Source organism: Corynebacterium sp. MSK004 (genome assembly GCF_030232515.1).
Classification (GTDB): domain Bacteria; phylum Actinomycetota; class Actinomycetes; order Mycobacteriales; family Mycobacteriaceae; genus Corynebacterium; species Corynebacterium hesseae.
On record NZ_JASPKB010000001.1, the window covers coordinates 172407 to 400797 of the forward strand.

Annotated in this window: 222 protein-coding genes, 4 tRNA genes and 2 pseudogenes (2 of these 228 only partly in view); 83 read left to right on the forward strand and 145 right to left on the reverse strand. The window is 62.5% G+C overall.

The genetic code is table 11. The features are described 5' to 3' along the window. Positions 1 to 799, reverse strand: the 5' portion of a protein-coding gene (locus tag QP999_RS00785) for a FecCD family ABC transporter permease (RefSeq protein WP_005325331.1). 320 nt of this gene lie to the left of the window's left edge; only the first 799 of its 1119 coding nucleotides appear in the window; it begins with the start codon at positions 797 to 799; its stop codon lies off the left edge, out of view. A gap of 144 nt (positions 800 to 943) precedes the next feature. On the opposite strand from QP999_RS00785, the gene QP999_RS00790 reads away from it, so the two are divergent. Both QP999_RS00790 and QP999_RS00795 read left to right on the forward strand, forming a co-directional pair. Further along, positions 944 to 1654: an IS6 family transposase gene (locus QP999_RS00790; RefSeq protein ID WP_005326899.1), complete on the forward strand. Its 711-nt coding sequence runs from the start codon at positions 944 to 946 to the stop codon at positions 1652 to 1654. A 93-nt stretch (positions 1655 to 1747) separates the two neighbouring features. Then, positions 1748 to 2350, forward strand: a complete 603-nt coding sequence (locus QP999_RS00795; protein WP_070523112.1) for a DDE-type integrase/transposase/recombinase — start codon at positions 1748 to 1750, stop codon at positions 2348 to 2350. 133 nt (positions 2351 to 2483) lie between these two features. Here QP999_RS00795 and QP999_RS00800 read toward each other — a convergent pair whose 3' ends face one another. Further along, complete coding sequence (locus QP999_RS00800; RefSeq protein WP_284847378.1) at positions 2484 to 3659, reverse strand: acyl-CoA dehydrogenase family protein; 1176 nt, start codon at positions 3657 to 3659, stop codon at positions 2484 to 2486. 120 nt (positions 3660 to 3779) lie between these two features. Between QP999_RS00800 and QP999_RS00805 the strand changes: the two genes are divergently transcribed. Further along, positions 3780 to 4337 carry a TetR/AcrR family transcriptional regulator gene (locus QP999_RS00805; protein ID WP_010189326.1) on the forward strand — a complete coding sequence of 186 codons (558 nt, stop codon included), beginning with the start codon at positions 3780 to 3782 and terminating at the stop codon, positions 4335 to 4337. On the opposite strand, the gene QP999_RS00810 is transcribed toward QP999_RS00805, so the two are convergent. Continuing rightward, on the reverse strand, positions 4334 to 5383 hold the full coding sequence (locus QP999_RS00810; RefSeq protein ID WP_284847379.1) for a hypothetical protein: 1050 nt from the start codon (positions 5381 to 5383) through the stop codon (positions 4334 to 4336). The two genes, QP999_RS00805 and QP999_RS00810, sit on opposite strands and share 4 nt — an antisense overlap. Beyond that, positions 5376 to 5870 (reverse strand): RNA polymerase sigma factor, encoded by a 495-nt coding sequence (locus QP999_RS00815; protein ID WP_010189329.1) that lies wholly within the window; start codon positions 5868 to 5870, stop codon positions 5376 to 5378. Before QP999_RS00815 ends, QP999_RS00810 begins: the two co-directional genes overlap by 8 nt. Positions 5871 to 5963: 93 nt before the next feature. Between QP999_RS00815 and QP999_RS00820 the strand changes: the two genes are divergently transcribed. Beyond that, a complete protein-coding gene (locus QP999_RS00820; protein ID WP_284847380.1) occupies positions 5964 to 7004 on the forward strand; it encodes an RNase H family protein in 1041 nt (346 codons plus the stop codon). Positions 7005 to 7042: 38 nt separating this feature from the next. Further along, on the forward strand, positions 7043 to 7492 hold the full coding sequence (locus QP999_RS00825; protein WP_284847381.1) for a hypothetical protein: 450 nt from the start codon (positions 7043 to 7045) through the stop codon (positions 7490 to 7492). Here QP999_RS00825 and QP999_RS00830 read toward each other — a convergent pair. Further along, positions 7473 to 7943 carry a YdcF family protein gene (locus QP999_RS00830; RefSeq protein WP_284847382.1) on the reverse strand — a complete coding sequence of 157 codons (471 nt, stop codon included), beginning with the start codon at positions 7941 to 7943 and terminating at the stop codon, positions 7473 to 7475. The genes QP999_RS00825 and QP999_RS00830 overlap by 20 nt on opposite strands. A 31-nt stretch (positions 7944 to 7974) precedes the next feature. Here QP999_RS00830 and QP999_RS00835 point away from each other — a divergent pair, with 31 nt between their 5' ends. After that, the gene (locus QP999_RS00835; protein WP_284847383.1) at positions 7975 to 8868 is read left to right on the forward strand and encodes a ribokinase; all 894 of its coding nucleotides are present in this window, start codon (positions 7975 to 7977) and stop codon (positions 8866 to 8868) included. On the opposite strand, the gene purE is transcribed toward QP999_RS00835, so the two are convergent. After that, positions 8869 to 9369, reverse strand: a complete 501-nt coding sequence (gene purE, locus QP999_RS00840; RefSeq protein ID WP_284847385.1) for a 5-(carboxyamino)imidazole ribonucleotide mutase — start codon at positions 9367 to 9369, stop codon at positions 8869 to 8871. 80 nt (positions 9370 to 9449) lie between these two features. Next, on the reverse strand, positions 9450 to 10712 hold the full coding sequence (locus QP999_RS00845) for a 5-(carboxyamino)imidazole ribonucleotide synthase (RefSeq protein WP_284847387.1): 1263 nt from the start codon (positions 10710 to 10712) through the stop codon (positions 9450 to 9452). Between QP999_RS00845 and budA the strand changes: the two genes are divergently transcribed. After that, positions 10698 to 11417, forward strand: coding sequence for an acetolactate decarboxylase (gene budA / locus QP999_RS00850; protein ID WP_070446344.1), 720 nt, complete (start codon positions 10698 to 10700; stop codon positions 11415 to 11417). The two genes, QP999_RS00845 and budA, sit on opposite strands and share 15 nt — an antisense overlap. Here the strand turns inward: budA and QP999_RS00855 are convergent. The 3 genes from QP999_RS00855 to QP999_RS00865 all read right to left on the reverse strand — a co-directional run bounded on the left by QP999_RS00855 (position 11414) and on the right by QP999_RS00865 (position 13761). Next, positions 11414 to 11857 (reverse strand): hypothetical protein, encoded by a 444-nt coding sequence (locus QP999_RS00855; RefSeq protein ID WP_284847388.1) that lies wholly within the window; start codon positions 11855 to 11857, stop codon positions 11414 to 11416. The two genes, budA and QP999_RS00855, sit on opposite strands and share 4 nt — an antisense overlap. Before the next feature lie 296 nt (positions 11858 to 12153). After that, positions 12154 to 13059 carry a biotin--[acetyl-CoA-carboxylase] ligase gene (locus QP999_RS00860; protein WP_284847389.1) on the reverse strand — a complete coding sequence of 302 codons (906 nt, stop codon included), beginning with the start codon at positions 13057 to 13059 and terminating at the stop codon, positions 12154 to 12156. Between the two features lie 42 nt (positions 13060 to 13101). After that, positions 13102 to 13761, reverse strand: a complete 660-nt coding sequence (locus QP999_RS00865; RefSeq protein ID WP_284847390.1) for a hypothetical protein — start codon at positions 13759 to 13761, stop codon at positions 13102 to 13104. 48 nt (positions 13762 to 13809) lie between these two features. Here QP999_RS00865 and QP999_RS00870 point away from each other — a divergent pair, with 48 nt between their 5' ends. From QP999_RS00870 to QP999_RS00945, 16 genes are all read left to right on the forward strand, one after another. Further along, positions 13810 to 14799 carry an ABC transporter ATP-binding protein gene (locus QP999_RS00870; protein WP_070446350.1) on the forward strand — a complete coding sequence of 330 codons (990 nt, stop codon included), beginning with the start codon at positions 13810 to 13812 and terminating at the stop codon, positions 14797 to 14799. A 125-nt stretch (positions 14800 to 14924) separates the two neighbouring features. Next, positions 14925 to 16214 carry an ABC transporter substrate-binding protein gene (locus tag QP999_RS00875; protein ID WP_070446352.1) on the forward strand — a complete coding sequence of 430 codons (1290 nt, stop codon included), beginning with the start codon at positions 14925 to 14927 and terminating at the stop codon, positions 16212 to 16214. A 196-nt stretch (positions 16215 to 16410) separates the two neighbouring features. Next, positions 16411 to 17388 carry a carbohydrate ABC transporter permease gene (locus QP999_RS00880; RefSeq protein WP_070710888.1) on the forward strand — a complete coding sequence of 326 codons (978 nt, stop codon included), beginning with the start codon at positions 16411 to 16413 and terminating at the stop codon, positions 17386 to 17388. Beyond that, a complete protein-coding gene (locus QP999_RS00885) occupies positions 17385 to 18206 on the forward strand; it encodes a carbohydrate ABC transporter permease (protein ID WP_070446356.1) in 822 nt (273 codons plus the stop codon). The genes QP999_RS00880 and QP999_RS00885 overlap by 4 nt, the downstream gene beginning before the upstream one ends. Then, positions 18206 to 18391 (forward strand): hypothetical protein, encoded by a 186-nt coding sequence (locus QP999_RS00890; protein WP_070446358.1) that lies wholly within the window; start codon positions 18206 to 18208, stop codon positions 18389 to 18391. Before QP999_RS00885 ends, QP999_RS00890 begins: the two co-directional genes overlap by 1 nt. Next, positions 18388 to 19890, forward strand: coding sequence for a maltose alpha-D-glucosyltransferase (treS, locus tag QP999_RS00895; protein WP_284847391.1), 1503 nt, complete (start codon positions 18388 to 18390; stop codon positions 19888 to 19890). The genes QP999_RS00890 and treS overlap by 4 nt, the downstream gene beginning before the upstream one ends. Before the next feature lie 161 nt (positions 19891 to 20051). Continuing rightward, positions 20052 to 20324, forward strand: a complete 273-nt coding sequence (locus QP999_RS00900; protein ID WP_201828648.1) for a hypothetical protein — start codon at positions 20052 to 20054, stop codon at positions 20322 to 20324. A gap of 203 nt (positions 20325 to 20527) precedes the next feature. Continuing rightward, positions 20528 to 22483 (forward strand): beta-glucoside-specific PTS transporter subunit IIABC, encoded by a 1956-nt coding sequence (locus QP999_RS00905; RefSeq protein WP_284847392.1) that lies wholly within the window; start codon positions 20528 to 20530, stop codon positions 22481 to 22483. Beyond that, positions 22484 to 23923: a 6-phospho-beta-glucosidase gene (locus QP999_RS00910; RefSeq protein ID WP_070718424.1), complete on the forward strand. Its 1440-nt coding sequence runs from the start codon at positions 22484 to 22486 to the stop codon at positions 23921 to 23923. It abuts the gene before it with no gap. 83 nt (positions 23924 to 24006) lie between these two features. Then, complete coding sequence (locus QP999_RS00915) at positions 24007 to 24861, forward strand: PRD domain-containing protein (protein WP_284847393.1); 855 nt, start codon at positions 24007 to 24009, stop codon at positions 24859 to 24861. A 136-nt stretch (positions 24862 to 24997) separates the two neighbouring features. Beyond that, positions 24998 to 26611 carry an acyl-CoA carboxylase subunit beta gene (locus QP999_RS00920; protein WP_070521352.1) on the forward strand — a complete coding sequence of 538 codons (1614 nt, stop codon included), beginning with the start codon at positions 24998 to 25000 and terminating at the stop codon, positions 26609 to 26611. Between the two features lie 59 nt (positions 26612 to 26670). After that, the gene (locus tag QP999_RS00925) at positions 26671 to 28002 is read left to right on the forward strand and encodes a carboxyl transferase domain-containing protein (RefSeq protein WP_284847394.1); all 1332 of its coding nucleotides are present in this window, start codon (positions 26671 to 26673) and stop codon (positions 28000 to 28002) included. 10 nt (positions 28003 to 28012) lie between these two features. After that, positions 28013 to 28207, forward strand: a complete 195-nt coding sequence (locus QP999_RS00930; RefSeq protein ID WP_070644361.1) for an acyl-CoA carboxylase subunit epsilon — start codon at positions 28013 to 28015, stop codon at positions 28205 to 28207. Positions 28208 to 28211: 4 nt separating this feature from the next. Then, complete coding sequence (locus QP999_RS00935) at positions 28212 to 28808, forward strand: Maf family protein (protein ID WP_284847395.1); 597 nt, start codon at positions 28212 to 28214, stop codon at positions 28806 to 28808. 109 nt (positions 28809 to 28917) lie between these two features. Further along, positions 28918 to 29334: a DUF3151 domain-containing protein gene (locus tag QP999_RS00940; protein ID WP_284847396.1), complete on the forward strand. Its 417-nt coding sequence runs from the start codon at positions 28918 to 28920 to the stop codon at positions 29332 to 29334. A 447-nt stretch (positions 29335 to 29781) separates the two neighbouring features. Next, positions 29782 to 31095, forward strand: coding sequence for an ISL3 family transposase (locus QP999_RS00945; RefSeq protein WP_284847397.1), 1314 nt, complete (start codon positions 29782 to 29784; stop codon positions 31093 to 31095). A 15-nt stretch (positions 31096 to 31110) separates the two neighbouring features. On the opposite strand, the gene QP999_RS00950 is transcribed toward QP999_RS00945, so the two are convergent. Then, a complete protein-coding gene (locus QP999_RS00950) occupies positions 31111 to 32274 on the reverse strand; it encodes a DUF4282 domain-containing protein (protein ID WP_284847398.1) in 1164 nt (387 codons plus the stop codon). A 196-nt stretch (positions 32275 to 32470) separates the two neighbouring features. Beyond that, complete coding sequence (locus QP999_RS00955; protein ID WP_284847399.1) at positions 32471 to 33529, reverse strand: Cj0069 family protein; 1059 nt, start codon at positions 33527 to 33529, stop codon at positions 32471 to 32473. 289 nt (positions 33530 to 33818) lie between these two features. Here QP999_RS00955 and QP999_RS00960 point away from each other — a divergent pair, with 289 nt between their 5' ends. The 3 genes from QP999_RS00960 (at position 33819) to QP999_RS00970 (ending at position 37413) form a co-directional block, all read left to right on the forward strand. Beyond that, positions 33819 to 34679 (forward strand): sulfurtransferase, encoded by an 861-nt coding sequence (locus QP999_RS00960; protein WP_284847400.1) that lies wholly within the window; start codon positions 33819 to 33821, stop codon positions 34677 to 34679. Positions 34680 to 34820: 141 nt separating this feature from the next. Next, positions 34821 to 36593: an ATP-binding protein gene (locus QP999_RS00965; protein WP_284847401.1), complete on the forward strand. Its 1773-nt coding sequence runs from the start codon at positions 34821 to 34823 to the stop codon at positions 36591 to 36593. A 262-nt stretch (positions 36594 to 36855) separates the two neighbouring features. Beyond that, positions 36856 to 37413, forward strand: coding sequence for a GNAT family N-acetyltransferase (locus tag QP999_RS00970; protein WP_070521373.1), 558 nt, complete (start codon positions 36856 to 36858; stop codon positions 37411 to 37413). 160 nt (positions 37414 to 37573) lie between these two features. Here QP999_RS00970 and QP999_RS00975 read toward each other — a convergent pair whose 3' ends face one another. Further along, entirely contained in the window at positions 37574 to 41005 is a 3432-nt protein-coding gene (locus QP999_RS00975) for a pyruvate carboxylase (protein ID WP_284847402.1), read from the reverse strand. A 335-nt stretch (positions 41006 to 41340) separates the two neighbouring features. Between QP999_RS00975 and QP999_RS00980 the strand changes: the two genes are divergently transcribed. Both QP999_RS00980 and QP999_RS00985 read left to right on the forward strand, forming a co-directional pair. Beyond that, positions 41341 to 42027 carry an ABC transporter ATP-binding protein gene (locus tag QP999_RS00980; RefSeq protein ID WP_284847403.1) on the forward strand — a complete coding sequence of 229 codons (687 nt, stop codon included), beginning with the start codon at positions 41341 to 41343 and terminating at the stop codon, positions 42025 to 42027. Next, positions 42017 to 44452, forward strand: coding sequence for a hypothetical protein (locus QP999_RS00985; RefSeq protein WP_239249223.1), 2436 nt, complete (start codon positions 42017 to 42019; stop codon positions 44450 to 44452). Before QP999_RS00980 ends, QP999_RS00985 begins: the two co-directional genes overlap by 11 nt. Here the strand turns inward: QP999_RS00985 and QP999_RS00990 are convergent. From QP999_RS00990 to prpD, 3 genes are all read right to left on the reverse strand, one after another. Beyond that, the gene (locus QP999_RS00990) at positions 44449 to 45597 is read right to left on the reverse strand and encodes a bifunctional 2-methylcitrate synthase/citrate synthase (protein WP_143335844.1); all 1149 of its coding nucleotides are present in this window, start codon (positions 45595 to 45597) and stop codon (positions 44449 to 44451) included. The two genes, QP999_RS00985 and QP999_RS00990, sit on opposite strands and share 4 nt — an antisense overlap. Before the next feature lie 63 nt (positions 45598 to 45660). Further along, a complete protein-coding gene (gene prpB, locus QP999_RS00995) occupies positions 45661 to 46593 on the reverse strand; it encodes a methylisocitrate lyase (protein WP_284847404.1) in 933 nt (310 codons plus the stop codon). Then, complete coding sequence (gene prpD, locus QP999_RS01000; RefSeq protein WP_284847405.1) at positions 46594 to 48105, reverse strand: 2-methylcitrate dehydratase PrpD; 1512 nt, start codon at positions 48103 to 48105, stop codon at positions 46594 to 46596. A 168-nt stretch (positions 48106 to 48273) separates the two neighbouring features. Between prpD and QP999_RS01005 the strand changes: the two genes are divergently transcribed. Then, positions 48274 to 49581 (forward strand): short-chain fatty acyl-CoA regulator family protein, encoded by a 1308-nt coding sequence (locus QP999_RS01005; RefSeq protein ID WP_284847406.1) that lies wholly within the window; start codon positions 48274 to 48276, stop codon positions 49579 to 49581. Between the two features lie 123 nt (positions 49582 to 49704). After that, complete coding sequence (locus tag QP999_RS01010) at positions 49705 to 50475, forward strand: Ltp family lipoprotein (RefSeq protein WP_284847407.1); 771 nt, start codon at positions 49705 to 49707, stop codon at positions 50473 to 50475. Positions 50476 to 50523: 48 nt separating this feature from the next. Here QP999_RS01010 and QP999_RS01015 read toward each other — a convergent pair whose 3' ends face one another. The 3 genes from QP999_RS01015 to upp form a co-directional block, all read right to left on the reverse strand. Further along, complete coding sequence (locus QP999_RS01015; RefSeq protein ID WP_284847408.1) at positions 50524 to 51948, reverse strand: NAD(P)H-quinone dehydrogenase; 1425 nt, start codon at positions 51946 to 51948, stop codon at positions 50524 to 50526. A gap of 72 nt (positions 51949 to 52020) precedes the next feature. Then, complete coding sequence (locus QP999_RS01020) at positions 52021 to 53202, reverse strand: amidohydrolase (protein WP_284847409.1); 1182 nt, start codon at positions 53200 to 53202, stop codon at positions 52021 to 52023. A 118-nt stretch (positions 53203 to 53320) separates the two neighbouring features. Beyond that, positions 53321 to 53956, reverse strand: a complete 636-nt coding sequence (gene upp / locus QP999_RS01025; RefSeq protein ID WP_010189385.1) for a uracil phosphoribosyltransferase — start codon at positions 53954 to 53956, stop codon at positions 53321 to 53323. A gap of 61 nt (positions 53957 to 54017) precedes the next feature. On the opposite strand from upp, the gene QP999_RS01030 reads away from it, so the two are divergent. The 3 genes from QP999_RS01030 to QP999_RS01040 are packed head-to-tail and all read left to right on the forward strand — an operon-like array spanning position 54018 to position 56418. Next, complete coding sequence (locus QP999_RS01030; RefSeq protein WP_284847410.1) at positions 54018 to 54302, forward strand: hypothetical protein; 285 nt, start codon at positions 54018 to 54020, stop codon at positions 54300 to 54302. Next, entirely contained in the window at positions 54302 to 55168 is an 867-nt protein-coding gene (locus tag QP999_RS01035; RefSeq protein ID WP_284847412.1) for a C40 family peptidase, read from the forward strand. The genes QP999_RS01030 and QP999_RS01035 overlap by 1 nt, the downstream gene beginning before the upstream one ends. Positions 55169 to 55179: 11 nt before the next feature. After that, positions 55180 to 56418 carry a SatS C-terminal domain-containing protein gene (locus QP999_RS01040; protein WP_284847414.1) on the forward strand — a complete coding sequence of 413 codons (1239 nt, stop codon included), beginning with the start codon at positions 55180 to 55182 and terminating at the stop codon, positions 56416 to 56418. A gap of 3 nt (positions 56419 to 56421) precedes the next feature. Here the strand turns inward: QP999_RS01040 and QP999_RS01045 are convergent, their stop codons facing one another. After that, complete coding sequence (locus QP999_RS01045; RefSeq protein WP_284847416.1) at positions 56422 to 57291, reverse strand: amidohydrolase family protein; 870 nt, start codon at positions 57289 to 57291, stop codon at positions 56422 to 56424. A 39-nt stretch (positions 57292 to 57330) separates the two neighbouring features. Here QP999_RS01045 and QP999_RS01050 point away from each other — a divergent pair, with 39 nt between their 5' ends. After that, complete coding sequence (locus QP999_RS01050; protein ID WP_284847417.1) at positions 57331 to 58551, forward strand: D-alanyl-D-alanine carboxypeptidase family protein; 1221 nt, start codon at positions 57331 to 57333, stop codon at positions 58549 to 58551. On the opposite strand, the gene QP999_RS01055 is transcribed toward QP999_RS01050, so the two are convergent. The 6 genes from QP999_RS01055 to QP999_RS01080 form a co-directional block, all read right to left on the reverse strand. Then, entirely contained in the window at positions 58526 to 59257 is a 732-nt protein-coding gene (locus QP999_RS01055; protein ID WP_284847419.1) for an RDD family protein, read from the reverse strand. The two genes, QP999_RS01050 and QP999_RS01055, sit on opposite strands and share 26 nt — an antisense overlap. 4 nt (positions 59258 to 59261) lie before the next feature. After that, the gene (locus QP999_RS01060) at positions 59262 to 60344 is read right to left on the reverse strand and encodes a YhjD/YihY/BrkB family envelope integrity protein (RefSeq protein ID WP_070530653.1); all 1083 of its coding nucleotides are present in this window, start codon (positions 60342 to 60344) and stop codon (positions 59262 to 59264) included. A 62-nt stretch (positions 60345 to 60406) separates the two neighbouring features. Next, positions 60407 to 61441, reverse strand: a complete 1035-nt coding sequence (gene trpS, locus QP999_RS01065) for a tryptophan--tRNA ligase (RefSeq protein ID WP_070530655.1) — start codon at positions 61439 to 61441, stop codon at positions 60407 to 60409. A gap of 48 nt (positions 61442 to 61489) precedes the next feature. Further along, the gene (locus QP999_RS01070; protein WP_010189394.1) at positions 61490 to 61681 is read right to left on the reverse strand and encodes a hypothetical protein; all 192 of its coding nucleotides are present in this window, start codon (positions 61679 to 61681) and stop codon (positions 61490 to 61492) included. 50 nt (positions 61682 to 61731) lie between these two features. After that, positions 61732 to 62631 (reverse strand): exodeoxyribonuclease III, encoded by a 900-nt coding sequence (locus QP999_RS01075; protein ID WP_284847422.1) that lies wholly within the window; start codon positions 62629 to 62631, stop codon positions 61732 to 61734. Positions 62632 to 62641: 10 nt separating this feature from the next. Then, complete coding sequence (locus QP999_RS01080; RefSeq protein WP_284847424.1) at positions 62642 to 63892, reverse strand: MFS transporter; 1251 nt, start codon at positions 63890 to 63892, stop codon at positions 62642 to 62644. 162 nt (positions 63893 to 64054) lie between these two features. On the opposite strand from QP999_RS01080, the gene QP999_RS01085 reads away from it, so the two are divergent. The 5 genes from QP999_RS01085 (at position 64055) to QP999_RS01105 (ending at position 72765) form a co-directional block, all read left to right on the forward strand. Next, positions 64055 to 66238: an NADP-dependent isocitrate dehydrogenase gene (locus QP999_RS01085; RefSeq protein WP_284847426.1), complete on the forward strand. Its 2184-nt coding sequence runs from the start codon at positions 64055 to 64057 to the stop codon at positions 66236 to 66238. Between the two features lie 225 nt (positions 66239 to 66463). After that, positions 66464 to 67897, forward strand: coding sequence for an RNA/DNA-binding domain-containing protein (locus tag QP999_RS01090; RefSeq protein WP_284847428.1), 1434 nt, complete (start codon positions 66464 to 66466; stop codon positions 67895 to 67897). Positions 67898 to 68209: 312 nt separating this feature from the next. After that, positions 68210 to 69568, forward strand: coding sequence for a PepSY-associated TM helix domain-containing protein (locus tag QP999_RS01095; RefSeq protein WP_284847430.1), 1359 nt, complete (start codon positions 68210 to 68212; stop codon positions 69566 to 69568). A gap of 52 nt (positions 69569 to 69620) precedes the next feature. Next, positions 69621 to 71654: a M3 family metallopeptidase gene (locus tag QP999_RS01100; RefSeq protein ID WP_284847432.1), complete on the forward strand. Its 2034-nt coding sequence runs from the start codon at positions 69621 to 69623 to the stop codon at positions 71652 to 71654. A gap of 82 nt (positions 71655 to 71736) precedes the next feature. Continuing rightward, positions 71737 to 72765: an HNH endonuclease signature motif containing protein gene (locus tag QP999_RS01105; RefSeq protein WP_144675604.1), complete on the forward strand. Its 1029-nt coding sequence runs from the start codon at positions 71737 to 71739 to the stop codon at positions 72763 to 72765. Between the two features lie 211 nt (positions 72766 to 72976). Here the strand turns inward: QP999_RS01105 and ppc are convergent, their stop codons facing one another. The 3 genes from ppc to pdxS all read right to left on the reverse strand — a co-directional run bounded on the left by ppc (position 72977) and on the right by pdxS (position 77460). After that, positions 72977 to 75763: a phosphoenolpyruvate carboxylase gene (ppc, locus tag QP999_RS01110; RefSeq protein ID WP_502870647.1), complete on the reverse strand. Its 2787-nt coding sequence runs from the start codon at positions 75761 to 75763 to the stop codon at positions 72977 to 72979. Between the two features lie 66 nt (positions 75764 to 75829). Further along, positions 75830 to 76543: a pyridoxal 5'-phosphate synthase glutaminase subunit PdxT gene (gene pdxT, locus QP999_RS01115; RefSeq protein WP_284847435.1), complete on the reverse strand. Its 714-nt coding sequence runs from the start codon at positions 76541 to 76543 to the stop codon at positions 75830 to 75832. 14 nt (positions 76544 to 76557) lie between these two features. Then, positions 76558 to 77460 carry a pyridoxal 5'-phosphate synthase lyase subunit PdxS gene (gene pdxS / locus QP999_RS01120; RefSeq protein WP_070521426.1) on the reverse strand — a complete coding sequence of 301 codons (903 nt, stop codon included), beginning with the start codon at positions 77458 to 77460 and terminating at the stop codon, positions 76558 to 76560. An 81-nt stretch (positions 77461 to 77541) separates the two neighbouring features. Here pdxS and pdxR point away from each other — a divergent pair, with 81 nt between their 5' ends. Next, entirely contained in the window at positions 77542 to 78843 is a 1302-nt protein-coding gene (gene pdxR / locus QP999_RS01125) for a MocR-like pyridoxine biosynthesis transcription factor PdxR (protein ID WP_284847438.1), read from the forward strand. Between the two features lie 3 nt (positions 78844 to 78846). Here pdxR and QP999_RS01130 read toward each other — a convergent pair whose 3' ends face one another. The 3 genes from QP999_RS01130 to QP999_RS01140 are packed head-to-tail and all read right to left on the reverse strand — an operon-like array spanning position 78847 to position 80235. Further along, positions 78847 to 79485, reverse strand: coding sequence for an anti-sigma factor (locus QP999_RS01130; RefSeq protein ID WP_070530682.1), 639 nt, complete (start codon positions 79483 to 79485; stop codon positions 78847 to 78849). Further along, positions 79482 to 80090: a sigma-70 family RNA polymerase sigma factor gene (locus QP999_RS01135; RefSeq protein WP_284847441.1), complete on the reverse strand. Its 609-nt coding sequence runs from the start codon at positions 80088 to 80090 to the stop codon at positions 79482 to 79484. Before QP999_RS01135 ends, QP999_RS01130 begins: the two co-directional genes overlap by 4 nt. A 7-nt stretch (positions 80091 to 80097) precedes the next feature. Next, positions 80098 to 80235, reverse strand: coding sequence for a hypothetical protein (locus tag QP999_RS01140; RefSeq protein ID WP_167595548.1), 138 nt, complete (start codon positions 80233 to 80235; stop codon positions 80098 to 80100). 170 nt (positions 80236 to 80405) lie between these two features. Between QP999_RS01140 and QP999_RS01145 the strand changes: the two genes are divergently transcribed. From QP999_RS01145 to metX, 4 genes are all read left to right on the forward strand, one after another. Beyond that, positions 80406 to 81986: a cytochrome c biogenesis protein CcdA gene (locus tag QP999_RS01145; RefSeq protein WP_284847443.1), complete on the forward strand. Its 1581-nt coding sequence runs from the start codon at positions 80406 to 80408 to the stop codon at positions 81984 to 81986. Between the two features lie 10 nt (positions 81987 to 81996). Then, positions 81997 to 82599 (forward strand): MBL fold metallo-hydrolase, encoded by a 603-nt coding sequence (locus QP999_RS01150; protein WP_284847445.1) that lies wholly within the window; start codon positions 81997 to 81999, stop codon positions 82597 to 82599. A gap of 99 nt (positions 82600 to 82698) precedes the next feature. After that, a complete protein-coding gene (locus QP999_RS01155) occupies positions 82699 to 84018 on the forward strand; it encodes an O-acetylhomoserine/O-acetylserine sulfhydrylase (protein ID WP_284847446.1) in 1320 nt (439 codons plus the stop codon). After that, on the forward strand, positions 83996 to 85165 hold the full coding sequence (gene metX / locus QP999_RS01160; protein ID WP_284847449.1) for a homoserine O-acetyltransferase MetX: 1170 nt from the start codon (positions 83996 to 83998) through the stop codon (positions 85163 to 85165). Before QP999_RS01155 ends, metX begins: the two co-directional genes overlap by 23 nt. A 10-nt stretch (positions 85166 to 85175) precedes the next feature. Here the strand turns inward: metX and QP999_RS01165 are convergent, their stop codons facing one another. Continuing rightward, positions 85176 to 85490, reverse strand: coding sequence for a DUF3017 domain-containing protein (locus tag QP999_RS01165; RefSeq protein WP_083299009.1), 315 nt, complete (start codon positions 85488 to 85490; stop codon positions 85176 to 85178). A 75-nt stretch (positions 85491 to 85565) separates the two neighbouring features. After that, complete coding sequence (locus QP999_RS01170; protein WP_284847450.1) at positions 85566 to 86420, reverse strand: bifunctional methylenetetrahydrofolate dehydrogenase/methenyltetrahydrofolate cyclohydrolase; 855 nt, start codon at positions 86418 to 86420, stop codon at positions 85566 to 85568. Between the two features lie 24 nt (positions 86421 to 86444). On the opposite strand from QP999_RS01170, the gene QP999_RS01175 reads away from it, so the two are divergent. The 5 genes from QP999_RS01175 to QP999_RS01195 all read left to right on the forward strand — a co-directional run bounded on the left by QP999_RS01175 (position 86445) and on the right by QP999_RS01195 (position 91423). Further along, entirely contained in the window at positions 86445 to 86915 is a 471-nt protein-coding gene (locus tag QP999_RS01175) for a tRNA (cytidine(34)-2'-O)-methyltransferase (RefSeq protein ID WP_070521448.1), read from the forward strand. A gap of 14 nt (positions 86916 to 86929) precedes the next feature. Beyond that, the gene (locus QP999_RS01180) at positions 86930 to 88825 is read left to right on the forward strand and encodes a pyruvate kinase (protein WP_502870648.1); all 1896 of its coding nucleotides are present in this window, start codon (positions 86930 to 86932) and stop codon (positions 88823 to 88825) included. Positions 88826 to 88967: 142 nt separating this feature from the next. Further along, on the forward strand, positions 88968 to 89216 hold the full coding sequence (locus tag QP999_RS01185) for a FeoA family protein (protein ID WP_070521454.1): 249 nt from the start codon (positions 88968 to 88970) through the stop codon (positions 89214 to 89216). A gap of 3 nt (positions 89217 to 89219) precedes the next feature. Beyond that, on the forward strand, positions 89220 to 91154 hold the full coding sequence (feoB, locus tag QP999_RS01190) for a ferrous iron transport protein B (RefSeq protein ID WP_284847454.1): 1935 nt from the start codon (positions 89220 to 89222) through the stop codon (positions 91152 to 91154). Then, positions 91154 to 91423: a hypothetical protein gene (locus QP999_RS01195; RefSeq protein WP_284847455.1), complete on the forward strand. Its 270-nt coding sequence runs from the start codon at positions 91154 to 91156 to the stop codon at positions 91421 to 91423. The genes feoB and QP999_RS01195 overlap by 1 nt, the downstream gene beginning before the upstream one ends. On the opposite strand, the gene QP999_RS01200 is transcribed toward QP999_RS01195, so the two are convergent. Together QP999_RS01200 and QP999_RS01205 are read right to left on the reverse strand one after the other, a co-directional pair. Then, positions 91395 to 92810: a PH domain-containing protein gene (locus tag QP999_RS01200; RefSeq protein ID WP_284847458.1), complete on the reverse strand. Its 1416-nt coding sequence runs from the start codon at positions 92808 to 92810 to the stop codon at positions 91395 to 91397. The genes QP999_RS01195 and QP999_RS01200 overlap by 29 nt on opposite strands. Then, complete coding sequence (locus tag QP999_RS01205; protein ID WP_039673878.1) at positions 92807 to 93256, reverse strand: PH domain-containing protein; 450 nt, start codon at positions 93254 to 93256, stop codon at positions 92807 to 92809. The genes QP999_RS01200 and QP999_RS01205 overlap by 4 nt, the downstream gene beginning before the upstream one ends. Before the next feature lie 58 nt (positions 93257 to 93314). On the opposite strand from QP999_RS01205, the gene QP999_RS01210 reads away from it, so the two are divergent. Both QP999_RS01210 and QP999_RS01215 read left to right on the forward strand, forming a co-directional pair. Further along, positions 93315 to 93575 (forward strand): helix-turn-helix transcriptional regulator, encoded by a 261-nt coding sequence (locus tag QP999_RS01210; protein ID WP_070673576.1) that lies wholly within the window; start codon positions 93315 to 93317, stop codon positions 93573 to 93575. 8 nt (positions 93576 to 93583) lie between these two features. Continuing rightward, positions 93584 to 94054, forward strand: a complete 471-nt coding sequence (locus QP999_RS01215; RefSeq protein WP_284847461.1) for a hypothetical protein — start codon at positions 93584 to 93586, stop codon at positions 94052 to 94054. Positions 94055 to 94060: 6 nt separating this feature from the next. On the opposite strand, the gene QP999_RS01220 is transcribed toward QP999_RS01215, so the two are convergent. After that, positions 94061 to 97198, reverse strand: coding sequence for an error-prone DNA polymerase (locus QP999_RS01220; protein WP_284847462.1), 3138 nt, complete (start codon positions 97196 to 97198; stop codon positions 94061 to 94063). A 164-nt stretch (positions 97199 to 97362) separates the two neighbouring features. Here QP999_RS01220 and QP999_RS01225 point away from each other — a divergent pair, with 164 nt between their 5' ends. From QP999_RS01225 to QP999_RS01235, 3 genes are all read left to right on the forward strand, one after another. Continuing rightward, a complete protein-coding gene (locus tag QP999_RS01225) occupies positions 97363 to 98253 on the forward strand; it encodes a MetQ/NlpA family ABC transporter substrate-binding protein (RefSeq protein ID WP_070521478.1) in 891 nt (296 codons plus the stop codon). 121 nt (positions 98254 to 98374) lie between these two features. Beyond that, positions 98375 to 99418: a methionine ABC transporter ATP-binding protein gene (locus QP999_RS01230; protein WP_070564952.1), complete on the forward strand. Its 1044-nt coding sequence runs from the start codon at positions 98375 to 98377 to the stop codon at positions 99416 to 99418. Continuing rightward, the gene (locus tag QP999_RS01235; RefSeq protein WP_070530719.1) at positions 99415 to 100095 is read left to right on the forward strand and encodes a methionine ABC transporter permease; all 681 of its coding nucleotides are present in this window, start codon (positions 99415 to 99417) and stop codon (positions 100093 to 100095) included. Before QP999_RS01230 ends, QP999_RS01235 begins: the two co-directional genes overlap by 4 nt. A gap of 16 nt (positions 100096 to 100111) precedes the next feature. On the opposite strand, the gene QP999_RS01240 is transcribed toward QP999_RS01235, so the two are convergent. Further along, positions 100112 to 100978, reverse strand: coding sequence for a ferredoxin family protein (locus QP999_RS01240; protein WP_070530721.1), 867 nt, complete (start codon positions 100976 to 100978; stop codon positions 100112 to 100114). 98 nt (positions 100979 to 101076) lie between these two features. Between QP999_RS01240 and QP999_RS01245 the strand changes: the two genes are divergently transcribed. Further along, positions 101077 to 101730 (forward strand): AMIN-like domain-containing (lipo)protein, encoded by a 654-nt coding sequence (locus tag QP999_RS01245; protein ID WP_284847467.1) that lies wholly within the window; start codon positions 101077 to 101079, stop codon positions 101728 to 101730. Positions 101731 to 101735: 5 nt separating this feature from the next. Here QP999_RS01245 and QP999_RS01250 read toward each other — a convergent pair whose 3' ends face one another. Together QP999_RS01250 and imuA' are read right to left on the reverse strand one after the other, a co-directional pair. Beyond that, complete coding sequence (locus tag QP999_RS01250) at positions 101736 to 103280, reverse strand: Y-family DNA polymerase (RefSeq protein WP_284847469.1); 1545 nt, start codon at positions 103278 to 103280, stop codon at positions 101736 to 101738. Beyond that, positions 103277 to 103960: a DnaE2-dependent mutagenesis accessory factor ImuA' gene (gene imuA' / locus QP999_RS01255; protein ID WP_284847471.1), complete on the reverse strand. Its 684-nt coding sequence runs from the start codon at positions 103958 to 103960 to the stop codon at positions 103277 to 103279. The genes QP999_RS01250 and imuA' overlap by 4 nt, the downstream gene beginning before the upstream one ends. A gap of 59 nt (positions 103961 to 104019) precedes the next feature. Here imuA' and QP999_RS01260 point away from each other — a divergent pair, with 59 nt between their 5' ends. Then, complete coding sequence (locus QP999_RS01260) at positions 104020 to 104430, forward strand: hypothetical protein (protein WP_284847473.1); 411 nt, start codon at positions 104020 to 104022, stop codon at positions 104428 to 104430. An 8-nt stretch (positions 104431 to 104438) separates the two neighbouring features. Here QP999_RS01260 and QP999_RS01265 read toward each other — a convergent pair whose 3' ends face one another. Both QP999_RS01265 and QP999_RS01270 read right to left on the reverse strand, forming a co-directional pair. After that, positions 104439 to 105092: a response regulator gene (locus tag QP999_RS01265; RefSeq protein ID WP_070511379.1), complete on the reverse strand. Its 654-nt coding sequence runs from the start codon at positions 105090 to 105092 to the stop codon at positions 104439 to 104441. 2 nt (positions 105093 to 105094) lie between these two features. Beyond that, positions 105095 to 106243: an ATP-binding protein gene (locus QP999_RS01270; RefSeq protein ID WP_193394660.1), complete on the reverse strand. Its 1149-nt coding sequence runs from the start codon at positions 106241 to 106243 to the stop codon at positions 105095 to 105097. 113 nt (positions 106244 to 106356) lie between these two features. On the opposite strand from QP999_RS01270, the gene QP999_RS01275 reads away from it, so the two are divergent. Genes QP999_RS01275 through QP999_RS01285 form a run of 3 tightly spaced genes read left to right on the forward strand, consistent with a single transcriptional unit; the run spans position 106357 to position 109682 of the window. Then, entirely contained in the window at positions 106357 to 107409 is a 1053-nt protein-coding gene (locus QP999_RS01275; RefSeq protein WP_284847476.1) for a PspC domain-containing protein, read from the forward strand. A gap of 11 nt (positions 107410 to 107420) precedes the next feature. Continuing rightward, entirely contained in the window at positions 107421 to 108485 is a 1065-nt protein-coding gene (locus QP999_RS01280) for a threonine aldolase family protein (RefSeq protein WP_284847478.1), read from the forward strand. A 33-nt stretch (positions 108486 to 108518) separates the two neighbouring features. Then, a complete protein-coding gene (locus QP999_RS01285) occupies positions 108519 to 109682 on the forward strand; it encodes an HNH endonuclease signature motif containing protein (RefSeq protein WP_284847480.1) in 1164 nt (387 codons plus the stop codon). A 408-nt stretch (positions 109683 to 110090) separates the two neighbouring features. Here QP999_RS01285 and guaA read toward each other — a convergent pair whose 3' ends face one another. Continuing rightward, positions 110091 to 111659, reverse strand: a complete 1569-nt coding sequence (guaA, locus tag QP999_RS01290; RefSeq protein WP_284847482.1) for a glutamine-hydrolyzing GMP synthase — start codon at positions 111657 to 111659, stop codon at positions 110091 to 110093. Between the two features lie 24 nt (positions 111660 to 111683). Then, a complete protein-coding gene (locus QP999_RS01295) occupies positions 111684 to 112610 on the reverse strand; it encodes a LysR family transcriptional regulator (RefSeq protein ID WP_239249274.1) in 927 nt (308 codons plus the stop codon). A 74-nt stretch (positions 112611 to 112684) separates the two neighbouring features. Between QP999_RS01295 and QP999_RS01300 the strand changes: the two genes are divergently transcribed. Continuing rightward, positions 112685 to 113665 carry an EamA family transporter gene (locus QP999_RS01300; protein ID WP_246818525.1) on the forward strand — a complete coding sequence of 327 codons (981 nt, stop codon included), beginning with the start codon at positions 112685 to 112687 and terminating at the stop codon, positions 113663 to 113665. Between the two features lie 47 nt (positions 113666 to 113712). Here QP999_RS01300 and QP999_RS01305 read toward each other — a convergent pair whose 3' ends face one another. Further along, positions 113713 to 114873 (reverse strand): GuaB3 family IMP dehydrogenase-related protein, encoded by a 1161-nt coding sequence (locus QP999_RS01305; protein WP_284847486.1) that lies wholly within the window; start codon positions 114871 to 114873, stop codon positions 113713 to 113715. A gap of 9 nt (positions 114874 to 114882) precedes the next feature. Continuing rightward, positions 114883 to 116397 (reverse strand): IMP dehydrogenase, encoded by a 1515-nt coding sequence (gene guaB, locus QP999_RS01310; protein ID WP_284847488.1) that lies wholly within the window; start codon positions 116395 to 116397, stop codon positions 114883 to 114885. A gap of 149 nt (positions 116398 to 116546) precedes the next feature. Here guaB and QP999_RS01315 point away from each other — a divergent pair, with 149 nt between their 5' ends. Further along, a complete protein-coding gene (locus tag QP999_RS01315; protein ID WP_070521533.1) occupies positions 116547 to 116921 on the forward strand; it encodes a DUF5319 domain-containing protein in 375 nt (124 codons plus the stop codon). Between the two features lie 85 nt (positions 116922 to 117006). Here the strand turns inward: QP999_RS01315 and QP999_RS01320 are convergent, their stop codons facing one another. Further along, entirely contained in the window at positions 117007 to 117846 is an 840-nt protein-coding gene (locus QP999_RS01320; RefSeq protein ID WP_070563791.1) for a hypothetical protein, read from the reverse strand. A gap of 118 nt (positions 117847 to 117964) precedes the next feature. Continuing rightward, positions 117965 to 118582, reverse strand: a complete 618-nt coding sequence (locus QP999_RS01325) for a sigma-70 family RNA polymerase sigma factor (protein ID WP_070564987.1) — start codon at positions 118580 to 118582, stop codon at positions 117965 to 117967. Positions 118583 to 118930: 348 nt separating this feature from the next. Here QP999_RS01325 and QP999_RS01330 point away from each other — a divergent pair, with 348 nt between their 5' ends. Then, positions 118931 to 119230 (forward strand): WhiB family transcriptional regulator, encoded by a 300-nt coding sequence (locus QP999_RS01330; RefSeq protein ID WP_070530751.1) that lies wholly within the window; start codon positions 118931 to 118933, stop codon positions 119228 to 119230. Between the two features lie 222 nt (positions 119231 to 119452). On the opposite strand, the pseudogene QP999_RS01335 reads toward QP999_RS01330, so the two are convergent. The 5 genes and pseudogenes from QP999_RS01335 to QP999_RS01355 form a co-directional block, all read right to left on the reverse strand. Further along, positions 119453 to 121725 (reverse strand): annotated as a pseudogene (locus QP999_RS01335) (excinuclease ABC subunit UvrA). A 130-nt stretch (positions 121726 to 121855) separates the two neighbouring features. After that, positions 121856 to 123472, reverse strand: a complete 1617-nt coding sequence (groL, locus tag QP999_RS01340; RefSeq protein ID WP_070745582.1) for a chaperonin GroEL — start codon at positions 123470 to 123472, stop codon at positions 121856 to 121858. 18 nt (positions 123473 to 123490) lie between these two features. Further along, positions 123491 to 123790, reverse strand: a complete 300-nt coding sequence (gene groES / locus QP999_RS01345; protein WP_167595557.1) for a co-chaperone GroES — start codon at positions 123788 to 123790, stop codon at positions 123491 to 123493. 140 nt (positions 123791 to 123930) lie between these two features. After that, on the reverse strand, positions 123931 to 125205 hold the full coding sequence (locus QP999_RS01350; RefSeq protein WP_284847491.1) for an FtsX-like permease family protein: 1275 nt from the start codon (positions 125203 to 125205) through the stop codon (positions 123931 to 123933). Beyond that, the gene (locus QP999_RS01355; protein ID WP_070521548.1) at positions 125189 to 125794 is read right to left on the reverse strand and encodes an ABC transporter ATP-binding protein; all 606 of its coding nucleotides are present in this window, start codon (positions 125792 to 125794) and stop codon (positions 125189 to 125191) included. Before QP999_RS01355 ends, QP999_RS01350 begins: the two co-directional genes overlap by 17 nt. Before the next feature lie 112 nt (positions 125795 to 125906). Here QP999_RS01355 and QP999_RS01360 point away from each other — a divergent pair, with 112 nt between their 5' ends. Continuing rightward, positions 125907 to 127037 (forward strand): sensor histidine kinase, encoded by a 1131-nt coding sequence (locus QP999_RS01360; protein WP_284847492.1) that lies wholly within the window; start codon positions 125907 to 125909, stop codon positions 127035 to 127037. Next, complete coding sequence (locus QP999_RS01365) at positions 127034 to 127669, forward strand: response regulator (RefSeq protein ID WP_070563770.1); 636 nt, start codon at positions 127034 to 127036, stop codon at positions 127667 to 127669. The genes QP999_RS01360 and QP999_RS01365 overlap by 4 nt, the downstream gene beginning before the upstream one ends. Before the next feature lie 34 nt (positions 127670 to 127703). On the opposite strand, the gene QP999_RS01370 is transcribed toward QP999_RS01365, so the two are convergent. The 9 genes from QP999_RS01370 to glmS all read right to left on the reverse strand — a co-directional run bounded on the left by QP999_RS01370 (position 127704) and on the right by glmS (position 136173). Beyond that, positions 127704 to 128132, reverse strand: coding sequence for a hypothetical protein (locus QP999_RS01370; RefSeq protein ID WP_070527889.1), 429 nt, complete (start codon positions 128130 to 128132; stop codon positions 127704 to 127706). A gap of 78 nt (positions 128133 to 128210) precedes the next feature. Continuing rightward, entirely contained in the window at positions 128211 to 129263 is a 1053-nt protein-coding gene (gene tsaD / locus QP999_RS01375) for a tRNA (adenosine(37)-N6)-threonylcarbamoyltransferase complex transferase subunit TsaD (protein ID WP_284847494.1), read from the reverse strand. After that, positions 129257 to 129793 (reverse strand): GNAT family N-acetyltransferase, encoded by a 537-nt coding sequence (locus QP999_RS01380; protein ID WP_284847495.1) that lies wholly within the window; start codon positions 129791 to 129793, stop codon positions 129257 to 129259. The genes tsaD and QP999_RS01380 overlap by 7 nt, the downstream gene beginning before the upstream one ends. Beyond that, positions 129790 to 130482: a tRNA (adenosine(37)-N6)-threonylcarbamoyltransferase complex dimerization subunit type 1 TsaB gene (gene tsaB, locus QP999_RS01385; RefSeq protein ID WP_284847497.1), complete on the reverse strand. Its 693-nt coding sequence runs from the start codon at positions 130480 to 130482 to the stop codon at positions 129790 to 129792. The genes QP999_RS01380 and tsaB overlap by 4 nt, the downstream gene beginning before the upstream one ends. Beyond that, a complete protein-coding gene (locus QP999_RS01390) occupies positions 130482 to 131051 on the reverse strand; it encodes a hypothetical protein (protein ID WP_284847498.1) in 570 nt (189 codons plus the stop codon). Before QP999_RS01390 ends, tsaB begins: the two co-directional genes overlap by 1 nt. 70 nt (positions 131052 to 131121) lie before the next feature. Continuing rightward, positions 131122 to 132714, reverse strand: coding sequence for an aspartate:alanine exchanger family transporter (locus tag QP999_RS01395; RefSeq protein WP_284847500.1), 1593 nt, complete (start codon positions 132712 to 132714; stop codon positions 131122 to 131124). Position 132715: 1 nt separating this feature from the next. Beyond that, positions 132716 to 133180 carry a tRNA (adenosine(37)-N6)-threonylcarbamoyltransferase complex ATPase subunit type 1 TsaE gene (gene tsaE, locus QP999_RS01400; protein WP_070530761.1) on the reverse strand — a complete coding sequence of 155 codons (465 nt, stop codon included), beginning with the start codon at positions 133178 to 133180 and terminating at the stop codon, positions 132716 to 132718. Beyond that, on the reverse strand, positions 133170 to 134276 hold the full coding sequence (alr, locus tag QP999_RS01405) for an alanine racemase (protein WP_284847586.1): 1107 nt from the start codon (positions 134274 to 134276) through the stop codon (positions 133170 to 133172). The genes tsaE and alr overlap by 11 nt, the downstream gene beginning before the upstream one ends. A 25-nt stretch (positions 134277 to 134301) precedes the next feature. Next, positions 134302 to 136173, reverse strand: coding sequence for a glutamine--fructose-6-phosphate transaminase (isomerizing) (gene glmS / locus QP999_RS01410; protein ID WP_284847503.1), 1872 nt, complete (start codon positions 136171 to 136173; stop codon positions 134302 to 134304). A 117-nt stretch (positions 136174 to 136290) separates the two neighbouring features. Here glmS and QP999_RS01415 point away from each other — a divergent pair, with 117 nt between their 5' ends. Further along, positions 136291 to 137112: a dienelactone hydrolase family protein gene (locus QP999_RS01415; RefSeq protein WP_070565018.1), complete on the forward strand. Its 822-nt coding sequence runs from the start codon at positions 136291 to 136293 to the stop codon at positions 137110 to 137112. Positions 137113 to 137182: 70 nt separating this feature from the next. Here QP999_RS01415 and QP999_RS01420 read toward each other — a convergent pair whose 3' ends face one another. From QP999_RS01420 to eccCa, 10 genes are all read right to left on the reverse strand, one after another. Next, complete coding sequence (locus tag QP999_RS01420) at positions 137183 to 137401, reverse strand: hypothetical protein (RefSeq protein ID WP_070521584.1); 219 nt, start codon at positions 137399 to 137401, stop codon at positions 137183 to 137185. 357 nt (positions 137402 to 137758) lie between these two features. Continuing rightward, positions 137759 to 139450: a prolipoprotein diacylglyceryl transferase gene (locus tag QP999_RS01425; RefSeq protein WP_284847506.1), complete on the reverse strand. Its 1692-nt coding sequence runs from the start codon at positions 139448 to 139450 to the stop codon at positions 137759 to 137761. Beyond that, the gene (locus QP999_RS01430; RefSeq protein WP_070563739.1) at positions 139450 to 139761 is read right to left on the reverse strand and encodes a hypothetical protein; all 312 of its coding nucleotides are present in this window, start codon (positions 139759 to 139761) and stop codon (positions 139450 to 139452) included. Before QP999_RS01430 ends, QP999_RS01425 begins: the two co-directional genes overlap by 1 nt. Positions 139762 to 139901: 140 nt before the next feature. Continuing rightward, positions 139902 to 141245, reverse strand: a complete 1344-nt coding sequence (gene glmM / locus QP999_RS01435) for a phosphoglucosamine mutase (protein WP_070530775.1) — start codon at positions 141243 to 141245, stop codon at positions 139902 to 139904. 162 nt (positions 141246 to 141407) lie between these two features. Next, complete coding sequence (gene rpsI / locus QP999_RS01440) at positions 141408 to 141944, reverse strand: 30S ribosomal protein S9 (RefSeq protein WP_070521636.1); 537 nt, start codon at positions 141942 to 141944, stop codon at positions 141408 to 141410. Next, entirely contained in the window at positions 141944 to 142387 is a 444-nt protein-coding gene (gene rplM / locus QP999_RS01445) for a 50S ribosomal protein L13 (protein WP_010189505.1), read from the reverse strand. The genes rpsI and rplM overlap by 1 nt, the downstream gene beginning before the upstream one ends. Positions 142388 to 142820: 433 nt before the next feature. After that, entirely contained in the window at positions 142821 to 143108 is a 288-nt protein-coding gene (locus QP999_RS01450; RefSeq protein ID WP_070521638.1) for a WXG100 family type VII secretion target, read from the reverse strand. A gap of 71 nt (positions 143109 to 143179) precedes the next feature. After that, positions 143180 to 143497, reverse strand: a complete 318-nt coding sequence (locus QP999_RS01455) for a WXG100 family type VII secretion target (protein WP_070521640.1) — start codon at positions 143495 to 143497, stop codon at positions 143180 to 143182. Between the two features lie 178 nt (positions 143498 to 143675). Beyond that, positions 143676 to 144806, reverse strand: coding sequence for a type VII secretion-associated protein (locus QP999_RS01460; RefSeq protein ID WP_284847512.1), 1131 nt, complete (start codon positions 144804 to 144806; stop codon positions 143676 to 143678). Next, positions 144803 to 148531 (reverse strand): type VII secretion protein EccCa, encoded by a 3729-nt coding sequence (gene eccCa / locus QP999_RS01465; RefSeq protein WP_284847513.1) that lies wholly within the window; start codon positions 148529 to 148531, stop codon positions 144803 to 144805. Before eccCa ends, QP999_RS01460 begins: the two co-directional genes overlap by 4 nt. A gap of 129 nt (positions 148532 to 148660) precedes the next feature. On the opposite strand from eccCa, the gene eccD reads away from it, so the two are divergent. After that, complete coding sequence (gene eccD, locus QP999_RS01470) at positions 148661 to 149992, forward strand: type VII secretion integral membrane protein EccD (RefSeq protein WP_284847514.1); 1332 nt, start codon at positions 148661 to 148663, stop codon at positions 149990 to 149992. After that, entirely contained in the window at positions 149989 to 151233 is a 1245-nt protein-coding gene (locus tag QP999_RS01475; RefSeq protein WP_284847516.1) for a S8 family serine peptidase, read from the forward strand. The genes eccD and QP999_RS01475 overlap by 4 nt, the downstream gene beginning before the upstream one ends. Here QP999_RS01475 and eccB read toward each other — a convergent pair. The 13 genes from eccB to secY form a co-directional block, all read right to left on the reverse strand. Then, the gene (gene eccB / locus QP999_RS01480; protein WP_284847518.1) at positions 151124 to 152383 is read right to left on the reverse strand and encodes a type VII secretion protein EccB; all 1260 of its coding nucleotides are present in this window, start codon (positions 152381 to 152383) and stop codon (positions 151124 to 151126) included. The genes QP999_RS01475 and eccB overlap by 110 nt on opposite strands. Before the next feature lie 55 nt (positions 152384 to 152438). After that, on the reverse strand, positions 152439 to 153296 hold the full coding sequence (gene truA, locus QP999_RS01485) for a tRNA pseudouridine(38-40) synthase TruA (RefSeq protein WP_269948418.1): 858 nt from the start codon (positions 153294 to 153296) through the stop codon (positions 152439 to 152441). Positions 153297 to 153311: 15 nt separating this feature from the next. Next, the gene (locus QP999_RS01490; protein ID WP_039674330.1) at positions 153312 to 154145 is read right to left on the reverse strand and encodes a trimeric intracellular cation channel family protein; all 834 of its coding nucleotides are present in this window, start codon (positions 154143 to 154145) and stop codon (positions 153312 to 153314) included. Positions 154146 to 154246: 101 nt separating this feature from the next. Beyond that, positions 154247 to 154768: a 50S ribosomal protein L17 gene (gene rplQ / locus QP999_RS01495; protein ID WP_070530786.1), complete on the reverse strand. Its 522-nt coding sequence runs from the start codon at positions 154766 to 154768 to the stop codon at positions 154247 to 154249. 78 nt (positions 154769 to 154846) lie between these two features. Continuing rightward, positions 154847 to 155857 (reverse strand): DNA-directed RNA polymerase subunit alpha, encoded by a 1011-nt coding sequence (locus tag QP999_RS01500; RefSeq protein WP_070521667.1) that lies wholly within the window; start codon positions 155855 to 155857, stop codon positions 154847 to 154849. 69 nt (positions 155858 to 155926) lie between these two features. After that, positions 155927 to 156532 (reverse strand): 30S ribosomal protein S4, encoded by a 606-nt coding sequence (rpsD, locus tag QP999_RS01505; RefSeq protein ID WP_010189536.1) that lies wholly within the window; start codon positions 156530 to 156532, stop codon positions 155927 to 155929. 21 nt (positions 156533 to 156553) lie between these two features. Continuing rightward, positions 156554 to 156958 carry a 30S ribosomal protein S11 gene (gene rpsK / locus QP999_RS01510; RefSeq protein ID WP_010189540.1) on the reverse strand — a complete coding sequence of 135 codons (405 nt, stop codon included), beginning with the start codon at positions 156956 to 156958 and terminating at the stop codon, positions 156554 to 156556. 3 nt (positions 156959 to 156961) lie between these two features. Further along, entirely contained in the window at positions 156962 to 157330 is a 369-nt protein-coding gene (rpsM, locus tag QP999_RS01515; RefSeq protein ID WP_010189542.1) for a 30S ribosomal protein S13, read from the reverse strand. 185 nt (positions 157331 to 157515) lie between these two features. Further along, a complete protein-coding gene (gene infA, locus QP999_RS01520) occupies positions 157516 to 157734 on the reverse strand; it encodes a translation initiation factor IF-1 (protein WP_003854422.1) in 219 nt (72 codons plus the stop codon). 221 nt (positions 157735 to 157955) lie between these two features. Next, on the reverse strand, positions 157956 to 158747 hold the full coding sequence (locus QP999_RS01525; RefSeq protein WP_070683944.1) for a L,D-transpeptidase: 792 nt from the start codon (positions 158745 to 158747) through the stop codon (positions 157956 to 157958). 51 nt (positions 158748 to 158798) lie between these two features. Next, positions 158799 to 159593 carry a type I methionyl aminopeptidase gene (gene map / locus QP999_RS01530; RefSeq protein WP_284847522.1) on the reverse strand — a complete coding sequence of 265 codons (795 nt, stop codon included), beginning with the start codon at positions 159591 to 159593 and terminating at the stop codon, positions 158799 to 158801. Positions 159594 to 159607: 14 nt separating this feature from the next. Next, a complete protein-coding gene (locus tag QP999_RS01535; RefSeq protein ID WP_070530790.1) occupies positions 159608 to 160153 on the reverse strand; it encodes an adenylate kinase in 546 nt (181 codons plus the stop codon). Further along, entirely contained in the window at positions 160153 to 161478 is a 1326-nt protein-coding gene (secY, locus tag QP999_RS01540; RefSeq protein WP_070521679.1) for a preprotein translocase subunit SecY, read from the reverse strand. The genes QP999_RS01535 and secY overlap by 1 nt, the downstream gene beginning before the upstream one ends. A 380-nt stretch (positions 161479 to 161858) precedes the next feature. Here secY and QP999_RS01545 point away from each other — a divergent pair, with 380 nt between their 5' ends. Beyond that, entirely contained in the window at positions 161859 to 163166 is a 1308-nt protein-coding gene (locus QP999_RS01545) for a class I SAM-dependent methyltransferase (RefSeq protein ID WP_284847523.1), read from the forward strand. Between the two features lie 17 nt (positions 163167 to 163183). After that, positions 163184 to 164665: an FAD-binding oxidoreductase gene (locus QP999_RS01550; RefSeq protein ID WP_284847524.1), complete on the forward strand. Its 1482-nt coding sequence runs from the start codon at positions 163184 to 163186 to the stop codon at positions 164663 to 164665. A 12-nt stretch (positions 164666 to 164677) separates the two neighbouring features. Here QP999_RS01550 and QP999_RS01555 read toward each other — a convergent pair whose 3' ends face one another. From QP999_RS01555 to rpsH, 7 genes are all read right to left on the reverse strand, one after another. Beyond that, on the reverse strand, positions 164678 to 165016 hold the full coding sequence (locus QP999_RS01555; RefSeq protein WP_070563546.1) for a hypothetical protein: 339 nt from the start codon (positions 165014 to 165016) through the stop codon (positions 164678 to 164680). Positions 165017 to 165157: 141 nt separating this feature from the next. Next, positions 165158 to 165607, reverse strand: coding sequence for a 50S ribosomal protein L15 (rplO, locus tag QP999_RS01560; RefSeq protein ID WP_070685196.1), 450 nt, complete (start codon positions 165605 to 165607; stop codon positions 165158 to 165160). A 3-nt stretch (positions 165608 to 165610) separates the two neighbouring features. Beyond that, positions 165611 to 165796 (reverse strand): 50S ribosomal protein L30, encoded by a 186-nt coding sequence (rpmD, locus tag QP999_RS01565; RefSeq protein WP_039673747.1) that lies wholly within the window; start codon positions 165794 to 165796, stop codon positions 165611 to 165613. Between the two features lie 3 nt (positions 165797 to 165799). Continuing rightward, on the reverse strand, positions 165800 to 166426 hold the full coding sequence (gene rpsE, locus QP999_RS01570) for a 30S ribosomal protein S5 (RefSeq protein ID WP_070521694.1): 627 nt from the start codon (positions 166424 to 166426) through the stop codon (positions 165800 to 165802). 40 nt (positions 166427 to 166466) lie between these two features. After that, positions 166467 to 166868 (reverse strand): 50S ribosomal protein L18, encoded by a 402-nt coding sequence (gene rplR / locus QP999_RS01575; protein WP_070521697.1) that lies wholly within the window; start codon positions 166866 to 166868, stop codon positions 166467 to 166469. Between the two features lie 3 nt (positions 166869 to 166871). After that, positions 166872 to 167408, reverse strand: coding sequence for a 50S ribosomal protein L6 (gene rplF, locus QP999_RS01580; RefSeq protein WP_070521700.1), 537 nt, complete (start codon positions 167406 to 167408; stop codon positions 166872 to 166874). Positions 167409 to 167422: 14 nt separating this feature from the next. Then, positions 167423 to 167806, reverse strand: a complete 384-nt coding sequence (rpsH, locus tag QP999_RS01585) for a 30S ribosomal protein S8 (RefSeq protein ID WP_070521703.1) — start codon at positions 167804 to 167806, stop codon at positions 167423 to 167425. Between the two features lie 310 nt (positions 167807 to 168116). Here rpsH and QP999_RS01590 point away from each other — a divergent pair, with 310 nt between their 5' ends. After that, positions 168117 to 168365, forward strand: coding sequence for a DUF6457 domain-containing protein (locus tag QP999_RS01590; RefSeq protein WP_284847525.1), 249 nt, complete (start codon positions 168117 to 168119; stop codon positions 168363 to 168365). Further along, positions 168362 to 169213 (forward strand): formate dehydrogenase accessory sulfurtransferase FdhD, encoded by an 852-nt coding sequence (gene fdhD / locus QP999_RS01595; protein WP_143334255.1) that lies wholly within the window; start codon positions 168362 to 168364, stop codon positions 169211 to 169213. Before QP999_RS01590 ends, fdhD begins: the two co-directional genes overlap by 4 nt. Here the strand turns inward: fdhD and QP999_RS01600 are convergent. The 6 genes from QP999_RS01600 to QP999_RS01625 all read right to left on the reverse strand — a co-directional run bounded on the left by QP999_RS01600 (position 169182) and on the right by QP999_RS01625 (position 175198). Beyond that, the gene (locus QP999_RS01600; protein ID WP_284847526.1) at positions 169182 to 169967 is read right to left on the reverse strand and encodes a formate/nitrite transporter family protein; all 786 of its coding nucleotides are present in this window, start codon (positions 169965 to 169967) and stop codon (positions 169182 to 169184) included. The two genes, fdhD and QP999_RS01600, sit on opposite strands and share 32 nt — an antisense overlap. A 165-nt stretch (positions 169968 to 170132) precedes the next feature. Beyond that, a complete protein-coding gene (gene rplE, locus QP999_RS01605; RefSeq protein ID WP_070521728.1) occupies positions 170133 to 170684 on the reverse strand; it encodes a 50S ribosomal protein L5 in 552 nt (183 codons plus the stop codon). Between the two features lies 1 nt (position 170685). Further along, positions 170686 to 171000, reverse strand: coding sequence for a 50S ribosomal protein L24 (gene rplX, locus QP999_RS01610; protein ID WP_005527724.1), 315 nt, complete (start codon positions 170998 to 171000; stop codon positions 170686 to 170688). A 4-nt stretch (positions 171001 to 171004) separates the two neighbouring features. Continuing rightward, positions 171005 to 171373 (reverse strand): 50S ribosomal protein L14, encoded by a 369-nt coding sequence (rplN, locus tag QP999_RS01615; protein WP_070521731.1) that lies wholly within the window; start codon positions 171371 to 171373, stop codon positions 171005 to 171007. A 383-nt stretch (positions 171374 to 171756) separates the two neighbouring features. Further along, on the reverse strand, positions 171757 to 173763 hold the full coding sequence (locus QP999_RS01620) for a sucrose-specific PTS transporter subunit IIBC (RefSeq protein WP_284847527.1): 2007 nt from the start codon (positions 173761 to 173763) through the stop codon (positions 171757 to 171759). Positions 173764 to 173875: 112 nt separating this feature from the next. Next, positions 173876 to 175198 (reverse strand): glycoside hydrolase family 32 protein, encoded by a 1323-nt coding sequence (locus QP999_RS01625; protein WP_284847528.1) that lies wholly within the window; start codon positions 175196 to 175198, stop codon positions 173876 to 173878. 21 nt (positions 175199 to 175219) lie between these two features. Between QP999_RS01625 and QP999_RS01630 the strand changes: the two genes are divergently transcribed. Next, entirely contained in the window at positions 175220 to 176089 is an 870-nt protein-coding gene (locus QP999_RS01630; protein ID WP_284847529.1) for a carbohydrate kinase family protein, read from the forward strand. Next, on the forward strand, positions 176086 to 176478 hold the full coding sequence (locus tag QP999_RS01635) for a hypothetical protein (RefSeq protein ID WP_070521740.1): 393 nt from the start codon (positions 176086 to 176088) through the stop codon (positions 176476 to 176478). The genes QP999_RS01630 and QP999_RS01635 overlap by 4 nt, the downstream gene beginning before the upstream one ends. On the opposite strand, the gene QP999_RS01640 is transcribed toward QP999_RS01635, so the two are convergent. The 12 genes from QP999_RS01640 to rpsJ all read right to left on the reverse strand — a co-directional run bounded on the left by QP999_RS01640 (position 176475) and on the right by rpsJ (position 182554). Continuing rightward, a complete protein-coding gene (locus tag QP999_RS01640) occupies positions 176475 to 177197 on the reverse strand; it encodes a hypothetical protein (RefSeq protein ID WP_284847530.1) in 723 nt (240 codons plus the stop codon). The genes QP999_RS01635 and QP999_RS01640 overlap by 4 nt on opposite strands. 188 nt (positions 177198 to 177385) lie before the next feature. Then, positions 177386 to 177667 (reverse strand): 30S ribosomal protein S17, encoded by a 282-nt coding sequence (rpsQ, locus tag QP999_RS01645; RefSeq protein WP_070521746.1) that lies wholly within the window; start codon positions 177665 to 177667, stop codon positions 177386 to 177388. A gap of 2 nt (positions 177668 to 177669) precedes the next feature. Then, positions 177670 to 177900, reverse strand: a complete 231-nt coding sequence (rpmC, locus tag QP999_RS01650) for a 50S ribosomal protein L29 (protein ID WP_005276944.1) — start codon at positions 177898 to 177900, stop codon at positions 177670 to 177672. Next, complete coding sequence (gene rplP, locus QP999_RS01655) at positions 177900 to 178316, reverse strand: 50S ribosomal protein L16 (RefSeq protein WP_070521748.1); 417 nt, start codon at positions 178314 to 178316, stop codon at positions 177900 to 177902. The genes rpmC and rplP overlap by 1 nt, the downstream gene beginning before the upstream one ends. A gap of 3 nt (positions 178317 to 178319) precedes the next feature. Further along, on the reverse strand, positions 178320 to 179066 hold the full coding sequence (rpsC, locus tag QP999_RS01660) for a 30S ribosomal protein S3 (RefSeq protein ID WP_070446580.1): 747 nt from the start codon (positions 179064 to 179066) through the stop codon (positions 178320 to 178322). Further along, on the reverse strand, positions 179066 to 179428 hold the full coding sequence (rplV, locus tag QP999_RS01665) for a 50S ribosomal protein L22 (RefSeq protein ID WP_010189645.1): 363 nt from the start codon (positions 179426 to 179428) through the stop codon (positions 179066 to 179068). Before rplV ends, rpsC begins: the two co-directional genes overlap by 1 nt. 3 nt (positions 179429 to 179431) lie before the next feature. Then, positions 179432 to 179710, reverse strand: coding sequence for a 30S ribosomal protein S19 (gene rpsS, locus QP999_RS01670; RefSeq protein ID WP_010189646.1), 279 nt, complete (start codon positions 179708 to 179710; stop codon positions 179432 to 179434). A gap of 13 nt (positions 179711 to 179723) precedes the next feature. Then, entirely contained in the window at positions 179724 to 180560 is an 837-nt protein-coding gene (gene rplB, locus QP999_RS01675) for a 50S ribosomal protein L2 (RefSeq protein ID WP_070563577.1), read from the reverse strand. A 35-nt stretch (positions 180561 to 180595) separates the two neighbouring features. After that, the gene (gene rplW, locus QP999_RS01680; RefSeq protein WP_070521753.1) at positions 180596 to 180898 is read right to left on the reverse strand and encodes a 50S ribosomal protein L23; all 303 of its coding nucleotides are present in this window, start codon (positions 180896 to 180898) and stop codon (positions 180596 to 180598) included. Then, a complete protein-coding gene (gene rplD, locus QP999_RS01685; protein WP_010189650.1) occupies positions 180898 to 181560 on the reverse strand; it encodes a 50S ribosomal protein L4 in 663 nt (220 codons plus the stop codon). The genes rplW and rplD overlap by 1 nt, the downstream gene beginning before the upstream one ends. Beyond that, positions 181557 to 182213 carry a 50S ribosomal protein L3 gene (rplC, locus tag QP999_RS01690; protein ID WP_070521756.1) on the reverse strand — a complete coding sequence of 219 codons (657 nt, stop codon included), beginning with the start codon at positions 182211 to 182213 and terminating at the stop codon, positions 181557 to 181559. Before rplC ends, rplD begins: the two co-directional genes overlap by 4 nt. Before the next feature lie 35 nt (positions 182214 to 182248). Then, positions 182249 to 182554: a 30S ribosomal protein S10 gene (gene rpsJ / locus QP999_RS01695; RefSeq protein WP_003848085.1), complete on the reverse strand. Its 306-nt coding sequence runs from the start codon at positions 182552 to 182554 to the stop codon at positions 182249 to 182251. 639 nt (positions 182555 to 183193) lie between these two features. On the opposite strand from rpsJ, the gene QP999_RS01700 reads away from it, so the two are divergent. From QP999_RS01700 to QP999_RS01730, 7 genes are all read left to right on the forward strand, one after another. Further along, positions 183194 to 183691, forward strand: a complete 498-nt coding sequence (locus tag QP999_RS01700; RefSeq protein ID WP_070521759.1) for an Asp23/Gls24 family envelope stress response protein — start codon at positions 183194 to 183196, stop codon at positions 183689 to 183691. 52 nt (positions 183692 to 183743) lie between these two features. After that, positions 183744 to 183998 (forward strand): hypothetical protein, encoded by a 255-nt coding sequence (locus QP999_RS01705; protein ID WP_284847531.1) that lies wholly within the window; start codon positions 183744 to 183746, stop codon positions 183996 to 183998. A 31-nt stretch (positions 183999 to 184029) separates the two neighbouring features. Then, positions 184030 to 184224, forward strand: a complete 195-nt coding sequence (locus tag QP999_RS01710; RefSeq protein ID WP_010189668.1) for a hypothetical protein — start codon at positions 184030 to 184032, stop codon at positions 184222 to 184224. Continuing rightward, complete coding sequence (locus QP999_RS01715; RefSeq protein WP_284847532.1) at positions 184224 to 185126, forward strand: Asp23/Gls24 family envelope stress response protein; 903 nt, start codon at positions 184224 to 184226, stop codon at positions 185124 to 185126. The genes QP999_RS01710 and QP999_RS01715 overlap by 1 nt, the downstream gene beginning before the upstream one ends. After that, positions 185119 to 185697, forward strand: coding sequence for a DUF6286 domain-containing protein (locus QP999_RS01720; RefSeq protein WP_284847533.1), 579 nt, complete (start codon positions 185119 to 185121; stop codon positions 185695 to 185697). The genes QP999_RS01715 and QP999_RS01720 overlap by 8 nt, the downstream gene beginning before the upstream one ends. Then, complete coding sequence (locus QP999_RS01725) at positions 185690 to 186250, forward strand: hypothetical protein (protein WP_070521772.1); 561 nt, start codon at positions 185690 to 185692, stop codon at positions 186248 to 186250. Before QP999_RS01720 ends, QP999_RS01725 begins: the two co-directional genes overlap by 8 nt. A 190-nt stretch (positions 186251 to 186440) precedes the next feature. Beyond that, positions 186441 to 187538 carry an HNH endonuclease signature motif containing protein gene (locus QP999_RS01730; RefSeq protein ID WP_284847534.1) on the forward strand — a complete coding sequence of 366 codons (1098 nt, stop codon included), beginning with the start codon at positions 186441 to 186443 and terminating at the stop codon, positions 187536 to 187538. Between the two features lie 240 nt (positions 187539 to 187778). On the opposite strand, the gene QP999_RS01735 is transcribed toward QP999_RS01730, so the two are convergent. From QP999_RS01735 to QP999_RS01830, 20 genes and pseudogenes are all read right to left on the reverse strand, one after another. Then, positions 187779 to 188582 (reverse strand): hypothetical protein, encoded by an 804-nt coding sequence (locus QP999_RS01735; protein ID WP_284847535.1) that lies wholly within the window; start codon positions 188580 to 188582, stop codon positions 187779 to 187781. Positions 188583 to 188690: 108 nt separating this feature from the next. Next, positions 188691 to 189881: an elongation factor Tu gene (gene tuf / locus QP999_RS01740; RefSeq protein ID WP_143335892.1), complete on the reverse strand. Its 1191-nt coding sequence runs from the start codon at positions 189879 to 189881 to the stop codon at positions 188691 to 188693. A gap of 366 nt (positions 189882 to 190247) precedes the next feature. Then, positions 190248 to 192377, reverse strand: a complete 2130-nt coding sequence (gene fusA / locus QP999_RS01745) for an elongation factor G (RefSeq protein WP_070530489.1) — start codon at positions 192375 to 192377, stop codon at positions 190248 to 190250. Between the two features lie 310 nt (positions 192378 to 192687). Next, positions 192688 to 193155, reverse strand: a complete 468-nt coding sequence (rpsG, locus tag QP999_RS01750) for a 30S ribosomal protein S7 (protein WP_070521784.1) — start codon at positions 193153 to 193155, stop codon at positions 192688 to 192690. Between the two features lie 6 nt (positions 193156 to 193161). Continuing rightward, the gene (gene rpsL, locus QP999_RS01755; protein ID WP_005286791.1) at positions 193162 to 193533 is read right to left on the reverse strand and encodes a 30S ribosomal protein S12; all 372 of its coding nucleotides are present in this window, start codon (positions 193531 to 193533) and stop codon (positions 193162 to 193164) included. A 245-nt stretch (positions 193534 to 193778) separates the two neighbouring features. Next, on the reverse strand, positions 193779 to 194312 hold the full coding sequence (locus QP999_RS01760; protein ID WP_255362890.1) for an isopentenyl transferase family protein: 534 nt from the start codon (positions 194310 to 194312) through the stop codon (positions 193779 to 193781). Positions 194313 to 194436: 124 nt separating this feature from the next. Further along, positions 194437 to 195186, reverse strand: a complete 750-nt coding sequence (locus QP999_RS01765; protein WP_070561715.1) for an energy-coupling factor transporter transmembrane component T family protein — start codon at positions 195184 to 195186, stop codon at positions 194437 to 194439. Between the two features lie 19 nt (positions 195187 to 195205). Then, positions 195206 to 196657, reverse strand: coding sequence for an ABC transporter ATP-binding protein (locus QP999_RS01770; protein ID WP_284847536.1), 1452 nt, complete (start codon positions 196655 to 196657; stop codon positions 195206 to 195208). A 31-nt stretch (positions 196658 to 196688) separates the two neighbouring features. Then, positions 196689 to 197333 carry an ECF transporter S component gene (locus QP999_RS01775; protein WP_284847537.1) on the reverse strand — a complete coding sequence of 215 codons (645 nt, stop codon included), beginning with the start codon at positions 197331 to 197333 and terminating at the stop codon, positions 196689 to 196691. 606 nt (positions 197334 to 197939) lie between these two features. Further along, positions 197940 to 201935: a DNA-directed RNA polymerase subunit beta' gene (locus QP999_RS01780; protein ID WP_070520942.1), complete on the reverse strand. Its 3996-nt coding sequence runs from the start codon at positions 201933 to 201935 to the stop codon at positions 197940 to 197942. A 102-nt stretch (positions 201936 to 202037) separates the two neighbouring features. Next, the gene (gene rpoB / locus QP999_RS01785) at positions 202038 to 205517 is read right to left on the reverse strand and encodes a DNA-directed RNA polymerase subunit beta (protein ID WP_070520944.1); all 3480 of its coding nucleotides are present in this window, start codon (positions 205515 to 205517) and stop codon (positions 202038 to 202040) included. Between the two features lie 294 nt (positions 205518 to 205811). After that, complete coding sequence (pgfA, locus tag QP999_RS01790; protein ID WP_070562630.1) at positions 205812 to 206768, reverse strand: cell envelope lipid trafficking protein PgfA; 957 nt, start codon at positions 206766 to 206768, stop codon at positions 205812 to 205814. 118 nt (positions 206769 to 206886) lie between these two features. Next, positions 206887 to 207231: a HigA family addiction module antitoxin gene (locus QP999_RS01795; RefSeq protein WP_350309525.1), complete on the reverse strand. Its 345-nt coding sequence runs from the start codon at positions 207229 to 207231 to the stop codon at positions 206887 to 206889. Then, positions 207209 to 207559, reverse strand: a complete 351-nt coding sequence (locus QP999_RS01800; RefSeq protein WP_284847539.1) for a type II toxin-antitoxin system RelE/ParE family toxin — start codon at positions 207557 to 207559, stop codon at positions 207209 to 207211. Before QP999_RS01800 ends, QP999_RS01795 begins: the two co-directional genes overlap by 23 nt. Positions 207560 to 207654: 95 nt before the next feature. After that, entirely contained in the window at positions 207655 to 208041 is a 387-nt protein-coding gene (gene rplL / locus QP999_RS01805; RefSeq protein ID WP_070520955.1) for a 50S ribosomal protein L7/L12, read from the reverse strand. Between the two features lie 86 nt (positions 208042 to 208127). Continuing rightward, positions 208128 to 208649 (reverse strand): 50S ribosomal protein L10, encoded by a 522-nt coding sequence (rplJ, locus tag QP999_RS01810; protein ID WP_010189711.1) that lies wholly within the window; start codon positions 208647 to 208649, stop codon positions 208128 to 208130. 338 nt (positions 208650 to 208987) lie between these two features. Beyond that, positions 208988 to 209704, reverse strand: a pseudogene (locus QP999_RS01815) (ABC transporter ATP-binding protein); the annotation flags it as partial. An 84-nt stretch (positions 209705 to 209788) separates the two neighbouring features. Continuing rightward, positions 209789 to 210841: a FecCD family ABC transporter permease gene (locus QP999_RS01820; protein WP_049154832.1), complete on the reverse strand. Its 1053-nt coding sequence runs from the start codon at positions 210839 to 210841 to the stop codon at positions 209789 to 209791. Then, a complete protein-coding gene (locus QP999_RS01825) occupies positions 210838 to 211905 on the reverse strand; it encodes a FecCD family ABC transporter permease (RefSeq protein WP_080975070.1) in 1068 nt (355 codons plus the stop codon). The genes QP999_RS01820 and QP999_RS01825 overlap by 4 nt, the downstream gene beginning before the upstream one ends. Further along, entirely contained in the window at positions 211906 to 212850 is a 945-nt protein-coding gene (locus QP999_RS01830; protein ID WP_046647765.1) for an ABC transporter substrate-binding protein, read from the reverse strand. A gap of 142 nt (positions 212851 to 212992) precedes the next feature. On the opposite strand from QP999_RS01830, the gene QP999_RS01835 reads away from it, so the two are divergent. Next, positions 212993 to 213769 (forward strand): siderophore-interacting protein, encoded by a 777-nt coding sequence (locus QP999_RS01835; RefSeq protein ID WP_230308972.1) that lies wholly within the window; start codon positions 212993 to 212995, stop codon positions 213767 to 213769. 582 nt (positions 213770 to 214351) lie between these two features. On the opposite strand, the gene rplA is transcribed toward QP999_RS01835, so the two are convergent. The 7 genes from rplA to QP999_RS01870 form a co-directional block, all read right to left on the reverse strand. After that, positions 214352 to 215056: a 50S ribosomal protein L1 gene (rplA, locus tag QP999_RS01840; protein WP_284847540.1), complete on the reverse strand. Its 705-nt coding sequence runs from the start codon at positions 215054 to 215056 to the stop codon at positions 214352 to 214354. Between the two features lie 97 nt (positions 215057 to 215153). Beyond that, positions 215154 to 215597 carry a 50S ribosomal protein L11 gene (gene rplK / locus QP999_RS01845; RefSeq protein ID WP_010189723.1) on the reverse strand — a complete coding sequence of 148 codons (444 nt, stop codon included), beginning with the start codon at positions 215595 to 215597 and terminating at the stop codon, positions 215154 to 215156. Positions 215598 to 215762: 165 nt separating this feature from the next. Further along, on the reverse strand, positions 215763 to 216677 hold the full coding sequence (gene nusG / locus QP999_RS01850; protein ID WP_049154835.1) for a transcription termination/antitermination protein NusG: 915 nt from the start codon (positions 216675 to 216677) through the stop codon (positions 215763 to 215765). A gap of 138 nt (positions 216678 to 216815) precedes the next feature. Then, a complete protein-coding gene (secE, locus tag QP999_RS01855; RefSeq protein WP_284847541.1) occupies positions 216816 to 217142 on the reverse strand; it encodes a preprotein translocase subunit SecE in 327 nt (108 codons plus the stop codon). A 25-nt stretch (positions 217143 to 217167) separates the two neighbouring features. Next, positions 217168 to 217243, reverse strand: a tRNA-Trp gene (locus QP999_RS01860). Between the two features lie 127 nt (positions 217244 to 217370). Beyond that, positions 217371 to 217442: transfer RNA gene (locus tag QP999_RS01865), tRNA-Met, on the reverse strand. Between the two features lie 34 nt (positions 217443 to 217476). Next, a tRNA-Thr gene (locus QP999_RS01870) sits at positions 217477 to 217552 on the reverse strand. Positions 217553 to 217796: 244 nt separating this feature from the next. Here QP999_RS01870 and QP999_RS01875 point away from each other — a divergent pair. Beyond that, complete coding sequence (locus QP999_RS01875; RefSeq protein WP_284847542.1) at positions 217797 to 218900, forward strand: glutathione S-transferase C-terminal domain-containing protein; 1104 nt, start codon at positions 217797 to 217799, stop codon at positions 218898 to 218900. Positions 218901 to 218950: 50 nt separating this feature from the next. Here QP999_RS01875 and QP999_RS01880 read toward each other — a convergent pair. Further along, positions 218951 to 219032: transfer RNA gene (locus tag QP999_RS01880), tRNA-Tyr, on the reverse strand. 76 nt (positions 219033 to 219108) lie between these two features. Next, a complete protein-coding gene (locus QP999_RS01885) occupies positions 219109 to 220113 on the reverse strand; it encodes a polyprenyl synthetase family protein (protein WP_046647769.1) in 1005 nt (334 codons plus the stop codon). Between the two features lie 93 nt (positions 220114 to 220206). Here QP999_RS01885 and QP999_RS01890 point away from each other — a divergent pair, with 93 nt between their 5' ends. Then, entirely contained in the window at positions 220207 to 221445 is a 1239-nt protein-coding gene (locus QP999_RS01890; RefSeq protein ID WP_284847543.1) for a geranylgeranyl reductase family protein, read from the forward strand. A gap of 20 nt (positions 221446 to 221465) precedes the next feature. Here QP999_RS01890 and QP999_RS01895 read toward each other — a convergent pair whose 3' ends face one another. The 6 genes in view from QP999_RS01895 to QP999_RS01920 are tightly spaced (at most 11 nt apart) and all read right to left on the reverse strand, a layout consistent with a single transcriptional unit that may run on beyond the window. Then, entirely contained in the window at positions 221466 to 222155 is a 690-nt protein-coding gene (locus QP999_RS01895; protein WP_046647771.1) for a demethylmenaquinone methyltransferase, read from the reverse strand. A gap of 11 nt (positions 222156 to 222166) precedes the next feature. After that, a complete protein-coding gene (locus QP999_RS01900; protein WP_046647903.1) occupies positions 222167 to 223366 on the reverse strand; it encodes a glycosyltransferase family 4 protein in 1200 nt (399 codons plus the stop codon). An 8-nt stretch (positions 223367 to 223374) separates the two neighbouring features. Next, on the reverse strand, positions 223375 to 223818 hold the full coding sequence (locus QP999_RS01905; protein ID WP_049154838.1) for a DUF3592 domain-containing protein: 444 nt from the start codon (positions 223816 to 223818) through the stop codon (positions 223375 to 223377). Beyond that, complete coding sequence (gene menD, locus QP999_RS01910; protein ID WP_284847544.1) at positions 223819 to 225510, reverse strand: 2-succinyl-5-enolpyruvyl-6-hydroxy-3-cyclohexene-1-carboxylic-acid synthase; 1692 nt, start codon at positions 225508 to 225510, stop codon at positions 223819 to 223821. Next, entirely contained in the window at positions 225503 to 226117 is a 615-nt protein-coding gene (locus QP999_RS01915) for a hypothetical protein (RefSeq protein ID WP_193628937.1), read from the reverse strand. The genes menD and QP999_RS01915 overlap by 8 nt, the downstream gene beginning before the upstream one ends. A gap of 10 nt (positions 226118 to 226127) precedes the next feature. Further along, positions 226128 to 228391, reverse strand: the 3' portion of a protein-coding gene (locus tag QP999_RS01920; RefSeq protein WP_284847545.1) for an ATP-binding cassette domain-containing protein. The gene runs 88 nt beyond the window's last position; the window shows 2264 of its 2352 coding nt (coding positions 89-2352); the start codon falls outside the window, past its right edge; its stop codon occupies positions 226128 to 226130.

A 228391-nucleotide genomic window follows, 5' to 3' on the forward strand; every position in this document is an offset into this window, starting at 1 on the left:
GTCCGGAGGCGATGTCATCGCCCAGATTCAGGAGGTTTAGCTGCGGTGCCGTGATGAACGCCAGCAGGAGGCCCACCAGGATAAACGGCAGCACGCCGTAGAACACGGTGAGATCCCGGCCCGCGATGGAGCCGACGGTCCAGAAGCGCATGCGATCCAGATTGGCATCGTCAGTGAGGATAAAACCGCTGATGATGGCGCTGAGGACCGCGGACAAAGCCGCGCCGCCGAGGACCAGCGTCATTGGATTGGCCTGTCCTCCTCCTATGGACGCCAAACTAAACACCAACGCAGTAGCAGCGATGGCCCCACCGAACGCCCACATGCTGGTAGCCCACACGGACGTCACACCCAGCAAGGAGAAGCTGGCAACCACGGCCAGGGACGCACCGTAGTTGATGCCGAGAATGCCCGTGTCCGCGAGAGGGTTGCGCGTGTGCCCTTGGATCAATGCACCGGAGGCGCCAAGGGCAGCACCGGCGACTAGGCCCAACAGGGTGCGGGGAATGCGGAGCTCGACGATCACGCGCTGATCCACATTCAGCCCCTCCGCGTGGCCGAACGCCGTGCCGAGATCGCGGAACACGGCGGACACTTCTCCAAAAGGGATCTGCCGTGATCCAAACACGATGCTGGCAACGATGCTGGCGAGCAATAGGAGGAAAAGGACGCCGAGGCCGACGAGGCGACGCGGGATTTTACCTGATGGAGCGCTGGCAGAAGCGTCCGCAGTAGCGTCCGCGCGAGACCCCAGGTGTGATTGAGAAGGGGATTGCGCATGCGGGGTAGAGATAGCCATGCATCCCTCCTTGACGCGTGAAAGTCCATGATCTTAACGGGAGCAAGCTTATGTGAACAAGGTAAGCCTAATCAAAGTACTACAAGGAGGGGTGCTGTTGCAAAGTTGGGGCAGTAGAAAGACCGACGTGAAATAATCAGAGCCATGGGCATCTTCTCCGGTCGGCATTTCCCCCGTGACATCATCCTGTGGGCGGTGCGGTGGTACTGCCGCTACGGCGTGAGCTACCGCGACCTCGAAGAAATGATGACCGAGCGGGGTGTGCCAGTCGATCACACCACGATCTACCGCTGGGTGCAGAAATACGCCCCTGAGCTGGATAAGCACACTCGCTGGTACCGGCAGGTACCCGACTGGCAGGCCCGGTCCTGGCGGGTGGATGAGACCTATATCCGGGTCGGCGGCACGTGGTGCTATCTCTACCGGGCTATTACCGCCGGTGGGCAGACCTTAGACTTCTACCTCTCACCAAAACGGAATGTGGCTGCGGCCAAGCGTTTCCTGGCCAAGACGCTACGATCGAATACGACAGCCGGGTCCCCGCGGGTCATCAACACCGACAAGGCACCAGCTCTGGCCAAGGCAATATCCGAGCTGAAGGCGGAGGGAATCTGCCCTCAGACGGTGGAGCACCGGCAGGTGAAATACCTGAACAACGTTCTCGAGGGAGATCATGGCCGACTTAAAAGAATCCTGGGACCGAAGGGGGCGTTCAAAAACCGAATTTCCGCCTACCGGACGTTGAAAGGGATGGAAGCGATGCATTCATTACGGAAAGGTCAGGGCACGATGTTTGCTTATGGGCACCCCAATCCGGACGCGGTGATCGTCAACCGGGTCTTCGAGACGGCCTGAGAACGCCAGCACGCAGCGGCCATCAGGAAATGAGAAACTGGGTCGTCTCGGCTCTCCGCCCAACTTTGAAACAGCACCTATCATATATAGTACATGCCAGCTAAAGGCTTTCATCTTTACACAGCGTTGGATTTGTACTCGCGCAAGGTTGTGGGATGGACTGTCCAACACCGACAGGAAAAGACCATCGCTACACGCCTGATTGAACAAGTCATTGCTGACCAGGAGCTCAACGGTCACAGCGTTGAAGTCGTACACACCGACAACGGCAAAGTCATGACCTCACACATGATGAAGGACATGCTGGATGAACACGGCGTGCAGCTGTCATTAATTCGGCCGAATGTTTCGAATGACAACCCATTTGAAGAGTCATCACATCGCACAATCAAGCATCACCGCTATGCGTTAGAAACCTATGATGATATCCAGCATGCGCAGAAAGTCATCGGCAGGATTATCGACGAATACAATAACCGTGACCGCCACAGCGGGCTGAATGGATACACACCTAGTGAAGTGTATTCAGGCACGTGGCGTGACATCCTTGAACATCGCCGAGCAAAGGAAACCGTCTACTACGCGACGCACCCGCACCGCAGACCCAGACCCCGGAAATCCGTCTACAAGCCACCACCTAAAACGGTAGAAATCAACAACGGCAAACCCCTAGCGCCCGAGACATCGAGCGCGTAAAGTAACAACCACGTCAAACAGGGGGATGTTCACAACTCAAAGGCAGGCGCCGATCGAGGGCAAAGGGACCAAAGTAAGAGGACCAAACTAGAAGGACCACCAAGCGAGCCTTTCCACATCCCCGGCCGGCTGGTTACTTATAGGCCGAGAAGCCCGTAATCTTCCTGCCCATGATGAGGGACTGCACAGTGTCGGTGCCCTCGTAGGTGTGCATGGCCTCAATGTCCGCGAAGTGGCGAGCGATATCGTTTTCCAGCAGGATGCCGACTCCACCGAGCATGTCGCGGGCGTCAGCGGCGATGCGCCGCGCGGCACGCGTGTTGTGGAGTTTGGCCGCCGAGGCCTGTTCCGGGGCCAAGGTGCCAGCATCTTCGCGCTGGGAAACCTCACGGCAGGTGAGCATCATCTGGCTGAGGTCGAGGACCATGTTGGCCAGACGCTGCTGGATGATTTGGGCTTTGGCCAGCTCGCGGCCGAACTGGACGCGTTCGAGCACGTACGAGCGGGCAGTCTCATAGCAGGCCACCGCAGAGCCAAGCGCCATCCAGGACACGCCAATGCGAGTGGAGGTCAGGACGCGGGAAACGTCCTTGAAGCTGCGACAACCTGGAAGCTGGTTGGCGGCGGGAATGCGACAATCGGTCAACGTGATGTGTGCCTGGTGGATGGCACGCAGGGAGAGCTTGCCTTCAATCACGGTAGCGGAGTAGCCGGGGGTTTCCTGTGGGACGATGAAACCGCTGACGTTACCGTCTTCCATACGGGCGTAGATGATGGTGATGCCGCCGGAGGCACCGTTGCCAATCCACTTCTTCTCGCCGTTGAGGACCCATTCGTCGCCATCGCGAACCGCGGTAGTTTCCAAAGCGATGGAGTCCGAGCCGTGGTCCGGTTCGGTCAGCCCAAAAGCACCGAGCAGCGAACAAGATGCCATCTGCGGCAAGTACGAAGCCTGCTGTTCCGGAGAACCAAGCATCGAAATTGAGCGCATGGCCAGCCCCGCCTGCACCGCAATCACCGTGCCCATCGAAGCATCGGCACGCGTGACTTCCATGAGCGTCAAGCCAGCGCCAAGCGTGGACATCTGTTCATGGCCTTCCACCGAAAGCCCATCGGTCATCACGTCCAGCTCCCCCAGACGCTGAACCAAGTCCAGCGGATACTCCGCGGCCTGCCAGTGCCGGTTAATCACCGGGTCGGAGTAGTCGCGGAACTGCGCCGCGCGCTTCCACCCCGCAGCATCGGCCTCAGAAAGGCTGTCAAAGACACCCAGGAAATCAGTGGTGGACTCGAAGAGGTTGTGGGACATGGTTGCTTCTCCAGGTAATACGAATGGCGATTAGCCACAATTGTGACGTGAATCTCGGCACCTGTCAAGCAGTTGCCCTGTACACTAACCGCCATTAGCTCATTGAGGAGGACGCCCGCCATGGCCAACCAAAGACGCCGCGACCAAATCGCTGCCGCCGCACTCGACCTCTTTGACCAGCGCGGCTACCATGCCACCGGCATGGAGGACATCGCCAAAGCCGTCGGCATGCGCGCCTCCAGCCTGTATAACCACTTCTCCTCCAAGCAAGAACTCCTCGCCGAGGTCACCATCACCGCCATGGAGGACCTGCTGCGCGCCAACGCCGCCTGCCTCGCCGGGCTGAGCGATCCCCGCGACAAGCTCGTCGCCACCATGAAAGCCCACGTCATTTACCACGCCACCCACGCCCGGCGCGTCCGCGTGGTCAACAACGAGCTCACCAACCTCGAAGAACCCCACAAATCCGTCGTCCTGCAGCTGCGCCGCGACTATGTCGCGCGCTGGATGGCCGTGGTCAACGAGGGCGATTTCCACGCCGAAAACCTCAAAATCGCCTGCTGGGCGCTCATCGATATGGGCATCGGCGTGGCCCAATGGTTCAGCCCCGACGGTGACTATACCGCCGAGGCTTTGGGTGACATGTACGGCCAGTTCGCCCTGCGCCAACTTACCTAGGGCGCGCAGCCAATCTGCTGCTCTTCCTCACGCCCATCTGGGTACTGCACGCGCACGCGAGAGTAGACCTCGGCATGGTAGCCGCAGGCCACGCGCTTATCGACGACCACCTTTACCTTCTCCTCGTTAAACTTTCCTTCCGCGCAGTTGGGGTCGCAGTCATTCTCTATGGCCACGCCGTCCGCCTCCGCGGAATCGGCTCCCCAGCGCTGCCAGTCCAGTTCGTTGACTAGGTAGTTATTGTCCGCGCAGGCCAGCGAGATGCGGTCGGGACCCTCCAGGCCCGTGACGGATACGCAGTCCAAGATCGCGGTGGCATCGATGGTGGTTTCTACGTCTGGCCCCACCAGGCCTACTACGCGTACCAGCTGACCAGTGGCGGGCAGGACGGAGAAGCTGACCTGGTCGGCATCGCGAATCACGGTAACCAGCTGGTCTTCGCCCTCCCCTTCAACGGTGCCGACCTCATTGCCATCCGCTTCCGCCAACATGTCATAGGCAATCTTTTGCTGCGCGCTACTCAAGCCCGGCTGGAGCAGCAGCTCCAGCGCGCCCAGTGCGCGATTGGGGAAGGAATCCGCCAACTTCTCCAAACCGGCACGGTCGGAAGCGATAACCAGGTCCTCCGGGCTGATGGAAGGCTGCGGATCAAAGCCTGGCACCTCGCCCTGCGAGGAAACCTCCACGGCACCGCCAGCATCCACCGCATATTCGGTGATCGCGGTGGCATCGCCGAGGGTGTCGACGCGCTTCATGTAGTCCTTCGCGGTAACGCCTTTATCCACCGCATCAGGCTGAGTAGCGGCGGCTTCGCCCGCCTGGGTCAGAACTTCTGCCGCCGAAGCCACGGGTTCCGAGTTATTAAGCAGCGGGAAGGCTCCGCCGATGAGAGCGAGCACCGCAACGGACGCTGCAGCTATGGTCCACGTGGGGCGGCCCTTCGTTATCTTTGCGAGGGTGTCTTCGGAGCGGGCGAGGGAGGCGTCGTCAAGCGCTGTGTCAGGAACCGGATTGGCGGCGCGGAGCATATCGAGAGAGTTAGGCATCGGTTTCTCCTGTGAGTTCAGAAAGGTGGGTGCGTGCGCGGTGCAGGCGAACGCGCACGTTATTGCGGGAAATGCCGAGAACCTCGGCGATATCGGGATGGTCGAGCCCCTCCCAAGCGTGGAGGGTGAGGATCTCGCGCTCTGCGTGCGGCAGCTGCATCAGCGCGCGAGTGATATCGAGGTTGGCATCGACAGCGTCATAGCCGGCGTAGGATTCCAGCTCATGATCGTCGAGGTTCTCCGTCTCCCGGCGGGTGCGGTAGAACTCGCGCATCACGTTGCGGGCGATGCCATAAAGCCACGGCAGCGGCGTGCCGCGTAAGGAGTCGAAGCCGGCCCAGGCTCGCTCGAAAACGTCGGCCGCCAACTCTTCGGCGTGACTCGGTGGGACGCGGCGGCGCAGGTAGGCCAGCACTGCCGGGTAGTGCTCGCGAAACAGGCGGGAAAACTCCCGCTTGCGCGAACCAGGCAAGGTAAGGACAGACACTAAATAACTCCATATTGTTTGTGGGCTCACTGAGTATGTTGCATCAGATGCCCCAGCGTTACAGGCAAGCGGTTAAATGGTTTACTAAAGGGGATGGAACCACTTGAGCTCTCCGCCCTGACGGGCACGCAGTCGCGCACCTACGGCACGCGCAAGATCACCAAGGACATGATCTCAGCACCCGTGCACGTGGCTATTGCACTGTGGGATGAGCGCTGGGATTCCGCCGAGAATGGCACAATCGACGGCTGGGTCATCGCCGTTAACACCAAGAAAACGCGCTTCGTGCGCAAGGGCCAGATTAAAAAGGGCGATATCGTTGAGGTAGCCGTCCGCGAATTGGAGAAGGCCACGAAGAATATCCGGGGCCGCAAGTGGATAGTCACTGGGCGCCGGCAAGCGGCGCTGCGGGCGGCGCTGGAAAAGCGCGGCTATACCGTGACGGGGAGTTTTGCGGAGGAGAATAGGGCGTCGAAAAGCGCTAGCTCCGTGCGCCGCAAGCAGGCTGGAATCACCGCGCGCCGCGCGAAGAAAGAAGGCGAGGCCCCACGCAAGAAGCAGGTAGTAAAGGTAGAAACGCCGAAGGCGCACTGGTGGCCGAACTTCTCGACGGCCTCCTCGTGGCCCGAAGGCACCACCGTACGCATCGCCACGGATGCCTCCTCGGACACGGTGTTTAAGGGCTCCATGTGCTTCGTGGCCAGCAACGGTGACTACCGGTTGCGCACGCGCAAGACGACGGCCGGCACCGATGAGCTTGAGCTCGAATCTCTCACGTTGGCGTTGAAGTACCTGCTCAAGGTTGGTGCGACCAAGGCGATCATCGAGTCGGACTCAGTAGCCGCTCTGGAAGCGGTGGAGCAGATTCGGCAGAAGGGCTCGAAGGCGATGCGCTCCCGCGGCGTGTGGCGGGGGCTGTCTTCAGGTTCGCGCTCGCGCTTCCAGCAAGCGTGGAATGACGTGGAGGGAGTCTGCGCGGTGACCATTCGCCGCGTGATGGGGCATGCTGGTGATCCGCTGAACCGAGCGGCGGACCAAATTGCATATATGGGCCTGCGCGCGATTGCGCATCCGATGAAGCAATCGCGGGCAACGCTGAAAGAAGGCATCCGGAAGACGCTGGCCAAGCTCTAATTCGGGGTTCGGTGTACTAGTGGCCTAGTGTGAATCGCATGAGCAATCCCTTTGACTCCAACCCCTTCGAGGAGCCGGCCAAGCCAATCAACGGCCACGGGGCTAATCCCTTCGAGGAGCCCGCGCACGAGACGCACGCGAAACCATCCGCGACACCGTCCGCAGGGCCTTATGTCGAGCCTTTTGCGGAGCCTGAGCGCGCATACACACCAGCGCCCCTGCCGGACTATTCCGTTGAGCAGCACTCACCGGGTGGCACGATCCACAGCTTCTCCCTTTTCAAGGGTCTACTCAGTCTGTTCTCGGTGCTCATTGGCTTCACCGGAATTACTGACGGCGACGTAGCCTCCGGCATTGGCTTCGCCCTGCCCGGAGCGTGGTACTTCTTCAAGACGCTGCAGCAGAAAGCCAACCCGACCACTCCGCAAAAGCGCCACTGGTTTGTCATTTGGATGATTGCCATCGTGCTCATGTTCTTCGGCGCCTAGCCATCACCCGCCGCCACACGATGCGCAGCAGCGAATGCGGAGTCGCCACCACCTCGCGCAGATAGTTCCACCATCGGTCTTTCCGCGGGGTCCGCACGCCGTGCATGTGAACGCGAACCCCTAGGTGCCAGGCCCACATGCGGGTGCGCAGCACGTGGAAGTCATTGGTCACAACGCGGAAATAGGTGTATTCCGGGCACAGCGCATGGGCGCGCTCGAGGTTCTCGTTGGTGCTAGTAGCGAGTGGTTCGAGGAGAATCCGCTCTGGGTGAATACCGCGTTCGATGAGGTAGCGTGCCATCGGCTCCGCCTCCCCGAAGCCGGACACGATAATCGGCTCCTCCGGCAACAGGCGAGCCATCACCACCGCGCGGTCCAACCGGCTGCACAGCAGTGATCCGGGCTCACCGCCCTCGACGCGCGCGCCCAACACCAGAAGCGGAAACTGCATGCCCGCTAGCTTAGCGTGCATACTGGTCAGCATGAGCATGTGCGTAGTCGGTTCCATCAATGCTGACCTCGTGGTCCACACCGCGCGGCATCCCCAGCCGGGCGAAACCCTCTTAGGTAGCGGCGGCACCATCACCGCAGGCGGCAAAGGAGCGAACCAGGCGGTCGCGGCTGCCCGGCTGGGTGCGCAGGTGAGCTTCGTCGGTGCGGTCGGCAGCGATGCTTATGCCGCGCCCGCGATGCGCTACTTGCAGTCCAGCGGCGTAGACCTCACGCACGTTGAAGCCAGCGAAGAGGTGACAGGGCTGGCCGTCATCACCGTGGATGAGCAGGGCGAAAACACCATCATCGTGGTGCCGGGCGCTAATGCGCTTGTGGACGCTCCCTTCGTCACCACGCACTCCTCCCCTCTCACGGAATCAGAGCTCATCCTGCTCCAAGGCGAGATACCGGCGGAAGGTTTTGCCAAGGCAATCGAGCTGGCCACGGGGCGAGTAGTGGTGAATCTCGCACCGGTCATCGAAGTGGATAAAGACGCACTCCTGCGCGCCGATCCGCTACTGGCCAATGAACACGAGGCCGGGCTCATCTTGGAGCAGCTGGGCCTTAGTGGCGAGGGCACCCCAGAGGAGCTGGCACAACGGTTGCGCAAAGCCGGCTTTGCCTCAGTGGTCCTCACGCTAGGCGCACGCGGGGCGCTTGTGGCCGAGGGGGCTGACCTTGTGGAAGTTCCCTCCCCGCAGGTCACCGCGGTCGATACGACGGGCGCGGGCGATGCCTTTGCCGGCGCGCTGTGTGCCCGCTTGCTGGAGGGTGATTCGCTGGTGGATGCCGCACGCTTCGCCGCGCGGGTCGGGGCCTTTACCGTCACGGGCCCCGGCGCGCAGGCCTCCTACCCGGATCTGACAAGTGAGTTGCCCGCCTAGTTACTCACCGAGGAGCTGGGAACGCAGGTTCTCATCCTTCTTTTGTACTTCGGCGGCCATGTTCTCTTGGTAGGCCGCCATCTTCTCAACCAGTGCTGAGTCGCCCGCGGAGAGGATGCGCACAGCAAGCAGGCCCGCATTCTTCGCACCACCGATGGACACGGTGGCTACCGGAACTCCACCCGGCATCTGCACGATGGACAGCAGTGAATCGAGACCATCGAGATCCTTCAACGCGCGCGGAATGCCGATGACCGGCAGCGGCGTGGCCGCGGCGACCATGCCCGGCAGGTGGGCCGCACCACCAGCACAGGCGATGATGGCTTTGAGCCCGCGCTCATGAGCAGACTTGGCATAAGCCAGCATCTTTTCTGGGGTGCGGTGCGCACTAACGACGCCCACCTCAAAGGGCACGCCGAACTCGGCGAGCACCTCGGCTGCGGGCTTGACGGTGGGCCAATCGGAATCGGATCCCATGATCAGGCCGACGAGTGGTTCCATGAAAAATCTCCTTCTTTACTAGCGTTTAAGCTCGCTGTGGTCTTAAGAGCGCGCATTGGTCTGAAGAGTGCGCGGTGGGTTTAAGCCCAAAGCGCGTGGACGAGAAAGTGGGCGGCATCGTGGGCAATGCGGCGGGTTTCCTCCACGTCCTCACCAACGACGTTGACGTGGCCGATCTTGCGACCCGGCTGGTGGTCCTTGCCGTAGAGGTGGATCTTCGCCTGCGGGTAGCGCTCCATGACTTCGCGGACGCGCTGCGGCATGGGCATCTGCGGATCCTCCTCGGCTCCCAGCACGTTAGCCATAACGGTAACCGGAGCAAGCGCCGCGGTGGAGCCCAGCGGCAGGTCCAACACGGCGCGCAGGTGCTGTTCAAACTGAGAGGTCACGCAACCATCCTGGGTCCAGTGGCCGGTGTTGTGCGGGCGCATAGCCAGCTCGTTGACGGCGATGTCCTCTTCCACGACCGCTCCCGGGGCTCCTGAAGCAGACGCGATGATGCAGCCTGCGTCTTGCTTCGTGGCGAAGGCGAAGAGCTCCACCGCCAGCACACCTGTCACACCAAGCTCAGTGGCTACCTTGATGCCCACCTGCATGGCGCGTTCCGCTAACTCCGGCGAAACGTTCGGCGCTGGGGCAAAAGCCTCGGCGCAGATGCCATCTCGCTGCACGGACTCGGTGACCGGCCAGGCCTTGACCTCGCCGGAGGGGCGGCGGGCGACGAGCACGGACAGCTCGCGGGTAAGGGAAACTTTTTCCTCAGCCATAAGCGGGGTGCCTGCTGCGAGGAGCTCCTCTACCAGCGGCTCCAGCTCCTCCGCGGACGGGAACCACACGCCATGGCCGTCGTAGCCGCCGCGGCGGGCTTTGAGGCACACGGAACCGTCGACAAGCGCGGCGAAGTCCCGTGCATCCTCCACCGATTCGATGGATGCAAAGCGCGGCACCGGGGCGCCCAGCTCGGACAGCTTCTGGCGCATGAACAGTTTGTCCTGCGCGTAGAGGAGAGCGGAAGGCTGGGGCTGGACGTTGAAGCCGTCGGCAATGAGACGCTCGACGTGCTCCGTGGGTACGTGCTCGTGCTCAAAGGTAATTGCATCCGCGCCTTCCGCGGCGGCGGTGAGCACGTCGAGATCGTGGTAGTCACCGAGCACCACATCCGGGATCACCTGTGCGGCGGACTTGTCTGGCGCGGAGGCCAGCACGCGCAAGCTGATGTCGAGCTCTGCGGCGGCCGGCTGCATCATGCGTGCAAGCTGGCCGTCTCCATAAACAGTAACGAGGGGTTTGTGTTGTTCACTCACCCTTTCAATACTAGCCTTGGGGCCATGATCGTCCGGCATACCATCTTTCAGAACTCCCTCATGACCGCGCTGTTGGATGGCATTTACGACGGCGAAATGACCATCGGCGAGCTCTTGGGCAAAGGCAATTTTGGCATCGGCACCTTCGATGCGCTGGATGGGGAGATGATTATCCTCGACGGCGTGTGCTACCAGCTACGCGGCGATGGCACCGCGACGGTAGCGGACTTGGACCAGGGAACCCCCTTCGCGGTGGCCACGAACTTCGTCCCCCGTATTAAGGTGGCCGCGCCCAAGGGATTGAAGCGCGAGGAGCTTTCGGCCTTCATCGATGAGGTGGAGCCTTCCGCCAACTACATGTACGCGGTGCGCATCACCGGCCGCTTCAGCAACGTGGTTACCCGCACGGTGGTCAAGCAGAGCAAGCCTTATCCGCCGATGGCGCAGGCCGTGGGCGGCGATAAGGAACTGCGCTTTGAAAACGTCGAAGGCATCATCGGTGGTTTCCGCACACCGGTGTTTGAGAAGGGTATTTCGGTGCCGGGCTGCCACGTGCACTTTATTGACGCTGCGCGCACCTCCGGCGGGCACGTGCTGGACTACACGGTGGATGAGGCCACCATTGAGCTCTGCCCTGGCACGGACCTGGATCTGCGCTTGCCGCTGACCCACGAGTTCCGCTCCGCCAACCTAGCCCCTGATGACTTGGACCAGCAGCTACACACGACGGAGATTAAGGACTAACCCCAGACCGGTTGTTCGTTGAGGATATCCTCGACGCGCTTGGCTTTAGGGATGGATGGGAAATACATCGGCTTCTCGTATCCGTGGAGTGCCAGCGAAATCCCGCCGCGACGGCGGCGCGCACCGCGGATATCGGTGAGCGGGATGGAATCGACGCGCTTGCCTTCGCGGGCGATGACGCGCAGGTTGGTCACGATGAAGCGCTTACGGCGGGCTTTCACCAAGGGAAGGACGAAGCGCCAGGCAGCAAGTAGGGCCCATAGAGCTACTAAACCATTGCGAAGCGCCAAGTCAATGCCGTTATAGTCACACCAGCCGATGGCAATCCAGCACACCCCGGTAATCACGACGAGCTCTAGAAAAGGAAAGAGCAGCGTCCGAAAGGGAGCGGTCATGTCCGCGCGAACAACTTCGCCGCGGCCCATCTGCATGAGGTTCATGGGGCTCATGGTACCTCCCGTCCACGTTCACCCCATTCCTCCCCTGCCCACGGCTGGCTCTGGGTTATTTTGGCAACGGACCGCAAATGGCATCTCACAGAAGGCATTAGTCAAAAGGTGCCTTTGGGGCCAAAGACACCTCTTGCGGGTCTGTAGATGGCGTTTTCAGGGGCAAAGACGCCTTTTGACTAATGCCATTTGATAGATGCCGTGTGGAAAGCACCGTAGCTGAGTGTCCTGGATGAGTGCCCTAGTCATGCCCGCTAGGAGGAGCCGTAGAAAAGTCGCACGCCGACTTAGTTATCAGCCGGGCGCAGGTGGATGACATCGCCCGCGGAGTAGTACTCGCCGCCGACGTTAATGCGTCCGTCATCTGCCACGCCCTCGACGGTGCCGATGACGTCGCCGGTCGGAGCTTCGAGGCGGACTTCCTGCCCGATCGAAGAGCAGACCTTGCGGTAATCAGCCATGAGCTGCGGATCCTGCTTCTCCCACTGGGTGATGCGGTGGCGCAGGTTCTTCAGCACGGTGATGGCCAGCTCAGTGCGGTCGGTATCGAGCCCTTCGAGTGCGAGGGACGTCGCGGCCTCGATGGGCAGTTCCTCACGGGTCAGGGTGACGTTGATGCCCATGCCCACGACTACGCGGGCTGAAGGCGGATTCGCAGACTGAGTCTTGGGGGCGACTTCAGCTTTGCTGACCTCAGCTTTGTTGATCTCAGCCTTATTAATCTCTGCTTTGTTCACCTCTGCCTTGTTCACTTCGGCCTTGTTGATTTCAGCCTTGGAAACTTCGGTCTTCGGAGCAGATTTGAAGGCCTCCCCCACAGGGCCGGCTTCAGCGAGGATGCCACACAGCTTCTTGCCATCGATGTGCACATCATTCGGCCACTTGAGCACCGCACCCTCGACCGAGTCGGTCACGGCCAAGCCGGCGGCCAGGGGCAGGGTGCCAAGGTGATCAAGCGAATCCGGGAGGATCAGCACGGAAAAGATAAGCTGCGCCCCCGCCGGGCTCACCCACTGGCGGCCCAAGCGGCCTTTGCCGGACACCTGTTCGTTGGCCAGCAGTACGGTGCCATCAGCCACCTTCTCGGCCTGCATGAGATCGGTATTGGTGGAGCCAGTGGACTCTGTGTAATCGATGACAGCGAAGTCGCCGCCCAGCGCTTCGCGAATTCGGTCCATATCAAGTGCAGTCATGCACCCCAGGTTACCCGCCGGGCCACGGCCTCCTAGCAGTAACTAAAAGTAATCCGGATTGGCCAGAATTGTGCGGGCAGTAGCATCGTCAAGACAGGTAGTCAGCACCGCCTGCGGCAACGCGTGAGTAACCTGCTCAGGTGTCACGGTGATCTGCCGTGTATCCGCCAAGAAAGAAACAGTATCCCCAATCAATTTGTCATAGTCCGCGCGGTCTTGCGCCCCGAGGCTATCCGGCTTTCCTTCGGTTACCAGCACATAGCGGGTTGCTGGGGTGACCCACTCACAGACCCACTCGCCATATTCCTGCAATTCCGAGTCCGAGACCTCCAGCCCCATCCCCTTCATGCTGGCGCGCATGGTGGAGCGGTCAATATGGCCGTTGTCCACCAACTGTGAGCGGACCTCAGACGCATCGACGGTATCCGCAAAAATAGCGCGGAACACGGTATCGCGGTGGGCTTCTTCGGACGCAGTGGCCGGCGATGACGTCGCAGATTCCTTCGAAGGCATTGTCGGGGAAGGCTCTTCCGAAGAAGATTTGGTAGTGGAGGTCGATGACTCCGTCGTAGTCTCCGAAGATGCCGAAGACGCATCAGCGGTCCCAGTAGAAACGGTTGTCAGTGGCGCAAAGGACTCAGCGGACTCCGTGCTGGAGCAACCGACCAAGAGCAGCGCGAGGAGAGGAGCGAACTTCTTCATAGTGAATTCCAGCCTAATGCACCTGCCGCCAGGTGCTAGTGTGTGTCCATGGCAAAGGTCACTTTTGAGAACGTCGGCATTACCTATCCCCGTGCCGAGAAACCCACGGTCAAAGACCTCAATCTCGAGATTGCGGATGGCGAGTTTCTGGTCCTCGTCGGCCCGTCCGGCTGCGGTAAGTCCACCACGCTGCGCGCCCTCGCGGGGCTGGAGCCGGTCTCCAGCGGCCGCATCCTTATTGACGGCAAAGACGTCACGGGCCTTGAGCCAGGCGATCGCGATATCGCCATGGTCTTCCAGAACTACGCGCTCTACCCGCACCTCACCGTTGCCCAGAACATGGGCTTCGCCCTCAAGCTGGCCAAGATGCCCAAGGCTGAAATCAAAGCCAAAGTAGAAGAAGCAGCGAAGACCCTTGGGCTGACGGAGTACCTGCAGCGCAAGCCCAAAGACCTCTCCGGTGGTCAGCGTCAGCGCGTGGCCATGGGCCGCGCCATCGTGCGCGAGCCGAAGGCCTTCCTCATGGATGAGCCCCTGTCTAACCTCGACGCTAAGCTGCGCGTGCAAACCCGCGCGGAGCTGGCCAGCCTCCAACAGCGTCTCGGCACCACCACTGTCTACGTCACCCACGACCAGGTGGAGGCCATGACCATGGGTGACCGCGTGGCCGTGCTCAAGGACGGTGTTCTGCAGCAAGTCGCGCCACCGCGCGAGCTCTACGACGCTCCCGCTAACGAATTCGTCGCCGGTTTCATCGGTTCCCCCGCGATGAACATCTTCGACTACAACGGCGGACGCGTCGGCGTTCGCCCGGAAAAAATGTTCATCAATAAGGGGCCGATTGGCTTCCAAGGCACGGTGGAGTTCGTGGAAGAGCTGGGCTCTGAGTCCTTCGTCTACGTCATGGTGGGCGAGCAGCGCTTCGTCGCCCGCGCGAGCGACAACGTTCCGCAGCGTGGTGAGAACGTCGTGCTGACCTTTAACCCCCGCGAGGCTCACCGCTTCGATCCGGAGACCGGCCAGCGTATTGAGGCTTAAGAAACACCACGGACAGGGGTGATTTCACCCCCGTTTGAAGTGAATTAAAAGCCAAAACCACGTGCAGTGTGGGGATGATCCCCTATTTTGTAGTCATCAGAAGTTTTCCGAAAGGTGAATATTCAATGAAGAAGCCCTTCCTCCCCAGCTCGCTACGTTCTGTCCGCCGCGGCGTTGTCGTCACCACCGCTGCACTCGCACTGACCTTGGCGGGTTGCTCCTCGAGCGACGAGGGATCGTCGTCAAGCACTGGCTCCGATGCCTCCTCGACTGATGGTGACGGCCGCGGCCCCATCACCTTCGCCATGGGCAAAAACGATACCGACAAGATCACGCCCATCATCGAGGCATGGAACGCCGAGCACCCAGATGAGAAGGTCGAGCTCAAGGAGCTCGCCGGCGAGGCCGACGCTCAGCGCGAGACCCTCGTGCAGTCCCTGCAGGCGGGCAACTCCGACTACGACGTCATGGCGCTGGACGTGGTCTGGACCGCGGACTTCGCCGCTAACCAGTGGCTGGCACCGCTAACCGGTGACCTTGAGGTGGACACCTCCGGACTGCTGGAGCCCACCGTGGAGTCCGCCACCTACAACGACACCCTCTACGCGCTGCCGCAGAACACCAACGGCCAGCTGCTCTTCCGCAACACTGAGTTGGCGGACAAGGCTCCGGAGAAGTTCGCAGACATCGCTTCTGCCTGCGAGGCTCTCAAGGATGATGCTTCCTGCCTGACCACGCAGCTCAAGCAGTACGAGGGCCTCACCGTCAACACCGCCGGCTTCATCGAGGGCTGGGGCGGCTCCATCTTGGATGATGAGGGCAACATCGCTGTTGACTCCGACGAGGCCAAGGAAGGCCTGCAGGCGCTTGTCGACGCCTACGAAGACGGCACCATCTCCAAGGACTCCACCGCCACAACGGAGGAGGAGACCAACCTCGCTTTCACTGAGGGCAAGACCGCTTTTGCCATCAACTGGCCGTACATGTACACCAATTCCGAAGAGGCTGGCGTGAAGTTTGAGGTCCAGCCGCTGGTGGGCAAGGACGGAGTCGGTGTCTCCACCCTCGGTGGCTACAACAACGGCATCAACATCAACTCCGAGCACAAGGCTACGGCCCTGGATTTCATGAAGTTCATCATCAACGAGGAGAACCAGAAGTCCTTCGCTGAGGCTTCCTTCCCGCCGGTGCTGGCCTCCATCTACGACGATGAGTCCCTCGTCGAGGAGTTCCCGTACCTTCCGGCTCTGAAGGAATCCCTGGAGAACGCCGCGCCGCGTCCGGTCTCCCCGTTCTACACCGCCATCTCCAAGGCCGTGCAGGATAACGCCTACGCGGCTCTGACCGCTGACAAGTCCGTCGATGACGCTACGAAGGACATGAAGGCCGCCATCGAGGCAGCCTCCCAGGGTTAATCTTCCCAGCGTGAAATGGGGGCGCGAGTAAGTCCACGTGACTTGCCCGCGCCTCCTTCTTTGATCTGGATTTAAACCAATGGGCATCAAGGTGCTCGCGCGCAGAGGATGTCCAGAGGATGTCTACGCCACCCGCTATGATTTTCCCCAACCCCCGATAACCCCCTCCCCTATAAATCAGAAAGGCAGGCACCGCATGGCTGGAGCACCGCCTACCGCGCAGCCCCGCAGACAGTATCTGCGCGTTGCTGCGCTCATCGCGCCGGCGCTGATAGCGCTGGCCGTGGTCATCGGCTATCCCATCGTGCGCGCTGTGATGTTGTCCTTCCAGGGCAACAAGCGGCTTAACCCGACCACGGGTGTATTCGAGGAAGGCGCATTCGCAGGCCTCGAGAACTACCTGTACTGGATCACTAATCGCTGCATGTCTGCCACCGGCCAGGCCAGCACGTGCCCGGATGGCGTCATCGCTACTGATTTCTGGCCGGCACTTAAGATCACGCTCTTTTTCACCGTGGTCACGGTGACCCTGGAAACGATTTTGGGCATGTTCATGGCGCTGGTGATGAACGGCGAATACCGCGGTCGCGGCCTCGTGCGCGCGGCGGTGCTGGTTCCCTGGGCCATTCCCACCGCAGTCACCGCGAAGCTATGGCAGTTCATGTTTGCACCGGATGGCATCGTTAACGCGCTCATCGGCTCGCGCATCGCATGGACCACGGACCCGTTCTATGCCCGCCTCGCGGTGATTATCGCTGATGTGTGGAAGACCGCCCCGTTCATGGCACTGCTCATCCTGGCAGGCCTGCAGATGATTCCGCGCGATGTCTATGACGCAGCACGCGTGGACGGCGCCTCGCGTATCCAAACCTTCTTCACCATCACCCTGCCACTGGTGCGGCCAGCACTCATGGTGGCCATCCTCTTCCGCACGCTGGATGCGCTGCGTATGTACGACCTGCCGGTCATCATGATCTCCGCTTCCTCCAACGCGCCGACGGCCACCATTTCCCAGCTGGTGGTGGAAGACATGCGCCAGGGCCACTTCAACTCAGCCTCCGCGCTGTCCACACTCATCTTCCTGCTTATCTTCACCGTCGCGTTCATCCTCGTCCGCTTCCTCGGCGCTGATATCTCCGGTACTGCTCGCCAGAAGAAGGAGAAGAAGTCATGAAAAAGCTTGGCCACTACCTCGGCATCCTCTTCATCATGTTCTGGGGGCTCGCGCCCTTCTACTGGATGGTTGTCACCGCCTTGCGGCACAAGTCCCATACCTTCGACACCACCCCGTGGCCCACGCACGTGACCTTGGACAACTTCCGGGATGCACTGGCAACAGACAAGGGCAATGACTTCCTCAACGCACTGGGGAACTCTTTGCTTATCTCCCTAGCCACGACCGCTGTCGCAGTCCTCATCGGCGTGTTCACCGCCTATGCGCTAGCTCGCTACGACTTCCCTGGAAAAGGTATCGTCACCGGCATCATCCTGGCCGCCTCGATGTTCCCGGCCATCGCGTTGGTGACCCCGCTCTTCCAGCTCTTTGGCAACCTCGAGTGGATTGGCACCTACCGCGCGATGATCATTCCGAATATCTCCTTCGCGCTGCCCCTGACTGTCTACACGCTGCTGAGCTTCTTCCGTCAGCTGCCCTGGGAGCTGGAGGAAGCTGCCCGCGTGGACGGCGCTTCCCGCGGTCAAGCTTTCCGCCTCGTGCTCCTGCCCCTGGCCGCGCCCGCGCTGTTTACCACCGCCATCATCGCTTTCATCACAACGTGGAACGAGTTCATGCTGGCCAAGCAGCTATCCACCACTGCTACTGAGCCGGTGACCGTGGCTATCGCGCGTTTCTCGGGCCCCTCGGCCTTCGAGTACCCCTATGCCGCCACCATGGCCGCGGGCGCGCTGGTAACGGTTCCGCTCATCATCATGGTGCTCATCTTCCAGCACCGCATCGTCGCCGGCCTCACCGCCGGAGGTGTCAAGGCTTAATGCGCCGTGAACTGCTATGGGACACCGCGCTGGGATTCGTTGGCTTCTTTGCCTTCCTGGCGCTGGTGCAAGCAGTCCTCAATCTTTTTCACCCCTCCCCCGCCATCTGGCCGGGGCTCCTGGCGGGCGCGCTGTGCCTGGCGGAGTTTCTGCTGTGGCGGGCCAAACGGAAGGATCTCCGATGACCTGGCACGATAACGCCATTTTCTACCAGGCCCTCGTGGGCTCGTACAAGGACACCCACGGCGAAGGCGTTGGCACGCTACGTGGAGTTATTGAGAAGCTGGATTACCTCAAGTGGCTCGGAGTGGACTGCCTGTGGCTCTCCCCCTTCTATCCCTCCCCGCTGCGCGATGACGGCTATGACATCGCCGACTACTACTCCATTCACCCTGACTACGGCACGATGGAAGACTTTGACGAGCTCGTCACCGAACTTCACGCTCGTGGCATGCGCCTCATGACGGATTTGGCTTTCAACCACACCTCTACCGATCATCCGTGGTTCCAGGCCTCCCGCACCGATCCGGAAGGCCCTTACGGTGACTATTACGTGTGGGGCGATGATCCCCTGCGCTACCCCGAGATCCGCATTATCTTCACCGATACGGAAACCTCGAATTGGGCATGGGACCCGGAGCGCAAGCAGTACTACTTCCACCGCTTCTACTCACACCAGCCGGACCTAAACTACGACAACCCGAAGGTCCACGAGGAAGTATTCAAGATTCTTTCCTTCTGGCTAGATAAGGGCGTGGACGGCTTCCGCCTCGATGCCATCGCCTACCTGTACGAGCGTGATGGGGTGGGCGGCGAGTCTCTGCCGGAGACGGTCGAGTTTGTGGAGAAGGTCCGCGCCTTCATCGACGAGAATTACCCCGAGGCCATCATGATCGCGGAGGCTAACCAGCCGCCCGAAGAAACCATGGAGTTTTATGGCACGGGCAATCGCTTCCACATGGTGTTCAACTTCCCAGTGATGCCGCGGCTTTACCAAGCCCTCGCGCTGGGGGACGCCACACCGGTCTACGACATCATGGCGGAGCTTCCGGAGCTTCCCCAGGGTTGTCAGTGGGGCACCTTCCTGCGCAACCACGACGAGCTGACCCTAGAAATGGTCGACGAGGACCAGCGCGCCATCATGTACGAGCACTACCTGCCGGATGAGCAGATGCGCGCCCACGTGGGCATCGCGCGGCGCCTCGCGCCGCTGTTGGGCAATGATTACCGCAAGATTGAGCTTTTTTATTCACTACTCATGACGCTGCCGGGTGCGCCCTTCCTGTATTACGGCGATGAGATTGGTATGAACGATGCCCCCGAATTGCCCGACCGCGATGCCGTGCGCACGCCCATGCAATGGGAGCCCGGTGAGGGCGCAGGTTTCACTACATCCGCTCACCCGCGCCGTCCCATCGTCGGCGGCGTAGGGGTCTCAGTGAAAGAGCAGCTTGCCGACGACTCCTCGCTCCTCCACCGCCTCCGCGGTCTAATCCAGCAGCGTAAGGCACATCCGGAACTCGGCACCGCACCTTTCGAAGCCGTGGAAACCGGTCAGACGGGCGTTCTGGGATTCCAGCGCGGTGAGTTGTTGTGCCTCCATAACTTCACGGATCAGACCGTCGACCTAGGCCCTGTGGAGCTCGGGCCCTATGGCTACGCCTGGCTGCCCATTGAGGCTTAAAAAGGCGCTCGTTTCTCACCTCATATTTCGCGCTAGGTTAACTGAAAGTTAACTCGCCGTGAACGAAAGCTAGCTTTTAGAGAACTTTACCTATATAGTTGGTTTAACCCCATGATGCGGACGGCCGCATCATTACGACAAGAAATAGAGAGGTGAGCCAAATGAATACCCTGACCGGATTCCTTTCCGCCATCACTAACGAATTCAAGAGTGCCACCGGAATCAACCTTGACACGGTGCACCCGGCGCCGCTGGTATCGCAGATCGCCGAAGATCTGCACAAGCACGGCCTCGTCCCAGCCACCCGCACCGACATCGAAGAGTCCTACGCGGCGCTGACCAACTCCTTTCCCAGCGAAGAGGATCTCACAGAGGTTGAACTCTTCCTTTACAACCTCGGCTGGCTAGCCAACGCTCCAGATAAAGCCGCTTAATCCACATCACAACTAGCCCCTCTTGTGCCCTGCCACAAGAGGGGCTATAGTTTCACATATCGGCTATCAGGCCTGTTACTCGCAAGAGGCAAGAACCTGAAGCAGAATCCCCCTTTAACGAAAGGGACTTCAGCTTCATTGCTCTCGCGAGTCTTTTTCGTTTTGGGACTTTTCGAAAGCCTAAGAACGAAAGTGAGGACATCATGACCGCCCCGGTACGTGATTATCCAAAGCTTGCCCACGACATCATCACTCTGGTCGGCGGGCCATCTAACATCACAGGAATTGCTCGGTGCGCCACTCGCCTGCGCCTCGTCCTGAAGAGCACTCCCGAAGACGCCCACACCAAGATTGAAAATCTGCCCGGCGTCATCACAACCGTCGAGAAGGGAGGGCAGTTCCAAATCGTCATCGGCAACCGCGTGGGAGAGGTCTACGAAGCTGCCATTGATCAGCTAGGAATCGATCCTAATGAACAGCAGATTGATGACGAGGACAATAAACCCACCCTCATGAACCGCATCATCGCTATGATGTCGGCGGTTTTTGCCCCCTTCATTTACGTACTCGCCGCAGCGGGCCTTATCCAAGGTGCGCTCATCCTCATCACTGCCGCCTGGCCGGAGTTTGGTGAGACAGGTACATACGAGATTTTCTCGCTCATGAGCTGGGCGCCTTTTACTTTCCTCCCCATCCTCATCGCGATCACCGCCTCGCAATTCTTCAAGACCAACACATTCATCTCTGTCGCCGCCGTTGGCGCTCTCGTCGCCCCAGAAATGGCCGACATTGCCTCACGTGTGGCCGAGGGCGAACACATTTCGCTTTTCGGTTTTGGATTGAGCGAGACCACATACACCTCAACTGTGCTTCCACCCCTTTTCGTCGTGTGGGGATTGTCTTACCTCGAAAGGTTTTTCCGGAAGCACCTACCTGAGGTCATCACGCAGCTGTTTACCCCGCTGTTCTGCCTCATCATCGCCGTGCCACTCACTGTTCTGATTATTGGCCCTCTATCCAACCAGGGCGCAATTCTCATTGCAGACGGTTTCAACTGGTTGGTCGATGTTGCTCCCCCTGTCGCCGCAGCCATGGTAGGTGGTTTCTGGCAGGTAATCGTCATTTTTGGTGTGCACTGGGGCGTTACCCCAATGGTCCTCGCGAACTTTGAACAGTATGGCTCAGACCCCTTCCAGGCCTTCCAGACCGCTGCGGTGATTGCTCAGGTTGGAGCGGCCTTCGGAGTCTTCCTCAAGTCTCGCAGCCCCGAAATGAAGAAGGTCGCCGCATCCGCTTCCCTGACCGGCGTCTTCGGCATCACTGAACCCGCTATTTATGGCGTTACACTCCGCCTAAAGAAGCCATTCATTGTGGGCTGTGTCGCGGGTGCGGCAGGCGCCATTGTGGTGTCCCTCTTCGGTTCCCTGCAATACGTCTATGCAGGACTACCTGGCGTGCTCACCATCATGAATGCCTACGAACCTGGAACGAACTCGCTCATGGGAGAGATTATTGGCTGCGCTGTAGCATTCTTCGGAGCCGTCATCGGCGTCTACTTTGTTGGTTTCACGGATGTGCTCGCCGAGGCCCCTGCCGAAGCAACCGACAGCTCCCCCGACTCCGATGCCGCATCCGCTGAATACCACAACCAGCTCTCCCAAAAAGAGACCGTCTTCCACATCTCAAGCCCTGTGACTGGCACAGTTCTCGCTCTTAACGAGGTGGACGATCCGGTCTTTGCACAGGGCACCATGGGCGAGGGCGTGGCCGTAGAACCGACCGACAACAAGGTTTACGCGCCCTTCGATGGCACTGTTGCGACAGTCCTTCCATCCAAACACGCTGTAGGGATCATTTCAGATGACGGCGTTGAAGTTCTGGTCCACATCGGCCTAGACACGGTCGCGCTCAAGGGAAAGCCATTCACCAGTCACGTTACAAAGGGACAGCGCGTCGAAGAAGGAGACTTATTGGTTGAATTTGATGCTCAATTGATTACCCAAGCGGGCTATTCCCTCACTACGCCAGTAATCATCACGAATACGAAAAAGTTCGCTGATGTCATCATCCATCCATCAACCCGTACCACTCATGGAAACGAGCTCATGGCCGTTGAAGCCAAGTCCTCGAACCAGACTCACGCAGAAGGAGCCAAGTAAATGACCACGACACTCAATCCGGATTTCCTCTGGGGCGGCGCTGTTGCTGCACACCAATTCGAAGGCGGCTGGAACAAGGGCGGTAAAGGCCCCTCCGTCGTCGACGTCCTCACCGCTGGTGCCCACGGAGTTCCCCGCCGCGTCACCGAAACCATCGAAGCCAACGAGTTCTACCCCAACCACGAAGCAATCGATTTCTACGGTCGCTTCCGCGAAGACATCAAACTTTTCGCAGAAATGGGACTCAAATGCTTCCGCACGTCAATTGCCTGGTCCAGGATTTTCCCGCAAGGCGATGAGCTTGAGCCCAATGAAGAAGGACTCAAGTTCTATGACGAGGTCTTCGACGAGCTTCTTAAGTACGGTATCGAGCCCGTCATCACATTAAGCCACTTCGAGATTCCCCTTCACCTCGCTCGTGAATACGGCGGTTTCCGTAACCGCAAGCTCGTGGAATTCTTTGAGCGCTTCGCACGAGTATGCTTCGAGCGCTACCACAAGAAGGTCAAGTACTGGATGACCTTCAACGAGATCAACAACCAAATGAATGTGGATAACCCGCTTTTCCTTTGGACCAACTCGGGCGTGACCATCGCCGAAGGTGAAAACCCCCAGCAGGTGCTGTACCAAACCGCGCACAACTGCCTGCTCGCCTCCGCACGCGCCGTAGCAGTAGGGCACGAGATCAATCCCGACCTACAGATTGGCGCCATGGTTGCCATGGTCCCGGTGTACCCGTACAGCTGCAATCCCTCAGACATCATGGCCGCCGAAATTGCTAGCCGCGATCGATACTTCTTCCCCGATGTACAAATCCGCGGCTCTTACCCGGCCTATGCTCTGAAGAAATTTGAGCGAGAGGGAATTAACCCAGGATTCCAAGAAGGCGACGACGAGATTCTCCGCAACGGCACCGTCGACTACCTCGGGTTCTCCTACTACATGTCCAACACCGTTAAACACGATGCAGTGGCCGACGCTGGTTCCTCGGTCAACGGCGGATTGCCCAATTCAGTAGACAATCCGTATATCAAGTCCTCTGATTGGGGCTGGCCAATCGATCCACAAGGGCTGCGCTACTCCCTCAATTCCCTTTACAACCGCTACCAAAAGCCACTTTTCATTGTGGAAAACGGCTTCGGTGCGGTCGATAACGTGGAAGCCGATGGCTCCATTCACGACGAGGCCCGAATCGACTATCTGCGCAATCACATCGCGGCAGTAAAGGAGGCCGTCCTCGAAGACGGCGTCGATCTCCTGGGCTACACCCCGTGGGGAATCATCGACCTAGTTTCCTTCACCACCGGTGAAATGAAGAAGCGCTACGGAATGATCCACGTCGATCGCGATAATGAGGGCAATGGCACTCTGGCCCGCTCAAAGAAGGATTCTTTCGAGTGGTACCGAAATGTCATAGCTTCCAACGGAGCTGAGCTCTAACAATCTCACCTCCTAAGACAGGGCACGGTCACGTACGACTGCACCTTTCAAGTCTGCGTTACCGTGCCCTGTACCCTAAATCTATGGATGTCATCCGCGCACTTAACAACAACGCTGTGCTCTGTACCGACGCACAAGGTACTCAAGCTATCTGCTTGGGCAAGGGGATTGGTTTCGGTCGAAAGCTTGGCGATGAAATCCAGGATGATGCTGTGGAGCAAGTATTCCGCCCAAGCTCCGCTCACCCCATCGCAAACCTCACCGCACTACTCTCTGATCTCCCGCTAGACATAGTCAATCTTGTTGTAAATTTCGTAAACACGCACTCTCAGGTCAGCGAAACACAGCTTTTAGTTTTAGGCCTAGCAGATCATATTTCTTTCGCAATCGAACGCGAAGAAAGCGGAATCGAATTCAGCTACCCATTGATGTGGGAAGTATCCACTTTGTACCCAGAGGAATTTGAGCTGGGATTAAAGCTCCTCGACCAAGTAGAGAAAGCCACTAGCGTCCGTCTAGCCCGCGATGAAGCCGCCGCCGTAGCGATGCATTTCATCAACGCCCAGTTTGTGGATGGGGATATGACCAAGGCAGAAAACACCACGAAGGAAATCTCTGCTCTTCTCGACTTGGTCTCTTCCGAGCTTCAGTGCCACCTTCGCCCCAGCTCCCCCACAGTCACACGGCTCGTCACGCACCTGCGGTATCTCTTCGCACGTTTACATTCCCCGAGCCGGGAAGCTGACGCACCATTGCACTCCATGCTTGCGGCTATCGAACACGATGATGCTGCAGCAGTGCGCATTGCTCGTCTCGTCCGTTCCAAATTGGAAGGTCAAGGTCATGCCATTAATGACAATGAGCTCGCCTACATTGCCCTACACGTTGCTCGCCTGCACAGCGCCCTTGGAACTGAGCAAGGTGGCAAGGACGGTTAGCATGCACCCAACACGCCGTATGCGAGAAAACCCTCACTTTTCCCGCCCCATCTACCTGCACAAACGTCAATTGTGAGAGAAATCACCCGATCGCCGCTATACATTCCTATACAAAACTTCTCTACACTGTCGAAACATGACTATTTCCTCACATTTGTCGGAGCTTGACTCCCTGAGCGCCGACACCACCGCAGGCAAGATCGCTGAACTGAAGAGGCGTCGCGAAGCAGCGGCGCAGCCCATGGGTGCAAAAGCCCACGACAAGGTCCACGCCCAGGGCCGCCTCACAGCCCGGGAGCGCTTGGACTACCTCCTCGATGAAGGCTCCTTCGTGGAGACCGACATGCTCGCCGTGCACCGCACCACGGACTTCGGGATGGGCAAGAAGCGCCCGCTGACCGATGGCATCGTCACCGGTTGGGGAACCATCGACGGCCGCGAGGTCTGCATCTTCTCCCAGGACGGAACCGTCTTCGGCGGCGCCCTCGGCGAAGTCTACGGCGAGAAGATGATCAAGATCATGGAGCTGTCCATCACCACCGGCCGCCCGCTCATCGGACTGTACGAGGGCGCCGGCGCCCGCATCCAGGATGGCGCCGTGTCCCTGGACTGGATTGCCAAGACCTTCTACCAGAACGTCAAGGCCTCCGGCGTCGTCCCACAAATCTCCGTCATCATGGGTGCTTGCGCCGGCGGCAACGCCTACTCCCCCGCACTGACCGACTTCGTGGTGATGGTGGATGAGAAGTCCAAGATGTTCGTCACCGGGCCCGACGTCATCAAGACCGTCACCGGTGAAGAAGTCAGCCAGGAAGAACTCGGCGGCGCCGGCGTCCACATGCATAAGTCCGGCACCTCGCACTACACCGCTTCTAGCGACGAGGAAGCGCTCGATTGGGTACACGACCTACTGACCTACCTGCCCTCCAATAACCGCCAGCTGACCCCGGTTGAGCCCTACGAGGAGCTGGGCGAAGAAACCGTCGACGACCTCGTGCTGGATAGCATCATCCCGGATTCCCCGAACCAGCCCTATGACGTCAAGGAGATCATCGAGGCTCTCACCGATGACGGCGATTTCCTGGAGATCCAAGCCGACCGCGCCGATAACGTGGTCACCGCCTTCGGCCGCATCGAAGGGCGCACCGTGGGGTTCGTGGCCAACCAGCCCCAGGTCTTCGCCGGCTGCCTCGACATCAATTCTTCGGAGAAGGCCGCGCGCTTCGTGCGCACCTGCGATGCCTTTAATATCCCGATCATTATGCTGGTCGACGTCCCCGGCTTCCTCCCCGGCGCCGACCAGGAACACGATGGCATCCTGCGCCGCGGCGCCAAGCTGCTCTACGCCTACGCCGAAGCCACCGTTCCGAAGATCACCGTCACCCTGCGCAAGGCCTACGGCGGCGCTTACTGTGTGATGGGCTCCAAGGGACTGGGAGCGGACGTCAACCTGGCTTGGCCCACCGCCCAGATCGCGGTCATGGGCGCTGCCGGCGCCGTCGGTTTTATCTACCGCAAGGAGATCAAGGCAGCCCACGAAAAGGGCCTCGACGTAGCTGAGCTGACCAAGTCCTTCGAGCGCGAGTATGAAGACCACATGCTCAACCCGTATAAGGCAGCGGAGCGCGGGCTTATCGACGCCGTCATTCTCCCCTCTGAAACCCGCAGTGCAATCGCCAAAAATCTGCGCTTCTTCACGGACAAGAATGTGGCTCGCCCGGCACGCAAGCACGGCAACATCCCACTTTAGCGCGCACTCGGATCGGCACAGATTAGTACAGAAGACGCACTGTATTACACTAGTGTCCCATGACTGACTTGAAGACGACCGCTGGCAAGATCGAGGACCTGAGCGCCAAGCTCACCGAGTCCCGGGCGCCGCAGGGAGAGGTTCCTGCGGCCCGCAGCGCCATCGAGGCGCTCTTTGACGCCGGATCCTTCGTGGAGACCGACGCGCTCGCTCGCCACCGCTCCACCGAGTTCGGCCGCGAGCACATCCGTCCTTACACCGATGGCGTCGTCACCGGCTTCGGCACTGTCGATGGCCGCAAGGTCTGCGCCTATGCGCAGGACGCCTCGCTTTTCGACGGCACCATGGGCGAGGTCTATGGCGAAAAGGTCACCAAGCTTTATGACTTGGCCATTAAGACCGGCGTACCCATCGTCGCACTCGTCGCCAGCGATAAGCCCCGCGCCCAGGAGGGCATTGTCTCCTCCGCCATGCAGGCCCGCATCCTGGCCCGCGCCACCACCGCTTCCGGCCTCATCCCGCAGGTCACGGCGGTCTATGCGGACTCCAAGGAGGCCTCGCTGGTGGCCGCGCTGTCGGATGTCGTCATTGCTCCGGACGGTGATCTGCAGGCGGATGGGGAGCACGAGGTGAACGTCGCCAAGCGCGTGCTCTCCTACCTGCCTTCCAATAACCGTGCCGCCGCTCCCCGCACCGATGCCACCATCGTTGCGGGTTCTGTGGAGGAGAACATCACCGACGCCGACCACGCCCTCGATACCCTCGTGGGAGATGACGGCGCCGTCGATCTCGCCGACGTGGTCACCGCCACCTGCGAGGATGTTTTCGAGCTCGGCGCCCAGGTGCGCGGTGTCTTCACTGGTTTCGGCCGCGTGGAGGGCCGCACCGTGGGCATCATCGCCAACCGCGACTCCTTCGATGCGGAAGCTGCCGCTAAGGCCGCGCGTTTCATCCGCCTCTGCGATGCTTTCAATACCTCCATTATCGAGTTCGTCGACTCCCCGGCGCTGGATGTGGAGAAGGCAGCGCTGGCCAAGCTCGTGCATGCTTATGCCGCAGCGAGCGTGGGCAAGATCAGTGTGATTGTCCGCCGCGCGCACGGCACCGGGTACATCGCTTTCGGCTCCAAGGAACTCGGCGCCGACCTGTCCTATGCGTGGCCGACGGCCGAGATCTCAGTGGCCGATGCCCCCGCACTGGCCGCAGAGCTAGAGCTGAGCGAGGAAGAGGCCGCCGCCTACCTCACCCCGTACCAGGCCGCTGAGCGCGGTCTTGTCGATTCCGTCATCACCCCGGCAGCCACCCGCGGCTCCCTCATCGAGGGCCTGCGCCTGCTGGATCGCAAGATTATTCCGACCCTGCCGAAGAAACACGGCAATATCGTTTTGTAGAGGTTTCCCTATGACCGCTTCCCTGTTTACCGTTCTGCGCGGCAACCCCACCGACGCTGAGGTGGCGGCCCTGTCCACGGTGCTCAGCCAGCTCGACTCTGAGGCGCGCGCCAAGGCCGCCGATATCCGCTCCGAGCGCGACCTGTGGGGCCAGCCGGGTGATGTGTTCAACCCGTCCGCCTTCCGCAACGTCCGCTACTACTAAGCGCATGCGCCTGGTTCTAGCTTCCCAGTCCCCCTCCCGCCTGTCCATCCTGCGGGGTGCGGGCGTGGAACCCGTCATCGCCCCGGCCCACGTGGATGAGCGGGCCATCGAGGAGCGCCTGGCGGGTGCTGAGCCCGCCGAGATCGTCTGTGCGCTGGCTACTGCTAAGGCAGGGGCTATTGCTCCTGACTATCCCGAGGACGTCGTGGTGGGCGGGGATTCCATGCTGCTTCTCGACGGCTCCCTCCAAGGCAAACCCCATACCCCCGAGGCCACCGTGGAGCGCTGGCACGCGCAGGCCGGGCGCGCCGCGGAGCTCATCACCGGCCATTGCGTGCTGCGGGGCGATAAGCGCTTCGTAGAAGCCTCGCGCACGACGGTGTACTTTGCCCAGGCCACGGACGCCGATATCGAGGCCTACGCCCGCACCGGCGAGCCGCTGGAATGCGCCGGCGCCTTTACCTTGGAGGCCCTCGGCGGCTGGTTCATCGACCGCATTGAGGGCGATCCTTCCTCCGTCATCGGCCTTTCGCTGCCGGTGCTGCGCCGCGCGCTGTACTCCTTTGGGCTCAACGTCTCCGACTTCTGGGCCCAGTCCTAGTTTCGGGCGAATCCATCCAGCTGCGGGCTAATTCTTCTATCTTTGGGCGAACCTTCCCAGGTTCGCCCCCTCTGGTGGCCGTGGCGCCACATGGCTAGAGTGGGGCGGCATGGAAATGAAAGATATGCTCGCTCCCCCGCCCATCAAGTTGCCCGCCGATCCGGGTGCTGACAGCACCTCCGATCTCACCGCAGGAATTGTCGCCCACCCGGATTCCCCGTTGCTGTGGGCACTGCTGGCGGAGCAGGAACTAGACAAGCACAAGGGCGCTGAGCCCACCGCTTTCATCACCGCCTACGCCTATGCGCGCACCGGCTACCACCGCAGCCTAGACCGCCTGCGCGGCAATGGGTGGAAGGGATGGGGCCCAGTCCCCCTCTCCCACGAACCCAACCAAGGCGTGCTGCGCGCGATTGCCGCACTGGGCCATGCTGCGAAGGCCATCGGTGAGGACGCGGAGTATGACCGCATCCGCCAAATGCTTTCCGACGCCGACCCTGAGTCCGTCGCCACGCTGCTGGACTAAGCAGCCAGTAGCGCCGTTGCGCGCTGGCCCGCCTCCCCCCGGTCCGTCACGTGGTTCTAGTCGACTGGTTCTACTCAAAAGGTTTAGCTGGGGGCAGGTGAACCATCTAGGTGCCCGAAGAAGGTTTGTTTGGGGGCACATGAACCTTCTGATCCGAACCATATGACTGGAACCATCCGTGGCAGCTAGCGGACCTCTCAGACGGGCACGGCGCTTTAAATACAAAAATCCCGCGGACCTCGAATACTGAGGCCGCGGGATTAGTCTGTCTGCCCCTAAAGCAGCGCAGGGATTGGTATGCGGTTAAGCGGCTCTTCCGGTTTCGGGGTGCGTAGCGGGGTGAGGTAGAAAACGACGGGTTCAGCGGGTCACCACAACATGTAGGGGTCCCTGGTGTGAAGATGAAAGTTCCTACACAACCATCTAAACCCACCAGGGACCCGTACTGTGAAGCCTACTGGAAACCTCGTCGCCGACACTATCTGCCGTACCGCGGAAATCGGACTTGCCATCACCGGTGCCGCTGATGCCGGAGCGTTGACCATCATTGAGGCCACGCCAGTAGCCGTTATCGGCGTGTGCCCGGACTGCGGACAGCCAGGAAAGCTGCGCGACCACACCACCCGTCGACTCGTTGATCTTCCTGTCGTTGGATTCCCCACTAGGCTGCACGTAACAGTCCCCAGATTCTTATGCACAGCCGTCTCATGTAAGAGAAAGATCTTCCAAGAATCTTTAACCTGCGCGGATGACGGCGCCAAACTCACTTATCGGGTCACCCGCTGGATCTTGCAGCGCCTTGCTATTGACCGGATGAGTGTGTCAGCTACCGCCAAAGCACTCGGTGTGGGCTGGGACCTGGTCAACCAAGTCGCGCTGGATGCCTGCCGCCAGCTTGTCTACGGCGATCCATGTCACCTAGACGGGGTTCGCATTCTTGGAGTCGATGAACACGTATGGAAACACACCAGAAAACCAGGCCAGGCATCAAACCTGGTGACCATACTTGTTGACCTCACCCCGCTGGTGGACGGGCGTGGGCCTGCTCGTTTGTTAGACATGCGACCGGGCAGATCCGCCCACGTGCTCAGCGGGTGGCTTAAAGAGCGCGACCCCAGCTTCCGGGAGCAGATACAGGTGGTGACCATGGATGGGTTCACCGGTTATGCCACCGCAGTTGAAGAGCAACTACCACAGGCGAATAAAGTCATGGACCCTTTCCATGTGGTGCATCTGGCAGCCGACAAGCTCACCAGTTGCCGACAAAGACTCCAACGTGAGACAACCGGGCGCCGCGGACGCAAAGATGACCCGCTGTACAAGCACCGGCGCACCCTGTTGACCAGGACGAACTATCTCACCGAGCGGCAAAAGCAACGCTTAGAAATGCTGTGGGCCACCGATGACGACTACGTGGCCCTAGAAGTAACGTGGCTGCTCTACCAAGACGTGATCGCAGCGTACGCGCATCCGAAGAAATCGGAAGGCAGAAAGCTCATGGAACGCATCATCCACACCCTGCGTAAAGGACTACCAAAAGGCTTAGAAGAGCTCGCCCAACTGGGGCGCACCCTGTGGCGTCGACGCAAAGATGTGCTCGCCTACTTTGATATCGGCGCATCCAACGGTCCCGTTGAGGCAATCAACGGCAGACTCGAACACCTACGCGGCATCGCCCTGGGATTCAAAAACCTCAACCACTACATCTTGCGATGCCTCATCCACTCCGGACAACTACAGGACAAAATCAACGCACTCTAAAACCGGAAGGGCCGGTTAAGCCTTGTCGCCGTCTGCTTTGGCAACAAGATCACCGGTGTTCTGCGCGGTGCGGATGTTCGCTACGAAGAACTCCAGGATCAAACGGAACTGGATGACGTAGAAGAGGAACCCAATTCCACCAAAAATGACAGCGCCCAGGAACGTCAAGATTCCGATGAGAAAGCTGTCAGCGAAAGCAAAGAAGGAGAAGAGGATCATTCCCGCCCATGCTGCACCTGCCAGGATAACGAGCAGAATGTAGATGAAAGAGGAGAACTTCAGGGTGACGAAGTTGCTGAAGGAGAAGTCAAACAGCGCCTGGAAGAAGCCCGTGCCCTTGGAAGAACCGCCATTCGGCGCTGCCTGCTGCGGGTACTGATTCTGCGGGGAGGCTGCAAAGGGCGAGTTTTGCTGACCAAAACCCTGCTGCTCCTGCGCCCCGAAGCCCTGCTGTCCCTGGGAGCCGAAACCTTGCTGCTCCTGGGCGCCGAAGCCCTGGTTCTGCTGCTGGTAGTTACCAAAACCGGACGTGGAGTTGGAGTGAGAAGCCTGGGCGCCGAAGCCATCACCAGACTGCTGCCCAAAACCCTGGCTCTGGTTGGATTCTGCCTGCGCAGTGCCGCCAAAGCCTTCGTTGCCAAAGCCGCTGTTGCCGTAACCATGGTTGCCGTAGCTCTGGTTCGAGCTCGCCGCCTCAGAACCGCGCTCGGCACCAGCACTGCTATCGGAGTTGTAGGAAGCGTAGGAGGCGCCAAAAGAGTCATGGTTAGCGCGGGTCTCATGGCTGTCAGGCTTGTGGTCAGCTGACTCCGTGTTGGCAGAACCAGAGGCGGACTCAGATGCAGCAAAGCTGGAGTCAAAAGTGCTGTCCTTGGCCTCACCTTCCGACTCCGGCTGCGAGTCCTGGGAAGACGCGCTTCCGAACGAGGAGGTCTCAGCAGAGCTCTCGGAGTAGTCGCCGTAGCCGGACTGGCCGCCCCAGCCGAAGTTGGAGTTCTGTCCCTGGCTGTTCCACCCAGAAGCAGAATTATCGCTGCCGGACTGGGAGCTACCGTAGCCGCCAAAGCTACCGAAGTTATCGTTCCCAGCGTTCTCGCCGTGGGAACCGTTAAAGCTGTTATCGCCCACGTTGCTTTCGCTGTTGTCGGCGTTCTCACCAAACTGGTTGGGGTTCGTCATTATTCCTTAGACCTTTCGGAGAATCATCGAATTTCGCAGCACGCTACAGCACTACACTGGCGCAATTTTTACCCCTTCGAACGTACCTGAGATCTCGCTCACTGGCAGCCCGGCTCGGGGAATAAGCCCCAAGAAAATGAAAGTTTCCCCTGCCGCGGCAGGGGAAACTCGACAAGGCTAGCGCGAAAATAGACGCTTAAGCGTTCTTCTCCTCCACGCGCTTGATAGCCTCAGCAGCCACCTTCTCCTGAATGCCCATGTCCAGCTCAGAGGTGAAGCCCACACAGGAGCAGTTAATCTCACCAAGGACATAGGTGTCTTCGCCGTTCTCACCGTCTGCCAGCATGAAGTCTGCGGTCCAGATCAGTGGGATGTTGTCACCACCGAGCTTCTCTGCAATGACCGGACGGACCTCAGCGAACATGTCAACGAGTTCCTGCCACTCCTCCGGCTTCTGGTAAGTGTACTTAGCACCGGAGAACAGGGTGGCGGAGAAGGCGTCGCCGCCCTCGGCCGGCTTCTTGTGCACCACGAAGACCGGGTCCGGGCCCACGAGAAGAATACGAATCTCACCCTCGACAATGCGCGGCATGAAGCGCATGTCCACGAGCATGCCGTTGTCACCCACGATGTACTGATCGCAGAAATCCATGAACTCGCCCAGCTCGCGCTCCTCGGTGTGGTTGTCCACAGCCTCGGTGCACTTGATCTTGGTGTCGAGCGGCAGAGCCGTGCCCGGCTCGACAGACTCGGCCAGCTTCTCGTCGGCAAGGCGCACGCGCCAGATGCCGGAGCCGGTGGAGCCGCGGTTCTGCTTAAGCACGCGCTCGCCGTAGGACAGGGAGGCCGGGAAGGTGTTGTGGAAAGACTCGACGTCGTAGTAAGCGGCAGTATCGGACGGGACCAAGTCGGTGTCATTGAGCTTGACCAGGGCATCCTTAGCACCGTAGGCCATCATCTCGTACGGGGTGGACATGCCGACCAGGCCGGCGTCGGACAGCTTGGTGAGCAAGTCGAAGTAGCCCTTCTCACCGCCCGGGATGTTGCCCGGATTCACGCGGGAAATGTAGGCATCGAAGTTCTCAGATACATACTCAAAGAGCTTCTCAGACCACTCAGGGCGGTAGAACACGACCTCTGCGTGCCAGCCTGCATCCTTGATGCAGTCGACGATCGGCATGGTGTCCTTACGGTGTCCATTGATCTGCTTGTCGGATCCGCCCTCGACCTCGAAGACGACGATTGCCTTGTGCACAGTGCTTCCCTTTCGCTAGGGGGTTAATGAGTGTCACTTCTTAAAATAACCCAGGTTAGGCCTGTTCGCTCACCTGAAGAAGCGACGCCAAAATGCGATAAAAGTCGAGCTTAGCGCAGTTTTTAACCCCTGACCTGCACACTTGTTATAACCAGTACATGCGAGCTGGCGCCCTACGGAATAAAAATGTATCCAACACCACAAACGGCCCTCCCCCGTGACCACTTTTCGACAGAGCACGCTAGAGTTGAAGCGAACGTTCCCCCTTAACGAGAAAGGCAGGTGGACCGTGGCCGAATTCGACCCGAATCCCCCTTTCCAGGAATACGCGCACCCCGAGCGTCTTGTGTCCGCACCGTGGCTATCCGCGCGACTGGGCATTAACGGCCTCCACGTCATCGAGGTCGATGAGGACTCGCTCCTCTACGATATCGGCCACATCCCCACCGCTATCCGCATCAATGTCCAGACGGAGCTGCTCGACAGTACAACGAGGGACATTATCAGCGCGGAAGACTTCACCAAGCTCCTTCGCTCCAAGGGTATTGAGCGCGAGGATACCGTCGTCCTCTACGGCGACAAGTCCAACTGGTGGGCCGCATTCGCCCTGTGGATCTTCGAGCTATACGGTCACGAAGACGTCAGGCTTCTCGACGGCGGTAGGGACGCCTGGATGTCCGAAGAGCGCGATACTTCCTTCATGGTCCCCGAACCATCTACCTCCTCCTATCCCGAGGTCTCTCGCGAGGAATCTTCACGCATCTTCGTCGACGAGCTGCGCGAATCCACCGCCACGGTGGTCGACACCCGCAGCCCAGACGAGTTCTGCGGCGAAGCCGCCCTCAAGAACGGAACCGGCGAGTCCGCCTACGGCACCACGTTGACCCATGGCCACATCCCCGGGGCCATCAACTTGGAATGGGATCGCGCGGTCTACCCCAACGGCTGCTTCCGCGCACTCAGCGAGCTGAAGGTAAGCTATGGTGAGCTGGAGCCAGATACGGAAACAGTGCTCTACTCTCACGTCGGCGCTCAGGCCGCGCACACCTGGTTCGTGCTCAAGTACCTGCTCGGATTCAAGGCAGCGCGCGTTTACGATGGCTCGTGGGCAGAGTGGGGCAACATGGTTCGCATGCCCGTTGAGCGCTAAGAACACACCAAATTAACCCCGCATCCACGCTGATGCGGGTTTATTTTTTGACACGAAACCAAGATGTGAAGGTATCCTCATGTTTTGGTGTGCAAGAATAGTACGCAGTCCTATCAGAAAAAATGGAGGAGGGTTCCTGCCGTGGCAGTTGAAACCAAGAACATCACCAAGGTCCTCGTGGCCAACCGCGGTGAGATTGCGGTCCGCGTCATTCGCGCGGCTCGCGACGCCGGCATCGCATCCGTAGCGGTCTACGCTGAGCCAGATGCTGACGCCCCATTCGTCACGCTTGCCGACGAAGCCTTTGCACTCGGCGGCCAAACTTCCGCGGAGTCATACCTCGACTTCAGCAAGATTCTCGACGCCGCCTCCAAGTCCGGCGCCGACGCCATCCACCCCGGCTATGGCTTCCTCTCCGAGAACGCCGACTTCGCCCAAGCCGTCATCGACGCCGGTCTGACCTGGATTGGCCCCTCCCCGCAGTCCATCGCAGACTTGGGCGACAAGGTCACCGCCCGCCACATTGCCGAGCGTGCTGACGCTCCCATGGCACCGGGTACCAAGGATCCGGTCGCCAGCGCCGAAGAGGTCGAAGCCTTCGCCGACGAGCACGGTCTACCGGTTGCCATCAAGGCCGCTTTCGGCGGCGGTGGCCGCGGCATGAAGGTCGCGCACACCCGCGAGGAGATCAAGGACCTCTACGAGTCCGCCACGCGCGAGGCCGTCACCGCCTTCGGCCGCGGTGAATGCTTCGTTGAGCGCTACCTGGATAAGGCCCGCCACGTCGAGGCGCAAGTCCTCGCCGACCGGCACGGAAACGTCGTCGTCATGGGCACCCGCGACTGCTCCCTACAGCGCCGCTTCCAGAAGCTCGTCGAGGAAGCCCCTGCCCCCTTCCTCACCGATGAGCAGCGCGCTTCCATCCACGAATCGGCCAAGCGCATCTGCCGCGAGGCCGGCTACTACGGCGCCGGCACCGTGGAATACCTGGTCGGCGCCGATGGCCTCATCTCCTTCCTCGAGGTCAACACGCGCCTCCAGGTGGAGCACCCCGTTACCGAGGAAACCACTGGCTTCGACTTGGTGCGCGAGCAGTTCCGCATCGCGGAGGGCCGCGAGCTCTCCATCTCCGAGGATCCGGCCCCGCGCGGCCACGCCATCGAGTTCCGCATCAACGGCGAAGACGCCGCCGCGGGCTTCATGCCGGCCCCCGGAACCATCGTCTCCTACTCCGAGCCTTCCGGCCCGGGCGTGCGTTTGGATTCCGGCGTGCGCGAAGGTTCCGTCATCGGCGGCCAGTTCGATTCCATGCTGGCCAAGCTCATCGTCTGGGGCCCGGACCGCGCGACCGCCATCGCGCGCGCACGCCGCGCGCTGTCCGAGTACCGCATCGAGGGCCTGCCCACGGTTGTCCCCTTCCACCAGGCAATCCTCACCGATCCTGCTTTCACTGCCGAAGACGGCGACTTCAAGGTCTACACCAAGTGGATTGAGGAAGAGTGGGTTAACGAGCTCCCCGCATACGTCGACCCCGCCGAAGCACCCGAGGCCGAGGAGCAGGAGGCAGCCCAGAAGTTCGTCGTCGAGGTGGGCGGCCGCCGCATCGAGGTAGCCCTGCCGGGCAACTTGCTTTTGGGTGGCGGCAACAAGCGCAAGAAGTCGAAGAAGCGTCGCGGGAAGGGCGCGGCAGCCAACGTGTCCGGTGACACCGTGACCGCGCCGATGCAGGGCAGCGTCATCAAGGTCGCCGTCGAAGAAGGCCAGCAAGTGGAAGAGGGCGAGGTCGTCGTGGTCCTCGAGGCCATGAAGATGGAAAACCCCGTCAAGGCCCACAAGTCCGGCACCGTGACCGACCTCAAGGTATCCACCGGCACGCAGATCAACAAGGGCGAGCCGATTCTGGAGATCAAGTAGTTCGCTAATGCGTCTCTGCCGGCAGAGAACAGCGCAAAACTGCGACAAACCTTGCCTCGATTAGCACTGTTAAATACTCTTTGACGTGATGCCCCGGTGGAGCTCTGCTCCGGGTTACTTACCCGCTGAGTACTACTTACCGGGGTGCTGACTTTGTCGCTCCGGGGGGGATGCAGCAGTGGCGCATCAGGATTGCGCCACCCACTCCCCTCGAACCACTCAGCGAGTGACAAAATTCAGAGTTCAAGTAACCTCGAAAGGCATGAGCGTTAACGATTCTGAGTTCGGCGTACGGTTGGCCAAGGAGCATGACCGTACCTACCTCTCCCGCCTCCTTTTCCTCGCCGATGTCCTCGGTGACGAGGACGCCCATATCGGGGATTTCCACACGCCTGACGTGGGGCTGTACGTCGACGAATGGTCTCCCCATGTCGACGGCGGCGTCATCGCCGTCTCCAGCCACCGCGTGCCCGTCGGCGGTGCCTGGCTGCGCTACTACACCACTGAAGCCAAAGGCGCTGCCTACACCGGCAATCCGGAGGCCGATCCTTTCGATGAGTCCCAGTGGGCCACAGACCTCGATCCGGAGGAAATCCCCGAGCTCTTCCTCGCTGTGGAGTCCCGCTACAGGGGCTTAGGCGCTGGACGACGCCTCCTGCGCAACACCTGCGACCTCGCCGAGGCACAGGAAGCTCCGGCCATTTCGCTGTGGATTGAGCCGGAGAACACCGGCGCCCGCAAGCTGTATGAATCCGAGGGCTTCGTCGACATCGACGTGCCCGGCCGCCCGGATGCCCACGTGATGCTCAAGCGTTTCTAGCACCGCAAGCCGACAAAGGGTGTCGAGCATACTCGACACCTCTTCGGTTTCTTCCAAAAGTGTCGACTATACTCGACGCGTTTGGCAGGGCCCGGCGGTAAAACAAGAACCCCTCCTATCTGGTGTTTTACTCCAGACGGGAGGGGTTCAGCGGCTTTTCTTAGCTGATGACGGCGATGAGGTCGCCGCCCTCCACCTTGGTGGCGGCGCCAATGGCGACGCGCTCGATGGTGCCATCCTTGGTGGCGGAGATGGAGGCTTCCATCTTCATGGCCTCGATGACGGCGATCTGGTCGCCGGCCTTGACCTCGTCGCCAGGCTTGGCGGTCGGGTTCACCACGCCGGCAAACGGTGCGGCCACGTGGCCCTCGTTGGACGGATCGGCCTTCTCCACGGTGGCGACGGTGGACTCGACGTTGTTGTCGCGCACCTTGAGCGGGCGGATCTGGCCGTTGACGTTGAGCACGACGTTGCGGATGCCCTTCTCGTCCGGCTCACCCATCGCGTCAAGACGCACGGTGATGGGCTTAAGATCCGCGCGGTCATTGGAGCCCTCCGGGAAGTGGTGAACAATGTAGTCCTTGCCCTCTTCCAGACCGTAGAAGAAGACCGTGTCCGTCAGCGCCTCGGTGTTGCCGTAGGTGCGGCGGAACTCGTTGAACTCCTCGAACTGCTTCGGGAAGAGCAGGCGGTTGAGGGAAGCGCGGCGCTCGGTGGAATCATCCGAAGCCAGGTGCTTCTTCTCATCCTCCGGCACGGGCTTGACGGTGACGTCGCCAGGCGCGCGGCCCTCCAGAACCTTATCGCGCAGCGGCGGCCAACCACCCGGAGGCGTGCCGAGCTCACCGCGCAGGAAGGCGATGACGGAATCCGGGATGTCGTACTTGGTCGGGTCGGCCTCAAAGTCAGCCGGGTCTACTCCAGCGCCCACGAGGTGCAGGGCGAGGTCACCGACCACCTTGGAGGACGGGGTCACCTTGGTCGGGCGGCCGAGCATCTCATTCACTGCCGCGTAGGTGTCCTCGATAATCTCGAAGCGGTCCTCCAAGCCCAGCGCGGTAGCCTGCGCGCGCAGGTTGGACAGCTGACCACCCGGAATCTCGTGGCGGTAGACGCGGCCGGTCGGTCCAGGAATACCCTTCTCGAACGGCTGGTAGAGCTGGCGCACGGCCTCCCAGTACGGCTCAAGGTCGGAGACGGCCTTGAGCGAGATGCCGGTGTCACGAGAGGAGTTCGAGAACGCCGCGATGATGGCGGACAGCGAAGGCTGGGAGGTGGTGCCCGCCAGCGGTGCGGAAGCACCGTCGACGATGTCGGCACCAGAAAGCGCTGCCGCGTAATAGGTAGCCAACTGGCCACCTGCGGTGTCGTGCGTGTGCACGTGAACCGGCAGGTCGAACTCCTTGCGCAGAGCCATAACCAGCTTGGATGCGGACTCCGGGCGCAGCAGGCCCGCCATGTCCTTGATAGCCAGGACGTGAGCGCCTGTGTTCACGATTTCCTCGGCCAGCTTGAGGTAGTAGTCCAGCGTGTAGAGCTTCTCATCCGGGGAGCACATGTCGCCGGAGTAGGCCATGGCAACCTCAGCCACGGTGGTGTTGGTCTCCAGGACGGCGTCGATAGCCGGGCGCATCTGGGTAACGTCGTTCAGCGCGTCGAAGATGCGGAAGACGTCCACACCAGACTTGGCGGCCTCCTGCACGAAACCGGTGCACACATCGTTGGAGTACGGCGAGTAGCCCACGGTGTTGCGGCCGCGCAGCAGCATCTGGATGTTCTGGTTCGGCATGGCCTCACGCAGCAGATCCAGGCGCACCCACGGGTCTTCCTTGAGGAAGCGCATGGCGACGTCGTAGGTGGCACCACCCCATGCCTCCACCGAGTACAGCTCCGGGGTCATGCGGGCAACGGCCTCAGCGGCAGTGACCAACGCGGTACCGCGCACGCGGGTGGCCAGCAGGGACTGGTGGGCGTCACGGAAGGTGGTATCAGTGACGGCCAAAGCGTCCTGCTTGCGGATCTTCTCCGCCCACTTCTTCGGGCCCAGCTCCAACAGCTCATCGCGGGAACCGCGCGGCAGCTCAGAGTTAAAGTCCAGATCCGGCAGCTTGTCGAAGGGGCGCAGGGTGGTCGGGCGCTCGCCGTTCGGCTTGTTGACGGTCACATCAGCGATGTAATCAATGATGCGGCCAGACTCATCCACGGCCGGCGGGGCCTTGAGCAGGTCCGGGTGCTCCGGAATGAAGCTGGTGTCCACGCGGGTGTTGACGAAGTCCGGCTCGCGCAGCAGGGCGCGCAGGAAGCCGATGTTGGTGGCCACGCCGGCCACCGTGAACTCGTTAAGCGCGCGCTGTGCACGTGCCACGGCCTGCTCAAAGTTGACTCCACGGCAGGTCATCTTCACCAGCAGGGAGTCGAAGTTCGGGGAGACCTCAGCGCCGACGGCCGTTGCGCCGTCGAGACGCACGCCTGCGCCGCCCGGCGAGCGGTACTGGGTCAGCGTGCCGGTATCCGGGCGGAAGCCATTGGAGGGATCCTCGGTGGTGATGCGGCACTGGAGCGCCGCGCCGGTGATGTGGATGTCCTCCTGCTTCAGGCCCAGCTCCTCAAGGGAGAAGCCCGCCGCAATCTGCATCTGGGACTTCACGATGTCCACGCCAGTGACCTCCTCGGTCACGGTATGCTCCACCTGCACACGGGGGTTCATCTCGATGAAGACGTGGTTGCCCTTCTCATCGACGAGGAACTCGACGGTGCCGGCGCCTTCGTAGTTAATATGCTCGCAGAATTTCACGGCGTCCGCACAGATGCGATCACGCAGCTCCGGGTCCAGCGTGGGCGCCGGGGCGATCTCGACGACCTTCTGGTGACGGCGCTGCACGGAGCAGTCACGCTCAAACAGGTGCAAGACGTTGCCGTGGGAGTCAGCCAGAATCTGCACCTCGATGTGCTGCGGGCGAATCACCGCGGTCTCGAGGTAAACGTTGCCATCGCCGAAGGCTGCCTCAGCCTCGCGGGAGGCCTCAGCACACTTGGTCTTCAGCTCCGCCTCGTTCTCGATGAAGCGCATACCGCGGCCGCCACCGCCGGCCACTGCCTTCACGAAGACGGGGAAGTTAAAGTCCTTGGCATATTCCGCCAGCTTGTCGACGTCCGTCGAGGGCTTCGAGTCCTTCAGAGTCGGCAGCCCCGCCTCCTGGGCAGCGGCTACCGCGGCGGCCTTATCACCGGTCAGGTCCAAGGTCTCCGGGGTGGGACCGATGAACTTAATGCCGTTGTCACGGCAAGCACGCGCCAAATCGGCACGCTCCGACAGGAAGCCGTAACCAGGGTAAATGGCATCCGCGCCGGACTTCTTGGCGGCGCGAATGACCTCATCGATGTCGAGGTAAGCCTTGACCGGCTGGCCCTCGTTACCAATGCGCACTGCCTCATTGGCAAAGGCGCGGTGGAAGGAGTTGCGGTCTTCCTTTGGATAAATTGCAACGGTCTTGGAGCCGACCTCAAAGGCAGCGCGGAAGGCGCGCACGGCAATCTCACCGCGGTTGGCCACCAAGATCTTAGAGAAGGACTTGTGGGCGGTATCAGACACTGGGAGTGATCCTTTCAGATAAGCACAATACGAACTTAAGGATAGTGTCCGAGGCGACAACGCGGGCGGAAATCGACATATCGGTCAACAGATTTCGAATAGGTTCTCGCCAGACTCCTAGGCACACCCCTAGAAGACTCACCCCTTCATGAACAGCTCCCCTTCCCCCCCTTTAAACATGCAGCGGCCAAATAGGAGAAGAGTTACTTCGCTTTTAAAAAAATATAAACCTATTGACATGTTCTACCCTCCGTTTCTATCCTTCAATCAGGTTCATAAGAACCAACTTCATCCTTCACTTCCAAAGACCGCACGGTGAAGACAGAAAAGAGCTTATGAACTCAGTCACCATTTCTAACGTCCACAAGTATTTAGGCGAAGGCGCCCAGCGCACGCATGTTCTCAAAGGCGCAAGCCTAGAAGCTGGTGAAGGCGAGTTTCTCGGCATTTCAGGAAAGAGCGGCTCCGGTAAAACAACTCTCCTGCGCGCGGTTGCAGGTCTTCTACCTATCGATGAAGGCTCAATCTCGGTCTTCGATACCTGTGTATCCACCGCTGCTCCCAAGGAACTACTCGCCTTGCGCCGCAACACAATCGGCTTCGTCTATCAAGACGACCTGTTGATGAATGAACTCACAGCGCTCGAAAATGTCATGCTTATGCTTGCTGCAGCGGGATTCGATGAGACGACGGCACACGACAAGGCTTGCGAGGCCTTAACCCAGGTAGGACTTGCAGAACTCGCTCAACGATTTCCCGCAGAGATGTCGCGCGGCCAATGCCAAAGAGTAGGAATCGCCCGAGCACTGTCTGGGAAACGGCGAATTCTCTTGGCTGATGAGCCGTCTGCTGCGCTCGATTCTGAAAACTCGCACGGCATTTTTCGACTCTTCAAGAAGCTGGCATCAACTGGCACAACCGTGATAGCGACCAGTCACGATCCCATCATGCTCGACTATTGCAGCACGGCCTACACGCTGATCGACGGCCAGCTTGGGAAAGCAGCCCCGAATGCTCAATGAACTAATCACGAAAGTCGTGCATTCTTCGAAACGGTATCGTTTCGGCGCAGCGGCAATCGCAGTGTGCTTAGGATTATTCGCATTTGCTGTCTCGGCTGATCTCTTCATGATGCTGTCCCCGCAGCAGAAGGCGCAGTCAGAATTGGGAAACAACGCCGTGCGGGTGGACGTGCCTGTGTACACGCGGGCGGGCGTGGTTGAACAGACGCTGCCGCAACTTGATTCCCCAGAGAGGGGCTTTACTACCCAACTCGAGACTTACGATCTCTATGTCGATAGCAATCCATCAGCTTCCCTTGTCTACAAGGAGTCTCACTGGGAAGAGCAAGCTCCCGATTTTGGGTTGGCATTGGTTCAGGGCCATTGGCCAAGCGCCCCCGGGGAAGTAATCGTCACTGAGGACGTTAACCTTAGCCTCGGAGAGAACACAACTGCATTCAACGGCACGCTACCGCTCCGCATCGTTGGCGTTGTATCGAATTCCTTCCACAGCCAGGAGAAAGCGGTGTACGGCGCATCGGGAACATGGAACACCATCGACGCCGACGCTTATTCCATGACCTCCGCTTCGGTCCGGCCGATTGTGTTCGGTTCCGAAGGAACGACTCCTGCCGAGCTCACCGACTTCATTAGCAGTCAGCTCGAAACTACAAACCTCGTTGATCGCGCCGCGCTTGACGACGCCTTTTCGACCTCACTCCTCACCCGCGAAAGCCTGCTCGCCACGCCGCCTTCAGGGTTCGCCGATAGCTATTCTTTCTTCTTCGGCCTGTTCGCCATTGTCATACCGTGTGCTTTGATCCTCTTTTTGTGGCGAGTCACGTACCTAGTTCTTCACCCGTTGAACCGGCGGTTCTTCGAGCTAGGAATCTCCCCCTTCCTGTTGTGGAAGTCCAACACATCCACCCTGCTTCGTTCAGCCCTGATGTACTCCGTCTTAGGCCTCGTTGTAGGTGCAGGCCTGGCGCAATGCGTGCGCCCTTTCATTTCGGGACTTGCGGGGTTGCCTGATCCTGGAGTCCTCATTCCGTGGAAATGGTTAGTGCTTCTTCTCGCTAGCTCGCTAGCAGCACTCCTGATTGGCGGTGTTGCCACCGCGCCGTCGACCCAGCCGCATCCGTTCTGGAAAGACATCCCGCTGCCGGCCTTATCGGCATCATTCTTGCGTTGGAGTGCTATTGCTATTGTCCTTGTGGCCGCGCTCTTTACGGTCGCTTCAGCACTGCTGGGGCCAGACGTGTTCGAAACCTGGGCGCCATTGCCAACCGTGGCATTGTGCATCGTCTTTTCTCTTTTTCTCGCACGCTGTCCGCGAACCAGCCGGCCCTACACTCCAGCAGGCGTGGCCCTAAGATTTGCAGAGAAGCACCGGCAGCTTATTGGCACGGGTCTGACGTTGTTGGTCCTGTGCATGGGAACCGCCGTGTTTAGCAGTTCGATGTCAGCCAGCTTCACAGCCAGTGAGAATGACAGTTTGACGTCAACGATCGCCCCAAACCAGGCACACATTTTAGAGAAGACAGATGACGGGCTTTCCACGCGTGCTGAATCCGTTCAGCACCTAGCCACTGCGTTGGGCGTGCCCGCCCCAGTTCGTGTTTCTTATGTCCAAGCCACGCTGGACATGCCCGCGGAGATGTCGGGGACTTTTGGCGTACTGAGCGTCGAATCCGTTCGTAACGTAGAGCAACTCTTAGACCGAGAGCTTACTGCCTCAGAAAAAGAAGTCCTTAAGACTGGGGCATTAGTCCGCGATCACAGATTCATCAACCAAGACCACGTTTCAATCAACACGAGCAAGAATTCAGGCCACTCATCACTTTCAGCGCTGAGTATGGACTTCGGGCCACACTGGGAGAAGCTAGCTGGAGGATTTATCCTCGCATCCACGGCGCAAAATCTAGATGCACCGGCAGGTAGGACACAATGGGTCTTTACGGGTCTCCAGGAAGACCAAGAAAAGCGCTTTCTTGATAGCGCTGCACAAGCTCATATCCCCCACGAGCTCGTACTACTGCCACTGATTCAAACTTCTTCGACACCGCGGGCATTCTATATCAGCTTGGCAGCCGCGCTTCTCAGCGCGTTAGCCGTAACCTTTGTTTTCTCGCGGCAACTTGCTCGCGCTACCGAAGCAATCGAGACCACCTTCAAAGTACTAGGCCTCGATTCCTCCTGGCACCTAAGAATCGTTGTACTCACTACGGCCACACTGGCATGTGCCGCGATCATTACTGGCTGTCTCGCTGGAATCCTCCCGCTTGCCGGAATGGTCTACGCAATGGGAGATGGCCTCACTTTTGCCATCGATTGGAATGCACTTCTTGTTGCCGCAGGCGCAATAGCATTAGGCGCTGCATGTGGCGTCGGCATGACATGCCTTCGCCACGTGCAGCGCCCGTCGTCAAGCGCAACCGCTAATTAGATCTGCTTCGGCGGAACGGAGCGCTGCTCCTTGCCGTTGTAGGCAGACAGCGGGCGGATCAGGGAGTTGTTCTCGTTCTGCTCCACGATGTGTGCGGTCCAGCCGGTGATGCGGGCCATCACGAAGATCGGGGTGAAGAACTCAATGTCGAAGCCCAGGATGTGGTACGCGGGGCCAGCCGGGAAGTCCAGGTTCGGCTGGATCTTAATGGAGGTGTTCTCGTACATGGTCTTCGCCATGTTCTCGTACATCTCCACCCACTGCTCCTGGCCATGGTCCTTGGCCAGCTCGCGGAAGGCAGCCTCCATGGTCGGAACGCGGGAGTCACCGTTCTTGTACACGCGGTGACCGAAGCCCATGACGAGCTCCTTGTTCTTGAGCTTGTTGAGCGTCCACTCCTCTGCCTTGGCCGGGTCACCGACCTCCAGGAAGTTCTTCATCACGGCCTCGTTAGCACCACCGTGCAGCGGGCCCTTGAGGGCGCCGATGGCGGCGGTAACGGCGGAGTAGGTATCCGACATCGTGGAGGTCACCACGCGGGCAGCGAAGGTGGAAGCGTTGAAGGAGTGCTCAGCATAGAGGATGAGGGACTTATCAAAGGCTTCGATGTCGGAGCGCGACAGGGCCGGGGAGCCTTCCTCCTCGCCGAAGACCATCCACAGGAAGTTCTCCGCAAAGCCCTTCTTACGGGAAGGCTCGATGTACCCCTCACCGCGACGGCGGCGAATATCAAGTGCGACGATGGTCGGCAGCTTCGCCATGAGCTCCAGCGCGGTGCGGCGGATGTGCTCGGAGTCCTTGGTGTACTCCTCCGGATCCTGGGAACCGATGAAGGAGACCGCGGTGCGCAGCACGTCCATCGGGTGGCAGGACTTCGGCATGGAGGTGATCAGGTCAATGAGGTGGCGGTCTAGGTGGCGCAGCGCCTTCTCACGGGCGGAGAAGCGGACCAGCTCATCCTGGCTCGGCAGCTCGCCATTCCACAACAGGTAGGCAACCTCCTCGAAGGAGCAGTAGCGAGCCAGCTCCTGAACCGGGTAGCCGCGGTAGGTCAGGGAGTTGGTTTCCGGGACGACCTTGGAGACGGCGGTCTCATCGACGACGACGCCGTAGAGGCCCTTGCGGATTTCTGGGGTTTCAGACATGGTGTTTTTCTCCTTTGATAGAAGGATCGGGTGAGTTTTCGGGCGGGTTTAGGACCGCAGGTTTTAGTCGAAGGTGGGCTTGTAGCTGTCCTTGGAGTACGTGAACACGCTCTGGTCGAAGGCGTTGTACTCGTCGTAGCGCACGAGCTCGTACAGGCGGGAGCGGTGCTGCATGCGCTCGAGCCACTCCTCGGACTGCAGGCCGGTTTCCTGCATGTCGCGGAGGAACTCTTCGGTAGCACCCATGGCCACGCGCAGGGTGGACACTGGCCAGATGACGGCGTTATAGCCCAGCTCTTCGATACGCTTGGCGGATAGCAGCTCGGTCTTGCCAAACTCGGTCATGTTGGCCAGCAGTGGGGTATCCACGGCGGCGCGGAACTTTTCGAAGTCCTCGGGCGAGTACAGGGCCTCGGTGAAGATGAGGTCTGCGCCGGCGTCGGCGTAGGCCTTGGCGCGCTCGATAGCGTCATCGATGCCGTGGATGCCGGCGGCGTCGGTACGGGCACAGATGATGAAGTTCTCGTCACGGCGCTCGTTGACCGCGGCGGTGATGCGGCGAACCATAAGATCCGTCGGCACCACTTCCTTGCCATCGAGATGGCCGCAGCGCTTCGGGTTGACCTGGTCCTCTAGGTGGCAGCCGGCCAGGCCAGCGTCCTCCAGCGCGGCAACCGTGCGGGCGGCGGACATGGGTTCGCCGAAGCCAGTGTCGGCGTCGACAAGCACCGGCAAGTCCGTGGCGCGGGCAATGTGCCCGGCGCGCTGTGCCACCTCGGTGAGCGTGGTCAGGCCGATGTCCGGCAGGCCCAGGTCATTGGCCAGCACCGCGCCGGAGACGTAGACGCCGCCGAAGCCGCCGAGATCCTGGATGAGCCGCGCGGTCAACGGGTTGAAGGCGCCCGGCAGAGTGGTAATTTCCGGTGCGTTCAGCGCCTCGCGGAAGCTCTTGCGCTTGTCGGCGTTGCTGATAGTGGAGCCAAATAGGCCAGCCATTTAGAACAGTCCCTTCGGGGTCTCGGGTGCGGTGGCGATGGCCTCGTCTGTGAGGCGAACGTTGAGCTCGCTCAAATCGGTGAGGTTCTCCAGGTTCTGGACGGCCTTCAGGAAGCGCTCCTGCTCCTCTTCCGAAACCTTGCCGGCGGCGAGCTTCTTGAACTTGTTGATGTACTCCTCGCGGCCGAAGGGGCGGGCGCCGAGCGGGTGGGCGTCGGCCACCGCGCGCTCGTCCTCAATCACGGTGCCGTCCTTGAAGGTGATGACGGCCTTGCCGCCGAAGGCCTTCTCCTCCAGGTCGTTGGAGTGGTAGCGGCGGGTCCACTCCGGGTCCTCGACGGTGGAAATCTTGTGCCACAGGTCGATGGTGTCCTGGCGGTGCTTGCGCTCGTCGGAGTAGGAGGTCTCATAATCCCACTCGCCGTCCTGCAGGGCCACGGCGAAGATGTACATGATGGAGTGGTCCAGGGTCTCGCGGGAGGCGTTCGGATCCATCTTCTGCGGGTCGTTGGCGCCGGTGCCGATGACGTAGTGGGTGTGGTGCGAGGTGTGCAGGACGATGGACTCGATGTCCTCGGTCTTCAGGCCCTTTTCCGCGAGGGTCTTCTTGAGAGCGAAGGCCATGTCGATCGGGGCCTGTGCCTGATACTCCGCGGAGTGCTCCTTGGTGTAGGTGTCCAGGATGGCGCGCTTTTCCTCGCCCTCAGCCGGCAGCGGGACGGTGTAGGTGCGCTCCGGGGAGTGGAGCATCCAAGCGATGAAGCCGTCCTCGCCTTCCCAAATTGGGGCCGGGGCGCCCTCACCGCGCATGGAGCGGTCCACTGCCTCGATGCCCATCTTGCCGGCGAACGCCGGTGCATAAGCCTTCCAGGAGGAAATGAGGCCCTTGCGGGACTGGCGGGTGGCGGTGGTGGTGTGCAGAGCCTGGCCGATGGCCTGGTAGATGGTCTCGACATCGAGGTTCAGCATGGTGCCGAGGCCCGCGGCGACGGAGGGGCCGAGGTGCGCCACGTGGTCGATCTTCCACTCGTGAAGGCAAATGCCCTTGACCAGGTTGACCTGGATTTCGTAGCCGGTGGCGATACCACGGATGAGCTCCTTGCCGGTCAGCCCCTTGTGCTGTGCCACGGCCAGGATCGGCGGAATGTTATCGCCCGGGTGGGAGTAATCGGCGGCGAGGAAGGTGTCGTGGTAGTCCAGCTCGCGCACGGCAGTACCGTTGGCCAGCGCTGCCCACTCGGCAGAGTAGGTGCCGTCAACGCCGAAGATGGTGGCGCCGCCTTCCTGCACCGGGTGGGCCTGCGCAATGACGCGGGCGGAGGTAACAGGACGGCGGGTGGCAGAGGCAACGGCCACGGAGGCGTTATCGATGATGCGGTTGATGATCATCTCGGTGGTCTCGGCCGGAACCTCGACGGGATCAGCGGCAACCTTGGCAATCTTGTAGGCCAAGTGCTCTTCAATAGGAAAGTCCTCGGCGGACTTGTGGGTACGTACTTCGTGGTTAATCAACGGGATTCCCTCCTAGACAAGAACAACGATTGCGATAGGCATCACACTAACCCTGCCTCGTGTGACCTGCCACATGTGTAAACTGTGACTATCTGTTGCAGGGATTTGCGTTAATTGCAAAATCTGTGGAACTACCAGGTAGAACGGTTTTTGAGGAGGGTGCAGGCAGTGACCAAGCACTACGCGGGGGCGAGAATCCACGCGCTACGCAAGGAACGCAAACTCACGCAGGCCGCCATGGCCAAGCAGCTGGGGCTATCCACCAGCTACCTCAACCAGCTGGAAAATGACCAGCGCCCCCTCACCGTCACCGTCCTCATGCAGCTGACCCAGCGCTTTGGTGTTGATGCCACCTATTTCGCAGGCGACCGCGACTTGCGTGCGCTCGCCGAGCTGCGCCAGCTCTTCCCCGAAGCCTCCGAAGCCACCCTTACTGACTTAAGCGGGCGTTTCCCCGAACTTGTGCCCCGGCTTGTCGACGCCGCCGCTCACACCCCCGCCGAACCCGGCCCCTTCGAAGCTGTCCGCGATTTCTTTTACGACGCCCACAACTATGTTCACAGCCTTGACGTGGCCGCCGAAGAACTGTCCGATTCGCTCGGAGACCGCGTCCTGCGCCGCGGGCGCTTAGCTTCCGTCTTGCAGGATGAATTTGGTGTCACGACGCGCTTTTCCTCCTCGTCCCCGCGCCGACGCACCTTTCACAACCGGGAGCTGCACCTGCGAGCGGGCCTTACGGAATCCCAACTCGTCTTCGAAATGGCGCTCCAGTACTGTCTACTGGCCTACCCGGAGCACTGCGCGGAACTCGTCGCCGAATTGCCGGGCGAGGAAGCGCAGACTATTGGAACGCTGGGCCTCGCGCAGTACTTTGCCGCCGCCGTGACCATGCCTTATACCCAATTCCTCACCACCGCGGAGGAAACGCGCTATGACATCGACGTCATCGCGACGGCGTTTGGGACCGGCTTCGAGACCACCGCGCAGCGCTTGTCGACGCTACAGCGACCCGGCCACCAAGGCGTACCTTTCTCTTTCATCCGGACCGACCGCGCAGGCAATATCTCCAAGCGCCAGTCCTCCACCGCTTTCCACTTCGCCCGCAGCGGTGGTTCCTGCCCGTTGTGGGTGGTGCACCGCGCTTTTGAAACGCCCAACCGCATCACGCGCCAGGTGGCCTCGATGCCCGATGACCACACCTACTTGTGGATTGCGCGCTTCGTCCAAGGACAAGCCCAGGCCTGGGGCACGCCGCGCAAGGAATTCGTCGTCGGGCTAGGCTGCGATATCGCACAGGCGGATCGCGTGGTTTACGCGGATGCGCTCAACCTCTCCCCTTCCGAGGCGACCCCCATCGGCCCCGGCTGCGCCGCGTGCCCGCGCCCGGCGTGCCCGCAGCGCGCCTTCCCACAGGCGGGACGGCCCGTCAGTCTCGACCTCAATGCCACTCCAGTTTCGGCTTATGCCACCTCGTAGTTCTCTCATTTTCGTCTAGGCGTTCGAACTTTCTGCAGCGATGTCCGGTGGGCTTGCCAAGATAGGAGCTGTTCGGCACCCCGCCGAGCTCTCTCCCCTCACCTACGCAGGAGGTTCTCTCTCATGTCCCATCCTTATGCAGCTCCCCAGTTCTCCCAGGAGCCAAACCCGGAGCAGCCAGCGCCGAAGAAAAAGAAGGGCGGCTGTCTCAAGTGGGGTGCGGGTGCCGTCGCGGTATTCGTGCTCGGCGGTATCGCCCTCAATGCAGGTTCTGATAACGATGACCCGACTAACATCGCCGCACCGGAGCCAAGCACAAGCATCACTGCCGCCGAATCGCTGGAGTCTGCACTGAGCACCCCGACGCTCGATATCAACAACGCCGTAGCTGACGTGGAAACCGCCGGAGGCGGTACCGGCAGCGATGACAACACCGTGCCCGCAGAACACAAGAATGCTCTGCGCGCGGCGAAGCGTTATCTGGACTTTTCCTCATTCTCCGAAGCTAAGCTCTATGACCAGCTCACGAGCGAATACGGCTCACAATTCTCCCCGGAGGCGGCACAATACGCCATTCACCAGCTCGATGTGGACTGGAACGCCGAGGCGCTCGAGTCCGCAAAGAGTTACCTCGATTTCTCCTCCTTTTCCAAGGCAAAGCTCTATGAACAACTGACTTCCGAGTACGGAGAGAAGTTCACGCCAGAACAAGCTCAGTACGCCGTCGACACAGTGAATGCTGATTGGATGGCCGAAGCCGTCGAGGCAGCGGAGAGCTATCAGGAGCTCATGCCAATGTCCGGTCCGGCACTGTTAGAGCAGCTCACCAGCGAATACGGCGAGCAGTTCACCATGGAAGAAGCCCAGCATGCGGTGAGCACACTGGGCTTATAAGAGCGGGCAGTAGATAAATCAGACCCGGATCTGATTTACGCAAGGTCTTTACTCGAGGTCATCGTGGGCAACGAGGCGGCGGGCCGCCTCCGTGATGGTGCCCGACAGCGACGGGTAGACCGCCAAGGAATCCGCCAGCTGGTTCACCGTGAGCTGGTTGGTGACTGCTACGGCGATGGGCAGGATGAGCTCGGAGGCAGTCGGTGCGACGATAACGCCGCCGATAACACGGCCGGACGTGGCGCGGCAGAAGAGCTTGACAAAGCCGTGCTGCAAAGAGCGCATCTTGGCGCGTGGGTTGGTGTTCAGCGGCATCATGATGGTGCGGGCGGCAACCTCACCGGCCTCAATCTCCGCCTGGGTAAAGCCAACGGCAGCGATTTCTGGGCGGGTAAATACGGCGGTTGCCACGGTCTTCAGACGCAGCGGGGACACGCCCTCACCCAGGGAGTGGTACATAGCTATACGGCCCTGCATTGCGGCAACGGAAGCTAGCGGGAACAGATCGGAGCAGTCACCGGCGGCATAGATGCCAGCGACGTTGGTACGGGAAACGCGGTCAACCTCGATGTGGCCGGACGGCGTGGTGGCCACACCAACGTGCTCAAGACCCAGGTTCTTGGTATTAGGGATAGAACCGATGGACATGATGACGTGGGACCCATGGATCTCGCGACCATCCTGGGTCTTGACCACGACGTTGCCGTCCTCAGTGCGGGAGACTGTCTCCACGCGGCAGTTCTTCTCCAGTTCCACGCCGCGCTCAGCCAGGACGGTCTCGAGGACGTCGGCAGCATCAGCGTCGTCGTGCGGCAGAATGCGGTCGCGGGAAGCCACCATGGTCACGCGCACGCCCATCTCCGCGAAGGCGGAAACGAACTCCGCACCGGTCACGCCGGAGCCGACGACGATAAGGTGCTCCGGCTCCTCCTTGAGGTCATAGACCTGCTGCCAGGTGAGGATGCGCTCGCCGTCCGGCTGCGCGCCCGGCAGGATGCGCGGAGTAGCACCGGTGGCAACGAGGACCAAGTCTGCGTCAAGGGTTTCGGTGGTGCCATCTTTGTGGGTGACGTCGACCTTGTGTGCTGCACCTTTCACACCGTGCTGGTCCTCGGAGAAGGCGGCACGACCATCGATAACCTGAACACCGATTTTTTCCAGGCCCGCACGCACGTCACGGGACTGATTAGCAGCCAGCGCCTGCACGCGCCCATTGAGCGCCTGCAGGTTGAGCTGCAGCGAGCCGAGCTCGTGATTCAGGCCCATGTCATCGGCGCGGCGGAAATCGGTGCGAATATTGGCGCCAGCGATGAAAGACTTCGAGGGCACGCAGTCCAAGAGAACGGAGGAGCCACCGGGGCCCTGTTCCTCAATCAACGTAATGTGCGCGCCATACTTGGCGCCGGCGGTCGCAGCCTCGTAGCCTGCGGGGCCACCGCCGATGATTACGATGCGGGGGGCTTCCTGTGACACTGTCGCTCCTTTTTTAAAATTCTGCCTATAAGAACTCTGGGAAATCCTTGACACAGTGTAGTGCTTAGGAGCCTAATCCTCCACGTTGGCGAACTGTTCTGCTACGGAGCCAAAGAGTTTGACGCCCACGCCGATAGCGCGCTCATCTGGCGCCAAATCCCCCATGTGGAGATCGTGCTGCTCACCTTCACCCGACCAGCAGCCCAAACGGGCCATGGAGCCGGGCACCTTTTCTAGGTACCAAGAGAAATCCTCGCCGCCGGAAGACTGCGGCGCCTGAACCACGGCCTGCGGGTCGATGGCCTGGGCAGCACTGGCGAGGAGGGCGGTAGAGACGTCGTCGTTAAGCACGGGCGGAACCCCGCGGTGATAGACCAGCTCATGCTCCACACCCAGGGGCGCTAGCACTTGTTCCACCAACTCGGAGAAGAGCGTTTGCATATCCCGCCAGATACCGATGTCCGCCGTGCGCATCGTGCCGGCCACCGAGCCGGTCTCCGGGATCGCGTTCGGGGCATAGCCGGAATTCACCTGGCCGAAGACCAAGACGGTGCCGGTGCGCGGATCGACGCGGCGTGAGAGCAAACCTGGCAGGTCCGTCAGCAGCTTGCCCAGCGCATAGACGACGTCCGCCGACAAGTGCGGGCGGGAGGTATGCCCGCCGGGGCCGGACACGTTAACTTCTACGACATCAGTCGCAGAGGTAATGGCCCCGGCGCGGACGCCGATACGCCCGACGCGCAGCTTCGGTTCCACGTGCACCGCGAAGATGGAGTTCACGCCTTCCAGCGCACCCCACTCGATGACATCGGTGGCGCCGCCTACCCACACCTCTTCGGCTGGTTGGAAGATGACGCGGACGCCGAAGTCCAGTGGGTGCTCACGGTTGAGATCCGCCAGTGCGCAGGCAGTGGCTAGCGCAATGGTGGTGTGCATGTCATGCCCGCAGGCATGCATAACTCCGGGGACCTCGGAGGTGTACTCGAGGCCCGTGACCTCCGTGACCGGGAGCGCGTCGATGTCGGCGCGGAAGGCCAGGCGCCCAAGTTCCGTGTCGGGGCCGATGTCCACCATGAGGCCAGTCTCGGGGAAAAGATGCGGCTCCAAGCCGTACTCGCGCAGGGTGCGGGACAGGAAGCGGGTGGTTTCCACCTCGTTATTGGAGGTCTCCGGGTGGCGGTGAATATGGCGGCGCCACGCGATGACCTCCGCACGGTGGTTGCTAAACCACTCACTGACGTAGTCCGAGATCACTGCTTCCTCCTCCGTGGTTTCCTCTTGGGAAGAGTCTACAACTAGACCATGCGGTTCAGTTAGCCGGGCAGGTCACACGCTAGATATACTGAGCGGTCTGCCCTGTCTGGCAGTTTCTCTACAGGTCGATATTGCGGGGGCCGTAGAGGCGGTCACCGGCGTCGCCCAGCCCCGGCACGATATAAGCGTCCTCGTTGAGGGCCGGATCAATCGCTGCGGTGACCAAGCGAACTGGCAGTCCCGAGTTGGCCAGTGCGTCGACACCCGGCTGGGCGGAGACCATGCAGATCGCCGTGATGTCGGTAGCGCCGCGGTCCGCAAGGAGCTTCAGGGAATGCAGGAGGGAACCGCCCGTGGCGAGCATCGGGTCGACCACGAAGACGCTGCGGCCGCTGAGATCCTCCGGCAGGGCCTCCAGATACGGCACCGGCTCGTGGGTTTCCTCATCTCGCGCCATACCGATGAAGCCGACCTGGGCATCCGGAATCATGGATAGGGCCGGATCAATCATGCCCAGCCCGGCACGGATGATGGGCACGATAATCGGCGGGTTCTGCAGGCGGGTACCCTCCGCCGTGGCGACGGGAGTGACGCAATCAAAATGCTCAACAGGCAGGTCACGGGCTGCTTCATATACCAACATGGTGCCGAGGTCCCGCAGGGCTGCGCGGAAAGCGGTGTTGTCGCTGCGGGCATCGCGCATCAGCGTAAGCCGGGAGGCGGCAAGGGGGTGATCTACTACGTGGATATCCATGCCCTTCACTGTATAAGAATCCGCCGGGAACCGATCAGCGGGCGGCGCAGTCTAAAAAGGCATGACTAGCTTTGACACATTCACAATTGACACCGAGCACACACGCAGGCTGGCGCACGAGCTCGCTGCTGCCTCCCAAGCCACCGCCACTCCTACTCCCGAGCTGCCTATAGATTCCGTTCTCGGAGGCTTCACCGACGCTTTTAACTCCGCCATGGACAACCTTGCTGCCCGCCTTGCCCAGGTCAGGGCGGATGCCGGAGCTGTGGCGGACTCCAGCTTCCGCATGGCCCGCGAGGCCGAGGACGCTGACGGTGCTCTTGCTAGCGCCTGTGGAGGTCTGTGATGTTGGAGTCAGCACTCGCTCACATCGCCCGGATGCAGCCGGCACAGCTTCCCGATGTCTCCCTGCCCACTGTGCCCGATCTCACTGCTGCCGGGCCCTTAGCGGAGATAGCGCACGGAGATCCGCGGGCGCTTTTCGCCGCCGCACGCCAGGCCACCGAGGACCTTTCTACGGCGCGCTCTGCGCTAAATTCCGCGCGCGGGCTCATCTCGGCGGCCGTCAGGGACCTCATCGGGCTGGGATTCGAGCTGCTCCAGCGCGGACTGCCTTTAGCCTTGGGCTTGCTCATCCCCAACCCAGCCACACAGGCCGCAGCCCGCTCGGCTTTGCAGGCCTTGGCAATGGAGTACGTCGGCAAGGCGATGCTGCGCGTAAAGCAGCTGGCCGGGGAACTCCTTCAGGCGGCCGCACCCCTCGTGCCCATTGCACAACGCGCGGTGCGCCCTTCAGTGCGCGGTCCGCAGGAGGAAGGCGGAGCACGCCACGCGCTGACCACGTCCTCGTCCTCTGATAGCAAAGGAAGCGCACAAGGCCAGGCCGCGGTGCAAGCCGCACTCTCCCAGCTGGGCACACCCTATGGCTGGGGCGGCACCGGCAACGGCAGCTTCGATTGCTCGGGGCTAACCCAATGGGCTTGGCGCCAGGCTGGGGTGGAACTGCCGCGCACCGCTGAAAGTCAGACCGTGGGCCGCCAGGTGAGCGCGGATGAGCTGCAGCCCGGCGACCTCGTCGTGTGGGATGGGCACGTGGCCATCTACTCCGGTGATGGGCAGATGGTGGAGGCTGGTAGCCCAGTGCAGACTAATCCACTGCGCACCAACAACATGGGGATGGCTTTCAAAGGCTTCTGGAGGCCCACAGGGTAGACTGTTTGCCCATGAACACCCGCGCTATTGTCCCCATCAAGCTCTCCCTTTCCGAGGGCGATTTCTATACCCTGTGGGCGCCAAAGTGGCGCCAGAACGGTTCCGAGTGGCAGGCCTTCCTCGGTGACGACGAGTCGGTTCTGCTCTTTAATACCGAAGCCGAAATGCTGTGCTTCCTCGAATCCGATACAAAGCACGACTTGCTCGACCACCCGAAGTGGGAGGTCTTTAATTCCCAAGCGGCGGACCGTGTCGTGCCAGAAAAGAAGCACGTCTACGACCTCATCGGCATGCCAAAGCACCTGGCCGGCCGCCCCAGCTACGAGAACGTGTCTACGGTCGCGCGGTGCCTCGAAATTACGCAGGCGCTCGCCGAGGTCGGCGCCGCGGAGCACACCGTGATCTTCTTCGCTTCCCATTCCATCCTGCGCAACCCTGCCCGCGGAGCCGACCACTACGCCGGTGAACAGGGCATGAGCGAGTGGTCCGGCGTGGGCCGCGTTATCCACAGCAACTGGCGCTCGGTCATCGAAGATCTCGACAAGGTGGTCAAGGTCGTTCCCTCTTCTGACTTCAGCCAAGAAAACACCACGGATGCCGCCACCCGCATCTCCGCCGCCAGCGAAGCAGCGGAGGAAGCCCGCAAGAAGGCTGAGGAAGAGCGCAAGGCCGCCGCGGAATCCGCCGATCCTTATGACAGCTCCCCCTGGGCAGCCGCGGGCATCGACCCGGTGAAGATCACCGCGGACCAAAGGACGGTCTACACCCTGCGCACCTACCTCGACGGCAAGCCGGTTTTCTTGGGCAAGTGGGGCGAAATCTTCACCTTCCCCAGCTCCAAGGTGCTCGTGCGCTGGATCATGGGAAATGATGACCACGACCTAGCGAAAGTATCCACCTGGGAAGAAGTCGTTGCCGCAGCGAACGCCGGTGAACTCGAGGTCACCGTCCACCCGGATAACCAGTACACCTTCAACGGCATCGTCCGCGACATTGAAAAGGGTCCGGAGTCGGTCGATACGGATCAGATGAGCCGTTGCTACGAGGTCTGCGCAGATGCCGCCGACTGGGCCGGGGATGACTCCATCAACTCCTACATGCTGCAGAACCCGCGCTTCCAGGACTACCTGGGCTACATGCTCGGCTCCACCGAGCACGCAGGTTATGTGCCCTCCAAGCCCTACACCGAGCACGCGGAGTCCTGGAAGGGCCTGGAGGAAATGCTGACGAAGCGCTTCTCCCGCTTCTAGCTTCTAATCAGAAGACTCAGTTTCCTCTTCCGATTCAGAAGCGTCTTCCGCGAATTCCGGATCCGCTAGCTCCTCGTAGGCGGGCAGGATTTCCTGCTCGATGAGGCGCTGGCGGTCCTCTTCGCTGGCAAAAGAGTTCTCAATCGCCTTGATAGTGAGATCGAAGAACTCCTCCAGCCCATAGCCGAAGGTCTCGCTCAAGGTCAAGAAGACGTCACTGAGCTTCTCGCCCGCCACGGTGCAGGTAAAGCCGAGCTGTTGCAGCAGCGGAAGAGGGTGATCAGCCAGCTCCTCTGCAGGAAGCTCCTCCAGCGGCGCGAAGGTCAACGCGATGCGGCGATCCCGCACCCACGCGGATGCCTTGCCAGGGCGAACGCCGTCGAGATCCGCGCCGAAGTCATCGACGAGAGCAGTAGCGTGCACAAGGCGCGTCGCACCTGCTTGCACAGCCGCCACGGCATCCTCATAAGAATCGACGTCGCGCTCCCACGGAACGAAATCTGCGCGGAGCTTCTCAGCCGCAGACAACTCTGTCAGCGCAGCGCCGGCAACGCCTTCGCCTACATCCCAGTCAGTGGCATCACCCTCCACGATGATCCGCGCATCAATACCGGGAACATCAAGCCCCTCTTGCGCCGCAGCCAGCGCCTCGGCGGCGCCGAAGGGGAAAGCACTGGGGCGCAGGCGAAGCTCGGCGTAGACCACGTGGTCGTCGGCAAGCGCCTGCACAGCAGCGTGCGTGGCCGCGCGGAGCTCCTCCGGGGTGGATGCATCCGTGGGCAGCGGCGCCAACAGCGTCACTTTGGGCAGACGAGCGAAAATCTCGGCGCCGGAATCTTTGTTTTCAGGGCTAATCAGAGGTGCGTCATGCATGAGGTTCATCCTAGGACGGGGTCTAGGATTAAGCACGCTATGAAACATGTCCCCGCGCTCCTCACCGTCATCGCTCTGGCCACCACGCCGCCGGCGTTTGCAGAGGAGGAAGAGTCATCCTCGCCCACGCGCACCACCGCGCCGGATACTGACTCCTGCCCGCATTCCCTCGTTCCCGAGGAACCGACGACCACCTCTGAGAGGTTGGCGCCCGGCCAGGAAGCGCCCACTCCCCTTCCCGCGGTTGAGGGCGCTGCGTGCGGTGTGACAGCCCCGCGCAGCTTTCAACTGAGCAAGGACGTTGTGGCTTCGGCGTGGATGGTTAGTGACCTGGATACCGGCGAGATCATCGCCATGAAGGACCCTAACGGGCGCTACCGCCCAGCTTCCATCATCAAGGCGCTGCTGGCGCTCGTGGTCATCGAGGAGCTTCCCCTGGACCAACGCATCACCGCCACGCTTGACGACGCCTCCGTCGAAGGCTCCGCCGTCGGCCTCGGCCCGGATGGGGTCTATACCGTAGAGCAGCTCCTGCAGGGCCTTCTCATGGCTTCCGGCAACGACGCCGCGCACGCTCTCGCGCAGGCTGTTGGCGGGGACGATGAAGCATTGGCAAAGGTCAATGCGAAGGCCCAAGACATTGGCACGCGCTCGACGGTGGCGGCCAGCTACTCCGGGCTGGACGCAGCGGGTATGTCGACGTCCGCGGCGGATATCTCGCTGATTTACCGCGCGGCTTTTGCCAACGACACCTTCGCGCGCATCGTCGATACCGAGCACGTGGAGTTTCCCGGCTGGGGCGAGATGCCCGGTTATGAGCTCTGGAACGACAACGGGCTCTTCCTCAATGATCCGGATGGTATCGGCGGCAAGACCGGCTATACCGAGGACGCTCACCACACCTTCGTCGGTGCGATCAACCGCAATGGGCGCCGCCTCCAGGCGGTTCTCCTCGATACGACCGTTGAGCATGGTTTCCGCGCCTGGGAGCAGGCGCAGATGCTTCTCGACGAAGCCTCCGACGTCCAGCCCGGCGACGGCGTGGGGCAGCTCGATGATTTCGCGGCTGGGAGGCACGAGCCTTCGGAGTCGCAGGAGCCCAGCACAGCGCCTACCGCGCCTTCTGCCACCGCCACCGCTGAGGCCCCGGCGACGGCGTCGTCCTTCGCGGACTCGCAGGGCTGGATCGGGTGGCTGGTGGCGGGCCTCGTCGCCCTCCTCGTGGTGGCGGTGGCTACTTTTTCACTACTTCGGCGTTAGCCATGATGTCGTGCTGGCCACGCAGCGCGTTCTTCGGGCCGATCGTGGTCACCACGTAGAGGGCTCCGAAGAAGGCAATGAGCGGGCCGACAAGCGGCACGAGGGAGGCCACGCGCCACCAATTGCGCTTAATGCTCTGCTGCCAGGTGAGCTTCTCGTGGGTGGTGACATCGCGCACCGTGTATCCAGCTATCAGCTTCGCCGGCGTTGCCCCTACGAGGACCTCGAAGCAGATGTAATAGGCCACCGTGATGATGCCCGAGATGCTGGTGAGCCAGACCTCATTGAAAGCGGAGTTGTACACCCCGACGCTAAGTAAGAGGGACACACCAATCGCCGCAATGACGTAGTCGATGACGGCCAAAAGCACTCGGGTGCCGGGGGTTGCACGCGGGGCGTCGTGCGCGGGCGCGGGAGCGTGGTGGCTTTCGTCCCAGCGGCCGGTATTCGCGTAGTCCTCCAGTTGCGCCCAAGTAAGCCGGGCGCCTGATTCTACCTTTTGGTCATAGCTTGCCCGGGAAGAAGGCTCGCAGAGGATGCGGGCGGCAACGGCGAGCTCCTCGCGCTCCGCATCCTCGGGGAGGTAGCCGAGGCCTTCGAGGCGGGCGTCGGCAGCCGCCAGCTGCACGCCGAGTTCGCGTGAGGTCGCGCGCGAATCTAGGTTGAAGTGTTCGTACAGGTTCGGAGCGAAAGATACTGGAAGCATCGGCCTACTTTCGGCGCAGCAAGGCCCATGCGCCCGCGGCCGCCGCGCCGAGGGCGGCACCGGCGCCCAAGGTCACGCCCGGGTTCGGGCCCCGGCGGATCTCATTGCGGACGCGGATAACCGCCTGATCCGGAACCGGCGGGACCATCAGCTCCAGGGATTCCTCGGTGGTGGCTGTCCACGCGGAAACGTACAGCACGACGCGCCACACCAGGTACATGACCACCATGAGGACAATCACGGGGCCGAACACGGCACCGGCCGGGTTGCCCGCCGCGGAGGACATGATGACGGTGGACAGCTGCTTGATGGCTTCAAAGAGCACCGCGCCGATGGCCGCGCCCATCAAGCCCGACTTGGTGGGCACCTTCGTGCGCGGCAGGAAGGCCACCATCCACCAGAAGACCAGGAAGTTAGCGATAAGACCAATCACGATTCCGGCGATAACAAGCACCGCTCCCATGCCAGGGAAGGACTCGATGCCGACCCACTCGAAGATCTTTTGGGTCAGCCCGGAGGAACCCGCTGCCGTCACGCCGAAGGCGATGATCATGGCCACGAGCAGGCCAATGAGGCCCAGCAGGTCGCTGAGCTTCTTGGTGACAAAATTGCCCGGGGCATCAGTCGGATCCTGCATCCACATCGCTGAAATACCAATGCGCAGATTATTCATCCACCCCAGCCCGGACCACAGGGTGGTCAGGCCACCGATGCCGTACATTGCGCCGCGCTGCTCAATCGCGGTGTGCAGGAGCTCCGTGATCGAATTACCCAGATCGCCCGATACGGCGTTGGTGATCTGCTCCTCCAGCTGCTGCATGAGGTCGGGGCGGTTCGCCAGCACGGTCGCGGCGGCGGCCACGGTGAGCATGAAGATGGGAAAGAGAGCTAGAACCGAGAAATACGTAATTCCGGCCGCGAACTGGTTGCCGCCTTGGCTACCGTAGCGGTCCAGCATCTTCATAATGTGGTCGATGAAGCCGGACTTCTCACGGACTTTGTCTACCGCGCCCGGTTCATCGGCGTGAGCTCGCTCAATGCCGTAGTCATCGGTCTTCTTCTCATCAGGTCGAGTCGTTGGCGCCACTGGCGTTCCCCTTAAAAGTTAATTACAGAAACCTCTACACAGTCTTCATCATGCTAGCCAACTCAGCCGCGACGCGCGGGGAGGAACCCCACCGCCTCGTAGACCTTGTCCACGAGGGGGGTGGCGATCTCCGTAGCGCGCTCGGCGCCCTGGGCCAAGATGCGCTCGAGCTCGCCGCGGTCTTCCATGAGCTCGTCGTAGCGAGCCTTGAGCGGAGTGGTGAAGGCCTCGAGCGCCTCGGCCGTATCGACCTTGAGGTGGCCATAGCCCTGACCGGCATACTTGTCCACGAGATCCGGGATGCTCTCCCCCGTCAGCGCGGACTGGATGGCCAGTAGGTTGGACACGCCCGGCTGCTTCTCACGGTCAAAGGCCACCACGCCGAGGTCATCGGTCACCGCGGACTTGATGCGCTTGGCGGAGGTCTTGGGAGCATCGAGCAGGTTCACGATGCCCTTCGGGTTGGCCCCCGACTTCGACATCTTGGACGTCGGCTCTTGCAGGTCATAAATCTTGGCCGAGCCTTCCGGAATGAAGGCCTCCGGCACGCGGAAGACCTCACCGTACTTGTTGTTGAAACGCTCCGCCAGGTTGCGGGTGAGCTCGAGGTGCTGGCGCTGGTCCTCCCCCACCGGCACGTAGTGCGGGGAATAGAGAAGGATATCCGCGGCCATCAAAACGGGGTAGGTAAACAAGCCCACCGAGGTGCGGTCCTGGCCCTGCTTTTGAGACTTGTCCTTGAACTGGGTCATGCGGGAGGCCTCACCGAAGCCGGTCAGGCACTGCAAAACCCACGTCAACTCCGCGTGCGCGGGGACGTGGGATTGGACGAAGAGGGTAGATTTCGCCGGGTCGATGCCCAACGCGATCAGCTGCGCAGCACCCGCCACAGTGCGGTGGCGCAGCTCCTCCGGGTTCTGCTCCACCGTGATGGCGTGCAGGTCCGGGATGAAGTAGAAAGCCTCGTGCGAGTCTTGCAGGTCAATCCACTGCTTGAGCGCTCCGAGGTAGTTACCCAGGTGGTAAGAGTCCGCCGTGGGCTGGATGCCAGAGAGGACTCGGGAAGCGGAGTTCGATGCAGAAGTGGAGTCAGTCATGGTTGACCACTCTACTCTGCCGCCTCCGCTGGGGCGGCGCTGCGTCGGTTAAATCTTGCGGGAGGTCGGGCTAATAACGTCCATCATGACGGCGAAACCGGCCACCATGAACGCGCCGCCAACGCCCTGGAGGATGATCGGGCCAAGGAAGGCAAAGGACGGTCCGACGATGGTCCACCACCAGATACCCAGGGCAAGCAGAATAGCGCCGAGGACAAAGTAGATGATTGCGCGGGTCATGAGCATCTCCTGCGAAATAGAAAGGACGTTAAGACGGATTTATCGTACCACTACTTGTATTCCACCATGAGCGGAGAGTGATCAGACCAGCGCTCTTCCACCGTCGGCGCCTTCTCTACCCACGTGCGCTGCGCGCGCTCCAGCATGGCCTTCGTGGCAGCCTGATAGTCAATGCGCCACCCGGCATCGTTGTTGAAAGCCTGCCCGCGGTAGGTCCACCAGGTATAGGGCCCCTCGGCTTCCGGGTGCAGGCGCCTAGCGACGTCAAACCACTGCGGGTCTGCGGCCACCTCCCAGGCGGTCTTGGTCTCGTAGTCCACCACGCCGAGCCAGTCCCCGAGCCCCTTCTTCTCCTGCGGCTCATCATCCGGGAAGGAGCCAAAGACGCGATCCATGAAAGCGCGCTCCTCCGGCAGGTGGCCGGACTTCTTCTCGTTGGGCTTGTTGTTCTTCAAATCCTGGGCGCGGTGGCAAATGTTCCAATCACCGCCGATGACGGCCTCCGGATATGTCGCGGCCATCTCATCCAAAACTTCAGAGAATTCATCCAAGAAGAGGTATTTCTCATCCTGCTTCGGGGAATCAGTATCGCCGGAGGGCAGGTACAAAGAGGCCACACGCACACCTTCCACGGTGGCGGCGATGAAGCGGCCGGATTCGGCGAAGGAACCGAAGCCTACGGAGACGTCGCCAAGCGCGTGCTTCGATAGGATGCCCACGCCCGCGCGGCCCTTGGCGGCGGATTCGGCCTGCACCAGGTTCCATCCGGCCTCCAGAGCCGGGGCCAAGGCCTTCTGGGTCTGCTCGGGGTTGGCGCGCACCTCCTGCATGAGGACGACGTCAGCCGGCGTGGTCTCCAACCACGCGTTCATACCCGGGTTGTTCTCATTGCGCTGTTTGCAGGCCGCGCGGATGCCGTTAACGTTGACGGAGGCGATGGTGAAACTCATGCCGGCCAGTCTAACTCTGTTCAATAATCTTCACGGAAGGGCCGCGGCGGCGCTTGTCCCACATGGTGATAACCCAGGTAATGCAGCCGGCCACCGCCAGTCCCGCACCGGCGAGGGCAGTGGAGTTATAGGAATAACCTGCACCCACGACCGAACCGCCGATAGCAGCACCCGCCGCATTGGCGATATTGAGGGCGGACTGGTTCAATGCCGCCGCGAGGGTCTGCGCATCCCCCGCCACGTTGACCAAGCGCAGCTGCAACGACGGCACAAGGATGGAGCCGAAGAAGGCCAAGACGCCAAAGGCAATCGTGCCCGCCCACGCGCTGTGCGCCACGAAGTAGAAGGTCACCGACACTCCAACCATGCAGACAAGGGCAAAAATGATGCCGAATTCCAGGTTGCGATCCGCCAACCAGCCACCGGCGACGTTGCCTGTGGTCATGCCGATGCCATAGGCCATGAGCACAATCCACGTGTGGCTCGGGTCCATGCCGGCGACGTCCGTCATGGTCCACGTGATGTAGGTATAGACGGCGAACATGCCGCCGAAGCCAACGGTGCCGAGGAAGACGGTGAGCAGAACCTGGCTGTTTTTCAGCGCGCCAAGCTCAGTAAACATATCCGTTTGCGGCATGCGCGTCATGTGTGGGAAGAGGAAAAAGAGCAGGATCATCGTGAGCCCCGCAATGGCCACGACCAGGAAATACGCCGCGTGCCAGCCCAATCCCTGGCCTAGGGCCTGGGCCGCGGGCACTCCGATCACGGTGGCGATGGACAGGCCCATGCCCACCATCGACATGGCAAAACCTTGGCGGCCCGGCGGCGCCATCGATACCGCCGCCAGGTTAGCTACGGAGAAGTACGCGCCGTGCGGCAGGCCAGCGATGAAGCGCGCCACCAGCAGAACTCCGTAGTTCGGGGCCACGGCCGTGAGCAGGTTGCCCACGAGCAAGAATCCAATAAGCAGGATAATGAGGCGGCGGCGTGGGAGCTTGCCCGTGAGTGCTGCGATGACCGGAGCGCCCACGACGACGCCGAGCGCGTAGACGGAGATGACTACCGACGCCGTGTCTTCCGTAATCCCGAAATCATCCGCGATGAGCGGCAGCAGGCCCATCGAGGTGAACTCCGTGGTACCGATGGCGAAGGCACCCAGCGCCATGGCGATCATGACGATGGTGCGGCGGGCTGAGGAGATTTCCGTTTGGCGCGGGACGGGACGGCGTTGGATGCGGGGAACGGAGTGCGGGAGATTCACGTGCGCGTACCTTAGTCCCTTTCCCGCGCGCAGACGAGAAGGCCCTAGCGATCACACAGCCCCGCCCCGCTGGTGGCGCGAGTCACAGGGGGACCGGCACCGCGAGAAAATAAGACAGGTATCCTGTGAGGTTGAACAGTTTTCAACTTCTTTAGGAGAACCATGGCAAAGATTATCTGGACCCGTACCGACGAGGCGCCGCTGCTGGCGACCTACTCCTTCAAGCCCGTCGTGGAGGCCTTCGCTTCCACCGCCGGCATCGAGGTAGAAACCCGCGACATTTCCCTGGCCGGCCGCATCCTGGCCCAGTTCCCGGAGCGCCTTGGTGACAAGAAGGTCTCCGACGCCCTGGCTGAGCTTGGCCAGCTGGCTAAGACCCCGGAAGCCAATATCATTAAGCTGCCGAACATCTCCGCTTCCCTGGTGCAGCTGAAGAAGGCTATTGCTGAGCTGCAGGCCGCCGGTTTTGATCTCCCGGAGTACGAAGAGGCTCAGGAGAAGTACGACGCCGTCAAGGGCTCCGCCGTCAACCCGGTTCTGCGTGAGGGCAACTCTGACCGCCGCGCTCCGATTGCGGTCAAGAACTTCGCTAAGAAGAACCCGCACAAGATGGGCGCTTGGTCCGCTGATTCCAAGACCAACGTGGCCACCATGGACGCTAACGACTTCCGCCACAACGAGAAGTCCGTCATCATGCCGGAGGAGGACACCCTCTCCATCGTCCTGAAGACCGCCGAGGGCGAGCAGACCCTGCTGGAGAAGCTGCCGGTCCTCAAGGGCGAGGTCATCGACGGCACCTTCATGTCCGCCAAGGCACTCGATGAGTTCCTCAAGGCGCAGGTTGCCCGCGCCAAGGAAGAGGGCGTTCTCTTCTCCGCTCACCTCAAGGCCACCATGATGAAGGTCTCTGACCCCATCATCTTCGGCCACGTGGTGCGCGCTTTCTTCGCTGACGTCTTTGAGAAGTACGGCGAGGAGCTCGAGGCCGCTGGCCTCAATGGCGAGAACGGCCTGGGCGCTATCTACGAGGGGCTGGACAAGCTCGAGAACGGTGCTGAGATCAAGGCTGCCTTCGACGCCGCGCTTGCCGACGGTCCTGACCTCGCCATGGTCAACTCCCACAAGGGCATTACCAACCTGCACGTTCCGTCTGACGTCATTATCGACGCCTCCATGCCGGCCATGATCCGCACCTCCGGCCACATGTGGAACAAGAACGACGAGGAGCAGGACACCCTCGCCGTCATCCCGGATTCCTCTTACGCCGGTGTCTACCAGGCCGTGATCGAGGACTGCAAGGCTAACGGCGCCTACGACCCGACCACCATGGGTACCGTCCCGAACGTCGGCCTCATGGCACAGAAGGCCGAGGAGTACGGCTCCCACAACAAGACCTTCAAGATCCCGGCTGCGGGCACCGTTGAGGTTCGTAACTCCAAGGGTGAGGCTCTTATCTCCCACGACGTGGAAGCTGGCGATATCTGGCGCGCCTGCCAGACCAAGGACGCCCCGATCCAGGACTGGGTCAAGCTGGCTGTCAACCGTGCCCGTCTGTCCGGCATGAAGGCCATCTTCTGGCTCGACCCGGAGCGCGGTCACGATGCCAACCTCATCGAGCTGGTCAAGAAGTACCTGCAGGATCACGACACCGAGGGCCTCGACATCTCCATCGAGGATCCGGTCACCGCAACCAAGATTTCCGTGGAGCGCATCCGCAAGGGCGAGGACACCATCTCCGTCACCGGTAACGTCCTGCGTGACTACAACACCGACCTCTTCCCCATCCTGGAGCTGGGCACCTCCGCGAAGATGCTGTCCGTGGTTCCGCTCATGGCTGGCGGCGGCCTGTTCGAGACCGGTGCCGGCGGCTCCGCCCCGAAGCACGTCCAGCAGGTTCAGGAGGAAAACCACCTGCGTTGGGACTCCCTCGGTGAGTTCCTGGCCCTGGCTGAGTCCTTCCGCCACGAGCACAACACCAACGGCAACGCCAAGGCTGGCGTGCTGGCCGCTGCACTGGACAAGGCCACCGAGACCCTGCTGGATGAGGGCAAGTCCCCGTCCCGCAAGGTGGGCGAGAACGACAACCGCGGCTCCCACTTCTTCCTGACCCTCAACTGGGCCAAGGAGCTGGCTGCGCAGGCTGACGACGCCGAGCTGGCCGAGGCCTTCAAGCCGGTTGCTGAGGCCCTCGAGGCCAAGGCAAGCGAGATTGAGCAGGCGCTTCTCGACGTCCAGGGCTCCCCCGTCGACCTCGGCGGCTACTACGCCCCGAACGAGGAGAAGCTCAACCAGACCATGCGCCCGGTTGCTGCCTTCAACGACATCATTGATGGCCTGAAGAAGTAATTCTGCGCTAGGCGCTTAACAAAAGACCGCTTCGTCTCCTCCCCGGAGTTCGAGGCGGTCTTTTCTTGCTTCATTAACCACAAACAGGCCTAAAACAGCACTCCGCGACGCTATTTTTACCCGTTGAGCTGCGAAGACTTTTTCTTGACTGTTTCTTGCTTCTCGCGCATACTTTTACTCATGACTCCCATCAATACTGCGCCTGAGGAACAACTTGTAGCCCGCGTGAAACGGTTTACAGCGCTTCCGGCTGAGCTACCGTGGCTCGAGTTCAAGGTAAACAAGCTATCCTCCGGCGCGGAGATTGCGAAATATGCTTGCGCCTTGGGAAATTCGGCGCGCCTGCATGATGAGCCAGCGGGATATCTCGTGTGGGGTGTCAACGACGACCGAACCATCGTCGGGACGACCTTTAATTGGCAGCTCACCAAAGGGAAGGGAAACGAGGATCTCCTTCCTTGGCTCAACCGCGTCATTAACCCAGCCCCTGAACTGACCTTCGACGAGATCACGGTTGATGGACACCTCGTTGTGCTTCTGCGCATCCCCGCCGCATTGTCCGCCCCGTATTCCTTCGAAGGGAAGCGGTATTTCCGCAAGGGCAGCTACATGAAAAACCTCATGGACTTTCCCAATGAGGAACGTCAGCTCTGGCAAAAACTCAACCAGTTCGAATTCGAGAACACAGTAGTGGCCGAGGGCCTTGAGCCCGAATCGATTACCGACCTGCTTGATCCTGAGGCTTTCTTCCTTAATAGACCGGAACTCCCGCATACGACAGGCGCCGCCCTTATCGACACGTTAAGGAGCGCCAAAGCCATCTCCTACTCACACGAGCAAGGCTGGCATATTCCGGCTTGGTCCGCGCTCATGTATGCGCGCTCTCTTCAGGACTTTCCGGAGCTGCGCGGGCGCGCTCCCCGCGTCCTACATTTCAACGGCCCTTCACGCACGGAGGTGGAACGAGAATGGGAATTCACCGAAGGCTATGCGTCTTCCTTCACCCACATAGTCACGCTCTTCAACACCATTCGTCCAGGTGGCGAACATATTGATTCCAGTGGTAAGCGCGTAGTGACTCCGTTGTTGCCAACAGTAGCCTTCCGCGAGGTGCTAGCAAATGCGCTCATGCACCAGGATCTTGAACAGCGCGGCCGGTTCTTGACCGTGGAGGTTTTCAGCGATCGGGTCGAAGTAACCAACCCAGGGACCCCTCTCATCGACCCCCAACGGTTCATTGACTCCGCGTCCACCACACGCAATACCCATCTCGGTGAAGCTTTACGTCTGGCGCATTTCGTCGAACAACGAGGAAGTGGCTGGGATAAAATCGTCTCTTCACTCGAAGCCGAGCACTTCCCACCTGCTCTCATTCGCGCCAACGGAAGTACCACCGTCTCCCTCAGCGCCTACCGCCCCTTTGCGCTGATGACTATGGAAGAAAAGACCCAAGCCGTCTATCAACACGCTTGCCTTCGCTTCCTCGAGAACCTCCCCGTTAACAATTCCTCAATCCGTCAGCGCTTCGGGCTGAAGAATTCACAAGCCGCTCAGGCCACACGCCTGCTTGCCGCCACCGTCGAGGAAGGACTCATCCATGCCTACGATCCCAACGCCGGTCCGCGTTCGTTGCGCTATGTTCCGTTCTGGAGCGAATAGGGATCGCTTTCTTGCTTCATTAACCACAAACAGGCCTAAAACAGCACTCCGCGACGCTATTTTTACCCGTTGAGCTGCGAAGACTTTTTCTTGACTGTTTCTTGCTTCTCGCGCCTTATCTCGCGAATTTCTCGCCCTTTTCATGCCGAGGACCCCAGTTAGTTAAAAAGTTTTTCAATACCTGGGAACCGAGAAACCCTCGCCTCCGACTACTAGTGCAGTTGATATCAGCACCTGTCCATCGCCCCTCCTGAACGCCCCGCGAACGTTCAACAGGGGCCCTAATCGATAGACCCCGAAAGAGCACTACTTATGAGTCGGACGGCTCTGCGATCCTTCATTCAACGCATCCACTTTTATGGCGGCATGTTCGTCGGCCCCTTCATCCTCATCGCGGCATTGACCGGCTGTCTTTATGCCGTGGCGCCCTCCCTGGAGAAAGTGGTCTACCACGACGTATTGACGGTGCCTACCGTGGAGAATCCGCTGAGCTTGGAGCAACAAATCCAGGCCGCACAGCACGAGCACCCTGACATGCCGGTCACTCAGGTCTGGCCCGCCACGACACCGACGGATTCCACGCGCGTGCTGGTCTCCGATGAAAGCATCGACGAGAGCCTGCAGCGCACCGTCTTCATCGACCCCGCAACCGCCAAGGTCATCGGGGACTACCCCACCTACTCGGGCCTAGGCGAGATGCCGCTGCGCCGCTGGATTTCCTCCCTGCACGAAAGCTTCCACCTGGGCAAGGTCGGTGAGCTCTACTCGGAGCTAGCCGCTTCGTGGTTGTGGGTCATGGCCTGTGGAGGCCTCTATATGTGGTGGATTCGCCGCCGCCCGAAGAACAAAGCAACCGCGAACGCCGCGCAGCAGCAGCCCAAGCGCTCTGCCCGCTGGAAGGCCACTCGCCTGCACTCCACTATTGGCGCGTGGATCTTCATCGGTCTGCTTGGCCTCTCTGCCACCGGCATCACCTGGTCCGGTCTGGCCGGCGGGAACGTCGATTCCCTCGTCGAGCGCATGCACTGGAAAGCCACTCCCATCAACACCGCCCTGCACGGCACCACCGCTGAAACGCATGAGCACACCGGGCATGAAGGCCATGAAGGGCATGGAGCGTCGGCAAGCACGAGCGTGGCTGCCGACGCCGAGCGTGTCCTCGCCACCGGCCGCGCCGAGGAACTGACCGGACCGCTGCGCCTGTACCCGCCGGAGGACGCCCACTCCGCCTGGCAGGTCAGCGAACGGTGGGTGGAATGGCGCACCACCTCCGATGCAATTTCGGTAGATGGCACCACCGGGGAGGTCATCGACCGGCAGCCTTTCTCCAGCCTGCCGCTGTTTAGCAAACTCAGCAGCTGGGGCATCTACCTGCACATGGGGATCATGTTTGGCCTTCCACTGCAGATCGCGCTGCTCGCACTGGGCCTCGCCACCGCCGCGCTGGTGGTGCTGGGCTACTACATGTGGTGGAAACGCCGCCCGCGCTTCCTCCCGACTGCCCACTTCTCCTGGGCCGCCACAGGACTGGGCGCGCTATTCGCCGCCACCGTCGGAGTCTTCCTGCCGCTCTTAGGAATCACCTTGGCAGCTTTCCTGGTTCTCGATGTCATTCTGGTGAACCGTGCCACAACCCAGCGCAAGGAACGCACGCCAGTCCCGGTCGGATAATTTAGTGAAAGCAATCACATAGGGCGGAGCTTATTAGGTACGGTAGTTTCTTATGACTAACCCACTGCTAACTCCCTCCACGCTGCCCTACCAGCTCCCGCCGTTTGCGGAGATCAAGGTCGAGCACTACCGCCCCGCCTTCGACGAGGCACTCGCGCTTCACGACGCCGAAATCACCTCCATCACCGACAACCCCGCCGCCCCGACGTGGGAAAACACGGTGGAGGCGCTCGAGCGCTCCGGCCAGGACCTCGACCGCGTCATGGCGGTCTTTGGCAACCTCTCCGGCACCGACGTCACCGAGGAGATGGAGGAGATCGCCGCCGACATCTACCCGCGCCTGTCCGCGCACTATGACGCGATCTACCAGAACGAGGTGCTCTACGCACGCATCAAGGAGGCCACGCCGCCTGCCGACGACGCCGAAGGCCAGCGCCTCCACGACCACCTCCTGCGCACCTTTGCCCGCAAGGGCGCCGACCTCGACGCAGCCGACAAGGCCCGCCTGTCCGAGATCAACCAGCGCCTCTCCGCGCTCTCCGAAGAATTCGGCCGCAACCTCATGGCGTCTACCCGCGAGCGCGCGGTCTCCTTCACCGAGGAAGAACTCGAGGGTCTGCCCGCCGAGCGCATCGCCTCCGCCAAGGCCGACGCCGAGGCGTTAGGCCGCGAGGGCTATGTCATCCCGCTGGAGCTGCCGACCGTGCAGTCCGAGCTGAGCCGTCTGGCGCGGGAGGATGCGAGGGGGAGGTTGTATGGGGCGTCGGCAAGCAGGGGTTCCGAGAACAACATCCCGGGGCTCATCGAGGCCGTCCAGCTGCGCGCCGAGCGCGCCGAGCTGCTGGGCTTTGCCACGCATGCCGACTACGTCATCGCCGAAGAAACCGCCGCGACTGCCGACGCCGCCCGCACCATGCTCTTCGACCTCGCCCCCGCCGCCGCGGCCAATGCCGAAGGCGAGCAGAAACTCCTCGCGGAGGAAGCAACGCTCAACGGCCAAGGCTTTAGCGTCGCGGACTGGCCTTATTGGGAATCCAAGGTCCGCGCCCGCGACTTCTCCCTTGATGAGGAGGAGCTGCGCAAGTACTTCCCGCTGGATCAGGTCCTGGAGAAGGGCGTCTTCGCCGCCGCCGAGCGCCTTTACGGCATCACCGTCATCCCGCGCGATGACCTCGAGGGCTATGCGGAGGGGGTCCGCGTCTGGGAGGTGATTGACGGAGACGTCAATCACGAGAGTAAGGGGATCGGCCTTCTCCTTACCGACTACTTCGGACGCCCCACCAAGCGCGGAGGCGCATGGATGAGCGAGTTCGTGGGCCAATCCCGGCTGCTGGAGCGCAAGCCGGTCATCGTCAACGTCATGGGCATCACCAAGCCCGCCGACGGCTCGCAGCCGCTGCTAAACATGGACGAGGTCCGCACCGTCTTCCACGAATTCGGCCACGCCCTGCACGGCCTGCTTTCCGACGTCCGCTACCCCACCTTCGCCGGCACCAACGTGCCGCGCGACTGGGTGGAGTTCCCCTCGCAGATCAACGAGAACTGGGCGCTCGATGAGAGACTGGTCAAGGAATACGCCCGCCACGTGGAGACCGGCGAACCAATCCCGGACGAGCTTCTCGCCGCCATTTCCGCCGCATCCGAATTCGGCCAGGGATTCGCCACCTCGGAGTATCTGGGGGCATCGATCATCGATCTCGCGTGGCATTCCCTGAGTGCTGCCGACGCCGCCAAGCTAGAGGCCACCCCGGAGGCCGTCGCCGAGTTTGAAGCCGAGGCCCTACGCGCGGCCGGGCTGGACAACGAGCTCATCGCCCCGCGCTACCGCTCGACGTACTTCAACCACATCTTTGCCGGTGGCTACTCCGCGGGCTACTACTCCTATCTCTGGGCCGAGGCACTCGATGCCGATGGTTTCGAGTGGTTCAAGGAGCAGACCGACCTGCGCGCGGCTGGCCAAAAGTTCCGCGACGTGATCCTGTCGAAGGGCGCATCCCGCGACTTCACGGAGGCCTACCGCGAATTCCGCGGCCGCGACAAGGACGTCGCGCCGCTGCTCAAGCGCCGCGGCCTGGCCGGCGCCTAGTCCCGACTAGTTATCCACAGATTTCGTCAAATGGCGAGTTGGGGGCTTGGCGGCGGGATGGAGCGCTTTTAGGCTGCGGGGTATGAGATTGCAGACGTACTTCGCCGCCCTCGGCCGCGCCATTGACCTGGTGGCCGAGTGCGCGGGCCTGTCTGAATCTGACTTGGTGGCCCTCGGCGCCGCGCCTGCCGACGCCACCGTGTTCCTCTCCCTCCACCACACCTACTTCGGGCACACCTCATCGACGAAGAAGCAGCGCACGGCGGTGGAAGCCGCGCGCCGGCGGGGACACGGGCTGGTGACCTTGCAGCTTATCGAGCACTTCGTGGCCAAAGTTCGGGACCACAACAAAGCATGGGATTTGCGCGTGGAGCTGTGCCAGACCAGCGCGGAGCTGGTGGAAAAGGTAGCTCGCAAGCGCCTGCGTCAGATGCGTAAGCCCCGCACGTATGCCGAGCGCGCCAAGCTCACCCAGCATGGCAACGGCCTTGCCACGCTCACGGTCACCGCGGACTCGCTGCAGCTGACCGGCGTCTTCGAAGGCATCGACCAGGAACGCCCCGGCGAGAGTTTCCTGGAGAACCTGGAGGGCGGTGGCATCAAGACTGAGCTTGCCACCATGGCGGTCCTGCAGCTCGATGACTATGCCGAGCTGCTCAAGGGCAATACGGAGAAGGACGGCGAGGAGTTCATCGTCCGGACGACCAGTGGTGCGACGATGACCGGATCGCAGCTGGTGGAGCGCGCTTTGCTGGACAAGGGGATCATCGTGGCGGTCAGCCGCGAACACGGTCCGCTCGATGTCTTCCGCTTCCAGCGCTTCGCCACCGCCAAGCAGCGTCTTGCCTTGGCCGCGGAGAATCCCTGCTGCGCCTGGGAGGGCTGCAAGGTTCCCTTTGAGAAGTGCCAAATCCACCACATTAAGGCTTGGGCCCGCGGCGGGCCCACCAACATCCTCAACCTGGTGCCGCTGTGTCCGTACCACAACGGGGTCAACGACGACGACCCCGATGCCCCGCCCTCGCGCGGCCGCATGGATCGCGTCGGCGGGCGGGTGGCATGGATCCCGCCATACGACGCCGCGCCGGTCTTCACCAGCGCCTTCAACTAGCCACCGCGCCCACCTTGGCAGCACTCATCTTGGCAACGTATAGCCGGGCAAGGTGCATGATTGTCCCGAACCCCGCAGGAAATCACCTCCTCGCGGGGCATTCGGCATGCCGGCTTAACTAATGGAACTGATCATGCCCTCGAGCCTGTCCCGCAGGAATGCTGGCGGGCCAAGCGGTTGGGCCGGATGCCCAATGATGCGGGCGGGCGGTTTAGCCGGCGTTGCGCAGCGCGGTGGCTAGCCCGTTCATCGTGACCTGGATGGTCTTGGACACCAGGAACTGGTCGTCGCCGCGGCGGTAGCGGCGCAGCAACTCCAACTGGACGGCGTTGAGCGGAAGCAGGTAAGGATAGCGCCGCTTGAGTGAACGTGCTTGGCGCTGATTCTCGCTCACCAGATCCGCGTTACCGGTGACCTTGAGGTAGACCTCGCGGGTGCGCTCAAATTCCTCGGATATCAGGCCAAAGATACGGTCTGCGGTGTCCTTGTCGTCGACCAAGTTGGCGTACAGACGCGCCAGCTGCATCTCCGCCTTGGCCATGACCTGCGCCATGTTGGCAAACACAGAACGGAAGAAGGGCCACGTGCGATACAGCTCGCGCAGCTCCTCCCAGCGCTTTTCTTCTCCAGCTCCGGTATCTGCTCCAGCCTTCTCGGTCACTGCTACATCCGCTGTGGCATTTACCGCTCTTGCTGTACCTCCGGAGGCTGTCGATCCTCCGGAGGGTTGCTGAACCCACGCCGTCACCGCGCTGCCCACGCCGAACCAGCCCGGAATGTTGGTACGAGACTGTGACCACGACAGCACCCAGGGAATCGCACGCAAATCCGTAATCGCGGTGGTCTGCTTGCGCGAGGTCGGGCGCGACCCCAGGTTAAGCTCGCCAATCTCGTGCAGCGGGGTGGACTGGGTGAAGTAGGTGATGAACCCGGGGTCGTCGACAAGCTGGCGGTAGGCCACGCCACTCAACGCCGCCAGCTCGCGCATGATCTCGTAGGCGCGCTCCGGATCCGCAATCGGCTCGGTATCCAACAACGATGCCTCCAGCGCTCCGGAAACAAACGCCTCCAAGTGGCGGCGCGCGGTCTCCGGCGCACCGTACTTCGCAGAAATCACCTCACCCTGCTCGGTAATGCGCACCGAACCCGACACCGCCCCCTTCGGCTGCGCCAAAATCGCGTCATACGTCGGGCCGCCGCCACGGCCCACCGCACCACCGCGACCATGCGCCAGCCGCAACTCCACGCCGTGGCGCGCGCAGAGCTCAACGAGGGCCAGTTCGGCGTCGTATAGCGCCCAGTTCGCCTGCAAATACCCGCCGTCCTTGTTGGAATCCGAGTACCCCAACATCACCTCTTGGACATCCCCGCGCGAGCGCAGATGTTCACGGTAAACGGGCACCTGCCACAGCTTCTCCAGGATGCCGGCGCCCGCCTTCAGATCCTCGATGGTCTCAAACAGCGGCACCACGTCCACCTGGCTCAGGCCCACCTCCTTGAGGAGCACCATCGGCTCCAGAATGTCGGAGACGGTTCCGGTCATAGAAATAATGCAGTGCGACACCGACTCCGGCCCAAAGTCCCGCACAGCGCGCGCCGCCGCGCGGAAGATGCCCAGCTCCTTGGCCGTATCCTCGCTGAACCCCTTCTCAGCGTCGGGGAAAAGCAGCGGCCGATTGGTCTGCAGTTCGCGCACGAGCAGCGCGACCTTCTCCTCCTCCCCCAGCGCGCGGTAGTCCGGGGTGATGGTGGCCGCGGCGAAAATCTCGGTGAGGACGTTCTCGAAGGACTCCGAGTTCTGGCGCATGTCCAGCGTCGAAAGGTGGAATCCGAACGTCGTCACCGCCGAGCGCAGCCGAGCCAAGCGGTCATCGGCGATGATATCGTCATTGAACTGGCGCAGCGAGCGGTCGATCACGTCCAGGTCCCGCTTGAGTTCCTCCGGAGACGCATAGGCGCTTGGCGACGCCTCCCCCTCCAACCTCGCCAGCACCTTCTTCCGGATGCCGAAGATGGCCCGGCGGTAGGGTTCGTCGACGCGGGATTTTTCGTCGTTGTGGGAGGCGTCGGCAAGCGCGCCCAGCTCCTTGGAGCTGGAGGAATAGCGGTCTGACAGGGAGAGCTCGCGCTCCAGCTCGCCGAGCTCGTCGGCGTAGTACTGCAGCACCGTCGCCGCGGCCTTGCGGGTGGCATAGGTCAGGGTGTGCTCGTCGACGTACGGGTTGCCGTCATGGTCGCCGCCAATCCAGGAACCGGGACGGACGACGGGGGAATCGGGAAGCTGCTGGCCAAAGGTCTCACGCATGGCGTGGCGAATTGCGCGGTTGAGGGCAGGGACCTGATCAAGCAGCGACAGCTTGTAGTAGCGCAGGCCGACGTCAATCTCGTCTTCGAGGGTGGGGCGGGCGATGCGAATCAGCGCGGTCTGCCAAAGCAGCGTCATGCGCAGATACATTTCCTTCTCGATTGCCGCCATGTCGCCGCCGCGGTGCGATTCCTTGAGGAGAGTCTTGATGCGGGTCTGAGTATCAAAGACGGTGCGGCGGCGGGTTTCGGTGGGATGCGCGGTGAGAACGGGGGCGACGTGCGCGCCGCGGATGACGGAGGAGGCGTCGGTTGGCGTGACGCCTTCTTCCTTGAGCTTGGCGAATGTCTTGCGCAGGGAGACGGGCGCTTCAACGGACTCGTCATCCAGATCCTCTACGAGGTTGGCGATGAGCGCGAAATAGCTGAATGCACGGGCCACGAGGTTGACCTTAGTGATGTCGAGATCGCGGAAGATGGCGACGAGGTCTTCGGGCTTTGCATCGCCGTGCGCCACGTCGAAGGCCATGCGGCGGGTCGATTCGACGAGCTCGAAGACATCCTCGCCTTCCTGCTGCGCGATGACCCGGCCGAGCACCCGGCCGAGGAAGCGGATATCTTCGCGGACTTGTTCAGGGGCGGGTGCGCTCACGGCAAAGTGCCTTTCTGGGCGTGATGTGTTCAGCTGGCACATCTCAATGTATCCCAGATCACTATTGAGCGATAGTTATTTAAGGAAAGAGCTTCCGGGCAGAATTAGTTAGCGAACGAGGGAAGCGAGCCACGCGGCGTGGAGGCGCGAGTCGCCGTTTTCTTCCGGATGGAAGCTCAACGCCGTGACGCATCCTTGGCGCACGCCCACAATCACCTCGCGCCCCGCGGCAGGACGGGTTCGTGCCCCGGCACCACTTCCCTCACCACTGACCTCAATGTCATGTGCAGGGAGGGGCACGGTGGCGATGACCTCGACACCCTCGCCCGCGCGGGTAACGATGGGCGCGCGGATGAAGCTCGCTTCGATGGCTAGAGGCTCGCCGACCCCTGAGGCATTTACGCCGGACCTCTGGCCTTCCATCGCGACGGGCACGGTGCGCTCCTCCGAGAAGCGCTGGTTGCCGAAGGCGTTGCGGCGCACGGAGACGTCGATAAGCCCCAGCGTCTGCTGGCCCGGTGCGGGGTTTTCCAGCTCGCGGGCGCTGTAGATGAGCCCCGCGCAGGTGGCCAGGACCGGCAGCCCATTTTCGACGGCGCGGCGCAGCGGCTCAGCGACGCCAAAAGAGCGCGCCAGTTTATCGATGGTGCTCGACTCGCCGCCCGGCAGAATGATTCCGTCCAGCCCGTCGAGATCCTGCGGCAGGCACACCCGGCGCGTTGCAGCGCCGAGGTTCTCCAGCACAGCGATGTGCTCTTCCACTCCGCCTTGCAGTGCGAGCACGCCGACGAGTGGTCGCGTCGTGTCCGCCGACTTCTTCACTGCGGGCACAGGTCCTACCAGCCACGCTCAGCCAGGCGGTGCGGGGCGGGGATGTCGTTGACGTTGATGCCCACCATGGCCTCGCCCAGGCCGCGGCTAATCTTAGCCAGCTCGGCCGGTTGGTCGTAGAGGGTCGCTGCCTTCACGATGGCCTCCGCGCGCTTCGCGGGCTCGCCGGACTTGAAGATGCCGGAGCCGACAAAGACGCCTTCGGCGCCCATTTGGCGGACGAGGGCGGCGTCGGCAGGCGTGGCCACACCACCAGCGACGAACAGCACGACCGGAAGCTTGCCGGTCTCCGCCACCTCAGCAACCAGGTCGTACGGCGCCTGCAGCTCCTTGGCCGCAACGTAGAGCTCGTCGCGGTCGAGGTTCTGGAGGCGCGCAATTTCGCCCTTGATGGTGCGCAGGTGCTTGACGGCCTCGGAGACGTCGCCAGTGCCGGCCTCGCCCTTGGAGCGGATCATGGCCGCGCCCTCGGTGATGCGGCGCAGGGCCTCGCCCAGGTTGGTAGCACCGCAGACGAAGGGCACGTCGAAATCCCACTTGTTGATGTGGTTGACGTAATCGGCGGGGCTGAGCACCTCGGACTCGTCGATGAAGTCGACACCCAGCTCGCCGAGAATCTGCGCCTCCACGAAGTGGCCGATGCGGGCCTTCGCCATCACCGGGATGGACACGGCGTTGACGATGCCCTCGATGAGGTCCGGATCGGACATACGGGCCACGCCGCCCTGGGCGCGGATATCGGCCGGCACGCGCTCCAGCGCCATGACGGCGGAAGCGCCCGCGTCTTCAGCAATTCGTGCCTGCTCCGGGGTAACGACGTCCATGATGACGCCGCCCTTGAGCATGTCAGCTAGTCCACGCTTGACGCGCGTCGTGGCGCGTCCCTGTTCATTCTTCTGTTCAGTCATGGCTCACATAGTGGCGCAGAAAATTGGTCCAAGACAAGAGCCATTTCCCGAGTGTTGAATTAGACCACTTATGATGGGGCCGTGTCTTTCCGCCTCGACCCATCTGATACGCGCGCGCTGCCGGTGCAGATCGCCGAAGCCCTCCGCGCCCAAGTCGCGGCGGGCATTCTGCTGCCCGGCGAGCAGGTTCCATCGACGCGCTCACTAGCCCGCGATTTGGGCATTTCCCGAGGCAGCGTGGTTACCGCCTATGAGCAATTGACCGCCGAGGGCTACCTGACCGCGGCGGTTGGATCGGGCACCGTCATCAACCCGCACCTGCCCCACGGGCGCGCCCCGCAGCCTCATCCTGCGCCACGGCCCTCCCCTGCCCCACCGCGCGTGGAGTTGACCCCCGGTTTGCCCGATACGGCCGGAATCATCACCCCCGAATGGAGGGCGGCGTGGCGCAAGGCCGCCGTGGATTCTTCCGGCGATCTCCCCCGCGAGGTGGCCGCGCACCTGCGCCACATGCGCGGGCTGACCGTCGACCCGGCCTATGTCGTCATCACCGCCGGCGCCCGCGACGGGCTGTCGGTGCTGCTGCGCGCGCTGGGCGGCCATTTGCGCGTGGGCGTGGAATCCCCCGGCTACCCCAGCCTGCGCCGCATCCCCCAGGCCTTGGGGCACACGCTTGTCGACGTCCCCACCGACGCCCACGGCGTCACCGTCCCCACCGTTGACCTCGACGTTCTCATCGTCACCCCCTCCCACCAGCACCCCTATGGCGGTTCGCTGCCGGCTGCCCGGCGCGCGGAGCTCGTCGAGTGGGCGCGCGGCAATGACGTGCTCATCATCGAGGATGATTTCGATTCCGAGCTGCGCTACGTCGGCCAGCCCTTGCCCGCGCTGACCGCGCTCGCTCCGGAACACACGGTGTTGCTGGGCACGTTTTCCTCGGTGATTTCGCCGTCGATTGCCTGCGGCTACCTGGTCGTGCCGCCGAGCTTGCGCTCGGCGGTGGATCAGGTGCGGGAGATCTTCGGCCAGCCTGTCGGCGCTATCCCCCAGGCGGCGCTGGCGAACTACTTAGCCAGCGGTGCGCTGCGGCGGCATACCGGGCGGATGCGCCGCGCCTACAAGCGCCGCCGCGACCTCGTCCAAGCCGCGCTGGAAGACACCCCAGCTACCCTTCTGCCCATCCACGGCGGGCTCCACGCGGTGTTGTTGTGTGAAGAGGGCGTCGTCCAGCGCGCGGCCAATCTGGGCCTCACGCTGACCCCGCTGCGCGATTATTGGGGCGGCGCGCCCGCCGAGGAAGGCGTGGTCTTGGGCTTTGGGCATTTGAGCGACGTCGAACTCGCCGCCGCGCTGGAGCTGATCAAGCAGGCTTTAGCAGACTGAGCCCTAACCGGCGCTTGCCAAGGTCACGGTAGCAAGAGTGCGGCCCGTCGGTTGCTCGCTGCCGCCTGCGGGTTCCTCGGTGACCATGACTTTGACTGCCGCGCCGTCGAAAGGCATCCATACCCCATCGTGTGGGTCCTGGCCGATGACCCCCGCCGAAGCCATGCCGCCATCGGCGCTGACTGCCCATACCTGGGCGCCCATGCCATCGGCGAGCTGCGGCTGGCCATCCACCATCGCGCCGGATTTCTCCATCGACGCCGAAGACACGATATCCAGCTGTGCGCCCGACGCATCGGCGTTGCCCTGCATGAGATCCTCTGCCCCCATGATGGCGTGCATCGACTTCTCGCCGGGCGATTCAGCCTCTACCCGCGCGCTATCGCTCGTCTGATTCTGCGAGTCATCGGACTGCAACAAGGGCGGCACGGCAACCATGCCTACTACGAGGACCGCCGCGGCAGCCGGCACCGCCACGAAGGTCCGCCAACGGCGGCGCGGAAGCTCGATGACCTCGGCAGCTTCGCCACCGCCAATTTCCGCAAAGACGGCATCTTTCATTCGCGCCGGCGGTTCGACCTCGGGGAGGGAATCGAGGAAGTCATCGAAAGTCTCATCAGAAAACTCATGTGTATTGCTCATCGCCCCTCCCTTTCGAGAATCGCTTTTAGCTTCTTAACACCGTCGCGCACGCGCGTCTTGGCCGTACCCAGCGGTACTCCCGTTGATTCTGCCAGCTCAGCATGCGTCAAGCCATCGAAAAAAGCGAGCGCCACCGCGGTGGAATGCGGCTCCCCAATTTCGTCGACGGCCCGGCGCAGGAGGTGAGCCTCCACATTGTTCAGGGCTTCGTCTTCGATCGGCTCAGCGAAAGTGGCGTGATCAAGCTTCGAGTCGCGGTCATCGCGCTGCACTGCGGCCACATGGCTGCGCAGCTTATCGACGGCCCTCCCATGCGCCAACCTGCCCACCCACGACCGCGCGTTTCCTCGCTGCGGGTCAAACTTCGCAGCGGAGGTCCAGACCTCAACGAAGACATCTTGAGCAACTTCCTCTGCTAAGGCGGGATTGCGCAGAACGCTCAGGCACACGCTGTACACGGTGGGCGCGAGGGCGTCGTAAAGCGCGCTGAAGGCATGCTTGTCTGCGGAAGCGGTCTGAACCAAAAGGCGGTTCAGCCGCGCATGTTCATCAGGTGACATCGCAGGCACGGGTGTTGAGCTTACCTCCAGCAGCGGGGTGGACATGGCAGTTTTACTTAGTCATTTCCTCGCTCGGGGCCATCATCTCCGAGCTGGGCATCATGTCCATGTCTTCCTTCTTGTCGTTGCAGGCAACCAACCCGCTGGCGGCAACAGCAAGTGCAGCGGCGACAGTAACAAGCTTCTTCATTTCGGTGCTCCTTCTTCAAGCAATCGGGGCTCGGCTTTTCCGGGCCCTGTATCTGACTATTCGGAGCCGCCCCGCGATGCGAATTGGATGGATTTAAAACCAATCCGTTTTTCACTCGTGCTCCGAACTAGTTGCATACCCACACCGCACACCAAGCGAAGGAGTACAGCATGCTATCAACGCTGTTCATCGGGTTTACCGGTGGCCTTATCACGGGCATCTCGCCCTGCATCTTGCCGGTCTTGCCGCTGGTCCTCGCCGTTAGCGGCGGCTCACGGTGGCGGCCATGTCAGGTCGTAGGCGGACTCGTCACAAGTTTCAGCCTCGTCACGCTGTTTGCGACAACGCTGCTCAATTCCCTAGGACTGCCCGCCGACATCCTGTGGAAGGTGGGAATCGTGCTGCTCGTTCTCGTGGGCCTGGGAATGGTGTTTCCCCGCGTGCAAGAAATCCTTGAGTGGCCTTTCCAGAAACTCCCGAAAGCTGGCAGCTTGCAATCCAAGGCCCGCGGCAAAGGCGGGTTCGTCGTCGGCTTGGCCATGGGCGTTGTCTTCGTCCCCTGCGCCGGCCCTGTACTCGCCGCCATCTCCGTGGCGGGCGCCACTGGGACTGTCGACGCCCACATCCTCGCCCTCTGCCTCTCCTTCGCCCTCGGCGTGGCCATCCCCCTGCTGGCTTTCGCTTTGGGCGGCAACGAGGTGGGCAAACGCGTCGATGCCTTCCGCTCTCACCAGCGCGGGGTGCGTATCACCGCGGGAGTGGTAGTTATCGTCATGGCTGGTGCGATTTCGCTTGGCGCGCCCGCCTGGCTGCAGCAGAAGCTCCCCAGCATCAACGCCGACGCCACCCCAGTTGAACAGGCCGCCCGCACAGCCGAAGGAACCCCCGTGCCCACGTTCGCGGGGTTGACCGGCTGGTTCAACACGGATGCGCCCGTCGATCCGCGCACCTCCGGCAAGGTCACCCTCATCGATTTCTGGGCCTATGCCTGCATCAACTGCCAGCGCAACAACACGCACCTGACCAAGCTCTATGCGCACTACAAGGACTACGGTCTCGACATCGTCGGCATCCACGCGCCGGAGTACGCTTTCGAGCACGAGGCAGCCAACGTGCGCCGCGCGGTCCGCGAGCAAGGAATCGAATACCCGGTGGCGCAAGACAATGACTTCGCCACGTGGAAGAACTTTGGGAATCGGTACTGGCCGGCGCACTATGTCGTCGACAAGCACGGCATGCTGCGCCAATCCCACCATGGCGAGGGCGACTACGCCGAGACCGAGCGCCTCATTCGTGAGCTTCTCCTCGAGCGCGACCCCAGCATAGAGCTACCCGAACCAATCGAGACCGCCGATGCTCACAGTGCGCCGCGCTCACCGGAGACGTACCTCGGCACCGCACGCGCACAGTATTTCACCAACCCCGATTACCGCGACGGCACGCACCAGTTCACCACGAGCGAGCCACCGTTAGGTCAGTATTCGCTGGGCGGGACGTGGACGCTGGCCGACCAGCCCATCACCGCCGGACCTCACGCGCGGCTGCGACTGAACTACCGCGCCGCCTGGGTACAGCTCGTGGCATCAGGGCAAGGAACGGTTCGCGTGCATCGCGCCGATGGTTCGGTCCGCACCTTTGACATCACCGAGGACGGCACGGTGGATCTCGTCCGGGAACCTGACAATCACACCGAAACAATCGAGCTGGAAGTAAGCAAAGGGCTCTCGCTGTATTCCTTTACTTTTGGCTAGCGTGGGGTTTATGAAGATTTCGCTGTATGGACAATCCGCCGTGGCCGTTGAGGCTCCCCAGGGGCGCATCGTCATCGACCCCGGTCCCCTCTCTGACCTGAGCTGCCTCGAGGACGCCAAAGCGGTGCTGCTCACGCACGCGCATGGAGACCACCTCGACGTCGACGCCGTGCGTGCGAGCGGCCTGCCGGTGTGGGGAACGCAGGAGGCTATCGACGCCATCGGCTCCGGCACCGCAGTTCACACCGGAGAAGAATTCGAGGTGCTGGGTTTGAAAATCCACGCGGTGGGCGGGCTCCACGAGGAGATCCACCCCAATATCCCGCGCCCGGAGAACCTGGGTTATTTCTTCGGCGGCGTGCTGCACCCCGGCGACCAGTGGGTTGTCTCGGAAGGACTCACGGTAGACGTGCTCCTGCTCCCCATCGCCGGCCCGTGGGTGCGCGGGGCGGATGCCGCGGATTACGCCATGCGCATCGGTGCGCGGCTTACGGTTCCCATCCATGACGCCGTGCTTTCCGACGCCGGCAAGCAGATCACCGACGGCATGCTCCAACGCGCCGGGGTGAGCGGCTATCGGCGCCTGCGGGTTGGTGAAAGCATCGAAATTTAAGCCGAACCAACCGCTCGGTCTATTTTTATTCTCGGGCTTGCCTGCGGTTTCTAGAAAACCACTAACGGCACTGAACCGCTTGGTCTAGCCTTTCCTGACATGAGCACCAAATACGATAATTCCGCAGTAAACGAGTGGTCCTTTGCCACCCGCGCCCTCCACGCCGGCCAGAACCTGGACGGCTCCACCAACGCACGCAACGTGCCGATTTACCAAACCACCTCGTATGTCTTCAACGACGCCGAGCACGCCGCCAACCGCTTCAATCTCTCGGATGCCGGCCCGATTTATACCCGCCTGACCAACCCCACGCAGGACGCGCTGGAGGAGCGCCTCGCTTCCCTCGAGGGCGGCGTCGCCGCCGTAGCTTTCGCCTCCGGCCAGGCCGCCGAAACCGCGGCCATTTTGAACCTGGCCTCCGCCGGCGACCACATTGTCACCTCCCCGCGCCTCTACGGTGGCACCTCCACCCTCTTTACCGTGACCTTGAAGCGCCTCGGCATCGATGTCACCCTCGTGGAGAACCCCGACGACCCGGCATCCTGGCAGGACGCCGTCCAGCCGAACACGAAGGCTTTTTACGGCGAGACCTTCGGCAACCCAGTCGCCGATGTCCTCGACATCCCCGCCATCGCTGAGGTAGCGCACAAGAACCAGGTCCCGCTCATCGTGGATAACACCATCGCCACCGGCGCGCTCGCCCGCCCGCTGGAGCTGGGCGCAGACATCGTCGTGGTTTCCACCACCAAGTTCTACAGCGGCAACGGCTCCGCCATCGGTGGTGCCATCATCGACGGCGGCTCCTTCGACTGGACCATCGAGCGTGACGGCGAGCCCGTCTTCCCCTACTTCGTCACCCCGGACGAGGCCTACCACGGCCTCAAGTACGCCGACCTGGGTGCGCCGGCCTTCGCCGTCAAGGCGCGCGCAGGCCTGCTGCGCGATACCGGTGCCGCCATCTCCCCCTTCAACGCCTGGCTGACGCTGAATGGCATTGAGACGTTGCAGTTGCGCGTCGAGAAGCACAATGCCAACGCCCAGGCCGTGGCCGAGTACCTGGAATCCCACGCCAAGGTCACGAAGGTCAACTACGCCGGCCTGGAGTCCTCGCCTTACAAGGCCACCAAGGAGAAGCTGGGCTATGACTACACCGGCTCCGTGCTCTCCTTCGACATCGACGGCGGCCGCGATGAGGCGTGGGCGTTTATCGATGCGCTGAAGCTTCACTCGAACCTGGCCAACATCGGCGATACCCGCTCCCTGGTGGTGCACCCGGCGACCACCACGCACTCCCAGTCCGATGAGGCAGCGCTCAAGGCCGCGGGCATTACGCAGGCCACGGTGCGCTTGTCCGTCGGTATTGAGGACGTCAACGACATCATCGCCGACCTCGAGCGTGGGTTCGCGGCCATTGGTTAGCGCCATCCCGGAGCTCGCGCCCGAAGGCGAGCTCGCCGTCGTCCCCATCGGTGACTTCACCACCGAAGCAGGCGCCGTGCTTGCCGACGCCCACGTGGCCTACCAACGCTGGGGCGCTTTCGCCGGCGACCCGGACGGCGTCAACAACGTCGTGGTGGTCGAGCACGCGCTGACCGGGGATTCCAACGTGGCGGACTGGTGGTCCGACCTGGTGGGCCCGGGCAAGGCCCTGGACACCACGCGCTGGTGCGTTATCGCGACCAATGCGCTGGGTGGCTGCAACGGCTCGACGGGGCCGAAGTCGCTGCACCCGGATGGAAAGCCGTGGGGCGGGCGCTTCCCTGCGCTGTCGATTCGGGACTTGGTGGAGGCCGAATACGACTGCTTGACGCAACTGGGCATTTCCCGCGTGCACGCGGTGCTCGGCGGCTCGATGGGCGGGGCGCGGACTCTGGAGTGGAGCTTGCTGCACCCGGAAAGCGTGTCCGCGGTGTGCGTGATTGCGGTGTCGGCCAGGGCTTCGGGCTGGCAGATTGGCATCCAATCCGCGCAGATTTCCGCGATCGAGCGCGACCCGTTTTGGCATGGCGGAAATTACTACCTCACGGACAAGACTCCGCGGGATGGTTTGGCGGCGGCGCGCCGCATTGCGCATTTAACGTATCGCGGCGAGCAGGAGATCGACGAGCGCTTCGGCGCTACCGCACAGCAAGGCGAGAATCCCTTGGGGCCGCACCGCCAGCTCAACCAGCGTTTCGCGGTGAACTCCTATCTGGATTACCAGGGGGCTAAGCTCACCGAGCGCTTCGATGCGGGTTCCTACGTGGTTCTCACGGAGGCGCTGAACCGGCATGACGTCGGCCGCGGGCGCGGCGGGCTCATCAAGGCGTTGGCGGCCTCCCAGGTGCCGACGATGGTGGTGGGCGTGGACACGGATATCCTCTACCCCTATCACCAGCAGGAGCACATCTCCCGCAACGTCAACCAGCTGCTGGCGATGGCCAAGATTGTCTCACCCGTGGGCCACGATGCTTTTCTGACGGAGACCCGGCAGATGAACCGTATCCTGCGCAACTTCCTGCTGCTCTCGGCGCCAAATGGCTTAGACGTGGGCCCTGCGTACGTGGGCGATGAGTATTACATCTAATCCTGTCTGATTAAGATCCAAGCGCGTCGATGGAAAAGGCCATGAACACCATCGCCGTGCCCAAGATGCCTGTAAAGCAGGCATCGAAGCGCCGGGAGCGCACCGCGAGCACGCCGACCCGCGAGGAGTCGCAGGTCAGGCGGACCACCGTCAGCCACACCAGCGCCCCGCCCAGCAGCAGCGTGGCGCGGCGCCAGTGCTCGAACACGGCATAGAAGCCCGACACGACAACCGCCGCCACGAACAAGCCGATGGCCAACCACTGGAGAGCCGGCGGCAGCGCCGAGGGCTTCAGGTGCGCATCGTGCGGGTTCGATAAAGACACCGGCGGCGCAGTTTTCCCGCGCGGCTGTGCTGGTTGCTCAGACATACTCACTACTCGAGCGCTCGACTTCACACGCTACTGAGCGGCGAGCTTTTCGGCGCGCTCGACGATGTTGCTCACCAGGAACGCGCGCGTCAGCGGGCCCACGCCGCCCGGGTTCGGGGAAACGTAGCCGGCCTTCTCCCAGACGTCCTCAGCCACGTCGCCGGCGAGTTTGCCGTCAACGCGGGACACGCCGACGTCGAGAACCGCAGCGCCTTCCTTGACCATGTCGGCGGTGAGCATGTGTGCCTTGCCAGCGGCCGCGATGATGACGTCTGCTGCGCGGGTCTCCGCGGCGAGGTCCTTGGTGCCGGTGTGGCACAGCGTCACCGTGGAATTCTCGCTGCGGCGGGTGAGCATCAGGCCAATCGGGCGGCCTACGGTCACGCCGCGGCCGATGACCACGACCTTGGCACCATCAAGCTCCACGCCGAAGCGGCGCAGCAGGTGGATGCAACCGTTCGGCGTGCACGGCAGCGGGGCGTCCTCGTTGAGCACCAGCTTGCCCAGGTTGATCGGGTGCAGGCCATCGGCGTCCTTGGCCGGGTCGATGAGCTCGAGCACGCGGTTTTCATCCAGGTGCTTCGGCAGCGGCAGCTGCACGATGTAGCCGGTGCACGCATCGTCATTGTTGAGCTCTTCGATGACGCGCTCGAGTTCTTCCTGGGTAACGTCGCCAGGCAGGTCCTTGCGAATCGAATTGATTCCGAGCTTCTCGCAATCGCGGTGCTTCATCTTCACGTAGGAATGCGAACCCGGATCATCGCCCACCAGGACCGTGGCCAGTCCCGGGGTAATCCCCTTCTCCTTGAGGACGGCCACGCGCTGGGCCAGGTCCTCAAAAATCTCGTCGCGGTACAAGTTGCCATCTAGTTTGGTAGCGCTCATGCCCACCATCCTAGACTGATGCCCATGAGCAGCTTGCACATTGTCTTCGACAACCCCGTGATCCCCACCAACACCGGCAACGCCATCCGTACCGCCGCCGTCACGGGCGCGAGCCTGCACCTCATCGAGCCCCTCGGCTTCAACTTCGAGGACAAACACCTCAAGCGCGCGGGCCTGGACTACCACGACCTGGCGGATCTCAAAATCCACAAAGACTTCGACGCCTGCATGGAGGCCCTCCCCGGCGCGCGGGTCTTCGCCTTCACCACCCACACAGATAAGTGGTTCACGGACATCGACTACCAGGAGGGGGACGTCCTCCTCTTCGGCACCGAGCCCACCGGCCTGCCCGAGGAACACGCCTTCCACCCGCGCGTAACGGAGCGCGTGCGCATCCCCATGATGCCGGCTAGGCGCTCGATGAATCTATCCAACGCGGCGTCGACGGCCGTGTACGAGGCCTGGCGCCAGCTCGGCTTCCGTGGCGCGGTCTAACAAGTCGCGGCACAATGTGGGTGGACTTTCACAACAAAGGAGAAACCTTGCCTAGCCTGCGCCCACTTCTTGATTCCCTCACTACCCGCGTCGAAGCTTCGTCTGCCGCGCACGCCGCGCAGATCGCGCGCGTGGATCCCGTCCACCGCCCCGGCGCGGTCAACCTCGTGCGCTACATGGAATTGCGTTCCCAGGACGCCGTCGAAATCCAGGAAGGCCTCACCGCGTTGGGCGCCACGAGCCTCAGCCACCCGGAGCCCGCGGTGCTGGAGCGCCTCCACGCCGCGCGCAACGTGCTCGACGCCTTCGATGGCCACGCACCGACCTACCCCGTGCAGCCGATTGCCACGGCCTATGCGGACGCGGACGATATCCTCGACGCCAACACCGAAGCCCTCCTCGGCCCCACCCAGGAGGACACCCACGCGCGCATCATGGTGACCCTTCCCACCGAGGCCGCAGATGACTATGAGCTGGTCCTCGGTTTCGCCCGCGCGGGCATGGAACTAGCCCGCATCAACTGCGCCCACGATGGCCACGAGGCCTGGCAGAAGATGGTGACACACGTCCACCGCGCCGCTGAAGAGGTGGGGCGCGAGATCCTGATTTCCTGCGATATTGCTGGCCCCAAGGTCCGCACCGGCAGCATCGAGCCGGGCCCGCAGGTCATTCGCGTGCGCGGCGAGCGCACCGCGGCAGGTGAGCTGCTGAGCCCGGCAACGCTCGTGCTTCACGACGCCCCCTCCTCTACCCGCGCCCACGGGGTGGCGGGGGAGGCGTCGCCAAGCGCGGCCCGCCCGGCGGTAGCGCTGGAGGTGGATGGCAAGTGGTTGGCGCGCCTGCGGCCCGGCAGTGAGGTGCGCTTCACCGAGGCGCGCGGACGTGCCCGCGTATTCACCGTGGAGAGCGCGGAGACAGGCGTGGCCGTGCTGCACGGGGAGCGCAACTGCTACCTCGCCGAGGGGACGGTGCTCAACCACGGCGGGGAGATCACTCGGGTCCATGGGGTTCCGGCCCTTGAGCAGAAGATTCGCCTGCACCGCGGCGAGGAGTTGGTGCTGAGCACTTCGCAGGAGTCGGCGCGCATTATCGAGGGCGAGGTGACCACCATTGGGTGCACGTTACCGGAGGTGGTCGGTGCGCTCGAGGTGGGACACCGGGTGATTTTCGATGATGGCGCCATCGCCGGCCGCGTCCGCGAGGTGCGGGATAATGGTGCGGCGCGCGAGGCCGTCGTCACCGTGGAGCACGCCGGGCCTACCGGCACCAACCTGGCCGCCTATAAGGGAATCAATCTTCCGGATACCGACATCCCGCTGCCCAGCCTCACCGAGGAAGACATCGAGGCACTTCGTTTTGTGGCCACGCACTGCGATATCGCGGCGGTCTCCTTCATCCGCACGCCGGACGATGTGGCCTTCCTCTATGACACGCTCGAGGAGATTGCCGCCGAGCAAGAGTCCGCGGAGATGGCACAGCGCGTGCGGAATGTGGGTATCGTGCTCAAGATTGAGACGGTTCCCGCCTATGAGCAGCTGGGAAGTGTGCTGCTGGAAGGCATGCGGCATGCCAAGTTCGGCATCATGATTGCGCGCGGCGATTTGGCCGTAGAATTGGGATTCGAGGAGATGGTCCAGGTGCCGGGGCGCATCATGAAGGTCGCGGAGGCGGCCCACATCCCGGTCATCATGGCCACGCAGGTGCTGGAGACCCTGGCCAAGACGGGGCTTCCCTCCCGCGCGGAAATCACGGACGCGGGCTATGCGCTGCGCGCGGAGTGCGTCATGCTCAACAAAGGCCCGCACATCACGGAGGCCATTGAGATTCTGGACCGCATGTCCCGCAAGCTGGGCCAGTCGCGGCTGAAGAACCGCCAAAAGCTGCGCCAGGTGAGCAGCTGGACCAACTAATTCAGGCAACGCATATGAAACGCGGCGCCCTCGAGCGCCGCGTGGTGAGGATCACCTAACCGAAAGCGGCGAAAAACTAGACAGACCTATATTTACTTAGGTTAACCTATAACGGTAATGCTTTAGAGAAAGAGAGCTCACCGTGAAGTTGTCTGGGTGCCCACGGCAAACCGCCGACGCCATCCCCATGGGATGCACCATCACCTTGGGAAACGAGTGCATTTCCTGCACCTGTGACGCCGCCTTGGCAGTGCGCCTCGGCGAGCTAGGCATCCGCCCCGGCGCCACACTGACGATGGGCCCGCGCGTGGCCGGCGGCGCCCGCGTTGTCTCGGTGGGCAGCTGCCGCTATGCCATCGACAAGGCAACACTGCAAGCCATCGAGGTCTAAACCATGGCCACCACGAAACCCAGCTGCCACGGCGATCCGGGCGGCGCGCTAGCCCCTGCCGGAGCACCCATCATCGCGCTCGTCGGCTCTCCGAATTCCGGCAAGTCCACGCTCTTTAATGCTCTGACCGGCGCGAAGGCGCAGACCGGCAATTGGCCGGGAACCACCGTTGAGGTCAGCCGCGGTGCGTGGAAGCTGCGTGAATCCACCGCCGATCTCATCGACTTCCCCGGCACCTACTCGCTCGATCCGCTCAGCCCCGATGAGGCGCTCACCCGCGCCATGCTCATCGATTGCCCCGATGATGAGCGCCCCGACGCCGTCGTCGTGGTCGTCGATGCCAGCGCCGTCGCGCGCGGCCTCAACGTGGCCCTCCAGTTGGCGGAGCAGCCCTACCGCCTCATCATCGCGCTGACGAAGACCGACGTGGCCCTCAACCAGGGGCAAACGGTGGACCCCGTTGCGCTCGCTGAGGCCACCTCCATCCCGGTGGTGGAGGTTGATGGGCGTAAGCGGGAGGGCGTCGAGAAGCTGCGAGAGGTTGTTGTAGATTCTCTGGCGGCTGAGCCCGTGCAGCTGCGCGAGGACACCGGCCTGGAGGGCCGCTTCGCGGAGCTGGATGCGGCGGCGAAGGCCTCGGTAAGCGAGGTCGAGCATGCCACGCCACTCTCCCACCGCCTCGATGCGGTGGCCCTCCACCCAGTCGTGGGTCCGCTGCTGTTTCTGGCCGTGATGTGGCTGGTCTTCCAGATCACCACCACGGTGGCCGCTCCCCTGCAGGATGGCCTGGAGGCGTTAGTCTCCGGACCCTTGAGCGATTGGGCGCGGGCGGGGCTTGAAGCCATCGGCCTGGGCCACCCCCTCGTTACGGGCTTGCTTGTCGACGGCCTCATCGGCGGCGTCGGCATGGTCCTCACCTTCGCCCCGCTCATGGCGCTGATGTTTTTGTGTTTGGCGGTGCTGGAGGATTCCGGCTACATGGCGCGCGCGGCGGTGGTGACCGACCGCCTTATGCGGGCCATAGGCTTGCCGGGCAAGGCCTTTATCCCCATCGTGGTGGGCTTTGGCTGTAACGTGCCGGCGATCTCGGCCACGCGCGTGCTGGGAAGCCCGCGGCATCGCATTATGACGGCGCTGCTCATCCCGTTTACCTCGTGCTCGGCGCGCTTGGTGGTCTTCGTCATGCTTTCGGCCACGTTCTTCCCAGAGCACGCCGGCAGCGTGGTGTTCATCATGTACGTCATTTCCATCGCGCTGCTCGTGCTGGTGGGTTTGGCGCTGCGCAAGACGCTGTGGCGCGCGGTGCCTGAGGAAGCGCTGGTTATTGACTTGCCGACGTACCAGCTGCCCACCGTGCGTCTGGCGCTGAGCGTGATGTGGACGCGATTGAAGGGCTTCCTGCAGACCGCCGGCGGCATCATCGTGACTACCGTGGTCGTGGTGTGGCTGCTCATGGCCATCCCGGTTGGGGCCGCGGTGCACGAGACCACCTTGGGCGAGCCACCAGCGCCGGAGGATTCCGCCTATGGCGCGGTCTCGCGCACCATCGCCCCGGCCTTTGCCCCGGCTGGTTTCGACTCGTGGTCCCTGGCGGGCCCGCTGGTGACGGGCTTTGTGGCCAAGGAGGCGCTGATTTCGACGTGGGCGCAAACCTACGCCGTCGACGACGTCACCGACGCCTCCGCCGAAGAGCAATCCCATAGCGCGCTCAGCGACCACGTGCGTGCAGATTTCGAGCAGGCTTCCGGCGGGCATACCTTGGCGGCGGTGTGGGCCTACATGCTCTTCCTGCTGGCCTACACACCCTGCGTGGCCACGATTGCCGCGCAGCGCCGCGAGATTGGCTGGCGCTGGACGCTCTTTGGCTTCAGCATTCAGCTGGCCACCGCATGGCTGCTGGCGGTGGGCGCCTTCCAAATTCTGAAGGTGTTTATCTAATGCCCACCTCCCCCATCCAGGCCGTGCAGAAAGCCATCGAATCTGGCGTGCGCTCGCGGGCGGCCATCGCTGCCGAAACGGGGCTGGAACCCGGTACGGTGGACCTCGTTCTGGACCATCTCACCGCCAGCGGGGTGCTGGACATGGAGCCGCTGGGCTCGTGCCCAGCGGGCGGCTGCGGGTCCTGCTCGGCGGCGTCAGCCTGCGCAGGCCCCAGCAGCACCCGCGGTCCGGTGTTGCTTAAGCTTCGCCGCCCAGCGGGCCGTTAAGCGGGCCTTCCAGAACCGGAAGGCGGCGGGTGCGCAGGCGGGTGAGGAGCTCGGAGGCGTCGGCAGGCGTGAGGTCTTGGCCGGCCATCCTGACTGGACCCGCCACGAGGTCGAAACGCACAGTACGCACGCCCACAAGATGGCTCAGCGGCCCCACCTTGAGCGTGAGCTCCTGAATGTGCGGGGTGCCAATCACCATGACGCGGCGGTTGATGCGGCCTCGATGCACGATGGTGACAGGCTCAGGCGAATCCACCAGCGTTACCGACTGCTGCTTGCGGTCGATGGGGCTAACCCACCGCGCCCGGCGCGGCGAGGTATACGTGGGCTGCGTGTGGCCCTCGGGCCGGGCATACTCCTCAATCTGCGCGCGATCCAGGTCAGAAATAAGTGCCAGCAAGTCCAGCGCCTGTTCACGGGTCCCCACGGGCAGGATGCGCGTCGAGCCGGACTGTTTGCCGCCGCCCTTAGTGCCATAGCCGGCAACGGACACGTGCACCTCATACCAGCCGAGGCGCCGCCACAGGAAAGGCTGGCTTACCCGCACGCCGTGGATGCGGCTAATACGGATGGTCTGGCGGCGACGGTCGGCGAGGCCGTAGGAGATGTTGAGGGCGTGGGAGGGGGCGTCGTGAAGCGCGGTGAAGGTCCACGAGGAATCCACCAGGCTCCACACACGGCCCACAAAGCCCACGATGATGGGCAACAGTGCGGTCCACATGCCGGGGATAAAGAGCAAGCCGCCGATGATGAGCGCGGTAATCAGCGTCGGCAGGCGCAGTGCTTCCGCCGCGATGGTACGCAGGATGGGAATCTCCGGAATAAGAGCCGGTTCTGCCGCCTCTTCCACTGCCTGTTCTGGCTGCTCAACCTGTCCACCGTTCGTGCGGCGCAGCAGCTCAGCGCGCAACTCCTCCGCCTTCGCTTTGGGGAGGTACTCAATCTTGATCACAGAGGCGTTACCGCCCGCGGTTTCCACCCGGACCGTGCCCAGCCCCAGCAGACGAGCGATGATGGATTCGACGACATCCACTGCCTGAATGCGCTCATAGCGCGCGGAGCGAAAAGACGTCGAAATCACGCCGTGGCGCAGCGCGACTTCATCATCGGTGAGTTTGTACCCCAGTTTGCGCCACCACACTCCGGACACCAACCAGATCACGGCACACACCAGCACAAAACCACCGATTGCCAGCAGAGTGCCGCGACCCACTTCGCCCAGATGTCCGCCCTGTAGGTAGGACACAACATCCTCAATCATCGAGGCGTTGATATTGAGAACAAAGATGGCGAGCAGCGCCAGAATCAGCGACCAAAAGCGCAACAGAGGGGTGAGGCGGTGGACGCGGGTGTAGCCGTCGGCGTCGATAAGCGCGCGGTCTTTCACAGTCCACTCATCCTCTCGCGGGCTTTAATGGCGAGGCGCTCGCGCAGGGCATCGGCGTCCGCGGCAACCAGGCCGGGGATGGTGGCGTCGCTGCTGGGCGACGCCGTGTGCAGCTTCACCTTTTTCAGCCCCATCGAGCGCTCCACGGGGCCGGCGGTGACATCGACGAATTGGATACGGCCATACGGCACGACGGTGAAGGTGTGCCAGATTTTTCCACGGGTGACGAGGAGTTCGTCGGCGGTTTCCTGCCAGCCTAAGTTCTTGACCTGTGCGGGGATGAGCCACAGTTCGTAGAGCGCCCACACAACGAGCGCGCCGGCGACCCAATAGAGCCAGTCCCACCAGAAATACGCTGCGGCGGCAGCGAGGGCGGCGAGGATAATATCCCAACTTAAATTCGTAATGTAGCGGGCTTTCGTGAGTGACGGGGATACGGGGTTCATGCCAACACACTAACATAAACTCTTGACAAGTCGTTGGGTTTATACAACACTGTGATGCATGTCCCCAAAGAAAAAGCCTACCCGTCCACTCTTTAACCGGGTCCGCGTACTCCGCGTTGAACGGGACATGACGCGCGCACAGCTTGCCGACGCCATCGGGGTCAACCCCCAAACCATCGGCGCACTCGAGCGCGGCGACCACTCCCCCAGCTTGGACCTCGCCTTCAACATCTGCGAAGTCTTCAACCTACCCGTGGAAGCCGTGTTCTCCCGGACCGAATTCACCCCCATGTCCTCCGAAATCTACCGAAAAGGTTAAGCCCCCACATGCCCACCCCTATTCCTAATTCCGTCAAGACCCGCAAGCGCTACATCACCCTGGCCGATCTCTCCTCCTGCCTCATCATCCTGTCCCTCCCCCTACAGTTCTGGGATTCCTTCACCTCACTCATGGTGGCCTGCCTCGGAACGCTGCTCACCGCACTGCTGACCGCCCGCCTGCGCGGAGCGATAGGTGCTGCAGACTTGCCCACGACGGAGCTCGATGAGTACCAGATGCAGCAGCACGTCGAAGCCCGCGACGATGGTCTCAAATTCTCCCTCGCCGCACTCACCATCCTGCTGCTACTCACCGGCCTTATCGCCTGGGGCGCGCGGACCTTGCCCATCATGGACGGCGTGTTTGTATCCCAGCTCTACCTCAAGCTCATCTCGCTGCTCATGGTGTGGGTGCCCTTCTCCGTGGCGCGTTCCTTGGCCGGCAAAATGAACCGCGACGAGCTCATCTCAAAGGAATAAGCACCCCTAGCGGAAATCCCTCGAACCGCGCGAGAGTGCCTCGCCGAAGGCCAGCGGCTCAAGCTGGTCGGCAGCAACGGTGACCGCGCCGGAGGCGTTCTGCACGATTCCGCGCACGATGAGCGCAGGAGCCGTCCGAGCCGTCACCTTATCCCGGGCCCACAAGCCGGGCGAGACCATCACGTTCATCAGACCGGTCTCATCCTCCAAGCCAAAGAACACCACACCAGCTGCGGTCTGCGGGCGCTGGCGGTGCGTGACCACCCCGGCGATGCGCACGCGCGTGCCATCCTCCACGGCCGGCAGGTCCGCCGCCGACAGGACGCCGCGGGCACGCAGCGCCCCGCGGATCTGCTCCATGGGCTGCTGGTTGTGGGTAACGCCGGTACTCGCCACATCCGCCGCCATAAGCTCGAAAGCACTCATTCCCGGCAAGGACGGCGCCTCGATGGCAGAAAGTCCCGGTAGCATCCCTGCCTGTTCCGTCGCAGCCACACCTGCCTGCCACAGCGCTTGGCGACGATCCACCCCAAAGACATCCAAGGCCCCCGCCACCGCGAGGGCCTCCACGTGATCGACGGTGAGATCGGCGCGGCGGGAGAGATCGGAGACGTCGGCAAACGGCGCGGCCGTCTCAATGCGATCGGCAGCCTTATCCCCCAAACCTTTAATGAGGTTGAGCCCCAAGCGGATGCGAACCTCACCGTCCTTGCCCAGCACCGCGCGGGCCTCGAGGCCTGAATCGTTGACAGTAGCCGGCAGCACCTCCACGCCGTGGCGGCGCGCATCCTGAATAAGAGACTGCGGCGAATAGAAACCCATCGGCTGCGCGCGCAACAGACCCACGCAAAACTGCGCCGGATAATAGCGCTTAAACCACGCCGAAAAGTACACCAGCGAAGCAAAAGACTGCGAGTGCGACTCCGGGAAACCATAGGCGGCGAAAGCGACAATTTTGGCCCACAACTTGTCCGCGACCTCCCCGGCAATCCCGTTGGTTTCCTGCAATCCGTCGTAGAAACGCTGCTTGAGTGCTGCCATCTTGGCCGGCGAGCGCTTCGAGCCCATCGCGCGCCGCAAATCATCAGCCTCCGCGCCGCTGAACCCGGCGGCATCGACCGCAATCTGCATGAGCTGCTCCTGAAAGAGCGGAATTCCCAGCGTCTTGCCCAGGGACTTCTCCAGCACCGGGTGGTCATAGGTCACCGGCTCCTTGCCATCGCGGCGACGCAGGTAGGGGTGCACCGACCCACCCTGAATGGGGCCCGGGCGGATGAGCGCGACCTCCACCACGAGGTCGAAGAAGACCCGCGGCTTGAGCCTCGGCAGCGTGCTCAGCTGCGCGCGCGATTCCACCTGGAACACGCCCACCGCATCCGCGCGGCAGAGCATGTCATAGACTTCCGGGTCAGCCAGGTCCAGCTCCCACAGGTTGACCACCCTGCCGGTGCTTTCCTCCACCAAGTCCATCATGTGGTGCAGGGCTTCGAGCATGCCCAGGCCCAGCAGGTCGAACTTCACCAGCCCGGCCGCGGCACAATCATCCTTATCCCACTGCAGCACCGAGCGGTTTTCCATGCGCGCCCATTCCACGGGCACGACATCCGCAATTGGCCGGTCGCACAGCACCATGCCGCCGGAGTGAATGCCCAGGTGGCGCGGCTGCCCTATAAACTGCTCGGCCAAGGATTCGACGTCCGAAGGCGCGGGCGCGATCCCCTTCGACCAGGCATCGGCCGAACCCTGCGGGTAGCCCAACGCGCGGGCAGCATCCCGCAGCGCACCTTTGCGCCGATACGTAATCACGTTCGCCACCTGCGCGGCGCGCTCGCGGCCGTGCTTGGCGTAGACGTACTGAATGACCTCCTCGCGCCGCCCCGATTCAATATCGATGTCGATATCCGGCGGGCCATCGCGGTCCGGGGAGAGGAAGCGCTCAAAGAGCAGGCCCGCGGAAATCGGCTCCGCATTCGTAATCCCCAGCGCGAAGCACACCGCCGAATTCGCCGCCGAGCCGCGCCCCTGGCACAGGATGTTCTCCCGTTTACAAAAGTCCACGAGATCACACACGATGAGGAAGTAACCGGGAAAGCCTAGCTGCTTAACGACGCCCAGCTCATACCGCATCTGCTCCCACGCCCGCTCCCGAAGCTCCTCGGGGCGCGTGGCATAGCGCGCTGCCGCGCGCTCGAAGGTGAGGTGTTCTAGCCAAGACATCTCGGTATGGCCTTCCGGCACGTCGAAATCAGGCAGGTTTGGGGCCAGCGCCTCCCAGGTGAAGCTGCATTCCTCAAGGACGCGGACGGTTTCCGCGATGAGCTCGGGGCGCTCAGGCAGCAAGCGCGCCATCTGTTCCCCGGAGCGCAGCCAGGACGAGCCCATGGGGTGGGAGTTGGGGGAGGCGTCGACAAGCGCGAGGCGTCTAGACAAGGCTTCTTTCGCGCCGGCCAGCCGCGCGTGTTGCCGCGTGGCGGCAGCTGGGCGGGTAGAAGCGATGGCGCGCGGAACCGGCAAGGAATCCAGCAGTAGGTGGTGGTCCGCGTCCTCCGGAAGCTGGGTACAGGCATACTCCAGAACCATGCTGTCTATTTTTATTCCATCGACCAGAAGATCGAAATGCTCCGCCCACTCCCAGCCCACCAAGAACAGGCATTCATCCTGTAGCTGCGCGGCAATCTCCACCAGGGGAGGATAAGACACGGCCCCCTTCTCCCCCGCCTCCATGTGGGCGCGGGCGATGAGCCGAGATAGGCGCCGATAGCCCTCCGGGGTGCGCGCCAAGACCGTCAGCGGGGCCGGGGCGAGACTAAGCTCCGCACCAAAGACGGCGGGCAGACCCACCTTGGCAGCAGCCTCCGCAAATTTCATGAGGCCATAGAATCCATCCCTATCTACCAGCGCAATCCCCCGCAGGCCCAGCTCGACGGCGCGCGCCACGAGCTCCTCCGGCTCGGAGGCGCCATGAAGGAAGCTATATGAGCTCACCGCATGCAGCTCCGCGAAGGGCACGGCGGAATGCCCAGCCTTCGGCTCCTCTGCCGCCCCCGGAAGGTGGTCCACCGGCACCGGGACGGGCCCTGGGCGGCCAGAGAGAATCCTCTCCACCCGGGACCACGGCAGTGCCTCACCCCCATTGAATCTCATAGCCCCACACACTATATTCGAACATGTATTCCAGTCAAGGTTTTCATTGAACAAATACTCGGATAGACAAAGCGGTTCAATCGTTGCTAGTTTTTCGTGCAGTGCATACTCCTGCGGTGATACGACTTGCCGCACAAACCAAGAAGGGACACTAGGAACCCACTATGAGCATCCGTCGCGTACTTGCTGCCACCTCGGCAGCCGTCATCGCTGCAACTGGCCTGGTTGCTTGCTCCTCGGACTCCGCCGAGTCCGAGAACTCCGGTGAGGCCATTACCAAGGACTCCACCATCACCATCGGCACCACCGACGCCAACATGGAAGAGTGGGCCGTATTCCAGGACCTGGCCAAGGAGGCCGGCTTCGATGTCAAGCTGGAAAACTTCGCCGACTACAACACCCCGAACCAGGCTCTGGACCAGGGCAAGCTGACGACCAACAAGTTCCAGCACCTGAAGTTCCTGGCTGAATACAACAAGGGCAACGGCACCGACCTCGTCCCGCTGGCAGCTACCGAGATCTACCCGCTGGCCATCTACTGGAAGGACCACAAGGACCTCGCTGACGTCGAGGGCCAGGAAGTCGCCATCCCGAACGACTCCACCAACCAGGGCCGCGCCATCGGCCTGCTGGTCCAGGAAGGCCTGGTCACCCTCAAGGAGGGCAGCCCGCTGACCCCGACCCCGCTGGACATCGATGAGAAGAAGTCCAAGGTCAAGGTCACCCCGGTGGACGCTGCCCAGACCCCGGCCGCCTACGGCGAGGGCAAGCCTGCCGTTATCAACAACTCCTTCCTCGAGCGCGCCGGCATTGACCCGCAGTCTGCCGTCGCTCAGGATGACCCGGACTCCACCGAGGCCGAGCCTTACATCAACGTCTGGGCCGTGCGTGCCGACGACGCCGATAACGAAACCCTCCACGAGCTGGCCAAGCTGTGGAAGGACCAGAAGGTCACCGACGCCGTTCTGAAGTCCTCCGGCGACACCGCCGTGGCCGTGGACCGCTCCCAGGAGGAGCTCCAGGAGATTCTGGACCGCCTCGAGGAGCAGGTCTAGAACCTATTCTGGTTCCATTTGTCCCCCGCGTTCACGCGACATTGCGTGGCCGGGGGATTTGGCCGTTTAGTTTCTCCGCCCCTCGCCCAACCTTCCCGCAAACTTCCACAAGGACATTCACGTGACTGAACACACTGGCGCCCGCCAGGGCACCCGGATTGAATTCCGCAACATCACCAAAGTCTTTAAAAACAAGAAAACCACCACCACCGCACTCGATAATGTCTCCCTGACCGTCGAGCCCGGCGAGATCATCGGCATCATCGGCTTCTCCGGCGCGGGCAAGTCCACGCTGGTGCGCATGATCAACGGCCTCGATAAGCCGACCTCAGGGCAGCTGCTTCTCGACGGCACCGATGTCGTCCCCCTGCCCGAGTCCAAGCTACGCGGCATCCGCCGCAACATCGGCATGATCTTCCAGCAGTTCAACCTCATGTCCTCCCGCACCGCGGCGGGCAACATTGAGTACCCGCTGAAGCTGCAGGGCGTCGAGAAGCAAGAGCGTAAGCAGCGCGTCCAGGAACTGCTGGAATTCGTCGGCCTGGCGGACAAGGGCGATAACTACCCGGAGCAGCTCTCCGGCGGCCAGAAGCAGCGTGTCGGTATCGCCCGCGCCCTGGCGAATAACCCTTCCCTGCTGCTGGCGGATGAAGCCACCTCAGCGCTCGACCCCACCACCACCCATGAGGTTCTTGACCTGCTGCGCAAGGTCAACCGCGATCTCGGCATTACCATCGTGGTCATTACCCACGAGATGGACGTCGTGCGCTCCATCGCAGACAAGGTCGCCGTCATGGAAGGCGGCCACGTTATTGAGTCCGGCAGCGTCTATGAGGTCTTCTCCAATCCCCGAACCAAGGTGGCGGAGAAATTCGTGGCCACCTCGCTGCGCAACACCCCGGACGTCGTCGAGGCCGATGACCTCTTGGCCCACGAGGGCCGCCTGTTCACCATCAACCTGACGGAGAAGTCCGGCTTCTTCGATGCCGCGGGCAAACTCGCGGACGAGGGCGTGTCCATCGCCGTGGTCCACGGCGGTATCACCACCTTGCAAAAGCACTCCTTTGGCAAGATAACCGTCCGCCTCAACGGCCCGGACGCCGCCATCGAAGACTTTTACGCACACATGCAACGCACCACCGAGATTGAGGAGATTCAACGATGAACGTCACCTACCTCGCGCAGGCCAATTGGGACCGACTGGGCAGTACGCTTGTCGACGCCATCAAGGACACCCTCATCATGGTCGCCACGACCCTGGTGCTTGCGGGCATCATCGGCCTCGTGCTGGGCATTCTGCTCTACACCACGCGCCCGGGCGGCATCCTGCAGAACAAGCCCATTCACTTCGTCATCAACATTCTGGTGAACTTCATTCGCCCGATCCCGTTCATCATCCTGCTGGCCTTTGTCCAGCCGCTGACGGTGGCGGTGCTGGGAAGCTCCATCGGCCGTGAACCGGCCACGTTCGTCATGGTGATTGCGGCTACCTTCGCGGTGGCGCGCATCGTGGAGCAGAACCTCGTGGCGCTGGATCCGGGCGTGATTGAGGCGGCCCGCGCGATGGGCGCTTCGCCGTGGAAAATCATCACCACGATCATCATTCCGGAGGCACTGGGCCCGCTGGTGTTGGGCTACACCTTCCTGTTCATCGGCATCGTCGACATGTCCGCGATGGCGGGCTACGTCGGCGGCGGTGGCTTGGGTGACTTCGCCATCGTCTACGGCTACCGCGCCTTCGAGTGGGAGGTCACCGTGGTGGCTACCCTCATCATCATCGTGCTGGTGCAGGCAGCGCAGTTCTTTGGCAACTGGCTTTCGGCCAAGATTATGCGCCGCTAACCACGCCAACCCCTATCTATACGCTGCGCTTTTCGACGCGACGCGCGACGTAGATTCGAGAGGTCTTCGGTTTGTCTCCGCAGGAGGAGACAACGCCGGAGGCCTCTTTTTCTTCCAGCTCCACGTCCCATGCGCGGCCGTCGCGGTGTCGCACAGCGGCAGTACCTGCCGCTGCGGTATCTGTCGCGTCGACGGTGAGGTCGCCGTAGTGGAGGGTCTCGGAGGCGTCGAGAAGCTGGCGTGCCACCGCGAGCTCCGCTACCTGGCCCCGGGGCGTGGTGAGGCCGGAGCCACGGTTGGCGGGGTAGAAATACTCGCCGTGCAGCGCCTTGCCCACGAGTTCACGGCCGGCCTCCACGTTGAGGCGGCCAAAGGAATAGCCCCACGGCATCAGCAGCACCGACGGCGCGAAGCGGTGGCCTTTGGTGTGGGAGGTTTCCCACACGGTCTCCTCAAATTCGCATGCCAGGGAGGCAGCCAGCGGGCGCCCCTTGATGGCGCAGCAGGCATCGCGCTTGGCGTGGGTGCACACGAGCACCAGCGGCAGGCACGTGCCGGTGGGATGCTCAAGATCCAGGTCAAGAATGTCCTCCGGGCCGTTCAGGGTGTAATCCTGCACCAGCCCCTCGCGCGCCCACACGACGAAACAACGGAAGTGCCCCGTCCTCCGTTCATGCCCGGCGCGCCCCGGGCGGCGAATGAGCTGTAGGCCCGCCACGCCCTTGAGCTTGGCCTTGAGCTTCGCAGTCAAGCCGGGGTCAAAGGTACGTCCGTCAAGCACGTCGCGAGACCACGCCGTGGGCCACTCAAAAAGGACGTACACAGATTCTTGTTTTGCGGTACCGGCCAGGGGCTCGACCTGGACGTCGGAGCAGAAGGTCATGGCGCCATCTTAACTGGCATCACTTTCTTCACAACAATGTGGTTACGATGCCTAGCTCGATGCATATAATTCCCCGTAGTGCCACTACGCTCGAAACCATGCCGAAACACAGTCTCTTGCGCACAGCCGCCCCAGTGGCCGCACTCGTTGTCTCGGGTGCGCTCGCGCTTCAGGGATGCGCTCCGTCTTCCTCCCCGGACGGCAGCCCCGACGGCCCCACGAAGACTCTCGACGCCACCCTGTCCGGCGCCTCCACCTCCACGGCTACCGTTACTCCCACTGCCCCCTCCCCCGCCGCACCGGCTGGGCTGACCCCGCTAGGCGACGCCAACATGGAGATGAAAACCCTCCGCCCACCGGCCCCCTCGGAGCTGGTGGTGACCGATGTCCGCGTGGGCAAGCACGAAGGTTTTGACCGCGTGGTCTTCGAGTTTGTCGGGGACGGTTCACCGGGCTGGTTCATCGATTACACCGATGCCCCCGCCCAGCAGGGCTCCGGCAACCCGATTGCTTACAAAGGTTCCACCGCGCTCGACGTCAGCATCGACGGCACCGCCTACCCCTTCCAGCTCAACATGGAAGATCCGAATATCGGCACCGTAAACGGCGCCGGTGGCCTAGTTACCCAGGTAGTCAGCGGCGGTACCTTCGAAGCCCGCTCGCAGTTCGTTATCGGGCTTGATGAGCGCCACCCATACTCGGTCCAGGTGCTCAGGGGGCCGACGCGCCTGGTCATCGACATCTTAAATTAAGCCGTTCAGGCATAGGTTGCCTCCACCGACCAGCGCCCGCCTGCCCACACGAGAAGCCAGGCACGCTGGCCTTTCTCGTTTTCTCCGACGACTTGCAGACGCGCGCAGCGCTGCGCCGCACCTGCTTCCCACCACTCAGAGTCCACGGGCCACGGGCCAGCCCAACCGGTCACCCGGTAGCGGTGGCGCCCCCATCCCAGGCCCGCCGGCTCCCCGGAGAGGAGGGCCTCGGCGGTGACGATGACGTCCTTCGAAGAGACGTCGATAAGCCGAATCCGCGCAGCCGGGTGGGCCAGGCTCGCCGGAAGCGGCGCCGGGATACGCCCCGGCCACGTGCCCTCCGGCTGCGGATCGCGCTGCTCGCCGTAGGGAACGTACTCGATACGCTCGGCCACCCCACGCCCGCCCGCCGGGCGGGGCTGCAGCACGCGGTCCACCCCCAGCTGGGATTGCACCCGCGCGATAACGCGCTTGGCCTGCTCCGCGGATTCGCCCGCGCCCCACAGGAGCCCGTCCCCCGGCGGGGCAACCTCCACTGGTTCCAACGCCAGCTTGACGATGCCCCCTCCCTCACCCGGCGCACTCCCCGCCCGCGCAGCACTCAGCCAACCATCGAGCTGCCAGCGCACGCGGTCCGCTGTAGCGGCCTCTCTGAGCGCTTCCTGGGTACGCCAGATCCGCTCCAGGCGCTCGCCACCCTCGAACTCCGCGGCAACGCGCAGGCGCAGGCACACCACGCCGGCCTCATCGAATAGCACGTGCAGGCGCGCCGCGAGCTGACGCGCAGCGAAAGCCGCAGCATCCACGCGCTCCAAGGGTTCTTCGAAGCCCTGCTCCACACCCAGATCAGGGCGCGCAAGCTCCGGCGCCACGCGCCTATCCGGTGCCGCCGCGGCCACCGCGTGGCATCGCCGTCCAGCCTCACCGAAACGGGTAGTGACTTGGCGCAGCGGCAAGCTCTCCAACTCCCCTAACGTGCGCACGCCCAACTGCTCTAAGGAATGCACCACGTCCGCCGCGCACCCCAGCGCCACCTCCGCGGCCAATACCCCCACCGGCTGCTGAGCCAGAAAGTCGCGCGAGCCGCCTGCCGGGACTACCGCGCCCAGGTTGCGGTGGCGCGCGGCAATCAACGCGGTGGCAATCTCGTCCGCGACGCCGACGGTGGCGTCGAGGTGGGATCTGGAGGTGGCGTCGACAAGCATCTCCACCGCCTTCGCCTCGCTGCCGTGGAAACGCCCGGCCGCGCCCGCGTCCACGATGACCAGCCCAGGGCGCAGTACCTCCACCGACGAGGCCACCGCGTCCAGCCCCGCGGCAATCTCCGCGAAGACCACGCCGTCTCGGTCCGGGTTGGCCTCCTCCACGCGCAGCTCCGGTAGGAGAGCTTGAGCTTGGCGCACGCGCATTCCGCGGCGCACCCCCGCCCGGCGCGCCGCCGCGTTACACACCGCCACGCGGTGCTGGGCGGCGATAGCACATGCTGTCCTGTCTGCGTCCTGCAGCGCCTGGATAGGCCAATCCGGGAACCACAGCGCCGCGACCCTCACACCGCCTCCAAGTGCGGGCGCGAGCCCGGGCGCTGCCCGCACGTGAGCACTCCACGCCGCGGGCGCATGCTTGCCGACGCCACCCGCACCCCTATATCAACCCCCCGAATCCGCCCGCTGCCCCGGCCCACGCCATGCACAGCGATAACTTCCGCGCCTATCTCCACGGCTGTGCCCGGCAGCCGGGTTCCCACGGTAAGCAGGGCCGCCTGCCCAGCCCGCACTTTTGCCAGCACGGGACGCGCCCGGGTGGGACTCAGTTCGCCTGCACCCTTGTGCACAACTAGATCCAGCCCCTCGCACAGCACGCCGGTCACCGCCCAGGGCTCTACGCCTGGATCGGGCACCGTGATAACCCGGGAGACATCACCCTCCTCGGCCACTTGTGCGAGTAAGAGATCTGGCCAGCCCACCACCCCGACGTGTCCGCCCGCCGCGCTAACATGGGATATCAGCTCCACCACGAGCGCAGCACATTCCGCGCAGGCGGTTGCCTGTTTGCGGGGCAGGCCACCGCCCGGGAGCAGCTCCGATAGCTTTTCGGGGACTCCGAGGAGATCCGCTTCCGGCTGTACCCGCGCAGAAACATCTGGGGTTTCCAGGCGTTGAATCCGGGCGCGCAGAACCGCAATCTGGCCAGCCCGGGAGCCACCCGCCACACGAACACCTGTTTGATTCATGGCTCCTATTATGAACCTCTCCCCGGACACGCGCAATTGCGCTGGTAGCGTTAGGCGCCATGAATCCCCTCCGTGCGCACACCACCCCTATCCCCACCCCGCTGTGGGTGCGACTCGGCGGATCCGCCTTGGCCGGCGCCGCCGTGGCGGCAGGTAGCAGCCGCATCCATTTCGGCCTCGCGCTAGGGCTCAGCCTGTTCTTCCTTCTCGCCGCCTGCGCGCTCGTATTCCTGCACCCCTACCGCGCGGACCTGCGCGATTATGCCCAGCGCCACAACGTCACCATGCTGCCCAACGCCGCGCAGCTTATTCCCCTCATGGTGCTGTGGTTGATGGTTATGCTCTCCCCGCTCCTCGCACTACCTGCCTGGGGCAGCGCGCTGGTGTGGGCGCTCGTCGCGGGCGCGGCCTTCCTGCTCTTTCCCCACGTCGACGGCTCCCGCAAGCTCGCCTACGCTCCCCCTGCCTAGGCTGCGACTTAAGCCAAGTCGCGCGAGGTGGCCCAGCGCGTGAGCTGGTGGCGGTTGGACTGCTGGGTCTTGCGCAAAATATTGGAGGCGTGCGTTTCCACCGTCTTAACCGAGATGAACAGCTGCTTGCCAATCTCGCGGTACGTATAGCCGCGCGCGAGCAGCCTCAAGACCTCCAACTCGCGGCGCGTGAGCGCATCCACCGCCGGGTCTTGCCCCTCCTCCGGCTCCGGTGCGGGCGAACCGGAGGCAAAAGCGTCGAGGACAAAACCCGCCAGGCGCGGCGAGAAATACGCATCCCCGCTATTGACCTGCACCACCGCCTCGGCCAGATCCGGGCCGGAAATATTCTTCGTCACATACCCGCGCGCGCCCGCCCGAATCAGCGCAATCACGTCCTCCGCCGCATCTGACACGCTCAGCGCCAAAAACACCGGCCGCGACGGCTGATTAGCCGTCGCGTTAATAACGGCGAGGCCACCGCCGTCGGGCATGTGGACGTCGAGAAGCACCACGTCCGGGGAGGTACGCGCAATGCCCTCCAGCGCCTCCGCAACGGTCCCGGCATCGCCCACGATCTCAATCTCCGAGGACGCCGCCAGCTCCGCGCGAACGCCCGCGCGAAAGACGGAGTGATCATCAACCAAAAAGACCTTCACCATGCTCATAACGCTACCGCGAGCTCCACCTCGGTGCCCTCCCCCGGGGTCGAGGAAATCCGCACGCGCCCACCAGATCCCTCTACGCGCGCGCGAATACTGTCACGAATCCCATGCCTATCAGCGGGAATATCCTCCACGTCGAAACCCACCCCGCGGTCGCGCACAAAGATACTCAGCTCGCCCGCCAACAACTCCGCATAAACATCCACCACGTCCACACCCGCATGCTTGCCGGCATTCACCATGGCCTCACGCGCGGCCTGGATAAGCAACTTCGCGGACTCCGTCAGCTCCGTGTCTTCACCCACCGTCACCGCAGATACCCGCATGTCGAAGAGATCTTCCACCTCCCCGCACGCTGCTTCGAGGGCACCGAAACAGGTGGTGGGGGCGGCGGAGGGAGCGTCGAAAAGCCAGGCACGCAGCTCGCGTTCTTGGGCGCGCGCCAAACGCGTCACCTCGCGCGAATCCCCCGCCCGCTTCTGAATCAGCGCCAGCGTCTGCAGCACCGAATCGTGCAGGCGGGCGGCAATCTCGGCGCGCTCCTCCGAGACCGCCTTGGCCGCCTGCTCCTGCGACAGCGAGCGCCAGAGCTTCAGCACCAGCGGCACCACCAGCGCGCCAAAGCCCACCAGCGTCAGCGCCGTGGCCAGGATCGCCGAACCCGATCCGCTCTCCCACGTCACCGCCGCCACCACGACGCCACCGATGACCAGGACGGCACCGGCTGCCACGGCAACCAGGCCCACCGGCGTGTTCAGCCCGCGGTCATAGGCCAACCACGCCAGCACCGCGCCGATGGCCACCACCGCCAATGGCACCGCCACACTTAGCGACGCCCCCGAAACCCCCAACACACCCACCGCACTACCCGCCAGCGCCAGAAACACCAGCACGAGGGAGAGGGGGCTGCGGCGGGTGGAGGGGGCGTCGTCAAGCGCGGGCGTGAAGATCCACAGCCCGGCATAGGCCATCGCCCCCACCCCACCCAGCAGGGTCAACGCGGTCAAGGCGATGCGCACGGAGAGCGCCGAAACCCCCAGATTCTGCGCCAGCCCCGCCGCCACGCCGGCGACCACGCGGCCAGATTGGGGACGCGACATCACGGGATAGGGCGCCGCGTTTTCTGCGGGCACATAGGGCGAAGTCATACTAGCCATAGTCCCACGCGCCACCCCTCGGGCACATCAGGGACAACCCTGAGGTCAAAAAATCAGGGCGATTACCGATACCGCCGCGAGGCCCCACACGGCACCATAAAAGCATGACGAAGAACAGCACACTCAACCAGATGTGGACGACCCGCCCCGTCCGCCTTCCCAAGAAACAGGGCGGTGACGCGCACATCGCTGGTGTCTGCGAAGGCATCGCGGTGCGCTACCAGCTTGACCCCACGATTGTGCGCGTGGCCTTCGTGGTCGCAGCACTCGCCTTCGGCGGGGGCATCGCCGCCTACCTCGCCGCGTGGGCGCTCATGCCGCGCTACGGCTCGCCCTACTGCCCGCTCGATGCGGCCTTGGGCAAGGATGGCGTCAAGGAGGAGCAAGAGCTCGGTTGGATCCTAATTGTCGGCGTCCTTCTGACGTTTAGCTCCGGCCCACTGTTCCTCAGCGGGCAATTCCTCGCCGGCCTTCCGCCCGCTACGCTGACCTTCGGCCTGCTGGCGCTGGCCTGGTACGCCCTTCACCAACGCGAGCCGCTACCGCCTAGCGGACTGCTGGCCGCCGAACAGCCGGTGCGCGAGGAACCTGTCAACCTCAATTCTTATACCCCGGCGGGCGGCCACCCCTTCCCGCCCGGCCGCAGGACCCCACCGTCCTGGGATCCGCTCGGCGTGGTTCCCGATGCCTGGGACCTGCCGGAGCCGGGCCCGCGGGAGGAACCGAAAAAGAAGCGCGGTTCGCAGTGGGTTGAGGGCGCGATTGCGCTCGGTGCCGTAGGCGCCGCCCTGACGATTGCCTTCCTTGGAGTCACCTTCGTCTCCGAGGCCGACGAGTCCGGCTTCAGCGCCCGCTTCAACGTCGGTGAGCAAGACATCGCGCCCACCCATGAAGATGAACTCGAGGACTACTACGACCTGGGCATCGGCGAATCGACGGTGGACTTCAGCCAGCTCCACGACCTCACAACCAAGCACGACGTCACCGTCGACGCCGGCATCGGCGCCGTCGAGGTCATCCTCCCGAAGGACATCCCCGTCGCGCTGACCTGTGATGACGGCCTGGGAGAGAGCAACTGCACCGAACGCCAAGACCCTGACGCGCTGCTGACCATTCACATCGACGCAGGCATCGGCGAGGTCACGGTCACCGGCTAAACTGGCCACCCATGATTCACTTCGGCAACGACTACCACCGCTTAGCCCACCCCCGCGTCCTCGAAGCCATTGCGGAGGCGGATGGGGCTTATGCCGGCTATGGCGCCGACGAGCTCTGTGCCACGGCCGCTGAGCGCATCCGCACTGCCTGCCAAGCGCCGAACGCTGAGGTGCATTTCATGGTCGGTGGCACGCAGGCCAACGCCACCATCATCGCCCACCGCCTGCGCCCCTGGGAGGGCGTTATCGCGGCGGATAGCGGGCACATCGCCACCCACGAGACGGGCGCCATCGAGCACACCGGGCACAAGGTCATCACGCTGCCGAACCAGCTGGGAAAGATCACCGCCGCGCAGGTTCGCGCGTGCATGGAGGAATACCGCGCCTCCGGGGTGGAAGAGCACATGCCGGAGCCCGCACTGGTCTACATCACACAGCCTACCGAGTTCGGCACCGCCTACTCCCGCGCCGAACTCGTGGCCCTGCGCGAGGTCTGCGACGAGTACGAGTTGGGCCTGTTTGTCGACGGCGCCCGCCTCGGCTATGGCCTCTCCGCTTCGGATATCACCCTGCCGGACCTTGCCGCGCTTGTCGACGTCTTCACCATCGGCGGCACCAAATGCGGCGCCCTCTTCGGCGAAGCCATCGTCTTCCCGGCGGGCGCGCCGCGCTTTCGCAATGCGATGAAGCAAAACGGCGGCCTGCTGGCCAAAGGTGGGCTGCTGGGCGCGCAATTCGCCTCCCTCTTCAGCGCCCCCGCTCCTGAATCCGCCGATGCGGTCGCCGGCACGGCTGCAACGACCCTCTACGAATACATCTGCGCCCGCGCCAATGCTCAAGCACAGCGCATCGCCGAGGCATTCCGCGCCGCAGGCATCGACATGCTCTTTGATTCCCCCACCAACCAGCAATTCGCGCTGTTGACACGCGAACAGGAAGAGAAGCTCGCGCAGGACTTCGCGTGCCAGTTCTTCGAAGAACACGAAGGCCTGCGCGTGGTGCGGTTCTGTACGGCGTGGTCGACGGAAGAGGGGGACGTCGATAAGCTCTGCTCTGCGATTTCTGCGCTCAAGTAGCGAGGTTGCCCAACCTGGTTTAGGCTGTGAGCTATGCAACTGGGGGGTTACATTCAAGCACTAGCGCGCGGGCTGGACGTGGTCGAGCAATGCGCCGGTGTTTCGCGCGCGCAGCTGGTTGAGATGGGTGCGCGGCCGGACTTCGCGGAGAAGCTCCTGGGGCTGCACGCGGTGTATTTCGGGGACACGATGTTCCACTCCCGGCAGCGCAAAGCGCGCCGCACGGGCCACGACGTGTTCACGCTCCTCGATATCGAGCGCTATTGTTCCAAGCTCAAGGCCCGCAAGGCGTGGGAGCTGCGCCAACTGCTGGCCGCTACCCCGCGGGAGAAAATCCCCATGGTGGCGAAGGCGAAGCTCAAAGAGTGGCGCCCGCCCAAGGACCCCGCCCCAGGCGTGCGGGTGACGCGGCGCGCGGGCCGCAACCACACGCTGAGCATTACGGATTCCTCGCTCAATATTTCCAAACTGCTGGCCGTGTTGAAGACCACCGACAAGGACTTGCTCACCGCGGCGCATACCGTGTTCCGCGGCGGGGGCGGCTCGGGCCAGAAGCTGCAGTCCAACGTCATCGTGCGCTTGGATGAGCTGGACCGCATCGTGGATGGTGATGGCGAGGAGATCGAACTGCAGCTGACGAATGGGGCGACAATGACGGGTGCGGAGTTCGTGCGCGAAAAGCTTGCCGACGTCGGCCTCATCACCCTCGTCCACCCCCACCACGGCCCCGCGAACCTGTACATGGCGAGCCGTTTCGCCAACACCAAGCAGCGCCTCGCGCTGTCTGCAGAGCACCCGACATGTGCCTGGCCCGGGTGCAACGCGCCTGCCGACGACTCGCAGATTCATCACCTCACCCGCTTCCAAGATGGCGGGCCGACAAACATGGCCAATATGGTGCCGCTGTGCGCGTATCACAACGCGGTCAACGACGATGATCCGGAAAAGCCCACCGGCCGCGGGCATCTCGACCGCATCGATGGCCGCGTGCACTACCTGCCGCCGTGGGCCGGCCCGCCGATTCCCATCGAAAGCCCCGCCCACCCGCCGCGCTCCGCTCCGAGGCCTGCTCGCGCATCCTCAGGTCCGCCGACATCCGGCCCGCCTGACCCGCGTTCCGGTCCGGCTGACGGCTCTGGCTCTGGGGCGCCGCCGCATAACTCCGGCGAACCTCCGGACCCGCCACCGAGTTCATGAGTTCAACCAGCCCGTGAATCGTCGCCCGAGTCCCCAGGTCGAAGTCCAACCGGTCGCCGGATCAAACGGATCGATGGGTCATAGGACGCCGGCTCACCGGCCTGCGACGCCTTAGCAACAAACAGCCGCTCTAGCCAGCCGCCCGCTGAGAATTTTCGCTCGGCGTGCGGCTACTCGCGCGCGCGTTAAAGAGGTATGCGAGAGCTCTCGCCCGATTCGCGGAGCTGTACAGCAACGAGGCAACACAAACGCTCTACTCCGCGCCTCGGTCGGAGCTTGTGGCGACAAAGACGGTGCCAACGACAAGCCACGCGGGCTTGGTACCAGGGGCCGAAAACGGGAGCGCGGCCGCGCCCTGTTAATTCAAGGCACGGCCGCGCTACGCAGCGTCTGGGAGTTTGCTTCGCTTTACTCCCACTCGATGGTTCCCGGCGGCTTCGACGTCACGTCGAGCACTACTCGGTTAACTTCCTTGACCTCGTTGGTGATGCGGGTAGAAATCTTCTCCAGCACGTCATAGGGCAGGCGCGTCCAGTCCGCGGTCATAGCGTCCTCGGAAGACACCGGGCGCAGGACGATCGGGTGGCCGTAGGTACGGCCGTCGCCCTGGACGCCGACGGAGTGGACGTCGGCAAGCAGCACCACCGGGCACTGCCAAATCTCGCCATCCAGGCCAGCGTTGGTCAGCTCGGTACGCGCGATGAGGTCCGCTTGGCGCAGCGTCTCGAGGCGCTCCTCGGTGACCTCACCAATGATGCGGATGCCCAGGCCCGGGCCCGGGAAAGGCTGGCGCGCCACGATCTCCTCCGGCAGGCCCAACTCACGGCCAACCGCGCGCACCTCATCCTTGAAGAGCAGGCGCAGCGGCTCGACGAGCTCGAACTCGACGTCGTCAGGCAGGCCGCCCACGTTGTGGTGAGACTTAATGTTCGCGGTACCGTCACCGCCACCGGACTCCACGACGTCCGGGTACAGCGTGCCCTGCACCAGGAAAGCGGCGTCCTGGCCGTCCAGCGCCTGGTCGACGGCTCGCTCGAAGGAGCGGATGAACTCCGCACCAATGGCCTTACGCTTGGCCTCCGGCTCGGTCACACCGGCCAGCTTGTTGAGGAAGGCCTCGCGCTCGTCGACGGTGATGAGCTTGGCGCCAGTCGACGCCACGAAGTCCTTCTCCACCTGCTCACGCTCACCCGCGCGCAGCAGACCGTGGTCAACGAAGACACAGGTCAAACGGTCACCGATAGCGCGCTGCACGAGGGCTGCGGCCACGGCGGAATCCACGCCACCGGACAGGCCACAGATAGCGCGACCTTCCTCGCCGATCTGCTCGCGCACATCGTTGATGAGCTGCTCCGCGATGTTCTCTGCGGTCCAGTTCTGCTCCAGGCCTGCTACCTCAGTCAGGAAGCGCGTGAGCACCGCCTGGCCGTGCGGCGAGTGGAGAACCTCCGGGTGGTACTGCACGCCGGCCATCTGCTTGGACAGGCACTCGAAGGCTGCCACGGGAGCGCCTTCCGACGACGCCGTCACCTCAAAGCCCTCCGGGGCTTCCGTGACCGAATCGCCGTGAGACATCCACACCTTGTGGGTGTCCTCCAGACCCTTGTGCAGCACGCCGCCGGACACGGTCATGTCCGTGCGGCCGTACTCGCGGGCACCCGTGGAGGCCACGGTGCCACCCAGGGCTTGGGTCATGGACTGGAAGCCGTAGCAGATACCAAAGACCGGAATGCCGAGCTCGAGCAGCTCCGGCTTCAGAACAGGGGCGCCGTCCGCGTATACGGAAGACGGGCCACCGGAGAGGATCAGCGCGGCCGGGTTCTTGGCCTTGATGTCCTCCACGGAGGCGGAATTGGGGACAACCTCGGAGTAGATGTTGGCCTCACGCACGCGCCGGGCGATGAGCTGCGCGTACTGGGCGCCAAAATCCACCACGAGGACAGGACGCGGGGTTGTATTTGGGTTAGTCACGGTCATCAGTTTAACGCAAGAACCCACACCCTAGACCGCAGGGAGTGGCCCAAAACCTTTAGCGGTGGCAGCCGCCTTGCTCAACGCGGCCCGAAACGCCCGCAAGGCTGGGTGTCCCTCGCGCCCGGCGCGCACCGCAGTGTAGAGCGTGCGGGTGGGATTACCAGGCAAGGAAACCACGCGCACGCCCTCGATCTCGTCGAGGAAAAGGTCCGAGATCACCGCCACCGCATGCCCGGTGCGCACCAGGTGCGCATGTAGAAAGGGGTCCGGGGTTTCATAGAGCACGCTGGGGTTAAAGCCATGCCTGCGGCACAGCCGGTGGACGAACCGCCCCAATAAAAACTCCTCCGGGTCCATGGCAAAGGGGATTTCCTCGTCATGCGCTGCAAAATCCTCTAAGCGCAACTCGCTCCAGGGGCCGGTGAGTGGGGTGATGAGGCGGAGGGGGTCGTCGAGAAGCAGCTCCCGGTGGGTGTGCTCATCCGTGGCGGGCATGTCCGACTCGTACTCCTCACCCAAGATGAGGTCCACCTCCCGGCGCGCCAGCAGCTCCATCGCACCATCGGCTTCACGCTGAATGATCTGTACGCGCAGGTCCGGGTACTCCCTGGCCAACTCCGTCAGCGCCCGCGGGACCAGCGAGGACATGATCGTTTGAAAGGTCGTGACCTTAATCGTGCCCCGCACCGCGTTGGTTGACGCAATGACCTGCGACTCCGCCTCATCCGCCAACGCGAGCATTCGCTCCGCGTAGGAGGCCAGGATTTCTCCCTGTTCCGTCAAACGCACGCGCCGGCCGACCTTTTCATAGAGCGCCACGCCGACGTCCTTCTCACACTGCGCCAACTGCTGAGAGATGGCCGAGTGCGTATAGCGCAGCGATTCCGCCACCGCAGTGACGGTGCCAAGGCGTTGCAGCTCGTAGAGAATGCGGAGGCGGTGCAGGTCCAACATGACAGAATACCTAACGGGTACGTGTTAAAAACTGTAGATAGACTAACAGTTCTTCCCACCCCACAATGGACTGCATGACCAATCCGTTTGCCGTTCTGTGCGTCATCGGCTCGTGCATTTCCCTCCAGCTCGGAGCCAGCCTCGCCATCCAGATTTTCCCCATTGGAGGCCCCTGGGGCACCGCCTCGCTACGCTTGCTCTTCGCCGCTGTGATTCTGCTCTTCATCGCGCGCCCGCGCGTGCGCGAGTGGAGCCGCGAGAAGTGGATCTCCGCCACCATTTTCGGCCTCACGCTGGGCCTGATGAATGGTTCTTTCTATGCCGGCATCGAGCTCGTCGCGCTGGGCCCGGCGGTCACCATCGAGTTTCTCGGCCCGCTGCTGCTGGCGGCATGCCTCTCCCGCTCGCTTCGCGACGCCACCTGCGTCGCCCTCGCTCTCATCGGCATGGGCCTGCTGGGGTTGGACTCCTTCAACGGAGACCCCCTCGACCTGCGTGGGGTTTTCTTCTTGCTGTGCGCGGGTGCGATGTGGGCCGCCTATATCTTGGCCAGCAAGAAGGCGGGCGCTCTCTTTAGCGGGCAGGATGGTTTGGCCGTGGCCTTCCTCATCGGTGGCCTCGTGCTCCTGCCTGTCGGCGGGCGCGGCGCGGTGGCTTTGGCCAGCGACCCAACCCTCCTATTGCTCGCCCTAGGCACGGGCGTGCTGGCCTCGCTCATCCCCTATTCGTTGGAGTTCATTGCGCTGCGCAGGCTCGCCCCCAACGTCTTTTCCATCCTCATCGCCCTGGAACCTGTCTTCGCCGCACTCTTTGGCTGGCTCCTGCTCTCCCAGAATGCCTCCCAGCTTAAGCTGGCGGCTATCGGCCTGGTTGTGGTGGCCTCGGTGTTGCAAACCATGGTGCCGGCGCGCGGGCGCGTGGTATTCCGCAAGGTAGCGCTGCGCCCACGCCGCCTAAAGAAGCCCCAGCTGCCGTGGCGCCCGAAATCGCGCGCCAGCGACTCTAACGCTACGGCCACTGAGGCCAGCGCCACGGCCACTGGAGCGGTGACATAAACTCCGCCCCGAGCTTTGTTGAGCGGAGCAGCGTTACAACGGGCGGGCTAGCGAACGGCCAAGCCCACCTTCTGGAAGGACTTCAGGTCCGTGTAGCCGCACTTGGCCATAGCGCGCTTGAGCCCACCGACCAGGTTGAGCTCACCCAGCGGCTCGTTGGACGGGCCGTGGAGCACGACTTCAAGGGAGGTCGCTGAAGCGTCCTCGGCGGTGCCAGAAGCGTCAACTCCGGAAGCGTCGGTGCCGAGGAGGGCACCAGCCACGCCAACCGGCTCGATGATGCCGCGCGGGAAACGCGGGTGGCCGGCCGTGGACGGCCAGTACCAGCCCTTGCCGCCGGCCTCCGCCGCACGCGCGAGGACCGGGCCCAGCACGACGCCATCGGCGCCACAAGCAATGGCCTTGGCGATGTCCGCGGAGGTGTGGATGTCGCCGTCGGCAAGCACATGCACGTAGCGGCCCCCGGTTTCATCCAGGTAGTCGCGGCGAGCGGCCGCAACGTCCGCGATAGTGGTCGCCATCGGGATATCAATGCCGAGCGTCTCCGGGTTAGTGTTCACACCGGAGCCGACGATGATGCCGGCCGCGCCCGCGCGCATGAGATGCAGGGCCGTGGTGTAATCGGCCACGCCACCAGCAATCACCGGGGTATCCAGCGAACCGATGAATTCCTTGAGGTTGAGCGGCTCGCCGCCGGTCTGCACGTGCTCAGCGGAAATCAGGGTGCCGTGGATGAACAGCAGCTCCGCGCCGGCCTTGATGACCACCGGAGCGAGCTCACGCGCATGCTGCGGGGACACGCGCACGGCCACGGTAACGCCGGAATCGCGCACCTGCGCGATGCGCTCGGCCAGCAACTCTTCATTGAGGGGCGCGGCATGCAGCTCCTGCAGCGTAGACAGGTCGCCGAAGTTCTCCGTCACGCGGGCAATCGCGCCCTCCAAGTCCTCGTGGCGGCCCCACAGGCCCTCTGCGTTGATGACACCAAGACCGCCCTGCTTGCCCATCTCAATGACGAACTCGGGGGTGGCAAGAGCATCGGTCGGCGCCGAGACGAACGGAACGTCGAAGGTGTAGGCGTCAATGTTCCAGGAGGTGTCCACGTCCTTGGAGGAACGCGTACGACGGGTAGGCACCAGGGACACCTGGTTGAGATCATAGGTGCGGCGTGCCTCGCGGCCGACGCCAATTTCTACGTAATCACGCATGATGAGTCCTTAGCGGTAGTTCGGAGCTTCGACGATCTGCTGAAGATGGTGCGGGTGAGACTCCTTAAGGCCCGCAGCGGTGATTTGGACAAACTGCTTGGTCTTCAGCTCAGCCAAGGTGGCGGAACCGGTATACCCCATGGAGGCACGCAGGCCGCCGACAATCTGGTGAACAATGGCATCAATGTCACCGCGGAACGGCACGCGGCCCTCCACGCCTTCTGGCACCAGCTTATCCTCGCTACGCACATCCGCCTGGAAGTAACGGTCCTTAGAGTAGGACCGCTTCTCACCCGTAAGCCCGCGACCCTGCATCGCGCCCATGGAGCCCATGCCACGGTAGCGCTTGTACTGCTTGCCCTGGACCACGACGATATCGCCCGGGGACTCGGTAGTGCCCGCCAGCATGGAGCCCAGCATGACGGCATCCGCACCGGCGGCCAGCGCCTTGGCAATATCACCGGAGTACTGCATACCGCCATCCGCGATGACCGGCACACCCGCCGGACCAGCCGCAGCGGCGGCTTCCATAATGGCGGTAATCTGCGGCGCGCCCACGCCCGCGACCACGCGGGTAGTACAGATGGAGCCGGGGCCAATACCGACCTTGATGGCATCCGCGCCGGCCTCAATCATGTCGCGGGCAGCAGCACGGGTGGCTAGGTTGCCGCCGATGACGTCGACGCGGTCACCGAAGTCCTTCTGCACGCGGGAAACCATCTCAAGCACGCGGTTGTTGTGGGCATGGGCGGAGTCGACGACGAGGACGTCCACGTCGGCGTCGACAAGCTGGCCCGCGCGCTGGTAGGACTCCTCACCGGTACCGATACCCGCCGCCACGAGCAGACGCCCGGAGGAATCCTTGGAGGCATTCGGGAACTGCTCAGTCTTGACAAAGTCCTTAACGGTGATGAGGCCGACGAGCTTGTTCTCATCGTTGACGATGGGCAGCTTCTCCACCTTGTTGGCGGACAGCAGCTCCAGCGCCTCCTCCTTGCTGACGCCCTCCTTGGCCACGACGAGCGGCATGGGCGTCATAATCTCCGAGACCTTGCGGGAGAAATCCGGCTCGAAGCGCATGTCACGGTTGGTGCAGATACCCACGAGGGTGCCCTGCTTATCGACGACCGGCAGGCCCGAAATCCGGAACCGCGCGCACAGCGTATCGACTTCATCGATGGTCATGTCCGGGGAAGCCGTGACCGGGTCGGTCACCATGCCGGATTCGGAGCGCTTGACAATCTCTACCTGCTGGGCCTGATCCTCAACTGACAGGTTGCGGTGCAGGACGCCGATGCCGCCCTGGCGCGCCATGCCGATGGCCATGCGGGCCTCGGTCACGGTGTCCATCGCGGCGGAAGCCAGGGGCACGCCGAGGCGAATGTTGCGCGTAAACTGCGCCGAGGTATCCACCTCGGAGGGAACGACGTTGGATTCTGCCGGAAGCAGCAGGACATCATCAAAGGTAAGGCCGTAGAGTGCAATCTTGTCGGGGTTGTCTCCGCCGGTGTGGACGTGGCTCATGAGGGTGGGGCTCTCCTAAACTGACCAGATAGTTTTATGCGGTAGCCCTCACTGTAGTGCGTGGACGCCCCGTAGTGGTAGCCGTGGGTAGAGGAATAGGTATCTATAGGGAATTGCCATGCGCGCACGGAGTCAATAGGCTCGCAGGCGTGAACTTTTTCGCCAACATGCCCCGCGATCCTTTCGCGGACGACCCGAACGACCCAGCTTCCTTCCTCGAGGAGGATGATCACGTCGAGCCGCTGTCCGAGGAGGACCGTCTCGCCGTCATCCACGATCTGGCCATGGTCCAAGAGTTTGCGCGCGTTCTCAGCCCGCGCGGCATCGATGGCATCTTCTTTTTCTGCGAGGACTGCGAGGAGAACCACTTCTACGAGTGGGACATCATGGCCTCCAACATGCAGGCCACGCTGGCAGGCCAGCTCGCCCCCGTGCACGAGCCGGGCGCGGAGCCGGACCCGATGCGCTACGTCCCTTGGGATTATGCGGTGGGTTATCTCGACGGCATGGACTCGCGCTACTAGCTGCGGTCAGCGCGGTAGAACTACCGCGCGTTAAACGGAAAGAACCTCTTCCCTCCTGTTGCGGGGGAAGAGGTTCTTTGTGGTTTTATTGCTGGAATTGCGCCGGCGGGAGCTGGCCATTATCCGTGGCGCCATCCGAAGCTCCGTCGGAGTTGTCGCCTTGCGGAGGCGTTGCCTGATCGCCGCCCTGCTGACCTGGCTCCGGCTGGTTCTGCTCCGGTGGGCTCAGCGGGTTGCCCGCCGAAACCGTGCGGGTCACCACGACGGTGGAAACCGCAGTCTCTGTCTGCGTTACGGTTTCCGGCTCCGGCGGCTGCTGCTCCTCCACCGGGGCAGGCTTCTCCACGGTCTGCGTCTGCGTCACCGTGGCGCTGGGCTGCTGCTTCGTGGTACGAGGGGCCTCTGCCTCACGTTCCCGCTTAGCCTGGTCCACCATCTTCCGGGCTTCTTCAAGCAACTGGCGGGTGCCATCCATGTCGCCTTGGGCGGAACGCTTCTCCATCTCATCGAGCGTTCCGGCAAGCTCCACTACGGACACATCGTGCTCGTCCGCGCCGAAGAGCGACTGGTTCACTCCGTAAAGCGGAGATCCCGGGCCGGCGTTGACGACCACAGCGCCGGTACCTGCGATGAGCAGCGTAGCTGCGGCCGCCCCGATGAGTCCGTGCATGAAAGGCTTGCTTCGACGGCGGCGTGCCGCGCCGAGGGAAATGATCTCCGGCTCTTCCTCCGCGCCCTCAATGAGAGGGGTCGGAGGCATCTGCTTTTCGACGTCCCCGCGCAGCTCCAGCAGAAGCCCCGCCAGTTCATCACCGCCATCGGAGGGATCTGTTCCTTCGGAGAGAGTGGTGAGGAATGCATCATCATCAACCAAGGGCTGCAGCTGCTCAGCGACACCCTGCTGAGGCTCGTCCTTCTTTGCCATGATGACCTCCCTTCCTTACTAGAGAATTATTAGTTTGTCGGTGCCAAGTGCCGATGGCTCACTGCTAGCTCTGGGCTAGCCCAATTACTGGTTCACTCTGCTGGTTCACATTGTTGGTTCACTGCGTCTCGTGCGAATCGAGGGATTTGCGCAATTGCGCGAGTGCACGATGCTGCGCCACGCGGACTGCGCCAGGGGTGGACTCCACAATTTCCGCGGTCTCCTCTGCCGACAGCCCCACGAACACACGCAAGATGATAATGTCCCGGGCCTTGTCACTTAACGTATCGAGCATGGCCCGCACTCTGTTACTACCGTCCACGGCAAGGGCGGATTCTTCGGGGGTAGCGTCCTGAGCAGCATCCTCCGGAAGGTCTTCCGTGGGGTGAGTGTGGTCGCGACTCAGGGCGCGGTGGGCATCGGTCACCTTGTGAGCAGCAATGCCATAGACGTAGGCCATAAACGGGCGGCCCTTATCTTTGTACGTGCCAATAGACGTCGCCACCGCCAAACAGATCTCCTGCGCCACGTCCTCCGCCGTGGGCTGGCGGTGACCGCCGATGCGCGCGCGGCAATAGCGCAGGACCTGCGGGTGAATGATCCGCATGATGCGCTGGAGGGCGCGGCGGCTACCGTCGACGGCCAGCGGAACGAGGTCCGCTAATTCCTTATCGCTGTCGCGCTTCGCCGCCGTTGAGGAGCCGCCCGCGTCTGTAGCCTGAGTAGCCACTGCCATCCTTGCCGTTCTGCTTTTGCTCTTCTGCTTAATGCATTACTTCATATTCTGTATGAACATCATGGCATAACCTTTTGACGAAACCCCAAAACGACGGGTCTCATCCCCAGCTTTGACCCCACTCAAAAAAGTTCATACACCGTTCATCTTAGCCTTAAGCGCAGGTCACAGGGGCTCCAGTTGAGGAGTCTCAGCCAGTTATACCTGCATGTCAGCATTGCGTAACGCGCTGTTTACCCAAGGGGGACACACTTCAATCTCGTCTCACTTCGCCTCGGCGTTCACGGGGGCGTGCCCGCAACGCGCCCCGCGCCTGGGCACTCTATCTTTGGCAAAGGAGAATCGAACGTGTCTCAGTCCTTCCTGCTCCCCGGGCCGAATACGGACTTTTGGGATTGGCAGCTTCATGGCGCATGTCGTGGGGAAAACTCTGACGTGTTCTATCACCCGGACGGCGAGCGCGGACGCGCCCGCGCCCAGCGCGAGAACCGCGCCAAGGCTATTTGCAGCACCTGCCCGGTCATCGAGATGTGCCGCGAACACGCTCTCGCCTCCGGCGAGCCCTACGGCGTGTGGGGCGGCATGAGCGAGTCGGAGCGCGTCGTTGCCCTGCGCTCGCGTCGCGCCCACGCGACCGTCGGCGCCTAGTCCGCTTCTGCCAGCTCCCAGCCTTGGGGTCGGACGGCAAACCACCACCTCTATTGGCTGGACGCGACAAGGCTGCTCTCCCCACTGGACGAGCCCACCGTGGGCCGTCGCGCAGCGGGCCTTTTGCGAAGTTTCTTTAAGTAGCATCACGCCCCTCCCCCACCTGCACTGATATCCAACAGCCAGCACGGGCAAGGGGCAGCGGGTGAAAGACGCCAGTTTTTACAGCTCCTGCGCCAGGTAGCGGGCGGTCAGCGTGTCCTTGTCGAGGAACTCGCGCGGCGAGCAGGCCGCCACAACCTCGCCGCCGGCTGAGCCCGCACCGGGACCGAGAGCAATGATGTGATCGGCGTGCGCCAGGACGGCGCGGTGGTGTTCGACGCAGATGAGGGTGAGGTGGTCGTCGACAAGCGTGTCAAAGAGGCGCAGCAAGGTGTCGATATCTTTCTGATGCAGGCCCACCGTCGGCTCATCGAGCACGATGATATCCGCAGTCGCCTTCCGGTCACACAGCCGCACCGCCAGCTTCAGCCGCTGGCGCTCGCCGCCAGAGAGCGTCGAGAGCGGCTGCCCCAGCGTCAGGTAGCCCAGCCCCACGGCAACGAGCTGCTCGCACACGCGCTTCGCAGCAGTAACTTTGGCCTCGCGGCAAAACTCCACGGCCTCAACCGTGGGAAGCGCGAGTACCTCCGCGATGTTCTTGCCCGCCAGCTCGTAGCCCAAAACGTCGGCAGCAAAGCGGCGGCCCTCGCAGACCTCACAGGGCACATCCGCGCTGTCCATCGCACCGAACTCCACGGTCACCACGCCAGCGCCGGAACAGGCCGGGCACGCGCCCTCCGAGTTGAAAGAGAACATTCCCGGCGTGGCCCCATCGTTGGCCTTGGCGAAGGCCTTGCGCAGCGCGTCCATCGCACCGGTGTATGTGGCCGGGTTCGAGCGCCGCGAGCCAGACAACGAAGACTGGTCGACAACGAGGATGCGGTCGTCGTCCGGCAAGCACTCCATCAGCGATGACTTTCCGGATCCCGCAACGCCCGAAATGACCGTGAGCACGCCCAGCGGAATGTCCACATCGACGTCCTTGAGGTTGTTATGGGACGCCCCACGGTTTTCCAGCGCTCCGGTGGGCTCGCGCACCTCCTCCTTCAACGCCACCTTCCCGCTGACGGACGGTGCGGTACCGACGGAAAGGATTTCGCCGCCCGCCACTCCGGCGCCGGGGCCAAGCTCGACGACGCAATCCGCAATCGCCATCGTCTCCGGGTTGTGCTCCACCACGAGCACCGTGTTGCCCTTATCGCGCAGCTGCAGGAGCAGCTCGTTCATCCGCGTGACGTCATGCGGATGTAGGCCAGCGGTCGGCTCATCAAAGACGTAGGTGACGTCTGTCAGCGCCGAGCCGATGTGGCGCACCATGCGCGTGCGCTGCGCTTCGCCACCGCTCAGCGTGCCGGTCGGGCGCGCCAGCGTCAGGTAGCCCAGCCCCAAATCCAGGGCGGCCTCCAACCCGCGCAACGGGGCCACGGCAAGCGGTGAGTTGATGGTGCGGAGCCATGCGGAGGCGTCGGCAAGCTCCATGGCGCAGACGTCCGCGATGGAGACTCCGTTGAGGTAGGACTCGCGCGCGTGCTGCGCCAAGCGCGTGCCGTGGCACTCCGGGCAGTCGATGAAGACCACCGCGCGCTCGACAAAGGCCCGCATGTGCTTTTGCAGGGACTCCACGGGCTTGCTCAGCACGTTGGTTTTCAGACGCGTGACCAGCCCCATGTAGCTCATGTTGATGCCGCCGACCTTGACCTTGGTCTCGGTTTCATAGAGGTCCCGCTTCTGTTCCTCAGTGAAGTCCTTGACCGGCACGTCGGCTGGGTACAGCCCGGACTCGGCGTAGGCGCGCCACATCCACGAGCCCACCCTCATGCCGGGGTAAATGATGGCGCCATCGTTCAGTGTCAGAGTCTCATCAACGAGCTGGCGCTTGTCGACGTCCCCCACTTCCCCTCTTCCCTCACACCTCGGGCACATGCCGCCGGTGCGCTCGAAGCGACGGACTTCCTTCACACCGTTGACCTCGATGGCGCCCTGCCCGGAGGCGGAGGGCACGTTAAAGGAGTAGGCCGCGGGGCCGCCGGCGCGGGGCTCGGCTAGGCGGGAGAAGAGCACGCGGAGGTGCCCGGTGATGTCGGTGGCGGTACCGAACGTCGAGCGCGCGGAAGCCGCCATGGGCTCCTGACCCACGACGATGGCTGCAGTGAGCCCTTCCAAGCGGTCCACGTCGGGGCGGGGTGGGGCTTGCATGAAGCCCTGCACGAAGCCGGGATAGGTTTCGTTGATGAGACGCTGCGATTCAGCCGCAACGGTATCGAAGACCAGCGAGGTCTTGCCGGATCCGGACACACCGGTGAAACAGTGAGCTTGCGCTTAGGGATGCGCACGTCCACGTTCTTGAGGTTGTTTTCGCGGGCGCCGGTGACGGTGATGAATTCTTGTTCCACGGCTCAGCAGTCTACTAACGGGGCGGGGTCCTGCCCCGGACACGGCGAAGGCCCGCCGCCCCGCAGATATGCGGGTTAGCGGGCCTTCCTTACGGCAATGTGGGAAGCTCCTGCTTCCCACGCGCACTTGCTAGTGCGCGTGCGCGCGCGCAGCCTGTGCCGGCTCTTCCTCGGCGGGCTTCTCTACAACCGAAGCCTCGGTGGTGAGCACCATGCGGGCCACGGAGGCGGCGTTGACCACGGCGGAGTGGGTGACCTTCACCGGGTCGATGATGCCCTGCTCGAGCAGGTTGCCGTACTCCAGGGTGGCGGCGTTGAAGCCCTCGCCGTTGGCCTTCTCGGCAACGTGGGCGACCACGACGGATCCGTCCAGGCCTGCGTTCTCGGCGATCCAGTAGGCCGGGCGGGTCAGCGCGCGGGCCACGGCCAGCACACCGATCTTGGCCTCACCCTCGAAGCCCTCGGCGAAAGCCTCGAGCTCCTGGGAGATCTGGACCAGCGCAGAGCCGCCGCCAGCAATGACGCCCTCTTCAACGGCCGCGCGGGCGGCGTTGATGGCGTCCTCGACGCGCAGCTTGCGCTCGTTGACCTCGGTCTCGGTAGCGGCGCCAACGCGGATGACAGCAACGCCACCAGACAGCTTGGCCAGACGCTCCTCGAGCTTCTCCTTATCCCAGGTGGAATCGGTGCGCTCGATTTCGCGGCGCAGCTGCTCGCGGCGCTCCTCGACGGCCTCAGCGGTACCGGCACCATCCACAATCACGGTGTCTTCCTTGGACACGGTGACGCGGCGAGCGGAACCGAGAACCTCTGGGCCAACTTCCTTGAGGTTGATGCCAACCTCCGGGTCGACGACGGTAGCACCGGTAACAACAGCCAGGTCATCCATGAAGCCCTTGCGGCGCTCGCCGAAGTACGGGGACTTCACGGCGGCGACCTTGAGGACCTTGCGGATGGAGTTCACCACGAGCGCCTGCAGCGGCTCGCCCTCGATGTCCTCAGCAATGATGAGGGTCGGGCGCGAGGACTCCGCGATCTTCTCCAGCAGCGGCAAGAAGTCCGGCAGGGAGGAGATCTTGTTGCGGACGAGGAGAATTGCGGCGTCGTCAAGCACGGCGTTGTAGGTCTCCTCTTCCGTAGCGAAGTACGGGGAGAGGTAGCCCTTGTCGAAGGAAATGCCCTCGGTAACGTCCACGGTGGACTCGATGGTCTGGGACTCCTCGACGGTCACGACGCCGTCCTTGCCCACCTTGTCCATCGCGCCAGCGACCATCTCGCCGACCTCCGCATCGCGGGAGGAAACGGTGGCAACCTGGGAGACCTCCGCGGAGGAGTTCACCGGGGTAGCGCGCTTCTTGAGCTCCTCGACGACCTTCTCAGCCGCCGCTTCGATGCCCTTGTTCAGCTCGATGGGGTTAGCGCCGGCAGCAACGTTGCGCAGGCCTTCGAAGACGAGAGCCTGGGCCAGCAAGGTGGCGGTAGTCGTACCGTCACCGGCGATGTCGTTGGTCTTGACGGCCACGGACTTCACCAGCTGGGCGCCGAGGTTCTCAAAAGGATCGTCGAGGTCAATGTCGCGGGCGATGGTGACGCCGTCGTTGGTGACGGTCGGGCCACCAAAAGCCTTGGACAGCACGACGTTGCGGCCACGCGGGCCGAGGGTGACCTTGACGGCGTCGGCCAGCGTGTCTACGCCGCGCTGGATGCCCTCGCGGGCCTCCTGGTCAAATGCAATCAGTTTTGGCATAGGGTTAATCGCCTACTTTTACTTCTCGATGACAGCGAGCAGGTCACGAGCGGACAGCAGGAGGTACTCCTGGCCGTCGTACTTCAGCTCGGTGCCGCCGTACTTGGAGAAGATGACGGTGTCGCCCTCGTTGACGCCAACCGGGACGACCTCGCCCTTGTCGTTGGTGCGGCCCGGGCCGACAGCGACGACGGTGGCCTCCTGCGGCTTCTCCTTCGCGGAGTCCGGGATAACCAGGCCGGATGCAGTGGTGGTCTCAGCTTCAACGATCTGAACGAGGACCTTGTCCTCCAGCGGCTTAATGTTTGCCATGATGATTTCCTCCAAAGTGTTCCTAGTGCGCGTCCACGTGGACGCGCGCGTGCCGGTTGTGGGTGTCCAGCACAGCCGTCGTCGCGGGTGAACAACTGTGGGTCAAAACAACCTGCCTAGCACTCTACCCTCGCGACTGCTAGCCCTCAACGTTGTGGGCCGCTAACCCGTTCGCCCTCCGCGAACGACGCGGCTCGGGTGTGTACAAAGCCGGCCAACGCCAGCTTGACGACGCCCAGGGCAATAAACATTGCGCCGAATATTACGGCGAAGGACGGCCACCACAACTCCTCTACCAGCGTTCGACCGAAGGAAGCCTGTGGGGTGAGCAGGTGCTGGAGGGGCAGGAGCGTCGCCAAACACAGCGCCCAGACCACGCCGGCCGCAGTCAGGGTGAGGCACGCCGCCTCCCCCACTTGCACGCGCGCCCAGGCCGAGGGGGCGGCGCCCGCCAAGGTGAGGCCACGAATATCGGCCGCGATGCGCCCGTGCATAAGCAGCGAGGTAAGCACGGCGCCCACGATGCTAGGTGCGAAGACTGGACCCAAAAGGGCGAGGAAGGCCTGCCACGAGGACAGGGTGCCTCCGGCGCCTGCGTCGTTCCCAAAGCGCAGGCCCGAGCCGACGGCGACGATAAAGCCGCCGACGAGCACCCACGGCACGATGTGCGGGGTGGAAAAGCTTCGGCGCACGCGCACATTAGCCCCAGCGATGCCGGCCGCGCGGGTCCATTGATCCAGGACGGGCATAAGCCAGGGCAAAAAGAGCGCGACAAGGATGACCAAGCCCATCTCGGCCGAGAGGAGGTCGCCGGGATCATCGATGTGTAGGCATCCATAGACCGTACTGCCGACAGCAACGGACGCGAGCAGGAATTTCACCATGAGCCACGCCGGGTGTGCGGTGGCGTGCGGCCGAAAGACTCGGCGCAGTGGAGGCAGCGCTCCGACTAGGGCCGCGGACATGCAGACAACTATCGCAATACCAACGACCTGGCCTGTAATCGCAATGTCTGGCAAAGGGATGCCGTCGCTGCGCAGGGCGCGCACGCACGGCGCGAGCAGTGGACGGGCCGGCAGCACACCAAGAAATCCGGCGGCCGCGCTGACCACCGCGACTTGGCCCAGAATGAAAATCAGGATCATCCACCCAGGCATGCCCACCATGCGCCAGGAACGGTAGACCGGTTCGCGCTCGGCGATAATAAGGCGCATCTGTGACAGCGTCACTAGCACCACCACGCACAGTGACATACCCAGCACCGTGCCGCCCAGTTGGCCGGCGGGGTTTTCTTCGGCTCCGGGGGAAGCGACCAGCATGGCTAGCGCTAGGGTGCACGAGCTGGAAGACACCACCAGGGTCAGCGCTACGGCCAGCCACGATAGCCAATTGGACTGTAAGTCCTTAAGCCACACCAGCATGGGCCACCTCCTCCAAGGAAATGACCCGGTCGGCCGCCTCGGCGGCAAGGTGCGAGTGAGTCACCATGATCACGCTGGCTCCATCGCGGGCAACGGCGTGAAGGTGGGAAAGGACGGTGGAAGCGGTGGCGTCGTCAAGCGCGCCCGTGGGCTCGTCAGCGAAGATATAGGGCGCTTGGGCCAGCAATGCCCGGGCGACAGCCACGCGTTGCTGCTGCCCACCAGAAAGCTGTGCGGGCAGGCGGCTCTCCAATCCAGCGAGACCGAGCGAATCGAAGACCTCTGCCACACGGCCGCGTGCAGGGCGCCGGCCGGAAAAGCGCGCCGTCAATGTGGCATTGCGTTGCGCGTTGAGGGATTCCAGCAGGTTGTAGTCTTGGAATACAAATGCACGCTGCTTGCGCCCCGGCGCGTTGACTCGGCCGGAAGTGGGCTTATCGAGCCCGGATAACAGGTTCAGGAGCGTGGTTTTGCCGCTTCCCGATGGCCCCATGATGGCAACGAATTCGCCTGGGGCGATAGACACATTGACGCGATTAAGCACGGTGCGGCGGCCGTAGCGCTTACTAAGATTTTCTGCTTTTAACATGCCTTTGATTCCACTCGGCCACGCACAACAATGACATGGGGCGGGCTGCCCGAAAAATGGTGGAGCTAGCTCCACTGCCCTTCCACCGGCATGGCGGATAGGGTCGAAGACTATGCGAACCTTCAAAGCCTGTGCGTGGAGCCTCCTCCTCGGCATGCTGTGTATCCCAACCTTGGTGATTTCGGTGCTGATGCTGCCGTGGATCCCGTTGGTGGGTCGCGCCGCGGAACTTGTCGGCCGGTTGGGCGCGCAGTGGATGGGCGTGGAAATTCCACCCCGGCGCGCAGATCGATGGTTTGATTGGCAGCAGTTCTATCACCTCGTGTTGCAGTTATTGATTTCGACTGCATGCTTTACCGCGTGGACGGCCCTGGGTTTCACAGCGGGTGTGCTAGCGATAGCGCCATTCGTACCTAAGGCCGAGTTCTCCGTTGGCGAGTGGTCCACCTCCAACCGACCGCTTATTTTCTTAACCTGCTGGCTGGCTGCTCTGTTGCTTGTGTTGTTACTGGTAGGTCTCAACCGCCTCTTGGTCTTAGTGTCGGTCTCGCTGACCCGACTGGCATTGAGTCCTTCGGCCGAGGAAATGGCGGCCTCGCGTGCCACGCTTATCGATGCCTTCTCCGGCGAGCGCCGCCGCATCGAACGCGAACTGCACGATGGCCCGCAGCAGTACCTCACCGCGCTCAAGCTCAACTTGGCCGCGGCAAAACTACAAGCCCCGCCCCAGGCACAACAGGCCTTGACTGACGCAGAACATAATGCCTCTTTGGCTCTGGCTTCATTGCGGGCGACAGTGCGTGGCATTGCGCCGCAGGTGCTTTTCGACGACGGGCTTATCCCCGCCCTCGACGAGTTACTCGCCCATTCCGGGCTTGAGACCACACTTCGCGTAGAGGGCGCTGAGAGCTCGATTGACGAGACCACAGCGCTGCTGGCCTACCATGCAGTCGCCGAGGCGCTCACAAACGCCTCTAAGCACGGCGCAGCCACCGAAGCCGCGGTAATGGTCGCTTTTAGGGATATGCTGCGCCTAGAAATCGTAGATAATGGCACGGGACCCACGGACAAAGAGCCGGACGGTGAGAGTGCAGCTGTGGATTCGGGCACGGGCCTCGCCGGGCTGCGCGAGCGTGCTGCTGCACTCGGCGGCACGGTGACCTTTGATGCTGCTAGCGCCAATGCTACGGGTGAAGGCGGCGGCCAGCTGCTGGTCAAACTACCGCTGAAGGAGGCGAAATGAAGCTATTACTCGCAGAAGATTCCGCGCTCCTGCGCGCGGGTCTGGAGCAACTACTCGGTGCTCTCGGCCATAGCGTCACGACGGTCACAGATGCCGAAGCACTGCGCGCCATCGCAGGGCAGGAAGACTTCGACCTCATTATCAGCGATGTGCGCATGCCGCCCACGATGACCGATGACGGGCTTCAAGCCGTGCACGATCTGCGGGCAGCCGACCCCACCCAACCCGTGGTGGTGCTGAGCCAATACGTAGCGGCGAGCTATCTCGACCGCCTCCTGGAGCACGGCGGATTCGGGTACCTACTCAAGGAGCGCGTTTCTGATGTTGAAGAATTCGTGCGCACGCTTGACGATGTCGCCCGCGGCGGCACCGTGGTGGACCCAGAGGTGGTCACGGCGCTGCTTTCTGCAAGGCACACTGGTCTAGCCCGGCTCACCGCTCGCGAGCGGGAGGTACTGGGGCTTATGGCCCAAGGATTGAGCAATAAAGACATTGAAGACACGCTCGTCCTTACCTCCGGAGCAGTAAGCAAGCATGTCTCCAATGTATTTATAAAGCTCGGGTTTCGACCCGAGGACTCCAACCGGCGGGTGAAGGCCGTATTGGCATGGCTGCGCCACACCGAGCGCTAGAAAAGCGCTGAGGCCCTACAAACAAGGGCTGGAATTAGACCTGCCGGTGGGAGTTCAGCACAGCCGCGCGCCACAGCTGGTACTCCTCCGGGTTGTCCTCGTGGTAGTTCTTCACCGCGCGGATGCCGTGCTCCACGGCCTCGGCGACCTCGTCGATGTTCTTGTCGTCACCGTCGGCAGCAACGAAGATAACCGGACCGCAGATGGAACGGATTGGGTCCTGCAAGAAGGCGGAATTGCCGGTCGCAGCTGCATTGCGCGCCAGTGATGCCACCGGGTTCGGGTCGGCGCCTTCAGCCTTGGCGTTCGGGTTAAACAGCGCCGCGTAGGTCTGGCCATCATCCTGGAAGGCCACAGAGACACGATCCTCGGTGGTGCCGCCGAGGAATTGATTTGCGTGCTCGAGCTCAAACTCGATGGTGCGGCGGGACAGATCGGGGTTAACGAGGAATCCAGTGGTCATAGCGGTGTGAGCTCCTTATGTGCGAGCGAGGCAATTATCGGTCATCACACTACCTGCACCCTGGGGGTTGCGCATCCGCTAGCGCGCAGCAGCCACGAGCGGCACTTCCACCTCAAGCTGTGTATCGGTCCCGCATGCCAGGCCGGAGGGTTCTGCGCCTTCGTGGATGAGCTGGGCGGCCACCGCCGCGATCATCACGCCATTATCGGTGCACAGCTTGAAGCGCGGCACACGCAGCTCGATGTCCGCGGATTCGCAGCGCTTCGCCGCCAGTGCGCGCAGCCGCGAATTCGCCGCCACGCCACCGCCGAGCAGCAGTACCTTGGCTCCAGTGTCCTGGCAGGCGCGCACGGCCTTGGCGGTCAGCACATCTGCCACCGCCTCCTGGAAGGAGGCACACAGGTCCTCAACCTGGACCGTCGCGCCCTCGCGCTCGGCTTTTTCCACGTGGCGCGCTACTGCCGTTTTGAGGCCGGAAAAGGAGAAGTTGTGGCGGTTGGGCCCGCGCAGGTCCTCGGCCTTGGACAAACCACGCGGCAAATCGATGGTGGGCTCTCCTTGGGCGGCCAGCTTATCGATGACCGGCCCTCCCGGATACCCCAACCCCAGGAGGCGGGAGACTTTGTCGTAGGCTTCGCCGGCGGCGTCGTCAAGCGTGGTGCCCAGTTCCTTCATGGGCTTGCCCACGGCTTCGACCTCGAGCAGCTGGGTGTGGCCGCCGGAAACGAGCAGGGCCACCGAGTGCGGCAGCTCTTCGCCCTCCAGGTTGGCCACCGCGACGTGCCCGCCGAGGTGGTTGACGCCGTAGAAGGGCACGCCCCACGCGGAAGCGAAGGCCTTGGCTGCCGACGCCCCGACGAGGAGCGCGCCGGCCAGTCCCGGCCCCACGGTGGCGGCCACCGCATCTGGCTTCTCGACGCCCGCTTCCTCCAGCGCTGCCTTCATCACCTGCGGCATGGCTTCGAGGTGGGCGCGGGAGGCAATCTCCGGCACCACGCCGCCGAAGCGCGCGTGCTGCTCCATGGAGGAGGCGACGACGTCGGCGCGAATCTCCATGTGGCCGTTGTCAGACAGCTCGATGATTCCCACGCCGGTTTCGTCGCAGGAGGACTCGATGCCGAGGATTAACATCTCTCACTCTTTCGTGGTCGGTACATGGTGTGGGCGTCCGCGCCGGAGGGCTGATAGTAGTTGCGGCGCAGGCCGTTGATGACAAAATCATAGGCCTCGTAGAGGCGGATGGCGGGATCGTTGCCCACGCGCACTTCGAGGAAGATGGGGGCGTCGTGGGAATCTGCGAGCTCGACGATGGCGTCCATCATCAGCCGCGCTATGCCGCGCCGTTGGGCCGCGGGGTCGACTCCGATGGTGCGGATTTCGTACTCCGGCCAGGCGGCGGGCCCCATCCGCCCCACGCCGGCGTAGCCGAGAGCTTCGCCGCGGTTGTCACTGTGGTCTTCGCGGTTGACGTTATGGCCCACGCGGTTGTCGTTGTGGTCATCGCGGTTGACGCTTGCGTCAACCGCCCAGTAGGTTGTGTGCCCCGCCGCGATTTCCTGCTCGAAGGCACGCGCCGGCCAGGGAGTTTCACCGGGGAAGAGTACTTTTTCTAGTTCGGCGCAGCGGGGTGCGTCCTCAAGCAGGAGCGGGCGCAGCCTCATGATGCCGGTGTTTCCCCGATGCCGCCGACCAAAGCGGCCGAGCGCGGCTTCGCCTTCGGCTCCACGGCATCGGGACGCCGCAGGTACAGCGGGACGAGCGGCGCGGGCTCGGCAGAAAGATCAGCGCAGGCAACCAGTCCCGCCACGCGCGGGGTAGCCCACTCGCGGGGAAGGCCGGCGATCTCTTCCGGCAAGCGTGGGGCGATGGACTCCGGGAACACTAGGCGCGTGGTCTCCGGGCTCGAGAGCCCAGCGGCGCCCAGTTCCAGAGCCTCCGGCTTCGACACGTTCGGGCCGCTGAGACGCTTACCGTCGGCGTAGGTGGCCCAGTAGACCTCTTTGCGGCGGGCATCGATGGCCACCAGCCACTCCCCCGCGCGCCCGTGCGCGATGGCATCCAATGTGCACACGCCATGCACCGGCAGGTGAAGAGCCACCCCCAGAGCGGAAGCGGTAGCCATGCCCACGCGCAGGCCGGTAAACGGTCCGGGCCCCGTGCCGACGACGATGGCGGAGAGGTCGGAGTAGGTCAGGGAGGCGTCGGCAAGCAGCTCCTCGATAGCGGGGATGAGCTGCTCGTTGTGAGCGCGCGTGCCGCTAATGACGCGGTCGATACTCTCCCCGGTGTCGGTATCAACGATGCCCGTCACCAGGTCCGTGGTGGCGGTATCGAGTGCAAGAACCTTCATTAGCCTGCGAGGTGCCAGTCGGTGTCGACGTAGTCGGGGTTGTTCTTACCCATCTGCTCCACGTAATCCTGGGTATCGCGAATAAACTGCAGCGGCTGGCCCTGCTGGAACGGCAGCAGCGGCGGGATGTCCTGCTTGGCTGCTTCCGGCGACTTCAGCTGCTGCAGCAGACCATCGCACAGGTCCACCTGTGCGCGCGGGAGCTTCTCCGCCTTGAATTCACCGGTCTGCGAAGCCAGCAAGATGTAGTTCACGTCATTGGGCACGGCCCCGTCGGCAAAGTCAATGTTCAGGTTCTTCGTCTCCACGCCGCCCTTCTTGAGCTGATCTTCGGTGGCACCCGGGCAGACGGCGGCGACCGCACCCCACTCCTGGCCGTACACATCCTGCGGGATAAACATGGCGAAGTCCAGGTTCTTCGGGTACGCGCTCAGGGACTGGGCGACTGTCGACGGCTCCTTCGTCTCCGCCTGCGCTGGCCGGACCATCGGCAGCACGATGAGGGCGGCAAGGAATACGGCGAAGCCGCCGATAACGACAGTGGTGATGAATTGACCAAGCTTGTTCATAAAGGTGTTTTAGCTCCTCACGCGGGGGTAGCGGGAATAAACAGTACGGGGACATCCTACGCGACAACGATCAAACAATAATCAAGGCCAAGACCTGGCACATGAGAATCTTTCCGATCATCGTTGTGGGGTACACGGTGGCATAGCCGCGCTCTGCCAGCTGAGTACCGGTTTGCGGGTTGAGGTAGGCCATGATCGCCGGGTTCGTGGTCATGCCGGCGGCGATGCCCATCGACTCATCAAACTTGAGGCGCAGCGCCAGCATGGACACCGCAACGATGCCGATGGCAGAAACCAGCGTCAGCACAATGCCCACGCCCATGTACTTCAGGGAGGTCGGATCCGACAAGGCATCCCGGAACTGGCCGCCTGCCGACGTACCCACGCCCGCCAAGAACAAGGTCAAACCCAGCGTGGAAATCGTCTGCTTCGCGTGGAAGGGAAGCTGCCAGTTAATTGGGCCCGAGCGGCCCAGCGCGCCCAAGATGAGGCCGACGACGATGGGGCCGCCACCAAAGCCGAAGGACAACGTGGTGCCGCCCGGAAGCGGGATCGGAATAGCGCCGAAGAGCAGACCGATGAAGAGGCCTAGGGCAAAGGGCAACAAATCGACATTGCCGAGCTTGGCTTCGGAGTCGCCGAGGAAACGGCGGACGTCGTCAAGCCTGCCCGGCGCGGTGATGACGCGCACGCGGTCCGAGTAGTGCAGGACGGTTTCCTCGTTCGGCACGACGTCGGAGTCGCCGCGGCGCACGCGCGCGATGAGGAAGCCTTCCTTCACAGTGTCCAAGTCCTTGAGCTGATAGCCCGCAACACGTGGGCTGGACACGGTCAGGCGCCGGTAGACCAGGCCATCCTCCTCATGAAGGTTGATGTGGATCTCCTCACCCAACTGGGAAATCGCGCTATCCAACGCGGGCGCGGTGCCGTTGAGCAGGAATTCCATGCCGGCACGCAGCGGGAGCTCCGGGTAGGCCAGGTCGTGCTCGTGCGGGTTGTTCACATGGCGGGTGGCGATGACGCGCTCACCGGTCACCTCTTGGAGGTCCCCCACCGTGGCGTCGAAGTCACGGGTCAGGCGCACTGCCCGCCACTCGAGCGGTTCTGCGATCATGCCCTCGGCGCGTGCGTCCTCAATGTGGTTCACGCGCAGCACCTTGGCGCCAATCGCGGCAACCAGAATGGTTCCGATGATGCAGCCCGGGTAGGCCAGGGAATAGCCCACCACCGGGGTGCTATCGCCGCCCAAGGCTTCGACGACCGCGGCCATACCAGGCGTCGAGCTCACCGACCCCGCCAGCGTGCCCACGCTGATCGCCGGGTCGAGATCAAACATGCGCATCGCCAGGGTGGTCAGCCCCGCCAACACGAAGAAGAAGACGATGACCACCATGGACATCTTCCATCCACGCCGGCGGAAATCCTGGAAGAAGCTACGGCCGAAGTTCAGGCCGATGACATACACGAAGATGGCCAAACCAAATTGATACACGAACGCCGGGACCACGATGTCCGGGTTGGCCGCGGACAATCCCAGGGCTACGAACATCGCAGCGGCGGCGCCGAGCGAGATGCCGAAGACATTGATCTTGCCGACGGCTAATCCCACCGCCATGATGAGAAAAAGCGTGAGCAGGGGCTGTTCAGCAAGGAAAGCCAGCACGTTAATTCACCCATTTCCATGTGAATACGCGGACGTCATCGTCCGAATCCCGGTTGATTGTAACGGCGAGGTACGAGTCAGATAGCCGCTCCATGAAGCCCCCGCCCCATTCGGCGACGACGACGGCGTCCTCTATTTCGGTGTCTAAGTCTAGACTGTCCAGCTCCCCCAACGGATCCTCTGAATGATCCAAGAGGCGGTAGGCATCCACGTGCACCAACGTCGGCCCGCCCACGCGCGAGGGGTGCTCGCGCGCGATGACGAAGGTCGGCGACGTCACCCGCCCCTTCACCTGCATTCCGCGGGCAATACCCTGCGTGAAGGTGGTTTTCCCGGCGCCCAGGGGACCATCAAGAATAACCAGGTCCCCGGCCTCTAAAGCCGCGCCCAGCTCCTCGCCGAAGGCCTGAGCATCCTCCGGAGTGGCCGCCTCGCGGTGTCCTTCGTGTGGAAAATCACTGCGCATCGCTAGCTCCTTCGCGGTATGTGCGCTGGGTGCGCCCGGTAGGGCGGCACAGTACTTCGTAATTGATGGTCCCGGCTGCCTCGGCCAGTTCGGTAGCGCTCATGCCGCCACGGCCAAAGATAACGGCTGTCTCCCCGGCGCGCACACCGTGGGGATTGGCCCCAAGGTCGACGACAATCTGGTCCATACAGACCCTGCCCACCTGCGGGTAGAGCTCGCCGCCGATCCCTACCTGCAGCGCCCCTTGAAAGGCTCGCGGCAGGCCATCGGCATAGCCCACGCTGACGGTGGCGAGTTGACGGTCGCTGTCTGCTGTCCAGGTCAGGCCGTAGCAGGTGGACTCCCCCGCCGAAATCGGCTTCACCGCGACGACGGACGCTTCCCACGTCATGGCGGGCTTCAGCTCATGGTCGTGCCCGGCCACCGGTTCGAGCCCATACAGGACCAGCCCGACGCGCACCTGCTCGAAGCGCGCCGAGGGGCGGGTCAAGGCCGCGGGCGAGTTGGCCAGATGGTTCAGCGGGCACTCAAGCCCGAGCTCACGGGCAAGCGCTAGGGCCTGGCGGAACTCCGATTCCTGATGATCATTGTGCGGGTGCTCCGGCTCGTCCGCACAAGCAAAGTGGGACATGAGGCCGAGGACGGTGATGTGGGGGGCGTCGGCAAGCAGGCGGAAGGTCTCCTCCCACGCGTGCTTGTCGACGCCCGAGCGGTGCATCCCCGTCTCCACCATCACGAAGACCTCGGTGGGCGCATCAGTGGCGGCGATGAGCGCCTGGGCATGCGCCAAGGAAGGGATGCCGATCTGGATTCCGGCGGCTAGGGCCGGGGCGAGGTCCTCCGTCGGCTCCCACAGCCAGGCAGCGATGGGAAGGGTATCAATGACCTTCCGCAGCGCCACGGCCTCGGCCAGCGTGGCCACCCCGAAGGCGTCCGCCCCCGCCTTCGCCATGACCGGGGCGCAGCGCTCGATGCCGTGGCCATAGGCATCCGCCTTGACCACGCACATGAGGCGGGCCGGGGCCACCGCCTCCTTCACGCGAGCGACATTGTGGGCAATAGCGTTGAGGTCAACGGTGGTTTTCAACATGCCCACCATTGTGCCACTTAAGGGTGCGGCGCTATTCGACGGTCACCGACTTCGCCAGGTTGCGCGGCTGGTCCACGTCGTAGCCCTTGGCAGTTGCCACACCGCAGGCGAAAATCTGCAGCGGGACGGTAGCCAGCAGAGGCTGCATGAGCGTCGGCGCCTGCGGGATGCGGATGATGTGGTTGGCGTAGGCCTCGACGGCCTCGTCGCCCTCTTCCGCGATGACGATAGTGATGGCACCACGGGCGCGGATCTCCTGGATATTGGAGACGACCTTGGAATGCAGGGAATCCCGGCCGCGCGGGGAAGGCACGATGACGAAGACCGGCTGGCCCTCTTCGATGAGCGCGATGGGGCCGTGCTTGAGCTCGCCGGCGGCGAAGCCCTCCGCGTGCAGGTAGGCGATCTCCTTGAGCTTGAGCGCGCCCTCCAGCGCGACGGGGAAGCCGACATGGCGGCCCAGGAAGAGCACCGACTTGGCATTCTCCATGGCGTTGGCCAGGTCGTAGACCTGCTGCTCGTTGTCGATGATTGCCTGAACCTTATCCGGCATATCACGCAGATCCTCGAGGACGGAGTTGACCTCATCGGAGAACATGTTGCCGCGCAGGCGAGCCAGGTAGAGGCCCAGCAGGTAGGTCGCGGTGATCTGCGCCAGGAAGGCCTTGGTGGAGGCCACGGCGATCTCCGGGCCGGCGTGGGTGTAGAGGGCAGCGTCGGACTCGCGCGGGATGGAGGAACCCTGGGTGTTGCAGATGGCGATTACCTTGGCGCCCTGCTGGCGGGCGTGGCGCACGGCCATGAGGGTATCCATGGTCTCGCCCGACTGGGACAGGGCCACAACCAAGGTCTTTTCGTTGACGATCGGATCGCGGTAGCGGAACTCGTGGGCCAGTTCCACCTCGCACGGGATGCGGCACCAGTGCTCGATGGCGTAGCGCGCGACGTGTCCTGCGTAGGCGGCGGTGCCGCAGGCGATGACGATGATCTTGTCGATGGACTTGAGCACCGACTCCTCGATGCGAATCTCATCGAGGACCAGGTTGCCGGTCTCATCGAGGCGGCCCAGCAGCGTATCGCGCACGGCTGCCGGCTGGTCGTGGATTTCCTTCTCCATGAAGGAGTTGAAGCCGCCCTTTTCGGCCGCGGCGGCGTCCCACTTGATCTCGAAGGGCTTGCCCTGGGCGGGGTTGCCCTCATAGTCGGTGATCTCGACATCATCCGCGGTGATGGTGACGACCTGATCGTTGTCCATCTCCACGGCAGACTTCGTGTAGTCGATGAAGCCTGAGACGTCCGAGCCCAGGAAGTTCTCCCCGTCACCCAGGCCGATAACTAGCGGCGAATCGCGGCGTGCGGCCACGATGCGGTCGGCCTGCTCGGCGTGGATAGCCAAGAGGGTAAACGCGCCTTCCAGGCGCTTGCCGGTCAGCTGCATGGCCTTGGTGAGGTCACCGCCGGCCTCGTTGTGGAACACATCCGCCAGGAGGGTGGCGGCGACTTCGGTGTCGGTCTCGGAAACGAAGTTGTGGCCCTTGGCCTCCAGCTCGGTCTTGAGCTCGGCGAAGTTCTCGATGATGCCGTTGTGAACGACGGCGAGCTTGCCGCCATCCACCACGTGCGGGTGGGCGTTCAGATCGGTCGGGCCACCGTGAGTGGCCCAGCGGGTGTGCCCGATGCCCAGGACGGAATCCTGAAGCGGACGCGCGGCGATTTCGGCTTCCAGCGCGGCGACCTTTCCGGCCTTCTTGCGCCAGCCGATCTTGCCATCGGCGTACATTGCGACGCCTGCTGAGTCATAGCCGCGATACTCCAGTCGACGCAGGCCCTCCAGCACAACGTCTAAGGCAAAGTACTCACGGCCATCGGTGTTATGGCCAATGTATCCAACGATTCCACACATAGGTCGAAATTTTACAGCATGATTTATCATGCGGAATCTCAAGGATCGCGTTTGATTCTCCCCCACTGCCTTATAGTGTCCACCGCTTTACCTACTCTTTGCTCTATTCTGTAAAGCGTGTCTGCGAATTTGAAGAAGCATCTCGGTACGTTGTCTAAGCGCGGCCCGCACCGCGTCCTCGTCGGAGACCTGTCTTATGCAGGGCTTGAGGGCAAGGTGTACACCCCGGTTGAGGGCAAGGGCCTGCCCGCCGTGGCGTTTGCCCACGACTGGACGAAGAGCATCAAGGACTACCACGCCACCCTGCGCCACTTGGCCAGCTGGGGCATCGTAGTGGTTGCTCCGGATACGGAGACGGGCGTCTTTGCCAAACACCGCGACTTGGCTGCCGACCTCGAATCGGCCTTGCAAATTGCCGCCGGCGTCAGGCTGGGCGCTGGCAAGATTTCGGTCTCCGCTTCCAAGCTGGGTGTCTTTGGCCACGGCATGGGCGGCGGCGTGGCTACCCTCGCTGCCGTGGATAACCCGAAGGTCCGCGCCGTCGCGGCCCTCTACCCTGCCGATACTTCCCCGTCCGCGGTTCAGGCCGCACACGCAGTGAAGGCACGCGGCCTCGTTATTGGCGCGGGCCAAGATGATATCTTCCGCGCTGGAAACCCCGCGAAGCTGGCCAACGCCTGGGGCGGTCCGGTGGCTTACCGCGAAATTGCTAAGGGCACGCAGTCCGGCTTCAGCGAGGACAAGCTCTTCAAGTTGGCGCTTGGCTCCGGCTTCTTCCAAGGTTCCGCAGTCGAAACTGCCCGCGGCCTTGTCACTGGCTTCTTCCTGTCCACCCTCGCTGGCGAATCCAAGTACGACGACTTTGCGGCTGCCGACGCTTCCGCCAAAGGCGTCGAGAGCTTCGTCGGCGAAGACCTCACCAAACGCGCCGGCTTCTAGCAACAGGAAAGGTTTCGACGAGCTAGCACCACAAGGCGCACATGTACTCCGACTAAAGCAGGACGATCGTTTATTCGTCCTGCTTTAGTCGTTTTAACCGAGGAACCTCAATGAAAAGCCAGGCGATAAGTGCAATGCCCGGCAGAAGCAACTGAGCGGCCGTCCACAGTTTTATGTGGGCCATTTCTCTGTCGTATTTAATCTCAATGCCAAGCACAACAAAAGCCACCAAGAGGTACAGCATGGGAAGAACGCCCCACAAGACGTCATAAAGCCAAGGAACTGTCATGCGGTCTTCCCCCAAACCCTGGTTGATACGTACAGCGACTACTCACGCCACGGTAGCACCTGGGGCTGCTGGCGCACAGAGGAGTTTCCCGGTTTCCGTGTCACCCGCGCCTGAGCACCGATTGCACTTGACCGCGCGGGCGGCCTCGCCCCTGCCCCTGGCTTTGGCTGTGCGCTACGCCCCTGGCGGCTGGGCTTCGCCTCTGTGGGTCCGGGTGCGTTTGGGTTTGGGCAGCACGCTGCGCAGATTTTTCCAGCTCATCCTGTGCCTTAGCCATGGCTTTCTCAAACTCCAGTAGCCGTGCTGCTGTGCGCTCGCGGAATCCGCGCGCGAACTCATCAAAATCATTGTGCGGCATTACCACTGCCCTGCCTTTCGTGCGTGTACAGACGATGTCTCTGAGCTTTCTTGCGGCGCTATGTCTGGTGCGGCCTCAGTTGCGGGAGCGGGCCCTGGCGCTGGCTCGGATGCGGGTGCTGGCGCAGGATCCGGTGCTGGCACCGGTGCTTCCGCTGCTTGCATGTGTGCGAGCTTCTCCGGCGGTGCTTCTGGCTCCGGGACGTTGTTCAGCTCCGGCGGTGGCGGCGTAACACCATTGTCAGGAGCAGGTTCCGGCGCAGGCGGCGGACAGGGCTCTGGTTCTGGCTGGGGTTCGGGCTCTGGCTCAGGCACCGCCTCCGGTACAGGTTCTGGCTCCGGCAGGTTTTCGATGAAGTCCACAGCCGCCTCGGCCAAGAGGCCCAGCCCCAGGATGGCAACCCCTACGCCGAGGATTCCCAAGCTTCCGCAGCAGGATTCTTCAGGCTTGCACTCACCCGGCTCCGCAACTGGTGGCTGCTCTGGCGCCTCACAGTCTTCACCTTCTACCGGTTCCTCAGTGCACTCCTTCTCCTCAGCCACCGGCTCCATATCCTCCGGGCAGTCAATCACCTTCTGTTGCAGGGGTTCGGTGGGACTCTCCACCCCTGCATCGGCTGGCTTCGTGGTTTCTATTTCACGTTGCTGCTCACTGCAACCGCAGGACTGCGCTTCTTTCTCCGCATGGCAGCCGCACGGTGTGTGCTGCGCTTCTGGCGCAGTGGATTCCGGCTTAGGCTGCGCTACCGCCTCAGTTGGTGCGCTTGGAGGCTGGCTCGGTTTCGCAGGCTGTGGCTTCTCTTCATCCGGTGGGCACTCTTTTTCCTGCGCCGCAGCGGGACGAGTCGGCGCCGGTTCCTCCGGTGGCGCTACCGGTTTTTCAACCCCCTGCTCAACCGGTTGCTGCGGCGGGGCAGGTGTGGAAGGAGCCGGTGCGGGAGAAGGCTGCGCTGGCGCAACAGGTTCAGTGGACTGGGCCAGCTTCGTCGGTGCACAAGGCTCAGGCTCAGGTTGTGGGCACTGCTTCGGTTTGTCCTCACAGCCACATTCGGGTTCCGGCGGGGTTTCCGGAAGCTCGCGCTCACACACCTCAGAACAGCGCCTCTCAAACTCGCCATAGCAATTCTCGATGGCAGTATCGCGGTCCCGGCAGGTCTGCGTAATAGTGTCATTCGTCTGATCGATAAGGTCTCCACCAATGCTCGAAATCATTGGAACGATGGCCTTTCCCAAAGGGTGCCGCTGCAACAGCATCGTCAGGATGTTGAGCAGAGGAATGACAGCGGAAATGAGCTCTGCTACCGCAGAATCGGAAACATCGACCACATCCTCGATGGCCTCAGAGCACTGCTGCGCGGATTCCACCAGGTCATCGGCTTCCTCCCTTTCCTTCTCAAAGTCATCCTGCACGCCGCGCAGGTGATCCATGAGCGCTCCCCCGGCCAGCGATAGGACCGTTCCTAAAAGGAAATCTCGCAAACCATTGCCGCCGCGCCGCGGGCGTCGAGCACCCATCGCCGATGCAGTACTGCTAACCAGGTCATCCGGTTTTATCCCATCGACCGAGCCCACCATGTCCCCCAGCAGACCAATAGGTGTGCTGGGGCCGGAGTAGCCCCCTAAGCTAGCGGCCTGGAACTGGGACACCGCCTGTGAATAATCACCCAAAAGCGACTTGACCATCGTGGACATCAGTTCATCCCCGCTTCCTGCTCACCAAGCTGGCCAGAAAGACCACGGTCGATCTCCCCGAAAGCACGCAGCTGTGCGCGTGCAGCATCCGCTGTGGCCGATATGTTGTCCAACCGCCACGCTCCGCGCTCATGCAGCTGGCTCAGCAACGCCTGAATCTGCGCCCCATGCCCGCCGAAGTCCCTGCCCGCGGATGACGCGGGAAAGTTCGGTCTGTCCCCACGATGCGCGTCACTTTGGGCGCGGGTTTGGTCCACGACGGCGTCGAGAAGCCGCGTGGCTTCGTCCTCATCAAAAAATACGTCGGGCATGAGCGCCCTCCTTCTCGTCCACAACAAACAGTGATTCTTGCCCTTATTGGACTGAGAAACCTCCCCTCCGGTTCCCCCATCACCCACAAAACACGAAACCCCAGGCCACATGGCCCGGGGTTTAGCGTGGGTGCGTAGAACTAGACTGCAGCAACGACCGCAGCGAGCTTGCCCGCCACCTTGCGCGCCTGTTCTTCTTCAGCAGCCTCCACCATGACGCGGAAGAGCTCCTCCGTGCCGGACGGGCGCAACAGAACGCGGCCTGTGTTTCCAAGCTCCGACTCGGCAGCAGCGATTGCTTCCTTGACCTCAGGAGCCTTAAGAATGACGGCCTTATCGGATACCGGCACGTTAATAAGCACCTGTGGCAATACCGTCATCACGGAAGCCAGCTCCTTGATGGACTTCCCGGACTTCGCCATGCGCGCCATGATGGACAGGCCGGTCAGCGTGCCATCACCAGTGGTGCAGTCATCCGGCAACACCACGTGGCCGGACTGCTCGCCGCCCAGGGAATAATCGCCACGGTTGAGCTCCTCTAGCACGTAGCGGTCACCCACGGCGGTTTCCTTGACCTCGATGCCCTGTTCCTGCATGGCCAGCTTCAGGCCCAGGTTCGACATGACGGTAGCCACCAAGGTGTTGAAGCGGAGATCGTTGTCTTCCTTCATGCCCACGGCGAGGATCGCCATGATCTGGTCGCCGTCAACAACGTTGCCCTCGGCATCCACGGCCAAACAGCGGTCAGCGTCGCCGTCGTGAGCCAAGCCCAGATCGGCGCCGTGCTCGACGACGGCCTCCTGGGTCTTCTCGATGTGCGTCGAACCGCAGTCCTCGTTGATGTTGAAAGCATTGGGCTTGTTGTGAATGGCAATGACCTCAGCACCCGCAGCCTCGTAGGCCTGCGGTGCCACCTTGGAGGCAGCACCATTAGCGGTATCGACGACAACCTTGATGCCGCTCAGATCCGTGGTGACAACCTCGGCCAAGTGCTTGAGGTAGCGCTCGCGGCCATCGGGGGCCTCCGAAATGATGCGACCAATCTTGGTCGCAGTAGGTCCGTCTTCGGTGAGGCTTCCCATGGCAGCCTGGATGCGATCCTCCACCTCATCAGGCAGCTTCTTACCGCCCGCGGAGAAGAACTTGATGCCATTGTCCGGCATCGGGTTATGGGAGGCGGAGATCATCACGCCGAGATCTGCCCCAAAGTCATCGGTGAGGAACGCGATAGCCGGGGTAGGCAGCACGCCGACGCGTACGACGTCGACGCCACGCGATGCTAAGCCCGATGCGATCGCCGCATCCAGCATCTCACCCGACACGCGCGGATCGCGCCCGATAATCGCGAGCGGTCGACGCTCATAGGACTCGCGGTCCGAGGTCAATACCTCCGCCGCCGCCTGTCCCAAGCGCAAGGCCAGGATCGGAGTGAGCTTCTTGTTCGCTAAGCCGCGAACTCCATCGGTTCCAAAAAGTCGAGTCATAGTTGTTCATTATGCCTGCTACCCCATAGCTTCCGCAGATCGGGCCACCAACGATGTCTGTCTATGACTCGCGGCTTCACGTTGTGCAGGCCCTACGCATAGCGAAAGCCGCCGCCTCCATACAAGGGAAGCAGCGGCTTTCGAAAATGCAATGCGCGAAGATTAACGCTTGGAGTACTGCGGGGCACGACGTGCCTTGTGCAGACCAGCCTTCTTGCGCTCCACGGCACGAGCGTCACGGGTGAGCAGGCCGGCCTTCTTGAGGGCCGGGCGGTCAGCCGGGTTGTAGACGTTCAGTGCGCGGGCGATAGCCAGACGCAGAGCGCCGGCCTGGCCGGTCGGGCCACCACCGTTGACGGTGACCTTAATGTCGAACTGGCCATCGCGCTCAAGGATGGTCAGCGGCTGCAGGATGTCCTGCTGGTGCAGCTTGTTCGGGAAGTACTCGTCAAAGGCACGGCCGTTGACGGAGATGTTTCCGGAACCAGCAACGAGGCGAACACGAGCGATGGCGCGCTTACGGCGACCAACGGTCTGGATCGGGCCCTCGTGGATAGCCGGGGCAGCGGTCTCAACCTCAGCCTCGGTATCGGTTGCCAGGGAATCACCGATGGTGTTGGTGAACTCCTCGGTAGCGGCGGTTGCTGCAGCGATGTCGGCAGCGTCGGCTACATTGTTGTCGATGTTCTGCTCGGTCATTACTGTGCCACCTGCTTAAACTCAAAGGTTTCCGGCTTCTGGCCGGCGTACGGGTGCTCCTCGCCCACGAAAACGTGCAGCTTCTTGATGGAGGCGTTGGAAAGCTTGTTGTGCGGCATCATGCCCTTCACAGCTTCCTCGATAACGCGGACCGGGTTGGCGTCCAGGGACTGACCAAGGGTCATGGACTTCAGGCCGCCCGGGTAACCGGAGTGGCGGTAGCGCATCTCGCGCTCGCGCTTGTTGGAAGAAATGTGGATCTTGTCCGCATTCAGGATGATGATGTGGTCGCCGCAATCAACGTTCGGTGCGTACTGGGGCTTGTGCTTGCCGCGCAGCATGTCAGCCACGGTGGAAGCGAGCTTGCCCAGAACCACGTCGGTAGCGTCGATGACGTACCACTTGCGGGTGATGTCACCGCTCTTCGGGTGGAAAGTAGACAAAATGACTCCTTGAAAGTCTGTCTCGGAACTGCCGGCCATCGCTATGTAAGCCTTGACGCGGTACATACAGCGGCCGGTGGAGACCTGCAGCCCGCGCGCACCCACTAACGACGGGGTGCGGACACATAGGTGTTTCACTTTAGTACGCAGCAGTTTGAAAACCCAAAACGCCGATATCGCCCCTCACCAACGCCTCCACCTCAATTCATTCGGGGTGGGGGTAGAGACAGAAACGTTGATGAGAAGCGATACCGGCGCCTTCACTGGGCGGGCGGTGGAAGCTGAGTCAAGGCGGCGCGTCCAGCCCTTCCATTCCCTGCGCCTTCCTTTCCTAGCCTCCGCGCCTTCCTACCTACCGCTCATCACTCATGGTGGTGAATGGTGTTAAAGAAAAAGCTCACCCACCCAGTTCAAGACTCACAGCCGGGTCGGTTTATCCCCAGCTTGCGGCAGCGCGACGGTTGACGTCACTCATGTTGTCGTTGCCCTGGGAGACCGTGGTGGAGATGGTCGCCAGCACCGTGTTGAGCTCGGCGGCCGCCTTATCCCACTTAGCTTGCGCCGCGTTATATGCCGCAGCGGAATCTCCCTCCCAGGTCGATACCATCGGCTGCAGGGTGGCCTTCAGGTCACCGAGGAGTCCATTGATGCGACCGGAGGTGGAGTTGATGTCGGCTGCGGCGCCGGCGATGGCACCGAACTGATACTTGATTCCAGACATTGCGTGTTCCTTATCTTCTGTGTGCTCGTGTGTAATTCAACGTGTGCTGTAGTCAGTGAACGCAGCTAGCGCTACAAGGCCAGTCCCGCGCCGCCGACGTTCTCGAAGGACTGGGCGTTATCCGCCTCAACCGTGTCGAAGTTGCGGGCATTATCCCTGATGTTTTCGCTGATGGCGGTCAGCGCTTCACGCAGCTGCTGCGCGGAGGAGTTGTAGCGCTGCATCAGGTTGTCAAAGGAAACCTGCGCGCGGCCTGCCCAGCTGCCGCGAACGGAATCCACAACACCCTGCAGACGGGTGAGCTCACCCTGTACCTCGTCATTGGTGGAGTCGACGCGGCCGGCGGTGGCCACCATTACGTCGGCTTCTGTGCGGAACGTTTGAGTCATGTTCTTCTCTTTCTGTCTTGTTCCCTACCTGGGGTATATCCCTTTTCCAAGGGCTTGGTGTGTGTTTCTTTCCCCCCGAGAAGCACCCTGTGTCCTTCTCACCTTTATTGGACTGAGCTAGTGGCTCATCGGTTCCCGCCGCGTTCAAAAATCTTTTAGCTTCGCGGCGTGCTCCCGCCTACTCCTTTTTGACCAGAGATTCCGCAGCCATCCGGCAGGCGGCCTTCTGCACCACGTTGGGCTCAAACTTGGTGTGGCACCCCACGGACATCTGATGGCCCTTGTCCTCCCACATCATCCACGTCACCTGCGAACCGTCTCCAGGGCCCTCGGTATACGTCAGCCGCCCAGATTCCTCGACCGGATCACGGAGGGCGGGATCGGAGTCGATCTGTCCTTTAATCTCGGCGAAAAGGACGTCGACGGGAACGTTGAAGAGCGGATCGGCTGCCAAAAGGATGCGCAAATTGGGGTCTTCGCCGGCCGCAGTGACAAGCCCGTCCTCCACGCTGGTCCGGAATCCCTGCGGGAGTACCAGGGACATCCCTTCCACCTCGATGGCCTGCTGGCCAGGGCGCAGCTGCGTGCTGCCGGATCCCTCGGACTCCGCCTCCGTTGCGGCACCCCTAGGACGCTCATCCCCACCGGGTGCTGCAGCCGTACCCGGCGCGCCGGCAGCCACAGACGTATTCTCATCCACCTGTTCGGAAGTCGACGCCGCCACGGCCGCATCCTTGCGCCCCACCGCCCACCAGGACACCCCGGCGACGACAACCACCATGACCGCTATCGCGATGTAGAAGGGATCGATGCCTCCCAAAAGCGCCGTCCAACGGGATTGCGCTGCGCGATGGGAGCGCAAACGGCGAGTTGCCCGAGGCCGCTCAGCAGTTATCTCCTTCGCACCGTCATAGTCGTACTGTTGCTCCCCCACCGCCGAGTGGGAAGCAGCCTGTGATGCGCTGGCCGCAACCGGTGCCGGCGGCGGCGATGGTTCTGGCTCTAGGACCGTCGCACCGGCACCAGCGAGTTGCCGGCGCAGGATACTCACAGCTTCGACACTGACATCCGTTCCGGAAGGATCCGCCACCACCTCAACGGTGGCGTCCGGCCATTCCGCCCCGCAGACTTTTTCTGCTTGGTCAAGGACGGCCTCCAGCGCCCACCCCTCGGCGATTCCCGTGCCGGGCAGGTCATAGCGATAGATCGTTTCCGGGCCTTCATAAATCGTGGCGGCATCGAGCACCGTGACGATCAGCGTGGTCTCTGGCGCGGTTGTCGGGGTTCGCAGTGCGTGCGTCGCGGTCATTGGTTGTCTCCTTTGTTGCCTGTGGTCTGTGGTGAGTTGTGTGAACTATCGGCGCTCGGCACATACGCCTGCGCCAAGCCCTGAGATATGCCGCGCAGGACCCATTGGCCGCGGCCTGGCGGCAGCGCTGTTGGCTTGATGCCGAAGATGGTGCCTTCTTCGCGGTCGGCGTCGAGAAGCAGCAGCGCTGGCTGCAGGTCCCGCACCGCAGAGAGGAACTGTCCAAACATCGCGCGCCCGATGCCGCCGGCTTTGCGCGCGAGCACCAGGTGCAGCCCCACATCGCGGGCGTGTGGGAGGAGCTCGAGCAGGGGCGCCAGGGCAATGTCGCTGACCAGGTCGAGGTCGTCGATAACGAGGTAGATGTCCGGCCCCTCCCACCAGCTGCGCGCTGCGAGCTGGGCGGGGGTGACCTCGGGGCCGGGAAGGCGCTGTTCCAAGGTGCGCACGGTATCGAGGATGGCTTGGGTGGCCGCGCTTGCCGACGCCCCATACGCCGCCACCATTTCCTCATCCAACGTCCCCAAATGTGCACGGCGCTCATCGATGACCACGAGGCGGGCGGCTTCCCTGCCCAGGTGGCTAATTCCGGCCAGGATTACGCTGAGGAAGTTCGATTTGCCGGAGCCTTGGGAACCAATGCACACCAGGTGCGGCTGTGTGACTGGATCCCAACTAAGGACTTCGAGGTCCGGCCCGCCGATTCCCCAGGCCACCCCGTCCAGTGGCGAGCCGTCATCTGGCTCGGGCAACTCGGTGAGAAGGGCGGGCAGCATCTTCAGCGGTGGAACCGGTTCGGCACCAGCATGCACACCGCAGATGTGGGCGATGTCTTGCGGGGACGTTGCGGCAAACAGCAGGTTCTCCCCTGCCAGTGTGATTCCCCGTCCGGGCGTTGCCGGGAGCTTCTGCTGCGCCTTGCGGTCGATGAGTGAGTCCATTGCTTCGCCCAGCCGCAGCTCGATACGGGCCGCGATGAGATCCCGAATAGACGGCCGCAGGCTCGTCCACCGCGCTGCAGCGATCACGACGTGGACGCGGGCGGAGGCGCCGTCGGCCACCAGCTGGGTGATCGGCTCAGCAAGGTCCTCAAAATCCGCGCCGGAGGTGCCGATGTGGTGCCAGCCGTCCACGATGAGGAAGGTGTGGCGGGGCTCCGGGCGGCGCACGAGGCCGGCGACTTCATCAACGATGCGACGGATTTTCTCCGGCTCCTCACGGCCGGCCACCCCGGCCACGTGGGGCAGCCGGTCCAGCACCCGCAGCTGCCCGCCGCCCAGGTCAATGACATAGAAACGCACCTGGTCCGGCGAATGCCGCAGCGCCAGACCGGAGGCGATACTGCGCAACGCCATCGACTTACCCGACTGCGGTCCACCGCACAGCGCCAGGTGCCCGCCTCCTGCCTTAAAGTCCACGGTGAGCGGGTCTTGGCGCTGGTGGTAGGGGCGGTCAATAAGCCCCACCTCGGCGCGCAACTCTCCGCCCGCGCCGGGAGAATCTTCCCGCAAGGAGGCAACGCTGGACAGCTCCACCACGGGCGGCAGGGGAGGCAGCCAGATTCTTCGCGCCGACTGGCCACGCCGAGCAGCCTCATCCCGGGCGGCGGCCACAACGGTGTCCAGGAGCGTGCTCGAGGAATCTACGAGCTCTGCAAAGCCGAGTTCTTCTTCCACCGCGCGCTGCCCTGTGAAAAGCTCCACGCGCGCGGCGTGCCGCGCATTCATTTCAGAATCATCAGGCGCTACCCGGCGCGTGACCGGGCCAGACACATAGGAGGCGTGGAAGCGAGTGGGGGCATCGGCATCCGTCTTGAGGTAGCCGGCTCCCGGCTGGGCGGGGAGGTGATAGGCATCGACCACTCCGAGAACTTGGCGGGACTCCCCCGCGGAGAAGGTCTTCAATCCGATGCGGTAGGACAGGTGCGAATCCAATCCCCGCAAGCGCCCTTCCTCCAAGCGCTGGGAGGCCAGCAGCAGGTGCACATGGAGCGAGCGGCCAAGCCTTCCCACCGCGACGAAGAGCTCGGCGAAGTCCGGGTGCTGGCCTAAGAGCTCCGAGAACTCATCCACCACGATGACCAACGCCGGCAGAGGTCCGTGCTCGGCCACCGCAGCAGCCGAGGCATTGAACTCGCCCACGTTCGCAAAATTGCCCGCCTTGCGCAGCAGCTCCTGGCGGCGGTTCATCTCGCCGGAGATGGCATCATACATGCGCTCCACCAGGGTCGATTCTTCCTCCAGGTTGGTAATCACGGCGGAGGTATGCGGCAGCTCCTCACACCCTAGGAAGGTTGCGCCACCCTTGAAATCAACGAGCACGAGGTTGAGCTCCTCCGGGCTATGGGTGGCGGCCAGCGCTACGACAAGCGTTCGAAGTAATTCCGACTTTCCGCTGCCAGTAGCACCAATGCACAAACCATGCGGCCCCATCCCGCCCTGCGCGGACTCCTTCACATCAAGCATCAGCGCGTGCCCGGACTCGTCCACGCCGATGGGCACGCGCAGCCGCTCAGCCGGGCTACGTCCCTGCCACATGCCGGAGGCCTGAAGCGCATCCACGTCCCGATAGCCCAGCAAGGTCGGCAGGTCCGCATCGCGACCGTGCCGGGGCGCTGCCGCAGCATCACTGCCAAAGGGGCGGTGATAGGGCGCAAGCGTACGGGCGCGCAGGAGGGCCGTGGAATCGTCGACAAGCGCACAGCGTCCCAGCTCCTCCTCCCCCGCGGCAGTAACCACGGAGAGCGCGCCCTCCGCCCGCAGGTAGATGCCTTCTTCCTCAGCGCGGCGCCCGAGCGGCGAATGAGGTGTTACGCCCACGGCGATGGTGGTTGTGGGGGCATCCTCCAGCTCGTCACTGCGCGGCACGGCAACGCCGCTTGCCTGGTCCTCCTCAACAACGCGGATGCGGAACTGGGCTTGGCCCGGATCCCTAACGTGTGGCAGCCACTTCAGCCAGTTCCACTCCTCACCGTGGTACTCAATGCCCACGGTTTCCGGACCGTGCAGCACGGCCAGGTGTAGCAGCAGCGCGCGGGCAACCCCGGCCGCATCCTCGCCGGCCAGGCCAACGATGGGAAAGGCTTGCAGTTGGATGACCACCGGCATGTCCGCCAGCGTTCCCACCGCGCGCACGGTCTGGCGCAAGCTCACCGCGCACACCGGATCGAGGTCCTCCGCCGCGCCCGAATCCGGCACGTTAATGGGCGTGCACAGGGCCATCGGCCCCGTCCCCACCCGCACCTCCAAGGCGTCCGGGGCATCCGCGTCCCGTTCCCACAGGCGCGTTGTCGGAATCAATGCGCCAAGCTGCTCAGGGTCAGGGTTGCGGTGTTCTTCATGCGCGCGTTGCGCCGCCCCGCGCTCCAGCGCTTCCTCCCGCAGCGCCTTGAGGTGGCGCAGGTAGGTCCGGCGGGTCTCATCCGGATCCTGCCCGCCTCCCTGCGGGTTAAACATCATGGCCATACTGGCCAGCATCATGAGCGGAAACATGAGGCTCATGGGGCTCATCCGGCGGGCGTCCCCCGCCCCGAGAACCATGAGCGCCACCATGCCCAGCATGGCCGCGATCATGACCAGCGGCATAAGTAGGCGAACCAGTGGCACGGGTTGAGCGCGAGCCGCCTCCGGCACGGCCTCGGCGTTGATGCTGCCCTGCGGCAACGGCGGTGCCGGCTCCCGATAGGCCGGCTGCCCAGTGTCCACGACGCGTGTGGGTACGCGCATGTCAAAGTCCTTCCCCCCGAAGTACTCCACCGCCTCCTGAAGCGGTGGACAGCGTGCCACTAGTAAGCCACAATGTGAGGCAATGGGCAAGGGGTTGCCCAGAAATTTTTCTCGGGGGAGGTACATTCCATGACTCGCGCACTCGCGCATTCTGTCCACGTCACCGTCCGTATCCACGCAGGTCATACCCGCAAAGAGGCGGACATATCCTTGCCGCTTTCTTCCAGCCTCGGGGAGGTGCTGGGGGAACTGCTCGTGCTTGTCGACGTCCCACCGGCCCCCATCCTGTGGCGCGCTACCACCGCGGCGGGCAAGACCATTTCGATGACCGCACCACTGGACCGCACCAGCGTGGAAGACGGTTCCGTCCTCGTGCTCAGCCCCGATGAGCCATCGCCGGCGCCGATTGTGCGCGATGCCGCGGAGGCGCTCGCTGCCGACGTCTCTGCAGCGCAGTTTTCCGGCCTGGCCGGGTTCTGGGGCGCAGCGGGGCTCATCGCCGTCGGCGCGTTGCTCGCCGCTGCGCTGTCTCCCGCGGTTGGCTGCACCGCCGCTGCGATAATCGGCCTCGTGCTCGCGGCGTGGACCCGGCGCGGCTCCCTGCTCGCGGCCTCCCACGTGGCTGCCGGGCTGGCGGGGGCGCTGGCCACTGGGGTGCCCTTCTTTGCTGGCCCATCCGGAACCGCGATTCCGGCCGCGCCACTCGTGGCTGCGGCGGCGGCCGTGGGTACCGTGGCGGTGCTCTCCCATCTGGTGCGCATCGGCGGAATACGTGCTCGGGCAAGTGCCGCGACGTGGTGCCTGCTCGTGCTCATCGGCCTGCTTGGCCCCGCCCCGCTGCTTGCCGCCACCGTGGCCCTGCTCGCAGGCGCTCCCCTGTTCACCACACGGCTCGCTGGCCTCCGGGTGCCACAACTTCCCACCGCCGGACAAGACCTGAGCATCTCCGATGAGGACCCTACGGATAACTCGCTCAAAGCCCGGCGCGCCGGGCAGGCCTACGAGGGAATCGCAGTGGGCTGCGCGCTGGCGGGCGTTCCTTCCCTTCTCCTCGTCGCGCTCAACGCTCACGAGGGCGCAACCGTCATTGTTTCCCAAGCCCTGTGCCTGAGTGTCGCGGGCGGTGTCATCGTGCATGCGGCACGCCACGCCCGGCCCGTCGCTGCGTGGGCGCTGGGAATCTATGGCCTTGCTGCTGCGTGTGCCGCGGTGGCCGTACCTCTACGCGAGTGGCAGCTGCTTTCCGCCCCAACGACGGGAACGTGGGTTCTTAGCGTCGTGGCGGGTCTAGTCATCGCGGCCATGCTGTCCGTGCCTGTGTGGGCAGGCAAGCTACGGCAGATTGAGCCGACCACTATCGTGTGGTTCGAGCGCGCCGAGGCTCTCGCCCTGGCCGCGTGCCTGCCGCTGGCCGCGCACGTGGCGGGGCTCTTCGAGCTCATTCGGGGGTTGGGATCATGAATACGCTGACCCAAATAGGCGCTGTCGGCGCTGCGCTTGGTGTTTGCCTGGCTTGGGGTACCAGTGCTCTGTGTGCGCCCGTAGCCGTCGCCCGCGAACCGGATACCGCCTGCGCGAAGGCCACGCTCGCCACGGCAAGGCCACAGCCTTCCGCGCAGTACTCGGAGTACCGGGCACGGCTGCATTCTTTTGCCACGGGTGCTGGGGTGAAGGTCGCGGTCATCGATACCGGGGTGGCCGCCCACCCACAACTACGGGTGACGCCAGGAGCAGACTTCGTGACCCCGGAGGAGCCTGACCCGCTGCGGGACTGCGACCTGCACGGGACGGTGGTGGCCGGCGTCATCGCTGGCAAGGATCTCGGCGTGGCCCCGGATGCGGAAATCTACTCCATCCGGCAGACCAGCTCGCACTACCGGACCCCAGCGCCGGACAACGGTGAGGCGGACCGCGCCGGGGCCGGCACGCTGGCCAGCCTGGCTGCCGCCATCGAAGACGCCGTCAGCGCGGGTGCTCAGGTCATCAACGTCTCCGTGGTGTCGTGCGTTCCACCGGAGGCCGCCACGCGGGTCGATCGTTCCGCCTTGGACGCGGCGCTGCAGCGCGCGGAAGGGGCTGGGGTGGTGGTTGTGGCGGCGTCGGGAAACGCGACGGCCGGCGGCTGTGAAAAGGATGACGTGGTCTTTCCCGCGGAAGCCGAAACCGTCCTCGCGGTTGGTGCTCTGGCCACGCCGCACGACCTCGCGGAGTATTCCATCACGGCACCGCTCAGCGCGGAAGGCAGCGTTCCCCTCGCGCTGGAGCCCGGCGGCGGATGGGCCACGGGAAAGGAGGACACCGTCTTTCAGGGAACGTCCTTTGCAGCTCCCCTGGTCAGTGGCACGATCGCATTGTTGGCGCAGCGCTACCCTGGGGACTCCCCAGCACAGCTGCGCCAGCGCATCATTGACTCAGCAGAGCCCGGGCATGGGGTGGTTGATCCTCTCACAGCAGTGACCTATCGGCCCGCGAGCGAATCCCGTGAGGAGCGTGCCGTCGCGGTGAGGCCGCAGACGGCGCCACCAGCCAAGGGCTGGCCGATTGTTCGCCTTCTCCTCGGCGCCGTGGCCTTCCTCGCCCTCGTAGCCACCCTCAGTGCTCAGACTCTAAGGCCTCCGCGCGGCTCAAAGCAGAGCCTTCCGGCAGCAGCCGCAGGATCTCCCACGGCACCCGCTCCGGTTCCCCCACACCCAGTGCTTTAAGCTCCGCAGTGCCAGCCACCTCGTGGCGCCTTCCGGTGACGGAGACCACGTGGTAGCCGTGCCCGCTGTCCACGCCCACGCCGGCCTGGAGGCCGGCGAAACGCTGCGCGGCCGAGTCCCCCGGCAAGTCCACCGTGGCCGCCACCGGCCGCATGGTTCCGGCGCCTTGCTCGTGAGTTGCGCACAACCAGCCTTGCTCAGGGGACAGGAAGTCCACACGGGTGGTGGGGAGGTTGAAGGACGGTGGGACGTCCCCCAGCGCGGCCACCTCCTGCGCCTGCGCAGGCAAACGCTGTGCGCCCAGGCCGACCAGCATTTCCGCCTGTGTGGGGGTGATGGAGAAAACACCCTGCTCCGTGCGCGCCCAGAGCTGCTCACCAGTATCCAGAATCTCCGGCGGGGCGGCCGGAAAGCTCAGCGGCTCCAGTTCGGCAAATGTGTTGAGCAGCTCCGCGGGCATGGCCCACACGGCGGTCTCCGCGGTCATCCCCAGCGCGCGCCGCAGAACCCGGCCTTGTGTGCTCGTAGCCTCGGGCAGCACGACGCGCCCCTGGCCGGTGAGCAGCCACTGCGTGCCCTCAGTTTCCACTACGGCGGCGTGCTCTTCATCGAACCTGGGAACAGCGCGGTGCGCAACCACGGTCACGGTGCCAACGCGGCTGCTGGATTGCCAGTTCGCGCCCTGTGTTGATTCTTCCAAGCAGGCCGACCATCCTGGTTCCTGCCCAGTTGCGCTTGCAAGAAGGTTGGGGGCGTCTGCAATCCCCAGCGGGGTGCCCAGGCTCATCTCTTCTAAGAAGCTATCCCCTGCCACATGCGGTTCGACCGGCTCGTTGGCAATGAGTCTGGCCGAAGCCAAGTTAGCCACTGGATGATAAGTGCCGTTGACCAGCGCTAAGAGCTGCCCTTCGGAGGAACGCACGACGGGCGCATCGCCGGGTTGCGGGTCCGGCTGCATCCAGGCGATAAGCCCCGAGCCAAGACTCAAGAAGGCTACTGCGGCTACCCCGCCCAGCAGGGCGCGTTGGCGCCTTTTCAATGGATCATGAATCATACGGATATCCCCGAACACGAGTCCGTGCTCGAGGCGGCGCAGTAGAAACTTGTGGCCCGATACCTGGGCCTTGGTAGTTGGCAACGCGCGTGCCATGAGAATCCTCCCCCGAATCGCAGCGCCACCCTCCCACGGCGCAGTGGGTTCTAGATTAACCCAACTCGGTGTCCTCCGCAGCGCGACGACCACGGGTCATCTCCGCCCGCGCGGCCAACTGGTCCGCATCGGGGTAATCCACGCCCACCAGGCTCAAACCTTGAGCATCAGCAAGCGGGATCTCGGAGGACCGGCTTTCTTCCCGCAGCATATGGGCGGCGAAGTCAACTCCGCGCGAGCCCTCCCCCACCCGCAAACAGCAGCCCACCAACGAGCGCACCATGGACCAGCAAAAGGCATCCGCGGTTACGTGCGCCTCGTAGAGCTGCGGCTCCGCGGGCGTCGACACGTCCTTCCACTCAAAGGCAAGGAGCTCGCGAATGGTCGTGGCGTGCGGCTTCGCCTTGCAGAAAGCCACGAAGTCATTGAGCCCCACCAGCTGATCGGCCGCGGCCTGCATTAGCTCCAGGTCCACTGGCTTGAACCACGTCGCGGTATCGCGTGCGCGAGTCGGAAGTGCACCGCGCGGATGGGTGGTGATGCGGTAGACGTAGCGGCGGCGTAAGGCGGAAAAGCGCGCGTCGAAATCTGCGGGGACTTCGGTGCAGGCGTGGACGCGGACGTCGGCAGGCAGCAACTTGGCCAAGCGTTTCACCAGCTTGGAGGGGTCGCCGTCGATGCTGCGCTGTCCCAGCGCCGACCGCGTGGTATCTAAGTGCGCCACCTGACCGCTGGCATGCACTCCGGCATCGGTGCGCCCAGCCACGGTGAGCTCCACTGGGTGGCGCAGCACCATGCTCAGCTTCTCCTCAACGGTCTGCTGAACAGTGCGCAGGCCGCCCTTCTGCTTGGCCCACCCGTGGAAGTCGGTGCCGTCGTAGGCCAAGTCTAGGCGAAGGCGAACGTTAGTCATGGATGCTGATTCTACCTAGTCGTTGGCATTCCACTCGCGATTGAGTTCCCAATCCTGGGCCGCGTGCTGGCGCTTCGCGCTCTTGCTCACGCCCAGCTTGCTCAAAGCGGCATAGCCAGCCCGCTTGGGGTGCTTTAGATTCTTCTTGGCCTGGCCGGCTTTGCGCTTGGCCTTGCGGGCGCCATCCCGAACAATGCGGGCAGACAAGCGCAGGCGCGGGTCCATGGGTTGTTCGGCTCCCCGGTATTCAAACACCGGCAGCGACCATCCAAAGTAGATCGCAGCCACGCGCAGCGCCAGCGCTAGGCATACCGTCACGACGCCAGCGACCTCATCGCTGAGCCCCAGCTCCATCAATCCCGCATAAGAAAAGGCTGCAAGAACAGAAATGGAGGCGTACAGCTCGGCGGACAAGACCAGCGGGATACGGTCGGACAACAAGTCACGCAAAATACCGCCAAAGACACCGGTCAGCACCGCAGCCACGGCAGCGATAACCAACCCATGGCCATGTTCCAAGGCCTTCTGAGCACCAAGGACACTGAATACCGCAAGGCCCAGGGCGTCGAGAAGCAAGAATACATGCCGGAAATAGTGCATTAGGAAGGACATATAAACCGTGGCGACGGCGGCGGCCACCACGGCCAAGAGGAAGCGCGGTTCCGCCACCCACGTCAACGGGTAGGCGCCCAGCACCATGTCGCGGATCGTGCCGCCGCCCAATGCGGTGACTGCGCCCAACATGATGACGCCAAACAGATCCATCTTTTGCCGGCCAGCGGACAGCGCAGCGGTCATCGCCTCGGAGACGATGCCGATTACGTACAGCACAGTAAACAGCGGGGTCATAGAGTATACGTTCTGGTCGGGGTTATATAGCCCAGAAAGCATAACAAAAGGCCGCAGCCCCACCTAAGGTGGTACTGCGGCCTAGTTAAGGCGAGAGAAGTTTACTTCTCCTCGGACTCCTCAGCAGCGGTCTCCTCGACCTCTGCCTCGGTTGCCTCTGCCTTTGCTTCCTCAGCGGATTCAGCCTCAGCCTCTTCGGCCTTAGCTTCCTCGGCCTGCTTGGAAGCAGCAGCGCGGGTAGCGCGGTTAGCCTCGGAGGTCACGGTCTCCTCGAGAACGAGGGAGATCTGGGACATCGGGGCGTTATCGCCGGAGCGGTTCTCCAGCTTGATGATGCGGGTGTAGCCACCCTCACGGTTCTCGAACTTCGGTGCCAGCTCATCAAAGAGGTAGGCAACGACATCCTTGTGCGGGATGAGCTTGAGAACTGCGCGACGGTCAGCAACGGTGCCGGCCTTCGCCTTGGTGATGATCTTCTCGGCGTAAGGACGAAGCAGCTTCGCCTTAGCGTCGGTGGTCTTGATTGCGCCGTGCTCGATCAGGCTCGCAGCCATGTTGCTCAGCAGGTGCTTCTGCTGGCTGGCGGAGCCGCCGAGACGCGGACCCTTCTTGGGGGTAGGCATTGTGTACTCCTCGTGTGCGGATTAAGTGAGCGCGCGACGGGGCGCACAAGTCGCGCCGTCACGATTCAGTGGAATTCTTTACTCGGAATCGTCGGAAGCCGGGTCCTTGAAGTCGCCGGTTTCTGCGTCGTAGCCTTCGAGCTGGGTCGGGTCGAAGTCCTCAGGGGTGTCCTTGAGAGCCAGGCCCAGGTTAGCCAGCTTGATCTTTACCTCATTGATCGACTTCTGACCGAAGTTGCGGATATCCAGCAGGTCCGATTCGGTGCACTCTGCGAGTTCACCAACGGTGTGGATTTCCTGACGCTTCAGGCAGTTGTAGGAGCGGACGGAGAAGTTCAGATCCTCGATCGGCATGCTGTAGGCGGCGATGTACTCCGTCTCCTGCGGGGACGGGCCAATCTCAATGCCCTCAGCAGCGGTGTTCAGCTCGCGGGCCAGGCCGAAGAGCTCGACCAGGGTGCCACCGGCGGAAGCCAGGGCGTCGCGTGCGGAAATCGAGTTCTTGGTCTCGACGTCGATGATCAGCTTGTCAAAGTCGGTGCGCTGCTCAACACGAGTAGCTTCGACCTTGTAGGAGACCTTCAGCACCGGGGAGTAGATCTGGTCGACCGGAATGCGGCCGATTTCCCCGGAGGTGGAGGCAGCCGGGACGTAGCCACGACCGCGCTCGACGACGAGTTCCATCTCCAGCTTGGCGGAATCATTCAGCGATGCGATGTGCAGATCCGAGTTGTGGATCTCCACGCCAGCCGGCGGCTGGATATCGCCTGCAGTTACCTCACCCGGGCCTTCCTTGCTCAGGTACATAACCACCGGCTCGTCAGAGTCGGAGGACAGAACCAGACCCTTGATGTTCAGGATGATTTCGGAAACGTCTTCCTTCACGCCGTTGATGGTGGTGAACTCGTGGAGCACACCATCAATCTTGATGGAGGTTACTGCCGCGCCCGGGATGGACGAGAGCAGCGTGCGACGAAGCGAGTTACCGAGGGTGTAACCAAAACCCGGCTCGAGCGGTTCGATGACGAACTTGGAGCGAGACGAGTCAATGAATTCCTCGGTGAGCTGAGGACGCTGGGAAATAAGCATGGAGTTTCTCCTTGTCGGCGCCCGCTATATGACGCCGGTAGAAGGGGTAAAGATGAAAATGTCGAAGGATTACTTCGAGTAAAGCTCGACGATGAGCTGCTCCTGCAGCGGAACGTCGATCTGAGCGCGCTCGGGCAGCTGGTGCACGAGGATGCGCAGGGTGTCCGGAACGACCTGCAGCCACGCCGGAACGTTGGCGTCTACCAGGCGGTCCTGAGCCTCTTCGAACCATTCCATCTTCTGGGAACGCTCACGAACATCGATGATGTCATACTGCGTAACGCGGAAGGACGGAACGTTGATCTTCTTGCCGTTCACGGTGAAGTGACCGTGGGAGACAAGCTGGCGAGCCTGGCGGCGGGTGTTGGCCAGACCAGCGCGGTAGATCACGTTGTCGAGACGGGACTCGAGCAGAACGACGAGGTTGTCACCGGTCTTGCCCGGGAGACGGTTAGCCTCGGCGTAGTAGCGGCGGAACTGACGCTCCAGCACACCGTAGGTGTACTTTGCCTTCTGCTTCTCCTGGAGCTGCAGCAGGTACTCAGATTCCTTGATGCGGTTGCGGCCAGCCTGTCCCGGTGGGTACGGGCGGCGCTCAAATGCCATGTCGCCGCCGACCAGGTCGACGCGCAGACGGCGGGATACGCGGGTAGCGGGGCCAGTATAACGAGCCATTTTCTTACCTCTTCCTTTCCCTTAAACCTTGCGGCGCTTGGTCGGACGGCAGCCGTTGTGCGGCTGTGGGGTGGCATCCGTGATCGAGGAAACCTCGAGGCCTGCAGCCTGCAGGGAACGGATGGCGGTCTCGCGGCCGGAGCCCGGACCCTTGACGAAAACGTCAACCTTCTTCATACCGTGGTCCATGGCCTTGCGGGCCGCGTTCTCAGCAGCCATCTGCGCTGCGAACGGGGTGGACTTACGGGAACCCTTGAAGCCAACGTGGCCGGAGGATGCCCAGGAGATGACAGCACCGTGCGGGTCCGTGATGGACACGATGGTGTTGTTGAAGGTGGACTTGATGTATGCGTGGCCAGCGGCCACGTTCTTCTTTACGACGCGACGACCACCACGGCGCGCGCCGGAACGAGTCTTAGGTGGCATGTGTTACTTCTTCTTTCCTGCGATCGTCTTCTTCGGACCCTTGCGCGTACGAGCGTTGGTCTTGGTGCGCTGACCACGAACAGGCAGTCCACGACGGTGGCGGATGCCCTGGTAGCAACCGATTTCAATCTTGCGACGGATGTCAGCCTGAACCTGGCGGCGGAGGTCACCCTCGACCTTCCAGGTAGCTTCGATGACGTCACGCAGCGCCGACAGCTGATCGTCGTCGAGGTTGTCGGTGCGCAGGTCAGGAGAAATGCCGGTCTTTTCCAGCAGCTCCTTGGCACGGGCAGGCCCGATGCCGTAGATGTAGGTGAGAGCAACCTCCATGCGCTTGTTGCGCGGGAGGTCAACACCAGCTAGACGTGCCATATGGCTAGTCCTTTCGGGTTGTTACGATGGTTTTCTCCTCATCCGTCCCCCGCCACGCATACGCTTCGCCCCGGGCCGTGCCGGGGAACTGTGGGCATGCTTAGCAGCGTGGGCTCAGGCCATCGCAGCCTGAGGTAGAAAGGGACGCACCAAGTGCGTCCCGTGGGTGAGGAGGCTTACTGTCTTTACTTGTAGCGGTAGACGATGCGTCCGCGGGTTAGGTCATAAGGAGACAGCTCCACGACAACGCGATCCTCCGGGAGGATGCGGATGTAGTGCTGACGCATCTTGCCCGAAATGTGGGCAAGTACCTTATGCCCGTTGTCGAGCTCGACGCGGAACATTGCGTTGGGCAGGGGTTCGACGATGCGACCCTCAACCTCGATTGCGCCTTCCTTAGCCATAACCTCTACTTTTCTGGTGGGGTTCTTCGCGCCGCGCTTGACGACGCCCCCACCTGCATGTTTGGTGTCTACTGCCTGGTGTCCTCCACAACCACTTTGGCTGCGTACAGACACCAGCTCTAAAGCATACGCTGCGGATACGCGTTTTCCAAATATAAAACCTCCCATCGCCCAAAGGCGCGGGAGGTATGCGAGAGAGTCGGCTACTAGCCGCTGCGGTTCTAGTAGATGAAGACCTTGGAACCCATCGGCACATCATTCCAGTAGCGCACAGCATCCTGGTGGGTCAGGCGTACGCAGCCATTGGACTGGTATGCCGGGGAGCCCTCATGGAAAGCATGGCCGTTATTGGTGAAGTACATGGCGTAGGGCATCGGAGCGTTGCCAAACTCCCAAGAAATCTCGTCTTTGATCTTGCGGTTGATGTAGAACGTACCGGCCGGGGTCTCCTGGCCCGGCATACCGGTGGACATGCCCTGAGCAACATAGGTCACGTTGCCGTTGCCATCCTGCAGCCACGAGCGGCGGCCATCACGATCCACGCAGATACGGGCATCCGCGGGGCACGGGCCAACATCGAAGCGCTGAGCCTGGCGCTCAGCCTCGGCCTTGCGGGCAGCCTCCTCAGCGGCAGCCTTCTCGCGTGCAACCTGCTCAGCGTGAGCGCGCTCTGCAGCTTCGCGAGCCGCACGAATCTCGGCGTTCTTCTGCTCAATGAGGCCCGGGAAGACCAGTTCAATGGCACCGTCGATGACGGGACGCAGGGCATCAGCGGCCTGCGGGTTAACGTTCTGCAGCGTCTCCAGCATCTGGTTGCGGCTGTTCCACGCGTTCTCACGGGTCTGGCCGGCGAACTCATCAATCTGAGACTGAACGTCGGAGGACAGGGAATCAATCGAAGGGACCGTCTGTGCGTTTGCGGCGGGGGCAACCGAGAGAGTGGCGGCTACCAGGCCAATTGCGGTGGCACGGCGTAGGGAACGAGCGCTAACAAAGGAGCGAATCTTAGACATGTGGAGAAGTATAAACCTTCCTCCACGGTTTTCCTACCTGAATGTTGCGTTTTAGTAACGCTGCGTCAGAATTCGAGGACCATTCTCCGTTGCCGCCACGGTGTGCTCCCAGTGGGCAGCCAGCGAACCGTCGAGGGTGACAACGGTCCAGTCGTCGTCAAGCACGGCGTTATCTTCGGTGCCCAGCGCCAGCATAGGTTCAATGGCCAGGACGGAGCCCTCCTGGATGATGGGACCGCGCCCTGCCTTGCCTTCATTGGCCAGGTAGGGGTCTTCGTGCATTTCGTGGCCGATACCGTGGCCGCCGTAGCCGTCAACAATAAACAGGTCAACGCCAAACTTATCCTCGGCGCGGTAGGTGGCCTGCTCGAGGGCTGCGGAGACGTCGGTAAGCCGGTTGCCGGGGACCATAGCCTTGAGGCCTTCGTGCAGGACCCATTCGGTGGCATCAGACAGCGCCTGCGCCTCAGAGCTGAGCTTGCCGACGCCAAACGTCCACGCGCTATCCCCCACCCAGCCGTCGAGCGTGGCACCACAGTCGATGGAGACAAGGTCCCCTTCAGCGAGGACGATCTCCTTGCTGGGTATGCCATGGACAATGATGTCGTTGACTGACGCACAGATAGATCCCGGAAAGCCACCGTAGCCCTTGAAGGTGGGCACGGCACCGGCATCCCGAATGGTCTGCTCGGCCACGTGGTCGAGCTCGAGCGTGCTCACGCCAACTGCAGCGGCGGCACGCACCGCCTGCAGGGCGCGGCCGACGATTTCGCCAGCCGCCTGCATGGCATCAAGCTCGCCCGGAGTGCGGGCCGGAATCGTTTTAGTGCGTCGACGAAAAGCCATGACAAAAAGACGGGCTACTTGCCCATTGCCTTCAGGGTGCGCTCGTTGATTTCCTCAACGGTTCCTTCAGCCTTGATGGAGATGATGGCATCGCCATAGTGCTCGATGAGCGGGAAGGTCTCCTCGCGGTAGACGCCCAGGCGTGTGCGGATGGTCTCCTCGGTGTCGTCCGCGCGGCCGCGGGCGAGCATGCGCTCGACCACGACGTCCTCGGATACCTCAAAGTTCAGCACGCCGTCGAGCTTCAGGCCCTTGTCGGAGAGGAGCTTCTCAAGAATGTCGGCCTGCTCCACGGTGCGGGGGAAGCCGTCGAGAAGAAAGCCATCCTTGGCGTCATCCTGGTTGAGGCGGTCCTCCACCATGCGGGCGGTGACATCAGTCGGCACCAGCTTGCCGGCGTCGATGTAGGACTTAGCCTCGACGCCGAGCGGGGTGCCCTCACCAATGTTGGCGCGGAAGAGGTCACCGGTGGAGATGTGCGGAACGCCGAGCTTTTCGCTGAGGAGGGCGGCTTGGGTGCCCTTGCCGGCACCGGGAGGGCCAAGGAGTACGTAACGCATTACTTAAGCAGTCCTTCGTAGTTGGATTGTAGGAGCTGGGACTCGATTTGCTTGACCGTGGTCAGGGCCACCGAGACCATAATGAGGATGGCAGTACCGCCGAAGGCGGAAGTGCCGCTGGCACCTGCGCGGCCCACGCCGAGGTCCAGAAGTATATTCGGCAGAACAGCGATGAGCGCCAGGTAGATCGAACCGACGAACAGAAGGCGGTTCATGACGAATCCCAGGTATTCGGCGGTCGGCCGACCCGGGCGGATACCCGGGATAAATCCACCATACTTCTTCATGTTCTCCGCCTGTTCAGCAGGGTCATACTGAACCGAGACATAGAAGTAGGAGAAGAAGATGGTGAGGACGAAGTAGAGGACGATGTACTGCCAGGAGCTCGGTGCCTGCAGGTGCGCAATCACGTTGCGCTGCCACCAGTTATCGGACACGCCCGGAGAGCCGGAGTTGACGATCTGGGTGATAAGCACTGGCATGTAGATCAGCGAGGAAGCGAAGATAACCGGGATAACGCCGGCCTGGTTGACCTTGAGCGGCAGGTAGGTCGACGAACCACCGTACTGGCGACGGCCAACCATACGCTTTGCGTACTGCACCGGAATGCGGCGCTGGCCCTGCTCGATGAAGGTGATGCCCACGACGAGGACGATGAGGCCGGCAACCACCATGGCGAAGACGAGGCCACCGTTGTTCTGCATGATGCTGACACCATCGGTGGGAAGGCGGGTAGCAATACCGGCGAAAATCATCAGCGACATACCGTTACCAATGCCCTTCTCCGTAATCAGCTCACCCATCCACATCACGAGGATGGCGCCGGAGGTCATGGTGATAACGAGCACGACGAGGGTGAAGAAGTTACGGTCCTCCGCCAGGACGCGTACGCCTTGCCCCAAGAGTTGCTCGCGGTCCGCCAGGGCCACAATGCCCGAAGACTGCAGAAGCGCCAGCGCCAGGGTGAGGTAGCGCGTGTACTGCGTCATCTTGGCCTGACCGGACTGCCCCTCCTTCTTCAACTGCTCGAAGTGAGGAATCACCACGGTGAGCAGCTGCACGATAATCGACGCCGTAATGTACGGCATGATGCCGATGGCGAAGATCGACAGCTGCAGCAGCGCGCCACCGGAGAACAGGTTGATCACCGAGTAGAGGTTGCCGGATTCCTCCGTGAGGTCACGAAGGCGGCCGGCGATGGTGGCGTAATCAACGCCCGGCGACGGGATCTGCGCGCCAACGCGGTAGAGGATAATCAACACGAGCGTGAAGATGATCTTCTTACGCAGGTCGGCATCTTTAAAAGCCTGCAAAATGGCGGACACTACTTAATCCTCCTGGCCTACCGCGCTTGTTGTGCGGTTCGAATTCGCCGCGCACGGGGGTGGATCTCATCTGTTCCCAAAAGCTAAGAGCCCTCTTAAGGCATCTCATAGGAACGGTTGAACACTTTTGACCCCATTACCCTACCAGCCTTGGCCACTTTCGCCACATTAACCCCGCACATGGCCGCCCGGAGGTCCCCTTTTTGGTTTCTCCCTTAGCGCTATCCCCGGATTGGGCCTACCATTGCCTGTGTTGTCTGAAGGCAATGTCCTTACAAGATTTCTACGTCTTTTCGACCTCCCCCGAGACGCCCGGGGCGTCTCGGAGTATGGCCGTTCTTTTTCTGCCAGCCAATGAACCGAAAGAAGTATGTAGTTTTATGAGTAAGCGATTCTCTCCAATGACCGTGGCCGAGATTATCGATGCATTCGTCCCCAGCCCCAACCCCTTCCGCTGGGAGGCTTTCGATGGTTCCGCCACCGGCCCAGCCGATGCGCAGTTTACCGTCAAGATCAACAACCTCCAGGGCTTGGCCTATATCGCGACTCACCCAGGGGATGTAGGATTTGCCCGCGCTTATGTCACCGACGGCATCACTGTCGAGGGCGAACACCCGGCGCACCCCTACGGCATCTTCGATGCGCTGCACGCCATGTATGACAAGTTCACCCGCCCGGACGCGAAGACCTTGGCCAGGGTGGCACGCTCCCTGGCCTCGATGGGAGCTTTCCAGATCCAGCCGGTCCCGGAAGTCGAGCGAGCCTCGTGGCTGCGCCGCAAGCTGCACGAAGGATTGTCCAAGCACTCCAAGGAACGCGACGCGGACGTCATCTCCGATCACTACGACGTGGGTAATGACTTCTACGAGCTTTTCCTCGGTGACTCGATGACGTATACCTGCGCCTACTACCCCTCCCCCGACGCCACGCTGGATGAGGCCCAGGAAAACAAGTATCGCCTCATCTTCGACAAGTTGCGGCTCAAGGAGGGTGACCGCCACCTGGACGTCGGCTGCGGCTGGGGCGGCATGGTGCGCTACGCCGCCAAGCGCGGTGTGAAGTCCCTCGGCGTAACCCTCTCCAAGGAGCAGGCTGAGTGGGGCCAGGCCAAGATCAAGGAGGAGGGTCTCGAGGACCTCGCGGAAATCCGCTTCATGGACTATCGCGATGTCACCGAGGAAGGCTTCGACGCTATCTCCGCCATCGGGCTACTCGAGCACATTGGCGTCAAGAACTACCCGGACTTCTTTAGCTTCCTCAACGGCAAGCTCAAGCCGGGTGGATTGATGCTCAACCACTGCATTACCTACCCGGATAATCACAAGACTCCGAAGGGCGGCTTCATTGACCGCTATATCTTCCCCGACGGTGAGCTCTCCGGCTCCGGCACCATTACGAAGTGCATGCAGGATGCCGGCTTCGAGGTTGTCCACACGGAATCCCTGCGCTTCGACTACATGCGCACTCTGCACGATTGGTGCGAGAACCTTAAGGAGACGTGGGAGGAGGCCTGCTCTCTGGTGGGCCTTCCCACCGCGCGCCTGTGGGCCATCTATATGGCCGGCTCCGAGTGGGGCTTCGAGCACAACATCATCAACTTGTACCACTTCTTGGGCGTCAAGCTGGGTGAGGCCGGTTCTCGTTCCGGCGTGCCCGAGCGCCGCTGGTGGGAAGATTCCTGCTTCTAAAGACTTAAGGGAGTTCTATGCTGACTAATCTCATTCGCAATCACCGCAGCGTCGATGCCGTGGAGATCCCGCCGGTGGGCTGGCGGGCGCACAGGCAAGGCGTCGATAAGCTCCTGCGTAGCTTCCGCGCGGTGCCGAAGGATAAGCGCGTACGTCTGGCGAAGAAAACCTCGAACCTTTTCCGCGGGCGCAGCGGCGAGCAGGTGGGGCTCGACGTGTCCGGTCTGGGTGGGGTCATTGAGGTCGATCCGATTGCGCAGACCGCCGAGGTTCAGGGCATGTGCACCTACGAGGACCTTGTGGACGCCACCTTGCCGCACGGTCTTATGCCCTTCGTGGTGCCGCAGCTCAAGACCATTACGCTCGGCGGCGCGGTGACGGGCATGGGCGTGGAGTCCACGAGCTTCCGCGATGGATTGCCGCACGAATCCGTGCTGGAGATGGACATCCTCACCGGTACTGGCGAGATTCTCACGTGCTCGCGCGAGGAGAATGTCGATCTCTTCCGTCTCTTCCCCAACTCCTATGGCTCCTTGGGCTATGCGGTGCGCCTCAAGATTGAGCTGCGCGCGGTGAAGCCTTACGTGGAGCTGAGGGAGGTGCGCTTCCACGACTTTGAGTCCTTGGCACGCGCGCTTGACGACGTCTCCCGCTCCCACTCCTATGACGGCCTCGATGTCCACGGCCTCGATGGCGTGGTCTTCTCTCCGGAGGAATCCTACCTGGTCATGGCCCGTTTCACGGAGGAGGAGGGCCCAACCTCCGACTACACGAGGGAGGAGATTTTCTATCGCAGCCTCCAGCACGCCCGGGGTATTCGCCGCGACCGCCTCACGGTGCGCGATTACATCTGGCGCTGGGATACTGACTGGTTCTGGTGCTCGCGAGCCTTTGGCGCGCAGAACCCGCGGGTGCGCAAGGTGTGGCCGCGGCAGCTGCGGCGCAGCTCTTTCTACTGGAAGCTCGTGCGCCTGGACCGGAAATACGAGCTGGAGTACAACTTCATCAAGAAGCCAAAGGGCCTGCCGCGGGGTGAGCGCGTGGTGCAGGACATCGAGGTCACCCCGGAGAACCTGCCGGAGTTCTTGGACTGGTTCTTTGCGGCCTCCGATATACAGCCGGTGTGGCTGTGCCCGATTAGGCTACGCGAGGGCGTCGAAGCGCTCGTCGGCACTGGCTCTCTCGCGGCTGATTCCCCCGCCCCGTGGCCGCTGTACCCGCTGCGCCCGGACCAAACCTGGGTCAACGTGGGGTTCTGGTCGGGCGTGGAGGGCAATCACGTCGACCCCTCCGCCCCGGGCAACGGCGCCTTCAACCGCGTCATCGAAGCTAAAGTCAGCGAGCTCGGCGGGCATAAGTCGCTGTATTCAGAAGCCTTCTACTCCCCCGAAGAATTTGCCGAGCTCTACGGCGGTGACCTGCCGGAGCGCATTAAAGCGCTCACTGACCCGGACAGCCGCTTCCCCGGCCTCTATGAAAAGACGGTCAACGACGCTTAGCGCGCTGTCTTCTTAGGCAACTGCATCGACGCGATCAAAGCCGTTGGTGGCTAGGGCCTTCATCACGCGGTCCACGGCGGCTTGGTCGGTGTCGGGGTTGTAGGTTTCCAGGAAGACGATGTGCGCGGTGTCATTGCCTTCAAAGCGGATGGTCATGAAATCGTGGCCCAGCTCCTGGGTGGCGAGGGCCAGCTCGCGCTGCACCGCCAGCTCGCCGCTGGGCAGGTTTTCCGTGCTGGTGGCGGACTCTGGCTGGGAGAGCATCTCCTGTGCATCGACGGGACCAGTAACGCCAGCTAGGGGCAGAAGTGCGGCGATGGCGGTTGCCACGATGGAAGATACGGACGACATAACAATCTCCTTAATGCTTACTAAGATTTAACCAAGGGTGATACTACTCTTCTTAGCTCCGCGTGCACAATAGGCATGAAAAATCCCCCTGCCCCGCACGAATGCGGTGGACAGGGGGGAAGAAATCTACTGAGTAGAGATTTACTTGGTGGTGGTGGCGGTGCCGCCAGCAGCCTCGATCTTCTCAACAGCAGACTTGGAGAACTTGTCAGCGGTGACGTTCAACTTAACGTTGATGTCGCCGTTGCCCAGAACCTTGACCGGCTGGTTTTTGCGAACCAGGCCAGCAGCGACGATGTCCGCTACGGTGACGTCGCCACCCTGAGCGAAAGCCTCTGCGAGGTCAGCAACGTTGACTACCTGGTACTCAACGTGGTTCGGGTTCTTGAAGCCCTTGAGCTTCGGCAGACGCATGTGGATCGGCATCTGGCCACCCTCGAAAGCAGCGGAAACCTGCTTGCGAGCACCGGTGCCCTTGGTACCGCGACCAGCGGTCTTACCCTTGGATGCCTCACCGCGGCCGACGCGGGTTTTGGGCTTATTGGAGCCTGCGGACGGGCGCAGGTCGTGGAGCTTGATGATATCAGCCATGGTTTACTCCCCTGCCACTTCTTCGACGGTGACCAGGTGACGCACCTTGTGAACCATGCCGCGAATAATCGGGGTGTCCTGCTTTACAACAGAGTGTCCGATGCGCTTGAGACCAAGAGCCTCAATGTTGGCGCGGTGGTTCGGCTTGGTGCCCACAAGGCCCTTTACCTGAGTAATCTTCAGAGCCATTGCTTATGCCTCCTGACCTGCGCGCTTGCGCAGCATCTGGGCCGGTGCGACCTCCTCGAGGGACTTGCCGCGGCGTGCAGCAACTTCCTCCGGGCGAACCAGCTGCTTGAGGCCGTCCACGGTAGCGCGGACGACGTTGAGAGCGTTGTCGGAGCCCAGGGACTTCGACAAGATGTCCTGCACACCGGCGCACTCAAGCACCGGACGAGCAGCACCACCGGCGATGACACCGGTACCCGGAGCGGCCGGCTTCATCATGACGATGCCAGCTGCGTCGCGACCCTCAACCGGGTGGGTAATGGTGCCGGCAATCATCGGGACGCGGAAGAAGTTCTTGCGAGCCTCTTCTGCACCCTTCTGGATTGCGGCCGGGACTTCCTTGGCCTTGCCGTAGCCGACGCCAACCATGCCCTGGCCGTCGCCAACGACGACGAGAGCGGTGAAGGACATGTTGCGGCCACCCTTAACGGTCTTGGAGACGCGGTTGATGGTCACAACGCGCTCGATGTACTTATCGCGCTCGTTGTCCTGGTGGTTGCGGCGGTCGTTACGACGGCCGTTGTTGCGACCCTTGCGGTCGTTGTTGTTCTCGGCGGAGCGTCCGCCGTCACGCTGTTCACGGTCCGACATTAGGCGTTCCTTCCGTTGATGTTTCCGTATGCCTTAATCATTAGAACTGCAGACCACCTTCACGAGCAGCTTCGGCCAGCGCAGCAACGCGGCCGTGGTACTTGTAGCCTGCACGGTCGAAGACGACCTTCTCGATGCCAGCGGCCTTGGCGCGCTCAGCGATGAGCTGGCCTACCTTGGCAGCCTTGGCCTTCTTATCGCCCTCGAGTGCACGCACGTCGGCTTCCATGGAGGAAGCAGCGGCCAGGGTGTGGCCGGCCAGGTCGTCGATGACCTGAACGTGCATGTGGCGGGAGGAGCGGTGAACGACCAGACGCGGTGCCTCAGGGGTGCCGCGGAGGGTCTTACGGATGCGGAAGTGGCGGCGCGCGCGTGCTTCACGACGACGCGAGGAAATGTCCTTGCCAACCGGGGTGCGCTTTGCGTTTTCAGTGTTAGCCATTGCTTACTTACCCGTCTTTCCGACCTTGCGGCGGATCTGCTCGCCGTCGTAGCGAATACCCTTGCCCTTGTAAGGATCGTCCTTACGCAGGCGGCGGATGTACGCGGCGACCTGTCCAACCAGTTGCTTGTCAATACCAGATACGGAGAGCTTGGTTGCGCCATCCACAGCGAAGGTGATGCCCTCCGGAGCCTTGATGAGGATCGGGTGGGAGTAGCCCAGAGAGAACTCCAGGTCCTTACCCTTCTGCTGGACGCGGTAACCAACACCGAAGATTTCCATCTTCTTGGTGTAGCCCTCGGTCACGCCAACAACGGCATTGTTGACCAGGGAGCGGGCCAGACCGTGCAGTGCGCGGTTCTTGCGGTCGTCGTCCGGACGGGAGACCTTGATCTCATCGTCCTCGACGGCTGCGGTGATCGGCTCCGGCAGCTCAACCTCGAGGGAGCCCTTGGACCCCTTCACGTTGACAACCTGGCCATTGATGGTGATGTCGACGCCCTTCGGGACGGCGATAGGTGCTAGACCGATACGAGACATGTGTCAATCCTCCCTTACCAGACGTAGGCGAGAACTTCTCCGCCTACACCCTTCTCCTGAGCCTGACGGTCGGTAAGCAGACCCTGAGACGTGGAAATGATGGCCACGCCCAGGCCGCCCAGAACCTGCGGCAGTTCGGTGGACTTTGCGTACACACGCAGACCCGGCTTAGACACGCGACGCAGACCCGAGAGGGAACGCTCACGATTGTTGTACTTAAGCTCGAGGGACAGCTCGCGGCCCTCGACGGAGTAGTCAGCGATGTAGCCTTCCTGCTTCAAGATCTCGGCGATGTTCGCCTTGAGCTTGGAGGTCGGCATCGACACGGAATCGTGGTGCGCATTGGATGCATTGCGCACGCGCGACAACATGTCGGCAATAGGATCAGTCATAGTCATATGAGTGACCTGTAACCTTTCTCGTTGCGGTTCCCTTAAAGCTCACCAAAGCGTTTTCCGTGTGATTTCGGGCTACTCACGCTCCCCGCGGTCAATACCGCGAGGCGCTCGCCACCCTTTGATACAGACAACGGTCCGCTGTCTACGGCGAGGGGCCTACAACAAAGTAGATGTGTTCAATTCTTCCGGCTTGGCACATTTGCGCACCTCCAGCGCCATTTTTGCGGCGCGGAGGAGGAAAAATGCAAGTCCGTCGGCTTACTCTACCCGCTGACATGCTGTTTTCCAAAACGCGTTAGCATGGGAAGTCATGAGTGAAGAACAGGACCCCATCCGCACGGCACACCAGTGGCTTGAGGAGGCTGCCGAGCTTGTCGGCGTCGCCCCGGCCGACGCCACCGCCTTGATTAGAGAACTCCTCGATCTGACTAAGGACGTCGCGCATACCCAATCGCGCCCCGCTGCCCCGCTGACGGCGTACCTGGTCGGTTTGGCCTCGAAGGACGTCGACGAGGCCCGCGCCCACATCGCCACGCTCAAGGAGGCCCTCAACCGATGAGCGGGCGCGTCAACGCCACCTTCGCCGTGACCAAGGTGCGCCTCGATGAGCACGGAGAGGTCATCCAGGTCGATACCCGCGGCGATACCGTCGCCGGCGAAGAGCCTTTGGAGATCCGCGTGGGCGGACAAACGCTGACCACCACGATGCGCACGCCTGGCCACGATGTCGAGCTGGCCCACGGTTTTCTTCATTCAGAGGGCCACATCGAGAAGGCCAGCGATGTCACCGAGGCGCGCTACTGCGCCGGTGCCTCAGTGGACGGGCGCAACCCCTATAACTTGCTCGACGTTGAGCTAGCCAACCCCCACGCGATCAGCCTCGCCGATCTCCGCCTGACGACAACCACGTCTGCGTGCGGAGTGTGCGGTACCTCCTCTATCGAGGCGCTAATGAAACAGTCGCGATACCCAATCCCACAGGTGCCGGTGGATCCGGGGGTCGTCGCCAAGCTGCCCGGCGCCTTGAAAGCGGAGCAGAAGCAGTTCCGCAAAACCGGCGGCATCCACGCCGCGGGCGCCTTCACGCTCGAGGGAGAACCCGTCGTTGTACGTGAGGACGTCGGCAGGCACAACGCCGCCGACAAGGTCATCGGCCACCTACTGATGGAAGGAATGCTGCCTGCCAGCGACCTCATTCTGGTGATGAGCTCGCGCGCCAGCTTCGAGCTGGTCAACAAGGCAGCTATGGCCGGCTTCGGCATGCTCGTGGCGGTCTCGGCGGCCTCCTCGCTGGCGGTGGAAACCGCCCGGGAAACCGGCATGGCGCTCGTGGGCTTTGCCCGCGGCGACCGCTTCAACCTCTACTCGGGCGAACTTAGTCGCGGTACGCCTCCGGGCCAGAGTTAAGCCAGGCGTACACGCCGCCAATAAGGAAGCCACCGCCGATGAGGTTTCCCACCCACACGATGGACCAGTTGGCCAACACCGCGCCGAGGGTAAAGCCTTCCGGCAGCGGGCTGGCGCAGAAGAAGGTCAGGGTCATCAGGCAGAAGTTGGCGATAACGTGCTCCAGGCCCAGACCCACGAAACAGGCGATGATCGGCACGATGACGAAGAACTTGGACACCAGGTCCTTGGCAAAGACCGCGCCGACGATAGCCATGTTGACCACGAAGTTGGCCAGCATGGCCTCCACCAGCAGCCCGCCTGGGCCCTTGGTCAGCTTGCCCATCGAGAGGTTGGCAATGAGATGGTTGGGGTCGATTCCGCCCAGCTTGGCCGACATTCCCATAGCTGCGGCAAAGAGAGCAGCACCAACCAGGTTAAACAGCGTCGTGACCACCAGCAGCCACAGGCCCTTGCCCCAGCCCACCTGTTTAGTTACGGCGCCATAGACCATGTACATCATGTTGCCGGTGGCCAGCTCCGCGCCGAGAAGGACGATGGCAAACAGGCCCAAGCCGAACAGGCAGGCAAAGACCAGCGAGCCCATGCCTTCCACATGCTTCTCGACGCCCATCCCCATCACCGCAGCAAACGCCGTACCGATGGCGAGGTACACACCCGCCAGGGTGGAGCGCACGGCAAACCGGCCAAAGGACTCGTCGAGCAACGCAACCTTTTTCTTTACCGCGGCTGCCGAAGCATCATTCAGGGACATTTCTTACCTCACTGGGGGACGCAGACTTCTCAGACGCTCGTAGTCTACTCCCCGTGTGAGACACCATCTGCGCTCAGGGGTGACGACGAGCACCACCGGACGCAGACACAAAAATTCCCCCGGACCTCCTTGACGGAGTGCCGAGGGAATGATTCAAGCGCTACTTTACTTGAACGGGAAGCCGAGCTCGCGCAGGAGCTTGCGGCCCTCCTCGTCGTTGGTAGCGGTGGTCACGACGGTGATGTCCATACCGCGCGGGCGGTCCACCTTGTCGATGTCGATCTCGTAGAACATGGTCTGCTCGGTAAGACCGAAGGTGTAGTTGCCGTGGCCGTCGAACTGCTGGTCGGAGAGACCGCGGAAGTCGCGAATACGCGGCAGCGCGATGGTCAGCAGGCGGTCCAGGAACTCCCACATGCGGTCGCCGCGCAGGGTAACGCGTGCACCGATGGGCATGCCCTCACGGAGCTTGAAGTTAGCGATGGACTTCTTAGCGCGACGCACCTGCGGCTTCTGGCCGGTGATAGCGGTAAGGTCCTCGAGAGCGCCGTTGATCATCTTGGAGTCGCGGGCAGCGTCGCCCACGCCCATGTTGACAACGACCTTGGTGACGCCCGGAATCTGCATCACGTTGTCGTACTTGAACTCGTCGTTCAGAGTCTTCTTGATTTCCTCGCGGTAGCGGGTCTTCAGACGCGGAGTGTAGTTCTCGCTCATGTTAGATGTCCTTCCCGTTGCTACGTGCGATGCGGACCTTCTTGCCGTTTTCGTCGAAACGGTAGCCCACGCGGGTCGGGTTGCCCTCGGAGTCAACGATCGCAACGTTGGACACGTGGATCGGAGCTTCCTGGGTAACGATTCCGCCGGACTCGGCGCCACGCTCGGTAGCGGAGTTAGCAACGTGCTTCTTGACGCGGTTGACGCCCTCAACGAGGACCTTGTCGCGCTTCGGGTATGCCTCGATGACCTTGCCCTTCGCGCCCTTGTCCGGGCCCGAAATGACGATCACCATATCGCCCTTATGAATCTTCATAAGATTAGATCACCTCCGGTGCGAGAGAAACGATCTTCATGAAGCGCTTATCACGAAGTTCGCGAGCAACCGGGCCGAAGATGCGGGTACCGCGCGGCTCATTGTCGCCCTTGAGAATAACTGCGGCGTTTTCATCGAATGCGATGTAGGAGCCGTCCGGGCGACGGGTCTCCTTCTTGGCACGGACGATGACGGCCTTGACGACATCGCCTTCCTTCACGTTGCCACCCGGGGTGGCTTCCTTGACAGTGGCAACGACAACGTCACCAATGCCAGCGAAACGTCGAACGGAGCCGCCGAGAACGCGGATGACGAGGAGCTCTCGTGCACCGGAGTTGTCGGCGACGCGCAGACGCGATTCTTGCTGAATCACTATGGGTCTCCTGACCTGGATTAACGTGCGTCAAGATTTCCGTCCTTGACACACCTGGTCTACTTGCTTGCGTGGCATAGGCTGTGCGACGAACGCGCTGTTCACAGCGGTCGAAGGGTCTCGGTGTGGCGATTCGGAAACGCATCGCGCTGCACCGACCGACCATATGCAACCCATACATTCAAGCATGTCCCCCACTGTTTCCCCAAATCGCGCACCCCACTGTTTCCCCGCCCCCACAGGACTTCCCATCCTCCCAAAACCAAATGTGCAGACCCGGAAGTGCAGAGGTGCAGGTGGGCGTCGTCAAGCGCACGCGCAGTGCTTGGCGACGACGTGCTGTACTTCCAGGTCTGCACTTATGGAATCGGCGGACGGAAGCTCTAGGCCTTCTCCGCTGAAGCGGCGGCGGTTGTAGCCGCAGGTTTCGGCTTCGGGTCCACGGTGAGTAATGCATCCCCGAAGGTGATTTCCGCACCGGTGGTATAGGCCGGGAGGACCGGGCCCGTCTTCTTCGAGTTGGATACCACCACAGGTGTTGTCACCGGGTAATCCGCCGCCTTGATGGCGGCGATATCGAACTCGCAGAGGAGGTCGCCGGCCTTGACCTCGTCGCCCTTGGAGACGTGCGAGGTAAAGTGCTCACCCTTCAGGTTCACGGTGTCAAAGCCGACATGCATGAGGATGTCCACGTTGTTGCCGTCGGCACCTTTTCCGCGCACGGCATAGGCGTGCTTGGAGGGGAAGGTGACGGTGACCTTGCCATCAATCGGGGAGACGAGGCGCCCCTCGCTCGGCTCGATGGCCGCGCCCGCGCCCAGCTTGCCGGCGGCAAACATCGGATCCGAAACCGATTCCAACGCGATGGCCTTTCCGGCCAGCGGGGAGGCCACGCGGTAGGCATTCGGATCAGCGGTGGCGGCAGGAACCGCCCCGCCCACGTCGGCGCTGGCGGTACCGACCTCATCGGGATCGATGGAGCCGTTCTTGGAGATGAGGTAGCGGCCATATACAAAGGCCACACCGAAGGAGAGGATGAGGGAGACGAAGGCGCAGATGAAGAACTGCGTGTAATCCTCCGGGCGCATTGAGACGAAGCCGATGAAGCCGGCGGCGCCGAGGGCGGTAGCTTTGACGTCGAGAAGCGCGATGAGCGTCGAGGCCACTGCGGACGCGCCCATGCCAATGTAGAACGGCCAGCGCAGGCGGAGGTTCACACCGAAGATGGCGGGCTCGGTAATGCCAAAGAGCGCGGAAACGCCCGAGGCGCCCGACAGGCCCTTGAGCTTTTCCGACTTGGTCAGGAAGTAGACCGCCAAGGCCACGCCACCCTGGGCAATGTTGGCCATGGAGGCCACCGCGAAGATGAAGGAACCGCCCTCGTTCCACAGCATCGTCTCAATCGGCGGGAAGGACTGGTGCAGGCCGGTAATGACGATCGGTGAGTAGAACAAACCGAAGATGAAGCCGCCCACTGGGCCGGCGAAGGTGTAAAGGTCGTTGAGCCCAGCGCCAAGCATGTCGCCCGCCGTGCGCAGAATAGGACCAACCGCGATGAAGGTGATAAAGCCCGTCACCAGCAACGTGAGCAACGGGGTGAGCATGAAGTCCACGGTGCCCTTGAGGTGCTTGTGCAGGAATTTCTCAATCGTGGCCAGAATCCACGCGATGACCAGGATCGGCAGGATGGAACCCTGGTAGCCTGCCTGGGCCACATCGAGGCCGAAGATGTTCCAGTAGGACATCTCCCCCGCCTCGATGGTCGCGGCCACCTGATACCCGTTCACCAGGTCCGGCATCACCATGGCCATGGCCATGCCCGCACCGAGGAACTCGTTGCCGCCGAAGCGCTTGGTGGCGGTGAAGCCCACCAGGATAGGCAGGAAGGCAAACGGCGCGGAAGCCAAGAGGTTGATGAGCCCGGCGACATCCGCCATGGCCGGGAACATCTCGATGACGGATTGCTCGCCGAACAGCCCGTTGGCGGTCAGCACATTGTTGAGCGCCATGAGCAGACCGCCGCCGACCAGAATCGGGATGAGCGGCACGAAGATATCCGCGAGGACCTTCACTGCCCGGGAGAACCAATTGCCGGAGTCGGCGGCGATGTCCTTGAGCTTGTCAGTAGAAACTGCGATATCCTTCGAGGTCATCGCGTTGATCTGGTCGAATACGATGTTGACATCGCCCGGACCGACGATGACCTGGAACATGCCCCCGGCCTCAAAGATGCCCTTGAGGTCCGGATCGTTTTCTAGTGCGGCCGTATCGACCTTTTTACTGTCTTTCAGCACCATGCGCAGGCGGGTGGCGCAGTGCGCGAGCGCCACAATGTTGTCTTCGCCGCCGATTGCTTTGAGTGTTCGCGCCGCGACCTGTTTGTGATCCATGTCGGCGTGCCTCCTCGGAGAGTGAGATGAATTAAATAGCTTCACCTCCCATTAGACACGTTACCCAACATAAAACCAATCATTCGGGCGCAAATATAGGAAAATTCACACCCTACCGGGCTTCCCAGCCGCGCCAGCGAGCGTCACCGGCACCAAAGACTGCCGACGCCCCCGCAATCCGCCCATCACCTGCAAAGACCTCCACCGCGCAGCCATCAGCGATAAGCTCCAGTGTTCCTGCTGGACACGGCACGACGCGTTCATCTTCGCCAGACGTGAGCCGCAGCTCTCCCCCGCCGTAAGCTACGAGGAAGGCGGTGGCATCGGAGGCGTCGACAAGCGCATATGTGCCCTCCCCAGCTTGCAGTGTGGCCGCCGAACCGAACCCCTCTCGCGCCGGCTCCGTCGGCGCAGACCCTAGCGACCACAGCGGTGCCTGGCGCAACCAGCCATCCTCCAGCCAGACGCGCCGCGGAAGCGTCAGCGTATGCACCCAGCCCTGGGCGACAGTCGGGGTGTCATCCTGCGCGGGCAGCCCCATCCACCCCAGCATGATGGCCTCGCCATCCTTCTCCACCAGCTGCGGCGCATAGAACTGGTGGCCATAGTCCACCTCGCTGAAACCGCGCTCCACGTGGAAAACCGTGCTCTCAAGCCGGCCCACGAGGTAGCCGCACTGGTCGGAGGAGGCGTAGTGCGTGGCGTTACCGCGCACGGGATCTAAACCTTGTGGGCAGATGACCAGGACGTCCTTGTCCTCCCCCGTGGCGCGGTCCCGCAGCGTGAGCAAATTCGGGCATTCCCACATGTAGCCGCCCGGCACCAGGTCGGGGCTCAGGCCCGGCTCAGCGCCCGAGGTGTCAAAGGTGAGCGCACCCTCAAAGGACCACTGCGCCAAGTCCGTGGAGCGATAGAGCACCACGTGCCCGGTTTCATCCTCCGCCTGGGCGCCGAGCACCATGCGCCAGCCGTCCTTGTCGCGGGTGATCTGGGGATCGCGGTAATGCCCGGTGAAACCTGCGGCGGGCCCGTCGATGAGCGGGTTCGCGGCGTCGTGCTCATAGAAGCCGCCTTCCGGACCGCCGGCATCAACCGCGCGGACACGGTTCTGCGAGGGAATCCGCACGCCATCGCGCTTGAGGTTGCCGGTATAAAACAGCCAGACATCCTCGCCGTCGACCACCGCGCCACCGGAATAACAGCCGTGGGCGTCGTGCTCACGGATGGGATAGAGCGCGTCCGGGAAGTGCCGCCAGGGCTGCGGCTCGCTCAGGGAAGTCACGGCGTGCCCCCAGCCCGTCTGCTTCGGCGCGTGTGGGAAGCAGGGGTCGTGCTGATAGTAAACGTGCAGGTTATCGCCGTCGAAGAAGACCCCGTTTGGATCGTTAAGGCGACCAGACGGCGGGGAGAGATGGAAGTGCGGACGGTAGTTCATGCTCCCGATAGTATGGGCTCTATGGACATTATGGTGTGTGGCGAAGGCCTCGTTGACCTCGTTCCGCGCGGACGCGGGCGGCTGGCAGATCTCACCCCAGCGTTGGGCGGCGGCCCCTTCAACGTGGCGGTCGCGGCGGGTCGTTTGGGCGCAAGCGTGGGTTTTCAATCGCGGCTTTCGCGGGATGCATTCGGGCAGGCGCTCGTGGAGCGCCTACATAAAGAAGGAGTGGATACCTCGCTCGTGCAGCGCGGTGACGAGCCCACAACGCTGGCGGTCTGCAACATCGGGGAGGACGGCTCGGCCACCTACTCCTTCTATACGGAGGGCACGGCGGACCGGCTGGTGGAGCCTGTGCTTGCTGACGTCCCCTGGGCCTGCTTCGGCACCGTCTCCCTCGCCCTGGAGCCGGGCGCATCCCGCTATGCCGCGCTACTTCAGGCGCTTGCGGCGCAGGGCACAAAGGTGGCGCTGGATCCGAACATCCGCCCCTTCTTTGCCACCCCGGCGCACCGCGAGTTTTTGTTGTCCTTGCTGCCGCACGTCACGCTGTTGAAGCTGAGCGAGGAGGAAGTTGAATTCCTCGGTGAGGACGCGCTTTCGCAGGTGCCCGTGGTCGTGACCACGCGTGGCGCCGAAGGTCTGAGCGTGCGCACGGACTCGGTGTCGCTGCAGGTCCCGCCGGTTACGGTGGAGGTGGCGGACACCATCGGCGCGGGCGACACGGTGATGGCCGCGCTCTTAAGACAGTTGGTGGAGCGGGACATTAGCGCTTTGAGCGTCGAGGAGTGGCAGGAGATCCTGCACTTTGCGGCGACGGCCGCAGCCATTACTGTTTCCCGCACGGGCGCGCAGCCGCCCACGCTTTCTGAGGTGGAGGAACTACTATGAGCTATCCCCTGCGCACGACCGGGCTCCACGGCCTGCTCTTCCTCGTGGTGACGGTGTCCTTCATTTTGCCCGTCGTCTTCGGCACGGGCGCGCTTCTGCCGGTGCCAGCTGCGGTGGTGCTGTCGGTGCTGTTGGGAGGCGCCGCGCTTGTCGACGCCTCCTACCACGCCTTCTCCCCCGCCCAGCGCCCCACCCGGGGGCTGCGCGCTATCTCCGCGCTGGGCGCGGTTGCGCTCATCGCGGGCTGGCTGGTGTGGCTCAAGGTCTTTCGCACCGTCGACCTGGCCAGCGCCGCGCCCTACCGTATCGGCACGTTTCTTCTCGCGGTGGGCGCGGTACTTAGCGTCTTTAGCATCGCTATCGCGCTCACGCACCGGCGGGTGCGCTAAAGAATGTCTGCCGGTATGTAGGGCATGCGCAGCGTGCCCATCGGGACACTCACATCGCTTTGCCAGAATCCGCTCGTGGCATCGATCGGCAAGGTGACCTTCATGCCTTCGTAGCCGTCCCACAAATCCCCCCTGCCGACTATTCCGATGCATTCCTGGTTTGCACGAACCTCCACCTCACCCGGCCTGCCGCTCATGCTGCCGCTCAACGTGGTGGGTGCGTCCAAGACCAGGACCCACACCTCTTCCGAGGCATACTCGGGCAAGACGATGCCGGGCTCTCCACCGTCGAGGTCGCCTGCTTTTGCCTTGTGTACGGTACCCGACACGGTAGACGGGACATCGGCAGGATTGCCCTCGCTACGGACGCGGTCCTTCCGGTACACGCACTTCTCAATGCCGCTGGCGGCGGAGGTGCCCGCGCCGCCTTTACCTACGTCCTGTGCGTTGGACGTCTTCGCGCCTTCAGCCGCGCCAGAATCAGCGGCGCCAGGTGTATAGCCGGCTGGCAGCGTCGGGTTCGGGCCGGCCGCTTCGATGCTCGGTTGTGGCTGCCCGTCCGAATCCGGCTCGGCCTGCGTCGTTGAAACGTCGCCAGTGGATTCCACCGCCGGAGCATCGGCAGCAACAGGAGCAGGCTCCTCCGCGGTGCAACCGACGAGGGCTGCCACAGAGGAAGCGCAGACAAGGGTATGCAGAGAGCGAGAGAACGCGGACATAGAGAGTTTGGCCTTTCAGGAGATGAACGGCCTTACCCTAACACGTTCCCGCAGCTTAAACCGTAGAACTGTAGACCGCTCCCCTGACAGGCTGTTGTCTGTGGCGTGCCGGATGCGGAAGTGAAAAGCGCATAAAAATGGCCCCCACGTAAACCGTGGGGGCCATTGATATCGAGGAGGGCTAGATTTTACTTAGCCTTCTCCACGATCTCGACGAGACGGAAGTGCTTGTCCTTGGACAGCGGGCGAGTCTCGGCGATGAGAACGCGATCGCCGATGCCGGCGGTCTCGTTCTCGTCGTGCGCCTTAACCTTCTTGTTAGTGCGCATAATCTTGCCGTAGAGGGCGTGCTGCTTGCGGTCCTCGAGCTCGACAACGATGGTCTTGTCCATCTTGTCGGAGACAACGATGCCGGTGCGGGTCTTGCGAGCGCCCTTTTCCTTCTTAGTGTTCACGTTTGCCTCACTCATGATTAAGCCTCAGCTCCCGGAGCAACGGACAGGCCCAGCTCGCGCTCGCGCAGAACGGTGTAGATGCGGGCGATGTCGCGCTTAACCGTGCCGATGCGGCGGTTGTTGGTCAGCTGGCCAGTGGCCTTCTGGAAACGAAGGTTGAAGAGCTCTTCCTTCGCATCCTTCAGACGGGTCTCCAGCTCAGCGTTGTCGAGCTCACGGAACTCGTGGGCGGGGGTACCGGTAGCCATTAGAACTGGTCCTCCTTCTTGATGATGCGGACCTTGCACGGAAGCTTCTGGCCAGCGCGGCGCAGGGCCTCGATGGCAACTTCGTCGTTCGGGTAGGTCATCTCGAAGAGGATGCGGCCCGGCTTAACGTTGGCAACCCACTTCTCGACGGGACCCTTACCGGAACCCATACGCACGCCGAGCGGCTTCTGGGTCAGGGGGCGGTCCGGGAAGATGTTGATCCACACCTTGCCACCGCGCTTAACGTGGCGGTTGATGGCAATACGTGCGGCCTCAATCTGGCGGTTGGTGATGTACGCCGGCTCGAGAGCCTGGATGGCGTAGTCACCGAAGTTGATGCGGTTACCGCCCTTGGACACACCCGAGCGGGTCGGGCGGTGCTGGCGACGGTACTTGACGCGCTTAGGAATCAGCATGGATTAGCCCTCCTGCTTCTGCTGTGCGCGCTGACGACGCTGGCCACCACGGCGCGAGCGACCGTTACGGTCACCGCGGCCACGGCCCTGCGCCGGAGCGTTCAGTTCGGACTCGCGCACGCCACCGACAACGTCACCCTTGTAGATCCACACCTTGATGCCGATGCGGCCGAAGGTGGTGTGGGCCTCTGCGGTGCCGTAGTCGATTTCGGCGCGAAGAGTGTGCAGCGGAACGCGACCCTCGTGGTAGCGCTCAACGCGAGACATTTCTGCACCGCCCAGGCGGCCGGACAGCAGAATCTTGATGCCCTTGACCTGCGGCTGGCGCATAGCGGACTGGATAGCCTTGCGCATTGCACGACGGAATGCGACACGGTTAACCAGCTGCTCCGCGATGGACTGCGCAACCAGGGTTGCGTTGGCGTCGACCTGCTTGACCTCTAGAATGTTGAGGGCAACCATCTTGCCGGTGAGCTTCTCCAGCTCGCGGCGGATGCGGTCAGCCTCAGCGCCGCGACGGCCAATCACGATGCCCGGGCGGGCGGTGTGAATGTCCACGCGGACGCGGTCGCGGGTGCGCTCGATGACGACGTCGGCAATGCCGGCGCGGTCGAGGCCCTTCTCCAAGTACTCGCGGATCTTGATGTCTTCGGCTACGTAGTTTGCGTAGTCCTTATCGGCGTACCAGTGGGTCTTCCAGTCGGAAGTGATGCCCAAACGTAGGCCGTGAGGATGGATCTTCTGGCCCATTACTTGGCCCCTTCCTTCTGGCTCTCGACAACCACGGTGATGTGGCTGGTGCGCTTACGAATCATGAATGCGCGGCCCTGTGCGCGCGGCTGGAAACGACGCATGGTCGGACCCTCGTTGGCGTATGCCTCGGAGATGACCAGGGTGCGCGGATCCAGGCCGAAGTTATTCTCAGCGTTGGCAGCTGCGGATGCAACGACCTTGGCAACCGGCTCAGCGGCGCCCTGCGGAGCGTACTTCAGGATTGCAAGTGCCTCGGCTACGGACTTACCGCGGACCAAGTCGATGACGCGGCGTGCCTTCATCGGGGTAACGCGGACGTAGCGAGCCGTTGCGGATGCGGAGGTGATGGTGTCACTCATCGCTTATCGACGTCCCTTCTTGTCGTCCTTGACGTGACCCTTAAAGGTCTTGGTGGGTGCGAACTCACCGAGCTTGTGACCAACCATGGAGTCCTCGACGAACACCGGCACATGCTTGCGGCCGTCGTGGACGGCGAAGGTGTGACCGATGAAATCGGGCAGGATGGTGGAGCGGCGAGACCAGGTCTTGATGACCTGCTTGGTGCCGGCCTCGTTCTGAGCATCAACCTTGTTGAGGAGGTGCTCATCGACGAACGGGCCCTTCTTAAGGCTGCGTGGCATTGTTTACCTCCTCTTAGCGCTTCTTGTTCGGGCGACGACGGCGCACGATCATGTTGTTCGAGTAACGGTTCGGGTTGCGGGTGCGGCCTTCCTTGTGGCCCCACGGCGACACCGGGTGGCGACCACCCGAGGTCTTACCCTCACCACCACCGTGCGGGTGGTCGACCGGGTTCATAACGACACCGCGGACGGTCGGGCGGACGCCCTTCCAGCGCATACGGCCGGCCTTGCCCCAGCGGATGTTCATCTGGTCAGCGTTGCCAACCTCACCGACGGTGGCGCGGCAACGGATGTCGACGCGACGGATCTCGGAGGACGGCATACGCAGGATGGCGTACTTGCCTTCCTTACCCAGCAGCTGGATGGAAGCACCAGCGGAGCGGGCCAGCTTAGCGCCAGCGCCCGGCTTGAGCTCCACAGCGTGGATGGTGGTACCGGTCGGGATGTTGCGCAGCGGCAGGTTGTTGCCAACCTTGATATCTGCGTTCGCACCAGCCTCAACGATGGCACCCTGCTTCAGGCCCTTCGGGGCGATGATGTAGCGCTTCTCGCCGTCTGCGTAGTGCAGGAGGGCGATGTTAGCGGTACGGTTCGGGTCGTACTCAATGTGAGCGACCTTTGCAGGGATGCCGTCCTTGTCGGTACGACGGAAGTCGATGAGACGGTAACGGCGCTTGTGGCCACCGCCGATGTGGCGGGTGGTGATGCGGCCGTAGTTGTTACGACCACCAGTCTTGCTCAGCGGGCGCAGCAGGGACTTCTCCGGGGTCGAGCGAGTGATTTCCTCGAACTCGGACACGGAGGATGCGCGGCGACCCGGAGTTGTCGGCTTGTACTTACGAATAGCCATAATTCTTCCTTTTCCTTTCGGCTCTTCGGTGGGGCTTAAGCGCCTGCGCCGAAGACGTCGATGGAGTCGCTGCCTTCACGGAGCGTCACGTAGGCGCGCTTGGTGGACTTACGCTGACCGAAACCGGTGCGGGTGCGCTTGCGCTTACCTGCACGGTTCACGGTGTTCACGGAAGCAACCTGCACGCCGAAGATCTGCTCGACGGCATCTTTAATCTGGGTCTTGTTGGAGTCCGTGGAGACGTAGAACGTGTACACGTTCTGCTCCATGAGGCCGTAGGACTTCTCGGACACAACCGGTGCGATGATGACGTCGCGCGGGTTAGCGAGCTTAGCCATTACTTCTCCTCCTTAGCTTCCTCGGCAGCGCCGGTAGCGCGCTCGACGAAGGTGTGCAGAGCCTCAACGGAGAACACAACGTCGTCCGAGTAGAGGACGTCGTAGGTGTTCAGCTGGCCGGCGTCCAGGATCTGGACGTTCGGCAGGTTGTTGGCGCTGCGGCGAGCATTGATGTCCTCGCGGCCGATGACCAGAAGAACGTTCTTGCGGTCGGTGAGGCGCTCGATGAAGGCCTTGGCCTGCTTGGTGGACGGGGTCTGGCCCGGGACGAGCTCCTCGATGACGTGGATGCGCTCGTTACGTGCACGGTCAGACAGTGCGCCGTAGAGAGCAGCCTTGATCATGCGCTTCGGGGTGCGCTGGGAGTAGTCACGCGGGACCGGGCCATGCACGGTGCCGCCGCCGGTGTAGTGCGGAGCACGGATGGAACCCTGGCGGGCGCGGCCGGTGCCCTTCTGGCGGAACGGCTTGCGACCACCACCGCGGACCTCGCCGCGGGTCTTGGTCTTGTGGGTACCCTGACGAGCGGCGGCGAGCTGTGCGTTGACAACCTGGTGCATCAGAGCAATGGATGCCTCGGTGTCAAAGAGCTCGGCCGGCAACTCAACGGTGCCGTTGGTCTTACCGTCAGCGGTCTGGACGTCTAGCTTGAGGTTGCTCATGCGTGTGCACCGCCCTTCACTGCGGTCTTAACGGTGACGAGGCCACCGCGCGCACCCGGGATAGCACCCTTGATGAGCAGCAGGTTGGACTCGGCATCAATCTTCTGAATCTTCAGGTTCTGGGTGGTCACGCGGTCCTGGCCCATGCGGCCAGCCATGCGCTTACCCTTGAAGACGCGGCCCGGGAACGAAGCGCCACCGATGCCACCAACGCGGCGGTGAGCAGCCTGGTTACCGTGGGCAGCGCCCTGGCCTGCGAAGCCGTGGCGCTTCATGGCGCCGGCGTAGCCGTGACCCTTGGTGGTGCCGGTGACGTCAACGAAGGTCACGCCCTCGAAGATGTCCACCTTGACCTCCTGACCGACCTCGTATGCGGAGGTATCGTCCATGCGGATCTCAGCGACGTAGCGGCGCGGGGTCACGCCAGCCTTCTTGAAGTGACCAGCGGCCGGCTTGTTGGCCTTGCGCGGGTCCTTCTCGCCGAAGGCAATCTGGATGGCGTTGTAGCCATCGGTTTCCTTGGTACGGATCTGGGTAACCACGCACGGGCCAGCCTCGACAACGGTCACCGGCACAACGCGGTTCTCCTCGTCGAAGACCTGGGTCATGCCGAGCTTGGTGCCCAGAATTCCCTTGATCTCGTTTTCACTCATTGTTTGTTCTCCACCAAATACGTTGTGTCGATCGCTTACTGAATATTCACGTCGACGCTTGCCGGAAGGTCGATGCGCATCAGGGCGTCAACGGTCTTCGGGGTCGGGTCGAGAATGTCGATGAGGCGCTTGTGAGTGCGCATCTCGAAGTGCTCGCGAGAGTCCTTGTACTTGTGCGGAGAACGAATAACGGCGTATACGTTCTTCTCGGTTGGGAGCGGCACCGGGCCGACAACACGAGCACCCGTACGGGTAACGGTCTCGACGATCTTCTTAGCAGAAGCGTCGATGGCCTCGTGGTCGTAGGCCTTCAGCCGAATGCGGATTTTTTGTCCCGCCACGCTTATCCTCTTCCTCGCTTCCCCACTTTCACATACCCGGCCTATCCGGGGCGTGAAGCGGTGGGAAATTGCTTCTCGATTTCTCTATAACGTTGTCCGGGCTGGAAGCCATGGCTCAACGCCAGTTGTCTGACTGTCATGACGACCACGAGAGTGACTTAAGGCAAAGCCCAGAGTGCAGTGCTCGTGACGGGGTACAAGACCCGTAGTCAAAGTAAATAGGAAGAAGACTGGGGCGTTAGATCACTATCGATCCGCAACCAAAGTCTTATTCATATACTGCCGCTGTTTATTTGCCATGCCCCTTCTCCGGTCCATCTTCTCGGGGGTGTCTCTGCTCAAGCGCGGACCTAGCCCGATCGGATGACCTTCGCGTGCAGCTCTGAAACGAACTCCACAACAAAGGTGTCATGTTCGCCTTACCAGCAACAACGCCCTACAAGCTTGCGCCTGCGGCTACGTTGCTGTGTTAAAGCAACCCCTGTATTTAAGCACGTAACCTCGCGTTTTCCAAACTCCTGCCGAAACAGTGGGTAACATCACGTTTTGGCCAAAGATTTCCTTCTCGCCGCCCCGCGTTCTGCATTCGGCGATAAGCTCGTGACGTAGGTACCAACTACACAACGAAAAGGATTGAGCATGGCTGAGAACACCACCCCCAAGGACGTTGCCGAGCAGAACACTCAGGCTGGCGACGCCACCCCGGCACCCGCACCGGAGCGCAACAAGAACCTGGAGACCGACTTCGGCACCACCCGCATCGATGACGTCGTCGTGTCCAAGATCGCCGGAATCGCCGCCCGCGAGGTCTCCGGTGTCGCTGCCCTCGGTGGCGGCGGCGCCCGCATGATGGGTTCCATCCGCGAATCCTTCGGTGCTTCCGAGGACGTGCGCCAGGGCGTCACCGTCGAGGTGAACAACGGCACCGCTTCCATTGATATCGCCATCATCGCCGAGTACGGCGTGGCCATCCACGAGCTCGCCGAGGCCATCCGCCGCAACATCATGAACGCGGTCGAGCGCATGACCGGCCTGAGCGTAGACCGCGTTGATGTCGTCGTCCACGACGTCAAGCTGCCGAAGGAAGAGCAGGATTCCACCGAGTCAGCCCCGGCGGTTACCCAGGGCCAGGCATAACGTGGCCCCTGCCGAGCTGACCCTCTCCATCGCGCAGTCCATAGTGGCGGCGGTGACGGATCTGAGGGGCGTCGCCAAGCTCTCGCCCGGCCGGTTCGGGGAGGTCGCGCTGCTCTTTCCCGGCGAGCGCGTGCATGGCATCCGCCGCCCCACCCCGCAGGATGACACGCACCTGGAGCTGCGCGTCGTCGTTGATGTCAGCGCCGGCGTTCCGCTCGCCGAGCTTGGCGCCGTCACTCGCACCACCGTCCGCAACACCTGGCCCGCGGCGCGCCGCGTGGACGTTGTCTTCGACGACGCGGTGTAGAGGAACCGACACACAGAACTAAAGGAAAACCATGAAGAACTACACCTCCCTCGGCGTGATTGCCGGCTTGGTTCTGGCCTTTTTCATCTACCTCGGCGTGTGGTACGTCGCGCTGGCGGTGCTGCTCGCCGCGGTCGGCGGCGTCATCGGCGCGCATTTCGACGGCCGCATTGACCTCACCGCGGTGTGGAAGGGCGTGGTCGGCCAGGATAGAGGCCGAGGCTAGTGAGCACCGATTCCACTGGGGTCGCCCTCGGCGGGCAGACCCGCTTTTCCCTGCGTGCGATGGAAAAGGTCATCAGCGCCGCCATCGCGAGTGTGCCGGGAACCGCGGCTGTCGATGCTAAGTTAGCCGGCCTCGCCGGCCGCGCCTTTCCGCGTGTGATGGCGCAGATGGACCCGGATACGCAAATGGTGGCGGTCGACGTCGACATCGCTGTGTACTGGCCCTCCCCCGTCACCGCAGTGGCGAAGGCCGTCCGCACGACGATTCGGGAAGCCGTCCGCGATTTCACGGGCTTTCGTACCACCCGCGTCAACGTGACGGTCGCCGGCGCGGTCGCGGGCGAGCGCACGACCGCACTGGCGGTCGACACCCGCGCGCCGCTAACCCCGCAGATTCCCGCGATCGTTCCGGAACGTGCCTTGAAGCCGGTAGAGGTCTCACCGCACGCAAAGGTTCGCCAGGTTGCGGTTCCTTCACCGGTGTCGGTGCGTGCGGTGGCGGTGCCGGAGGCGGTGAAGGTGAGGGGCGTCGGCAAGCAGGCGGACGTTGAGGTGCGCACGGAAGGTTTCGGCCCTGGCGAGCACCGCTACGACGAGCTGCGCCCCGTTCGCACAGCCCCGCCGCAGCCGCTGCGCACTGTCGCTGCCCCTGCACCCGTGGCGGTCCGTTCCGTACCGGCTCCGCGGGAATTCGCGCTGCGCCGCGTTGAGGCGCCCCGCCCCGTCCAGCCGCGGCGGGTTCAGGTACCGCACGCTGCTCCCCTGCGCACCCCGCACGCCGAGCCGCTCCAGCTACGCCCCATTGAGATTCGGCCTTCCGCCGAGTTCACACGCCGGGTCGACATTCCACGGCCGACGCCGCTGCGTGCCATCACTATCCGCGAAGGAGTCCATCATGAGTGAGAGCTCCCTTCCCGTTGGCTTTGGCCAGCGCCCGAAGGCATCCCCGCCGGCGCGCGGGTGGACCATCATCGTCGGCATTCTGCTGCTCGCCGCGGCCGTCGTCGCGGGGCGCGAAGCCTGGGTCGTGGGTGCCAAGGAGGGCGGTGTCTCGTGGCTACAGCCATTCATCGACGTGATGTCCACGCCGACTGTCGACACCTGGATGCTGATAGCCGGGGGCGTCGCCATCGTTGTCGGGTTGATTCTGCTGTGGGCGGCGTGCGCGCCGCGCAAGGCCCTGCACGTGCAGATCGGTTCCGACGAGGCGTCGATGTGGCTGCGCGCGGTGGACATTGCCCGCGTGGCGTCGGCAACGGCGCGTCGGGTGCCGGGAACCGTGGCGGCGCGGAGTCGGGCGAAGATTTCACAAGGCCGCTCTCAGATCACGGTGACTGCGACGGGCGATACTGACGACGCCCAGCTCAAGGGCCGCGTCACTGAAGCCGTAACGGCGGCGCTTGCGGCGATTACTCCGCCCCCGGAGATCACCGTGGTGATTGAGAATGATGAGGAGGAGGTTGCCAATGTCTAAGACGCTCGCGGGTATAGACCGCACGATTCTCGCTGTCTTGGGGCTCCTGCTCATTGCGTTGGGCGCGTGGCCGATCCTTATACACTTCGAGGTCCCCTTCGCCACATATTTGGCGTCCTGGGTGGACCACGATACGTGGGCTGGTTTGCCGGAACAGTCATGGTGGCCGTATGCGCTGTGCTTGGCGACGATCATCTGCAGCCTCGCCGGCCTGTGGCTCGTCATTAGCAACCTGCGGCACCATCGGTTTAACGCGGTGCCCTCGGATGCCTCCGATGAGGAAGGCGCGATTAAAACGGAGATGTCTGCGATTGCGGGTGCGGTGGCGGATACCCTCGCGGCGGTAGAGGGCGTTGAGAAGGTTTCGCGGCTCGTGGCCTATGACCGCTCGCGGCCGACGCTGCAGTATGAAGTGTTGGCGGATCCTGATACGCCCTTGCTGCGTATCAAGGACGCCATTGAGGTTAATGACAGTGACTTCCGCGCGGCGTTCCCTGGGATGGATGTGGATACGCGGTACAAGGTCCACTTCACGAAGGTCCAGTCCGCCTAAGCACAGCACGCACGTTGCGCCTTTAAGCCCCTCACCTGAGGGGCTTTTCTCGTTCCGTCCCTCCCCACAGCTGCCGTTCCCCCCAACCAATCCCTTTCCCTGCCCTTAGTCGGCGTTAACCCCGCCTCTGAGCAGGAATTTTGCCCGTTCCGGTTGCGGGGCCCAGGGTGCTGTTTTAGTCTCTGTGCTCATGGGGGATATTGAAACCTACATCCGCCTTCGCAATTCGGGGATTGCGTTGGTGGAAAACATTCCTGGCTCACCCGATGAGCTCCGCGCGCTCGGAGCCTCTGCTTCCGATGCCGCCGAACTAGCAAGTCTTAACCAGGTGTACTTCGGTCCCACCCGCTTTAGCGGTAAACAACGCAAAGCCCGTACCGCAGCCCTTCAACAACGCCACAGCCTCGGCACCCTCACACTGATCGAGTCCTACACCGCAAAAGTCAAGAAAACCCTCGACGCCTGGAACCTGCGAGTCAAACTCGCAGGAACACCCGCACACCGCATCCCCACCGTCGCCGCCACACGCCTGAAAGAACTACGTTCCAAGCGCATAGCCAAACCAGGCGTGCGCATCACCTACCGTGCACAAGGCCCCAACACGCTCTCCATTACTGACGACGCCACCACCATCGCCAGCATGCGCGGCGTACTCGAATCCACCAACACCACCGACCTGCTTCAAGCCGCCAACGACATCTTCTTCAAAGAAGCAGGCGGTTCTAAACCTGCGGTGCGCACCCAAGTCATCGTCACCCTCAACGAGCTCGACCAAATCATCAACGGCGACGGGGACGACATCGAACTCAACCTCACTAACGGCGGGCGCATGACCGGAGCAGAATTCCTCACCCACAAATTTGCCGAGATTGGGTATGCCACCATCGTGCACCCTCTTGAAGGACCCATCGACACCTGGCGGCTAGAGCGTGGAGCAAACTTCAAACAACGCCTTACCCTGCACGCTGAATTCCACACATGTTCTAGACCAGGCTGTAACAAGCCCGCTGATTACTGCCAAGTCCATCACCTCATCCCCTGGCAGGCGGGAGGCTACACCAACATCAAGAACCTGACCTTCCTGTGCGCCTACCACAACGGGATCAATGATGATGACCCACAAAGGCCTACCGGGCGTGGCTACATGTACCGGCTCAACACCGGGGTCAGCTTCATCCCACCCTGGGGAACACCAATCACCGCAATGCCCGAATACCAAGAAGCAGTAGCCAGGCTCAACGCCGAACAAGCAGGACAACCACCAGAGGAACCACCCGACAGCAGCTAACACCCTCAGCCACCACACGCAGCAACGGCAGAAAGGAAACAGCTAACCACCAGTGACAACACTGCCACCCGCGGACCACATCAAGGCACGCGGGCATATCGGCGATCCTTGAGCACGATTCACGCGCTTCCCGCCGGGAGTTAAGCCCTTAAAGGGCCAAACCCGCCAACCGGATAAAGGTTAACGGGCACATCGGTGATCCCTAGTCGCAATCCATGTCGAGACTCCCACACACGCGGACTACTCGGAGGAGCTCCACGGCTCAGACTCCGCGAGGATGAGTTCCTTTATGGTGCCGAACGTGTGCATGGTGCCGCGTGAGAGGTGGACACGGAAAGGTTTTCCGACTTCGCCCTCCTCGATGCGGTGCCAGGAGAAGTCAGTGCGGACGAGCTCTCGATTCTTACGCTCGATGATGTGCAGGCCGTGGTCGAGGAGGATTGTTTCAGCGTCGGTGCGGATGAACCACACGCGGTCCCCCACGCTTCGGCGCTTGAGGCCTGACAGGGCTCGATGATCCTCGCGCAGGCGGGTGACGGACTCGACAACACCGAAGCGGTGCTCAAATCCCTCGGCATCAGTTATGACGAGCGGCCGGCCTGGACCGACAGGGCGCAACGCAGAAACCCGCCAAGCCACCGGCTGCCCGAGCTGGCCTTCCTTAGAGACCGGTCGCACAACCGCCACGCAATCGGACGGGGAAGTGGGCTCGATGTTCGCCCGGTCTTGAGTCGGGGCTGGTGCGGTGGACGGCTGCGTCGAGGTGGATGCGGTAGGCGCCTGAGGAACCAACGTCACCCGGTGCGTCGGCGTGATGACGAGCCAGAGACCTTCGGTGACCAAGTTGGCGTCGAGAGGCACAAGCGGTAGGTGGACGGCGGCCATGGACTCCAAGCGGGCCGTGAGGTCGTCGTCAGGCACGCCCCACCCGTACCCTTCAGCCGCCAGCATGCCAAACAGGGTTCCCAGGGGAAGATCCGGCTGACCTTCCCACGCAGCGCGCAAGGCGGCGAGGGTGCGGTCAATGCGGGTTGGGTCAAACATGATACTTAAGCCTAGTAGGCCCGCGATCACCAAAGCCGCCCAACCCCAACAGGGATTGAGCGGCTTTCAGACCTGCTAATCAGGAAAGGCCTTTAGCCTTAGCGAGAATTAGTCGAGGATCTTGGTAACGCGGCCAGCGCCGACGGTGCGGGAGCCCTCGCGGATAGCGAAGCGCAGGCCCTCGTCCATAGCGACCGGCTGGATGAGCTCTACGGACATCTCAACGTTGTCGCCCGGCATAACCATCTCGGTGCCCTCAGGCAGCTTGATGACGCCGGTAACGTCGGTGGTGCGGAAGTAGAACTGCGGACGGTAGTTGTCCATGAACGGGGTGTGGCGGCCGCCCTCTTCCTTCTTCAGGACGTAGACGGAACCCTCGAACTTGGTGTGCGGGGTGTAAGCGCCCGGCTTGATGACAACCTGGCCACGCTCGACGTCCTCACGCTTGGTACCACGCAGAAGCAGACCACAGTTGTCGCCAGCCTCGGTGTAGTCCATCATCTTGCGGAACATCTCGATACCGGTAACGGTGGTGTTGGTAGCCTTGTCGCGGATACCGATGATCTCAACGTCCTCGTTGACGTTCAGGGAACCACGCTCAACACGGCCGGTAACAACGGTACCGCGGCCGGTAATGGTGAAGATGTCCTCGATCGGCATCAGGAACGGCTTGTCCAGCTCGCGCTCCGGATCCGGGATGGAGTCATCGCAAGCCTGCATCAGGTCAACGATGGACTGTGCCCACTTCTCGTCACCCTCGAGAGCCTTGAGAGCGGAGATGTGAACGATCGGAGCTTCCTCGTCGTAGTCCTGCTCGGCGAGCAGCTCGCGGATCTCCATCTCGACGAGCTCGATGATTTCCTCATCGTCAACCATGTCGCACTTGTTCAGTGCAACGAGGATGTACGGAACGCCAACCTGGCGAGCGAGGAGCACGTGCTCACGGGTCTGCGGCATCGGGCCATCGGTTGCAGCAACAACCAGGATGGCACCGTCCATCTGAGCAGCGCCGGTAATCATGTTCTTGATGTAGTCGGCGTGGCCCGGGGCGTCCACGTGTGCGTAGTGGCGCTTCGGGGTGGAGTACTCAACGTGGGAGATGTTGATGGTAATACCGCGCTCCTTCTCCTCAGGAGCCTTGTCGATCATGTCGAAGGCGAAAGCGGTGTTCTCCTCCGGGTAAGCGTCAGCCAGAACCTTGGTGATCGCTGCGGTGGTGGTGGTCTTGCCGTGGTCGACGTGTCCGATGGTGCCGATGTTCACATGCGGCTTCGTACGCTCGAACTTCTCCTTTGCCACTGTTTGTCCTCCTGGACTCTATGGCGGCTACGTATTTCGCAGCCACGTGGTTTGTATTGCCATTGGCACTTCGAGCCGAAGCTCATAAGCGCTAATGACGCTTTCTTACGTGCCAGTTACACGATCCTAGATTTATGCCGCAGTTTTTTCAAACTGCCCAAATAGGAGGTAACCCCGCCCATCAGGTGCGGACGTTGACCCTCGACAAGAATCAATTTAAAGGATCCTGGGAGGGTAACGGCCGGCTCAACGCGCAAAATCTTTACGCACTCAGCGGACCGCTACCTCCCCAGCGCTGGGGCTGGTGCCTACTGGCGAAGACTACCAGCCCCACAAGGTAGGGAGTCCATCGGACCCCCTTAAACCTTAGGCCTTGGCGCCGGTGCGCTCCTCGATGATGGCCTGTGCCACGGAGGACGGAACCTCAGCGTAGGAATCGAAGACCATGGTGAAGTTTGCACGGCCTGCGGTGGAAGAACGCAGGTCACCGATGTAGCCGAACATCTCGGACAGCGGAACCTTAGCCTTAACCACCTTCGCGCCGGAGCGATCCTCCATGGCGAAGACCTGGCCACGACGGGAGGAGATGTCACCGTTGACGGTGCCCATGTACTCCTCCGGGGTGACGACCTCAACGGCCATGATCGGCTCGAGCAGAACCGGCTTAGCCTTGGCGACGGCCTCCTTGAGGACCTGAGAACCGGCCAGCTTGAAGGCCATCTCAGAGGAGTCCACGTCGTGGTAAGCGCCGTCCTCGAGGGTGGCCTTGATGTTCACCAACGGGAAGCCAGCGACGAAGCCGTACTGCATAGCGTCCTGGATACCAGCGTCGACGGACGGGATGTACTCCTTCGGAACGCGGCCACCGGTGACGGCGTTCTCGAACTTGTAGGTTGCGGACTCGCCCTCTTCCAGCTCTTCCGGATCCGGGTTGTAAGGCTCGATGGTGACGATGACCTTTGCGAACTGACCGGAACCACCAGTCTGCTTCTTGTGGGTGTAGTCCAGGGACTCGACCTTCTTGCGGATGGTCTCGCGGTAGGCAACCTGCGGGTTACCGATGTTTGCCTCAACCTTGAACTCGCGCTTCATGCGGTCCACCAGGACGTCGAGGTGGAGCTCGCCCATACCGCCGATAACGGTCTGGCCGGTCTCTTCGTCGAGCTCGACGGTGAAGGTCGGGTCCTCGGCAGCCAGCTTCTGAATAGCGGTACCCAGCTTCTCCTGGTCGGCCTTGGTCTTCGGCTCGATGGAGACCTTGATAACCGGGTCCGGGAAGTCCATGGACTCCAGGATGATCTGGTTGTCCTTGTCACACAGGGTGTCACCGGTGGTGGTTTCCTTCAGACCAATGACGGCGTAGATGTTGCCGGCATCCGCCTGCTCCACCGGGTTCTCCTTGTTGGCGTGCATCTGGAACAGCTTGCCGATGCGCTCCTTCTTACCCTTGGTGGAGTTCATAACCTCGGTGCCCGGCAGGACCTGGCCGGAGTACACGCGGGTGAAGGTCAGCTGACCGAAGAACGGGTGAGCAGCAATCTTGAAGGCCAGTGCGGAGAACGGGGACTCCACGGACGGCTTACGGGTGATGACCTCATCCTCGTTGCCCACAGCGTGGCCGGTGATCTCACCGACGTCGAGCGGGTTCGGGAGGTATGCCACGACGGCGTCGAGAAGCGGCTGGATGCCCTTGTTGCGGTAAGCGGTACCACACAGGACCGGGTAAATCTCAGAGGCGACAGTCATCTTGCGGATGGCGGTCTGGATTTCTTCCTTGGTCAGCTCCTCGCCACCGAAGTACTTCTCCATGAGGGCCTCGTCGGACTCAGCAACGGCCTCGAGCAGCTTCTCGCGGTACTCCTCGGCCTTCTCCTGCAGGTCGGCCGGGATCTCCTCGATGGTGGGCTCAGCGCCGGTCTCGACCTTGCCGCGCCAGGTCACGGCCTGCATGTCGATGAGGTCGACGACGCCGTCGAAGTCATCCTCAGCGCCGATCGGCAGCTGCAGAACCAACGGCTTAGCGCCGAGGCGGTCGATGATGGTCTGGACGGTGAAGTAGAAGTCCGCACCCATCTTGTCCATCTTGTTGACGAAGCAGATACGCGGAACGTCGTACTTAGCGGCCTGACGCCACACCTGCTCGGACTGCGGCTCGACGCCTTCCTTACCGTCGAAGACGGCAACAGCACCATCGAGAACACGCAGGGAGCGCTCAACCTCAACGGTGAAGTCAACGTGGCCCGGGGTGTCGATGATGTTGATCTGGTTGTTCTTCCAGAAACAGGTAACGGCGGCGGACGTAATGGTGATGCCGCGCTCCTTCTCCTGCTCCATCCAGTCGGTGGTGGAAGCACCGTCGTGGGTCTCGCCGACCTTACGGTTGATGCCGGTGTAGAAGAGAATACGCTCAGTCGTAGTGGTCTTACCAGCATCGATGTGAGCCATGATGCCGATGTTGCGGACCTTGTTCAAGTCCTTAAGCACTTGTTGTGCCACAGTAAATACCCCAACTTAATTGTCGTCGACGCCCGAGCCAGCTTGTGACCGACTCACATAAAATGACGTCTTCATGGATAGGTCTTGGTCTATTTTGCCACGTCCAGGCTTTCGCGTCAGCGTGAGGTCGCAGGGCTTTAAGCCCTACGCCATAAAAAATGGCCCGAACAACGCTATTAAGGTTTAGATTCCGCACCGACTAGCGTGCGCTGCTCCGCCGAAGGGAGCGCGTGCACGCACTGTCAGCGCAGGTAAACGATGATATCGCTGTTCGAGCCATAATGCCGTGTGGCGGGTTATACCGCAGGTATTACCAGCGGTAGTGGGCGAAGGCGCGGTTGGCCTCAGCCATCTTGTGAGTATCCTCACGACGCTTAACGGAAGCGCCCAGGCCGTTGGATGCATCGAGAATCTCGTTTGCGAGGCGCTCGATCATGGTGTTCTCACGACGCTGGCGGGTGAAGGTCACCAACCAACGCAGAGCCAGGGTGTTGGAACGGGCGGGCTTAACCTCAACCGGGACCTGGTAGGTAGCGCCACCAACACGACGGGAGCGAACCTCGAGGTCCGGACGGATGTTGCCCAGGGCCTTCTCCAGGGTGCCGACCGGATCGGTGCCGGTCTTCTCGCGGCAAGCCTCGAGAGCACCGTAGACGATGCGCTCAGCGGTGGACTTCTTGCCGTCCTGGAGGATCTTGTTGACGAGCATGGTGACCTGCTCGGAGTTGTAAACCGGGTCCTTAACTACAGGACGCTTCGGTGCAGCATTCTTACGCATTGTTGATTACTGTCCCTTCTTTGCGCCGTAGCGGGAACGAGCCTGCTTACGGTCCTTCACGCCCTGGGTATCCAGTGCGCCGCGGATAATCTTGTAGCGAACACCCGGGAGGTCCTTCACACGACCACCGCGGACGAGCACCATGGAGTGCTCCTGCAGGTTGTGGCCCTCGCCCGGAATGTAGGCGGAAACCTCGATACCGGAGGTCAGGCGCACACGGGCAACCTTACGCAGAGCCGAGTTCGGCTTCTTCGGGGTGGTGGTGTACACGCGGGTGCACACGCCACGGCGCTGCGGGGAGCCCTTCAGGGCGGCCGTAGCAACCTTGGCCTTCTTGTCGTGGCGGCCCTTGCGGACCAGCTGCTGAATAGTTGGCATAAATCTAGTCTTTCTCTATGACTTCGGCTTGAACTGACCGCTTGACTCGCCCAAACATGCAAAAATAGGGGCTCTTCTCCGGGGCCCTACCGCATGTCCAGAACGCTCCTCAACCAGATGCCGGCTGAGATGTCGATCAGACTTTTCATCCATAAAGATGAAACCTTGGACAGACTACCACCGGCGCGCTGATCTGCCCAAATCCGGCCTGTGGCTCCCCCAGTTGCCTCAGTAACCGGCGCGTACTAGCGCCACTCCCAGGTCAGGTCCGCGTCTACTGCGCGCTCGGCAAAGTGCTCTTTTTCCTGCCGCTCCCACGTTTCGAACCACTCTTCATAACCGGGGTCACGCTCGAGGGCGCGCTCGCGGCGCTTCTCGCGTGGGCCGTCGATGTGCACGGTTACCACGCAGCCGCGCTGCTTGGCGACGTCCACGGTGGCCCCAGTGACTGAACCCACGCCCTCGACGATCAGATCATCGCGCTCATCCACGCTGGCCCAATCCTTCGGCGCGTTGGCCTCCCAATCCCAGCGCCAATACCCCGGGTTATTCTCCCGCAGCACTTGCTCCGCCACCATAGCGGAGCCTTCTTCCAACCCGTGCCAGCCGGGGTAGAACTCGTCCAGGTGAACTACCCGCCACCCGGTACGCTCCGCCAGGGCCGCAGCGGTCCAGGTCTTGCCGGCGCCGGAGGGGCCGTCGATAAGCACGGTGACCGGGCGCATCGGGCGCTTGCGCGCTGCGGCGAGCGACAGCACATCGTTTAAGAGCCTGTCCATCTCCGCGGCGTGAGTTTGGGCAGTGTCCTTACCGCCTTCCCGATGGTCCGTACGGTCCGTGTCCTGCATGTGTTCTTTCACCACTTCTGGGTACGTCTAGCGAGCAGCGTTGCGAGAGTTCGTCCTAGAGTCCGAAGAATCTCCAGGACCCACTGAGAACCGAAACTACCACCGGTAGCGCCGCGAGGCCGGCTCCCACCACCATGGCTAGCCAGTCCCGCGCGACTAGGCGGGAGGGCCGCGCCCACGTGCGCTGGCCACCGCCCGGCGGGGTGCGGCCAAATCCGCGCGCCTCCATCGCCGTGGCCAGCTTGCCTCCACGGCGCAGGGCTAGCACCAACAGGCCGAAGGACATGGTGATGAGGTGCTTGATGCGGCCTTCGTCGCTCAGCCCACGCGCGCGCCGCGCCATGGCGAGGTACTGCCAGTCGGATTTGAACAGCGTCATCATGCGCACCCCGGCCACCGCCCCGATGACAAACCGGGAGGGCAGCTTGAGGATCTGGGAGAGGGCGTCGCCAAGCTCCGTCGGGTCAATATCCCGCGCCAACACCACCATGGGCAGCGCCACCGCCAGAACGCGCAGGGTGATGGCGAGGGCCAGCTCCAGCGAGTTATCCGTGACCGTCATCAGCCACCAGCTGAAGTACTCCCGCCCGCCGGGCTCGCCATAGAGCAGCATCGAGATTCCCGACAGCGGCGCAATAAGAAACAGGAACCACCCTGCCTTAAACAACCGCGTCCACGACACCCCACACAGCGGCGCGAAGAGCAACGTCATTCCCAAGGACACGGCCGCGGAGACCCAATCCACGGAGAGCAACAAGGGCGTAACCCACACGAACATCAGGAAGATGCGCGTTAGCGGATTCATCCCGCGCAAAAGATCTGTACTAGCCACGGCTCACCTCCACTCGGTGGTCCCCCAACGCGGAAATGAACAGCGGGTCGTGGGTCACCGACGCAATCGTCGTCCCCTCATCCGCCATGCGCCGCAGCAACCCCACCAACTCAGTGAAGGTGTGGGGGTCTTGACCGAAGGTGGGCTCATCAAGGAGCAGCACCTCCGGCGCCGTAACCAACGCCGTGGCCACGGACAACCTGCGCTTCTCCCCTCCGGAGAGCGTAAACGGATTAGCGTTGAGCACATGCCCCAGACGCAGCGACTCCACGAGCTGATCAATACGCTTCTCCGGCACCTCGCGGCGCATGACCCGCGGTGCCACGCGCAGCTCCTCCGCCACCGTACGAGCGACGAACTGGTGCTCAGGGTTCTGGAAGACGAACCCAATACGGTCCGCCAACTCCCGTGACTTCCACGTCAGCGGCGAGCCCTTCAGCCCCCGCCGCACGTACTCCGCCACACCAATCTCTCCGGACACTGCCGGAAGCAACCCCGCCACCGTCATCAGCCACGTGGTCTTGCCCGCACCATTCGGCCCAGTAATCACGGTGGACATCCCCCGCGGCAACGCGTAGCTGCGCGGCGGCCCGAAGCGGGTGACCAAGTCCGTGCTCCACAGCGCCGCCGGTTCCGACTCTGCCGCTTCCGGCACGACCCCAACGCTGCCTGACGCCGGCCCATCAATCCCCCGCGCCCGCGGCAAACCGCTAATAGAGCGCGAAGCCACAACAGACTCCACTGGACCGTCAGCGACGATGCGCCCATCCTTCAGCTCAACCGCTCGGTCGAGCACCCCCTTCCACGCCGCGTGCTGGTGCTCCACCACGATGAGCGTGGCACCCGTGCGCTCCACCATGGTGGATACCGCTTCGATGACCTCGCGCGCGCCCTCTGGGTCGAGGTTCGCCGTCGGCTCATCGAGCAACACCATGCCCGCACCCATCGCAATAACACCGGCCAAGGCTAAACGCTGCTTCTGCCCGCCGGAGAGCTGCTCAGTAGGAAATGACAAGTCCACCGATGGCCCCACCATCGATAGCGCCGCCGTCACCCGCTGCCAAATCTCCGAGCGCGGATACGCCAAGTTCTCACAGCCAAAGGCCACATCATCACCCACCCGCGCGGCAATCACCTGCGAGTCCGGGTCCTGCAGGACCAACCCCACCGGAATCGTGCGCCCGGGTGGCTCGACGTGACCGGAGGAATCCTCCAGAAGAATCTCGCCTACGCGTGTGCCTTCATCATCACCGCCCAGCACACCTGCAATGGCCGCCAGCAACGTGGATTTCCCGGATCCGGAATCACCACACAGCAGCACCTTCTCCCCCGGCGATACAACCAAGTCAATATCCGCCAGCGCCGGCGCACGCCTCCCCGCGTGCGTCCAGCCATAGCCACGAGCCACAAGCTTCGTGGCCCCAGTACTACCCAGATCAGCCATCAACTAAACCAACACTTAAACCAACACTCGTCTAAGCCCTGTGCTGCTCGCGCCCAACCGCGAAGCGGTCCAGCGCATCGGTCTTTGCAAGTGCCTGAACCACGAAATAGCCCACGGCTCCCGCCAACACAGCCCCGGAGATGCTCAGCGTCACCAGGTAGATGATGTTGAACTGCAGGGTCTTGCCCAGGTTTCCGGAAGTAAACAGCTCCAGCACGAACGCACCCCAGCCCGCAGCCATGCCGCCAAGCATCGCAATGCTCAGGCCAAAGCGGCGGTACAGGAAGATAGCCAAGACAATCTCCACACCAATGCCCTGCGCAATACCGGAGTACACGGTGCTCGGCCCCCACTGGGAGCCCAACACCGCGGACACGATGGCCGCCAGCAACTCCACGTATAGTGCCGCACCCGGCTTGCGGATAATCAGGCCACCAACGACACCACCGATCAACCAAATACCGGTAGCAATACCACCCAGGCCCGGCGTGAGCGCATCCATAGCCTCAAACCAGGCGTATCCCACCGTGTTCCATGCCAGGAACACGAATCCGCACGCCACCCCCAGCACCGAAGCCACCACGATGTCAACAATGCGCCAGTTCAGTTTGCGCGGGGCAGCACCATTCGCAGTCGCGCCGCCATTAACAGACGCGCCATGAGAGACAGAGTTCATTATTCCTCCCTTTCGCCGGCATTATCCGGATCAGGTTCGACGGTTCGCCGCTGCAACGCGGCGTCTCAGCCTCCTCAGCCAACCCATGCAAAGCCCGGAAAATACAAGTGAAGTGAAATCGGACTAAGCACAATCGGGATCAACGAGGAAGCACCCGTGACGATGTGTAATTAAAGCCACCAGCTGCCAAAAGCGCTGGCTAGATGCTCTTTAAAAGCATAGTCAGCTTAGCAAGCCCCACCCACAAGAGCACATCTACCTCTACCTGATGTGCAAAGCCGCATTAGGACTCTCTCTGCAGAAAACGAAAGCACCCCGCCGCGTCCTCTGACCTACGCGACGGGGTGCCTGCACACCGGCAAAACTCCGGTGCCATGAGCCTCCACTCTTACAGCTTAAGGAAAGGAAAAGCTTCGGCAGAGACCCAAGACTATGTGAAATAGCGTTGTGTATTTCGGAATTATCAAACAAACACAATCAAACAATGAACCGCACCGCGCGTACCCTGAGCACTTCCGCACCTACAGAGAAGCGGAAGACCCGCGCTTCACACGGCCATGCAATGGTGAGGAGGCGCGGGTCTTCGGTTCCCTTGGCGTCGAAGGACTAGAAGGTGTAGTCCTCCTCCAGCGGGACGGAAGCGCCGGTGAACTCACCGAAGCCATCGTCGCCGTAGATGGAGTCACCGTAGGTCGGGATGGAGTACGCAGCATTGCGTGCGGCCTCAGTCGGCTTGACGCTGATGTTGCGGTAGCGGGAAATACCCGTACCGGCCGGGATCAGCTTACCGATGATGACGTTCTCCTTCAGACCAATGAGCTGATCCGAGCGCTTGTTGATGGCGGCGTCGGTAAGCACGCGCGTGGTCTCCTGGAAGGAGGCCGCGGACAGCCAGGACTCCGTAGCCAGGGAGGCCTTGGTGATACCCATGATCTCACTGCGCAGCTGAGCCGGCTGGCCGCCCTCAGCAACCTGAGCGGCGTTAACCTGCTTGGCCTCAGAGAGGTCAATGAGGTTGCCCGGCAGCAAGTCGGTGGTACCGGCGTCGATGACCGTACCGCGACGCAGCATCTGGCGGATGATGATCTCGATGTGCTTGTCGTGGATGGCCACACCCTGTGCACGGTAAACGGCCTGAACCTCGTCGATAAGGTGCTTTTCCACGCCGCGGCGACCGAGGACCTCCAGCACGTCGTGCGGATCCGCCGCACCACGCATGAGGCGGTCACCGGTGGTGACATGGTCGCCGTCGCGAAGCGAGCGCTCGATCATGGCGTCCGGGTTGGACTCCATCGGGCGGCGGACCTGAGCCAGGCCCTGGCGCTTCGACAGCTTCTCGTAGACCACGTTGTCGGAACCGTCATCCGGGGTGATGGTCAGGGTCCAGAAGTTGCCCTCATCGGACAGGGACACGGTGCCATCGACAGAGGCGATAGGAGCGCGGTTCTTCGGGTTACGGGCCTCGAAGAGCTCCTGAACACGCGGCAGACCGCCGGTAATATCGCCACCGACACCACCCTGGTGGAAGGTACGCATGGTCAGCTGGGTACCCGGCTCACCAATGGACTGTGCAGCCACGATGCCGACTGCCTCGCCGATATCGACGAGCTTGCCGGAAGCCATGGACTTGCCGTAGCACTTGGCGCAGACACCGGCCGGGGTCTGGCAGGTCAGCACGGAGCGGACCTTGATCTCCAGAACGCCAGCGTTGACGATCTTGCGGCTGAGCTCCTCGGTCAGGTCGGCGCCTGCCTCAGCGATGACCTCGCCGTTTTCATCCTTGACGTCGTTAGCCACGACGCGGCCGGATGCGGAGGTCTCCCACAGCTCGTGCAGGTCGTAGGAACCTTCGGCGATCTCGACGCCGAGCGGAACGCGCACGCCCTGACGGGTGCCACAGTCCTCCTCGCGGACGATGACGTCCTGCGCCACGTCCACCAGACGACGGGTGAGGTAGCCGGAGTCAGCGGTACGCAGAGCGGTATCCGCCAGGCCCTTACGGGAACCGTGCGAGTTGTTGAAGTACTCCAGAACCGACAGGCCTTCACGGAAGGAGGTCTTAATCGGACGTGTGATGTAGTCACCCTTGGAGTTCACAACCATGCCCTTCATGCCGGCCAGGGTCCAGATCTGACGCATGTTACCGGCAGCACCGGACTTCACGATCATCGGAATCGGGTTGTCGTCGGGGTACAGCTCCTCGACGGCGTTACCCACGGTGTCCGTGGCGTCCTTCCACAGCTCAACCAGGCGGTCGTAGCGCTCGCGCTCGGTCAGAGCACCCTGCTCCCAGTACTTGCGCTCGATGCGCTCGGCTTCCTTCTCGTAGGACTCGAGCACCTCGTGCTTGTTCGGGAGGACCAGCACGTCGTGCATGGTGATGGTCACGCCGGAACGGGTGGCCCAGTAGAAGCCAGCGTCCTTCATCTTGTCCAGAACCTGGGCAACGGTGATCATCGGGTACTTCGCGGCGAGGTCATTAATGACGTCACCGAGCAGCATCTTGTTGCCGGCGCCGCCCTTACGGACCATGACGCCCTCAAGGTACGGGTAGTTCCACGGCAGCAGGTCGTTGAACATGATGCGGCCCAGGGTGGTCTCAGCGAGCCAGGCCTGGCCCTTCTGCCAACCATCCGGGAAGTGCTCTGCCTCGATGTCTGCCGGCGGACGCAGGTGGGAGATGCGGACCTTGATCGGGGCCTGCAGGCCAAGAACGCCGCGGTCGCGGGCCATGATGGCCTCCGCGTAGGAGGAGTACACGCCCTGCTCTGGACGATCCTCCGTGGCGGGGCGGTAACGGCCCTCGCCACCGATCTCGTCCTCACCCTTGTCCATGGTGAGGTAGTACAGGCCGGTAACCATATCCAGACGCGGCATAGCCAGCGGCTTACCGGAGGCCGGGGACAGGATGTTGTTGGAAGCCAGCATCAGAACGCGGGCCTCGGCCTGTGCCTCGGCGGACAGCGGCAGGTGGACTGCCATCTGGTCACCGTCGAAGTCGGCGTTGAAAGCCTCACAAGCCAGCGGGTGCAGCTGGATGGCCTTACCTTCGACGAGCTTCGGCTCGAAGGCCTGGATACCCAGGCGGTGCAGGGTCGGTGCACGGTTCAGCATCACCGGGTGCTCGGAAATGGCCTCTTCGAGGACGTCCCACACCTCGGGGCGCTGGCGCTCCACCATGCGCTTGGCGGACTTGATGTTCTGCGCGTAGTCGTTTTCTACCAGGCGCTTCATGACGAAGGGCTTGAACAGCTCCAGAGCCATGAGCTTCGGCAGACCGCACTCGTGCAGCTTGAGCTGCGGGCCGACGATAATCACGGAACGGCCGGAGTAGTCCACGCGCTTACCCAGCAGGTTCTGGCGGAAGCGGCCCTGCTTACCCTTGAGCAGGTCAGACAGGGACTTCAGCGGGCGGTTGCCCGGACCGGTGACCGGACGGCCGCGACGGCCGTTGTCGAAGAGGGCGTCGACGGACTCCTGCAGCATGCGCTTCTCGTTGTTCACGATGATCTCGGGAGCACCGAGGTCGATCATGCGCTTGAGGCGGTTGTTGCGGTTGATCACGCGACGGTAGAGGTCGTTGAGGTCGGAGGTGGCGAAGCGGCCACCGTCCAGCTGCACCATCGGGCGCAGCTCCGGCGGGATCACCGGGATGGCATCGAGCACCATACCGGCCGGGTCATTGCCCGAGCGCAGGAAGGCCGCGACGACCTTCAGGCGCTTCAGGGCACGCATCTTCTTCTGGCCCTTGCCGTTGTTGATGATCTCCTTGAGAACCTCAGCCTCAGCTTCGAGGTCGAAGTTGCGGATGAGGGTCTGGATGGCCTCAGCACCCATGCCGCCGGTGAAGTAATCCTCGTAGCGGTCAACGAGCTCTTCGTAGATGGTCTCATCGATGATCATCTGCTTCGGAGCAAGCTTGATGAAGGTGTTCCAGATTTCGTCGAGGCGAGCAACCTCGCGCTCACCGCGCTCGCGGATGTGCTGCATTTCCTTGTCGGCAGCGTTCTGGACCTTGCGGCGGGCGTCGGCCTTGGCGCCGGCGGCCTCCAGCTCGGCCAGATCCTGCTCGAGCTTGGCAGCGCGCTCAGCGATCTCTGCCTCGACGTCATCCTCCACGTCCTTCTTCTCCAGAAGCATCTCTGCTTCCAGAGTGGACTGGTCATTGTGGCGAGCTTCCTCGTCCACGGAGGTGATGATGTTGGCAGCGAAGTAGATGATGCGCTCAAGGTCCTTCGGAGCCAGGTCCAGCAGGTAGCCCAGGCGGGAAGGAACGCCCTTGAAGTACCAGATGTGGGTAACCGGCGCGGCCAGCTCGATGTGGCCCATGCGCTCACGGCGCACCTTGGACTTGGTCACCTCGACGCCACAGCGCTCACAGATGATGCCCTTGTAGCGCACGCGCTTGTACTTACCGCAGGAGCACTCCCAGTCACGGGTCGGGCCGAAGATGCGCTCACAGAAGAGGCCGTCCTTCTCCGGCTTGAGGGTGCGGTAGTTAATGGTCTCGGGTTTCTTGACCTCGCCCTTGGACCAGCGACGGATGTCCTCGGCCGTGGCCAGCCCGATGCGGAGCTCGTCGAAGAGATTTACGTCAAACACGTAATGTCTCCCTTTCATCCCCCGTCAGGGGGAAGTTGATGGCTTTGTATGTAGGTGGTGTTTCGTTATGCCCGCCGCCAGTAAATGCGGCGGACCAAGAAGCTAGGCGATGTCTGCGTCGGAGCGCTCGTCGCGGGACAGGTTAATGCCCAAGGACGGAGCGCCGTCCATGTCATCATCGTCGGAGCCAGACAGTTCCATCGGGGTGCCGTCGGTGGAGAGAACCTCCACGTTCAGGCACAGGGACTGCAGCTCCTTGAGGAGGACCTTGAAGGACTCCGGAATACCCGGATCCGGGATGTTGTCACCCTTGACGATGGCCTCGTAGACCTTGACGCGGCCGACCACGTCGTCGGACTTGATGGTCAGGAGCTCCTGCAGGGTGTAGGCAGCGCCGTATGCCTGCATTGCCCACACCTCCATCTCACCGAAGCGCTGGCCACCGAACTGTGCCTTACCACCCAGCGGCTGCTGGGTAATCATGGAGTACGGGCCGGTGGAGCGGGCGTGGATCTTCTCGTCGACGAGGTGGTGCAGCTTGAGCATGTACATGTAGCCGACGGAAACCGGGTACATGTACGGCTCGCCGGAGCGGCCGTCGAAGAGGCGGGCCTTACCGTGCTCATCCACCATGACGTCACCATCGCGGTTCGGCTTGGAGGAAGCCAGCAGGCGGGAGATCTCCTCGTTGGTGGCACCGTCGAAGACCGGGGTTGCGGTCAGAGACTCCGGCGGGACGTCGTACAGCTCTTCCGGCAGGGTCTTGAGCAGCTCGGCGTTGGCCGGGTCCTCGGTGTCGATCTTCCAACCGGCGTGTGCCAGCCAGCCGAGGTGAACCTCGAGAACCTGGCCGATGTTCATACGACGCGGCACACCGTGGGTGTTCAGGATGATGTCCACCGGGGTGCCATCCTCCATGAACGGCATATCCTCCGGCGGCAGGATCTTGCCCACAACGCCCTTGTTGCCGTGGCGGCCGGCGAGCTTATCGCCGTCCTGGATCTTGCGCTTCTGAGCCACGTAGACGCGGATCATTTCGTTGACGCCCGGGGCTAGGTCGTCGTCATCCTCGCGGGAGAAGCGGGAGACGCCGATGACCTTACCGGTCTCACCGTGCGGCACCTTCATGGAGGTATCGCGGACCTCGCGGGCCTTCTCACCGAAGATGGCGCGCAGGAGGCGCTCCTCCGGGGTCAGCTCGGTCTCACCCTTCGGGGTGACCTTACCAACGAGGATGTCGCCCGCGCGGACGTCGGCGCCGATGCGGACGATGCCGCGCTCGTCGAGGTCACGCAGAACGTCATCGGAGACGTTCGGGATCTCGCGGGTGATCTCCTCCGGGCCCAGCTTGGTATCGCGAGCATCGATCTCGTGCTCCTCGATGTGAATCGAGGTGAGGATGTCCTCCTCCACGATGCGCTGGTTGAGGATGATGGCGTCCTCGTAGTTGTGGCCTTCCCACGGCATGAAGGCAACCAGCAGGTTGCGGCCGAGGGACATCTCACCGTTGTGGGTACCGGGGCCGTCGGCAAGCACCTGGCCTGCCTCGACGCGCTCACCCAGGGAGACCAACGGGGTCTGGTTGTAGTTGGTGTTCTGGTTGGTGCGTTCGAACTTGCGCAGCATGTAAGTATCGCGCTGGCCCTCGTCATCCATGATGGTGATGAGGTCCGCGGTGACGTTCTCCACCACGCCCGCCTTCGGGGTGATGATGAGGTCACCAGCATCGTAGGCAGCGCGCTGCTCCATACCGGTGCCCACGTACGGGGCCTCGGAGCGAACCAGCGGCACGGCCTGGCGCTGCATGTTCGCGCCCATGAGGGCACGGTTAGCGTCGTCGTGCTCGAGGAACGGAATCATGGCGGTAGCCACGGAGACCATCTGGCGCGGGGAAACGTCAACGTAGTCAACGCCGGCGGCGTCGGTCACGCCGATATCGCCGTCCTTGAGGCGGACCTCGATGCGGTCGCCGGTCAGGGTGCCGTCGGCAGCCTTCTCAACCTCGGCCTGCGCGATGGCGTAGCGATCCTCTTCATCGGCGGTGAGGTACTCCACCTGGTCGGTGACCTTGCCGTCCACAACCTTGCGGTACGGGGTCTCGATGAAGCCGAAAGCGTTGACGCGGGCATAGGAAGCCAGGGAACCGATCAGACCAATGTTCGGACCCTCAGGGGTCTCAATCGGGCACATGCGGCCGTAGTGCGAAGCGTGAACGTCTCGCACCTCGATGCCGGCGCGCTCACGGGACAGACCGCCCGGGCCCAGCGCGGACAGGCGGCGCTTGTGGGTCAGACCGGACAGGGAGTTGTTCTGGTCCATGAACTGCGAGAGCTGGGAGGTACCGAAGAACTCGCGGATGGCGGCGGAGACCGGGCGGACGTTAATCAGGGAGGTCGGGGTAATCGACTCCGCGTCCTGGGTGGTCATGCGCTCGCGGACGACGCGCTCCATGCGGGACAGGCCCACGCGGACCTGGTTCTGGATGAGCTCGCCCACGGTGCGCAGACGACGGTTACCAAAGTGGTCGATGTCGTCGGTGTGGATGGCGATCATCTCACCGTTCGGGGCCTTCATCTCACGCTCACCGGCGTGCAGGCGCACGAGGTACTCGAGGGTGACGGCGATGTCTTCCTCGGTCAGGGTCATCAGACCGTCGTGGTCACCGCCCAGGCCGAGCTTGCGGTTGACCTTGTAGCGGCCAACCTTGGCCAGGTCGTAGCGCTTGGCGCGGAAGAAGGAGTTATCCAGCAGTGCCTGCGCGAGGTCGCGCGTGGGCTGCTCGCCCGGGCGCTGCTTGCGGTAGATCTCCAGCAGAGCCTCGTCGGTGTTGGCCACGCCATCGGACTCGAGGGTGGACATCATGAGCTCGGAGAAGCCGAAGCGCTCCTTGATCTGCTCCTCGGACCAACCCAGGGCCTTGAGCAGCACGGTGACCGGCTGGCGACGCTTGCGGTCGATGCGCACGCCAACGGTGTCGCGCTTGTCGACGTCAAACTCGAGCCACGCACCGCGGGAAGGAATGACCTTCACGGAGTGCAGCGGGCGCTCGGTGGACTTGTCGATGGTCTGGTCGAAGTACACACCCGGGGAACGCACGAGCTGCGAGACGATAACGCGCTCGGTGCCGTTGACGATGAAGGTGCCCTTCTCAGTCATCATCGGGAAATCGCCGATGAAGACGGTCTGGGACTTAATCTCCTGGGTGTCGTTGTTGATGAATTCTGCGGTGACGTACAGTGGCGCCGAGTAGTTGATGTCCTTCTCTTTGCACTCGTCCACGGTGTTCTTCACCGGCTCGAAGCGAGGCTCCGACAGGGACAGGGACATGTTGCCCGAGTAATCCTGGATCGGAGAAAGCTCCTCGAGGATATCCTCAAGGCCGCTCGTCACGCGTGCGTCTTCGCCGCGCTCTGCCTGCTCGCGCTCGCGCCACTCGGGGGTGCCGATGAGCCACGCGTAAGAATCGAGTTGTAGATCAAGGAGGCCCGGGACAGCGATGGGCTCGCTGATTTTAGCGAAGGAGTATCGCTTCGGGGCTCCAGGGATGTTGGCCACTGACTTGGTCTGGCGGGAGACTGCCAAGATGGGTCCTTCCAGTACCTCTGGCGGATTGCCTCCCCACCCTGGCCGGTGAGGTGCAAAACCGCTGGTAGATTTAGCATTCGGTCTGCTGTGGAACGACTGGGTTTAGAATGCACAAAATCACCTTGTCAAGTCGGTTTTGCCATCACCGCTCGAAAGGCTAAATGTGCACTAAAGATCCAGATTCCAGCGCAACGAAATAGCCTATAGCATAATGGCGGCCTTGTAAAGGCGAAACGTGCCGCCGGCGTGTCGCTTCGGAGATCCGCAGGCGCGGACCTCTAGCACACGCGGCTAGCGGGTGTGGCGGTTGGTGGGACGGCGAAAAGCGCCCAGCGCCCCAAGCAGCACCAGAAGCGCGCCAATGCCAAGGCCACCCCAGCGCACCCACTGCCCCACAGCACTCCGCGGGAAGCGCTCAGCTTGCTGGAGCATCTCCGCGCGGGATTCCTCATCAGTTGCACCATTGAAGGCGAACTGCACCTCGCGCTCATTGCCCTCGCGGTCTGCCCAGTAGTCCTTGATATCGACATCCATGCCCACGACGAGTCCGGTGGCCTGGTCCACGAAGAGGTCCCGCGTTGCTGCGTGGAAGAGGTAGCCTTGCTCGGTGGAGCCGTCCTCATTGCTCAGCGTGGTGGTCGTGCTACCGGCATAGAGGGTGGCCACGTTGGTGGGCTCCACTTCCTGGTGGTAACGGTAGACCGTGCGACCGTCGATATCGAGGGATTCCTCGAAGACGGCGTCGGCCGCCTTGCGCAGCACCGGGTCGAAAACCGGGTAGGTGGTCTGCTCAGCATTGGCGGGCAGCTTCAGCCAGTAGCCCTCGACGGGAACTTCCGCCGTGGGCGAGCCCATAGTGTGGGAGAGCGCCGCCGGTCCCGTGGCCTCACCGCTGAGACGATCGACGGGATAGTTCCACACGCGGGCAAAGCTCAAGTCCTCCACGTTGCCCGTGCCGCCGCGGATGGCGGACTCCCCCACTCGCAGCGTTGCGGTGTCCTTGTCCGCCGGATCCTGGATATCCATGTTGAGCTGATACGTCATCGGCCCCTCGTACTGCGTAACGCCCTCTGCGGACAGCGCCTGCGCGGTGGCGCTGTCATCCTGCATCGTCCACGTGGTGTCCTTGATATCCAGCGGCAAGCGCGGGCTAAAGCTCAAGAAGCTCGACGCCGCCAGGCCGGCAGCGATCAGCGCAACGCCGAGGCCAAGCAGGAGGACGGAGAAGATGCGGGACTTGGGCAGCATGGTGGCTTATCCTACCGATTCGTTTGTTCAAAACACATTTCCCCGGAGGGTGCGTTTCAGTTTTACGCAGCTACGGTGAGACTGCACCGACCCCGAAGTGAGCGCAAGTCAACTGATTCTATGAGTGAGAGTCGACTTCTTCTTTGTGATTCCACGGCACGATGGCGCTGACATCAGTGGTCTGGCGAGCTTTCCACAGATCGTATTCCTCTTGGAGTCCGAGCCAGAACTCCGCGGAATTCCCAAAGTAAGCCGACAAACGCAAAGCCATATCGGCACTGATCCCGAGCGCCCCGCGGGTAATTTTGGAAACTTGGGAACGGGTAGTGCCAATGTCACTGGCCAGGCGATACTGGGTTATTCCGCAGGGCTTGAGGAATTCTAGGAGAAGGATCTCTCCGGGATGCGGAACGGGAACAACATCAACATGAGCGCGTGCTTCAGTGGTAGTCGATAAAGTCAACGTCAACAGCTCCTTCGGGTGTCCACTTGAATATGATGCGCCACTGCGAGTTGACGCGAATTGAGTAGTAGCCTTCAAGGTCACCCTTGAGCCGCTCCAACCGGTTTGCTGGTGGAATCCGAAGGTCCGTGACATTTACAGACCGCCCAATCATAAGTAACTTGCGGCGCACTACTGAACGCAATTCCGATGGAATATATCGCGGCGGCACACCATCCTGATGGAACCGCTCGAGACTTCTACGCCGAAACTGCACACCCCAATAGTGTCTCTTTTTGACCCTAGTGTCAAGACCTGACACGCAATCCTTAGAATCCGCCGGACCCATCAAAACGGGAACAACCCCGCACCGCGTAAAAGCGGAACGGGGTTGTTGGCGCGCAGCGAGAGTGCTGCGCGGGAAAGCTGAGTAATTCAGGTGAATTACTTGAGCTCGACGGAAGCGCCAGCCTCTTCGAGCTTAGCCTTAGCAGCCTCAGCGTCGTCCTTGGAAGCACCCTCGAGGATAGCCTTCGGAGCGGACTCAACGAGCTCCTTAGCTTCCTTCAGGCCCAGGCCGGAGACGATCTCGCGGACAGCCTTAATAACGCCGATCTTCTTAGCGCCAGCGTCGGTCAGAACGACGTCGAACTCGGTCTTCTCTTCCTCAGCAGCACCGCCGGCAGCCGGGGCACCAGCAGCAACGGCAGCAACCGGAGCAGCGGCCTCAACGTCGAAGACCTCCTCGAATTCCTTAACGAACTCGGAGAGCTCGATGAGGGTCATTTCCTTGAAAGCTTCAATGAGCTCGTCCTTGGTGAGCTTAGCCATGATTGGCATCCTTTCTCATTGTGCCTGGCCGCGCTAAGCGGCCAGAAAAGTGTGTGTGTTTAAGTTGTGCGCCTTTAGTTGGCGTCTTAAGCTTCCGCAGCCTTCTTGTCCTGCAGGGCCGCAGCGGTGCGGACCATCTTGGTTGCAGGAGCGTTGAATACGGCGGCAGCCTTTGCCATAGAACCCTTCATGGCGCCAGCCAGCTTTGCGAGGGTGGTCTCGCGGTTGTCCAGCTTGGCGATGGCCTCAACCTGGTCGGCAGACAGAGCGTTGCCGTCCATGTAGCCACCCTTGATAACGAGTGCCTTGTTGTCATCAGCGAACTTGGTGATGACCTTCGCAGCATCCACTGCCTCGCCCTTGATGAACGCAATAGCGGTCGGGCCAGTCAGGTGCTCGTCAAGACCCTCGATGCCAGCTTCGTTGGCAGCGATCTTGAAAAGGGTGTTCTTGGCGACGGAGTACTCAACGTCAAAGCCGAGGTTGTTACGCAGCTCCTGGAGCTGACCCACGGTCAGGCCACGGTACTCGGTAAGCACGATGGAGTTTGCACCCTCGAGCTTCTCCTTCAGTGCCGCCAGGTCTGCGGTGTTCTTCGGGTTTGCCATTTTCTACTTCGCCTCCTTTCGAAACATCTCTTGTGTTTTCCGCCGGGGCCTTTCCCACCTCGGTTGTCGTTAACGACAACCGAAATAACAAAAGCCCCGTGCAAGAGCACAGGGCGCGCGCGGTAATCCGCGCTCATTCGCAAAGTGTCTCCTGCGTGGGCCGCCCTCTAGGATGAGGAACCTTCGATCCGGATATCCGGATGACCGACGGTCTTCGGTGAACTTTGACTCGGCCTCAGCGGGCCGTTCAAACTTCGCTAGGTACTTTACAACCCGACCTGCCACAACTCCAAATCGCTCTCTGAGAGCCATCTACTCGGGTTCCTGTATGAGCGTTGTCAGCCTCTGAGCACCCCACGCGGAACGATGACGGGGGCGTCGCTTCGCGGGTCATCCCAGATCTCGACGTCGATGCCATAGGCAGCCGCCAGCACTTCTTTCTTCAACGCCTGTTGAGGAGTTCCCTGCGCGATGACCTCGCCGTTGTTCATGACCACCATGGTGTCGGAGTACTGGCCGGCCAGCATGAGATCGTGCAACACGACGACGACCGTTTTCCCGGCATCGGCCTGTTTGCGCACGAGCTCTAAAACGCTGATGGCATGGGCTGGATCGAGGAAGGTTGTGGGTTCGTCGAGTAGCAGCACCGGCGTGTCCTGCGCCAAGGCCAGCGCTAGCCAGACCCGCTGGCGCTGGCCGCCCGAGAGCGCCGCGATGTCACGGTCGATGAAGTCAGTAATACCAGTCTCCACGCAGGCCTGTGCGATGATGTCGCGGTCCTTCGCGGACAGGCCCCGACTACGGCCCAGGTGCGGGTAGCGCCCGCGCGCGACGAGCTCGCCCACCCGCAGCCCATCCGGTGCCATCGGCTGCTGCGGAAGAAGCGCCACGTGGGCAGCTGCTTCTTTCGGGCTCATAGCGTGCACGTCCAGCTCGCCGATGCGCACGCTCCCCTGCCGCGGGCGAAGAACCTTAGACAAGGTCTTCAGCAACGTGGACTTGCCGCAACCATTCGGTCCAATGAGCGTGGTGACCTCCCCCGGGCGGGCCACCAAGTCAACACTCGACAGGATGTCTTCCCCATCCTTATAGCCAGCATGAATACCAGTGGCCGTAATTTCTCTGTCTTTCACTCGCTTTTATCCTCTCCGCCGTGCGGCATTCCACACCAAGATGACCAGGGCGCACCCTCCGATGATGGAGGAGACTGCACCCACCGGAGCGTCCATCGGCAACGCTCCAGCAATGACAGCGCACGCGCTCAACAAGGCAGCGCCTGCAGCACAGGAGACCAGTGGCACAGGCGTGGGCGTCCGGGCAACAATGCGCCCCACATGCGGGGCCAGAAGCGCGATGAAACCAATGGGACCGGCCACGGATACGGTCACCGCGCAGATGCCCGTAGCTGCCACCAGCAGCAGCGCCCGTGTTCGCGTGATGTTGACCCCGAGGGAAAGGGCCGAGAGATCATCATGCGCAAGGAGCGGCAGCTCCCGAGCACACCACAGGCCAAGCACCACAAAAGGAGTCAACCCCACGAGCAAAGGAAGAATGACCTCCATCCGCACGAAACCCGTGGTGCCCGCCAGCCACAGCTGCGATTGCGCCGCGCGGAGGAGCTCAGCTGCGCGCAAGAGATACGCCACCAGCGCTTGAAACAGCAGGGAGAGCGCGATTCCGACGATGACGATGCGGTTGCTCGTGCCGATTCCCCCAAGTGCCACCAGCAGGATGGCCGCTAGCACCGCACCCAACAGCGCGAGTCCGGCCCGCCACCAGAACATGGAGAGCCCGTCGGCAAGCAGCGGCCGGGAGACTACCGTTCCGAGGACCACCATGACGGACGCGCCACCAGTCACGCCAAGAATGTCGGGCGAGGCCAGCGGATTGCGCGACATTGATTGCGTCCACGACCCCGCCAGTCCGAGCGCGGCACCCACGATGAGGGTCGCTAGCGCTACCGGCATGCGCAGATCCCAGACAACACGGATTTCGCTTCGGCTTCCGCCGCCGTTGAGGATCTCCAGGACCCGCCCCGGGCTCAAGTCCACGGGTCCTTGACCCAGCAGGAGGACATAGGAGCTTGCTGCGACCAGAACAAAGAAGCAGGTCGCTGCCCATATCCATGTCCGGCGCTGCCGCTCTTGGGAACGCAGATGCTTGGCGACGTCCCCCTTCACCCGCCCATTCATAGCTTGTGCTCCCCACGGTGTACGGCCCAAATGAGAAATGGTGCGCCAACAAAGGCCAAGACGATGGACATCTCCAGCTCAGAGGGGCCCGCGATGAGGCGGCCCAGAATATCTGCAGCGAGTACGGAGCAACCACCGAGCAATGCGGCAGGAGCAATCATCGCGGTAACTTCTGGCCCCGTGAACCGACGCAGCAGATGGGGGATGGCGAATCCGACAAAGGCAATGGGCCCCGTCGCCGCGGTAGCGCATCCCGCTAGGACAACGATGCTCAAGGCAGCACCGCGCCGCGCCAGCGTGGGAGAACCACCTAGAGCAACCGAGGATTCCTCCCCCATTGCCAGAAGATCGAGCGGGCGCGCGACACGTGCGGCGATGATAAACCCGATGAACAATCCGGCACCCCCGATGGCGACGTCTTCTGGGCCGCGCCCAAACGTGGAGCCAATGGTCCACCGGCGCATGCTGTCGAGGACATCCGTGGAGTACAGGCCGATCAACATGGCGCTAGAGCTCAAGGCAGCAGCAACACCTGCGCCGACCAAGACCAGCGTCAGGGGATCCTGAAACCTGCGGGACACACCCAGCACTAATGCTGTGGCCAGGCCGGCGCCTACGAGGGCGAGCGCTGTCCGCATCCCGGTTGAGGTGGCGACACCTAGCGCCGTCCCGAGGGCAACCAGGAACGAAGCTCCCGCGGTGATACCGATGAAGCCCGGATCCGCCAAGGGGTTTCTAGTCCAGGACTGGGCGATTACACCCGATACCGCGATTGCTGCTCCCGCGAAGTAGGCCACGAACGTGCGGGGGATACGCAAATCCCACACGATGTTCTCGATATCTGCTTCGCCTCCGCGGAGGAGGGCAGACACCAGATCCGGCAACGGAATAGCCCTCGAGCCAACCGCCAATGAGCACAGCAAAAGGAGGAAGGTCGACACAACCAGGGCCGTGGTGAGCAGTGCGCGGCTTCTCCCCCGCGAATCCAGTGCGTCTGCCTTGCCACGGCGTTGCGGGTACGCAACGCCGTGGATAGCGTCAGCCTTCCTCGGTAGTGCGAGCACTTAGAGCTGCTCTTCGAACTTGTTGACGGCCCACGGGATCGTCAGCGGGTTCGGCACGCTCATCGCATTGCCGGTGTCCGTGTCGAGGTAGCGGACGCGTCCATCCTTGACCACGTCCAGGCCTTGGAATGTGGAATCCTTCTTGAGTTCATCGACCGCACCGTTGTAATCCAAGACGAACAGATAGTCCACATTGTTGAGCTGGGAGTAGTTTTCCGGGGCATAGTCCACGAAGAAGCTGGAACCATCACCCTGCAGTTCCTTGGGGATCTCAAAGCCGAGGTCTTCGATGAACTGGCCACGGCCGTCTTCTGCCGTGTAGAGGCCCAGCTTCCCGTCATAGGGCATGAGGATGGCTGCGCGCTTGCCCTGCAGCTCCGGGTGGGAGTCCTTGAACTGCTCAAAGGCGCCCTCTGCTTGGTCAATGAGCTTCTCCCCCTCCTCTTCCTTATCCAAGGCAGAGGCGATGGTCTTGACTTGCTCATCCCAGGGGATCTGCCAGTCCTCGAAACCTTCGGGCTTCACGGTCAGCGGGGCGATATCCTCGAGGGATTTCTTCGCCTCCTGATCCACTGCCTGGTTCACGGCGATGATCTGTGTGGGGTCCGAGGCAGTGACCTGCTCTAGAACCTCGGCCGTGAAACCGGAGGCGGTGTTATAGATCACCTCGGGCTGGGCATCTCCCAAAAGCTCCTTCGCCCATGGGCCAACTCCGGAGGGATCACCATCCCCTTTCGCACCCCAGGGGGCCACAGCAACCGGAGTGATTCCGAGTGCCAGCACGGTATCGGCATCACCGAGCCCCAGGCTGGCAACGCGCACCTCCTCAGCACTGTCCGCACCCGCGCTGTCCTCGCCACTTCCGCGGGAGCACCCCGCTAAAGCAATCGCTGCCGCTGAGACAATAGCGAGCACGGTTTTCGCGCGCCGGTGGATAGCAACCATGGAATAAACCTTTCCTTCAACGGGAGCGAGCATGCAAGCATTCGCACCCCTAACTTATTTGAAGCTAGCCTAACCTGTACGTTATGATGGTTTCAAATTTGACCTCTACCTAGGATCAATTCCCTTGACGCATCACCGCTTATTGCCCGTCACCCTCACCGGGAACACCCGCCTCAAGCCGCGGCTGCACCGTTTAACTTTTCACTCGCCGGCTTTTAGTGACTACCCCTTAGCCGGGCCTGACGAGTATTTTGGGCTCCTCATGCCCCAAGACGAGCAGGATTTTTCGCCCTTCCCGGTCGACGATACCAATGTTCGTGCCGCCGTCACCCGATTGCCCGACGACATTCGCCCAGCATTGCGCTGGTACACAATTCGCAAGCTCAACCAAGAAGCGTGCACCATCGATGTCGACGTGGTGACCCATGGCGATAATGGCCCGGGCTCACGCTGGATCCTCAATGCCCAACCCGGGGATACCGCCGGAATATATACCGGGCAAGCACTGTGGCAGGCCCCTAGGAAGTCACAACTGTTACTCGCAGATGCCTCTGCCCTACCGGCGCTGTGGCACATCCTCGAGCACTACGAAGCCTTCTCACCGGAAACCTTGGGTGCAGTCGACGTCGTTGCCATGATCACAGACGACGCTGAAGTTGAAGACGGCTTGGAGGAGACGTGGCGCGGCAAGGTCCGCTCACTCACCATGGTCCTGGCTCCACATGACGAACACTGCACACGCGCCAGACAACTTCTCGGCTCCCGTTTCACCGCGGATACAGCGCCGGATTCGGTGTGGGTATCCGGCGAAGGGGACCTGGCCAAAGCAGTGCGCTCGATAGCCGTGCATGACTGGGGTGTGCCGCGCGAAGACGTCATCTGGTCCGTGTACTGGATGAAGGGCAAGCCGCGGCCTTAAAGCGGACTTCGCACGCATCTAATCCTTTTAACCGGCAGCGGATAGCCGGTGAATAACTCGGTGCGCTGCCACATGGTTCCCATCAGAAGGTTTCCGTCAGGAGGTTTCAGTCAGAAGGTTCACCTGCCCCCAAACGAACCTTCTTCGCTCCTCCATATGGTTTGTTTGCCCCCAAGAAAACCTTTTGACTAGAACCATCTACATCCAGCGTCCGCGTTTGCCCTAGGCCTGATGCATCTCCGCTTAAGTCCACGGCGTGGAGTACCTGACTTGGGTTACACAGTACAACGCGGGCCCCGGTGAAATCCGGAACCCGCGTTGTAAGGGGTCTTGTTTATCAGGCGGTTTCTCACGCCGCCCGCCCTGCAAGACTCAGGGTGTTCTCTCTATCTCTCATGCGCCTCTCTCAAACGCACAAGAATTAGTATGCAGCACTTTCCTTGAAAGGCCATCGTACTTAGCTGCCAATTACCTGTCAGAAAGATATCCGGCCGTGACCTGCATAAACAAAAGAGAGAAAGCGCGAAAAAGGCCCCAGCTCATCCAAGAGCCGGGGCCTAAAATTCGTTTACACAGACAACACTAGTCGGTGTAGTTCTTCTCCACGGAAGCATCGACCGGGATGCCCGGGCCGGAGGTAGTGGAGATGGTGATCTTCTTGGCATAGATGCCCTTAGCGGAGGACGGCTTCAGGCGAATGATCTCGTCGTACAGCGCGCCGTAGTTCTCAGCCAGCTTCTCAGCGTCGAAGGAAGCCTTGCCGATGATGGCGTGCAGGTTGGAAGCCTTGTCAACGCGGAAGGAGATCTTACCGCCCTTGACGTCAGCAACAGCCTTGGTCACGTCGGCGGTCACGGTGCCGGTCTTCGGGTTCGGCATGAGACCACGCGGGCCCAGCACGCGTGCAACGCGGCCAACCTTGGCCATCTGATCCGGGGTGGCGATAGCAACGTCGAAGTCGATGTTGCCCTCGTTGATGGCAGCGATCAGCTCTTCGGTGCCCACGATGTCGGCGCCAGCAGCCTTAGCGGCCTCAGCGTTGTCACCCTCAGCGAAGACGGCCACGCGGACGTCCTTACCGGTGCCGTGCGGGAGGGAGACGGTGCCACGAACCAGCTGGTCAGCCTTACGCGGGTCAACGCCCAGGCGGAAGACAACGTCGACAGTAGCGTCGAAGCTCTTGGAGGAGGTCTCCTTGGCCAGCTTGGCGGCCTCGATCGGACGGTACAGGCGAGAGCGGTCTACCAGCTCAGCGGCAGCCTTGTATGCCTTGGACTTGGTGCTCATAAGTGCAATTCCTTTTCTTGGATTGATGTGGTGATAGCGGGCCGAAGCTGGCCCTGCCACGCGCGATACAGAACGTATCGCGCATTAAATCGAATTTTTACTTAGCCGGGACGCCGTCAACGGTGATGCCCATGGAGCGAGCGGTACCAGCGATGATGCGGGCGCCGTTCTCAATGTCGCGAGCGTTGAGGTCCTCGAACTTGGTCTGTGCAATCTCCTTGCACTGATCCCAGGTCACGGAGCCAACCTTGTCGGTGTGCGGAACGCCAGAGCCCTTCTTGATGCCAGCAGCCTTGAGCAGGAGCTTCGCTGCCGGCGGGGTCTTCAGCTTGAAGTCGAAGGAGCGGTCCTCGTAGACGGTGATCTCCACCGGCACGACGTTGCCGCGCTGGGACTCGGTCGCAGCGTTGTAGGCCTTGCAGAACTCCATGATGTTGACGCCGTGGGCACCGAGTGCCGGGCCGACCGGCGGAGCCGGGTTAGCAGCGCCTGCCTCGATCTGGAGCTTGATCAGGCCAGTGACCTTCTTCTTGGGAGCCATCGAATTACCTCTTTCCTGTGGTACCGGAGTGCCGCCACGATGAATAACAGCGCCCCGTCCGGATGCTCACGCATTGTGGGCCACCGGAGGATGAACGTTTCAAGATGCGCAAAAGCGCACGGCGTTCAAGTTTAGAACACCGTGCGCCCAGCTCAAAATCGCTTTTTAGGAGATGCGCTCGATCTCCGTCGGGGACAGCTCCACCGGGGTCTCGCGGCCGAAGATGGACACCAGGCCCTGCATCTTGCCGGTCTCCGGGTCAATCTCGGAGATGGTGGCGGAGACGGAAGCCAGCGGGCCAGACAGGATGGTGACGGCCTCGCCCACCTCGAAGTCGTGCGCGTAGGCCTTGGCGGCCTCCTTCTCCGGCATAGCCACGACCTGCTCGCCTTCGGAATCTGCTGCGGAAGCTTCTGGAGAGACCGTCGGATCGTTCGGCATGAGGAACTTAGCCACGTCGCGGATCTTGACCGGGGTGGCGTTACCTTCGTTGCCCACGAAGGAGGTCACGCCCGGGGTATCGCGAACGACGGACCAGGCAGCGTCATTAAGCTCCATGCGCACCAGCACGTAGCCCGGCAGCAGCTTGCGCTTAACTACCTTCTTCTTGCCGTCCTTCTTTTCAATGGCCTGTTCGACCGGCACAACGACCTCAAAGATGGAGTCCTCAACCTCGAGGGTCTGTGCACGCATATCGAGGTTGGTCTTTACCTTGTTCTCGTAACCGGAGTAGCACTGGATGATGTACCACTGGCCAGGCTGCTTCTTCAGCTCGCGGGTAAAGGCGCGCAGGCGGGACTTGTACTCAGCGTCGGCTGCTGCGGCGGCGTCCGCGTCAGCGCTTGCCGACGCCTCCCCTGCGCCCTCGCCTTCAGCCTCAGCCTCGTCCGTGCCGCCACCGAGGGCGGCTTCGGCGGCCTTGGTAGCAGCTTCCTTCTCGGCGGCTTCCTTCTCCTCTGCGGAGAGCTCCTCCTGCGGCTGCTGGGCCTCCTCGGTAGCCTCGACCGCCTCCGCGGCCTGTTCCTGGACGTTATCGATCATGGCCTGCTCAAGGGAAGTGCCAGTGTTTTCTTCGCTCATTGTCTGCTACTCCAAATTGGTAATTATTCTTCTCGTCCCCACCAGGGTACTCGGCCGGACTTGGGCAAAAAGTATCCCGCCGTTTCCCCTAGTCGAGCTAGCGGGAAGGCGGCGGGATGAAAGTATGTAATTAGTTTACTAAGGCGCGAGGATTGCTTCAACTCCGAGACCGGTCAGCGCGTCCACACCCCACACCAGAGCGGTGAGGACGATAAGGAAGGCGAAGGTCACCAGAACGTACTGAACCATTTCCTTGCCGGTCGGCCAGACAACCTTCTTGAGCTCGGAGGCAACCTCACCCGGGAAGGAACCAACAGATCCGCCGAAGGAATCTTCCTTCTTGTCCTCGACGCGCACGACGCGCTTGTCAGTGTAGGAATCGGTAGAGGTGGTCGCTGCGCCAGAGAGCTGACGCTTGCCGGTTGGGCGCGGAGCCCCGGTGCTCGGCTGCTTTTCATCGCTCACGGCGATTCCCTCCTTGGAAGTGATGTGGCAGGGGCGACAGGACTCGAACCTGCAACCTACGGTTTTGGAGACCGTTGCGCTACCAATTGCGCCACGCCCCTTTGCGTGCCCTTTTGGGACAACGCACAACCCTACCAGAACGCCGATTCCCTTTGGAAACCACGTGCCGCGCAAGGCTGGGAGTCGGTAGTGAAAAAGCGCCCAGATGCGGGCGCTTTTCTTTCCCGGTAGCGATGGCGAGAATTGAACTCGCGACACAGCGATTATGAGTCGCTTGCTCTACCACTGAGCTACACCGCCATATTCACTTTCTGAAAGCTTCCAGAAACATGAATGGAGCCCCCTGACAGAATCGAACTGTCGACCTTTTCCTTACCATGGAAACGCTCTGCCGACTGAGCTAAGGGGGCACAGCCTCTTTGAGTCACGGAGTTTCTTCCGCTGTGCTCTCGTTGAAGCCTTGAAAAGATTAACCCGAAACGCTTAAATAACACAAATCGCCAGTACGACAAGGGTTTTTGCGCACTTTTCAGGCACCTAAACTCACACGCATCACCCTTGCACCACTCTCGCGGTAGACCACCCCCACTCCAGGCGCGCCAAATCCAGCTATTGTTGATGTATCAAATACTTTATGTGCTCTAGGGAGGACACATGAGCTCTGGTACCCAGAAACAGACACCGAAGGACTGGGCCGGCGACGCCCAGAATGCCTCGACGGACGGCGAATTCAAGCGAGACACCAACTACATCGGTGACCGCATCCTCGCCTCAGTCACTGGTGACAATCCACAGCCCTCCGTGAGTGGCAGTGGCGAGACTTTGGACTGGCCGGTGCAGCCCCACCGCTACCGTCTCATCGCCGCGCGCGCTTGCCCGTGGGCACACCGCGCCGTCATCGTGCGGCGCCTGTTGGGACTGGAAAATGTCATCTCCTCAGGCTTGGCGGGCCCGACCCACGACAAGCGCTCCTGGACTTTTGATCTCGACCCCGACGGGCTCGACCCAGTCCTGCGCATCCCCCGCCTGCAGGATGCGTATTTCGCACGCTTCCCTGACTACCCGCGAGGCATCACGGTGCCAGCCATCGTGGAGGAATCCAGCGGCAAAGTCGTGACCAATGATTTCAACTCCATGGTGCGAGACTTCCAAACCGAGTGGACCGAGTACCAGCGAGAAGGCGCGCCCAACCTGCTGCCGCCGGCCGAGCAGCAGGAGGAGATGGAAGAAATTAACGACTTCATCTTCAGGAAACTCAACAACGGCGTGTATCGCGCGGGATTCTCCGCATCCCAGGAGGCTTATGAAGAGGCCTATGCGGATGTCTTTGAGGTCCTCGATTGGCTGGAAGAGCGACTAGCCCACCGCCGGTTCATCATGGGTGAGCACATCACCGAGACCGATATCCGGGCATACACCACCCTGATCCGCTTTGATGCCGTCTACCACGGCCACTTCAAGACGAACCGGAACAAAATCAGCGAGATGCCGAATGTCTACGGCTACCTGCGCGAACTCTTCCAGACCCCGGGCTTCGGCGATACCACCGACTTCACGGAGATCAAGCAGCACTACTACATCGTCCACCGCGAAATTAATCCCACCCAAATCGTGCCGGCCGGTCCGGATCTGTCTGGGTTGGCCCAGCCTCACGGCCGCGATCATCTGCCGGGTGCACCATTCGCCGAAGGCACTACCCTGCCGGGTCCGTTGCCTGAGGCCGAGCGGTTAAAGAACCCCACGGACTTCCAGCGATAGCGATAAGAAAATCCCGCAGACGCATCTTTGCGTCTGCGGGATTCATTTTGTGCCAGGTAGAAGATTCGAACTTCTGAAGGCAATGCCGGCGGATTTACAGTCCGCTCCCTTTGGCCGCTCGGGCAACCTGGCATGCACTCTTGAGTGCGGTTATGTACTTTACTATGAACTCCCGCCTAACATGCAAATCGCCAGGCAGGAGGACCTTTTATCCCACGCGCTGAACGGTATAGTCCGCCAGCTGGCGCAGGGCCTCACTAGCCGTACACTCCGGCAGCAGGGAGAGCTGGTCTTCCACCACGCGGAGGTAGGCGTTGACGTCGGCCAGCGCCTTATCGCGGCCACCCGACTGCCACAGCAGCTCGATGGCGCGCTGTACGGAGGCGTCGTCTTCAAGCGGGCCCGTCAGCAGCGCACGCAGCTCATCGCCAACCTCGCCTTCCTCCTCCAAGGCATAAAGCACCGGCAGGGTGAACACACCCTCACGCAGGTCCGTGCCCGGGGTCTTCCCGGATTCTTCGGAGTCAGAGAAGATGTCGATGACATCGTCGACGATCTGGAAGATCATGCCCACGGCCGCGCCGATCTGGCGCAGAGCCTCACACTGCTCCGGGCCCGCACCTGCGTGGTAGGCACCCAGGTAGCCGGCGGATGCGATCAGCACCGCGGTCTTTTCCCGGATCACCGCCGTGTAGTGCTCCACGGCATTGGCTTCGCCAGCACCGATGGTTTCCCGCATCTGGCCGGTGACAAGCTCCTCGAAAGTCTCCGCGAAGTGCTCCACCGTGTGGGTGTCCAGCTGGCTCATCAGCCGCGAGGCGTGCGCGAGCAGTGCATCGCCCGCCAGAATGGCCACCGAGTTGGTCCACCGAAAGTTCGCGGAATCCACGCCGCGGCGGCGCTCCGCCTCATCCATGACATCGTCGTGGTAGAGCGTGGCCACGTGGACCATTTCCACCACGGTGGCCGCCTTAATCACCTCGGGCGATTGCGAGCGTTCACCAAACTCGGAAGCCAGCAACGCCATCATCGGGCGGAAACGCTTGCCCCCGGCCAGGGAGAGGTGGCGCACCTTGTCTTTAATGAAGTCCTGCCCGCGGTCGAGCTCCGTATTCAGCAGGTCCTCTACAGCAGCCATCCCGGCGTTGATACGCTCGGTGAGCTGCGCATCCCCCAAGTCCACGTGCTTGGCGTGAGTTTGGCCGTGTGACATTAAACGTGTTCCTTTAAGCTCAAAAATCCTAGTGTTTACTTACCGTAGCCCATGGCACGGCCCTCAACACACTTGTGGCCACTATCCCGTGCAATGATAGTCCCCATGTCGGAGCAGATCGATTCCACCCTTGTTGACGTCGCCATCGTAGGTGCCGGGCCCGCTGGCGCTGCCGCCGCTATCCACGCCGCACGCGCCGGCCATGAGACGCTGCTTGTCGACGCCTCCCCCTTCCCCCGCGACAAGACCTGCGGCGATGGACTGACCCCGCGCGCCATGCACCAGTTGGAGCTCCTCGGCATCGAGGTCAACGCGTCCTACCGCAACCGCGGGCTCAAGCTACACGGCTTCGGCGGCACCGTGACCGCTCCGTGGCCTGAGGCCTACCCCTCGCACGAAGGCACGGCGCTGCCGCGCTATGAATTCGACGCGCTGCTGGTTGACGCCGCCCGAGACGTCGGCGCGCAGCTTATAACCGGCACGGCAACGCAGCCGGAGCTGGACGGCAACAGGCTGGTCGAGTTCTCCGTCGGCAAGCGCCGCGTGCGCGCCCGGTGGGTCATCGTGGCTGACGGCGTGCGCTCGACGTTTGGCAAGCAGCTGGGCCGCACCTGGCACCGCGAGGAGGTCTATGGCATCGCCGCGCGCGCCTATGCCGATTCACCACAGGACGGCGAGGAGTGGATGCACTCCCACGTTGAGCTCAAGGACCCCGAGGGCGTGGTGCAGCCGGGCTATGGCTGGATCTTTCCGCTGGGCCAGGGGGTCAACATCGGCTTGGGCGCGCTCTCCACGGCCGCCCGCCCGGCCCGTCTCAACACGAAGAAGGCGCTGGATTTCTACGCTGAGCAGCAGCGTTCGGAGTGGGGCCTGGGCGAGCTGCGCAACGTCACCTCGGCGATGCTGCCCATGGGTGGTGCGGTGTCTGGAGTTGCCGGCGCGAACTGGATGCTCATCGGTGACGCTGCGGCATGTGTTAACCCCCTCAACGGCGAGGGCATCGACTATGGCTTGGAAACGGCAGCACTCGCCGTGGAGATGCTCGGTACCAAGGACCTCACCTTGGCGTGGCCCGACCGCCTGCGCGCCGAGTATGGCGAGGCCTTCCTGCTCGCCCGCACCGCAGCGCGCCTGCTGACCTACCCACAATTCCTGCCGCTGGCCGGACCTGTGGCCATGCGCGGGCCGGTGGGCCGCATGCTCATGCCGGCTGCAGCGCGCCTCATGGGCAACCTCATCACCGAGGAGGACAAGGACCTGCTTGCCCGCGCCTGGCGGCTGGCCGGCGGGGCGGTCTCCGCGCTGCGCCGCGATACTCCCCTTTGGTCCTGAGCCCTTTGGCCTTAGGGCCCCTAGGCGGGCTTCACTGCGGAGTGCAGCGCCACGATGCCGAAGGTCAGGTTGCGCCAGCCCGCCTGTTCCCAGCCGTTGCGGTTAATGGCAGCGGCCAGTTCGTGCTGCTCCGGCCACGCACGGATGGACTCTGCGAGGTAGATATAGGCCTCCGGGTTGGAGGAGACCACCTTGGCAATCGGCGGCAGCAAGCGGGTCAGGTATTCCTTGTAGACGGTGCCGAAGACCGGGATGACCGGCTTGGAAAATTCCGCTACTGCCAGGCGCCCGCCGGGTTTGGTCACGCGCGCCATCTCCCGCAGGCCCAGCTCGAAGTCGTGGATATTGCGCAAGCCATAGGAAATGGTCACCGCGTCAAAAGTGTTATCCGCAAAGGGTAGGCGCATTCCATCGCCGGCCACCTTGGGTACATCGCGCTCCGCGCCAGCTGCAAGCATGCCGAGGGAAAAGTCACAGGCCACGCACCACGCGCCGGACTTGGACAGCTCTTCCGTCGAGACGGCCGTTCCGGCAGCCAAGTCGAGGACCTTCTCCCCCGGCTTCAGGTTGAGCCGCTCGCGGGTCAGCCGGCGCCAGCGTGCATCCTGACCAAAGGACAGCACCGTGTTGGTGATGTCGTATTTCTTGCCCACCGCGTCAAACATGCGCGCGACATCGAAGGGCTTCTTCTCCAGATCTGCCTTAGACACAAGCGCCTAGTTTAGGCGACGCGCGCTCCCAGAGCGCGGGCGGCCCAACGCGGCAGCTCCGGACGCTGGCCCAAAATGGTCAGCGGGACCTCACGGACATTCTCCAAAACCTCGTCGTAGTAGCCCAGCAGCTGCTCGCACAACGCCGGCCAGGTCTTGGAGGCAATCGACTTCCGGGCGTTCTCCCGCAACTCCTGGTGAATCTCCGGGTTGAGCAGCGCGTCCACCGCATTGGGGAGGTCCTCGACGAACGTTGAAACGTCGAGAAGCAGCCCGTTATAGCCCTCCTCGATGAGGTCCACCGGGCCGCCCGCGCGGGGGCCGATGGTGGGCACGCCCGAGGCCTGAGCCTCCTGGATAGCCTGGCAGAAGGTCTCGAACTCGCCGGCGTGCACGAAAATGTCGAGGCTTGCATATGCGGCTGCGAGCTCCTCGCCACCCAGCGCCCCGGTAAAGACCGCCTCCGGCAGCTGCGCCTCCAGCAGCGGGCGCTCTGGGCCATCACCCACAATCACGAGCTGGATATCCTCACGATCATTGAGCGCGGAAAGGCGGTGCACGCCTTTTTCCGCGGCCAACCGGCCCACGAAGCCGACGATCTTCTTGCTTCCTGTGGGATCCCACTCGCGGCGCAGCGCCTCCGAGCGCTTCGAGGGGTGGAAGCGCTCCGAATCCACGCCGCGGCCCCAGTGACGCACGTTCTTGATGTGGTGCTTCTCCAAGTCGGCGATGGTCAGTGAGGAGGGCGCGAGAGTCATTTGGCACGCATTGTGGATGGTGCGCAGCCACTCCCACACCCCATAGGCCAGCGCGGAGGCGTGGTACTTGGTGGCAAAGCCTGCCACATCAGTCTGGTACAACGCCACGGCCGGAATACGTTGTTGGCGGGCGGAAAAGGCCCCCGCAGCGCCCAGCACGAAGGGACTGGCCAGGTGGATGATGTCCGGCTTGAATTCTCGTAGCGCCTCATCCACAGCGGAGGTGGGAACGCCGACTGGGAGCGAATCCACTAACGGCACGCGCACGGTGGGCACGCGCACGATGGTGAACCCGAGGTAATCAGGGATCTCCTCCTGTCCATCCCGAGCGCCGGGGGCGATGACGATGGCCTCGTGGCCGTGCTCGTGGAGGTGCTCGAGGACACGCAGCACGGAGTTGGTCACTCCATTGACGTTAGGCAAGAAGGATTCCGCGACGATGGCAACACGCATGCGCCCCATCATTCCTTTCCTGAGTGCTCGGTTGGTAAAGCACGTGCTAAATTCCGGTTAATTTTCCCGCTTGCCCACCACAAGGCACCCGCTAACAGGGTAGCGACGGCTGCCGAAGACAGCGCCGGAATGATGGACAGGGTCCATTCGCGGCCTTCTACCTTGACCAAGTCCGGGTTGCTTTTGGCGTAGAGCACCCAGACCTGCTGGCCTTCCCCTAGCCCGGTGGGATAAAGCAGCCCGGTGGGTGGGGTGTGGTAGATACCTTCGGCATCCTGGAAATCCACGAAGGTGCGCAAGGTGCCGACATCCGTCACCGTGGCCAGGGCGCGCCCGGGGTTGGCGTTGATGGTGCGGTCGTTCAAGAAAGGGCCGATGACCATTCCCGCCATGCCCACTAATGCCGCGGCATACAGCACCAGGATCAGCTGGCGTACCCGGCGCCGCGGCATTTACTGGCCTACCTTGGCGTTCAGCGCCTCCTGCAGCGCGCGGCGCGAGGACCGGGTGGTATGCGCCTCCACGACGGTGACGCCGGTGGAGTATTCCTTGAGCTCTGCGAGAACATCGAGAAGCTCCTGCGCCGAGCTCACCTCTCGGTGCTCAGCGCCGCAAGCCTCCGCCAGCTTGGCGACGCCCACCCCATGCGGCGTTCCAAACGCCTTCTCGAAGGAGGGGCGCAGGGGCTCGCGGCCTTGCTCGAGCACCTCGAAGATGCCGCCGCCGTCGTCGTTTGAAACGACGACGGTGAGGTTCTCCGGGCGCGGATTGTCCTCGGGGAGGATGAGGGAGGTGGCGTCGTGCAGGAAGGTGACATCCCCCATGAGCGCCACGGTGCGCGGGGCGCGGGGTGCGTCGGCCTCGCGGGACTGAGCGGCCAGCGCAATACCGATGGCCTGCGCGACGGTGCCGTCGATGCCGGCAGCCCCGCGCGGCGAGTAGGTCTCGACCCCGTCGAAGGGCAGGCCGATGAAGGAGGCATCCCGCACCGCATTGGAGGCGCCCAGGACGAGGGTGTCGCCGACGGCGAGGGTGTCCCCCACCGCGGCGGCGACGTGGAGGCCGGTAAAGCCGATCTCGGGCTTGGTGGCGTCCTCGCCTGTGGCCTCCGCGAGGACCTCGCGCACGCCCTCGGCCGCCATCTGCGCAGCCCCTTCACAGATCTTCATCCACTCGCGCGTGGGCTCGCCGCTGGTCTTAACGGTGGTACCCAGCTGCGCAGCCTCACCGCGCGGGTTGGTGAAGTCCTCCGTGCGGGACAGGCAGATGAGGTCGATATCGGGATCACTGAGCAGCGCCAGGACGCCGCGGTGCAGGGTGGGATGGCCCACGACGATAACCTGTTCCACCTTGGTGTTGACCACGTAGTCATTGGCGGAGACTTGGGCGCGGCGGAAGAGGTGCGCCGCGGCCGGGTGCACCGGGTGATAAGGAGCAGGTGCGGTGGGCTCGGCAATGGTCGGGACGTCCTCCAGCCCCTCGACCTCCCAAGCTTCATCGCCCGCGATGACGAGCGTGTTGCGGCTGAGATCGACGGCCACCTCGCCGTGATTGGACCAGCGCGGGGTGTGCGCGCGGTGCTGCGTGTAATCCGTCGGGGTGCTGGGCAGCTCCTCCCCTACCAGCGGGGCATCGAAGGCCACGTTGATGTGCACCTGGCGATCATTCAGGAAGCGCTCGGCAATAAACGGAACATCACTCGTCTTCTCCACCTGGGTGGTCTCTGCGTAAACCCCGAAGATGCCTGGCTGCTCGATGGTCTGGGACGCGCCCGTGCCCACCAAGCGGGCCGGGCGGTCCGCGCTGATAACCGCCAGCGGGGTGTGCGAATAGTGCGCCTCCACCATTGCGGGCAGAGTATTGGCCACCGCGGTGCCGGAGGTCATGACGATGCCGACGTGCCTGCGCTGGACGCGGGCCAAACCTAAGGCGGCGAATGCGGCCGAGCGCTCATCAATGCGGGTATGCACGCGAATATCGCTGCGCGCAAGCAGGGCCAAAGACAGCGGCGCATTGCGCGAGCCTGGGCAGAGGACGACGTCAGTCAGGTGACGCGAAAGCTGGGCTGCCAGAGCTTCGGCCAGCTGCATCGACTCCGGTTGTGAGGCTGCAGAGTTCTCAGCATGCGGCTCAGTATTAGGCATTGTCTGCACCGCCCGCACCGGGTTCGCCGTTGCCCGAATCTAGTTGCTCGAAGAGATCATTGAGCAATCCATCCAGATCGGATTCTCCCTGGTCCAGTTGATCCTGGATCTCCGGCGGCAGATCCGTTGGAATCTCCGGTGCGATCTCCGTGGGGATGTCGGTGGGAAGGTTATCCCGCGGCGAATTCTTAGTGGTGGTCACCGTGGTGGGAACCTCGGTGGTCACGGTCTCGGTGACCGGCTCCGGGGCGGGCTTATCGGCATCCGCTGCCGCACCGCGCCACAGGAAAAACAGCACGCCGGCAATAACGACGGCGATGGCGGCAATGGCAGCGAAGACATAGGCCAGGGCTCCCCCTCCCTTCTTCGGCTGCTCCACCTGGTAGCTCGACGGGACGGGGTCGTACTGCGGCTGCTGATAATCCTGGTCATAGCCCTGCTGATAGGGCTGGCCAAAGGACTGCGTGCCCTGGGAACCGGGCTCCGGGAAGTGCTGCTGGGGGCGCTGCGGCGGCTGCTGCTGCGGCGCGCCGAACTGGCGGGTGTCGTTCTCACCGGTGACGCGGCCGAACTGCCGCGTCTCGTTGTCACCGTTGTTGTGGGTCATGGGATTTACCTTATCGTGCACCCTTGCCACTTAGCACCCGGCCGGTGGGGGTTAGTCCCGCGGCGACCTCGCCCGGCGTGCCATCCGCCACAATCTTTCCGCCCTCCGCACCGGAGCCCGGGCCCATCTCAATGACTCGGTCCGCGCCGGCGATGAGGTGGCGGTCGTGGTCTGCCACCACGACGGTGTGGGAGGCATCCACCAGCGAGTGCAGCTCAGAAATAAGTAGGTCGATATCGGCCGGGTGCAACCCGACGGTGGGCTCATCCAGCAGGTAGACGGTATGGCCCCGGCGCGAGTTTCGGGAGCGCTGCAGCTCCGTGGCAAGCTTGATGCGCTGCGCTTCACCGCCGGAAAGCTCCGGAGCGCCCTGGCCCAAGCGCAGGTAACCTAGCCCCACCGCTTCCAAGGTTTGCAGCGCGTGGAGGATCGGCGCTTCATCTGCAAAGACCTCCAGGGCCTCTTCCACCGTAAGGTCGAGGATGTCCGCGATGGTCCTGTCCTTCCAGCGGATGGACAAGGTGTCATCGTTATAGCGCTGTCCCTGGCAATCCGGGCACTGGGTATAGGAGCCTGGAAGGAAGACCAGCTCGACCTCGATCTGGCCGGCGCCACCGCAGGTGGGGCACTGGCCTTGCTTAACGTTGTAGGAAAAGCGCGAGACCGTCCATTTCTTCTTCTTGGCCTCCGGGGTGGCCGCGAAGAGCTTGCGCACGTTGTCGAAGAGGTTGGTGTACGTCGCCACCGTGGAGCGCGGGGTTCGGCCGATTGGCTTTTGGGTAATGGAGACCACGCGCTTGACCTGCTTCGGACAGTCCGGCCCCGTGAGCATGTCATGGAGTGCGGCCAGCAACGTGGATTTGCCGGAACCCGAAAGCCCAGTAATGGCCGTAAACTGGCCGAGTCCGAAGTCCACGTTGAGGCCATCGATGGTGTGCGAGTGCACCCGGCGCAGCGCGATATCACCGTGCGCCGATCGCGCTTCGACCTTGGGCGTGGGGCGCGGGCGCGCCAAGGCACGCGCGGTGGGAGTATCTGCAGAGTCCGCCGCCTCTATGTAATCGGCGACGGGACCCGAGTACACCACCTGGCCGCCGCGCTCACCGGCGAGCGGGCCGACATCCACGATCCAATCGGCCTGCTTGACCAGTTCCATGTCGTGCTCCACCAGCAGCACCGAGTTCCCCTCCGCAATGAAGCGACGGCACATATCCAGCACCGCACCTCGTTCCACCGGGTGCAGGCCCGCAGAGGGCTCATCCAGAACATAGGTCACGCCATAGAGCCCGGAGCGCAGCTGCGCAGCCAGGCGCAGGCGCTGCACCTCACCGCCCGAGAGCGTGTCCGTAGGCCTATCCAGGCTGAGGTGCCCCAGGCCGAGTTCCAGTGCGGATTCAAGGGCCGGAAGGAGGGCCTTGAGGAGCAGGTCTTCCGCGTCATTCGGCTGCGGGCTTTGGCCGTTAAGCAGCTCGTAGGCTTCGCTCAGCGGGAGGGCATTGAATTCGTCGATCGGCAGCCCGGCGTAGGTGACCTTGAGCGCCTTCGCCGTCAGCCGGCGCCCGTCACAGGTATCGCAGCGGCGGGTTTCCATGAAGCTCAAGACGCGGGCGCGGAGTGTATCCGACTTCGTCTCCGCATAGGTCTTGGTCAGGTAGCTGGCCACGGAGCGCCACGTGCCCTCGTAATTGCGCTGGATCTGATCCGCCCCGCGGCGCGGCTTGACGGTTACCACCGGGCGCTCCTCGGTGAAGAGGATCCACTCGCGGTCTTTCTTCGGCAAATCCTCCCACGGTGAATCCAAGTCATAGCCCAGTTCTTGCAGAATGTCGTGGAAGTTCTTGCCCGCCCAGGCTCCGGGCCACGCAGCAATCGCGCCTTCCTCGATGCTCAGGCTGGGGTCCGGCACCATGGACGCCTCCGTGGGTTCGTAGACCACGCCGGTGCCCTGGCACTCCGGGCACATGCCTTCTGGGGTATTCGGGGAGAAGGAATCGGAGTACAGGCCCTCCGGGTTGTCACCGCAGCGCGAGTAAAGAAGGCGCACGGAGTTAGACATGGCGGAGATCGTGCCCACGGTGGAGCGCGCGCTGCTTGCCGACGCCGACTGCTGCAACGCCACCGTCGGCGGCAGCCCCTCGATGCGGCCGACCTGCGGGTCCACCGCTGAAGCGATGAGGCGTCGAGCAAAGGGCGCGACGGATTCCAGGTAGCGGCGCTGGCCTTCGCCATGAATGGTGCCGAAGGCCAGCGAGGACTTGCCGGAACCGGACACCC

Coding starts and splice junctions, on each gene's coding strand:
- QP999_RS01875 (WP_284847542.1), top strand. CDS start 217,797: ATGAGCTCTGGTACCCAGAAACAGACACCGAAGGACTGGGCCGGCGAC.
- eccB (WP_284847518.1), bottom strand. CDS start 152,383: ATGGCACGCGCGTTGCCAACTACCAAGGCCCAGGTATCGGGCCACAAG.
- QP999_RS01075 (WP_284847422.1), bottom strand. CDS start 62,631: ATGAGTTTCACCATCGCCTCCGTCAACGTTAACGGCATCCGCGCGGCC.
- rplE (WP_070521728.1), bottom strand. CDS start 170,684: ATGAGCGAGAACTACACTCCGCGTCTGAAGACCCGCTACCGCGAGGAA.
- QP999_RS00875 (WP_070446352.1), top strand. CDS start 14,925: ATGAAGAAGCCCTTCCTCCCCAGCTCGCTACGTTCTGTCCGCCGCGGC.
- QP999_RS01275 (WP_284847476.1), top strand. CDS start 106,357: ATGACGAAGAACAGCACACTCAACCAGATGTGGACGACCCGCCCCGTC.
- QP999_RS01500 (WP_070521667.1), bottom strand. CDS start 155,857: ATGCTTATTTCCCAGCGTCCTCAGCTCACCGAGGAATTCATTGACTCG.
- QP999_RS00880 (WP_070710888.1), top strand. CDS start 16,411: ATGGCTGGAGCACCGCCTACCGCGCAGCCCCGCAGACAGTATCTGCGC.
- QP999_RS01105 (WP_144675604.1), top strand. CDS start 71,737: ATGAGATTGCAGACGTACTTCGCCGCCCTCGGCCGCGCCATTGACCTG.
- QP999_RS01030 (WP_284847410.1), top strand. CDS start 54,018: ATGACTAGCTTTGACACATTCACAATTGACACCGAGCACACACGCAGG.
- QP999_RS01170 (WP_284847450.1), bottom strand. CDS start 86,420: ATGAGCGCTACCAAACTAGATGGCAACTTGTACCGCGACGAGATTTTT.
- rplQ (WP_070530786.1), bottom strand. CDS start 154,768: ATGCCTACCCCCAAGAAGGGTCCGCGTCTCGGCGGCTCCGCCAGCCAG.
- QP999_RS00805 (WP_010189326.1), top strand. CDS start 3,780: ATGGCCAACCAAAGACGCCGCGACCAAATCGCTGCCGCCGCACTCGAC.
- QP999_RS00925 (WP_284847394.1), top strand. CDS start 26,671: ATGACTGACTTGAAGACGACCGCTGGCAAGATCGAGGACCTGAGCGCC.
- QP999_RS01270 (WP_193394660.1), bottom strand. CDS start 106,243: ATGACTTCGCCCTATGTGCCCGCAGAAAACGCGGCGCCCTATCCCGTG.
- QP999_RS01640 (WP_284847530.1), bottom strand. CDS start 177,197: ATGTCCGCGTTCTCTCGCTCTCTGCATACCCTTGTCTGCGCTTCCTCT.
- QP999_RS01620 (WP_284847527.1), bottom strand. CDS start 173,763: ATGGATCACAAACAGGTCGCGGCGCGAACACTCAAAGCAATCGGCGGC.
- rplD (WP_010189650.1), bottom strand. CDS start 181,560: ATGAGCAACCTCAAGCTAGACGTCCAGACCGCTGACGGTAAGACCAAC.
- QP999_RS01380 (WP_284847495.1), bottom strand. CDS start 129,793: ATGAGGCTGCGCCCGCTCCTGCTTGAGGACGCACCCCGCTGCGCCGAA.
- QP999_RS01010 (WP_284847407.1), top strand. CDS start 49,705: ATGTCCCATCCTTATGCAGCTCCCCAGTTCTCCCAGGAGCCAAACCCG.
- QP999_RS01915 (WP_193628937.1), bottom strand. CDS start 226,117: ATGACCCACAACAACGGTGACAACGAGACGCGGCAGTTCGGCCGCGTC.
- QP999_RS01700 (WP_070521759.1), top strand. CDS start 183,194: ATGGCTGAGAACACCACCCCCAAGGACGTTGCCGAGCAGAACACTCAG.
- tsaE (WP_070530761.1), bottom strand. CDS start 133,180: ATGCGCAGTGATTTTCCACACGAAGGACACCGCGAGGCGGCCACTCCG.
- QP999_RS01055 (WP_284847419.1), bottom strand. CDS start 59,257: ATGCTTCCAGTATCTTTCGCTCCGAACCTGTACGAACACTTCAACCTA.
- QP999_RS01220 (WP_284847462.1), bottom strand. CDS start 97,198: ATGAGATTCAATGGGGGTGAGGCACTGCCGTGGTCCCGGGTGGAGAGG.
- pgfA (WP_070562630.1), bottom strand. CDS start 206,768: ATGCTGCCCAAGTCCCGCATCTTCTCCGTCCTCCTGCTTGGCCTCGGC.
- QP999_RS00845 (WP_284847387.1), bottom strand. CDS start 10,712: ATGCCGGACGATCATGGCCCCAAGGCTAGTATTGAAAGGGTGAGTGAA.
- QP999_RS01225 (WP_070521478.1), top strand. CDS start 97,363: ATGAGCATCCGTCGCGTACTTGCTGCCACCTCGGCAGCCGTCATCGCT.
- QP999_RS01725 (WP_070521772.1), top strand. CDS start 185,690: ATGTCTAAGACGCTCGCGGGTATAGACCGCACGATTCTCGCTGTCTTG.
- QP999_RS01035 (WP_284847412.1), top strand. CDS start 54,302: ATGTTGGAGTCAGCACTCGCTCACATCGCCCGGATGCAGCCGGCACAG.
- QP999_RS00940 (WP_284847396.1), top strand. CDS start 28,918: ATGGAAATGAAAGATATGCTCGCTCCCCCGCCCATCAAGTTGCCCGCC.
- QP999_RS01800 (WP_284847539.1), bottom strand. CDS start 207,559: ATGGGTCCGGCGGATTCTAAGGATTGCGTGTCAGGTCTTGACACTAGG.
- QP999_RS01425 (WP_284847506.1), bottom strand. CDS start 139,450: ATGTCCACGATGGTCAAGTCGCTTTTGGGTGATTATTCACAGGCGGTG.
- rpsE (WP_070521694.1), bottom strand. CDS start 166,426: ATGTCGGACCGTGAACAGCGTGACGGCGGACGCTCCGCCGAGAACAAC.
- rpsG (WP_070521784.1), bottom strand. CDS start 193,155: ATGCGTAAGAATGCTGCACCGAAGCGTCCTGTAGTTAAGGACCCGGTT.
- QP999_RS01760 (WP_255362890.1), bottom strand. CDS start 194,312: ATGGACAGGCTCTTAAACGATGTGCTGTCGCTCGCCGCAGCGCGCAAG.
- trpS (WP_070530655.1), bottom strand. CDS start 61,441: ATGACTGACTCCACTTCTGCATCGAACTCCGCTTCCCGAGTCCTCTCT.
- QP999_RS01420 (WP_070521584.1), bottom strand. CDS start 137,401: ATGACAGTTCCTTGGCTTTATGACGTCTTGTGGGGCGTTCTTCCCATG.
- rpsI (WP_070521636.1), bottom strand. CDS start 141,944: ATGACCGAGCAGAACATCGACAACAATGTAGCCGACGCTGCCGACATC.
- QP999_RS01390 (WP_284847498.1), bottom strand. CDS start 131,051: ATGAACAAGCTTGGTCAATTCATCACCACTGTCGTTATCGGCGGCTTC.
- budA (WP_070446344.1), top strand. CDS start 10,698: ATGATCGTCCGGCATACCATCTTTCAGAACTCCCTCATGACCGCGCTG.
- rplV (WP_010189645.1), bottom strand. CDS start 179,428: ATGAGTGACACCATCACCTCCGCATCCGCAACGGCTCGCTACGTCCGC.
- QP999_RS01360 (WP_284847492.1), top strand. CDS start 125,907: ATGCGAACCTTCAAAGCCTGTGCGTGGAGCCTCCTCCTCGGCATGCTG.
- QP999_RS01900 (WP_046647903.1), bottom strand. CDS start 223,366: ATGCGTGTTGCCATCGTCGCGGAATCCTTCTTGCCTAACGTCAATGGA.
- QP999_RS01820 (WP_049154832.1), bottom strand. CDS start 210,841: ATGAATGGGCGGGTGAAGGGGGACGTCGCCAAGCATCTGCGTTCCCAA.
- QP999_RS00855 (WP_284847388.1), bottom strand. CDS start 11,857: ATGAACCTCATGCAGATGGGCCGCGGCGAAGTTGTTCGCGCGGACATG.
- eccD (WP_284847514.1), top strand. CDS start 148,661: ATGACTCGCGCACTCGCGCATTCTGTCCACGTCACCGTCCGTATCCAC.
- QP999_RS01890 (WP_284847543.1), top strand. CDS start 220,207: ATGATAGTCCCCATGTCGGAGCAGATCGATTCCACCCTTGTTGACGTC.
- QP999_RS01135 (WP_284847441.1), bottom strand. CDS start 80,090: ATGTCCACCCCGCTGCTGGAGGTAAGCTCAACACCCGTGCCTGCGATG.
- QP999_RS00990 (WP_143335844.1), bottom strand. CDS start 45,597: ATGTCTGAAACCCCAGAAATCCGCAAGGGCCTCTACGGCGTCGTCGTC.
- QP999_RS01320 (WP_070563791.1), bottom strand. CDS start 117,846: ATGGCAAAGAAGGACGAGCCTCAGCAGGGTGTCGCTGAGCAGCTGCAG.
- pdxS (WP_070521426.1), bottom strand. CDS start 77,460: ATGACTGAACAGAAGAATGAACAGGGACGCGCCACGACGCGCGTCAAG.
- rpsS (WP_010189646.1), bottom strand. CDS start 179,710: ATGCCACGCAGCCTTAAGAAGGGCCCGTTCGTCGATGAGCACCTCCTC.
- QP999_RS00790 (WP_005326899.1), top strand. CDS start 944: ATGGGCATCTTCTCCGGTCGGCATTTCCCCCGTGACATCATCCTGTGG.
- rpsC (WP_070446580.1), bottom strand. CDS start 179,066: ATGGGCCAGAAGATCCATCCTCACGGCCTACGTTTGGGCATCACTTCC.
- QP999_RS01050 (WP_284847417.1), top strand. CDS start 57,331: ATGAAACATGTCCCCGCGCTCCTCACCGTCATCGCTCTGGCCACCACG.
- rplB (WP_070563577.1), bottom strand. CDS start 180,560: ATGGCTATTCGTAAGTACAAGCCGACAACTCCGGGTCGCCGCGCATCC.
- QP999_RS01350 (WP_284847491.1), bottom strand. CDS start 125,205: ATGCTGGTGTGGCTTAAGGACTTACAGTCCAATTGGCTATCGTGGCTG.
- rplW (WP_070521753.1), bottom strand. CDS start 180,898: ATGGCTAAGCTCGCTAACCCGCGCGACGTCATCATCGCACCGGTTGTG.
- QP999_RS01830 (WP_046647765.1), bottom strand. CDS start 212,850: ATGGTTGCTATCCACCGGCGCGCGAAAACCGTGCTCGCTATTGTCTCA.
- QP999_RS00915 (WP_284847393.1), top strand. CDS start 24,007: ATGGATGTCATCCGCGCACTTAACAACAACGCTGTGCTCTGTACCGAC.
- QP999_RS01710 (WP_010189668.1), top strand. CDS start 184,030: ATGAAGAACTACACCTCCCTCGGCGTGATTGCCGGCTTGGTTCTGGCC.
- QP999_RS01180 (WP_502870648.1), top strand. CDS start 86,930: ATGTGGGTGGACTTTCACAACAAAGGAGAAACCTTGCCTAGCCTGCGC.
- QP999_RS01730 (WP_284847534.1), top strand. CDS start 186,441: ATGGGGGATATTGAAACCTACATCCGCCTTCGCAATTCGGGGATTGCG.
- QP999_RS00985 (WP_239249223.1), top strand. CDS start 42,017: ATGCTCAATGAACTAATCACGAAAGTCGTGCATTCTTCGAAACGGTAT.
- QP999_RS00820 (WP_284847380.1), top strand. CDS start 5,964: ATGGAACCACTTGAGCTCTCCGCCCTGACGGGCACGCAGTCGCGCACC.
- ppc (WP_502870647.1), bottom strand. CDS start 75,763: ATGTGCCAGCTGAACACATCACGCCCAGAAAGGCACTTTGCCGTGAGC.
- imuA' (WP_284847471.1), bottom strand. CDS start 103,960: ATGAATCAAACAGGTGTTCGTGTGGCGGGTGGCTCCCGGGCTGGCCAG.
- treS (WP_284847391.1), top strand. CDS start 18,388: ATGACCTGGCACGATAACGCCATTTTCTACCAGGCCCTCGTGGGCTCG.
- QP999_RS01245 (WP_284847467.1), top strand. CDS start 101,077: ATGCCGAAACACAGTCTCTTGCGCACAGCCGCCCCAGTGGCCGCACTC.
- feoB (WP_284847454.1), top strand. CDS start 89,220: ATGGCCACCACGAAACCCAGCTGCCACGGCGATCCGGGCGGCGCGCTA.
- QP999_RS01305 (WP_284847486.1), bottom strand. CDS start 114,873: ATGCGTGATTACGTAGAAATTGGCGTCGGCCGCGAGGCACGCCGCACC.
- QP999_RS00885 (WP_070446356.1), top strand. CDS start 17,385: ATGAAAAAGCTTGGCCACTACCTCGGCATCCTCTTCATCATGTTCTGG.
- QP999_RS01550 (WP_284847524.1), top strand. CDS start 163,184: ATGCTGACTAATCTCATTCGCAATCACCGCAGCGTCGATGCCGTGGAG.
- QP999_RS01450 (WP_070521638.1), bottom strand. CDS start 143,108: ATGTCTGGAATCAAGTATCAGTTCGGTGCCATCGCCGGCGCCGCAGCC.
- QP999_RS01145 (WP_284847443.1), top strand. CDS start 80,406: ATGCTATCAACGCTGTTCATCGGGTTTACCGGTGGCCTTATCACGGGC.
- eccCa (WP_284847513.1), bottom strand. CDS start 148,531: ATGCGCGTACCCACACGCGTCGTGGACACTGGGCAGCCGGCCTATCGG.
- QP999_RS01215 (WP_284847461.1), top strand. CDS start 93,584: ATGCCCACCCCTATTCCTAATTCCGTCAAGACCCGCAAGCGCTACATC.
- QP999_RS01295 (WP_239249274.1), bottom strand. CDS start 112,610: ATGTTGGACCTGCACCGCCTCCGCATTCTCTACGAGCTGCAACGCCTT.
- QP999_RS01885 (WP_046647769.1), bottom strand. CDS start 220,113: ATGTCACACGGCCAAACTCACGCCAAGCACGTGGACTTGGGGGATGCG.
- QP999_RS01590 (WP_284847525.1), top strand. CDS start 168,117: ATGAGTGAAGAACAGGACCCCATCCGCACGGCACACCAGTGGCTTGAG.
- QP999_RS01625 (WP_284847528.1), bottom strand. CDS start 175,198: ATGAACTACCGTCCGCACTTCCATCTCTCCCCGCCGTCTGGTCGCCTT.
- nusG (WP_049154835.1), bottom strand. CDS start 216,677: ATGAGCGAAGAAAACACTGGCACTTCCCTTGAGCAGGCCATGATCGAT.
- fdhD (WP_143334255.1), top strand. CDS start 168,362: ATGAGCGGGCGCGTCAACGCCACCTTCGCCGTGACCAAGGTGCGCCTC.
- QP999_RS00905 (WP_284847392.1), top strand. CDS start 20,528: ATGACCGCCCCGGTACGTGATTATCCAAAGCTTGCCCACGACATCATC.
- QP999_RS01535 (WP_070530790.1), bottom strand. CDS start 160,153: ATGCGTTACGTACTCCTTGGCCCTCCCGGTGCCGGCAAGGGCACCCAA.
- glmM (WP_070530775.1), bottom strand. CDS start 141,245: ATGACTCGACTTTTTGGAACCGATGGAGTTCGCGGCTTAGCGAACAAG.
- QP999_RS01430 (WP_070563739.1), bottom strand. CDS start 139,761: ATGCCCGACGTATTTTTTGATGAGGACGAAGCCACGCGGCTTCTCGAC.
- QP999_RS01130 (WP_070530682.1), bottom strand. CDS start 79,485: ATGAGCAATACACATGAGTTTTCTGATGAGACTTTCGATGACTTCCTC.
- QP999_RS01460 (WP_284847512.1), bottom strand. CDS start 144,806: ATGACCGCGACGCACGCACTGCGAACCCCGACAACCGCGCCAGAGACC.
- infA (WP_003854422.1), bottom strand. CDS start 157,734: ATGGCTAAGGAAGGCGCAATCGAGGTTGAGGGTCGCATCGTCGAACCC.
- rpsH (WP_070521703.1), bottom strand. CDS start 167,806: ATGACTATGACTGATCCTATTGCCGACATGTTGTCGCGCGTGCGCAAT.
- prpB (WP_284847404.1), bottom strand. CDS start 46,593: ATGGCTGGCCTATTTGGCTCCACTATCAGCAACGCCGACAAGCGCAAG.
- QP999_RS01205 (WP_039673878.1), bottom strand. CDS start 93,256: ATGAACCCCGTATCCCCGTCACTCACGAAAGCCCGCTACATTACGAAT.
- QP999_RS01265 (WP_070511379.1), bottom strand. CDS start 105,092: ATGGTGAAGGTCTTTTTGGTTGATGATCACTCCGTCTTTCGCGCGGGC.
- QP999_RS01545 (WP_284847523.1), top strand. CDS start 161,859: ATGAGTAAGCGATTCTCTCCAATGACCGTGGCCGAGATTATCGATGCA.
- QP999_RS01155 (WP_284847446.1), top strand. CDS start 82,699: ATGAGCACCAAATACGATAATTCCGCAGTAAACGAGTGGTCCTTTGCC.
- purE (WP_284847385.1), bottom strand. CDS start 9,369: ATGGAACCACTCGTCGGCCTGATCATGGGATCCGATTCCGATTGGCCC.
- rplX (WP_005527724.1), bottom strand. CDS start 171,000: ATGAAGATTCATAAGGGCGATATGGTGATCGTCATTTCGGGCCCGGAC.
- menD (WP_284847544.1), bottom strand. CDS start 225,510: ATGCCTAATACTGAGCCGCATGCTGAGAACTCTGCAGCCTCACAACCG.
- rplP (WP_070521748.1), bottom strand. CDS start 178,316: ATGCTGATTCCTAAGCGCGTCAAGTACCGTCGCCAGCACCGCCCGACC.
- truA (WP_269948418.1), bottom strand. CDS start 153,296: ATGACTAACGTTCGCCTTCGCCTAGACTTGGCCTACGACGGCACCGAC.
- QP999_RS00890 (WP_070446358.1), top strand. CDS start 18,206: ATGCGCCGTGAACTGCTATGGGACACCGCGCTGGGATTCGTTGGCTTC.
- guaB (WP_284847488.1), bottom strand. CDS start 116,397: ATGAGCCACGTCCACACCGGCGGAGACAACCCCGACAAGATTGCACTC.
- QP999_RS00835 (WP_284847383.1), top strand. CDS start 7,975: ATGAGCATGTGCGTAGTCGGTTCCATCAATGCTGACCTCGTGGTCCAC.
- QP999_RS00950 (WP_284847398.1), bottom strand. CDS start 32,274: ATGACGAACCCCAACCAGTTTGGTGAGAACGCCGACAACAGCGAAAGC.
- QP999_RS01635 (WP_070521740.1), top strand. CDS start 176,086: ATGAGCTATCCCCTGCGCACGACCGGGCTCCACGGCCTGCTCTTCCTC.
- QP999_RS00935 (WP_284847395.1), top strand. CDS start 28,212: ATGCGCCTGGTTCTAGCTTCCCAGTCCCCCTCCCGCCTGTCCATCCTG.
- QP999_RS00980 (WP_284847403.1), top strand. CDS start 41,341: ATGAACTCAGTCACCATTTCTAACGTCCACAAGTATTTAGGCGAAGGC.
- QP999_RS01555 (WP_070563546.1), bottom strand. CDS start 165,016: ATGTCGTCCGTATCTTCCATCGTGGCAACCGCCATCGCCGCACTTCTG.
- QP999_RS01150 (WP_284847445.1), top strand. CDS start 81,997: ATGAAGATTTCGCTGTATGGACAATCCGCCGTGGCCGTTGAGGCTCCC.
- rplA (WP_284847540.1), bottom strand. CDS start 215,056: ATGAGCACCAAGTCCAAGGCATACAAGGCTGCCGCTGAGCTGGTAGAC.
- QP999_RS01045 (WP_284847416.1), bottom strand. CDS start 57,291: ATGCATGACGCACCTCTGATTAGCCCTGAAAACAAAGATTCCGGCGCC.
- tsaD (WP_284847494.1), bottom strand. CDS start 129,263: ATGTTAATCCTCGGCATCGAGTCCTCCTGCGACGAAACCGGCGTGGGA.
- QP999_RS01370 (WP_070527889.1), bottom strand. CDS start 128,132: ATGACCACTGGATTCCTCGTTAACCCCGATCTGTCCCGCCGCACCATC.
- QP999_RS01095 (WP_284847430.1), top strand. CDS start 68,210: ATGAGTCGGACGGCTCTGCGATCCTTCATTCAACGCATCCACTTTTAT.
- QP999_RS01490 (WP_039674330.1), bottom strand. CDS start 154,145: ATGACCCCGCTGTTTACTGTGCTGTACGTAATCGGCATCGTCTCCGAG.
- rplK (WP_010189723.1), bottom strand. CDS start 215,597: ATGGCTCCCAAGAAGAAGGTCACTGGCCTGATCAAGCTCCAGATCGAG.
- QP999_RS01365 (WP_070563770.1), top strand. CDS start 127,034: ATGAAGCTATTACTCGCAGAAGATTCCGCGCTCCTGCGCGCGGGTCTG.
- QP999_RS01085 (WP_284847426.1), top strand. CDS start 64,055: ATGGCAAAGATTATCTGGACCCGTACCGACGAGGCGCCGCTGCTGGCG.
- QP999_RS00800 (WP_284847378.1), bottom strand. CDS start 3,659: ATGTCCCACAACCTCTTCGAGTCCACCACTGATTTCCTGGGTGTCTTT.
- QP999_RS00825 (WP_284847381.1), top strand. CDS start 7,043: ATGAGCAATCCCTTTGACTCCAACCCCTTCGAGGAGCCGGCCAAGCCA.
- QP999_RS01765 (WP_070561715.1), bottom strand. CDS start 195,186: ATGAATCCGCTAACGCGCATCTTCCTGATGTTCGTGTGGGTTACGCCC.
- QP999_RS01210 (WP_070673576.1), top strand. CDS start 93,315: ATGTCCCCAAAGAAAAAGCCTACCCGTCCACTCTTTAACCGGGTCCGC.
- rpsK (WP_010189540.1), bottom strand. CDS start 156,958: ATGCCACCTAAGACTCGTTCCGGCGCGCGCCGTGGTGGTCGTCGCGTC.
- groL (WP_070745582.1), bottom strand. CDS start 123,472: ATGCCAAAACTGATTGCATTTGACCAGGAGGCCCGCGAGGGCATCCAG.
- glmS (WP_284847503.1), bottom strand. CDS start 136,173: ATGTGTGGAATCGTTGGATACATTGGCCATAACACCGATGGCCGTGAG.
- QP999_RS01720 (WP_284847533.1), top strand. CDS start 185,119: ATGAGTGAGAGCTCCCTTCCCGTTGGCTTTGGCCAGCGCCCGAAGGCA.
- tsaB (WP_284847497.1), bottom strand. CDS start 130,482: ATGAAGGTTCTTGCACTCGATACCGCCACCACGGACCTGGTGACGGGC.
- QP999_RS01070 (WP_010189394.1), bottom strand. CDS start 61,681: ATGACCCGCGCAATCATCTACTTTGTCCTCGGCGCTATTCTGCTTGCC.
- rplO (WP_070685196.1), bottom strand. CDS start 165,607: ATGGCTGATATCATCAAGCTCCACGACCTGCGCCCGTCCGCAGGCTCC.
- QP999_RS01240 (WP_070530721.1), bottom strand. CDS start 100,978: ATGACCTTCTGCTCCGACGTCCAGGTCGAGCCCCTGGCCGGTACCGCA.
- QP999_RS00860 (WP_284847389.1), bottom strand. CDS start 13,059: ATGACTGCACTTGATATGGACCGAATTCGCGAAGCGCTGGGCGGCGAC.
- rpsQ (WP_070521746.1), bottom strand. CDS start 177,667: ATGAGTGAGGCAAACGTGAACACTAAGAAGGAAAAGGGCGCTCGCAAG.
- guaA (WP_284847482.1), bottom strand. CDS start 111,659: ATGACCGTGACTAACCCAAATACAACCCCGCGTCCTGTCCTCGTGGTG.
- QP999_RS01285 (WP_284847480.1), top strand. CDS start 108,519: ATGCAACTGGGGGGTTACATTCAAGCACTAGCGCGCGGGCTGGACGTG.
- QP999_RS01260 (WP_284847473.1), top strand. CDS start 104,020: ATGAATCCCCTCCGTGCGCACACCACCCCTATCCCCACCCCGCTGTGG.
- QP999_RS01300 (WP_246818525.1), top strand. CDS start 112,685: ATGACCAATCCGTTTGCCGTTCTGTGCGTCATCGGCTCGTGCATTTCC.
- QP999_RS01600 (WP_284847526.1), bottom strand. CDS start 169,967: ATGTCCCTGAATGATGCTTCGGCAGCCGCGGTAAAGAAAAAGGTTGCG.
- QP999_RS00920 (WP_070521352.1), top strand. CDS start 24,998: ATGACTATTTCCTCACATTTGTCGGAGCTTGACTCCCTGAGCGCCGAC.
- QP999_RS01735 (WP_284847535.1), bottom strand. CDS start 188,582: ATGTTTGACCCAACCCGCATTGACCGCACCCTCGCCGCCTTGCGCGCT.
- QP999_RS00870 (WP_070446350.1), top strand. CDS start 13,810: ATGGCAAAGGTCACTTTTGAGAACGTCGGCATTACCTATCCCCGTGCC.
- QP999_RS00970 (WP_070521373.1), top strand. CDS start 36,856: ATGAGCGTTAACGATTCTGAGTTCGGCGTACGGTTGGCCAAGGAGCAT.
- QP999_RS01280 (WP_284847478.1), top strand. CDS start 107,421: ATGATTCACTTCGGCAACGACTACCACCGCTTAGCCCACCCCCGCGTC.
- rpsL (WP_005286791.1), bottom strand. CDS start 193,533: ATGCCAACTATTCAGCAGCTGGTCCGCAAGGGCCGCCACGACAAGAAG.
- QP999_RS01195 (WP_284847455.1), top strand. CDS start 91,154: ATGCCCACCTCCCCCATCCAGGCCGTGCAGAAAGCCATCGAATCTGGC.
- QP999_RS00865 (WP_284847390.1), bottom strand. CDS start 13,761: ATGAAGAAGTTCGCTCCTCTCCTCGCGCTGCTCTTGGTCGGTTGCTCC.
- QP999_RS01770 (WP_284847536.1), bottom strand. CDS start 196,657: ATGGCTGATCTGGGTAGTACTGGGGCCACGAAGCTTGTGGCTCGTGGC.
- rplR (WP_070521697.1), bottom strand. CDS start 166,868: ATGGCTAACACTGAAAACGCAAAGCGCACCCCGGTTGGCAAGGACATT.
- QP999_RS01040 (WP_284847414.1), top strand. CDS start 55,180: ATGAACACCCGCGCTATTGTCCCCATCAAGCTCTCCCTTTCCGAGGGC.
- rplL (WP_070520955.1), bottom strand. CDS start 208,041: ATGGCTAAGCTCACCAAGGACGAGCTCATTGAAGCTTTCAAGGAAATG.
- QP999_RS01630 (WP_284847529.1), top strand. CDS start 175,220: ATGGACATTATGGTGTGTGGCGAAGGCCTCGTTGACCTCGTTCCGCGC.
- QP999_RS00810 (WP_284847379.1), bottom strand. CDS start 5,383: ATGCCTAACTCTCTCGATATGCTCCGCGCCGCCAATCCGGTTCCTGAC.
- rpsD (WP_010189536.1), bottom strand. CDS start 156,532: ATGGCTCGTTATACTGGCCCCGCTACCCGCGTATCCCGCCGTCTGCGC.
- QP999_RS01455 (WP_070521640.1), bottom strand. CDS start 143,497: ATGACTCAAACGTTCCGCACAGAAGCCGACGTAATGGTGGCCACCGCC.
- QP999_RS00830 (WP_284847382.1), bottom strand. CDS start 7,943: ATGCAGTTTCCGCTTCTGGTGTTGGGCGCGCGCGTCGAGGGCGGTGAG.
- QP999_RS01100 (WP_284847432.1), top strand. CDS start 69,621: ATGACTAACCCACTGCTAACTCCCTCCACGCTGCCCTACCAGCTCCCG.
- QP999_RS00930 (WP_070644361.1), top strand. CDS start 28,013: ATGACCGCTTCCCTGTTTACCGTTCTGCGCGGCAACCCCACCGACGCT.
- QP999_RS01175 (WP_070521448.1), top strand. CDS start 86,445: ATGAGCAGCTTGCACATTGTCTTCGACAACCCCGTGATCCCCACCAAC.
- rpsM (WP_010189542.1), bottom strand. CDS start 157,330: ATGGCACGTCTAGCTGGTGTTGACCTCCCGCGCAACAAGCGCATGGAG.
- rpmD (WP_039673747.1), bottom strand. CDS start 165,796: ATGGCTCTGAAGATTACTCAGGTAAAGGGCCTTGTGGGCACCAAGCCG.
- QP999_RS00910 (WP_070718424.1), top strand. CDS start 22,484: ATGACCACGACACTCAATCCGGATTTCCTCTGGGGCGGCGCTGTTGCT.
- rplJ (WP_010189711.1), bottom strand. CDS start 208,649: ATGGCAAACCCGAAGAACACCGCAGACCTGGCGGCACTGAAGGAGAAG.
- QP999_RS01325 (WP_070564987.1), bottom strand. CDS start 118,582: ATGGCAGTGGCTACTCAGGCTACAGACGCGGGCGGCTCCTCAACGGCG.
- QP999_RS01905 (WP_049154838.1), bottom strand. CDS start 223,818: ATGCCGCGGCGCCGGGTACGCCAGCTGATCCTGGTGCTGTATGCCGCG.
- QP999_RS00795 (WP_070523112.1), top strand. CDS start 1,748: ATGCCAGCTAAAGGCTTTCATCTTTACACAGCGTTGGATTTGTACTCG.
- QP999_RS01475 (WP_284847516.1), top strand. CDS start 149,989: ATGAATACGCTGACCCAAATAGGCGCTGTCGGCGCTGCGCTTGGTGTT.
- rplC (WP_070521756.1), bottom strand. CDS start 182,213: ATGAGTGAAAACGAGATCAAGGGAATTCTGGGCACCAAGCTCGGCATG.
- map (WP_284847522.1), bottom strand. CDS start 159,593: ATGGCTTTTCGTCGACGCACTAAAACGATTCCGGCCCGCACTCCGGGC.
- QP999_RS01235 (WP_070530719.1), top strand. CDS start 99,415: ATGAACGTCACCTACCTCGCGCAGGCCAATTGGGACCGACTGGGCAGT.
- QP999_RS01525 (WP_070683944.1), bottom strand. CDS start 158,747: ATGTCTAAGATTCGCTCCTTTGTTAGCGCTCGTTCCCTACGCCGTGCC.
- rpmC (WP_005276944.1), bottom strand. CDS start 177,900: ATGGCTACCGGTACCCCCGCCCACGAGTTCCGTGAGCTCGACAACGCT.
- QP999_RS01775 (WP_284847537.1), bottom strand. CDS start 197,333: ATGAACTCTGTCTCTCATGGCGCGTCTGTTAATGGCGGCGCGACTGCG.
- QP999_RS01355 (WP_070521548.1), bottom strand. CDS start 125,794: ATGTTAAAAGCAGAAAATCTTAGTAAGCGCTACGGCCGCCGCACCGTG.
- upp (WP_010189385.1), bottom strand. CDS start 53,956: ATGGATATCCACGTAGTAGATCACCCCCTTGCCGCCTCCCGGCTTACG.
- QP999_RS01140 (WP_167595548.1), bottom strand. CDS start 80,235: ATGAAGAAGCTTGTTACTGTCGCCGCTGCACTTGCTGTTGCCGCCAGC.
- QP999_RS00900 (WP_201828648.1), top strand. CDS start 20,052: ATGAATACCCTGACCGGATTCCTTTCCGCCATCACTAACGAATTCAAG.
- rplF (WP_070521700.1), bottom strand. CDS start 167,408: ATGTCTCGTATCGGTCTAGCACCTATCGCCGTCCCGAAGGGCGTCGAC.